General features: G+C 70.8%; 204 protein-coding genes, 4 tRNA genes, 3 pseudogenes and 1 riboswitch (1 of these 212 cut by a window edge). Of the genes and pseudogenes, 122 read left to right on the top strand and 89 right to left on the bottom strand.

All coding sequences use genetic code 11. The annotated features are described in order from the left end of the window. Window positions 1-398, top strand: the 3' portion of a protein-coding gene (locus ACIQBL_RS13730; protein WP_401940744.1) for a trans-aconitate methyltransferase. Its footprint begins 559 nt before the window's first position; only the last 398 of its 957 coding nucleotides appear in the window; its start codon lies beyond the left edge, outside the window; it ends in the stop codon at window positions 396-398. Then, window positions 395-1471: pseudogene (locus ACIQBL_RS13725) on the top strand (YbhN family protein); the annotation flags it as partial. The gene ACIQBL_RS13730 and the pseudogene ACIQBL_RS13725, both read left to right, overlap by 4 nt. 152 nt (window positions 1472-1623) lie before the next feature. Here ACIQBL_RS13725 and ACIQBL_RS13720 read toward each other — a convergent pair. Beyond that, window positions 1624-2379, bottom strand: coding sequence for a creatininase family protein (locus tag ACIQBL_RS13720; protein ID WP_401940616.1), 756 nt, complete (start codon window positions 2377-2379; stop codon window positions 1624-1626). Window positions 2380-2417: 38 nt separating this feature from the next. On the opposite strand from ACIQBL_RS13720, the gene ribA reads away from it, so the two are divergent. From ribA to ACIQBL_RS13695, 5 genes are read left to right on the top strand one after another with little or no spacing between them, the layout of a single operon-like run. Continuing rightward, a complete protein-coding gene (gene ribA / locus ACIQBL_RS13715; protein ID WP_401940614.1) occupies window positions 2418-3080 on the top strand; it encodes a GTP cyclohydrolase II in 663 nt (220 codons plus the stop codon). Between the two features lie 33 nt (window positions 3081-3113). Beyond that, window positions 3114-4085 (top strand): ornithine cyclodeaminase family protein, encoded by a 972-nt coding sequence (locus ACIQBL_RS13710; protein ID WP_401940611.1) that lies wholly within the window; start codon window positions 3114-3116, stop codon window positions 4083-4085. Next, window positions 4082-5227, top strand: coding sequence for an NAD(P)/FAD-dependent oxidoreductase (locus ACIQBL_RS13705; protein ID WP_401940608.1), 1146 nt, complete (start codon window positions 4082-4084; stop codon window positions 5225-5227). The genes ACIQBL_RS13710 and ACIQBL_RS13705 overlap by 4 nt, the downstream gene beginning before the upstream one ends. Beyond that, window positions 5224-6303 (top strand): saccharopine dehydrogenase, encoded by a 1080-nt coding sequence (locus ACIQBL_RS13700; RefSeq protein WP_401940606.1) that lies wholly within the window; start codon window positions 5224-5226, stop codon window positions 6301-6303. Before ACIQBL_RS13705 ends, ACIQBL_RS13700 begins: the two co-directional genes overlap by 4 nt. Next, window positions 6296-7450 carry a saccharopine dehydrogenase family protein gene (locus tag ACIQBL_RS13695; RefSeq protein ID WP_401940603.1) on the top strand — a complete coding sequence of 385 codons (1155 nt, stop codon included), beginning with the start codon at window positions 6296-6298 and terminating at the stop codon, window positions 7448-7450. The genes ACIQBL_RS13700 and ACIQBL_RS13695 overlap by 8 nt, the downstream gene beginning before the upstream one ends. Window positions 7451-7465: 15 nt before the next feature. On the opposite strand, the gene ACIQBL_RS13690 is transcribed toward ACIQBL_RS13695, so the two are convergent. The 3 genes from ACIQBL_RS13690 to ACIQBL_RS13680 form a co-directional block, all read right to left on the bottom strand. Further along, window positions 7466-8695: a serine hydrolase domain-containing protein gene (locus tag ACIQBL_RS13690; protein ID WP_401940601.1), complete on the bottom strand. Its 1230-nt coding sequence runs from the start codon at window positions 8693-8695 to the stop codon at window positions 7466-7468. Window positions 8696-8760: 65 nt separating this feature from the next. Continuing rightward, window positions 8761-10119, bottom strand: coding sequence for an MFS transporter (locus ACIQBL_RS13685; RefSeq protein ID WP_401940599.1), 1359 nt, complete (start codon window positions 10117-10119; stop codon window positions 8761-8763). Then, entirely contained in the window at window positions 10116-10697 is a 582-nt protein-coding gene (locus tag ACIQBL_RS13680; protein ID WP_401940742.1) for a TetR/AcrR family transcriptional regulator, read from the bottom strand. Before ACIQBL_RS13680 ends, ACIQBL_RS13685 begins: the two co-directional genes overlap by 4 nt. 98 nt (window positions 10698-10795) lie before the next feature. Between ACIQBL_RS13680 and ACIQBL_RS13675 the strand changes: the two genes are divergently transcribed. Together ACIQBL_RS13675 and ACIQBL_RS13670 are read left to right on the top strand one after the other, a co-directional pair. Beyond that, entirely contained in the window at window positions 10796-11245 is a 450-nt protein-coding gene (locus tag ACIQBL_RS13675) for a PPOX class F420-dependent oxidoreductase (protein ID WP_401940598.1), read from the top strand. Window positions 11246-11296: 51 nt separating this feature from the next. Beyond that, entirely contained in the window at window positions 11297-13120 is a 1824-nt protein-coding gene (locus ACIQBL_RS13670; RefSeq protein WP_401940595.1) for a tetratricopeptide repeat protein, read from the top strand. On the opposite strand, the gene ACIQBL_RS13665 is transcribed toward ACIQBL_RS13670, so the two are convergent. Then, window positions 13117-14253, bottom strand: coding sequence for a hypothetical protein (locus tag ACIQBL_RS13665; protein ID WP_401940740.1), 1137 nt, complete (start codon window positions 14251-14253; stop codon window positions 13117-13119). The two genes, ACIQBL_RS13670 and ACIQBL_RS13665, sit on opposite strands and share 4 nt — an antisense overlap. A gap of 386 nt (window positions 14254-14639) precedes the next feature. On the opposite strand from ACIQBL_RS13665, the gene ACIQBL_RS13660 reads away from it, so the two are divergent. Then, a complete protein-coding gene (locus ACIQBL_RS13660; RefSeq protein ID WP_401940592.1) occupies window positions 14640-14876 on the top strand; it encodes a hypothetical protein in 237 nt (78 codons plus the stop codon). Window positions 14877-15098: 222 nt separating this feature from the next. Here the strand turns inward: ACIQBL_RS13660 and ACIQBL_RS13655 are convergent, their stop codons facing one another. Further along, entirely contained in the window at window positions 15099-16439 is a 1341-nt protein-coding gene (locus tag ACIQBL_RS13655) for an MFS transporter (RefSeq protein WP_401940590.1), read from the bottom strand. A gap of 187 nt (window positions 16440-16626) precedes the next feature. Beyond that, window positions 16627-17292, bottom strand: coding sequence for a TetR/AcrR family transcriptional regulator (locus ACIQBL_RS13650; protein ID WP_401940587.1), 666 nt, complete (start codon window positions 17290-17292; stop codon window positions 16627-16629). Between the two features lie 168 nt (window positions 17293-17460). On the opposite strand from ACIQBL_RS13650, the gene ACIQBL_RS13645 reads away from it, so the two are divergent. Both ACIQBL_RS13645 and ACIQBL_RS13640 read left to right on the top strand, forming a co-directional pair. Continuing rightward, a complete protein-coding gene (locus ACIQBL_RS13645) occupies window positions 17461-18384 on the top strand; it encodes a shikimate dehydrogenase (protein WP_401940585.1) in 924 nt (307 codons plus the stop codon). A gap of 152 nt (window positions 18385-18536) precedes the next feature. Beyond that, window positions 18537-20336, top strand: a complete 1800-nt coding sequence (locus ACIQBL_RS13640; RefSeq protein ID WP_401940582.1) for a bifunctional sugar phosphate isomerase/epimerase/4-hydroxyphenylpyruvate dioxygenase family protein — start codon at window positions 18537-18539, stop codon at window positions 20334-20336. On the opposite strand, the gene ACIQBL_RS13635 is transcribed toward ACIQBL_RS13640, so the two are convergent. The 8 genes from ACIQBL_RS13635 to tkt all read right to left on the bottom strand — a co-directional run bounded on the left by ACIQBL_RS13635 (window position 20323) and on the right by tkt (window position 30858). Continuing rightward, window positions 20323-21786, bottom strand: a complete 1464-nt coding sequence (locus tag ACIQBL_RS13635) for a membrane-associated oxidoreductase (RefSeq protein ID WP_401940579.1) — start codon at window positions 21784-21786, stop codon at window positions 20323-20325. The two genes, ACIQBL_RS13640 and ACIQBL_RS13635, sit on opposite strands and share 14 nt — an antisense overlap. Before the next feature lie 100 nt (window positions 21787-21886). After that, a complete protein-coding gene (locus tag ACIQBL_RS13630) occupies window positions 21887-22474 on the bottom strand; it encodes a histidine phosphatase family protein (protein ID WP_401940576.1) in 588 nt (195 codons plus the stop codon). A 6-nt stretch (window positions 22475-22480) separates the two neighbouring features. Then, on the bottom strand, window positions 22481-23359 hold the full coding sequence (gene gnd, locus ACIQBL_RS13625) for a phosphogluconate dehydrogenase (NAD(+)-dependent, decarboxylating) (RefSeq protein ID WP_401940738.1): 879 nt from the start codon (window positions 23357-23359) through the stop codon (window positions 22481-22483). Window positions 23360-23364: 5 nt separating this feature from the next. Beyond that, window positions 23365-25041 (bottom strand): glucose-6-phosphate isomerase, encoded by a 1677-nt coding sequence (gene pgi, locus ACIQBL_RS13620; protein ID WP_401940574.1) that lies wholly within the window; start codon window positions 25039-25041, stop codon window positions 23365-23367. Continuing rightward, the gene (gene opcA / locus ACIQBL_RS13615; RefSeq protein ID WP_401940571.1) at window positions 25034-25969 is read right to left on the bottom strand and encodes a glucose-6-phosphate dehydrogenase assembly protein OpcA; all 936 of its coding nucleotides are present in this window, start codon (window positions 25967-25969) and stop codon (window positions 25034-25036) included. The genes pgi and opcA overlap by 8 nt, the downstream gene beginning before the upstream one ends. Then, the gene (gene zwf / locus ACIQBL_RS13610; RefSeq protein WP_401940569.1) at window positions 25966-27573 is read right to left on the bottom strand and encodes a glucose-6-phosphate dehydrogenase; all 1608 of its coding nucleotides are present in this window, start codon (window positions 27571-27573) and stop codon (window positions 25966-25968) included. Before zwf ends, opcA begins: the two co-directional genes overlap by 4 nt. Next, window positions 27570-28745: a transaldolase gene (gene tal / locus ACIQBL_RS13605; protein WP_401940566.1), complete on the bottom strand. Its 1176-nt coding sequence runs from the start codon at window positions 28743-28745 to the stop codon at window positions 27570-27572. The genes zwf and tal overlap by 4 nt, the downstream gene beginning before the upstream one ends. 19 nt (window positions 28746-28764) lie before the next feature. Further along, window positions 28765-30858, bottom strand: coding sequence for a transketolase (tkt, locus tag ACIQBL_RS13600; protein ID WP_401940565.1), 2094 nt, complete (start codon window positions 30856-30858; stop codon window positions 28765-28767). A gap of 146 nt (window positions 30859-31004) precedes the next feature. Here tkt and ACIQBL_RS13595 point away from each other — a divergent pair, with 146 nt between their 5' ends. Then, the gene (locus ACIQBL_RS13595; RefSeq protein WP_401940562.1) at window positions 31005-31904 is read left to right on the top strand and encodes a helix-turn-helix domain-containing protein; all 900 of its coding nucleotides are present in this window, start codon (window positions 31005-31007) and stop codon (window positions 31902-31904) included. A gap of 93 nt (window positions 31905-31997) precedes the next feature. Here the strand turns inward: ACIQBL_RS13595 and ACIQBL_RS13590 are convergent, their stop codons facing one another. The 4 genes from ACIQBL_RS13590 to ACIQBL_RS13575 form a co-directional block, all read right to left on the bottom strand. Further along, window positions 31998-33401: a glycoside hydrolase family 16 protein gene (locus tag ACIQBL_RS13590; protein WP_401940559.1), complete on the bottom strand. Its 1404-nt coding sequence runs from the start codon at window positions 33399-33401 to the stop codon at window positions 31998-32000. A 200-nt stretch (window positions 33402-33601) separates the two neighbouring features. After that, window positions 33602-34846 (bottom strand): Ig-like domain-containing protein, encoded by a 1245-nt coding sequence (locus tag ACIQBL_RS13585; protein WP_401940557.1) that lies wholly within the window; start codon window positions 34844-34846, stop codon window positions 33602-33604. 228 nt (window positions 34847-35074) lie between these two features. Further along, window positions 35075-35884, bottom strand: coding sequence for an IclR family transcriptional regulator (locus ACIQBL_RS13580; protein WP_401940554.1), 810 nt, complete (start codon window positions 35882-35884; stop codon window positions 35075-35077). A 20-nt stretch (window positions 35885-35904) separates the two neighbouring features. Next, a complete protein-coding gene (locus tag ACIQBL_RS13575) occupies window positions 35905-36330 on the bottom strand; it encodes a MarR family winged helix-turn-helix transcriptional regulator (protein WP_401940551.1) in 426 nt (141 codons plus the stop codon). 238 nt (window positions 36331-36568) lie between these two features. Between ACIQBL_RS13575 and ACIQBL_RS13570 the strand changes: the two genes are divergently transcribed. From ACIQBL_RS13570 to ACIQBL_RS13555, 4 genes are all read left to right on the top strand, one after another. Next, entirely contained in the window at window positions 36569-37486 is a 918-nt protein-coding gene (locus tag ACIQBL_RS13570) for an SDR family NAD(P)-dependent oxidoreductase (RefSeq protein WP_401940548.1), read from the top strand. Window positions 37487-37587: 101 nt separating this feature from the next. Continuing rightward, window positions 37588-38457 carry an amidohydrolase family protein gene (locus tag ACIQBL_RS13565; RefSeq protein WP_401940735.1) on the top strand — a complete coding sequence of 290 codons (870 nt, stop codon included), beginning with the start codon at window positions 37588-37590 and terminating at the stop codon, window positions 38455-38457. Window positions 38458-38467: 10 nt separating this feature from the next. Beyond that, a complete protein-coding gene (locus ACIQBL_RS13560) occupies window positions 38468-40009 on the top strand; it encodes a long-chain fatty acid--CoA ligase (RefSeq protein WP_401940546.1) in 1542 nt (513 codons plus the stop codon). 59 nt (window positions 40010-40068) lie between these two features. Beyond that, a complete protein-coding gene (locus ACIQBL_RS13555) occupies window positions 40069-40524 on the top strand; it encodes a MaoC family dehydratase (RefSeq protein WP_401940544.1) in 456 nt (151 codons plus the stop codon). A gap of 22 nt (window positions 40525-40546) precedes the next feature. On the opposite strand, the gene ACIQBL_RS13550 is transcribed toward ACIQBL_RS13555, so the two are convergent. The 8 genes from ACIQBL_RS13550 to ACIQBL_RS13515 form a co-directional block, all read right to left on the bottom strand. Continuing rightward, window positions 40547-41389, bottom strand: coding sequence for a hypothetical protein (locus ACIQBL_RS13550; protein WP_401940542.1), 843 nt, complete (start codon window positions 41387-41389; stop codon window positions 40547-40549). Then, window positions 41389-43062: a histidinol-phosphatase gene (locus ACIQBL_RS13545; protein ID WP_401940540.1), complete on the bottom strand. Its 1674-nt coding sequence runs from the start codon at window positions 43060-43062 to the stop codon at window positions 41389-41391. The genes ACIQBL_RS13550 and ACIQBL_RS13545 overlap by 1 nt, the downstream gene beginning before the upstream one ends. Before the next feature lie 76 nt (window positions 43063-43138). Further along, window positions 43139-44995 carry a LamG-like jellyroll fold domain-containing protein gene (locus ACIQBL_RS13540; protein WP_401940537.1) on the bottom strand — a complete coding sequence of 619 codons (1857 nt, stop codon included), beginning with the start codon at window positions 44993-44995 and terminating at the stop codon, window positions 43139-43141. Between the two features lie 68 nt (window positions 44996-45063). Further along, entirely contained in the window at window positions 45064-47985 is a 2922-nt protein-coding gene (locus ACIQBL_RS13535; RefSeq protein ID WP_401940535.1) for a glycoside hydrolase family 2 TIM barrel-domain containing protein, read from the bottom strand. Further along, on the bottom strand, window positions 47985-48848 hold the full coding sequence (locus ACIQBL_RS13530) for a carbohydrate ABC transporter permease (RefSeq protein ID WP_401940532.1): 864 nt from the start codon (window positions 48846-48848) through the stop codon (window positions 47985-47987). The genes ACIQBL_RS13535 and ACIQBL_RS13530 overlap by 1 nt, the downstream gene beginning before the upstream one ends. A 13-nt stretch (window positions 48849-48861) precedes the next feature. Then, window positions 48862-49821 (bottom strand): carbohydrate ABC transporter permease, encoded by a 960-nt coding sequence (locus ACIQBL_RS13525; RefSeq protein ID WP_401940529.1) that lies wholly within the window; start codon window positions 49819-49821, stop codon window positions 48862-48864. Beyond that, window positions 49821-51107 carry an ABC transporter substrate-binding protein gene (locus ACIQBL_RS13520; protein WP_401940527.1) on the bottom strand — a complete coding sequence of 429 codons (1287 nt, stop codon included), beginning with the start codon at window positions 51105-51107 and terminating at the stop codon, window positions 49821-49823. Before ACIQBL_RS13520 ends, ACIQBL_RS13525 begins: the two co-directional genes overlap by 1 nt. 102 nt (window positions 51108-51209) lie before the next feature. After that, window positions 51210-52226 (bottom strand): carbohydrate kinase family protein, encoded by a 1017-nt coding sequence (locus tag ACIQBL_RS13515; protein ID WP_401940524.1) that lies wholly within the window; start codon window positions 52224-52226, stop codon window positions 51210-51212. A 151-nt stretch (window positions 52227-52377) separates the two neighbouring features. Here ACIQBL_RS13515 and ACIQBL_RS13510 point away from each other — a divergent pair, with 151 nt between their 5' ends. From ACIQBL_RS13510 to ACIQBL_RS13495, 4 genes are all read left to right on the top strand, one after another. Next, on the top strand, window positions 52378-53142 hold the full coding sequence (locus tag ACIQBL_RS13510) for a DeoR/GlpR family DNA-binding transcription regulator (protein ID WP_401940521.1): 765 nt from the start codon (window positions 52378-52380) through the stop codon (window positions 53140-53142). Then, window positions 53139-54476 (top strand): 6-phospho-beta-glucosidase, encoded by a 1338-nt coding sequence (locus ACIQBL_RS13505; RefSeq protein ID WP_401940518.1) that lies wholly within the window; start codon window positions 53139-53141, stop codon window positions 54474-54476. The genes ACIQBL_RS13510 and ACIQBL_RS13505 overlap by 4 nt, the downstream gene beginning before the upstream one ends. A 102-nt stretch (window positions 54477-54578) precedes the next feature. Next, window positions 54579-57638, top strand: a complete 3060-nt coding sequence (locus tag ACIQBL_RS13500) for an alpha-mannosidase (protein WP_401940515.1) — start codon at window positions 54579-54581, stop codon at window positions 57636-57638. A gap of 248 nt (window positions 57639-57886) precedes the next feature. Then, window positions 57887-59137 carry an alpha-L-fucosidase gene (locus tag ACIQBL_RS13495; RefSeq protein WP_401940512.1) on the top strand — a complete coding sequence of 417 codons (1251 nt, stop codon included), beginning with the start codon at window positions 57887-57889 and terminating at the stop codon, window positions 59135-59137. A gap of 99 nt (window positions 59138-59236) precedes the next feature. Here ACIQBL_RS13495 and ACIQBL_RS13490 read toward each other — a convergent pair whose 3' ends face one another. Both ACIQBL_RS13490 and ACIQBL_RS13485 read right to left on the bottom strand, forming a co-directional pair. Beyond that, on the bottom strand, window positions 59237-60919 hold the full coding sequence (locus ACIQBL_RS13490; RefSeq protein WP_401940508.1) for a carbohydrate binding domain-containing protein: 1683 nt from the start codon (window positions 60917-60919) through the stop codon (window positions 59237-59239). A 142-nt stretch (window positions 60920-61061) separates the two neighbouring features. Further along, window positions 61062-62222: an ATP-grasp domain-containing protein gene (locus ACIQBL_RS13485; protein WP_401940505.1), complete on the bottom strand. Its 1161-nt coding sequence runs from the start codon at window positions 62220-62222 to the stop codon at window positions 61062-61064. Window positions 62223-62528: 306 nt separating this feature from the next. Between ACIQBL_RS13485 and ACIQBL_RS13480 the strand changes: the two genes are divergently transcribed. Then, complete coding sequence (locus ACIQBL_RS13480) at window positions 62529-63437, top strand: metallophosphoesterase family protein (RefSeq protein ID WP_401940502.1); 909 nt, start codon at window positions 62529-62531, stop codon at window positions 63435-63437. Next, window positions 63385-64065, top strand: a complete 681-nt coding sequence (locus ACIQBL_RS13475; protein ID WP_401940499.1) for a 4'-phosphopantetheinyl transferase — start codon at window positions 63385-63387, stop codon at window positions 64063-64065. Before ACIQBL_RS13480 ends, ACIQBL_RS13475 begins: the two co-directional genes overlap by 53 nt. Window positions 64066-64072: 7 nt before the next feature. On the opposite strand, the gene ACIQBL_RS13470 is transcribed toward ACIQBL_RS13475, so the two are convergent. Beyond that, entirely contained in the window at window positions 64073-64300 is a 228-nt protein-coding gene (locus tag ACIQBL_RS13470) for a hypothetical protein (RefSeq protein ID WP_401940497.1), read from the bottom strand. Between the two features lie 218 nt (window positions 64301-64518). Here ACIQBL_RS13470 and ACIQBL_RS13465 point away from each other — a divergent pair, with 218 nt between their 5' ends. Continuing rightward, window positions 64519-65544: an alpha/beta fold hydrolase gene (locus tag ACIQBL_RS13465; RefSeq protein ID WP_401940495.1), complete on the top strand. Its 1026-nt coding sequence runs from the start codon at window positions 64519-64521 to the stop codon at window positions 65542-65544. Window positions 65545-65577: 33 nt separating this feature from the next. Here ACIQBL_RS13465 and ACIQBL_RS13460 read toward each other — a convergent pair whose 3' ends face one another. Beyond that, a complete protein-coding gene (locus tag ACIQBL_RS13460) occupies window positions 65578-66234 on the bottom strand; it encodes a helix-turn-helix domain-containing protein (RefSeq protein WP_401940493.1) in 657 nt (218 codons plus the stop codon). A gap of 224 nt (window positions 66235-66458) precedes the next feature. Here ACIQBL_RS13460 and ACIQBL_RS13455 point away from each other — a divergent pair, with 224 nt between their 5' ends. Beyond that, window positions 66459-67121: a hypothetical protein gene (locus ACIQBL_RS13455; RefSeq protein ID WP_401940492.1), complete on the top strand. Its 663-nt coding sequence runs from the start codon at window positions 66459-66461 to the stop codon at window positions 67119-67121. A gap of 45 nt (window positions 67122-67166) precedes the next feature. Beyond that, window positions 67167-67667, top strand: a pseudogene (locus tag ACIQBL_RS13450) (ABC transporter permease); the annotation flags it as partial. Between the two features lie 81 nt (window positions 67668-67748). On the opposite strand, the gene ACIQBL_RS13445 reads toward ACIQBL_RS13450, so the two are convergent. Next, window positions 67749-69161: an aminopeptidase P family protein gene (locus tag ACIQBL_RS13445; RefSeq protein WP_401940489.1), complete on the bottom strand. Its 1413-nt coding sequence runs from the start codon at window positions 69159-69161 to the stop codon at window positions 67749-67751. Window positions 69162-69260: 99 nt separating this feature from the next. On the opposite strand from ACIQBL_RS13445, the gene ACIQBL_RS13440 reads away from it, so the two are divergent. The 11 genes from ACIQBL_RS13440 to ACIQBL_RS13390 all read left to right on the top strand — a co-directional run bounded on the left by ACIQBL_RS13440 (window position 69261) and on the right by ACIQBL_RS13390 (window position 80962). Beyond that, window positions 69261-70433 carry an NAD(P)/FAD-dependent oxidoreductase gene (locus tag ACIQBL_RS13440; RefSeq protein ID WP_401940487.1) on the top strand — a complete coding sequence of 391 codons (1173 nt, stop codon included), beginning with the start codon at window positions 69261-69263 and terminating at the stop codon, window positions 70431-70433. Next, window positions 70430-70732 carry a (2Fe-2S)-binding protein gene (locus ACIQBL_RS13435; RefSeq protein WP_401940485.1) on the top strand — a complete coding sequence of 101 codons (303 nt, stop codon included), beginning with the start codon at window positions 70430-70432 and terminating at the stop codon, window positions 70730-70732. The genes ACIQBL_RS13440 and ACIQBL_RS13435 overlap by 4 nt, the downstream gene beginning before the upstream one ends. After that, complete coding sequence (locus ACIQBL_RS13430; protein ID WP_401940484.1) at window positions 70725-72173, top strand: FAD-dependent oxidoreductase; 1449 nt, start codon at window positions 70725-70727, stop codon at window positions 72171-72173. Before ACIQBL_RS13435 ends, ACIQBL_RS13430 begins: the two co-directional genes overlap by 8 nt. Before the next feature lie 79 nt (window positions 72174-72252). After that, window positions 72253-73149, top strand: coding sequence for a dihydrodipicolinate synthase family protein (locus ACIQBL_RS13425; protein ID WP_401940482.1), 897 nt, complete (start codon window positions 72253-72255; stop codon window positions 73147-73149). A 36-nt stretch (window positions 73150-73185) separates the two neighbouring features. Then, window positions 73186-74187: a proline racemase family protein gene (locus tag ACIQBL_RS13420; RefSeq protein ID WP_401940481.1), complete on the top strand. Its 1002-nt coding sequence runs from the start codon at window positions 73186-73188 to the stop codon at window positions 74185-74187. A gap of 68 nt (window positions 74188-74255) precedes the next feature. Continuing rightward, window positions 74256-74951: a GntR family transcriptional regulator gene (locus ACIQBL_RS13415; RefSeq protein WP_401940479.1), complete on the top strand. Its 696-nt coding sequence runs from the start codon at window positions 74256-74258 to the stop codon at window positions 74949-74951. Window positions 74952-75032: 81 nt separating this feature from the next. Then, the gene (locus ACIQBL_RS13410) at window positions 75033-76031 is read left to right on the top strand and encodes a LacI family DNA-binding transcriptional regulator (RefSeq protein ID WP_401940476.1); all 999 of its coding nucleotides are present in this window, start codon (window positions 75033-75035) and stop codon (window positions 76029-76031) included. Between the two features lie 110 nt (window positions 76032-76141). Next, entirely contained in the window at window positions 76142-77488 is a 1347-nt protein-coding gene (locus ACIQBL_RS13405; RefSeq protein ID WP_401940473.1) for an ABC transporter substrate-binding protein, read from the top strand. Window positions 77489-77492: 4 nt separating this feature from the next. Continuing rightward, a complete protein-coding gene (locus ACIQBL_RS13400; RefSeq protein ID WP_401940470.1) occupies window positions 77493-78449 on the top strand; it encodes a carbohydrate ABC transporter permease in 957 nt (318 codons plus the stop codon). Then, complete coding sequence (locus ACIQBL_RS13395) at window positions 78446-79321, top strand: carbohydrate ABC transporter permease (RefSeq protein ID WP_401940468.1); 876 nt, start codon at window positions 78446-78448, stop codon at window positions 79319-79321. Before ACIQBL_RS13400 ends, ACIQBL_RS13395 begins: the two co-directional genes overlap by 4 nt. Window positions 79322-79360: 39 nt before the next feature. Next, the gene (locus tag ACIQBL_RS13390) at window positions 79361-80962 is read left to right on the top strand and encodes a glycoside hydrolase family 13 protein (protein ID WP_401940466.1); all 1602 of its coding nucleotides are present in this window, start codon (window positions 79361-79363) and stop codon (window positions 80960-80962) included. A 19-nt stretch (window positions 80963-80981) separates the two neighbouring features. On the opposite strand, the gene ACIQBL_RS13385 is transcribed toward ACIQBL_RS13390, so the two are convergent. The 9 genes from ACIQBL_RS13385 to ACIQBL_RS13345 form a co-directional block, all read right to left on the bottom strand. After that, on the bottom strand, window positions 80982-81800 hold the full coding sequence (locus ACIQBL_RS13385; protein ID WP_401940464.1) for an ABC transporter ATP-binding protein: 819 nt from the start codon (window positions 81798-81800) through the stop codon (window positions 80982-80984). 20 nt (window positions 81801-81820) lie between these two features. Then, a complete protein-coding gene (locus ACIQBL_RS13380) occupies window positions 81821-82600 on the bottom strand; it encodes an ABC transporter permease (protein ID WP_401940462.1) in 780 nt (259 codons plus the stop codon). Further along, window positions 82597-83370, bottom strand: a complete 774-nt coding sequence (locus tag ACIQBL_RS13375) for an ABC transporter permease (protein ID WP_401940460.1) — start codon at window positions 83368-83370, stop codon at window positions 82597-82599. The genes ACIQBL_RS13380 and ACIQBL_RS13375 overlap by 4 nt, the downstream gene beginning before the upstream one ends. Then, window positions 83367-84335 carry an ABC transporter substrate-binding protein gene (locus ACIQBL_RS13370; RefSeq protein WP_401940457.1) on the bottom strand — a complete coding sequence of 323 codons (969 nt, stop codon included), beginning with the start codon at window positions 84333-84335 and terminating at the stop codon, window positions 83367-83369. The genes ACIQBL_RS13375 and ACIQBL_RS13370 overlap by 4 nt, the downstream gene beginning before the upstream one ends. A gap of 190 nt (window positions 84336-84525) precedes the next feature. Then, window positions 84526-85461 carry a PDR/VanB family oxidoreductase gene (locus tag ACIQBL_RS13365; protein WP_401940454.1) on the bottom strand — a complete coding sequence of 312 codons (936 nt, stop codon included), beginning with the start codon at window positions 85459-85461 and terminating at the stop codon, window positions 84526-84528. Beyond that, entirely contained in the window at window positions 85458-85637 is a 180-nt protein-coding gene (locus tag ACIQBL_RS13360; protein WP_401940453.1) for a hypothetical protein, read from the bottom strand. Before ACIQBL_RS13360 ends, ACIQBL_RS13365 begins: the two co-directional genes overlap by 4 nt. Then, window positions 85634-86698, bottom strand: a complete 1065-nt coding sequence (locus ACIQBL_RS13355; protein ID WP_401940451.1) for a Rieske 2Fe-2S domain-containing protein — start codon at window positions 86696-86698, stop codon at window positions 85634-85636. The genes ACIQBL_RS13360 and ACIQBL_RS13355 overlap by 4 nt, the downstream gene beginning before the upstream one ends. A 308-nt stretch (window positions 86699-87006) precedes the next feature. After that, complete coding sequence (locus ACIQBL_RS13350; protein WP_401940448.1) at window positions 87007-89403, bottom strand: GMC oxidoreductase; 2397 nt, start codon at window positions 89401-89403, stop codon at window positions 87007-87009. Between the two features lies 1 nt (window position 89404). Beyond that, on the bottom strand, window positions 89405-90517 hold the full coding sequence (locus ACIQBL_RS13345) for an alpha/beta fold hydrolase (protein WP_401940446.1): 1113 nt from the start codon (window positions 90515-90517) through the stop codon (window positions 89405-89407). Between ACIQBL_RS13345 and ACIQBL_RS13340 the strand changes: the two genes are divergently transcribed. Further along, the gene (locus tag ACIQBL_RS13340) at window positions 90516-90785 is read left to right on the top strand and encodes an MFS transporter (protein ID WP_401940443.1); all 270 of its coding nucleotides are present in this window, start codon (window positions 90516-90518) and stop codon (window positions 90783-90785) included. The genes ACIQBL_RS13345 and ACIQBL_RS13340 overlap by 2 nt on opposite strands. A 4-nt stretch (window positions 90786-90789) precedes the next feature. Here ACIQBL_RS13340 and ACIQBL_RS13335 read toward each other — a convergent pair whose 3' ends face one another. Next, the gene (locus ACIQBL_RS13335) at window positions 90790-91851 is read right to left on the bottom strand and encodes a sensor histidine kinase (RefSeq protein WP_401940442.1); all 1062 of its coding nucleotides are present in this window, start codon (window positions 91849-91851) and stop codon (window positions 90790-90792) included. Next, the gene (locus tag ACIQBL_RS13330; protein ID WP_401940440.1) at window positions 91844-92539 is read right to left on the bottom strand and encodes a response regulator transcription factor; all 696 of its coding nucleotides are present in this window, start codon (window positions 92537-92539) and stop codon (window positions 91844-91846) included. Before ACIQBL_RS13330 ends, ACIQBL_RS13335 begins: the two co-directional genes overlap by 8 nt. A 180-nt stretch (window positions 92540-92719) precedes the next feature. Here ACIQBL_RS13330 and ACIQBL_RS13325 point away from each other — a divergent pair, with 180 nt between their 5' ends. Beyond that, window positions 92720-93823, top strand: a complete 1104-nt coding sequence (locus tag ACIQBL_RS13325; RefSeq protein ID WP_401940437.1) for an endonuclease/exonuclease/phosphatase family protein — start codon at window positions 92720-92722, stop codon at window positions 93821-93823. Window positions 93824-93857: 34 nt separating this feature from the next. On the opposite strand, the gene ACIQBL_RS13320 is transcribed toward ACIQBL_RS13325, so the two are convergent. After that, complete coding sequence (locus ACIQBL_RS13320; protein WP_401940435.1) at window positions 93858-94022, bottom strand: hypothetical protein; 165 nt, start codon at window positions 94020-94022, stop codon at window positions 93858-93860. Window position 94023: 1 nt separating this feature from the next. Between ACIQBL_RS13320 and ACIQBL_RS13315 the strand changes: the two genes are divergently transcribed. Both ACIQBL_RS13315 and ACIQBL_RS13310 read left to right on the top strand, forming a co-directional pair. After that, window positions 94024-94473, top strand: a complete 450-nt coding sequence (locus ACIQBL_RS13315) for a hypothetical protein (RefSeq protein ID WP_401940432.1) — start codon at window positions 94024-94026, stop codon at window positions 94471-94473. After that, window positions 94473-94787 carry a hypothetical protein gene (locus tag ACIQBL_RS13310; RefSeq protein WP_401940429.1) on the top strand — a complete coding sequence of 105 codons (315 nt, stop codon included), beginning with the start codon at window positions 94473-94475 and terminating at the stop codon, window positions 94785-94787. The genes ACIQBL_RS13315 and ACIQBL_RS13310 overlap by 1 nt, the downstream gene beginning before the upstream one ends. Window positions 94788-94870: 83 nt before the next feature. Here ACIQBL_RS13310 and ACIQBL_RS13305 read toward each other — a convergent pair whose 3' ends face one another. Then, window positions 94871-96322: an amidase gene (locus tag ACIQBL_RS13305; RefSeq protein ID WP_401940427.1), complete on the bottom strand. Its 1452-nt coding sequence runs from the start codon at window positions 96320-96322 to the stop codon at window positions 94871-94873. Window positions 96323-96608: 286 nt separating this feature from the next. Here ACIQBL_RS13305 and ACIQBL_RS13300 point away from each other — a divergent pair, with 286 nt between their 5' ends. Further along, a complete protein-coding gene (locus tag ACIQBL_RS13300) occupies window positions 96609-97667 on the top strand; it encodes an NAD(+)/NADH kinase (protein WP_401940424.1) in 1059 nt (352 codons plus the stop codon). A 1-nt stretch (window position 97668) separates the two neighbouring features. Here the strand turns inward: ACIQBL_RS13300 and ACIQBL_RS13295 are convergent, their stop codons facing one another. Together ACIQBL_RS13295 and ACIQBL_RS13290 are read right to left on the bottom strand one after the other, a co-directional pair. After that, the gene (locus tag ACIQBL_RS13295) at window positions 97669-99489 is read right to left on the bottom strand and encodes an ATP-binding protein (RefSeq protein WP_401940423.1); all 1821 of its coding nucleotides are present in this window, start codon (window positions 99487-99489) and stop codon (window positions 97669-97671) included. Continuing rightward, window positions 99479-100180 (bottom strand): response regulator transcription factor, encoded by a 702-nt coding sequence (locus ACIQBL_RS13290; protein ID WP_401940420.1) that lies wholly within the window; start codon window positions 100178-100180, stop codon window positions 99479-99481. The genes ACIQBL_RS13295 and ACIQBL_RS13290 overlap by 11 nt, the downstream gene beginning before the upstream one ends. A gap of 91 nt (window positions 100181-100271) precedes the next feature. Here ACIQBL_RS13290 and ACIQBL_RS13285 point away from each other — a divergent pair, with 91 nt between their 5' ends. The 6 genes from ACIQBL_RS13285 (at window position 100272) to ACIQBL_RS13260 (ending at window position 107202) form a co-directional block, all read left to right on the top strand. Beyond that, on the top strand, window positions 100272-100853 hold the full coding sequence (locus ACIQBL_RS13285; protein ID WP_401940418.1) for a hypothetical protein: 582 nt from the start codon (window positions 100272-100274) through the stop codon (window positions 100851-100853). Then, window positions 100850-102100, top strand: a complete 1251-nt coding sequence (locus ACIQBL_RS13280; protein WP_401940415.1) for a hypothetical protein — start codon at window positions 100850-100852, stop codon at window positions 102098-102100. Before ACIQBL_RS13285 ends, ACIQBL_RS13280 begins: the two co-directional genes overlap by 4 nt. A gap of 35 nt (window positions 102101-102135) precedes the next feature. Continuing rightward, window positions 102136-102873, top strand: coding sequence for an ABC transporter ATP-binding protein (locus ACIQBL_RS13275; RefSeq protein ID WP_401940733.1), 738 nt, complete (start codon window positions 102136-102138; stop codon window positions 102871-102873). Continuing rightward, window positions 102870-104102, top strand: a complete 1233-nt coding sequence (locus ACIQBL_RS13270) for an ABC transporter permease (RefSeq protein ID WP_401940413.1) — start codon at window positions 102870-102872, stop codon at window positions 104100-104102. Before ACIQBL_RS13275 ends, ACIQBL_RS13270 begins: the two co-directional genes overlap by 4 nt. 159 nt (window positions 104103-104261) lie before the next feature. Further along, window positions 104262-106316 (top strand): phosphocholine-specific phospholipase C, encoded by a 2055-nt coding sequence (locus ACIQBL_RS13265; RefSeq protein WP_401940410.1) that lies wholly within the window; start codon window positions 104262-104264, stop codon window positions 106314-106316. Between the two features lie 52 nt (window positions 106317-106368). Continuing rightward, window positions 106369-107202, top strand: a complete 834-nt coding sequence (locus tag ACIQBL_RS13260; protein WP_401940404.1) for a phospholipid scramblase-related protein — start codon at window positions 106369-106371, stop codon at window positions 107200-107202. A gap of 6 nt (window positions 107203-107208) precedes the next feature. On the opposite strand, the gene ACIQBL_RS13255 is transcribed toward ACIQBL_RS13260, so the two are convergent. Continuing rightward, the gene (locus tag ACIQBL_RS13255; RefSeq protein ID WP_401940401.1) at window positions 107209-108174 is read right to left on the bottom strand and encodes a hypothetical protein; all 966 of its coding nucleotides are present in this window, start codon (window positions 108172-108174) and stop codon (window positions 107209-107211) included. Further along, on the bottom strand, window positions 108171-108965 hold the full coding sequence (locus tag ACIQBL_RS13250) for a phosphatase PAP2 family protein (RefSeq protein ID WP_401940398.1): 795 nt from the start codon (window positions 108963-108965) through the stop codon (window positions 108171-108173). The genes ACIQBL_RS13255 and ACIQBL_RS13250 overlap by 4 nt, the downstream gene beginning before the upstream one ends. A 226-nt stretch (window positions 108966-109191) precedes the next feature. Here ACIQBL_RS13250 and ACIQBL_RS13245 point away from each other — a divergent pair, with 226 nt between their 5' ends. Beyond that, window positions 109192-109806 (top strand): TetR/AcrR family transcriptional regulator, encoded by a 615-nt coding sequence (locus ACIQBL_RS13245; RefSeq protein WP_401940395.1) that lies wholly within the window; start codon window positions 109192-109194, stop codon window positions 109804-109806. Window positions 109807-109952: 146 nt separating this feature from the next. Here the strand turns inward: ACIQBL_RS13245 and ACIQBL_RS13240 are convergent, their stop codons facing one another. Together ACIQBL_RS13240 and ACIQBL_RS13235 are read right to left on the bottom strand one after the other, a co-directional pair. Beyond that, window positions 109953-110981 (bottom strand): DUF2510 domain-containing protein, encoded by a 1029-nt coding sequence (locus tag ACIQBL_RS13240; protein ID WP_401940392.1) that lies wholly within the window; start codon window positions 110979-110981, stop codon window positions 109953-109955. Between the two features lie 75 nt (window positions 110982-111056). Continuing rightward, window positions 111057-111497 (bottom strand): hypothetical protein, encoded by a 441-nt coding sequence (locus ACIQBL_RS13235; RefSeq protein WP_401940390.1) that lies wholly within the window; start codon window positions 111495-111497, stop codon window positions 111057-111059. A gap of 319 nt (window positions 111498-111816) precedes the next feature. Between ACIQBL_RS13235 and ACIQBL_RS13230 the strand changes: the two genes are divergently transcribed. Beyond that, window positions 111817-114501: an ATP-binding protein gene (locus tag ACIQBL_RS13230; protein ID WP_401940387.1), complete on the top strand. Its 2685-nt coding sequence runs from the start codon at window positions 111817-111819 to the stop codon at window positions 114499-114501. 169 nt (window positions 114502-114670) lie between these two features. On the opposite strand, the gene pcaD is transcribed toward ACIQBL_RS13230, so the two are convergent. From pcaD to ACIQBL_RS13195, 7 genes are read right to left on the bottom strand one after another with little or no spacing between them, the layout of a single operon-like run. Next, on the bottom strand, window positions 114671-115789 hold the full coding sequence (pcaD, locus tag ACIQBL_RS13225; protein WP_401940384.1) for a 3-oxoadipate enol-lactonase: 1119 nt from the start codon (window positions 115787-115789) through the stop codon (window positions 114671-114673). After that, on the bottom strand, window positions 115786-117120 hold the full coding sequence (gene pcaB / locus ACIQBL_RS13220) for a 3-carboxy-cis,cis-muconate cycloisomerase (protein ID WP_401940381.1): 1335 nt from the start codon (window positions 117118-117120) through the stop codon (window positions 115786-115788). Before pcaB ends, pcaD begins: the two co-directional genes overlap by 4 nt. Continuing rightward, on the bottom strand, window positions 117117-117722 hold the full coding sequence (pcaG, locus tag ACIQBL_RS13215) for a protocatechuate 3,4-dioxygenase subunit alpha (protein WP_401940379.1): 606 nt from the start codon (window positions 117720-117722) through the stop codon (window positions 117117-117119). The genes pcaB and pcaG overlap by 4 nt, the downstream gene beginning before the upstream one ends. 5 nt (window positions 117723-117727) lie before the next feature. Beyond that, window positions 117728-118501: a protocatechuate 3,4-dioxygenase subunit beta gene (gene pcaH / locus ACIQBL_RS13210; protein ID WP_401940377.1), complete on the bottom strand. Its 774-nt coding sequence runs from the start codon at window positions 118499-118501 to the stop codon at window positions 117728-117730. A gap of 9 nt (window positions 118502-118510) precedes the next feature. Beyond that, window positions 118511-119713 carry a thiolase family protein gene (locus tag ACIQBL_RS13205; protein ID WP_401940375.1) on the bottom strand — a complete coding sequence of 401 codons (1203 nt, stop codon included), beginning with the start codon at window positions 119711-119713 and terminating at the stop codon, window positions 118511-118513. Next, window positions 119710-120354: a CoA transferase subunit B gene (locus ACIQBL_RS13200; protein ID WP_401940373.1), complete on the bottom strand. Its 645-nt coding sequence runs from the start codon at window positions 120352-120354 to the stop codon at window positions 119710-119712. Before ACIQBL_RS13200 ends, ACIQBL_RS13205 begins: the two co-directional genes overlap by 4 nt. Further along, window positions 120354-121115, bottom strand: coding sequence for a CoA transferase subunit A (locus ACIQBL_RS13195; protein ID WP_401940370.1), 762 nt, complete (start codon window positions 121113-121115; stop codon window positions 120354-120356). Before ACIQBL_RS13195 ends, ACIQBL_RS13200 begins: the two co-directional genes overlap by 1 nt. 209 nt (window positions 121116-121324) lie before the next feature. Between ACIQBL_RS13195 and ACIQBL_RS13190 the strand changes: the two genes are divergently transcribed. After that, the gene (locus ACIQBL_RS13190; RefSeq protein ID WP_401940367.1) at window positions 121325-121789 is read left to right on the top strand and encodes a MarR family winged helix-turn-helix transcriptional regulator; all 465 of its coding nucleotides are present in this window, start codon (window positions 121325-121327) and stop codon (window positions 121787-121789) included. Between the two features lie 19 nt (window positions 121790-121808). Here ACIQBL_RS13190 and ACIQBL_RS13185 read toward each other — a convergent pair whose 3' ends face one another. Continuing rightward, the gene (locus ACIQBL_RS13185; protein ID WP_401940365.1) at window positions 121809-122801 is read right to left on the bottom strand and encodes a DUF3048 domain-containing protein; all 993 of its coding nucleotides are present in this window, start codon (window positions 122799-122801) and stop codon (window positions 121809-121811) included. A 127-nt stretch (window positions 122802-122928) separates the two neighbouring features. Further along, complete coding sequence (locus tag ACIQBL_RS13180; protein ID WP_401940360.1) at window positions 122929-123999, bottom strand: ATP-dependent DNA ligase; 1071 nt, start codon at window positions 123997-123999, stop codon at window positions 122929-122931. A 75-nt stretch (window positions 124000-124074) separates the two neighbouring features. On the opposite strand from ACIQBL_RS13180, the gene ligD reads away from it, so the two are divergent. The 3 genes from ligD (at window position 124075) to ACIQBL_RS13165 (ending at window position 127155) form a co-directional block, all read left to right on the top strand. Continuing rightward, window positions 124075-125097: a non-homologous end-joining DNA ligase gene (ligD, locus tag ACIQBL_RS13175; RefSeq protein WP_401940357.1), complete on the top strand. Its 1023-nt coding sequence runs from the start codon at window positions 124075-124077 to the stop codon at window positions 125095-125097. Window positions 125098-125101: 4 nt separating this feature from the next. Beyond that, window positions 125102-126019 carry an ornithine cyclodeaminase family protein gene (locus ACIQBL_RS13170; protein ID WP_401940356.1) on the top strand — a complete coding sequence of 306 codons (918 nt, stop codon included), beginning with the start codon at window positions 125102-125104 and terminating at the stop codon, window positions 126017-126019. An 89-nt stretch (window positions 126020-126108) separates the two neighbouring features. Next, window positions 126109-127155: a LacI family DNA-binding transcriptional regulator gene (locus tag ACIQBL_RS13165; RefSeq protein WP_401940353.1), complete on the top strand. Its 1047-nt coding sequence runs from the start codon at window positions 126109-126111 to the stop codon at window positions 127153-127155. 24 nt (window positions 127156-127179) lie between these two features. Here the strand turns inward: ACIQBL_RS13165 and ACIQBL_RS13160 are convergent, their stop codons facing one another. Beyond that, the gene (locus tag ACIQBL_RS13160; RefSeq protein WP_401940350.1) at window positions 127180-127971 is read right to left on the bottom strand and encodes a VOC family protein; all 792 of its coding nucleotides are present in this window, start codon (window positions 127969-127971) and stop codon (window positions 127180-127182) included. A gap of 272 nt (window positions 127972-128243) precedes the next feature. Between ACIQBL_RS13160 and ACIQBL_RS13155 the strand changes: the two genes are divergently transcribed. The 4 genes from ACIQBL_RS13155 to ACIQBL_RS13140 all read left to right on the top strand — a co-directional run bounded on the left by ACIQBL_RS13155 (window position 128244) and on the right by ACIQBL_RS13140 (window position 130409). Next, on the top strand, window positions 128244-128489 hold the full coding sequence (locus ACIQBL_RS13155; protein WP_401940347.1) for a WhiB family transcriptional regulator: 246 nt from the start codon (window positions 128244-128246) through the stop codon (window positions 128487-128489). Window positions 128490-128575: 86 nt separating this feature from the next. Beyond that, window positions 128576-128647 (top strand) — tRNA-Ala (locus ACIQBL_RS13150). Between the two features lie 10 nt (window positions 128648-128657). After that, window positions 128658-128729 (top strand) — tRNA-Glu (locus ACIQBL_RS13145). Window positions 128730-128759: 30 nt separating this feature from the next. Next, a complete protein-coding gene (locus tag ACIQBL_RS13140) occupies window positions 128760-130409 on the top strand; it encodes an SDR family NAD(P)-dependent oxidoreductase (protein ID WP_401940346.1) in 1650 nt (549 codons plus the stop codon). 716 nt (window positions 130410-131125) lie between these two features. Here ACIQBL_RS13140 and ACIQBL_RS13135 read toward each other — a convergent pair. Next, window positions 131126-131482 (bottom strand): annotated as a pseudogene (locus ACIQBL_RS13135) (hypothetical protein); the annotation flags it as partial. A 91-nt stretch (window positions 131483-131573) separates the two neighbouring features. On the opposite strand from ACIQBL_RS13135, the gene ACIQBL_RS13130 reads away from it, so the two are divergent. After that, window positions 131574-131650 (top strand) — tRNA-Trp (locus tag ACIQBL_RS13130). 4 nt (window positions 131651-131654) lie between these two features. On the opposite strand, the gene ACIQBL_RS13125 is transcribed toward ACIQBL_RS13130, so the two are convergent. From ACIQBL_RS13125 to ACIQBL_RS13110, 4 genes are all read right to left on the bottom strand, one after another. Then, a complete protein-coding gene (locus tag ACIQBL_RS13125) occupies window positions 131655-132335 on the bottom strand; it encodes a hypothetical protein (protein WP_401940344.1) in 681 nt (226 codons plus the stop codon). Between the two features lie 267 nt (window positions 132336-132602). Further along, window positions 132603-133577 carry an acyl-ACP desaturase gene (locus ACIQBL_RS13120; protein ID WP_401940341.1) on the bottom strand — a complete coding sequence of 325 codons (975 nt, stop codon included), beginning with the start codon at window positions 133575-133577 and terminating at the stop codon, window positions 132603-132605. Window positions 133578-133792: 215 nt separating this feature from the next. Further along, a complete protein-coding gene (gene ddaH, locus ACIQBL_RS13115; protein ID WP_401940339.1) occupies window positions 133793-134569 on the bottom strand; it encodes a dimethylargininase in 777 nt (258 codons plus the stop codon). 156 nt (window positions 134570-134725) lie between these two features. Then, a complete protein-coding gene (locus tag ACIQBL_RS13110) occupies window positions 134726-136348 on the bottom strand; it encodes an ABC-F family ATP-binding cassette domain-containing protein (protein ID WP_401940337.1) in 1623 nt (540 codons plus the stop codon). Window positions 136349-136684: 336 nt separating this feature from the next. On the opposite strand from ACIQBL_RS13110, the gene ACIQBL_RS13105 reads away from it, so the two are divergent. Further along, window positions 136685-137509 carry an isocitrate lyase/phosphoenolpyruvate mutase family protein gene (locus ACIQBL_RS13105; RefSeq protein ID WP_401940334.1) on the top strand — a complete coding sequence of 275 codons (825 nt, stop codon included), beginning with the start codon at window positions 136685-136687 and terminating at the stop codon, window positions 137507-137509. 10 nt (window positions 137510-137519) lie between these two features. Here the strand turns inward: ACIQBL_RS13105 and ACIQBL_RS13100 are convergent, their stop codons facing one another. Beyond that, window positions 137520-137936 (bottom strand): SsgA family sporulation/cell division regulator, encoded by a 417-nt coding sequence (locus ACIQBL_RS13100; RefSeq protein WP_401940331.1) that lies wholly within the window; start codon window positions 137934-137936, stop codon window positions 137520-137522. A gap of 242 nt (window positions 137937-138178) precedes the next feature. On the opposite strand from ACIQBL_RS13100, the gene ACIQBL_RS13095 reads away from it, so the two are divergent. The 3 genes from ACIQBL_RS13095 (at window position 138179) to mmpA (ending at window position 140250) form a co-directional block, all read left to right on the top strand. After that, window positions 138179-139273: a WD40/YVTN/BNR-like repeat-containing protein gene (locus ACIQBL_RS13095; RefSeq protein WP_401940329.1), complete on the top strand. Its 1095-nt coding sequence runs from the start codon at window positions 138179-138181 to the stop codon at window positions 139271-139273. A 74-nt stretch (window positions 139274-139347) separates the two neighbouring features. Beyond that, window positions 139348-140037, top strand: coding sequence for an endonuclease V (locus ACIQBL_RS13090; protein ID WP_401940327.1), 690 nt, complete (start codon window positions 139348-139350; stop codon window positions 140035-140037). 75 nt (window positions 140038-140112) lie between these two features. Next, the gene (mmpA, locus tag ACIQBL_RS13085) at window positions 140113-140250 is read left to right on the top strand and encodes a morphogenic membrane protein MmpA (protein WP_199824137.1); all 138 of its coding nucleotides are present in this window, start codon (window positions 140113-140115) and stop codon (window positions 140248-140250) included. A 221-nt stretch (window positions 140251-140471) separates the two neighbouring features. Here mmpA and ACIQBL_RS13080 read toward each other — a convergent pair whose 3' ends face one another. Beyond that, the gene (locus ACIQBL_RS13080; protein WP_401940324.1) at window positions 140472-141650 is read right to left on the bottom strand and encodes a saccharopine dehydrogenase family protein; all 1179 of its coding nucleotides are present in this window, start codon (window positions 141648-141650) and stop codon (window positions 140472-140474) included. A 451-nt stretch (window positions 141651-142101) separates the two neighbouring features. Between ACIQBL_RS13080 and ACIQBL_RS13075 the strand changes: the two genes are divergently transcribed. From ACIQBL_RS13075 to ACIQBL_RS13055, 5 genes are all read left to right on the top strand, one after another. Then, complete coding sequence (locus tag ACIQBL_RS13075; RefSeq protein ID WP_401940323.1) at window positions 142102-143283, top strand: CaiB/BaiF CoA transferase family protein; 1182 nt, start codon at window positions 142102-142104, stop codon at window positions 143281-143283. An 11-nt stretch (window positions 143284-143294) separates the two neighbouring features. Further along, window positions 143295-144509: an acetyl-CoA C-acetyltransferase gene (locus ACIQBL_RS13070; RefSeq protein WP_401940320.1), complete on the top strand. Its 1215-nt coding sequence runs from the start codon at window positions 143295-143297 to the stop codon at window positions 144507-144509. A gap of 97 nt (window positions 144510-144606) precedes the next feature. Then, entirely contained in the window at window positions 144607-146784 is a 2178-nt protein-coding gene (locus ACIQBL_RS13065) for a 3-hydroxyacyl-CoA dehydrogenase NAD-binding domain-containing protein (protein ID WP_401940317.1), read from the top strand. A 103-nt stretch (window positions 146785-146887) separates the two neighbouring features. Next, window positions 146888-148519, top strand: coding sequence for a thiamine pyrophosphate-binding protein (locus tag ACIQBL_RS13060; protein ID WP_401940314.1), 1632 nt, complete (start codon window positions 146888-146890; stop codon window positions 148517-148519). 80 nt (window positions 148520-148599) lie between these two features. Then, window positions 148600-149340 (top strand): IclR family transcriptional regulator, encoded by a 741-nt coding sequence (locus tag ACIQBL_RS13055; protein ID WP_401940312.1) that lies wholly within the window; start codon window positions 148600-148602, stop codon window positions 149338-149340. A 141-nt stretch (window positions 149341-149481) separates the two neighbouring features. On the opposite strand, the gene ACIQBL_RS13050 is transcribed toward ACIQBL_RS13055, so the two are convergent. From ACIQBL_RS13050 to ACIQBL_RS13040, 3 genes are all read right to left on the bottom strand, one after another. Then, complete coding sequence (locus ACIQBL_RS13050) at window positions 149482-150954, bottom strand: sugar ABC transporter ATP-binding protein (RefSeq protein ID WP_401940310.1); 1473 nt, start codon at window positions 150952-150954, stop codon at window positions 149482-149484. A 1-nt stretch (window position 150955) separates the two neighbouring features. Then, window positions 150956-152023, bottom strand: coding sequence for a sugar ABC transporter substrate-binding protein (locus ACIQBL_RS13045; RefSeq protein ID WP_401940308.1), 1068 nt, complete (start codon window positions 152021-152023; stop codon window positions 150956-150958). A gap of 103 nt (window positions 152024-152126) precedes the next feature. Continuing rightward, a complete protein-coding gene (locus ACIQBL_RS13040) occupies window positions 152127-153197 on the bottom strand; it encodes an ABC transporter permease (protein WP_401940306.1) in 1071 nt (356 codons plus the stop codon). A gap of 135 nt (window positions 153198-153332) precedes the next feature. Here ACIQBL_RS13040 and ACIQBL_RS13035 point away from each other — a divergent pair, with 135 nt between their 5' ends. Continuing rightward, window positions 153333-154058: an SDR family NAD(P)-dependent oxidoreductase gene (locus ACIQBL_RS13035; RefSeq protein ID WP_401940303.1), complete on the top strand. Its 726-nt coding sequence runs from the start codon at window positions 153333-153335 to the stop codon at window positions 154056-154058. Here the strand turns inward: ACIQBL_RS13035 and ACIQBL_RS13030 are convergent. Beyond that, complete coding sequence (locus ACIQBL_RS13030; RefSeq protein ID WP_401940301.1) at window positions 154035-154748, bottom strand: MerR family transcriptional regulator; 714 nt, start codon at window positions 154746-154748, stop codon at window positions 154035-154037. The genes ACIQBL_RS13035 and ACIQBL_RS13030 overlap by 24 nt on opposite strands. An 80-nt stretch (window positions 154749-154828) precedes the next feature. On the opposite strand from ACIQBL_RS13030, the gene ACIQBL_RS13025 reads away from it, so the two are divergent. Next, the gene (locus ACIQBL_RS13025) at window positions 154829-155308 is read left to right on the top strand and encodes a macro domain-containing protein (protein WP_401940298.1); all 480 of its coding nucleotides are present in this window, start codon (window positions 154829-154831) and stop codon (window positions 155306-155308) included. A gap of 72 nt (window positions 155309-155380) precedes the next feature. Then, the gene (locus ACIQBL_RS13020; RefSeq protein ID WP_401940296.1) at window positions 155381-156292 is read left to right on the top strand and encodes an adenosine kinase; all 912 of its coding nucleotides are present in this window, start codon (window positions 155381-155383) and stop codon (window positions 156290-156292) included. A gap of 68 nt (window positions 156293-156360) precedes the next feature. Here the strand turns inward: ACIQBL_RS13020 and ACIQBL_RS13015 are convergent, their stop codons facing one another. Beyond that, a complete protein-coding gene (locus tag ACIQBL_RS13015) occupies window positions 156361-157848 on the bottom strand; it encodes a M1 family metallopeptidase (protein WP_401940295.1) in 1488 nt (495 codons plus the stop codon). Between the two features lie 224 nt (window positions 157849-158072). On the opposite strand from ACIQBL_RS13015, the gene ACIQBL_RS13010 reads away from it, so the two are divergent. Further along, entirely contained in the window at window positions 158073-160019 is a 1947-nt protein-coding gene (locus tag ACIQBL_RS13010; protein ID WP_401940292.1) for a Xaa-Pro dipeptidyl-peptidase, read from the top strand. A gap of 231 nt (window positions 160020-160250) precedes the next feature. On the opposite strand, the gene ACIQBL_RS13005 is transcribed toward ACIQBL_RS13010, so the two are convergent. Further along, window positions 160251-161210 (bottom strand): FAD-dependent oxidoreductase, encoded by a 960-nt coding sequence (locus ACIQBL_RS13005; protein ID WP_401940290.1) that lies wholly within the window; start codon window positions 161208-161210, stop codon window positions 160251-160253. A 66-nt stretch (window positions 161211-161276) separates the two neighbouring features. On the opposite strand from ACIQBL_RS13005, the gene ACIQBL_RS13000 reads away from it, so the two are divergent. Together ACIQBL_RS13000 and ACIQBL_RS12995 are read left to right on the top strand one after the other, a co-directional pair. Continuing rightward, window positions 161277-162320, top strand: coding sequence for an oxidoreductase (locus ACIQBL_RS13000; protein WP_401940287.1), 1044 nt, complete (start codon window positions 161277-161279; stop codon window positions 162318-162320). A gap of 48 nt (window positions 162321-162368) precedes the next feature. Then, entirely contained in the window at window positions 162369-164012 is a 1644-nt protein-coding gene (locus tag ACIQBL_RS12995) for an ABC-F family ATP-binding cassette domain-containing protein (RefSeq protein ID WP_401940284.1), read from the top strand. 86 nt (window positions 164013-164098) lie between these two features. Here the strand turns inward: ACIQBL_RS12995 and ACIQBL_RS12990 are convergent, their stop codons facing one another. From ACIQBL_RS12990 to ACIQBL_RS12975, 4 genes are all read right to left on the bottom strand, one after another. Continuing rightward, the gene (locus ACIQBL_RS12990; protein ID WP_401940281.1) at window positions 164099-164689 is read right to left on the bottom strand and encodes a DinB family protein; all 591 of its coding nucleotides are present in this window, start codon (window positions 164687-164689) and stop codon (window positions 164099-164101) included. 133 nt (window positions 164690-164822) lie between these two features. Next, on the bottom strand, window positions 164823-167216 hold the full coding sequence (locus ACIQBL_RS12985) for a Tex family protein (RefSeq protein ID WP_401940278.1): 2394 nt from the start codon (window positions 167214-167216) through the stop codon (window positions 164823-164825). Window positions 167217-167321: 105 nt separating this feature from the next. Further along, the gene (locus ACIQBL_RS12980; RefSeq protein ID WP_401940277.1) at window positions 167322-168191 is read right to left on the bottom strand and encodes a hypothetical protein; all 870 of its coding nucleotides are present in this window, start codon (window positions 168189-168191) and stop codon (window positions 167322-167324) included. 145 nt (window positions 168192-168336) lie between these two features. Continuing rightward, on the bottom strand, window positions 168337-169086 hold the full coding sequence (locus ACIQBL_RS12975) for an enoyl-CoA hydratase/isomerase family protein (protein WP_401940274.1): 750 nt from the start codon (window positions 169084-169086) through the stop codon (window positions 168337-168339). Between the two features lie 204 nt (window positions 169087-169290). On the opposite strand from ACIQBL_RS12975, the gene ACIQBL_RS12970 reads away from it, so the two are divergent. Then, entirely contained in the window at window positions 169291-169800 is a 510-nt protein-coding gene (locus tag ACIQBL_RS12970; RefSeq protein WP_401940730.1) for an ATP-binding protein, read from the top strand. 6 nt (window positions 169801-169806) lie between these two features. Here ACIQBL_RS12970 and idi read toward each other — a convergent pair whose 3' ends face one another. From idi to galE, 3 genes are all read right to left on the bottom strand, one after another. After that, window positions 169807-170400, bottom strand: coding sequence for an isopentenyl-diphosphate Delta-isomerase (idi, locus tag ACIQBL_RS12965; RefSeq protein ID WP_043671491.1), 594 nt, complete (start codon window positions 170398-170400; stop codon window positions 169807-169809). 266 nt (window positions 170401-170666) lie between these two features. Continuing rightward, window positions 170667-171605 carry a cation diffusion facilitator family transporter gene (locus tag ACIQBL_RS12960; RefSeq protein ID WP_401940270.1) on the bottom strand — a complete coding sequence of 313 codons (939 nt, stop codon included), beginning with the start codon at window positions 171603-171605 and terminating at the stop codon, window positions 170667-170669. Between the two features lie 135 nt (window positions 171606-171740). Beyond that, window positions 171741-172712 carry a UDP-glucose 4-epimerase GalE gene (galE, locus tag ACIQBL_RS12955; protein ID WP_401940267.1) on the bottom strand — a complete coding sequence of 324 codons (972 nt, stop codon included), beginning with the start codon at window positions 172710-172712 and terminating at the stop codon, window positions 171741-171743. A gap of 289 nt (window positions 172713-173001) precedes the next feature. On the opposite strand from galE, the gene ACIQBL_RS12950 reads away from it, so the two are divergent. The 20 genes from ACIQBL_RS12950 (at window position 173002) to ACIQBL_RS12855 (ending at window position 194123) form a co-directional block, all read left to right on the top strand. Further along, a complete protein-coding gene (locus ACIQBL_RS12950) occupies window positions 173002-174795 on the top strand; it encodes a DUF5941 domain-containing protein (RefSeq protein ID WP_401940265.1) in 1794 nt (597 codons plus the stop codon). Beyond that, the gene (locus ACIQBL_RS12945; RefSeq protein ID WP_401940262.1) at window positions 174792-175544 is read left to right on the top strand and encodes a sugar phosphate nucleotidyltransferase; all 753 of its coding nucleotides are present in this window, start codon (window positions 174792-174794) and stop codon (window positions 175542-175544) included. The genes ACIQBL_RS12950 and ACIQBL_RS12945 overlap by 4 nt, the downstream gene beginning before the upstream one ends. Then, on the top strand, window positions 175532-176593 hold the full coding sequence (locus ACIQBL_RS12940) for an iron-containing alcohol dehydrogenase family protein (protein WP_401940260.1): 1062 nt from the start codon (window positions 175532-175534) through the stop codon (window positions 176591-176593). The genes ACIQBL_RS12945 and ACIQBL_RS12940 overlap by 13 nt, the downstream gene beginning before the upstream one ends. Continuing rightward, a complete protein-coding gene (locus ACIQBL_RS12935; RefSeq protein WP_401940257.1) occupies window positions 176571-177350 on the top strand; it encodes a CDP-alcohol phosphatidyltransferase family protein in 780 nt (259 codons plus the stop codon). The genes ACIQBL_RS12940 and ACIQBL_RS12935 overlap by 23 nt, the downstream gene beginning before the upstream one ends. 32 nt (window positions 177351-177382) lie before the next feature. Then, window positions 177383-178228, top strand: coding sequence for a glycosyltransferase family 2 protein (locus ACIQBL_RS12930; protein ID WP_401940729.1), 846 nt, complete (start codon window positions 177383-177385; stop codon window positions 178226-178228). Between the two features lie 153 nt (window positions 178229-178381). Then, entirely contained in the window at window positions 178382-179311 is a 930-nt protein-coding gene (locus tag ACIQBL_RS12925) for an ABC transporter permease (protein WP_401940255.1), read from the top strand. After that, window positions 179304-180095 (top strand): ABC transporter ATP-binding protein, encoded by a 792-nt coding sequence (locus ACIQBL_RS12920; protein WP_401940253.1) that lies wholly within the window; start codon window positions 179304-179306, stop codon window positions 180093-180095. The genes ACIQBL_RS12925 and ACIQBL_RS12920 overlap by 8 nt, the downstream gene beginning before the upstream one ends. A gap of 386 nt (window positions 180096-180481) precedes the next feature. Further along, entirely contained in the window at window positions 180482-181384 is a 903-nt protein-coding gene (hpnC, locus tag ACIQBL_RS12915; protein ID WP_401940251.1) for a squalene synthase HpnC, read from the top strand. Continuing rightward, window positions 181381-182331 (top strand): presqualene diphosphate synthase HpnD, encoded by a 951-nt coding sequence (hpnD, locus tag ACIQBL_RS12910; RefSeq protein WP_401940248.1) that lies wholly within the window; start codon window positions 181381-181383, stop codon window positions 182329-182331. The genes hpnC and hpnD overlap by 4 nt, the downstream gene beginning before the upstream one ends. Further along, window positions 182331-182453 (top strand): DUF6380 family protein, encoded by a 123-nt coding sequence (locus tag ACIQBL_RS12905; RefSeq protein WP_401940245.1) that lies wholly within the window; start codon window positions 182331-182333, stop codon window positions 182451-182453. The genes hpnD and ACIQBL_RS12905 overlap by 1 nt, the downstream gene beginning before the upstream one ends. After that, window positions 182450-183880 carry a hydroxysqualene dehydroxylase HpnE gene (gene hpnE / locus ACIQBL_RS12900; RefSeq protein ID WP_401940242.1) on the top strand — a complete coding sequence of 477 codons (1431 nt, stop codon included), beginning with the start codon at window positions 182450-182452 and terminating at the stop codon, window positions 183878-183880. The genes ACIQBL_RS12905 and hpnE overlap by 4 nt, the downstream gene beginning before the upstream one ends. Then, entirely contained in the window at window positions 183880-185007 is a 1128-nt protein-coding gene (locus tag ACIQBL_RS12895; protein WP_401940240.1) for a polyprenyl synthetase family protein, read from the top strand. The genes hpnE and ACIQBL_RS12895 overlap by 1 nt, the downstream gene beginning before the upstream one ends. 112 nt (window positions 185008-185119) lie before the next feature. After that, window positions 185120-187126 (top strand): squalene--hopene cyclase, encoded by a 2007-nt coding sequence (gene shc / locus ACIQBL_RS12890; RefSeq protein ID WP_401940237.1) that lies wholly within the window; start codon window positions 185120-185122, stop codon window positions 187124-187126. Beyond that, window positions 187126-187767: a 1-hydroxy-2-methyl-2-butenyl 4-diphosphate reductase gene (locus ACIQBL_RS12885; protein ID WP_401940234.1), complete on the top strand. Its 642-nt coding sequence runs from the start codon at window positions 187126-187128 to the stop codon at window positions 187765-187767. Before shc ends, ACIQBL_RS12885 begins: the two co-directional genes overlap by 1 nt. Before the next feature lie 5 nt (window positions 187768-187772). After that, the gene (gene hpnH / locus ACIQBL_RS12880; protein WP_401940232.1) at window positions 187773-188795 is read left to right on the top strand and encodes an adenosyl-hopene transferase HpnH; all 1023 of its coding nucleotides are present in this window, start codon (window positions 187773-187775) and stop codon (window positions 188793-188795) included. Window positions 188796-188799: 4 nt separating this feature from the next. Continuing rightward, entirely contained in the window at window positions 188800-189957 is a 1158-nt protein-coding gene (ispG, locus tag ACIQBL_RS12875) for a flavodoxin-dependent (E)-4-hydroxy-3-methylbut-2-enyl-diphosphate synthase (protein WP_401940229.1), read from the top strand. Window positions 189958-189983: 26 nt separating this feature from the next. After that, window positions 189984-191891 (top strand): 1-deoxy-D-xylulose-5-phosphate synthase, encoded by a 1908-nt coding sequence (dxs, locus tag ACIQBL_RS12870; protein WP_401940226.1) that lies wholly within the window; start codon window positions 189984-189986, stop codon window positions 191889-191891. Next, window positions 191888-193273 carry an aspartate aminotransferase family protein gene (locus tag ACIQBL_RS12865; protein ID WP_401940223.1) on the top strand — a complete coding sequence of 462 codons (1386 nt, stop codon included), beginning with the start codon at window positions 191888-191890 and terminating at the stop codon, window positions 193271-193273. The genes dxs and ACIQBL_RS12865 overlap by 4 nt, the downstream gene beginning before the upstream one ends. Window positions 193274-193362: 89 nt before the next feature. Beyond that, a complete protein-coding gene (locus ACIQBL_RS12860; protein ID WP_401940221.1) occupies window positions 193363-194001 on the top strand; it encodes a helix-turn-helix domain-containing protein in 639 nt (212 codons plus the stop codon). Further along, a complete protein-coding gene (locus ACIQBL_RS12855) occupies window positions 193998-194123 on the top strand; it encodes a DUF6126 family protein (protein WP_401940219.1) in 126 nt (41 codons plus the stop codon). Before ACIQBL_RS12860 ends, ACIQBL_RS12855 begins: the two co-directional genes overlap by 4 nt. A gap of 18 nt (window positions 194124-194141) precedes the next feature. Here ACIQBL_RS12855 and ACIQBL_RS12850 read toward each other — a convergent pair whose 3' ends face one another. Then, window positions 194142-194939 carry a tyrosine-protein phosphatase gene (locus tag ACIQBL_RS12850; protein WP_401940217.1) on the bottom strand — a complete coding sequence of 266 codons (798 nt, stop codon included), beginning with the start codon at window positions 194937-194939 and terminating at the stop codon, window positions 194142-194144. Window positions 194940-195109: 170 nt separating this feature from the next. On the opposite strand from ACIQBL_RS12850, the gene ACIQBL_RS12845 reads away from it, so the two are divergent. The 3 genes from ACIQBL_RS12845 to ACIQBL_RS12835 all read left to right on the top strand — a co-directional run bounded on the left by ACIQBL_RS12845 (window position 195110) and on the right by ACIQBL_RS12835 (window position 199567). After that, window positions 195110-197182: an alpha-galactosidase gene (locus ACIQBL_RS12845; RefSeq protein WP_401940216.1), complete on the top strand. Its 2073-nt coding sequence runs from the start codon at window positions 195110-195112 to the stop codon at window positions 197180-197182. Between the two features lie 302 nt (window positions 197183-197484). After that, a riboswitch (cyclic di-AMP (ydaO/yuaA leader) is annotated at window positions 197485-197647 on the top strand. Between the two features lie 4 nt (window positions 197648-197651). After that, on the top strand, window positions 197652-198590 hold the full coding sequence (locus tag ACIQBL_RS12840) for a peptidoglycan DD-metalloendopeptidase family protein (protein ID WP_401940215.1): 939 nt from the start codon (window positions 197652-197654) through the stop codon (window positions 198588-198590). A gap of 191 nt (window positions 198591-198781) precedes the next feature. After that, window positions 198782-199567, top strand: a complete 786-nt coding sequence (locus ACIQBL_RS12835) for an SGNH/GDSL hydrolase family protein (protein ID WP_401940726.1) — start codon at window positions 198782-198784, stop codon at window positions 199565-199567. Window positions 199568-199896: 329 nt separating this feature from the next. Here ACIQBL_RS12835 and ACIQBL_RS12830 read toward each other — a convergent pair whose 3' ends face one another. Next, on the bottom strand, window positions 199897-200511 hold the full coding sequence (locus ACIQBL_RS12830; protein ID WP_401940213.1) for a TetR/AcrR family transcriptional regulator: 615 nt from the start codon (window positions 200509-200511) through the stop codon (window positions 199897-199899). A gap of 44 nt (window positions 200512-200555) precedes the next feature. Then, entirely contained in the window at window positions 200556-201734 is a 1179-nt protein-coding gene (locus ACIQBL_RS12825; RefSeq protein ID WP_401940211.1) for a Glu/Leu/Phe/Val dehydrogenase dimerization domain-containing protein, read from the bottom strand. 262 nt (window positions 201735-201996) lie between these two features. Between ACIQBL_RS12825 and ACIQBL_RS12820 the strand changes: the two genes are divergently transcribed. The 7 genes from ACIQBL_RS12820 to ACIQBL_RS12790 all read left to right on the top strand — a co-directional run bounded on the left by ACIQBL_RS12820 (window position 201997) and on the right by ACIQBL_RS12790 (window position 208734). Further along, window positions 201997-203199 carry an MBL fold metallo-hydrolase gene (locus tag ACIQBL_RS12820; protein ID WP_401940210.1) on the top strand — a complete coding sequence of 401 codons (1203 nt, stop codon included), beginning with the start codon at window positions 201997-201999 and terminating at the stop codon, window positions 203197-203199. Between the two features lie 578 nt (window positions 203200-203777). Further along, window positions 203778-205991, top strand: a complete 2214-nt coding sequence (locus tag ACIQBL_RS12815; protein WP_401940207.1) for a sensor histidine kinase — start codon at window positions 203778-203780, stop codon at window positions 205989-205991. Between the two features lie 71 nt (window positions 205992-206062). Next, on the top strand, window positions 206063-206497 hold the full coding sequence (locus ACIQBL_RS12810) for a roadblock/LC7 domain-containing protein (protein WP_401940204.1): 435 nt from the start codon (window positions 206063-206065) through the stop codon (window positions 206495-206497). Window positions 206498-206499: 2 nt separating this feature from the next. Further along, window positions 206500-206871 (top strand): DUF742 domain-containing protein, encoded by a 372-nt coding sequence (locus tag ACIQBL_RS12805; protein ID WP_033281763.1) that lies wholly within the window; start codon window positions 206500-206502, stop codon window positions 206869-206871. After that, window positions 206849-207466 (top strand): ATP/GTP-binding protein, encoded by a 618-nt coding sequence (locus ACIQBL_RS12800; protein ID WP_043671398.1) that lies wholly within the window; start codon window positions 206849-206851, stop codon window positions 207464-207466. The genes ACIQBL_RS12805 and ACIQBL_RS12800 overlap by 23 nt, the downstream gene beginning before the upstream one ends. Before the next feature lie 60 nt (window positions 207467-207526). Then, a complete protein-coding gene (locus tag ACIQBL_RS12795; protein ID WP_401940201.1) occupies window positions 207527-208102 on the top strand; it encodes a GAF domain-containing protein in 576 nt (191 codons plus the stop codon). A gap of 23 nt (window positions 208103-208125) precedes the next feature. Beyond that, window positions 208126-208734 carry a TetR/AcrR family transcriptional regulator gene (locus ACIQBL_RS12790; protein ID WP_401940199.1) on the top strand — a complete coding sequence of 203 codons (609 nt, stop codon included), beginning with the start codon at window positions 208126-208128 and terminating at the stop codon, window positions 208732-208734. 64 nt (window positions 208735-208798) lie between these two features. Here the strand turns inward: ACIQBL_RS12790 and ACIQBL_RS12785 are convergent, their stop codons facing one another. Next, window positions 208799-209092, bottom strand: a complete 294-nt coding sequence (locus ACIQBL_RS12785; RefSeq protein ID WP_401940196.1) for a muconolactone Delta-isomerase family protein — start codon at window positions 209090-209092, stop codon at window positions 208799-208801. 138 nt (window positions 209093-209230) lie between these two features. Between ACIQBL_RS12785 and ACIQBL_RS12780 the strand changes: the two genes are divergently transcribed. The 10 genes from ACIQBL_RS12780 (at window position 209231) to ACIQBL_RS12735 (ending at window position 218112) form a co-directional block, all read left to right on the top strand. Continuing rightward, window positions 209231-210151: a LysR family transcriptional regulator gene (locus ACIQBL_RS12780; protein WP_401940193.1), complete on the top strand. Its 921-nt coding sequence runs from the start codon at window positions 209231-209233 to the stop codon at window positions 210149-210151. 170 nt (window positions 210152-210321) lie between these two features. Further along, the gene (locus tag ACIQBL_RS12775) at window positions 210322-211035 is read left to right on the top strand and encodes an SDR family NAD(P)-dependent oxidoreductase (RefSeq protein ID WP_401940190.1); all 714 of its coding nucleotides are present in this window, start codon (window positions 210322-210324) and stop codon (window positions 211033-211035) included. Window positions 211036-211073: 38 nt separating this feature from the next. Beyond that, window positions 211074-211448, top strand: a complete 375-nt coding sequence (locus ACIQBL_RS12770) for a YybH family protein (protein ID WP_401940187.1) — start codon at window positions 211074-211076, stop codon at window positions 211446-211448. A gap of 178 nt (window positions 211449-211626) precedes the next feature. Further along, window positions 211627-212655 carry an L-threonine 3-dehydrogenase gene (gene tdh / locus ACIQBL_RS12765; protein ID WP_401940724.1) on the top strand — a complete coding sequence of 343 codons (1029 nt, stop codon included), beginning with the start codon at window positions 211627-211629 and terminating at the stop codon, window positions 212653-212655. A 36-nt stretch (window positions 212656-212691) separates the two neighbouring features. Next, window positions 212692-213885, top strand: a complete 1194-nt coding sequence (locus ACIQBL_RS12760) for a glycine C-acetyltransferase (protein WP_401940184.1) — start codon at window positions 212692-212694, stop codon at window positions 213883-213885. A gap of 188 nt (window positions 213886-214073) precedes the next feature. Then, on the top strand, window positions 214074-214976 hold the full coding sequence (locus tag ACIQBL_RS12755) for a LysR family transcriptional regulator (protein ID WP_401940182.1): 903 nt from the start codon (window positions 214074-214076) through the stop codon (window positions 214974-214976). Window positions 214977-215011: 35 nt separating this feature from the next. Further along, on the top strand, window positions 215012-215596 hold the full coding sequence (locus tag ACIQBL_RS12750) for a helix-turn-helix domain-containing protein (protein ID WP_401940179.1): 585 nt from the start codon (window positions 215012-215014) through the stop codon (window positions 215594-215596). Next, the gene (locus ACIQBL_RS12745) at window positions 215593-216138 is read left to right on the top strand and encodes a GNAT family N-acetyltransferase (RefSeq protein WP_401940176.1); all 546 of its coding nucleotides are present in this window, start codon (window positions 215593-215595) and stop codon (window positions 216136-216138) included. Before ACIQBL_RS12750 ends, ACIQBL_RS12745 begins: the two co-directional genes overlap by 4 nt. 30 nt (window positions 216139-216168) lie before the next feature. Then, a complete protein-coding gene (locus ACIQBL_RS12740; RefSeq protein WP_401940173.1) occupies window positions 216169-216528 on the top strand; it encodes an MmcQ/YjbR family DNA-binding protein in 360 nt (119 codons plus the stop codon). 153 nt (window positions 216529-216681) lie between these two features. Further along, window positions 216682-218112 (top strand): MFS transporter, encoded by a 1431-nt coding sequence (locus ACIQBL_RS12735; RefSeq protein WP_401940171.1) that lies wholly within the window; start codon window positions 216682-216684, stop codon window positions 218110-218112. Between the two features lie 36 nt (window positions 218113-218148). Here the strand turns inward: ACIQBL_RS12735 and ACIQBL_RS12730 are convergent, their stop codons facing one another. After that, window positions 218149-219069, bottom strand: coding sequence for a transketolase family protein (locus tag ACIQBL_RS12730; protein WP_401940168.1), 921 nt, complete (start codon window positions 219067-219069; stop codon window positions 218149-218151). A 47-nt stretch (window positions 219070-219116) separates the two neighbouring features. Next, the gene (locus ACIQBL_RS12725; RefSeq protein WP_401940165.1) at window positions 219117-219824 is read right to left on the bottom strand and encodes a transketolase; all 708 of its coding nucleotides are present in this window, start codon (window positions 219822-219824) and stop codon (window positions 219117-219119) included. Between the two features lie 159 nt (window positions 219825-219983). On the opposite strand from ACIQBL_RS12725, the gene ACIQBL_RS12720 reads away from it, so the two are divergent. After that, a tRNA-Pro gene (locus ACIQBL_RS12720) sits at window positions 219984-220060 on the top strand. A gap of 88 nt (window positions 220061-220148) precedes the next feature. Here the strand turns inward: ACIQBL_RS12720 and ACIQBL_RS12715 are convergent. After that, window positions 220149-221591 (bottom strand): aldehyde dehydrogenase, encoded by a 1443-nt coding sequence (locus ACIQBL_RS12715; RefSeq protein ID WP_401940163.1) that lies wholly within the window; start codon window positions 221589-221591, stop codon window positions 220149-220151. 167 nt (window positions 221592-221758) lie between these two features. Between ACIQBL_RS12715 and ACIQBL_RS12710 the strand changes: the two genes are divergently transcribed. The 6 genes from ACIQBL_RS12710 to ACIQBL_RS12685 all read left to right on the top strand — a co-directional run bounded on the left by ACIQBL_RS12710 (window position 221759) and on the right by ACIQBL_RS12685 (window position 227005). Then, entirely contained in the window at window positions 221759-222247 is a 489-nt protein-coding gene (locus ACIQBL_RS12710) for a TetR/AcrR family transcriptional regulator (protein WP_401940722.1), read from the top strand. 148 nt (window positions 222248-222395) lie between these two features. Further along, a complete protein-coding gene (locus ACIQBL_RS12705) occupies window positions 222396-223481 on the top strand; it encodes an S-(hydroxymethyl)mycothiol dehydrogenase (RefSeq protein WP_401940161.1) in 1086 nt (361 codons plus the stop codon). Next, the gene (locus ACIQBL_RS12700) at window positions 223481-224110 is read left to right on the top strand and encodes an MBL fold metallo-hydrolase (RefSeq protein ID WP_401940159.1); all 630 of its coding nucleotides are present in this window, start codon (window positions 223481-223483) and stop codon (window positions 224108-224110) included. The genes ACIQBL_RS12705 and ACIQBL_RS12700 overlap by 1 nt, the downstream gene beginning before the upstream one ends. Before the next feature lie 158 nt (window positions 224111-224268). Further along, the gene (locus ACIQBL_RS12695) at window positions 224269-224631 is read left to right on the top strand and encodes a bifunctional 3-phenylpropionate/cinnamic acid dioxygenase ferredoxin subunit (RefSeq protein WP_019069625.1); all 363 of its coding nucleotides are present in this window, start codon (window positions 224269-224271) and stop codon (window positions 224629-224631) included. Next, window positions 224628-225797, top strand: a complete 1170-nt coding sequence (locus ACIQBL_RS12690) for an NAD(P)/FAD-dependent oxidoreductase (protein ID WP_401940156.1) — start codon at window positions 224628-224630, stop codon at window positions 225795-225797. The genes ACIQBL_RS12695 and ACIQBL_RS12690 overlap by 4 nt, the downstream gene beginning before the upstream one ends. 77 nt (window positions 225798-225874) lie before the next feature. Next, window positions 225875-227005: an aromatic ring-hydroxylating dioxygenase subunit alpha gene (locus ACIQBL_RS12685; protein WP_401940154.1), complete on the top strand. Its 1131-nt coding sequence runs from the start codon at window positions 225875-225877 to the stop codon at window positions 227003-227005. Between the two features lies 1 nt (window position 227006). On the opposite strand, the gene ACIQBL_RS12680 is transcribed toward ACIQBL_RS12685, so the two are convergent. After that, entirely contained in the window at window positions 227007-227753 is a 747-nt protein-coding gene (locus ACIQBL_RS12680) for an IclR family transcriptional regulator (RefSeq protein ID WP_401940720.1), read from the bottom strand. Between the last annotated feature and the right edge of the window lie 775 nt (window positions 227754-228528).

Raw genomic sequence — 228528 nt, 5'->3', positions numbered from 1 at the left:
CGGCGCTGCTCACCCTCTCCGTGGCCGGACGGGTCGAACTCACCCCGGCCGACCCGATGGACGAGGAGATCGCCGACGCGTTCAACGCCCACCAGCGGCGCGACGGACTCCTCGGCCCCGACGCCGTCACCGTCACCTGCGAGGCGTTCGCCGCGCACGGCGCCACGGTCCGCGTCCACCCGAGCGCCTGGCGCCTGGGCCCCGACGAGTCCGCGCTCACCGCCGAGTGGCTGCGCGGCTGGGTCGGCGCGGCCGTCGAGGAGCGCCCCGAACTGAAGGAGCGCGCCGACAGCTACCTGGAGCGGCGCCTCGCGGCCTGCGCGGCAGGGGAGTTGAGCGTGCTGGTCCACCACAGCGACCTGCTGGCGCTGGCCCGGCCGACGGGGGGCACGTCATGAGCGTCGAGACGATGAGGACGGTCGCACCGCGGACGGCCACCAGGACACGCCGGGTACGCGTCGACCGGTCCGCGCCGGTCGCCCTCGAACTCCGTGCCGAGGCCGCCGTACAGCAGGTGCAGCGGCGGCCCCGGCACACCCCGCCGCTGCACAGCTCGGCCGTCTCCGGCGACCGGATCGGGGTGATCGTCGCCGCACCGCGCCCCGGCACCGACCGCGCGTCCGGCGCCCGCCGCGTCCTGAGCGCCATCCTGAGCCGGGTGAACTCCCGCGCGGTACGCACCCACTTCGGCACGGTCGCCGGCCTCACCATCCTCGGCGTCCTCCTGTGGCGCCTGGGCACCGGCGTCTTCCTGGACGGGCTGCGCCGCATCGACGCACCCACCCTGCTCATCGGGCTCGGGATCGGCGTCGTCACCACCGTGTTCAGCGCCTGGCGCTGGGCCCTGGTGGCGCGCGGGCTGCGCATCAAACTGCCGCTCGGCCCGGCCGTCGCCGACTACTACCGCGCCCTGTTCCTCAACGCGGCCCTTCCCGGCGGCATCCTGGGCGACGTCCACCGGGCGGTACGCCACGGACAGAGCGCCGGTGACATGGGCCGCGCCGTACGCGCCGTCGTCCTCGAACGCGTCGCGGGGCAGATCGCGCTGGCCGTCGTCGGGGTGGCGGTCCTGCTGGGCCTCGACTCCCCGGTGATGGCCGACGCCCGCAGCGTCGCCCCGCTCGTCCTGTTCGCCGCCGTCGGCGCGTTGGCGGTCGTGGCCGCGCTGCGGATGAACCGTCCGCCCAGCGCCACCCACCGCGGTCGCGCCCTGCGCACCACCCTCGACGAGGCACGCGCCGGACTGTTCTCCCGCGCCAACTGGCCCGGCGTCACCTTCTCCTCGCTCGTCATCCTGGCGGGCCACCTCGCGATGTTCGTGGTCGCCGCCCGCGCCGCCGGCTCCGCCGCCACCGTCGCCCAGCTGCTGCCCATCGCGGTCCTCGCGCTGGTCGCCATGGGCCTGCCGCTGAACGTGGGCGGCTGGGGCCCCCGCGAGGGCGTCACCGCCTGGGCGTTCGGCGCCGCGGGCCTCGGCGCGAGCAGCGGCCTGTCCGTCGCCGTGATCTACGGCGTGCTCAGCTTCGCCGCCGCCGCGCCCGGTCTGCTGGTCCTGGTCGCCCGCTGGGGCGCGGGCCTGCGCACCGCCGGGCCCGGCACCGCCGTACCGGACCCGGAACCCGCTCAGGCGTCCGCGGTCAGCATCGAGAAATACGCGCCGAAGGAATCGGCGAGGCTCGCCAGCAAGGCCTTCCCCTTTTCCGCCGAGCCGAGGGAAGGGCGCCCGATGACGCCCGACTCGGTATAGCCGGACATACCGAGCGTCAGGAGATGGCGACGGTCGTCGGCGACGAAATCGGAGGTCTCATAACCGGGACGGATCAATTCGGGATGAGCGTGCAGAAGAATGGAGGTCTCGATTTCCCCCGCGTGCATATCGGTGAGCAGCGAGGTCACCACCCCCGCCCGCTCCAGCGCCGTCTCCCAGTCCTCGGCGGCGGGGAACAGCGCCATCCGCTCACCGCGCGCGGAGGATTCCTGAACGACGTTGCCCAGCACGTAGTTTCCGCCGTGACCGTTGACCACCACCAGGGTCTCGACCCCCGACCGGCGGAGCGAGTCCGCGATGTCCCGCACCACCGCATGAAGGGTCACGGAAGAGATGCTGACGGTCCCCGGCCAGGCCGCGTGCTCGTGCGAGCAGGCGATCGTCACCGGAGGCAGGAGATGCACCGGGTACGCCGCGGCGATCTCCCGGGCGACGGCACAGGCGACCAGCGTGTCGGTCGCCAGCGGAAGATACGGGCCGTGCTGCTCGAAACTGCCGACCGGAAGGACGGCGACCTGTGCTGAGACACCTGCCCCCCTAGTCCGTACGTCCTCCGTGGTGTCCGCCGGCACCAGTCCGTATGCCGCCGTCCGTGAGCCCGAACCATTCATTGTTTCACGGCCTTTCGTCTCTGCTTAGGAACCAGATCATGACAGAAAACATTGGCGTACTCGGCAAGAAGAAGTCTCCACAGCCCGCGGGCGTGGAACGCGTCGTGAATGCTCCCTTGCCCACCGTGTACGGCAAATTCCAGGCGATCGGCTACCTGGACCACGACCGCGGTGACGAGCAAGTGGCCCTGGTCTACGGCGACATCGGCACGGACGACGTACTCACCCGGCTGCACTCGGAGTGCCTGACGGGCGACGCCTTCGGCTCCCAGCACTGCGAGTGCGGCGACCAGCTGGACGCGGCGATGCGGGCCGTGGTCGCCGAAGGCCGGGGCATCGTCGTCTACTTGAGGGGCCACGAGGGCCGGGGCATAGGCCTGCTCGCCAAGTTGCGCGCGATGGCCCTGCAGGCGGAGGGCCTGGACACCGTCGAGGCGAACCTCGCCCTCGGCCTGCCGGTCGACGCCCGCGACTACGGCGTCGCCGCCGAGATCCTGCACGACCTCGGGGTGGCGAGCGTCCGGCTGCTCTCCAACAACCCGCGCAAACGCGAGGCGTTGCTGGAACACGGCATCAAAGTCTCCGAAGAGGTACCGCTGTTGATCCCGCCCTGCGAGAACAACATCACCTATCTCCGGACCAAGCGGGAACGCCTCGACCACCACCTGCCCCATTTGGACGCGGTGGCGCACTGGTCCTGATTCCGGTGGGCGGAGTCCGGACAGGAAGAGGGAATGACCGACGACATCCTCTTCCTCTCCGGCGACCGGATCCGACACCTGCTCGACGCCGACGCGGCCATCGCCTCGCAGCGGGCGGCCTTCACCGCGCTCGGTGCCGGCGACGCCGACCTGCCCGGCAAGATCATGCACCCCAGCCGCTTCGACGACAGCGTTGTCTTCGCCTACGTCTCCCGGCTGTCGGCGGACACCGGCGCCGTGGCGAAGTTCGGCAGCGTCAACCCCGCCAACGCCAGGGCCGGACTGCCCACCGTCCACGCGGTGATCAGCGCCCTCGACCCCGTCACCGGGCGCCTGGTCGCGGTCATGGACGGCACAGCGGTGACCACCCTGCGCACGGCCGCCGGCAGCGCCGTCGCGGTCGACGCCCTGGCCGCCCCCGACGCCGACCGTCTCGGCGTCCTCGGCTCCGGCACCCAGGCCCTCGCCCACGTCCGCGCGATCGCCCGGGTCCGCGACCTGAAGTCCGTACGATTGTGGAGCCCGAATCCGCAGCGCCGCGCACACGCCGCAGAAGCGCTCTCCGCCGAACTGCCCTTCCCCGTCGAGGCGGTGGACACCGCGAAGGAAGCCGTGACCGGCGCGTCCGTGGTCGCCGCCTGCACCCTGAGCACCACCCCCGTGGTGCACGGTGCCTGGCTCGCGCCCGGCTGCACGGTCGTCAGCGTCGGCTCGTTCGAACCGACCCGCGGCGAGGTCGACCCCGAGGTCCTGCGACGCGCGGCGGCCGTCGTGGTCGACGACCCGGAGACCGCCGCCGGCCACGCCGGGCCGATCGTCGACGCCCTGCGTGACGGACTGCTCGCCCGCGACGACCTGATCCCGCTCGGCGCCGTACTCACCGGCCGCCGCAGCGCCCGTACCGGAGTGGACGACATCGTCTACTACAACAGCGTCGGACTCGGCATCCAGGACGCGGCAGCGGCCTGGGCCGTCATCGACGCGGCACAGAAGGAGCGCCCGTGAAGCGTCAGGCCGAGGTCGTCGTCATCGGCGGCGGGGTCATCGGAACGAGCATCGCCTACCATCTGGCCCGCGCCGGCGTCAGAGACCTGGTCCTCGTCGAACGGGACGAACTCGCCGCCGGGTCCACCTCGAGGGCGGCCGGCGGAGTGCGGGCGCAGTTCTCCGACGGGCTCAACGTGCAGCTGGGCGCGCGCAGTCTGGAGGCCTTCGGCCGGTTCGAGGAGGACACCGGGTACGACATCGGGTTACACCGCGTCGGCTACCTGTTCCTGCTGTCCACCCCCGAGGACGTCGCCGGCTTCGAGGCGGGCGTCCGGCTGCAGAACTCCCTCGACGTGCCCAGCCGCATGATCGACCCCGCCGAGGCCCGCCGTCTCTCCCCGCTGATCAGCACCGAGGGCCTGCTCGCCGCCGCCTACTCGCCCGACGACGGCCACTGCACCCCCGAGGCCGTCGTCCACGGCTACGCGTCCGCCGCCCGCGACCACGGCGCGACGATCCTGCGCCACACCGACGTCACCGGCATCGAGACCCACGGCGACACGATCACCGCCGTGGTGACGACCCTCGGCCGCATCGACACCAACACGGTGATCTGCGCGGCCGGCGCCTGGTCCAAGGGGATCGGCGCGATGGCGGGCGTGGACCTCCCTGTACAGCCGCTGCGCCGCCAGATCGCGGTCACCGAACCGGTACCCGGCCTCCCGCCCACGCTCCCCATGACGATCGACTTCAGCACCAGCCTCTACTTCCACAGCGAGGGCCCCGGCCTCCTCGTCGGCATGTCCGACCCGGACGAGCGTCCCGGCTTCGCCACCGACACCCACGACCGCTGGATCCCCCGCCTCGCCGAGGCCATGCGCCGCCGCGCCCCCGGCCTCCTCGACCTGCGCCGCACCGGCGGCTGGGCGGGCCTGTACGAGAACACCCCGGACCACAACGCCCTGATCGGCGAGGCCACTTCGGTCTCCCGCTTCCTCTACGCCACCGGCTTCTCCGGCCACGGTTTCCTCCAGGGACCGGCCGTCGGCGAGGTGATCCGCGACCTGTACCTCGGCCACGTACCCTTCGTGGACGTCAGCCCCCTGAGCGCCGGCCGGTTCGCGGCCGACGCCCCGCGTCCGGAGGTCAACCTGGTATGACCGAGCTCCATCTGTGGCTGCGCCACGAGGCCCGCACGACCGAGCGCCGCACCCCGGTAGTCCCCTCCGACGCCCGCCGGCTCGTCGAGAACGGGGTGACCCTCACGGTCGAGGAGTCCCCGCAACGGATCTTCCCGATCGAGGAGTACGAGGCCGTGGGCGCCCGCGTGGCACCTGCGGGTTCCTGGGTGTCGGCGCCGCAGGACGCGGTGATCCTCGGCCTGAAGGAACTCCCCGACGAACCGGCCGAGTTGACACACCGTCACATCTTCTTCGGGCACGCCTACAAGGGCCAGCCGGGGGCGAGCGACCTGCTGCGGCGGTTCGGGGCCGGGGGAGGGGCGCTGCTCGACCTCGAATACCTGGTGGACGACGACGGACGCCGCCTGGCCGCGTTCGGCTTCTGGGCGGGCTACCTGGGCGCGGCCCTGGCCGTGCTCCAGCACCGGGGCCGGCTGGTCGCGCCCCTGACGCCCACCTCCAAGGAGGAGCTGGACAAGATCCTCCAACCCACCGCCGGGGACACGGAGTTCAGCGCCCTGGTGATCGGCGCGCTGGGCCGCAGCGGCCGGGGAGCGCGGGTGGCGTTCGCCGAGGCCGGCGTCGAACCGGCCTGTTGGGACCTGGCGGAAACTCAGCACCTGGACCGCCCGGCCCTGTTGACCCACGACGTACTGGTCAACTGCGTCCTGGCGACGACCCCGGTGCCGCCCTTCCTCCGCGAGGAGGACCTCGACGACCCGGCCCGCCGTCTCCGGACCGTCGCCGACGTGACCTGCGATGTCGGCTCCTCCCTCAACGTGCTGCCGGTCTACGACCGCACGACCGAATGGGACGACCCGGTACGGCGGTTGAGCGACCGGCCCCCGCTCGACCTCATCGCCATCGACAACCTGCCGTCCCTCCTGCCGAGGGAGTCCAGCACCGACTTCTCGGCGGCGCTGCTGCCGCAACTGCTGGAGTTCGAGACGGGCGGGGCATGGGGCCGCTGCCTGGACCTGTTCCGTACGAAGTCCCGCGAACGCGGAATCGATAGCGACATCACCGCCGGGGAAGGGAAGTTGGGCCATGTCTGAGGTGGTGCGCGCGAGCGGTACCGTCCACTGGATCGGCGCCGGGCTGTCCACGGGCAGCGGTCTCGCCCTGCTGTGCGACGCCGCCGAGCGGGTGAGGCTGTGGCACCGCACCGAGGAGCGTGCGGCTCGGGCCCTGGATCACCTGGGCCTGACGGGGCGTGCGGAACCGCGTGCGTTCACCCTCGCCGCGCTCACCGCCGAACTGGCGCCCGGAGACGTCGTGGTCTCCATGCTGCCCGCGCCCGAACACGCGGCGCTGCTGGCCGCCTGCGTAAGGAGGCAGGCACACTTCGCCTGTTCCAGCTACGTCTCGGACGCCGTCTTCGAACAGGTACCGGCGGCGGAGAAAGCAGGGGTCGTCGTCCTCACCGAGGCCGGTCTCGACCCCGGCATCGACCACCTCTTCGCCCACCGCCTCGTCGCCCGCGCCCGGGAGGAGATCGGTGCGCACACGGCGGCCTCGTACAGCCTCACCTCGTACTGCGGCGGGGTGCCGGCGGTGCCCAACGACTTCCGGTACCGCTTCAGTTGGGCGCCGGCCGGGGTGCTGGGCGCGTTGCGCTCGCCGGCGCGGTACCTGGAGGACGGGGTGGAGACGGTTGCCGAGCGTCCCTGGGAGGTGACCCGGTCGCATGTCGTCGACGGGGAGACCTTCGAGGTCTATCCGAACCGGGACAGCGTGCCGTTCATCGAGCAGTACGGGCTGCCGGCGGGCTGGCAGCCGCGGACGTTCGTGCGGGGCACGCTGCGTCTGGAGGGCTGGCTGCGGGCCTGGGACGCGGTGTTCGACGAACTGAAGGCGGGGGACGACACGCGGATCGCCGCGCTGGCAAGGGAGTTGGCGGCGACCCACCCCACCACGGACGCCGACCGCGACCGGGTCGTCCTGGCCGTTTCCCTCGACGTCCGGGGCGATACGGGCGAGACCTGGTCCGGCAGCTACCTCCTCGACCTGGTCGGCGACGAGGAGGAGAGCGCGATGGCCCGCTGCGTCTCGCGTCCGCTCTCCCTCGCCGTCCGCCACATCCTCTCCGACGACCTGCCGGCCGGCCTGAACCGGGCGGCGGAGACGGCGGAACGGTCACGCGAGTGGCTGAGTGAACTGGCGGGGGAGGGGCTGGAGTTCACGTTGCGGGTGGATCAGTAGCCGTGAGGGTGCGCCTCAGTCCGTGACCGCTTCGTGCACCAGCTGCTTGAGCTCGGGGATGATCTTCAACGAGTGCTTCGGCCGCAGCTGGGTCATGAACTGCACGGTGAGATCGCGGCTCGGGTCCACCCAGAACGTCGTGGTCGCCGCCCCGCTCCAGCCGAACGTGCCCAGTCCAGTGGGGGATTGGGTGCGTTCGGGGTCGATGACCACGGAGACGCTGAGGCCGAAGCCGATGCCGTCGTTGCCGGGTTCCTGGTGGGCGGGGCTGCCGAAGGCGCGCATGTCGGCGCCGTCGGGCAGGTGGTTGCTGGTCATGAGGTCGACGGTCTCGGGGGCGAGCAGCCGGACACCGTCGAGTTCGCCACGGCGCCGCAGGAACTCCGCGAACCGGTGCACGTCGTACGCGCTCGCCGCCATCCCTCCGCTGCCCGACAGGAACCGCGGCCGGCCGCCCCGCAGCGGCAGCCCGGCGATCGGCTCGATACCGCCGCCCTCGGCGTCGCCGTACAACTCGGAGAGCCGGTCGGCCTTCTCGTCCGGGACCTGGAAGCCCGCGTCGGGCATTCCGAGCGGGCGGAAGATCCGCTCGGCGAAGAACTCGTCGAGCCGCTGCCCGGACACCACCTCGACGACCCGGCCCAGCACGTTCGAGGCGACGGAGTAGTTCCACTGCGTGCCCGGCTCGAACTGGAGCGGCAGACTCGCGTAGATGTCGATCGTCTCGGCGAGGTTCGCGCCGGGCGGCACGGACGACTCCAGGTGCGCCTCCCGGTAGAGGGCGTCGACGGGGTGCGCGTGGTAGAAGGCGAAGGTCAGGCCCGAGGTGTGGGTCATCAGGTGCCGGATCAGCATGGGCTGCTCCACCGGGCGCGTCCTGACGTCGGCGCCGGAACCGCTGTCGTAGACCCGCATGTCCGCGAAGGCCGGGATGTGGTCGCCGACCGGGTCGTCCAGCGAGAGCTTGCCCTCCTCGACCAGGAGCAGCGCGGCGACCGCGGTGACCGGCTTGGTCATGGAGTAGATCCGGTACAACGTGTCCGGCGCGACGGGGAGTCCGGCCGCGACATCGCGGTGCCCGTGGGCGGTGAGGTGGGCGACGCGGCCGTGACGGGCCACGGACACCAGGAAGCCCGGCAGGCGCTCCACGTCGACGTAGTGGGCGAAGTGCTGGTCCAGGCGGTCCAACGCCTTGTGATCCAGTCCGACCTCGTCCGGGTCGACCTCTTGCAGCAGCTGTGCCATGGCTCTCCTCCGAATTGCGTTCACGAGGTGGGGTCCCGCATACCCGGCCCCGGACACCTCGGAACTCATCGTCGCGCAGGAACACCTGCGCGGTCTCCTGTAACGGGGGGATGTGTGAGCGACGCGACTGTCCGGCCGGGCAGTACGAGACACGCGAGAGCACCGGTCAGGGCCACCGCGGCGAGCACACCGAGCGCCCACTCCCGCCCGCTCGCGGCCATCAGCGCGCTCCCGGCGGCGACGCCCAGCGTCGGACCCACGTTGACCACCGTCTGTTTCAGCCCGCCCGCGACCCCGGCCGCCTCCACGGCCGCCTCCCGCACCACCACCTGCGTCGCGGCCACCATCACCGTCCCGAACCCGGCCCCCAGCAGGGCGAATCCGCCGCACACCGCGACCGTGCCCGAGGCCCGGGACAGCACGAGCACCCCCGACGCCACGACCACCATGGCCACTCCGGCCGTACGACGCGCACCGACCCGGCGCAGCACCACCGCGCACCCGGGCGCGGCCAGGACCATCGCCCCGGCCAACGGCAGCCCCCGCAGGGCACTTTGGAAAGGGCTGAGCCCCACCGCGTCCTGGAGGAAGTAGGTGACGACGAACAACGTTCCGGAGAACGCGGCCGACGCGGCGAGCAGCATCCCGAGCGCCCCGCGGATCGCCGCCGACCCGACGACGTCCGGCGGCAGCAGCGGATGCGCCGTACGACGTTCATGGCATACGAAGCCGACGCCGGCCGGCACGGACACGACCAGCGCACCCGCCGAGCCGGGCAGGTCCACCAGCGCCTGGATGAGCGCGGCGAGGGCGAGCGCGAGCAGCAGGGCGCCGGGCAGATCGAACCGGATGCCCTTCGCCGCCTTGTGTTCCGGCTCCCGCACGGTGAGGGCGAGCACGCCGCACACGAACGAGGGCACGACATGGAGGAAGAACACCGCCCGCCAGCCCACCGCGGTCACCAACACCCCGCCCACCAACGGACCGGCCGCCGCCGCGATGCCGATCACGCTCGTCCGTACCGCGATGGGCATACCGAGCCGGTCGGGCGGGAACGCGGCCCGCAGCATGCCGAGCGTGGCCGGCTGCAACAGCGCCCCGAACACCCCCTGCACGACCCGCAGTCCGATCACCCAGCCGACACCGGACGCCAGCCCGATCCCGGCCGAGGCGGCACCGAAGCCGAGCATGCCGAGCGCGAACACCCGCTGATGCCCGTACCGGTCCCCGATCCGCCCGGCCGACACCAACAGGCTCGCCACGGCGACCAGATACGCGGTACTGGTCCACTGGACCTGTGCCAGCGACGCCCCCAACTCCCGCTGGAGCGTGGGCTGTACGACGGTGAGCACGGTCCCGTCCAGCGCGACGATCGCCGCCCCCGCCACACTGCCGGCCAGTACGAGCCGCCGCCGCGCTGTCACAGGGCGGCCTCCGGACCGAGGTGCGCGTCGAGGACCGCCCGCAGCAGGGGTACGAAGTCGTCGGCGCCGGTGGCGAGTTGGAGGCTTCCCCAGCGCCAGAGCTGGGCGACGCCGTGCAGGTTCGCCCACAACGCGCCCGCGACCAGGCGGGCGTCCGCATCGGGACGGGCCCGGCCGACCAGGTCCACCAGGACACCGAACAGCGGCAGGCTGGTGTCCCGCAGCCCCAAGTGACCGCTCTCCAGCAGATCGTGACGGAACATCAACTCGTACATCCCGGAGTTGTCGAGCGCGAACCCCAGATAGACGCGCCCCAGCGCCGTCAACTGCGCCCGCGGGCTCGCCGTACCGTCTCCGACCGCCCCGGTGGCCCGTTCGCCCAGCTCGGCGAAACCGCGCCGCGCGATGGCGGACAGCAGCTCCAGGTGGGTGGGGAAGTGACGCCGGGGCGCGCCGTGCGAGACGCCGGCCCGCCGGGCGATCTCGCGCAAGGTCAACGCCTGCGCACCCTCCTGGGCCACCAGCTCCACACCGACGTCGACGAGGCGGTCCCGTAGCCCTGCTTCCGGTTCGCTCATGCTCATGGACGCTGTCTACCAAGACTTCGTAGACAGTGTCTACTCGATGGCTCCCCGCTCGGGGAATGCGTGACGTGCTTCACACGGTTGACGGAGGTATGACTCACGACGCGACGCAGGACGCACTGCTCCGGTTGCTCTCCGAGGGCCACGGCGGAGTGCTCATCACCCTCAAGAGCGACGGCCGACCCCAGCTGTCGAACGTCAGCCACGCCTACTACCCCGACGAGCGCGTCATCCGCGTGTCGATCACCGACGACCGCGCCAAGACCCGCAACCTGCGCCGGGACCCCCGCGCCTCCTACCATGTGACCAGCGCCGACCGGTGGGCGTACACGGTCGCCGAGGGCACGGCCGACCTCACCCCGGTCGCGAAGGACCCGCACGACGACACGGTCGAGGAACTCGTCCGGCTGTACCGGGACGTTCTCGGCGAGCATCCGGACTGGGACGACTACCGAGCCGCGATGGTCCGCGACAAACGGCTCGTGCTGCGGCTGCGGGTGGAGCGCGCGTACGGCATTCCGAAGGGCGCCAACCAGGGGTGACCCGTCGTCACCGTCCTTCACCGGCGCTAAGGTTGATCCGCTGTGCGGTGAGTGGACGACGGGGGAGTGCACGCGGTGATGGATCTGCTGTCCACGGGCGCCATCGGTGCGGTGTTCGGGGCCGTCGGCTCCGGGATGGCGAGCGAGGCGGGCAAGCTGGCCTGGGAGTCGGCCGGCGGAATGGTCCGCCGGCTCGCCGGACGCGAGGTGACCGCACCGGCCACCCCCGACGAACTGGACGCGATCGCCCGCATGGTCCACGACCGCGTCCACAGTGACCCCGAACTCGCCCTCGTCTGGACCCGGTTCGCGCGAGGTGTGCGCATCCCGGGCCCCGTCACCGGGCCCGGACGCCACTGCCTCCCGCCCGCACCCCGCTCCTTCACGGACCGTCAGGACGCCCTGAAACTCCTGGACAAGGAGGCGACCCGCCCCTTCGCAGGGCGCCCGCGCCTCGCGCTCCTGCACGGCCCCGAGGGCATCGGCACCAGCACCCTCGCCCACCACTGGGGCGCACGGCAGACGAACCGCTTCCCCGACGGACAGCTCTACGCCGACCTGCGCGCCCTCGGCCCCGAACCGGTCCTGGCCACCCTGCTGCGCCAACTCGGCCTGCCCGACGAGGACATACCGCCCTCGGCCGCCGACCGGGCCGCCCTGTTCCGGCGGTCCCTCACCGACCGCCGCGTTCTCGTGGTGCTCGACCACGCGCGCTCCGCCGCCCAGGTGCAGCCGCTGCTGGCACCGGCTCCGGACGTGGTCACCCTCGTCGTGGCGCGGCATTCCCTCATCGGCCTCGACGCGCTGCGGATCCCGGTCGGCCCGCTGGGCCGCCGGGACGCGAAACGCCTGCTCACCGAGCTGGTCGGCAAACCGGCGGTCACCGCCGCCCGCGCCACCCTGCCCGCCGTACTGGACCGCTGCGCGGGCTCGCCCTACGCGCTGCGCGCCGCCGCACCCCGGCTGACCACACCGCCACAGACACCGGCAGGCCCCGAGAACGACCCGGTGACTTCCGCCGTCGAGGACTCGTACCGCCTGCTGACCCCCGACGCCGCCCGCCTCTACCGCCTGACCGGCCTGTACGACTGGCCCGCCCTGGACGCCCGCGCGGCTGCCCGCGCCGCCGACACCGACGAGGCCGAGGCGGCGCGACTCCTCGACGAACTCGCCGATGCCCTGCTCGTCGAGCGCACGGACGACGGCCGCTACCGCTACCGGCCCGCCGTCCGCGCCCACGCCGAACGGACGGCCGCCGCCACCGACGGCATCGCCGCGTGCTCCGCCGCCGTGTCCCGCACCGTCCAGGGATATCTGCACCTCGCGCTCGCCGCCGCGCAGGCGGCACTGCCCGAGAGCTGGCGCGTCCCGTCGGCGGCCACCCCGCTGTCGTACGAGACCCGGGGCGCGGGTGTCGCCGCGCTGGCCGCCGAGGCCCCCAACCTGGTCCAAGCGGTGCACGCGGCCGAGGAGTTCGGCGACTGGGACACCGTCGTCCTGCTGGGCCAGGCCCTGTGGCCGCTCCAACTCAAGGCCGGCCACCACGACATCCTGCTGCCCGCCCTGGAGGCCGGAGCGCGCACGGCCGACACCCACTTCCCCGGCACCCGCACCGCCGGCGCCCTGCACGCCCAACTCGCCCACAGCCTGATGGAGTTGCGGCGCTGGGACGAGGCCGAGCCCGAGGCGCTCGCGGCGGCACGGGACGAACGCGCGGGAGGACATGTGCGCGGCCACGCCTCCGCCGTCGAGTTCCTCGGACTGCTCCGGCTGCGCCAGTGGCGCTTCGACGAGGCGACCGCCGCTCTCCGCGACGAGAAGGCCGAACAGCACCTGGCGTATCTGCGCGCCCTGCGCGAGCGCTGCGAAGGCTAGCCACGGGTGACCCGAACCCGGTGAACAGCCCCTCCCGTGTGCACGGTCAGCCCCTGCGCGACGACCTCGTGCAGTGACTTGCCGGACGCGAGCCAGGCGTGCAGGGCCGAGGCGTGGGCGGCCGGGTCGGTGTCCGCTCCCGGCTCGGCGCGCAGGTGCAGCAGGGTGCCGTCCGCGACGCGGACCACGCAGGTGCCGGGGCCGGTGATGTACGCGGCGAGGGCGCACTGCGGGTGCCGGGCGAGTGTCTCCGTCGTCCAGAGCGCGGGTGACCCGAAGCGGGGGTCGTCGGCCGCACCGTGCCGGAACACCACGTCGGCCAGGGCGAGTTGGGACTGCTCGCGGGTGTCCTCGTGCACCGCGAGGTGGGCGTCTCCTGTGCCGCCGGGCGCCGGGTGCGGGCCCGCGTGCCGGACCACGGAGACCTCGGCGGTGCCCGGCAACCGGGTGAGCACCTGGAGCGGGACCGTGTGCGCGGCGGGTTCGAACGGCGGGAGCGGGAGCGGTTCGAGGAGCGCGGGCGCGTCCGGTTCGGGGATGCCGGCGAGGTCGTAGAAGAGGCGGCGGAGGAGGGTCGCCGACTCGCCCGGGACGGAGCTGGTGAAGGCGGCGGGGGCCGGTGAGGGGGTGTGGGTGTCGATCAGTTGGGACAGTTGGGGGCGGAGGGGGAGCGCGGGGTCGAGTCGGGGTGCCGTGCGGACGAAGTCGTGCACCGGGGCGTCGGGGGCGAGGCCCGTGAGGGGTGCGGCGCCGAGGAGGACGGGGGTGCCGAGTGCGGCGGCGTAGTAGGTGACCGAACCGTGGTCGCCGATGACCGCGTCGGCGGCGAGCAGCGCCTGGCGCCAGCCGTGCAGCGGGTCGACGAGGGTGAGACCGGCGCGGCGGGCGCGGTCGAGCCAGGCGCGGATCTGGCCGGGGCCGTGGCCGTACCAGATGTTGGGGTGCAGGACGGCCGCGAACCGGTACTCGTCGACGGGGAGTTCGGAGGTCAGCCGGGGGAGCAGCGAGGGCAGGACGTCGTCGCCGAACAGGGAGTCCGGGTTCCAGGTGGAGTTGAGGACGACCAGTCGTTGGGCACGCCCTACGCCGAGCGCCCGTCGGTACCGCTCCCGGTACGGACGTGCCGCGAGCATGCGGTCCCAGCAGGGGTCACCGGCCAGGACGGCCGTGGGTACGGCCTCGGGGCAGACGGCACGCAGCCGCTCCAGCTGTTCGGGGTGCGACAACACCAGCGCGTCCGCGACGAGTTGCCCGCTTTCGTCGAGCAACCACTCCGGCGACAACCCGAAGACCGGAGCCGCAGCCTCCGCCGCCCTGCCGCCGGCCGTTGGGTGTTGGGTGTTGGGTGTTGGGTGTCCCTAGCCTCTTAGTATATCCGACACCGTGGGACAACACGGCCAATACGCCGGAAAGTGACCGGAGTTGACCGCCGAAGCTCGCCGAGACCGCCAAATCGACCGGTGTCTTCACAGCCTGTTCCCACGGCACCACCGGCACCCCGGTTTCCGCCAGCAACTCGGTGACCCCGGCCCGGAACGCCGACGACCCCGTGCACGTCACCAGCAGCTGCACCCTGAAGTCGTCGTGGAAGAGCGGCAGTACATCGAGCAGCCGGGTCGCGGACGTCACGTTGTGCACGACGAACAGCACCTTGCGGTTGCGCCCCCGCGTCGCCCACCGCCCGGCGTCCTCGCCGACCGGCACCCGTATCCACTCGGCCCCCGTCACGCCCCTCGACCACCTTTCGCACGTGTGATCGGGCAACGATAGTCAGCCCCGGGCCCGCGTGCACCGGCCGCCCCTGAAATCGGCCGGTGCACGCGTTGTCGGGCAACAGCGCTGTTCTTTTCTGCTCGTTCCGGCCGATGTTCTTGCGCGAAACGTCATCTGTCAACGGGGTCCGCCCACGCGCGAAACCCCCGGGTGCCGGAGCCCGCAAGGCGTCCGGCACCCGGGGGTGCTCGCAGGGCGGCGACCGTCAGGCCGTCACCGTCTCCGGCCGTGGCGCCTCCCGGGGTGACCGCGCGCCGAGCAGTTCCGTCGGGACCTTGTGGGTCTCGCGGGCCGTGAGCACGGCGATGACCGGCGGGACGCACAGTGCCGCCGTGAACAGCGCCACCGAGGACCAGTCCGTGCCGTCGGGACCCGCGATCTGCGCGGCGAAGGTGACCGCGAACCCGGCCACCGCGAAGCCGATCTGCGTGCCGATGGCCATGCCCGACAGCCGGACCCGGGTCGAGAACATCTCGCCGTAGAAGGAGGGCCAGACGCCGTTCGCGGCGCTGTAGACGACGCCGAAGGCGACGATGCCGAGGAGCAGGATCAGCGGGTAGGAGCCCGTGGAGATCGCCCAGAGGTAGAGGAACATCGTGATCGCACTGCCGACCGCGCCGATCAGGTACACCGGGCGGCGGCCGATGCGGTCGGACAGGGTGGCCCACAGGGGGATCGCGGCGAGGGCGACGAGGTTGGCGAGTGCGCCCACCCACAGCATCGACGAGCGGGACATGCCGACGGAGTCGCTGGTCGCGTAGGCCAGCGCCCACACCGTGAAGATCGTGGAGACGGAGGCGATGAGCGCGCCCGCGATCACCCGCAGGACGTCCGACCAGTGCTCGCGCAGCAGCACCACCAGCGGCAGCCTCACGACTCCCTCGGTCGCCGCCTGCTGGGCGAACGCCGGGGTCTCCTGGAGCTTGCGGCGCATCACGTAGCCGGCGACCGCGACCAGCACGCTCGCCCAGAACGGGACGCGCCAGCCCCAGGACAGCAGCTGCTTGTCGGGGAGCTGGGCGACCCCGAGGAACACGAGGGTGGCGATGAGCTGGCCGCCCTGGGTGCCGCCCAGCGTGAAGCTGGTGAAGAAGCCGCGCCGGTCCGGCGGTGCGTGCTCCAGCGTCATGGAACTGGCGCTGGCCTGCTCGCCCGCAGCCGAGATCCCCTGGAGGACCCGGCACAGCACGAGCAGGACCGGGGCGAGGCCGCCGACCTGGGCGCGGGTGGGCAGACAGCCGATGAGGAACGTCGACAGGCCCATCAGCAGCAGCGTGAAGATCATGATCTTCTTGCGGCCGGCCCGGTCGCCGAAGTGGCCGAGGAACAGGGCGCCGACCGGACGGGCCGCGTAGGCGACACCGAAGGTCGCCAGCGAGAGCAGGGTCGCCGTGGCCGGGTCCGAGTCGTCGAAGAAGACCTTGGGGAAGATCAGGGCTGCGGCGCTGCCGTAGATGAAGAAGTCGTAGTACTCCAGAGCGCTGCCGATCCAGGCGGCGGCGGCCGCCTTTTTCGGCTGCCCGACAGCTTTGGCGGGGACGGACACGGCTTGCTCCTTCGGGGGAACTCCACCGTAGGCGGAGTGAGCGGAGTGAGCGGAGAAGGGGAGGTGGGGCGGGGAGACGGGGGGTGCTACCGGATCGCGGCTAATTAACCCACTGGGTAGTTAGTCTCGGTGGGTAGGGATGTTGCGCTCACGTTTCCCGGGTGTCAAGAGGGGGCGCCGGGCGACCTCAGTCCGTCGCGCGCTCCGCCGTCAGGTAGGCGATCACCATGTCGCCCAGCATGGTCCGGTAGTGCTCGTGGCGGTCCGGTGCCACCAGGTCGCGGCCGAACAGGGCGCCGAAGGTGTGCCGGTTGGCGACCCGGAAGAAGCAGTAGGAGCTGATCATCGCGTGCAGGTCGACGGCGTCCACGTCGGCCGTGAACAGGCCGGACTTCTGCCCCGACTCCAGGATGCGGCGGATCACGTCGAGGGCGGGCGAGCCCATCTTCCCGAGCTTCTCGGAGGCGGCGATGTGCTCGGCCCCGTGGATGTTCTCGATGCTCACCAGGCGGATGAAGTCCGGGTGCTGCTCGTGGTGGTCGAAGGTCAGCTCCGCCAGGCGCCGGATGGCCGCGACCGGGTCCAGGTGCTCCACGTCGAGCCCTTGTTCGGCCTCGCGGATCACGCCGTAGGACCGTTCCAGGACGGCCGTGAAGAGCTGTTCCTTGCCGCCGAAGTAGTAGTAGATCATCCGCTTGGTGGTGCGGGTGCGGGCGGCGATCTCGTCGACGCGGGCGCCGTCGTAGCCGGCCCGCGCGAACTCGTGGGTCGCCACGTCGAGGATCTCGGCCCTGGTGCGGGCCGCGTCACGGATGCGCCCGTTCGGTCGTGCCGGTTCTTCGACGCTGGTCATCGGGTTCCTCGGCTTCGTTCGGGCGCGGGCGCGGTGTGCGGCCGATTCTAGGAGGCGGGGGCGGGGCGGGCGGTCGGGTTTCCCCGGCGGGGGCTTCCCGCAGGCCGTCGATACTGGTATCACTAACGTACTAGTTCGTACATTAGCGAGCCGCTCAGGAGGATCACCGTGGTCGATGTCTTCAAGGACTCGCCCGTCTTCAAGGGTTCGAAGGCCTCCGAGGACTCGTATCTCGTCGGACTGATCGGTTCCGGCATCGGCCCGTCGCTCAGCCCCGCCCTGCACGAACGCGAGGCCGACCGGCAGGACCTGCGCTATCTGTACCGGCTCATCGACATCGACGTGCTCGGCGTCGGCCCGGAGGCGGTGGGCGATCTGGTGCGCGCCGCCCGCGACCTGGGCTACGACGGGCTCAACATCACCCACCCCTGCAAACAGCTCGTCATCGAGCACCTGGACGGGCTCACCCCGCAGGCCGAGGCGCTCGGCGCGGTCAACACCGTCGTCTTCGAGGCGGACGGCCGCGCGATCGGCCACAACACGGACGTCACCGGCTTCGCCGCCTCCTTCGCGCGCGGACTGCCCGACGCGCCCATGGAACGGGTCGTGCAGCTGGGCGCGGGCGGCGCGGGCGCGGCCGTCGCACACGCCACGCTCACGCTCGGCGCCGGACGCGTCACCGTCGTCGACGCGCTGCCCGAACGCGCCGCCGCCCTCGCCGACTCCCTGAACCGTCACTTCGGCGCCGGCCGCGCGGCCGGCGCCACTCCTGACCAGCTGTCCGGGCTGCTCGCCGGCGCCGACGGCATCGTCCACGCCACACCCACCGGGATGGCCGCCCACCCCGGACTACCCTTCCCCGCCCGCCTGTTGGACTCCTCGCTGTGGGTCGCCGAGGTGGTCTACCGCCCCCTGGAGACCCAACTGCTGAGCCTGGCCCGCGCGTTGGGCTGCGCCACCCTCGACGGCGGCGGCATGGCGGTCTTTCAGGCGGCCGACGCGTTCCGTCTGTTCACCGGGCGCGAGCCCGACACCGCGCGGATGCTCGCCGACATCGCGGAACTGGCCGGTGCGGTGGTCGCGCCGAAGTAGGTGTGATCGCGCCGAAGTGGTCGTGTCCATGTCGGCATGGGCGGGCCCGCGTCGGCATGGGCGGGCCCGCGCCAAAGCGGCCGTGCCCACCCCGAAACAGCCGTGCCCGCGCCGAAACGGCCGTGCCCGAAGCGCAATTGAGAGGTACCCCGATGCGTACGTCCATCGCCACCGTCTCCCTCAGCGGCTCGCTCACCGAGAAACTCACGGCCGCCTCCCGGGCGGGCTTCGACGGCGTCGAGATCTTCGAGAACGACCTCCTCGCCAGCCCCCTCACGCCCGAGGAGATCCGCGCCCGCTGCGCCGACCTCGGTCTGACCATCGACCTCTACCAGCCGATGCGGGACATCGAGGCGGTGCCCGAGGCCGAGTTCGCCCGCAACCTGCGCCGCGCCCGGCACAAGTTCGAGCTGATGCGCAGACTCGGCACCGACACCGTCCTCGTCTGCTCCAGCGTCTCCCCCCTCGCCGAGGACGACGACGCGCTCGCCGCCGCCCAGCTGAGCCGACTCGCCGACCTCGCCCAGGAGTTCGGCGTCCGCGTCGCCTACGAGGCGCTCGCCTGGGGGCGGCACGTCAGCACGTACGACCACGCCTGGCGCATCGTCGAGACGGCCGGCCACGCGGCTCTCGGCACCTGCCTCGACAGCTTCCACATCCTGTCCCGGGGCTCGGACCCGAAGGGCATCGAGGACATCCCCGGCGAGAAGATCTTCTTCCTCCAGCTCGCCGACGCCCCGCTCCTCGCGATGGACGTCCTCCAGTGGAGCCGCCACTACCGCTGCTTCCCGGGCCAGGGCGGCTTCGACGTCGCCGGACTCGTCCGGCACGTCCTGACCGCGGGCTACGACGGCCCGCTCTCGCTGGAGATCTTCAACGACGTGTTCCGGCAGGCGGAGGCGGGTCCCACGGCGGTCGACGCCCACCGCTCGCTGCTGGTCCTCCAGGAGACGGTCGGCCTGTCCCGGCCGCCCGCCCCCGTCGTCCCCACGGGCATCGCGTTCGCCGAACTCGTCACACCCGACGCCGAACCCGTCTCGGCGCTGCTCGGCGCCCTCGGCTTCGCCCGCACGGCCCGCCACCGCAGCAAACCGGTGGACCTGTGGCAGCAGGGCGAGGCCCGCGTCCTGGTCAACACCGGCCCCGCCGTACGCCGGGACGGCACCGCCCTCGCGGCGATCGGCCTGGAGTCACCCGACCCGGAGGGCGCCGCCCGCCGCGCCGAGGCCCTCCTCGCCCCCGTGCTGCCCCGCCGCCGCGCTCCCGAGGACGCCCCCCTCGAAGCGGTCGCCGCACCGGACGGCACGGAACTCTTCTTCTGCGCCCGGAGCACCCCCGAACTCCCCGGCTGGCGCGCCGACTTCACCGACACCACCGGTCAACCGCCCTCAGGGACAGGCGTCCTGCGCATCGACCACCTCGCCCTCACCCAGCCCTGGCACCACTTCGACGAGGCGACTCTCTTCCACCGCAGCGTCCTTGGGCTCCAGGCGCAGGAGAGCGTCGACGTCGCCGACCCCTACGGCCTGCTGCGCAGCCGCGCCGTCACCACCCCCGACGGCAGTGTCCGCATCGCGCTGAGCGTCGGCGCGGCCCCGACCGAGGACGGCGCCCCCGCCCAGCACATCGCCCTCGCCACCGAGGACGTGGTCGCCGCGGCCCGCGGCTTCCGGGACTCCGGCGGCCGGCTGCTGCGCATGCCCGCGAACTACTACGACGACCTCGCGGCCCGATTCGCCTTCGCCGAGGGAGAGTTGGAGACGTACCAGGACCTCGGCATCCTCTACGACCGGGACGCGGGCGGCGAGTTCCGGCACTGCTACACCCGGACCGTCGGGCGGGTCTTCTTCGAACTCGTCCAGCGCGACGGCGACTACCGCGGCTACGGCGCCCAGAACGCGCCGGTGCGACTCGCCGCCCAGCACGCCGCGAAGCGCCTCACTGGCGGCTGACGCTCCTGGTCACGCCGGTGACGACCGTCGTGGCCAGGATCCAGCCGGTGATGATCAGGGCGTAGGCGAGGTACTGGTACCAGCCGTCCGGCGCGAACGCCTCCTCCTGGCCGAAGGAGATCACCGGCAGCAGCAGGTCGAGGGTGTAGAAGACCGGGTTGAAGTGCGGGGCCTCGGACGCCTTGAGGGCGTGGGGGTGGTGCAGGCCGTAGACGAGGGAGCCGATGGCCAGCAGTGACAGCAGCCAGGCGCAGGCGCGCAGCGGGCGGAAGCCGTAGCCGACCGTGGCGTCCTGGACGTAGCCCCAGATGCGGCCGTACCAGGGGCGGGTGCCGCGCAGGCGGCGCTGCTTGGCGAGCTGGACGTGGCGGGCGGCGGCGTCGTCGCCGATCCGGCGGTAGGCGGCGGCCAACTGCTCGTAGGCGTGGGGGACATAGCCGTCGCCGTCGCGTTCGAGCATGGCCAGGCGGCGGTCGGCGGGCTCGTGCGGGATGAGCGAGGTGTAGGCGAAGCTGGTGAGGAAGACCTGGTCCGGCAGAGCCCTCGGGTCCAGCAGCAGGACGTCGATCTGGGCGCGGCTCAGTACGAGACCACCCTCCATGGGCGGGCTCTCGCGCAGCCAGAGTTCCCCCATGGTGGAGCTGCTCGCCAGCAGCACGGAGGACCCCGGGTTGGACAGGGTGGAGTACGACAGGTCCAGCCGGCCCGCGATCCGGGCTCCGCGCAGGCCGACCCAGCCTTCCACGAGGGCGTGCCGGAGCAGGATGTTGCCCTCCACGACGAGCACTTCGGCGTCGATGGCGGAGTCTCCGGGATGGGAGAGGTGTGCCGTGTTGAGGTTGACCGTCCCGGCGACAGTCGCGCCGCTGAGCCGTATCTGACCCCGGGTGCGCAGTCCGGTCGCCCGGAGATCGTCGCCGACGGCGGCCTGGTTGAGCTGGAGTACCGGCTCCTCGGCGTCCGGAGCGATGATCTCCGCGCCCTCCATGAACAGGCTTCCGGCGATCTTCGCCCCGGCGAGCCGCACCACTCCGTGGAAACGGGACCGCGTCATCCGCAGCACGCCGTCCACCCGCATCGCATGGGCGGTGAGACCGGGCAGGACCGAGTCGCCGAGGTTGAGTTCGCGCAGTCGGCAGGCGTAGAAGCGGGGCACCTCGTCGAAGTGGCAGTACCGCAGCCGGACCGGGTGGTCGATCGTCGCGTACTGGAGGTCGAGCATGCCGGTGATCCGGGCGCCCGCCAGGCTCAGGGACGCTATCTCGCCCGCCTCCTGCGGCCCGTTGAGCAGCAGGGCCCGCAACACCTCGGCGCGGACGGTCCGTTCGGGCACCCAGTCGGCGCCGAGGGACACGTCCTCGTCCTCCGCCGTACGGAAGTCCACGGACTCGCCCAACGGGAAGGCCCGCCACACCTGTTCCTCGGCCGGGGTCAGATCGTTGATCTCCATCAACGGGGACTCTAGCCGGGCGGAGGCCGCGGGCACAGGGGACGGCCGCGGCCCGGACCGCACGTCAACGCGTGGTCCGGGCCGGGGAGTTGTGCCGTCGCTACGGTCGGGTGTTCCACTCCGCGATCACCGGGCGGTCGTGCTCGGTGGACAGCCGGCTGACCGTGCCGGTCGCCAGCTGGAACAGCCGTCCGTCCGCCGCCGACAGGCCCAGTCGGCGCGCGGTGAGGACGCGCAGGAAGTGGGCGTGCGCCACGAGGATCACGTCACCGTCCTCGATGGCCGCGTCCACCCGCTTCAGGACCTGGTCGGCGCGTACGCCGATCTCGTCCGGGGACTCGCCGGGGTGTCCGGCGGGACCCGGCGGGACACCGTCCGTCCACAAGTACCAGTCGGGGCGGGTGCGGTGGATGTCGACGGTGGTGACGCCCTCGTAGGCGCCGTAGTCCCACTCGTGCAGATCGGGGTCGGGTACGGCCCCGGCGATGCCCGCGAGTGCGGCGGTGCGTATCGCGCGGTCGAGCGGGCTGGTCAGGGCGAGTGCGAAGGTCCGGCCCGAGAGGAGCGGAGCGAGGGACTTGGCCTGTTCCTCGCCGTGCCGGGTGAGGGGCAGGTCGGTCCAGCTGGTGTGCCGGCCCGACACGCTCCACTCCGTCTCGCCGTGGCGGACCAGAAAGAGATCCCCCACGGCGTACTACTCCTTGGACTCGACGGCGTGACCGCCGAACTGGTTGCGCAGCGCGGAGATCATCTTCATCTGCGGGGAGTCGTCCTGCCGCGAGGCGAACCGCGCGAACAGGGAGGCAGTGATCGCGGGCAGCGGCACCGCGTTGTCGATGGCCGCCTCGACGGTCCAGCGGCCCTCGCCGGAGTCCTCCGCGAAACCGCGCAGCTTGTCCAGGTGCTCGTCGCCGTCGAGTGCGTTGACCGCGAGGTCGAGCAGCCAGGAGCGGATGACGGTGCCCTCCTGCCAGGAGCGGAAGACCTCCCGCACGTCCGTGACGGAGTGGACCTTCTCCAGCAGCTCCCAACCCTCGGCGTACGCCTGCATCATGGCGTACTCGATACCGTTGTGGACCATCTTCGAGAAGTGCCCGGCGCCGACCTTGCCGGCGTGCACGAAGCCGAACTCGCCCTCGGGCTTGAGCGCGTCGAAGACCGGCTGCACCCGGGCGATGTGCTCGGCGTCGCCGCCGACCATCAGCGCGTAGCCGTTCTTCAGGCCCCACACGCCACCGGAGACGCCCGCGTCGACGAAGCCGATGCCCTTGGCACCCAGCTCCTCGGCGTGCTTCTCGTCGTCCGTCCAGCGGGAGTTGCCGCCGTCGACCACCGTGTCGCCGGGCTGGAGCAGCTCGCCCAGCTCGTCGATGACCGACTGGGTCGGGCCGCCGGCCGGGACCATCACCCAGACCGTGCGCGGGGCTTCGAGCTTGCCGACCAGTTCGGCGAGGTCGCTCACGTCGGAGACCTCGGGGTTGCGGTCGTAGCCGATGACGGTGTGGCCCGCGCGGCGGATGCGCTCGCGCATGTTGCCGCCCATCTTGCCGAGGCCGATCAGGCCCAACTGCATCGCTGTCATGTCAGCTTCACTTCCTGGGAATCCTGGGAATTGCGGAGAGAGCGGTACGCGGCCACGAGCGCGGCGGTGGACGGGTCGAGACCGGGCACGTCCGCGCCTTCGGTCAGGGCGGGTTCGACGCGCTTGGCGAGGACCTTGCCCAGCTCGACGCCCCACTGGTCGAAGGAGTCGATGTTCCAGACCGCGCCCTGCACGAACACCTTGTGCTCGTAGAGGGCGATCAACTGGCCCAGGACGGACGGGGTCAGCTCGCGGGCCAGGATCGTGGTCGTGGGGTGGTTGCCCTTGAACGTCTTGTGCGGCACCAGCTCCTCGGGCACACCCTCCGCGCGCACCTCGTCCGGCGTCTTGCCGAAGGCCAACGCCTGTGTCTGGGCGAAGAAGTTGGCCATCAGCAGGTCGTGCTGCTTCTTGAGTCCGTCGCTCAGCTCTGCCACCGGGTTGACGAAGCCGATGAAGTCCGCCGGGATCAACTTCGTGCCCTGGTGGATGAGTTGGTAGTAGGCGTGCTGCCCGTTCGTGCCGGGTGTGCCCCACACCACCGGGCCGGTCTGCCACTCCACCGGATTCCCGTCCCGGTCCACCGACTTGCCGTTGGACTCCATGTCCAGCTGCTGCAAGTAGGCGGTGAACTTGGAGAGGTAGTGGCTGTACGGCAGTACCGCGTGCGACTGCGCGTCGAAGAAGTTGCCGTACCAGACACCCAACAGGCCCAGGAGGAGAGGCGCGTTGGACTCGGCGGGCGCGGTGCGGAAGTGCTCGTCGACGGTGTGGAAGCCGTCGAGCATCTCGCGGAAGCGGTCCGGGCCGATGGCGAGCATCAGGGAGAGACCGATCGCCGAGTCGAACGAGTAACGCCCGCCGACCCAGTCCCAGAACTCGAACATGTTGTCCGTGTCGATACCGAAGTCCGACACCTTCCCGGCGTTCGTCGACAGCGCCACGAAGTGCTTGGCGACCGCCTTGTCGTCACCGCCGAGACCCTCAAGGAGCCATGTCCGGGCCGAAGTCGCGTTGGTGATCGTCTCGATCGTGGTGAACGTCTTCGACGCCACGATGAACAGCGTCTCCGCCGGGTCGAGGTCATGGGTGGCCTCGTGCAGGTCGGCGCCGTCCACGTTCGACACGAACCGGACCGTCAACGAGCGGTCGGTGAACGCGCGGAGTGCCTCGTAGGCCATCGCCGGACCCAAATCCGAGCCGCCGATGCCGATGTTGACGACATTGCGGATACGGCGGCCCGTGTGGCCGGTCCACTCGCCGGAGCGGACGCGGTCGGCGAAGCCGGCCATCCTGTCGAGCACGGCGTGCACTGGGGGCACGACGTTCTCGCCGTCGACCTCGATCACCGCGTCGCGCGGGGCGCGCAGCGCGGTGTGCAGGACCGCGCGGTCCTCGGTGACGTTGATCTTCTCGCCGCGGAACATGGCGTCCCGCAGCCCGAACACACCGGTGGCGGTGGCCAGTTCCTGGAGCAGGGCGAGGGTCTCGTCCGTGATCAGGTGCTTGGAGTAGTCGATGCGCAGATCGCCGACGCGCACGACGTACCGCTCCGCGCGCCCCGGGTCCGCCGCGAACAGCTCACGCAGCTGCGGGTGCAGCAGCGCGTCCGCGCGGTGGTCCTCCAGGGCGGCCCACTCCGGACGCCGGGTGAGCTTGGGGGAGTCAGACATGAGAGGGGGTCTCCTTGGTGCCCTCGGCCCGCAGGGCGATGGCGTACATCTCGTCGGCGTCGAGGCGCCGCAGCTCCTCGGCGATGAGTTCGGAGGTGGTGCGGACCTTCAGCGCGAGGGTGCGGGAGGGCTGCCCGGGCAGGGACAGCGTGGCCAGCGGGCCGTCGGGCCGGTCGATGACGACCTCGCCGGCGGCGGTACCCAGGCGTACGGCGGTGACGACCGGTCCGGCGGTGACCACGCGGTCGATCTTCACCTTCAGCCTGGCCTCCAGCCAGCGCGCCAGCAGCTCGGCGGCCGGGTTGTCGGCCTCGGCCTCCACGGCACCCGAGGTGATCCTGGCCTTGGCCTGGTCGAGGGCCGCCGCCAGCATCGAGCGCCACGGGGTCAGCCGGGTCCAGGCGAGGTCGGTGTCGCCGGGCGCGTAGGCACGGGCGCGGGCCTCCAGGGCCTCCAGGGGGTTGACCGCCGCGTACAGGTCGGTGATCCGGCGCTGCGCGAGGGCGCCCAGCGGGTCCTTCGCCGGGACCTCGGGCGCCTCCACCGGCCACCACACGACGACGGGCGCGTCCGGCAGCAGCAGCGGCAGTACCACGGAGTCGGCGTGGTCGGACACCTCGCCGTAGGTCCGCAGCACGACCGTCTCGCCGGTGCCCGCGTCGGCGCCCACCCGGACCTCGGCGTCGAGGTGCGAGTTCGTGCGGTCGCGCGGGGTGCGGGCGTGCCGCTTGATGACGACCAGGGTGCGCGAGGGGTGCTCGTGCGAGGCCTCCTCGGCCGCCTTGATCGAGTCGTAGGCGTTCTCCTCGTCCGTGACGATGACCATCGTCAGGACCATGCCCACGGCAGGGGTGCCGATGTCGCGGCGACCCTGCACCAGCGCCTTGTTGATCTTGCTTGCCGTGGTGTCGCTCAGGTCGATCTTCATGGCCTGCGCCAGCTCCGTCCGTCTCGTGCGAGCATCTCGTCCGCCTCCTCGGGGCCCCAACTGCCCGAGGAGTACTGCGCGGGCTTGCCGTGCTGCGCCCAGTACTCCTCGATCGGGTCGAGGATCTTCCAGGACTCTTCCACTTCCTGGTGGCGCGGGAACAGGTTGGCGTCGCCGAGCAGCACATCCAGGATGAGCCGCTCGTACGCCTCCGGGCTCGACTCCGTGAACGACTCGCCGTAGGCGAAGTCCATGGACACGTCCCGGATCTCCATCGAGGTGCCCGGCACCTTCGAACCGAAGCGGACCGTCATGCCCTCGTCGGGCTGGACGCGGATGACGATCGCGTTCTGGCCCAGCTCCTCGGTGGCGCTGGAGTCGAAGGGGGAGTGCGGGGCCCGCTTGAAGACGACCGCGATCTCCGTGACCCGCCGCCCGAGCCGCTTGCCGGTGCGCAGGTAGAAGGGGATGCCCGCCCAACGGCGGTTGTCCACCTCCAACTTGACGGCCGCGTAGGTGTCGGTCCTCGACTGCGGGTCGATACCGTCCTCCTGGAGGTAGCCGACGACCTTCTCGCCGCCCTGCCAGCCCTCCGCGTACTGCCCGAACACCGTGTGCTCGCCCAACTCCTTGGGCAGCCGCACCGACTTGAGCACCTTGAGCTTCTCGGTGAGCAGCGCCTCCTCGTCGAAGGCGATCGGCTCCTCCATGGCGGTCAGCGCCATCAGCTGGAGCAGGTGGTTCTGGATGACGTCACGGGCCGAACCGATGCCGTCGTAGTAGCCGGCACGCCCGCCGATGCCGATGTCCTCGGCCATCGTGATCTGGATGTGGTCGACGTAGGACCTGTTCCAGATCGGCTCGTACATCTGGTTGGCGAAGCGCAGCGCCAGGATGTTCTGGACGGTCTCCTTGCCGAGGTAGTGGTCGATGCGGAACACCTGGTCCGGGTCGAACACCTCGTGCACGATCTTGTTCAGCTCGCGCGCGCTCTTCAGGTCGCGCCCGAACGGCTTCTCGATCACCGCGCGCCGCCAGGAACCCTCGCCGGCCGTCGCCAGGCCGTGCTTCTTCAGCTGCTGGACGACCTTCGGGAAGAACTTCGGCGGTACGGAGAGATAGAACGCGTAGTTGCCGCTGGTACCCCGGGAGGTGTCCAACTCGTCGACGGCCGCGCGCAGTTGCTTGAACGCCGTGTCGTCGTCGAAGTCGCCCGGGATGAACCGCATGCCCTCGGCGAGCTGCTGCCAGACCTCCTCGCGGAACTCGGTCCGCGAGTGCTCGCGCACCGAGTCGTGCACGACCTGCGCGAAGTCCTGGTCCTCCCAGTCCCGCCGGGCGAACCCGACGAGGGAGAAGCCCGGCGGCAGCATGCCCCGGTTGGCCAGGTCGTAGACGGCGGGCATCAGCTTCTTGCGGGACAGGTCGCCGGTGACCCCGAAGATGACAAGGCCGGACGGGCCCGCGATACGGGGGAGCCGGCGGTCGCGGGGGTCACGCAGCGGGTTGTCCCAGCCGGCGCCCAGGGCATCCGCGATGTCCGTGATGTCCTGGGCGCCGAGCGCCTGCGCGGCTGTCGCCGCTGTGGGAAGGTCCGCACTCATTCCCCGTCGACCCCCTTCCCGCTCAGCGACTTCGCGACGGCGTCCAGCAGGTCCTGCCAGGCCACCTCGAACTTGGCGACGCCCTCGTCCTCCAACTGCTTGACGACGGTGTCGTAGGAGATCCCCAGCCGCTCTACGGCGTCCAGGTCGGCGCGCGCCTGCGCGTAGCCGCCGGTCACCGTGTCGCCGTGGATGTCGCCGTGGTCGGCGGTGGCGTTCAGCGTGGCCTCGGGCATGGTGTTGACCGTGCCGGGCGCGACCAGCTCGTCGACGTACAGGGTGTCCTTGTAGGACGGGTCCTTCACGCCGGTCGAGGCCCACAGGGGGCGCTGCTTGTTGGCGCCGGCACCCGCGAGGGCACTCCAGCGGTCACCCGCGAAGACGGACTCGTAGGCCTCGTAGGCGAGCCGCGCGTTGGCGAGGGCCGCCTTGCCCTTGAGGGCGAGGGCCTCTCCCCCAGAGCCGAAAGCCTGGGAGGTGCCCCCAGTGGCCAGCGCGGTCAGGCGCTTGTCGATCTCGGAGTCGACGCGGGAGACGAAGAAGGAGGCGACGGAGTGGATGGTCGCCAGGTCGATGCCGGCGGCCTTCGCCTTCTCCAGGCCGGCGAGGTAGGCGTCCATGACCTCGCGGTAGCGCTCCAGGGAGAAGATCAGCGTGACGTTGACGCTGATGCCCTCGCCGATGACCTCGGTGATGGCCGGGAGGCCGGCCTTCGTCGCCGGGATCTTGATCATCACGTTGGGGCGGTCCACCAGCCAGGAGAGCTGCTTGGCCTCGGCGATCGTCGCCGCCGTGTGATGGGCGAGCCGGGGGTCGACCTCGATGGAGACCCGGCCGTCCTGGCCGCCGGTCGCCTCGTACACCGGGCGCAGGATGTCGGCGGCGGCGCGGACGTCGGCGGTGGTCATCATCCGTACGGCCTCTTCGACCGTCACCTTGCGTACGGCGAGGTCGGCGAGCTGCTCCTCGTAGCCCTCGCCGGAGCCGATGGCGGCCTGGAAGATGGACGGGTTGGTGGTGACACCGACGACGTTCTTGGTGTCGACGAGTTCGGCGAGGTTGCCGGACTCGATCCGCTTGCGCGACAGGTCGTCCAGCCAGATGGAGACGCCCTCGTCGGACAGGCGCTTGAGCGCTCCCGCGGTGGCGGTCACTTCGGTCACTGTGATCATCTTCTTTCTGGCGATCGGATCAACCGCGCGCGGCGGCGAGGCCCGTAGTTGAATCGAGCACAGCCTTTGCCGCAGCGGCGATGTTCTCGGCGGTGAAACCGAACTCGGCGAACAGGATCTTGGCATCGGCGGAGGCGCCGAAGTGTTCGAGGGAGACGATGCGTCCTGCGTCACCCACGAACCGGTACCACGTGAGACCGATCCCGGCCTCGACCGCAACGCGGGCCTTCACGGACGGCGGAAGCACGCTGTCGCGGTACTCGCGCGACTGCTCCTCGAACCACTCCACGGACGGCATCGACACCACCCGCGTGCCCACGCCCTCGGCCTCCAGCCGCTCCCGCGCCTCGACCGCGAGGTGGACCTCGGAACCGGTCGCGATGAGCACGACGTCCGGTGTCTCGGTGGAGGAGTCCTTGAGGACGTAACCGCCGCGCGCCGCATCGGAGTTGGGCGCGTACGTCGGCACACCCTGGCGGGTGAGTGCGAGGCCGTGCGGGGCCGGGTCGGTGGCGTGCCGCTTGAGGATCTCGGCCCAGGCGATCGCGGTCTCGTTGGCGTCGGCCGGGCGGACGATGTTCAGGCCCGGGATGGCGCGCAGCGAGGCGAGGTGCTCGACCGGCTGGTGGGTCGGACCGTCCTCGCCGAGACCGATCGAGTCGTGCGTCCAGACGTACGTCACCGGGAGCTGCATCAGCGCGGAGAGGCGGACGGCGTTGCGCATGTAGTCGGAGAACACCAGGAAGGTGCCGCCGTAGACACGGGTGTTGCCGTGCAGGGCGATGCCGTTCATCTCGGCCGCCATCGAGTGCTCGCGGATACCGAAGTGGATCGTACGGCCGTACGGGTCGGCCTCCGGCAGCGGGTTGCCCTCGGGGAGGAAGGACGACGTCTTGTCGATGGTGGTGTTGTTCGAGCCGGCCAGGTCGGCGGAGCCGCCCCACAGCTCGGGCAGGACCGCGCCGAGCGCCTGGAGCACCTTGCCGGAGGCGGCGCGGGTGGCGACGGAGGACCCCGCCTCGAACACCGGCAGGGCGTCCTCCCAGCCCTCGGGGAGCTGTCCGGCGACGATCCGGTCGAAGAGCTTCGCGCGCTCGGGCTGGGCGCCGCGCCACTTGTCGAGCTGCTTGTCCCACGCGGAGTGCGCCTCGGCGCCCCGGTCCAGGGCCTTGCGGCTGTGCGCGACGACCTCGTCGGCGACCTCGAAGGACCGCTCCGGGTCGAAGCCGAGGACGCGCTTGGTGGCGGCGATCTCGTCGGCGCCGAGCGCGGAGCCGTGGGCGGCCTCGGTGTTCCGGGCGTTGGGGGCGGGCCAGGCGATGATCGTGCGCATCGCGATGATCGAGGGGCGCCCGGTCTCGGCCTGCGCCGCCTTGAGCGCCGTGTACAGCGCGTGCGGGTCGATGTCGCCGTCGGCGGCGGGCTCGATGCGCTGGGTGTGCCAGCCGTAGGCCTCGTACCGCTTCAGCACGTCCTCGGAGAAGGCGGTCGCGGTGTCGCCCTCGATGGAGATGTGGTTGTCGTCGTAGACGAAGACGAGGTTGCCGAGCTTCTGGTGGCCGGCCAGGGAGGATGCCTCGGCGGAGATGCCCTCCTCCAGGTCGCCGTCGGAGACGATCGCCCAGATGGTGTGGTCGAAGGGCGACTCGCCCTCGGGTGCCTCGGGGTCGAACAGACCGCGCTCGTAGCGGGCGGCCATGGCCATGCCCACCGCGTTCGCGGCGCCCTGTCCGAGCGGTCCTGTCGTCGTCTCCACACCGGCCGTGTGCCCGTACTCGGGGTGACCAGGCGTCTTCGACCCGTGCGTACGGAACGCCTTGAGGTCGTCCAGCTCCAGCTCGTACCCGGCGAGGTACAACTGCGTGTACAGCGTCAGCGAGGTGTGGCCGGGGGAGAGGACGAAGCGGTCACGGCCGGTCCACTCGGGATCCGCGGGGTCGTGGCGCATCACCTTCTGAAAGATCGTGTACGCGGCGGGGGCCAGGGCCATCGCGGTGCCCGGGTGACCGTTGCCGACCTTCTGCACCGCGTCAGCGGCCAGAACGCGGGCCGTGTCGACCGCTCGACGGTCGAGATCGGTCCACTCGAAGCTGTCAGGTGTGTGCGCGTTCATCTTCAAGAAGTCCTCGGTAAGAGCGGCAGAACTGCTCGGACGTCTTCAAATCTAAAAGTCTGACTTTTACGGGGGAAGGTGCCGGTGTGCCAGCCTGTGGTGAAAGTGGGACACCGGGACCGGGACCTAGGCTGCGCGAGAAGGACATGACGGACAGAACTATCCAAGACGCCGGCGGTGACGGCGACGTGATCAGAACGTTTCCCTTCCCTGTCGATCTGAGCGTCTGCGGCGTCGGCATGCAGGTCGGCCCGATGGGCACCGGGCGCACCTGGCACGCCGACGCACCCCTGCACCGCGTCCACCGCATCGACTTCCACGTGGTGATGCTCTTCTCCGAGGGCCCGGTCCGCCACATGATCGACTTCGCCGAGTACGAGGCGCACGCCGGTGACGTCCTGTGGATCCGCCCCGGCCAGGTCCACCGCTTCTCCCGCCTCGACGAGTACCGCGGCACCGTCCTGACGATGCAGCCCGGCTTCCTCCCCCGGGCCACGGTCGAGGCGACCGGCCTCTACCGCTACGACCTCCCCCCTCTCCTGCACCCCGACGAGCCCCGCCTCGCCGCCCTGCGCGCCTCCCTGGACCAGCTCCAACGCGAGTACGAGGACTCGACCACCCTCCCGCTGAGCCTCCACACCTCGGTCCTACGGCACTCCCTGACGGCCTTCCTGCTCCGGCTCGCGCATCTCGCGGCCAGCTCGGCGGAGGCGGCCCGGCAACAGGCCGACACGACGTTCACGCTCTTCCGTGACGCCGTCGAGAAGGGCTTCGCCACCAACCACAGCGTCAGCGCCTACGCCGACGCCCTCGGCTACTCCCGCCGCACCCTCGTCCGCGCGGTCCGCGCCGCCACCGGCGAGACCCCCAAGGGCTTCATCGACAAACGCGTCGTCCTGGAGGCGAAACGGCTGCTGGCCCACACGGACCTGCCGATCGGCAGGGTGGGAGCGGCGGTCGGCTTCCCCGACGCGGCGAACTTCTCCAAGTTCTTCCACCAGCACACGGAGGTGACGCCGGCGGGGTTTCGGGCGGAGTTGCGGTGACGGCGCGGACATGCCGAAGGTGACGGCGCGGACATGCCGAAAGGGGGGCTCCACGCGCGCGTGGAGCCCCCCTTTGCTCGTGGGGAGGTGGATTCAGTGCCCGAAGTCGAACCAGTTCACGTTCACGAAGTCCGCCGACTGGCCGCTGCTGAAGGTGAGATAGACGTCATGGGTGCCGGTGACCGAGCTGATGTTCGCCGGGACCGTCTGCCAGGTCTGCCAGCCGCCCGTGTTGCCGACGGAGAAGCTGCCGACGGGGGTGGCCGTCGGGCTGTCCAGGCGTACCTGGACCAGGCCGCTCACCCCGCTCGCCGCGCCGCTCGCGACCCGGCCGTAGAACTGGGTGGCCGCCGTGGAGCCGAAGTTGACGCCCTTGTAGAGCGCCCAGTCCCCGTTGGCGATGTACCCGATGTCCGAGCCGCCGCCGGTGTCGGTGGTGGTCTCCTTGGTGACGCCGGACTGGCTGTCGTACGACTCGGCCTGGATGGCGCTGTAGGCGTCACGGCTGCCGGTCGGCGGGGTCGTGGTACCGCTCCCACTGCCCGTGGACTGGAGTACCTGGACGTAGTCCACCGTCATCGGGTGGTTGGGGTCGGTGGCGGAGGTCGGGCCGCCGCCGTACGCCGCCGGGAAGCCGCCGCCCATCGCCACGTTCAGGATGATGAAGAAGCCGTGGTTGGTGGCGTTGGCCCAGGTGGTGGCGTCGACCTGACTGGCGTTCACCGTGTGGAAGTTGACGCCGTCGAGATAGAAGCGGATCTGCTCGGGGCTCGTCGACCTGTCCCACTCCATGGCGTAGGTGTGGAAGCCGGCCTGGCAAGTGGTCCCCGTACAGGCGGTGTTGCCGCCGATGCCGGTCGTCTCGTTGCAGGGACCGCCCGGGTTCGTGCCGCAATGCATCGTCGCCCAGTCGGTGTTGAGACCCTGGACGTTCTCCATGATGTCCAACTCGCCCACACTGGGCCAGTTCTGGTAGTTGCCCCGGAACGGCGCACCGAGCATCCAGAACGCGGGCCAGTAGCCGAGCGCCGACGAGCCCGTGACGTTCGGCATCTGGATCCGGGCCTCGACGCGCAGCTTCCCGCCGGCCGGCGGCTGGAAGTCGGTGCGGTTGGTCTCGATACGGCCCGAGGTCCAGTTGCCGGAGGCGTCGCGGCGCGGGGTGATCAGCAGGTTGCCGTTGCCGTCGAGCGCCACGTTGTTGGTGGACGAGGTCATCGACTCGACCTCGCCGGTGCCCCAGTTCGCGGCCCCGCCCGGATACGAAGTCCCGGTGTCGTAGAGCCAGTTGGTGGTGGAGACACCGCTGCCGGCGGTGCCGTTGAAGTCGTCCAGGAAGACCTGCGTCCAGCCCGAAGGGGGCGTGGGCGCGGAGGCGTTCGCGGGCAGGGTGATGGCCGTGGCGGTGGCCACCGCCAGGCCGAGGGTGCTGAGGACGGCGATCAGGACGCGCCGTAGGGGACGGGGTCTGTGCTGCGTGCCGGAGGTCTCACTCATGGGTGCCTCTCGGGTACGGAGTGGGGATGCGGGTGCCGTGCCTGCTTGAGAGCGCTCTCACACAGTGGTTGCGCGGTCAATGTGCTCTCAGCCACTCCGGTCGTCAAGAGGTGAAGCCGTGAAAGTCCTTTCGCCGTGCGGGAGTTCAGGCGATGAATGCGGTGAAAGAGGAGGTTTCCGAGCGGTCTCCGGGGGTGGTACTAGACGGCGCTGCCCGCCTTCCAGTCCGCCCAGGACAGGTTCCAGCCGTTGAGGCCGTTGTCCGCCGCCACGGTCTTCTCGCCGGAGTTCTTCACGATGACCACGTCGCCGAGCATCGAGCTGTCGTAGAACTCGTAGCCCGCGACCGAGGTGTTGTTCGCGCCCTTGGCGTCGTGCAGGCCGACGCAGCCGTGGCTGGTGTTCTCGTGCCCGAACACCGAGGTGGACGCCCAGTAGTTGCCGTGCACGAAGGTGCCGGACGTGGTCAGGCGCTGGGCGTGCGGGACGTCGGAGATGTCGTACTCGTCGCCGAGTCCGACCGTCGAGGACTCCATGCGGGTCTGCTTGAACCGCTCGCTGATCACCATGATCCCGGACCAGGTGGTGTGCTGGGCGTTGCCGCCGCTGACCGGGTAGGTGGCCAGGGTCTTGCCGTCCCGCTTGACGACCATCTCCTTGCCGGCCAGGTCGACCGTGCTGATCTGCGCGCGCCCGATGTGGAACGTGACGTCCTTGGACTGGACGCCGTAGACGCCGTCCCGCCCCTCCACGTCCTTCAGCCGCAGGCTGAGCGTGACCTTCGTGCCGGCCGCCCAGTACGTCTCGGGCCGGAAGTCGAGCCGGGTGTCGCTGAACCAGTGTCCGACGACCTCGACGGCCGGCTCGGCGGTGACCGTGATCGCCTTCTGGACGGCGGCCCGGTCCTTGACCGCGTGCGTGAAGTTGATCGACACGGGCATGCCGACGCCGGAGGTGGAGTTCGCCTCGGGGGTGTAGTAGCCGACGAAGGTCTCGCCGGGCGACTTGGTGGTGAAGGTCACCGTCTTCGCGGCGGCGCCCCGCGCCTGCGCCGCGACCGTGTACTTCGTGCCCGAGTACGGGTTCTTCGTGGACGTCCACCTGGTCTTCGCGTCGTTGAAGGTCCCGGCCAGCGTGGAGCCGTCGTTGCCGGTCACCTTCACCGTGGCGAGCGTTCCGTCGGACACGGCGACCGTGACCGGGGCCGTGAAATCGGCCTTCTTCGTGCCGTCGGCGGGCGAGACCGTGACGGTCGCCGTCTTCGTGGCCTTCGCGGACGCGGTGGACGACGAACCGCCGGAGGAGGCGCTCTCCGCGGCGCCCGCCGACCCGCTGCAGCCGGTCAGAACAGCCGCAGGCACCACCCCGAGCACGGTGAGGACCCCACGCCGGGACCACCTCTCCGACCGCTTCTCGGACCGGTTGGATATGTGCGACACGCCCACGCCACGCCTTCTTCCGCAGGTCGCGCACACCCCCTGGCCGTACGCGACGAGATCACCAGTGCTGTTGCATCCTGCGTCACTTCCATGGGGTGAATCTTTGAATCCCAGGGGCCCCACCTGAGATTCCTGTGAAGAGAACCTGAAGGAAGACCTGAAACCAGGAAGGCGGCGGAGTTCCCTGACCTGGACGACGACCACGCGCTGCGGTCGGCACGAGCACCGGCCCCGTCACAGCTCCGGTCGCCACCCCAGTGCCCGCGATATCCCGCGCGCCGCGAGCCGTACCGCCGGGATCAACGCCGGTACCTGCGCGTCCGCTTGAGGGACCACGACCGACACCGCCGCCACCACCGCACCGCCCGGCCCCCGCACCGGCGCGGCCACCGACAGGGCGTCGTCCGTGATCTGACGGCTGCTCACCGCGACACCGGTGCGCCGTACTTCGGCGAGCACCCGGCGCAGTCGTACCGGATCGGTGATCGTGTGCGGCGTGAAGGACGCCAACGGGCCCGCGCAGTAGGCCTCTTGGGAGTCCGGGTCGCCGTGTGCCAGCAGGGCGAGGCCCACCCCGGTGGCGTGGAGCGGCCAGCGGGCGCCGACCCGTATGTGGACGCCGACCGCCGAACGGCCCGAGATCCACTCGGTGTAGACGACCTCCTTGTCGTCCCGCACCGCCAACTGCACGTTCTCGTGCGTCGATTCGTACAGGTCCTCCAGGTAGGGCAGGGCGAGTTGGCGCAGTGCGAGGCCGCGGGGTGCGAGGGCGGCGATCTCCCACAGCCGTAGGCCCACGTGGTAGACCCCGGACGCGTCCCGTTCCAGGGCGCCCCACTCGGTGAGGGCGCCCGCGAGCCGGTGGGCGGTGGTCAGGGTGAGGCCGGCCCGGCGGCTGATGTCGGACAGGGACAGGGCCGTGTGCTCGTGGTCGAAGGCGGCGAGGACGGCGAGGAGCCGGTCGGGCGCGGACCGGGTGACGGGCGCCGACCGGGTGGCCGCCACGGACGGGGTGGTCGTCGCGGACCGGGTGGTGGTGGGCATGGCCGGGCCTCCGTCCAGCGTCAGGCGAGTCCGTCCTCGGCGACTCGGTGCAGGAGTGCGTGCAGTGTCTCGCGCTCGGTCGCGTCGAGCGGACCCAGCAGTTCGTTCGTGACGCGCAGGCCGGCCTCGTCGGTGTCGCGCAGGAAACCGCGGCCGTTCTCGGTCAGGACCACGATGCGGCTGCGGCGGTCGTCGGGGGAAGGGCGGCGCTCGGCGAACCCCAGCTTCTCCAGGTCGTCGACCAGACCGACGATCGCGCTCGGGTCGTAGCCGAGCCGGGTGCTCAGTTCGCGCTGGAGGGCGCCCTCGGACGTGGCGAGGAAGCGGAGGAGGGCGTAGTGGCGCAGCCGTAGGCCCGACGCCTGGAGGAACGTGTTGAAGAGCTGACCGGAGCGCAGGCCCAGCCGGTACATGAGGTAGCCCGTGTCCGCGTGCAGCCCGCGCATCCACGGCTCGTGCGCGTCGATCGGGGGGTTCGCTGCGTGCTGCTGGCGGGCGATGGCGGGCTCCCTGGGTCGAGGCCCCGGGCGGGGCGTGCGGTGGTTCGGCCCAGTGTGACGCACATGGTCCGTCGGCAACAACTATTGACGTCAACAATTATTGCTCTTAGCTTCAATCTCGAAGCCGTACCCGGTGTGCCTGGTAGCCGCATCGCGGTGCATCGCCTTGTGAAGGGACTCGCTCGTGCCCAGCATCGATCTGACCGGCAAGGTCGCCGTCGTCACCGGCAGTGGCCGGGGCCTCGGCCTCGCCTACGCGCACGCCCTGGCCGCCCACGGCGCGTCCGTGGTCGTGAACGACATCGACGAGGCGGTGGCCGAGCTGGCCGTGAAGTCCATCGCCGAGGCCGGCGGCACCGCCGTCGCCGAGGTGGTCCCGGTCGGTACGACGGAGGCCGCCGAGCGGCTGGTCGACCGTGCCGTCGAGGAGTTCGGGCGGCTCGACATCCTGGTCACCAACGCGGGCATCCTGCGCGACAAGGTGCTGTGGAAGATGACCGACGAGGACTTCGACGCGGTGATCACCACCCACCTCAAGGGCACCTTCACCTGCGCCCGCGCCGCCGCCGTACGGATGCGCGAGCAGGGCGAGGGCGGCAGCCTGATCCTGGTCGGCTCGCCGGCCGGCCAGCGCGGAAACTTCGGCCAGACGAACTACTCGGCCGCGAAGGCGGGCATCGCCGCGTTCGCCCGTACCTGGTCGATGGAACTGGGCCGGGCCGGCATCACCGTCAACGCGATCGTGCCGGTCGCCGCGACCGCGATGACCGAGACGATCCCCGCGTTCGCCCCGTACATCGAGGCCATGAAGAACGGCGACCCGCTGCCCGGCTTCCTCCGCAAGGGCGAGGGCTTCGGCACACCCGAGGACTGCGCCGCCCTCGTCCCCTTCCTCGCCTCCGAGGCCGCGCGCGGAATCACCGGCCAGGCCATCGGCATCGGCGGCGACAAGGTGGCACTCTGGTCCCACCCGCAGGAGATCAGCGCGGCCTACGCCGACGGCGGCTGGACCCCCGACACCCTGGCCGAGGCCTTCCCCACCTCGGTCGGCGCCGAACTCCAGTCGGTCGGCATTCCCGCACCGAAGCTGCCGGAGGCGTGATGACAGCCCCCAAGGACCCCAAGGACCCCAAGGACCCCAAGGACCCCAAGGACCCCAAGGACCCCAAGGACCCCAAGGACCCCAAGGACCCCAAGGACCCCATGGACATCGGCGAACTCGTCGCCATCGACGTCCACACCCACGCGGAGGTGTCCTCCAAGGGCCACTCCTCCCTGGACGACGATCTGCACGACGCCTCCTCCGCGTACTTCAAGGTCGAGGGCAAGCGGAAGCCGACCCTGGAGGAGACCGCCGCGTACTACCGCGAGCGGAAGATGGCCGCCGTGATCTTCACGGTCGACGCCGAGTCCGCGACGGGCACCGAGCCCGTCCCGAACGAGGAGGTCGCCGAGGCCGCCGCCGCCAACGCGGACGTGCTCATCCCCTTCGCGTCCATCGACCCGTTCCGGGGCCGAGCGGGCGTGAAGCAGGCGCGACGGCTGGTCGAGGAGTACGGGGTGAAGGGCTTCAAGTTCCACCCCAACATCCAGGGCTTCTTCCCGAACGACCGGGCCGTGGCCTACGACCTGTACGAGGTCATCGAGGAGACGGGCACCATCGCCCTCTTCCACACGGGTCAGACGGGCATCGGCGCGGGAGTGCCGGGCGGGGGCGGAATCCGCCTGAAGTACTCCAACCCCCTGCACGTGGACGACGTAGCCGCCGACTTCCCGCATCTCAAGATCATCCTGGCGCATCCGTCCTTCCCCTGGCAGGACGAGGCGCTCGCCGTCGCCACGCACAAGCCGGGCGTGCACATCGACCTGTCCGGCTGGTCGCCGAAGTACTTCCCGCCGCAGCTGGTGCAGTACGCGAACACCCTGCTGAAGGACAAGGTCCTCTTCGGCTCCGACTACCCCGTCCTCACCCCGGACCGCTGGCTCGCCGACTTCGAGAAGCTGCCGATCAAGGACGAGGTCAGGCCGAAGATCCTCAAGGAGAACGCCGCCCGCCTGCTCGGGCTGACGTAAGGGGCGCCGGATGCGCAACGAGGGACTGGGGTCGTGGCCCGCACGCCGGGCCCGCAAGACCCCGCACCGCACGGCTTTGGTACACGGTGGTTCGTCGACGAACGGCGGTGGACCGTCGACAGGAGACGGTGGATCGTCGACCGACTACGCCACATTGCATACACGAACCACCCGCCTCGCCCACGCCCTGCGCGCCCGCGGTGTCCGCCGCGGTGACCGCATCGCCTACCTGGGCCCCAACCACCCCTCCTACCTGGAGACCCTGTTCGCCGCCGGCACGCTCGGCGCGGTCTTCGTCCCCCTCAACACCCGCCTCGTCGGCCCCGAGATCGCCCACCAACTCGCCGACTCCGGCGCCAAGGTCCTCGTCTACGGCCCGACGCACGCCGGACTCGTCGCCGGACTGCCGGGCAGCACCGACGTACGGATCTACGTCGAAGTCGGCCGGGAATACGAGGAGTTGCTCGCCGCGGCCTCCACGGAGCCGATCGACGAACCCGTCACGGCCGACGACACCTGCATCATCATGTACACCTCGGGCACGACCGGCCGCCCCAAGGGCGCGATGCTCACCCACGGCAACCTGACCTGGAACGCGATCAACGTCCTCGTCGACACCGACCTGATCGCCGACGAACGCGCCCTGGTCTCCGCCCCGTTGTTCCACACGGCCGGCCTGAACATGCTCACCCTGCCGGTGCTGCTCAAGGGCGGTACCTGTGTCCTGGTCGAGGCCTTCGACCCGGCGGCCACCTTCGACCTGATCGAACAGCACGGGATCACCTTCATGTTCGGGGTGCCGACGATGTTCGACCAGCTGGCCCGGCACCCCCGCTGGGCCGACGCCGACCTGTCCTCGCTGCGCATCCTCACCTGCGGCGGCTCCCCGGTCCCGTCACCGCTGATCGCCGCCTACCAGGAGCGCGGACTGACCTTCCTCCAGGGCTACGGCATGACCGAGGCCGCGCCGGGGACCCTGTTCCTGGACGCCGAACACGCGCAGAGCAAGGCGGGTTCGGCGGGCGTACCGCACTTCTTCAGCGACGTACGGGTCGTACGGCCGGACCTCACCCCCGCCGACGTCGGCGAGACCGGCGAGGTCGTGGTGCGCGGGCCGCATGTCATGCCCGGCTACTGGGGGCTGCCCGAGGAGACGGCCGCGGTCTTCGCCGACGGCTGGTTCCGCAGCGGGGACGCGGCCCGGACCGACGAGGACGGCTATGTGTACATCGTCGACCGGATAAAGGACATGATCATCTCCGGTGGGGAGAACATCTACCCCGCCGAGATCGAGGACCTGCTCCTCGCCCACCCCGACATCGTGGAGTGCGCGGTCATCGGTGTCGCGGACGACAAGTGGGGCGAGGTGCCGCGCGCGGTCGTCGTGCCCCGCGAAGGCGCCCCGCTGGATGCCGACGAGGTGCTCGCCTCGCTGGCCGGCCGGCTCGCCAAGTACAAGATCCCCAAGTCGGTGGTGGTCGCGGACGAACTCCCGCGCACCGCCTCCGGAAAGCTCCTCAAGTCCCGGGTGCGCAAGCGCTTCGGCGGCTAGCGGACAGCCAGGAAACAGTCCATGGGCAACCGGCAACTCCCTTAAGGAACAGGCTACTTATGAGCATCACCGTCAACGGCCTCGACGAACTCAAGAAGCTCGCGGGCAGCGACCTGGGCGCCAGTGAGTGGATCGAGGTCACCCAGGAGCGCGTCAACACGTTCGCCGACGCGACCGGCGACCACCAGTGGATCCACGTCGACCCGGAGCGGGCCGCGGCGGGACCGTTCGGCGCGCCCATCGCGCACGGCTATCTGACCCTGTCCCTCTTCATCCCGCTCTTCACCGAGCTGCTGGACGTCGAGGGCGTGTCGACGAAGGTCAACTACGGCCTGAACAAGGTGCGTTTCCCCGCACCGGTGAAGGTCGGCTCGCGCATCCGGCTCGTCGCCAAGCTCGCCTCGGTCGAGGACGTTCCGGGCGGGGTGCAGGTCGCCGTCGACGGGACGATAGAGATCGACGGCGGACCGAAGCCCGCCGCAGTCCTGCAGAGCCTCTCGCGTTTCTACGCCTGAGCGACCCTCACCGCTCCTGCCGCTACTGCTGTTTGTACGAGTAGACGCTGGTCGACAGCTGGCACACGCCCGGCTGTACGACCTCGGCGCGGAGCGTGCCGCTGTTCACGTCGTAGTCGATGCCCTCGGCCTCGAACGTGCCCGTGCAGATGCTGCGTTGGGGCAGGGCGAACAGGCTGGTGACCGTGCCGGTGATCGGCAGGCCGTCCAGCTTGTGCGGCAGGTCGACCTGGAGGAGCGGGCGGATCTCGGGGAACTTGGTCCCCGAGGCGTCGTCCGAGACGCACACCAGGCGCGTGTCCGTCACGAAGTCGCAGCCCTGGATGTCGTTCACCGTCCTGTCCAGGGTGATCTGCCCGGCCTGCGGCAGCGCCCCGCCCGTCGCCGGAGTGGACGGGTTGGGCAGGGGAGTGGGGAAGACCTGGAGTCTGGACTGGTCGCCCCACTCGCCCGACACCATCCACTGCGTGTCCGGCGAGATCGCGTCGAACGAGTTGTTGATCTTCTCGCCGGAGTCGAGCGGGTGGACGTACGTGTAGCGCGTCCCGGAGGGCGTGGTGACTGCGAACATCTTGGACGTGGCCGTGTCGGCGCCCTGGTAGGCGTCGAAGACATAGCCGTTGGCGATGTCCGGGTCGCCGATGTGGTTCCAGCCCTGGACGCGCAGGTCCAGCGGGATGGACGCCAGGCCCCGGTACAGCAGCGAGCCGTCCGCCTGACTGGCGACGCCCTCGCCGCCGCCGAGGCTGTCGGTGTACGCCGTGCCGGTCTCCGCCCAGGAGGTGGGGGCGGCGGCCGAGGAGGTGCTCACGCCGAGCGTGAGAGCGCCCAATAAGGCTGCGAGCACAGTGAATTGACGCTTCATCAGATACCTGCCAGGTCGACGAAGATGGGGTTCGAATAGAACCATGTGTCGGCCCACGGGTCACCGTTTCCGGGCTCGTGGGGGATCGGGCCGTGCGGGTCGACGGAGGCACCGAGGTAGCCCGCGCCGTGCCGCTCGCCGTCGCTGCCGCGCAGCCGCAGGTAGAAGGACTCGTCCCCGGCGGTCACCGGGACGCGCAGGGTGTACGTCCCCTTCCGGCCGCTCACGTCCGCCGTACGCACGACCTTCGTGTCCGGCGCCCGCCACGCGTCCCGGTCGGACACCGCACCGCGCACGGCGCCCCGGATCACGTCCACGTGCGCCAACTCGGGCAGGATTCCCTGGGCGTTGGGCCGCGAGGCGGTCGTCACGGTGATGTCCAGCGTGAGCCGGTCGCCCTTGCGGACCCGCAGTCGTCCGCCCAGCGTGACGCCCCGGCCGGAGTCGCAGTCCCGCTTCAGGCGCACGTCGAGCCCGTCCAGCAGATGCCCGTGGTCGACCCAGACCCGGCCGGCGCGCATCCCCGCCATCACCGCGCCGTAGCCGTAGCGGGTCACGCCCACATGCGTGCGGCTGAACTCGCCGGGCCAGAAGTCGCTGCCGGGCTGCGGGGTGCCGGTGTCCACCGGGTCGGGCAGCTTGCCGGTGTTGTCGAAGTTCTGCCCGGCCGGCCACGCGCCGTTGGCCCACGTGTCGTGGACCGTACGGTGGTTGTCGGAGTTGGTGGTGATCGAGAACAGCCGGCCCTCGGCCAGCATCGAGTCCCACAGCCCGCCGACGGTCGCCGTCGCCCAGTCGAAACCGCCGTACGTCACATACGCGTCCGCCGGATAGCCCGACCAGGACTGCGCCGACGGCTTGTTCTCGTACTCGCCCCGGATCGACGTCGCACCGCGCCAGCCGGGGAGGGCCGCGCCCTGGGCGCCGGGCGCGCCCTCCATGCCGATCATGATCTCGGGCGCCGCGTCCCGCCAGGCACGCATCTCGTGCGGGGAGTCGATACCGAGGCGCAGCGGGTGGTTGGCGAGGACGAGGACGTCGTCGACGTAGCCCGAACGACGTTGCTCGGCAAGCCACTTGACGGCCTTCACCGCGTGGGCCTCGTTGCGGGCGGTGTCCGTGGCGCCTGCCGAGCCCTCGGTGTAGCCCAGCAGCTTGCCGTCGTAGGCCAGCTCGAACTGCGTGAGCAGATCGACCTCGTGGGGGCCGGGGGCGGCGAACACCGTGCAGTGCTCGGCGGCCGGGATGTACCACTCCAGGCCCTGGAAGATCAGCTGGCGCGGGTTCTCGGCACGGGCCTTGAGGATCTCCGCGTGCTCCAACTCCGCGCCGTAGTTGGCGTGTCCGAAGTTGGAGTGCTCGTTGAAGACCATCCAGTCGAGGCCGTACCGCGCGGCGGCCGTCGCCTGCTGGGAGAACGTGTACTTGGCGTCGTGGCTGTACACGGAGTGCACGTGGTGGTCGCCGACGAGGTAGGCCAGGCGCGGGTCCTCGCCGCCGTAGCCCCGCCCGGCCGCCGCCGCGGAGGTGGCGAGCGGCCCCGCGCCGAGGGTGAACGCGGCGCCGAACAGCCCCGCGCGGCGCAGGAGTTGGCGTCGGGAGACGCCCTGGGCGTCGAGGGCGGCGGGGGAGACGGACGGATCGGCCCAGGTGGGCAGCTGCTGCTCGGTCATGACGGTTCGGAAGTCCTCTGCAGGGCTGTCGGCGATGCGTGAAGTCAGTGGTTCGTGAGGTCAGTGGTTCATGAAGTCAGTGGTTCATGAAGGAGGAGACGGGCAGCGCCCGTTCGACGATCCGGACGTCGCCGAGGCGGCCGTGCAGGATCTGGTCGATCTTCCCGGCGTACTCGTAGCCGCCGAGCAGCCAGGGCAGGCCGACCGAGGTGAGGCCCACGGCGGTCGCCGTCGGATTGCGCACGACGGGGCAGCCCTCGACGTACAGCGTGGTGTGCTTGCCGTCGTTGACGACGGCGAGGTGCCACCAGGTCTCCAGCGGGGTCTCCTGGCCCCAGTTGCTGGCGATGCCCTCCTGGTTGAGCGGGCGTACCGCCCACTGCGGCTCGCGGTCGTTGGAGAGGGAGAGCGTGGCGAGGGGCTCGTCCGGGTCGTCGGCCGTCTTGCCCGCGGCGCCACCCGTACCGGTCCGGCTGACCACTCCGGACCAGGCGTTGTGGCCGGGGTCCCAGTCGGCGGGCAGCCGGTAGAACGCCTCGACGGTGTAACCCCGCTTGAACGTGGCCGAGTTGAGCGGCGCACCGTCGACCGTGCGCAGGTACGCGCCCTTCAGCGGTGACTTGTAGCCGGTGAACTCCAGGCTGCCGTGGCCGGGTTGGTCGGGGTGGTGGTCCGACGACCAGTTCAGGGCGCCGCCGCCGACCGTGACGAGGGTGAGGTCGTTGCCGCGCCCGGACTGGTCGCGGACGGTGCCCGAGACGGCTGTTCCGTCGGACTGTCCGTCGAAGCGCCAGTAGGCGACCGTGCCGGGGACGAGCAGCTTCGCGGCGGGGCGTGACGGGCGGGCGGGGACCGGGGCGAAGCCGGAGAAGCGGGTCGCGAAGTCGATGCCGACGGTGAACCGGTCGGCGTCGCCGCTGAGTTCGATCTCCTGGCGCTCCAGCTCGTTGAGGCCCTTCGCCGCGCGGCCCAGGATCCACGGGGAGACCGTCTCGACGTCGATGACCCCGCGGTCCAGGTCGAAGCGGTAGAGGCGGATCATCGCCGCGCCGCCGAAGTAACGGTTCTGATAGTTCGTCAGGTGCAGATGGACGTCATTGCCCGCCGCGTTCTTGCGCGTCGCCCGCCCGGCGGGCCAGTAGTGCCCGTTGAGCGTGAGGAAGACCTGGTCGTGGTCCTCGATCAACTGGTCCCACAACTGCTGGCCGTAGGACGACAGTTGACCGTCCTCGACGACCAGCTCGTGCGTCGTCAGGATCACCGGCGTGTGCGGGTGCTGGGCCAGGACGCTCTTGGCCCAGGCGTACCCCTTCGCCGACAGCCGCCAGTCCAGCGCCAGCACCATCCACTCGCGGCCCGCCGCCTCGAAGAGGTGGTACGTGTGGTAGCCGTCGGCCGAGGCGCCGCCGAAAGTGCGCGCATCCTTGAAGCGCTGCGGCCCGAACGTGTCCAGGTACGGCGACGAACCGCGCTGGTCGTCCGTCGACGACTTCACGTCGTGGTTGCCCGCCAGCACGCTGTAGCCGACGCCCCGCCGGTCCAGCAGCCCGAACGCCTCCCCGATCGCGGCGAATTCGGGCACGGCCCCGTTCTGGGTGAGGTCGCCGAGGTGGGACAGGAACACGATGTTCTCGTCCTTGCCGTGCTCCAGGAGATAGCGCAGCGAGGCCTCGATCGGCGCCTTGTCGATGCTCGGCCCGTCGAAGAGGTACTGGGTGTCCGGCATCACGGCGAGCGTGAACCGCCGGCTGTCGGTGTCGGGCCGCCAACTCGCGGTCGCCGGAGCCGCTTCGGCGACGGACGGCAGCGCGACGCCGGCCGTGGCGGCGGCGCCCAGCAGCGCGGTCGCCCGGAGGAAGCTGCGCCGTCCTGCGCCGGCCTGGGCCGTCTCGCACTGTTCGTGGTCGTAGTCGTGCTCATGCGAAGTACACACGTGTGCTCCGTGGGTAAGTGCTCGTGAAAGCCGGGGAGTTCACGGCTGGAGAGCCGGAAACCGATGGTTCAGAGAACGCGCAGGGTCCAGCTCCAGCGATGGACACCCGGTGCTACGAGATACTGCGGCGACGTGTCGGGGCCGCACGACGCCGTGCCCAACCCCCGGTGCACCGCGTCGAGTTGCACCACACAGGACGCGCGCGGCACCAGCTCGTCGTGATGCCGTGCGGCGGTCAGGTCCTCGGCGCGATAGCGGGTCACCGAGACCTGGCGGGGCTCGTCGAGGTCGACCGCGAGACCGGTGGCGTCCGGTGCCGACAGCGTGAACCGCCGCACCCCGTGCCGGCCACCGCTCTCCTGCGGGCGCAGATACGGGGTGAACAACTCGTCGACGGGGACCGAGTGGTGGCCCACGGGCGCGCCCGCGCCGCGGTCGGGGTACGACTCCCACGGACCCCGGCCGAACCACTCCAGCAGATCGAGCCCCGGCACCGTCTCGAACACGGTGCCCACCCGGGCCACGTCGTCGAACTCGTCGGGCAGCTCGGCCGACTCCTCGACCCGCACCCCGCCCTCCACCGGCGTGAACACCTGACAGTGCCGGACCACACCGACGGCCCCCGCGTACTCGGCGACCGTCGTCATTCGCTCGCCGTCACGCCGTACGGAAACGACCTTGCGGACCAGTGAGTCGAGCCCCCAGGTCCGCCAGCGCAGCGCCATGCCGCCCAACTCGTCGTTGTCGGTGGGCGCCCGCCACAGGGACAGCGTCGGCGCCACCGCCAGCAGCGGGTGGAGCAGGAGGCCCTCGCCGTCGACCTCGACCCGGCCGCCGCCAACCACCGGCGGCGTCATGGGCGTTGCCGCCCGCAGCCGTACCTGGGGCGCGCACACCTCCGTGCCGCGCGGCGCCCACGCCTGGTCCTCGGCCGTGGTCACCCGCAGCGTCAGCCAGGCCTCGCCGCCGTCCTCCGGCAGTGCGAACGGCAGCGGGACCGCCGCCGTCTCGCCGGGGCACAGGGCGGGCAGTCCGGCAGGAGCGGTCAGCGTGCGGCCGTCCGCTAGGGCCAACTCCCAGGTGGCGGCGAGCCATTCGAAACCCCGGAAGTGCTGGTGGTTGCCGAGGACGACGCCCTCGTGCCGGAAGCACTCGATGCGCACCGGCGCCGAGATCTCCCGGTGCTCGAACATCACCGGCTTGGGCGTGCGGTCGGGAAACACCACGCCGTCCGCGATGAACGCGCCGTCGTGGATCGTCTCGCCGAAGTCACCGCCGTACGCCCAGCGGTGACCGGGCGCGGCGACACCGTTGTCATACAGTCCGGCGCCCGCGCGGCCGGTGGGTCTTCCGTCGCTCACACGCTGCAGGATTCCGTGGTCCCAGAACTCCCAGATGAAGCCGCCCTGAAGACCCGGGGTTGACTCGATGGCAGCCCAGTGGTCCGCGAGGGTGCCGTTGCTGTTGCCCATCGCGTGCGAGTACTCGCACTGGATCAGCGGCTTGGTCTGCGCACCCGACAGCGCGTGCGCGACACAGTCCTCGATCGGCGCGTACATCGGGCAGGCGATGTCGGAGGCGAGATCCGGGTCGGCCCAGTCGCGCTTGGCGGCGCCCTCGTACTGGATCGGTCTGGTGGGGTCGTGCCTGCGGACCCAGCCGGCCGCCGCGTCGTGGTTGGCGCCGTAGTCGGACTCGTTGCCGAGCGACCAGACGATGACGGACGGGTGGTTCTTGTCGCGCAGCACCATCCGCGAGACGCGGTCCACGAACGCGTTCAGATAGCGCGGGTCGTCCGCGATCTCGTGGGCGTGGTCGTGCGACTCGATGTCCGCCTCGTCGACGACGTAGAAACCCAGCTCGTCGGCGAGGTCGTAGAACGCCGGGTCGTTCGGGTAGTGCGAGGTGCGGACCGCGTTGAAGCCGAACCGCTTCAGCAGCGCCAGGTCCGCGCGCATGTCGTCGTACGACACCGTGCGGCCGGTCAGGGGATGGAAGTCGTGCCGGTTGACGCCCCGGATGTACACGCGCTCGCCGTTGACTAGCAGGTCCCGCCCGACGATCTCCACGTCCCGGAAACCGACGCGCCGGTACGACGTGTCCGCGACCGTGTCGTCGGCGCGGTGCAGCCGGACCGTCAGGTCGTACAGCTCGGGCGTCTCGGCGTTCCAGGTGCGGACCCCGGGGACCGTGGCCCGGATGCGGGCCTCGCCGAGGAAGTCGGAGACACGGTCGTCCTCCGTGTTGAACCGGTCGAACTCCGCGTCCTGGGACACGAGTCGGCCGTCCAGCTCGCCGGTGACGTACCACCCGGCGGGCAGGGCGCCGCCCGTGTCCCGCACCTGGCAGTCGACCTGGAGTGCCCCGTCGTGGCGCGCCCGCACGGTCACGTCGGCGAGATACAGCGGGTCGGTCGCGTACAGCAGTACCGACCGCGTGACGCCCCCGTGCCACCACTGGTCCTGGTCCTCGATGTGCGAGGAGTCCGACCACTTGACCACGGTCAGCCGTACGGTGGCCCGCTCGCCGGGGCGTACGACGTCCGAGAGGTCGAAGTCGGCGGCGAGGTGGGAGTCCTTGGAGATGCCGACCGGCCGCCCGTCGACGTGCACGAGCAGCACGCTCTCGGCGGCGCCGACCTGGAGCACGATCCGCCGCCCGGCCCACTCGGCCGGGACGTCGAACTCCCGCTCGTACACACCCGTCGGATTGGCCGCGGGCGACTGTGGAGGGTATTCCGTATACGGCATACGGACGTTCGTGTACTGCGGAAGGTCGTCCGTATCCTGCATGGTCCATACGCCCGGCACGTGTGCGGACGACCAGGCGTCCGCGAGCGGGGCGTCCGGCGCCGGCAGCAGCTGGAAGCGCCAGTCGCCGTCGAGGGAGAGCGCGCCGGTGCGGCGGTCGACGGCGGACATGGGCAACCGCCCCCAGGAGGTCACCTCGGGTGACTCCCAGGGGCGGAGCGCGAAGAGCGGGTCGGTCATCAGCGGATGGCTCCCTTGCCGAGGTCGCCGATGATCTGCTTGGCGCCGACCGCGAACACGATCAGCAGGGGGACGAGGGCCAGAAGTGCGCCGGTCATGACCATTCCGTAGTCGGTGGTGCCGTGTGTGCCGTTGAGCTGGGACAGGGCGACCTGGAGGGTGACGTTGTTCGGGTTGGTGAGGGCGATCAGGGGCCAGGCGTAGTCGTTCCACTGGCCCATGAAGGTGAAGATGCCGAGGAAGGCGAGGCCCGGCCGGACGACCGGGAGGGCCACGTGCCAGTACTGGCGCAGGAAGTTCGCGCCGTCGATGCGGGAGGCGTCGAGGAGTTCGTCGTGGATCGCGCTCTTCATGTACTGGCGCATCCAGAAGATGCCGAACGCGTTGGCTGCCGCCGGCACGATCAGTGCCGTCATCGAACCGATCCAGCCGAGCTTCGCCATGATCACGAACTGCGGGATGGCCGCGAGCTGCGCGGGCACCATGAAGATGACCATCAGCAGCGCGAACAGCACGTTCTTGCCCGGGAAGTGGAACTTGGCGAAGACGAACGCGGCCAGCGAGTCGAAGAACAGGACCAGGAAGGTCACCGACCCCGCCACGAGCACCGAGTTGAACATCGAGCCGAAGAAGTCGATGTTGTCGAAGAGGCTGCGAAGGTTCTCCAGGAAGTGCGTGCCGGGCAGCAGCTTCGGCGGGTAGGAGAAGATCTCCGACGACGTGTGCGTCGACATGATCACGGCCCAGTAGAACGGGAAGGCCGAGAGCAACACGCCCAGGATCAGGGAGACATGGAGTGCGATGCCGCGGCTCCGGGTGCCCCGGATGCCCTTCGGGCGCCGTGTGCCTTGAAGGAATGCCATGGTGACCGACTCCCTAGTCTTCGCCCCGGCGCTGCACCAGGCGCCAGTTGACGATGGAGAAGATGATGACGACGAGGAAGATGCCCCACGCCACGGCGGCGCCGTAGCCGAAGTCGTTGTTGTCGAAGGTCTGTTGGAAGAAGTACAGGACCATCGTCTGGCCGGAGTGGCCAGGACCGCCCGCGAACGTCGAGTCGTTCGACGTGTTCTGGAGCAGCACCTGTGGTTCGGAGAAGCTCTGCAGACCGGTGACCGTCGAGATGACGAGCACGAACAGCAGCACCGGGCGCAGCATCGGCAGCGTGATCCGGAAGAAGGTCTGCACCGGTCCGGCGCCGTCCATCTTTGCCGCTTCGTACAGTTCGCTCGGGATGGTCTGCAGACCGGCGAGGAAGATGATCGCGTTGTAGCCGGTCCACTGCCAGGTCATCAGGGTCGCGATGGCGATCTTGATGCCCCACGGGGTGTTCAGCCAGGCGATCTGGTCGATGCCCACCGCCTGCAACAGGGCGTTCACCAGGCCGAAGTTGGTGGAGAACACCGAGCCGAAGACGATCGCGATCGCCACCACCGAGGTGACGTTCGGGAGGAAGTAGGCGAAGCGGTACACGTTCTTGAAGCGGACCGCCGAGTTGAGCATCACGGCCGTGATCATCGCCAGGAAGATCATGGGGAAGGTGGCCAGCGCCCAGATGATCAGCGTGTTGCCGATCGAGTTCCAGAAGTCGGTGTCGCTCAGCAGGTACTTGTACTGCGACAGACCCGCCCACTCCATGGAGCCGAGGCCGTCCCAGCGGTGGAGGGAGAGATAGAACGAGAAGCCGACGGGGATCAGCCCGAAGCAGAGGAACAGCAGATAGAACGGGGAGATCGCGGCATACAGATGCCAGTACTTGCGGAAGCCGTTCTTGGGCTGCGAGGAGGCGGACCCGGTGTCCACGGCGGCCGGGGGCTTGTCCAGTGCGGTGGCCATCAGTAGCTCACCCCCAGGTGGTCCGCGATGCGCCGGCACTTGCTCATGGCGTCACTCCAGGCCTTCTTGGGGTCCTTGCCGAGGACACCGACGTTCTTGATCTCGTCCTTGAGGGGCTGCCCGAGCGCGCTGTCGAACGGGCTGTTGTAGGCGACCGTGATCTTCTGCGCGGCCGGCCCGAAGATCTCCATCGTGTCCTGCCCGCCGAAGAACGGGTCCGGTGCGCGCAGTGTCTTCAGGTCGTACGAGGCGGGGGTGGAGGGGAACAGGCCCGCGTCGACGAAGCCCTGTGCCTGGTTGGGCGCGTTCAGTATCCAGGTGATGATCTCGAAGGCCCGCTCGGGCTCGCGGCACGCCTTGGTGATCGACAGGAACGAACCGCCGTTGTTGGACGGCCGCACCGGCATCTGGGCGACTCGCCATCGCCCCTTGGTCTTCGGTACGCCGGTCTTGATGTCGTTGGTCGCCCAGGAGGCGTTGAGCTGGCTGGGCAGCTTGCCGTCCTGCTGGGCCGACAACGAGTCCGGCGTGCCGCTGACCAGATCCGAGACGATCTTGCGCTGCCTGGCCTCCACCGCGAGCGCCCAGGCGTGGCGCACGTGTTCCTGGTCGCCGATGAAGTGGCGGTCCTTGTCGACGTACCGCTTGCTGCCCTGCTGCACCACGTTCTCGAAGACCGCGTTGATGTCGCTGAGCAGGTAGGTACCCGGGATCCGCCTCTTGAGCTGCTCGCCCGCCGCGAAGAACTTCTCCCAGGTGTTCAACTCCCGTGAGACATCGGCGGGTTCGTACGGCAGCCCCGCCTTGCGGAACACGGCGTACTGGTAGAAGTGCGCCACCGGACCGCAGTCGATCGGGAAGCCGACCATCGTGCCGTCGTCGGCGATGCCCTGCTCCCACTTCCACGTCAGGTACTGGCTCTTGTACTTGTCCGCGCCGAGTGTCCTGAGGTCCACGAACTGGTCGGCGTTGGGCAGATAGGACGCCATGTCCTCGCCCTTGAGGCCGGCGATGTCGGGGATGTGGGCCCGGCCGGCCATCGTGGTGATCAGCTTCGACCGGTAGTAGCCGCCGATCTTGATCGCCTGGAGGTCGACCGCATTGTCGTAACGCGCCTTGGCGTTCTTGACGACCGTGTCGCCGAGGCCGCCGTCCCAGTACCACAGGACCATGTTCCGGCCGGTGGAACCGGTCGGTACGGCGCAGCCGGAGGTCAGGCCGCCGAGCGCCGTGGCGGCCGTACCGGCCAGGCCCGCACGGAGCAGGCCTCTTCGTGAGAGCCGCACAGCTCCCACCGCCTTTCGGATCTGTTCGATCTGTTCGGGTCGTGCATACGAGGGGCTGGAATGGGGGGACTTGCAGGGAACTTGCGAGGTGGTGGTGGGGGGCTACTGCCGTGCGGGGGGAGTGACGGGCGCGTACGCGACGGGCGGGCCGGGGTCCGCCGGGATCCTGTCGACGAGGAAGCCGTATGCGCGCCGCAGTTCGGGATCGCGGACTGTATGCAGCCAACGGTCGACGCCGTACCAGCCGGGCGCCGCCAGCGCACCGCTGGGGTGCTGGACCGAGAGCCCGGCCGCGAGTACCGCGAACCGCAGCCGTTCCTCCAGCGGCCAGCCGCCGAGCGAGGCCGCGACGAAACTCGCGCCGAACACGTCACCGGCGCCCGTCGCGTCCAGGACGTCCACGGCCAGCGCCGGGACCTCCGCGTACTCGCCGGTCGTCTGGTCGACGGCGATCGCCCCGTCCCCGCCCCGTGTGATCACCGCGACCGGCACCAGCTCGGTGAGCGTGCCGAGCGCCGCGACCGCGCTGTCGGTGCGGGTGTAGGCCATCGCCTCGGACTCGTTGGGGAGGAAGGCGTGGCACAGGGAGAGCTGGTCGAGCAGGTCGCGGGACCACTGCTGGGTGGGGTCCCAGCCGACGTCGGCGTAGATCTGCGTGCCGTTCGCGGACGCCTTGGCGAGCCACTCGCGCGGCTCGGCCTCGATGTGCACCAGCGCCGTCCGCGCCTCGGGCGGGTCGCCCATGAGCACGTCCTGCGAGTACGGCGGTTCCTGGCCGTGGGTGACCAGCGCGCGGTCGTCGCCGTGCGCCAGCGAGACGGTGACGGGGGTGTGCCAGCCGTTCGCGGTGCGGGACAGGGAGAGGTCGACGCCCTCCTGGCCGGCGAGGACCTCGTGGCAGTACACGCCGTAGAAGTCGTCGCCGAAGACCGTGGCCAGGGAGGTCTTCAGGCCGAAGCGGGACGCGGCGACCGCGAGGTTCGCGATGCCGCCGGGGCCGCAGCCCATGCCGGCCGTCCAGATCTCCTCGCCCGGCGTCGGCGGCTGCCCCAGACCCGTGAGGACGAGGTCGTAGAAGAGCAGCCCGGTCAGCAGCACATCGGGCCGGGGGTCGTCCACGCGCACATCCTCTCGTCGGCACGTCATCTGGAGAGTTCGTCAAAACTCTTCATTTCGGTGACCGGAATCGTGCGCTGCTCGACGAGATTGGTCAATACCCAAGCAGAACTGAGCATAGAAATGATTGAAGATGACGAGTAGTGTTCGCGACGTGCTGGCAGAACGACGACATCAACTCATCCTGCGGGCCCTGCGCTCCGGTGGCCCCGCGGCCGTGACCGATCTCTCCGAGCAGTTGGGTGTGAGCCCCGCCACGATCCGGCGTGACCTGCTCAAACTGGAGGAGGACGGGCTGCTCACGCGCGTCCACGGCGGTGCCGTGGCCGACGAGGGCGACCAGCCCTTCGCCGAGGTCGCCGAGGTGCGGGTGGCCGAGAAGGACGCGATAGCCGCGCGCGCCGCCGCCATGGTGGCCGACGGCCAGTCCGTCCTCCTCGACATCGGCACCACCGCCTACCGGCTCGCCCGGCAGCTGCACGGCCGCCGCCTCACCGTGATCACCAGCAACCTCGTCGTCTACGAGGAGCTGGCCGACGACGAGGGCATCGAACTGGTGCTGCTCGGCGGCATGGTCCGGCGCGAGTACCGCTCCCTGGTGGGCTTCCTCACCGAGGACAACCTGCGCCAGCTGCACGCCGACTGGCTCTTCCTCGGCACCAGCGGGGTGCGGCCCGGCGGCCAGGTGATGGACACGACGGTCGTCGAGGTGCCGGTCAAACGGGCCATGATCAAGGCCGGCGAAAAGGTCGTCCTGCTCGCCGACGCGCAGAAGTTCCCGGGTACGGGCATGGCGAAGGTGTGCGGTCCCGAGGACCTGGACGCGGTGGTGACGAACGCCCCGGTCGACCCGCTGACCCGTTCCTCCCTGGAGGAAGCGGGCGTCGAGGTCGTCGTGGCAGGAAAGGTGAAAGCGTGAAGCTGACGATTCTGGGCGGCGGCGGGTTCCGCGTGCCGCTCGTGTACGGGGCACTGCTGACGGACCGCGGCGAGGGCCGGGTCACCGAGGTGGTGCTGCACGATCTCGACGACAGTCGACTGTATGCGGTCGCCCGTGTACTGGCCGAACAGGCCGCCACTGTCCCCGACGCCCCCGAGGTCACCGCCACCACCGACCTCGACGAGGCGTTGCGCGGCGCCGACTTCGTCTTCTCCGCGATCCGCGTCGGCGGCCTGGAGGGTCGCGCCGACGACGAGCGGGTGGCCCTCGCCCAGGGTGTCCTCGGCCAGGAGACGGTCGGCGCCGGCGGTATTGCCTATGGTCTACGAACCGTGCCCGTAGCCGTCGACATCGCGCGGCGTGTGGCCCGCCTCGCCCCCGACGCCTGGGTCATCAACTTCACCAACCCGGCCGGACTGGTCACCGAGGCCATGTCCCGCCACCTCGGCGACCGCGTCATCGGCATCTGCGACTCCCCGGTCGGTCTCGGCCGCCGTATCGCCAAGGTGCTCGGCGCCGACCCGCGCGAGGCCTTCATCGACTACGTCGGTCTCAACCACCTCGGCTGGGTCCGCGGCCTGCGCGTGGCCGGCCGCGACGAACTCCCGCGCCTGCTCGCCGACCCCGACCTGCTCGGCTCCTTCGAGGAGGGCAAGCTCTTCGGCACCGAGTGGCTCCAGTCGCTGGGCGCCATCCCGAACGAGTACCTGCACTACTACTACTTCAACCGCGAGACCGTCCGCGCCTACAGCGAGGTCGAGCGGACCCGCGGCGCGTTCCTGCGCGACCAACAGGCGCAGTTCTACGACGAGATGAAGCGTCCGGACGCCGCCGCGCTGACCGCCTGGGACCGTACCCGCGCCGAGCGCGAGGCGACCTACATGGCGGAGAACCGGGAGACGGCCGGCGCCGGCGAGCGCGACGCGGACGACCTCTCCGGCGGGTACGAGAAGGTCGCCCTCGCCCTGATGCGGGCCATCGCCCGCGACGAACGCACCACCCTGATCCTCAACGTCCGCAACCAGGGCGCCCTGTCCGTTCTCGACACGGACGCCGTCATCGAGGTGCCCTGCCTGGTCGACGCCAACGGCGCCCACCCCGTCGCGGTCGCCCCGCTGCCCGACCACGCCACCGGCCTGGTCTGCGCGGTCAAGGGCGTCGAGCGCGAGGTCCTCGCGGCGGCCGAGAACGGCTCCCGTACGACGGCGGTGAAGGCCTTCGCGCTGCACCCGCTGGTCGACTCGGTGAACGTCGCGCGCAGGCTGGTCGAGGGCTACACCGAGGTCCACCCGGGCCTGGCGTACCTTAAGTAGGCATCCGTTCAGTAAGCGCTTTCCCCCGAGTGCTCGGCAGCTCTCCGAGTTGTCGGCAGCCACCCAGTTCTCAGCAGCTCCCTGGTTCTCTGGAGACTTCCCATGCACGACGAACGCCGCCGGATCGAGGAGCGCGTCGAGCGCGCCCACAACCAGCGCATCAAGCCCGCGATCTACGCGGCCACCGCGCCCTTCACGGTCGAGGCCTGGCAGGCGCCGGGCGAGCCGGTGCCCTTCGCGGAGGCCGCGGCGGCGCCGTACGCGCCGTTCGCGATGGACACCCCGTGGGGTCCGCCCTGGGGCACCACCTGGTTCCGGATGCGCGGGCAGGTGCCCGCGGAGTGGGCCGGGAAGCGCGTCGAGGCCGTCATCGACCTCGGCTTCGTGGGCGACTGGCCGGGCAACCAGGCCGAGGCCCTGGTCCACCTCGTGGACGGGACGCCGCTGAAGGCGGTCAACCCGCTCAACCAGTACGTGGCGATCGCCAACCCGGCGACGGGCGGCGAGGTCATCGACTACCTGGTCGAGGCGGCCTCCAACCCCGACATCCTCGCCAACAACTTCTCCGAGCCGACGCCGCTCGGCGATGTACTGACGGCGGGCGACCGTCCACTGTATACATTCCGCCGCGCCGACCTCGCCGTCCTCGACGAGGAGGTCTTCCACCTCGACCTCGATGTCCAGGTGCTGCGCGAACTGATGCTGGAACTGGGCGAGCACGACCCCCGTCGGCACGAGATCATGCACGCGCTCGACCGCGCCCTGGACCTCCTGGACCTGGACGACGTCGCCGGTACGGCCGCCGACGTACGGGCCGCGCTCAAGCCGGTGCTGTCGAAGCCCGCCAACGCCAGCGCGCACATCGTCTCCGGTGTCGGGCACGCGCACATCGACTCGGCGTGGCTGTGGCCGATCCGCGAGACCAAGCGCAAGACGTCCCGCACCTTCTCGAACGTGACGTCGCTGGCCGACGAGTACGAGGACTTCATCTTCGCCTGCTCGCAGGCCCAGCAGTACGAGTGGGTGCGCGACAACTACCCGCAGGTGTGGGCCCGCATCCAGGAGTCCGTCAAGCGCGGCCAGTGGGCGCCGGTCGGCGGCATGTGGGTCGAGTCCGACGGCAACCTGCCCGGCGGCGAGGCCATCGCCCGTCAACTGGTCCACGGCAAGCGGTTCTTCATCGAGCACTTCGGCGTCGAGACCAAGGGCGTCTGGCTGCCCGACTCCTTCGGCTACAACGCGGCCTACCCGCAGCTCGCCAAGCTCGCAGGCAACGAGTGGTTCCTCACCCAGAAGATCTCCTGGAACCAGACCAACAAGTTCCCCCACCACACCTTCTGGTGGGAGGGCATCGACGGCACCCGCATCTTCACGCACTTCCCGCCGGTCGACACCTACAACGCCCGCTTCAGCGGCGAGGAGATGTCCCGCGCGGTCCGCAACTACCAGGAGAAGGGCAGCGCCACCCGCTCCCTGGCCCCCTTCGGCTGGGGCGACGGCGGTGGCGGCCCCACCCGCGAGATCATGGAACGGGCGCGCAGGCTCGCCGACTTGGAGGGTTCGCCCAAGGTCGTCGTCGAGCACCCCGACGAGTTCTTCGCCAAGGCCCGCGCCGAGTACCCGGACGCTCCTGTCTGGGTCGGCGAGCTGTACCTCGAACTCCACCGCGCCACCTACACCTCCCAGGCCCGCACCAAGCAGGGCAACCGGCGCAGCGAACACAAGCTCCGTGAGGCCGAGTTGTGGGCGACCACCGCCGCGCTGCACGCTCCGGGCTACGCGTACCCCTACGAGAAGCTCGACCGGCTGTGGAAGACGGTCCTGCTGCACCAGTTCCACGACATCCTGCCGGGCTCCTCGATCGCCTGGGTGCACCGCGAGGCCGAGGCCGAATACGCCCGCGTGGCAACGGAGTTGGAGGAGCTGACGGCGGCGGCCGTGGCCGCGCTGGGCGGCGGCGGTACCCGCGTCTTCAACACCAGCCCCTACGACCGCGCCGAGGTCATCCGCACGGCGACCGGTGTGCCGATGTACGCGACGGTCCCGGCGAACGGCAGCGCCCCCCTGGCCGCCGAGTACGTTCCCCAGGCCGTGACCGTCACCGACCGGGTCCTCGACAACGGCATCGTCCGCGTCGAACTCGCCGACGACGGCACCCTCGCCTCCGTGCGCGACCTGCGCCACGGCAACCGCGAAGTCCTCGCCGACCAGGGCAACCTGCTGCGCCTGCACACCGACCTCCCGAACTACTGGGACGCCTGGGACGTCGACAAGCACTACAAGAACCGCTTCACCGACCTCCTGACCGCCGACTCCCTCACGGTCGTCGAGCAGGACCCGCTGCTCGGCGCGATCCGTGTGGAACGGTCCTTCGGCAAGGGCTCGAAGATCGTGCAGACGATCACCGTCCGCGCGGGCAGCGCCCGGATCGACTTCGAGACCGACATCGACTGGCACGAGGCCGAGAAGTTCCTCAAGGCCGGCTTCCCGGTGGACATCCGGGCGGCGCACTCCTCCGCCGAGATCCAGTTCGGTCACATCCAGCGGCCCACGCACACCAACACCAGCTGGGAGGCGGCCCGTTTCGAGGTCTCCGGCCACCGCTGGGTGCACCTCGCCGAGCCCGGCTACGGCGTCGCCGTCATCAACGACTCGACGTACGGCCACGACGTCTCCCGCACGGTCCGCGAGGACGGCGGTACGACGACCACGGTCCGCCTGAGCCTGGTGCGCGCCCCGCGCATCCCGGACCCGGGCGCCGACCAGGGCAAGCACCGCTTCACCTACTCGCTGCTGCCCGGCGCGAGCATCGACGACGCGGTCGCCGAGGGCTACGCCCTCAACCTCCCGCTGCGCGTGGCCGATTCGGGCGGCGCCCCGGAACCGGTCGTCTCCGTCGACGGCGAGGGCGTCACCGTCGAGGCGGTCAAGCTCGCCGACGACGAGTCCGGCGACGTCGTGGTCCGGCTCTACGAGTCGAGCGGCGGCCGGGCCCAGGGCGTCCTGCGCACGGGCTTCCCCCTCGCCGGCGCCCGGATCACCGACCTGCTGGAGCGACCGCTGGACGAGGAGGTCTCCTTCGACGGCGGCTCGGTCGCCGTCTCCCTGCGGCCCTTCCAGATCCTGACGCTCCGTCTGAAGCGGGCGGACGCGGGCCAGTAGCACCCCGGAGGGCGGGCCCCGGCGGTCGTGGATGCAGTTGGCCAGTTCCGCCTCGGCGATCCGGGCCGCGGTGGGTCCGTGCCGGAGGTCCTGGATGGTGTCTCCGTGAATGTGACACTTCCTGCCGGGAGTGTCACATTCGCGGAACTGGGCCCCTGCCGCCCGTGGATTCGCCAACAGAGTCCCCGTGCGTCGGGGCCCGCCCTCTCGGTCCCCCAACCGACCTTGTACGTGACGGGAGTTCAGCCGTGCCCATGCAACCGTGGTTCACCGACGCCAAGTTGGGGATCTTCGTCCACTGGGGGATCTACGCCGTCGACGGCGTCCAGGAGTCCTGGTCGTTCTACGACGACATCGTGCCGCACGACCAGTACATGTCCCAGCTCGACCGCTTCACCGGCGCGAAGTACGATCCGCGCGCCTGGGCCGACCTGTTCGCCCGTGCCGGCGCCAAGTACGCCGTCCTCACCAGCCGCCACCACGACGGAGTGGCCCTGTGGGACACCGAGTTCGGCGACCTCAACCTCGGCACGGACTACATATCCGGCTACGCGGACGCCCTCCGCGAGCAGGGCCTCAAGGTCGGCCTCTACTACTCGCACTCCGACTGGAACCACCCCGACTACGCCTCCACCCGCAAGCCGGGCCGCCCGCCGGAGCAGGAGGACAACCGGTACTCCGAGTGCTCGGCCGAGGACGAGGACCTGGCCGCCTGGGAGCGGTTCATCGCCTACCGGGACGGCCAGATACGGGAGTTGGCCTCCCGCCACCGGCCCGACCTGATGTGGTTCGACGGCGAGTGGGACCGCAGCGAGGAACAGTGGCGCATCAAGGAACTCGCCGCGCTCATCCGCTCGTACTCACCGCATGTCGTCTTCAACGCCCGCATGCTAAGCGAGGGCGACTACGCGACACCGGAACAGGGCGCCCCCATCGAACCCCCGGACGGCCCCTGGGAGTTGTGCCTCACCATCAACGACTCGTGGGGCTACCGGCACCACGACGACAACCACAAGTCGCTGAGCCAGCTGGTGCGTTACTTCACGGAGACGATCGGCGGGGGCGGCAACCTCCTCCTCGACGTCGGCCCGATGGAGGACGGCACCATCCCGCAGCCGCAGGTCGAGCGCCTCGAAGGCATGGGAGAGTGGATCCGCAGACACGCCGACGCCGTGTACGGCACGGTGCGCGGCCTTCCTGCCGGGCACCACTACGGGCCGAGCACCCTCTCCGCCGACCGGCGCACCCTCTACCTCACCCTGTACGACATCCCGCGCGCCGAGATCGGCGTCCGCGGCCTGGTCACCCCGGTCCGCAGGGTCACCGTGCTCGGCACCGGCACCGAACTCGCCCACCGGGTCGTCGGCGGACTCCACGAGGCCGTAGGGCAGTTGTGGATCGACCCGCCGCCCCTGGCCGATCTCGACCCGCACGCCACGGTCCTCGCCCTCGAACTGGACGGGGAGTTGGAGCTGTACCGGGGATCGGGACGTTTCTGACCGGCGGGGGCGGCTGCTGAAGTACAGGCGCAGGAGCGGCTGTTGACGTACCGAGGCGGCCGGCCCACACGGGGGACCGGCCGCCAGGGGTGGGGGTCGTCAGCCGGTGAAACCGGCCGTGATGGATGTGAACTGCCAGGTGTTCTGGCTGATGCCGGAGCAGTTGCTCACCACTCCGCCACCGGCGCACCCGCGGTCGCGGTTGACCGACCAGAAGGCGAGCCGGGCGATGTGGTGCGCGTTCGACCAGTCACGGATCTGTGTCCAGATGGCCGGAGTCGTCGTCTCCGACTGGTCCGACAGACCGTTCATGCCCGAGATGCCGATGTGTGAGTAGGCCGTGGCGTCGTCCCATCCGAAGGTGGACTTCAGCTTGGTCTTCAGGCCCTCCGCTGCGGCGACCGTGTTGCCGTACATGTCGGAGCCGCCGCCGAAGTCGAACGGCATGATGGTGAAGACGTCGATGCCGGCGTTGAGGGACTGCGCCTGCTCGATGAGCCGGTTGCCGTAGTACGTCGGGCCGGTCGTCGAGGTGCCGAAGGTGACGATCGTCCTCAGGCCCGGGTTGTTGGCCTTGACGGTCTTCAGCGCGGTGAGGATCTTCGCCTGGACGGCCTCGTTCTCGAACTCGTCCGTGTTCTCGATGTCCATGTCGATCGCCTTGAGGCCGTAGGCGCTGATCACTTTCTGGAGTGCCCCGGCGAGTGCGCTCGCGGAGGAGCAGTTGGCGCCGAGCTTGCTGCCCTGCCAGCCGCCGAAGGACGGCACGATGTCACCGCCGGCCGCGCGGATCTGGTTGATGGCGGTCTGGTCGACGCCACCGGTCAGCGCCCGGCTGCCGTCCCAGGCAGGGGTGCAGCCGCCGGAGTCCAGCACGAACGCCATCGTGAACCACTTGATGCCGGTCGCGCTCATCACCGTGCTCGGGCTCGGGGGATCGCCCCAGCCCTCGTAGAGATAGGGCGCGGCCTGCGTGAACCCGGTGTTGCCACCGGTGCCGGCGCTCGTCGTGACGCTCACCGCGTTGGAGGCGGCCGAGGTGTTCCCGGCCGCGTCGCGCGCCTTCACGGTGAACGTGTAGGCGGTACTGGCCGCGAGCCCGCTGACCGTGCCGCTCGTACCGGAGACGCTGAGGACCTGGTTCGCGCCGCTGTAGATGTCGTACGCCGTGACGCCCACGTTGTCCGTCGAGGCGCCCCACGACAGGGACACGCTGGAGGACGTCTTGCCGGTGGAGGTCAGCCCGGTCGGCGCGGTCGGGGCCTGGGTGTCTCCGCCGCCACCGCCGGGGCCGTCCAGGCTGATGTCGTCCGCGTAGTAGGTGCCCTGCGCGTACCAGCCGTGAACGTAGATGGTGGCGCTGGTCTGCGAGGCGCCGGTCGTGAACGACGTCGTCAACTGGCTGTACGCCGACGGGGACGTCGTCCAGGTCGAGTTGCCGCCGGTCACGCCGAGGTAGACATAGCTTCCGCGCACCCAGCCGCTGAGCGAGTAGGCCGTGTTCGGTTGCACGGCCACCGTCTGGGTGCATTGCGCTGTGTCGCTCGAACTCGCCGCGCCCGCAAGGGCCTTGGAGCCCCCGTGCACGGGTGAGGAGACGACCGAGCCGAGGTTCCCGGTGCAGGACCAGGGCGAGAGACTGCCCGACTCGAAGCCGGGGTTGGTCAGGACGTTGGCCGCCTGCGCCGTACCGGGCAGCGCGATGGCCCCGGCCATGGCCAGGGCCGCGGTAGCGAGCAGGGCGAGGAGTCGATGTCTGGAGCGTCCGAGTGTGTTGCGCACGCGATCTCCCTGAAGGAATGGGGGTGTTCGGGAGTGCAGGAGGGTGCGCAACCAAGTTGGTGTGGACCAATCACGGTGTCAAGATGCGACGCCATGATTGGTCCAGACCGGTATGAAGTTGTGGGTCGAGGTGGGGCAGGCCCTAGGCGCGGGCCGCTGCCCGGCTGCCCGCCTCTGTCGACTCGGTGCTCTCCGGCGCCGCTTCGGCCTCGGCCGGTACCGGTGCGGCGACCGTCGCCAGCAGGGGCTCCGACTCCTCCGCGCGCTGGTGCGGGAGCGACACGGGACGCAGCTGACGCGGGCCCGACACCACCGCGTAGTCCGCGCCCAGGAACGGCGGCTCCATCGTGCCCGGGTCCTCGCCGAGCGCCAACTGCACCGCCGCCCAAGGGGCGTTGACCCCGCACAGCGACAGCTGGTGCAGGCCGCCCGCCGGGCGGGTGTTGACGTCCATCAGCACCGGCTGCTCGCCGAACATGCGGAACTGGATGTTGGACAGGTAGTGCAGCCCGAAGCCCTCGGCGATCCGCCGGGCCGGCTCCAGCCACTGCTCGTGCAGGGTGAAACCGCGGCGGCGGCCGTTCTTCGTGCGGCCCACGGCGAGCCGGACCAGGTTGTCGGGACCGGTCAGGCAGTCCACCGACACCTCCGGCTCCTCCAGGCGCGGCATGACCAGCCAGTCGACCTGCTCGTCGGCCTGCTCCAGCGCCTCGACGACCGTGTCGAGCGGGACGTAGGGGCTCGGGAAGCCGTTGAGGTGCATGAGCGAGAAGGGGGCGCGCGTGATCACACGGAAGCCCACCCCGCCCGCGCCGGACGCCGGCTTGAAGCACGCCTTGTGCCCGGCGGCCTCCAACTCCTCGACGGCCGCGACGAGTTCGGGCGCCGTGCGCACCCGCCACCACGGCGGTACGGGCACGCCGATCGCCTGGACGGCCTCGTACGCGATCACCTTGTCGTGGAAGACGGCGACGGCCTCGGGGGTCGGCGCCAGCAGTGCCGTACCGACCGCCTCGAAGTCCGCGCGGTGCGCCACGATCTCCGACTGGTGCAGCCGGGGCACGAACACGTCGATGCCGCGGCGGGCGCACTGGTCGAGGGCGAACTCGACGTACGCGGCCGGGGACAGGCCCTCGGGCTCCAGGTCGGCGGTGTCGGCGGCGGCCAGTACGGGGGAGTCCGCGTCGCCGTGCGTGGCATGGATCTCGACGGCCCGATCGCTGGGATTTCTCCGCAGCTGATCCATGAAGAACACGTTCTCCGCGTACGTGCGGTTGAGCCAGACGCGTACGCGAGAGACCATGCAGGGCCGTCCTTTCGGGTTCGCGGGCACGGCGGAGCGAGGCCGTGCCCGGCCAGGGTGTTTGGAGGTACACCAAACCGCCCTCGGCGAAGGGGCGTTCGTGACGGTGGTGTTGGGGCGATCATACGGCTTGCGAAGGGTGCCGCGTGCAACGCCCGTGTTACGGATTTCCCGATGGTGCCCACCCGGCACATGAACTCCCGCCGTCGCCCCGCCCTGACCGCCTCGTATGTCCCGGCCGTCTTGTCGCGGAACGGCGGCATGTGATCTCGTGGACTCATTCGTGTGTACGTGGAGGGGGCGAGAGTGGAGTCGACGGCCGGCGGTGCCGGACAGCTGCTGGCCATCAGCGACCTGCACATCGGGTACGCCGAGAACCGCGCCCTGGTCGAGGACATGCGCCCCGTCACGGACGACGACTGGCTGATCGTGGCCGGTGACATCGCCGAGACCGTGGCCGACATCCGCTGGGTCCTCGAACTCCTCGCCGGCCGCTTCCGCAAGGTCCTCTGGGCCCCCGGCAACCACGAACTGTGGACCCACCCCAAGGACCCCGTCACCCTGCGCGGCGTCGCCCGCTACGACCACCTCGTCGCCCTCTGCCGGGAGCTGGGCGTCCTCACCCCCGAGGACCCGTACCCTGTCTGGGAGGGCCCCGGCGGCCCGGTCGTCGTGGCCCCGCTCTTCCTGCTCTATGACTACTCGTTCCTGCCGGCCGGCTGCGCCACCAAGGACGAGGGACTGACGTACGCGCACGGCACGGGCATCGTCTGCAACGACGAGTTCCTGCTGCACCCCGACCCCTACCCCAGCCGCGAGGCCTGGTGCCGGGCCCGGGTCGCCGAGACCGAACGCAGGCTCACCGAGATCCCCGACACCCTGCCCACGGTCCTGGTCAACCACTACCCCCTGGACCGGCACCCCACCGAGGTCCTGTGGTACCCCGAGTTCGCCATGTGGTGCGGCACCGTGCTGACCGCCAACTGGCACCGCAGATTCCGTGTGGACACCATGGTCTACGGCCATCTCCACATCCCGCGGACCACCCACCACGAGGGGGTCCGGTTCGAAGAGGTGTCCGTGGGATACCCCCGCGAGTGGCAGAAGCGCCCGGAACCCCCGGGCAGACTGCGCCGCATTCTGCCGATGGAGGTCGGAACCGGTGATCGAGGAGCTGCTTCCGGACTCCGTGGTGACCGTGGAGACACACGGTGACGAGGGGCTCCAGGACGCCCCGCTGTACCCCGAGGAAGAGGCCCGGGTGGCCCGCGCGGTGCCCAAGCGGCGCCGCGAGTTCACCGCCGTACGGGCCTGCGCCCGGCGTGCCATGGAGAAGCTCGGCGTGCCTCCGCGGCCGATCCTGCCCGGCGCCCACGGCGCGCCGACCTGGCCCACCGGTGTCATCGGCAGCATGACCCACTGCGACGGCTACTGCGCCGCCGCGCTGGCCCGCAGCGCCGACCTCGCCTCGCTGGGCATCGACGCCGAACCGCATGCCCCGCTCCCGGACGGTGTCCTCCCCTCCGTCTCCCTGCCCGCCGAACAGGAGCGCCTGGCGCGCCTGACGGCGGAGCGGCCCGCCGTGCACTGGGACCGGCTCCTGTTCAGCGCCAAGGAGTCCGTCTACAAGGCGTGGTTCCCCCTCACCGGCAAGTGGCTGGACTTCTCGGAAGCGGACATCGAGCTCTTCGCGGACCCCGGGGAGGAAGCGCGCGGCGGCCTGCGCGCCCGCCTCCTCGTCCCCGGCCCGGTGGTCGACGGCGAACGCGTCGACGTCTTCGAGGGGCGCTGGACCGTGGCGCGGGGTCTGGTCGCCACGGCGATCACGATTCCCCATCCGTGAACGCTCCTCACCCCTCCGGGCACCAGCTCCGCACCAGTCCGAAGAACTCCTCCTCGTTGCCCGCGAGCCCGGCGTCCGTCAACGCCCGGTCCGCCTCGGCCAGTACCGAGGGTGGGACGAGGACTGGTCGAGGGGCGCCCGGGGGGCCGTCGAAGGCTGCTCGGACCGTGTGCAGCAGTCGTAGATAGGCCTGGACGGCGGCGCGTTCGCGGTCGGTCATCACTGCGGTCTGCATAGGACGGCTCTCCCCTGGTCGGCTTCATGCGCCCCCGCACGGCGGTGGCACGACTCCAGCTTGCCGGGTGCCACTGACAATCCCGTTTCCCCAAGCCTTGGTCAGCCCGCTTAGCGGAGGCGAAACGTCCTCGAAATCCCCGGTGGGACGGCGGCCCTACGCTGGAGGGAAGGGCTTTCGGCCGCGCGAGGGCGGCCAGGTGAACGGGAGGCGAGTGCGTGGAGGACGTCCCGGCACGGCGCCCGGCGCGCGCCGCACGGCTGCGCTCGGTGGGCGACGGCGAACTCGAGCTGCGGTACCGCGTCGTGCACGGATACCGCCGTGCCTTCCGCATGGCCGGCGAGGGCCCGGCACTGGTCCTGATCCACGGCATCGGCGACTCCTCGGCCACCTGGGCCGACCTGATCCCCGATCTCGCCCGCACCCACACGGTGATCGCCCCCGACCTCCTCGGCCACGGCGCCTCCGACAAGCCGCGCGCCGACTACTCGGTCGCCGCCTACGCGAACGGCGTGCGCGATCTGCTCACCACCCTCGGCATCGAGTCCGCGACCCTGCTGGGGCACTCGCTGGGCGGGGGAGTGGCGATGCAGTTCGCCTACCAGTTCCCCGAGCGCACCGAGCGGCTGATCCTCGTCAGCGCCGGCGGCGTGGGCCGCGAGGTCAACCCGGTGCTACGGCTCATCACGCTTCCGGGTTCCCATCTCGCCCTGTCCGCGCTGAGGTTGCCCGGCATGCGTCTCCAAGTCGGCCTCACCGTGGGGCTGATGCGGCTCCTCGACACCGACCTCGGCCAGGACGCCCCCGAACTCCTCACCCTCGTCGACGCGTTGCCGGACGAGACCGCCCGCAACGCGTTCATCCGCACCCTGCGCGCGGTCGTCGACTGGCGCGGCCAGGTGGTGACCATGCTCGACCGCTGCTACCTGACCGAGGGCATGCCGACCATGCTGCTGTGGGGCGACCGCGACAGCGTGGTGCCGGTACGGCACGCGTACGGCGCCCACGAGGCGATGCCGGGCAGCCGACTGGAGATCTTCGAGGGCGCCGGACACTTCCCGTTCCACACCGACCCGGCCCGATTCCTCGCCCTGGTCGCGGAGTTCACCGGCACCACCGCCCCCGCCCACTGGAGCCGCGAGCACTGGCGCGACCTCCTGTGCGAGGGCAACCCCGGCGCCACGGCCCACAGCGCGGCGGTGGAACGGGACTTGCGGGAGGCGAGCGAACGCAGCGCCACCTGACGCACCGTCAATCCCCGGCTGTGCGGCCCCGGATCACGTCTCGGGGCGTTTCACACTCTCCAGAAGCATGTCCAGCCACTCGGCGACCTTGTCGCGGTGCTGGTCGGTGGGCAACTGCGCGGCGCGCCAGGCGATTCCGCGTACTCCGTGGTCCTGGAGCAGCCGCTCCAGCGGGTCCTCCACGGCCTCGGCAGCCGCCCGTTCGCGGTCGGCGAGCTTCTGCAGGAGTTCCTGCTCGGTGCGTTGGAGCGCTCCCGCGAGGGCCTCGGGGTCCTCGGCCGTGAGGAACCCGGCGTGCACGCGGAAGAAGCGCTGGAGCGCGTCGCAGTGCTCCATGGTGGGACGCCGGTCGCCGTTGATGAGCGCGCCCGCCTGCTGGCGCGACATGCCGCCGCCGTCGGCGATCTCCTGCTGGGTGTACTTGCGCCCGTTGGGCTTGAGTCTGGTGCGGCGCAGCAGGCCGAGGCGTTGCAGGAACCGGGCCTGCACATCGGGCTCGCCCGCGGGACGGCCGCTCAGCAGGGCCCTGACCACGGCCTCCGGGACACCGCTGGCCACGGAGAGCCGGCCCACGTGGAAGACCTCGGCGTGCGGGACGTCGAGCCGCTCGGCGAGCGCGGTGACGCGGTCGACGACGGCGGGCAGCACAGTGTTCGCCGTCGCACCCGGTACCTCGAAGCCATCCGACACCGACAGATCTCCTACGTCTCTCACAGGCTTCTCACAAACGGGGGGCCGTGAACATCCCGGAGAGTAGCGGTTCGCTCGAACTCGCATCCAGGTCTCGCCACAACTGTGGCCAATTTCAGCCGTCAACAAGCATGAAATGCCACGATAGTTGACACGGCTCGCGTCGGGGCATCAGGATCAAGGCGCCGCGAGAAGGCCGCATAGGCAAGAGGGGTGACCTCCCGATGGCATATCAGGCAGGTGGGCAGCGGTCCGCATCGCGGCCCGTCCCCGAGAGTCCCGAGGCACAGGCGTATCTGCTGGACTACGCCACGCTGTTGGAGGCCGTCCCCTTCCCCTCCGTCGTCATGGACCACCGCTGGGACGTGGTGTTGACCAACGGCGCGTTCAAGTCACTTTTCCGGGAGGTCGGTCCGCATCCGACGGCCATGCCGGGCGACAACTTCCTTCGCTTTGTGCTCTTCCACCCCGACGCGAGCAGTGTTCTCGGTGAGCACGAGTCGCGTTGGTGCCTGCCGATGCTGGCCCACTTCGCCTCCGTCGTGGAGAGCCACGGCCACGACCACGGCCTGCAGGCGATCCGCCGTGACATCGCCCAGGACCCCATCATGGAGGCCGCCTACCGGCAGGGCCTGCCGCACTGGATCCGCGCGGTCGGCGAGGAGGCCGTGGAGCACGACGGCGCGGTCCGCCCGGTCCTGCACCCCGACCCGCGCTGGGGCGCCACGGACTGCCGTGTCGTCGGCGAGACCCCCAAGACCCTTGAGAACATGGGCTATACGCGCCTGACACTGGTCCTGCGCGAGGTGCGCCGCACTCCGCTGGGCAGGGCGCGCAGGGCGGGACGCGGCGCCGGGCATCTGAGGGTGGTACCGGCGGCCGAGTGAGTGCCGGACCGGCAGCGTGCCCCAACTCGGCTCGGGTGTCGACGTGTCCTGCCGATCGCGCTGCCCGGCATCGTCACGGGCATCGCCCTCGACTCGGCCTTCAGTACGGTACTTGAGCCGCTCGGGGTGGGCCTCGGCCTGTTCACGGTGATCGTCGGGCACGCCACCTTCTGCATCGTCGTCGTCTTCAACAACGTCGTCGCCCGCCTCCGACGCACCTCCGGGTCGTACGAGGAGGCCGCGATGGACCTGGGCGCCGACACCTTCCGCGCCTTCGTCGACGTCACGTTCCCGCTGGTGCGCTCGGCGCTCCTCGCGGGCGGACCGCTCGCGTTCGCGCTGTCCTTCGACGAGATCGTGGTGACCACGTTCGCCGCCGGGCCAGGCATCGAGACCCTGCCGATCTGGATCTTCAACAACATGACCCGGCCCCAACAGGCGCCCGTGGTCAACGTGGTGGCCGCGGTGCTCGTCCTGCTCTCCGTGCTCCCGAACTCTGTCGCCCAGCGGCTGTCCGCCGACACGGCCACCGCGAGCCGCGTCTGACGACCGGTCACCCCGACGACCGGGTGTCGCCCGCGTCTGACGACTGGTCACTCCCGGTGCCGGGGTGACCAGTCGACGTACTCAGCCCGCGAACTCCCGCATCCACGCCTCGACTTCGTCGGCCGAGCGCGGCAGCCCCGCCGACAGGTTCTCGTATCCGTCCTCGGTCACCAGCAGATCGTCCTCGATCCGGACGCCGATGCCCCGCCACTCCTCCGGCACGGTCAGATCGTCGGGCTGGAAGTACAGGCCCGGCTCGACGGTGAGCACCATGCCGGGTTCCAGGACCCCGTCCACGTACTCCTCGTTCCGCGCCTGGGCGCAGTCGTGGACGTCCAGCCCGAGCATGTGCCCGGTGCCCGCCATGGTGAACCGCCGCTGGAGCGCCAGCTCGTGGGCCCGCTCGGCCGGTCCCTCGATGAAGCCCCACTCCACCAGCCGTTCGGCCAGCGACCGTTGGGCCGCCTCGTGGAAGTCCCGGTAGTGCGCACCCGGCTTCACCGCCGCCATGCCGGCCTCCTGGGCCTCGAACACCGCGTCGTAGACCGTGCGTTGGACCGGGGTGAACGTGCCGCTGATCGGGAGGGTGCGGGTGACGTCGGCGGTGTAGAGACTGTGTGTCTCCACGCCCGCGTCCAGCAGCAGGAGTTCGCCGGGGCGGACCGGGCCGTCGTTGTCGGTCCAGTGCATGATCGTGGCGTGCTCGCCGGCCGCGCAGATCGAGCCGTAGCCGACATGGTTGCCCTCGACGCGGGCCCGGCGGAAGAACGTGCCCTCGATCCAGCGCTCCGAGGTGGCGACCGCCTGCGACAACTCCCGTACGACATCGGTGAATCCGCGCACCGTGGAGTCGACGGCGCGGCGCATCTCGCCGATCTCCCACGCGTCCTTGACCAGCCGCAGCCCGGACACGGCCGACTCCAACTCGTCGTCCCGCTCCTCGTCGGTGTCGAGCGCCGCTTCCAGGGCCGGATCGATGCCCCGGATGACGCGGGTCGGTGTGCCGGAGGCCTTCGCCAAGTCGTCGGCGATCGTGCGGATGTCTCGGCACGGGAGGCCGAGGACCAGTGCCGACTCGGCCGGCGAGCGGCGGCGGCCCATCCACAGCTCGGCGGTGTAGCCGGTCCAGAACTCGTCGCTGTCCCGGGTGTCCCGGGGGAGTTGGTAGCAGTGCGCGTCGTGGCCGCCGTCGGGGCGGGGCTCCAGGACGAGGGCGCCGTCGCGTGCCTGGTCGCCGGTGAGATGCACATAGCCGGAGTACGGGCGGAACGGGTGGTGGCTGTCGTTCGAGCGGATCAGGAGGTTCCCGGCCGGGACGACCAGGCGCTCGCCCGGGAAGAGCGCGGACAGCGCGGCCCGGCGGCGGGCCGCGTGCGGTGCCTGCTCGGTCGGCCGCAGGTCCGTGCGCTCGGTGTCGGCCCAGCCGGTCCGCATCAGGGCGGACAGTTCGTCGGAGATTCCTCGGTACAGACCGTTCTTTCGGCCCTTGGCCACGTCGGGCACCTCTTCCGTGTGTGGTGATCGCTGGGTGGTGGTGGTGACTTGCGCGGGGGAGATCTACTCAGCCGAAGAGACATGTGACATAGTACTGCCGTGAGCAAGCGACTGACCTGCGATGTCGTGGTCGTCGGAGCCGGAATGGTGGGCGCGGCCTGCGCCCTCTACGCGGCCCGGGCGGGCCTCGACGTCGTCGTCGTCGACCGCGGCCCGGTGTCCGGCGGCACCACGGGCGCCGGCGAGGGCAACCTGCTCGTCTCCGACAAGGAGCCCGGCCCGGAACTCGCCCTCGCCCTCCTCTCCGGCCGCCTCTGGGCACAACTCGCCGAAGAATTGGGGGAGTTGGTCGAGTACGAGGCGAAGGGCGGCCTCGTCGTGGCCTCCACGCCCGGCGGGCTCGGCGCCCTGGAGCGTTTCGCCGAGGACCAGCGCGCCGCCGGAGTCGTCGCCGAACCGGTCGACGCCGACACCCTGTACGACCTCGAACCCCACCTCGCCCCCGGCCTCCCGGGCGGCGTGCACTACCCCCAGGACTGCCAGGTGATGCCCGCCCTGGCCGCCGCCCACCTCGTCCGGGCCTCGGGCGCCCTCCTGCTCACCGGCCGCACGGTGACGGACGTACTCCTCACGACGGACGGCACAGTCGACGGCGTCCGCACCGACCGGGGCGACATCCTCGCCCCCACGGTCGTCAACGCCGCCGGCACCTGGGGCGGCGAACTCGCCGCCCTCGCCGGAGTCACCCTCCCCGTCCTCCCGCGCCGCGGCTTCGTCCTCGTCACCGAACCCCTCCCGCGCCTGGTCCGCCACAAGGTGTACGCCGCCGACTACGTGGCCGACGTGGCCAGCGACTCGGCCGCCCTGCAGACCTCACCCGTCGTGGAAGGCACGGCAGCCGGGCCCGTCCTCATCGGTGCGAGCCGTGAACGCGTCGGTTTCGACCGGACGTTCTCGCTCCCCGTCGTCCGGGCGCTGGCGGCGGGCGCGACCCGACTGTTCCCGTTCCTGTCCGACGTCCGCGCGATGCGTTCCTACCTCGGCTTCCGCCCGTACATGCCCGACCACCTCCCCGCCATCGGCCCCGACCCCCGCGTCCCCGGCCTCGTCCACGCCTGCGGACACGAGGGCGCGGGCATCGGACTCGCCACCGGCACAGGGCACTTGATCGCCCAGCTCCTCGGCGGCAGGACCCCGGACCTCGACCCGGCACCCTTCCGCCCCGACCGCTTCGCCGACTTGCCCGACTTCCCCGACGAGGAGGGCGCGTGAAAACCCCACTCGACCTCGCCGAGGCCCACCCGGACCCGGCCTTCACGGTCACCCTCGACGGCCGCGAGATCGAGGCACTGCCCGGCCAGACCGTCGCCGCGGCCCTGTGGTCGGCGGGCGTGACGTCCTGGCGCACCACCCGGGGCGAAGGCCGTCCGCGAGGCGTCTTCTGCGGGATCGGCGTCTGCTACGACTGCCTCGTCACCGTCAACGACCGCCCGAACCAACGGGCTTGTCTTGTGCCATTGCACCCGGGAGACGCCATCCGTACGCAGGAGGGGACGGGCCACGATGACTGACCGACCGCACCTCGCCGTGATCGGCGCGGGCCCGGCGGGACTCGCGGCCACCGTTGCCGCAGCGGCCCACGGCGTGCGCGTCACGCTGCTCGACTCGGCGCCCCGGCCGGGCGGCCAGTTCTACCGACAGCCCGCCGCCGAACTGCACGCCGGACGCCCGCAGGCCCTGCACCACCAGTGGCGGACGTGGCAGCGGCTCAGCGACTCCCTCGCGCGACACGTGGAGGCGGGTCGCGTCACTCACGTGACGGACCATCATGTCTGGTTCGTGGAGCGCCGGTTGAACCGGCGGTCCGGTACGGCCCACCGCGGCGGCCCGCACGGCGCCTTCACCGTGCACGCCCTCCTCGGCCCCGAACAGGAGGCCCCGGTCGAGGTGTACGCCGACGCCGTCCTCCTCGCCACCGGCGGCTACGAGAAGGTCCTCCCGTTTCCCGGCTGGACCCTCCCCGGAGTCCTGACCGCGGGCGGCGCCCAGGCCATGCTCAAGGGCACCCTCGCCGTCTCCGGACGTACCGCCGTGGTCGCCGGCACCGGCCCGCTCCTCCTCCCCGTGGCGACCGGCCTCGCGGCGGCAGGCGTCGAGGTGGCCGCGCTCGTCGAGTCCGCCGACCCCAAGGCGTTCCTGCGACGGCCCCGTGCGCTCGCCGCGCAGCCCGGCAAGGTCGCGGAGGGTGCCCGGTACGCGGCCCAACTCCTGTGCCATCGCGTCAAGTTGCTCACCCGGCACACCGTCGTCGAGGCGCACGGCGACGAGCGGCTGGAGGCGGTGACCGTCGCCGCGCTCGACACCGACGGGCGTGTCCGGCCCGGCACCGCACGCCGTATCGCCTGCGACACCCTCGCCGTCGGCCACGGCATGCTTCCGCACACCGATCTCGCCGAGACCCTCGGCTGCCGGCTCGACGGACTCGACGTCCAGGTCGACGACGAACAGCGCACCGACGTCCCCGGTGTCTGGGCGGCCGGCGAGACCACCGGCATCGGCGGCGCGGCCCTCTCCCTCGCCGAGGGCCACATCGCGGGCCGCTCCGCCGCCGCACGCCTCGACGGCACCGAACCCGACCCGCGTTCATGGGCGACGGCCGCCAAGTCCCGTACGGCACTGCGGGAGTTCTTCGCCGCGCTCGACACCGTGTACGCGCAGCCCGCCCGTTGGGCCGACCTCGTCACCGACGACACCGTGGTCTGTCGCTGCGAGGAGGTCACCGGAGGCGCGATCCGCGAGGCGGTGCAGGGCCTTGGCGCCGGTGACGTACGGACCGTGAAGCTGTTGACGCGGGCCGGGATGGGCTGGTGCCAGGGACGGATGTGCGGGCCCGCCGTCGCGGGGCTCGCCGGGTGCGAACTCACCCCGTCCCCGCGGCCGTTCGCGCGTCCTGTGCCGCTCGGAGTACTGGCCCGTGCGGGTGAGGCGGAAGCCGAAGCCGAGTCCGGCTGATCTACCACCGTTCACCACTGACCGTACCGCCTGCCCAGCAGTAAAATGTCACACCCTATTGAGAGGGAACCCACCGCACATGACCACCACCCCGAACCGCCCCTGGCGCGGCGTCCTCGTCGCCACCGCCCTCCCGCTGACCGACGAACTCGCCGTGGACTACGACAAGTTCGCCGAGCACTGCGCCTGGCTGGTCGAGAACGGCTGCGACGGTGTCGTACCGAACGGCTCGCTCGGCGAGTACCAGGTGCTCACCCCCGAGGAGCGCGCCAAGGTCGTCGAGACGGCCGTCGCCGCGATCGGCGGAGCGCGCGTGATGCCCGGTGTCGCGGCCTACGGCTCCGCCGAGTCCCGCCGCTGGGCCGAGCAGGCCCGTGACGCGGGCTGCGCGTCCGTGATGCTGCTGCCGCCCAACGCCTACCGTGCCGACGAGCGTTCGGTCCTGGCGCACTACGCGGAGGTCGCGAAGGCGGGGGTGCCGATCGTGGCGTACAACAACCCCATCGACACCAAGGTCGACCTGGTGCCGGAACTGCTCGCCAAGCTGCACGGCGAGGGGTACATCCATGCCGTGAAGGAGTTCTCCGGTGATGTCCGCCGTGCCTATCAGCTCGCCGAACTCGCCCCGGAACTCGACCTGTTGATCGGCGCCGACGACGTGCTGCTGGAGCTGGCGCTCGCGGGTGCGAAGGGCTGGGTGGCCGGTTACCCGAACGCGCTGCCCGGCGCGAGTGTCGAGCTGTACCACGCGGCCGTCGACGGTGACCTGGCCACGGCGAAGAAGCTGTACGAGCAAGTGCACCCGCTGCTGCGCTGGGACTCGAAGGTCGAGTTCGTGCAGGCCATCAAGCTGTCCATGGACATCGTCGGCCGGCACGGCGGCCGGGTGCGTCCGCCGCGCGTCCCGCTGCTGCCCGAGCAGGAGGCCGTCGTGCGCGCCGCCACCGAGAAGGCGGTCGCGGCCGGACTCGCGTAAGTACCCTCGCATCGGCATCGATCCACCAGGAGCGTCATGCGCAGCACACTCGTCCTGCACGCCGTCGACTCGCACACCGAGGGCATGCCCACCCGCGTGATCACCGGCGGCATCGGCACGATCCCCGGCGCGACCATGAATGAGCGGCGGCTGTTCTTCCGCGAACACCGCGACCACATCCGGCAGTTCCTGATGAACGAGCCGCGCGGCCACTCCGCGATGAGCGGGGCGATCCTCCAGCCGCCCACCCGGCCCGACTGTGACTGGGGCGTCGTCTACATCGAGGTCTCCGGCTACCTGCCCATGTGCGGCCACGGCACGATCGGTGTCGCCACCGTGCTGGTCGAGACGGGCATGGTCGAGGTCGTCGAGCCGGTCACCACGATCCGGCTCGACACCCCGGCCGGACTCGTCGTCGCCGAGGTCGCGGTCGAGAACGGCGCCGCGAAGAACGTGACCCTCAGGAACGTCCCGTCCTTCTCCGTCGGCCTCGACCGCAAGATCACCCTCGCGGACGGGCGCACGGTGACATACGACATGGCGTACGGCGGCAACTTCTACGCCATCCTGCCGCTGGACCAGTTCGCGCTGCCCTTCGACCGCGCCCGCAAGGGCGACATCATCAAGGCGGGCCTGTCCCTCATGGCGGCGATCAACGCCGAGGACGAGCCGGTCCACCCCGAGGACCCCTCGATCCGCGGCTGCCACCACGTCCATCTGTACGCGCCCGGCGCCACCGCCCGTCACTCGCGGCACGCGATGGCGATCCACCCCGGCTGGTTCGACCGCTCGCCCTGCGGCACGGGCACCAGTGCCCGGATGGCGCAACTCCACGCGCGCGGCGAACTCCCGTTGCACACCGAGTTCGTGAACGAGTCCTTCATCGGCACCGAGTTCACCGGACGGCTCCTCGGCACCACCGAGGTCGCCGGTGTCCCCGCCGTCCTGCCCAGCTTCACCGGCCGCGCCTGGATCACCGGCACCGCCCAGTACCTGCTCGATCCCACCGACCCGTTCCCGGGCGGATTCATCCTCTAGGCCGGGGATAATGGCGGGTCACGCGTGACATTGCACAGCGTGTGACATTGCACCACTAGGAGATTTCGATGGTCGCCCAGCGCACCAGCGCCCCGCCCACCACTGCCCCGGACCTGCCCACGCTGGGCGGCAAGAAGAGCAGTTACCGCGAGCGGGTCGTCGATGCCCTGCGGGCCGCGATGATCGCGGGCGAGCTGCGGCCGGGCGAGGTGTACTCCGCGCCGACGCTCGCCGCCCGCTTCGGCGTCTCGGCGACCCCCGTGCGTGAGGCCATGCTGGACCTGGCCAAGGAGGGACTGGTCGACACCGTCCCGAACAAGGGATTCCGGGTCACCGCCGTCTCGGAGAAGCAGCTCGACGAGTACACCCACATCCGCGCACTGATCGAGATCCCCACCGTGGTGGGGCTGGCCGAGACCGCCGACCCCGTGTCGCTGGAAGCGCTGCGTCCGGCCGCCCGGGAGATCGTCGGCGCCGCGGTGGCCGGCGACCTCATCGCGTATGTCGAGGCCGACACCCGCTTCCATCTCGGACTGCTCGCGCTGGCCGGCAACGCCCACCTCGTCGAGGTCGTCGGTGCTCTGCGGGGACGGTCCCGCCTCTATGGGCTCACCGCCCTCGTCGTGGAGGGGCGCCTGCTGGCCTCCGCCCAGGAGCATCTCGACCTGCTCGACGCGTTGTTGGACCGTGACAAGCGGGCCGTGCGTGAGATCATGACCCGGCATCTGGGGCACGTCCGCGGCCTGTGGGCCGCCCACGACTGACCGGCGTCGGGAGCCGGACCAACCCCACTCGGCCGCCCTATAACGCAAACCACTTGCGTATCTTGCGCTATTCTTGCATGCATGACGCGACGACTTGCTGAGGTGGCGAAGAAGGTCGGGGTCAGTGAGGCCACGGTCAGCCGGGTGCTCAACGGCAAACCAGGAGTCTCCGACTCGACCCGGCAGGCCGTGCTGTCGGCCCTGGACGTCCTCGGCTACGAGCGGCCCACCCAGCTGCGCGGCGAACGCGCGCGGCTCGTGGGACTCGTGCTGCCCGAGCTGCAGAACCCCATCTTCCCCGCCTTCGCCGAGGTGATCGGCGGCGCGCTCGCCCAACTCGGCCTCACTCCGGTGCTCTGCACCCAGACCAAGGGCGGGGTCTCCGAGGCCGACTACGTGACGTTGCTGCTGCAACAGCAGGTCTCCGGCGTCGTGTTCGCCGGCGGACTGTACGCACAGGCGGACGCGCCGCACGACCACTACCGGCTGCTCGCCGAGCGCAACATCCCCGTCGTCCTGGTCAACGCGGCCATCGACCACCTCGGTTTCCCCGCCGTCTCCTGCGACGACGCGGTCGCCGTGGAGCAGGCCTGGCGCCACCTCGCCTCGCTCGGTCACGAGCGCATCGGGCTCGTCCTCGGCCCCGCCGACCACATGCCGTCGGCAAGGAAGCTGGCCGCCGCGCAGGCCCTCGCCGGGGACCTGCCCGACGAGTTCGTCGCCCGCGCCATCTTCTCCATCGAGGGCGGCCACGCCGCGGCCTCCCGGCTGATCGACCGGGGTGTCACCGGCATCATCTGCGCCAGCGACCCGCTCGCCCTGGGCGCGATAAGGGCCGCCCGCCGCAAGGGACTTGACGTCCCGTCACAGATCTCCGTCGTCGGTTACGACGACTCCGCCTTCATGAACTGCACCGAGCCCCCGCTCACCACCGTCCGCCAGCCCATCGAGGCCATGGGCCGGGCGGCCGTCGAGCTGCTCAACGCGCAGGTCGGCGGCTCCGCCGTACCGGCCGAGGAACTGCTCTTCGAACCCGAACTGGTAGTGAGGGGTTCCACCGCGCAAGCCCCGCGCGACTGAGAGACGTCCTACTGTCGAATAATTACAGACTCTGCGCGACATCTTGCGGACAGGTGTCGTCGGTGCTTGAGTGTGCGGCGCCCACCGCTCCTGCCCAGAGGGGTCCACCGATGAGAAGCACCGGGTTCCGCCGCACCTTCGCCGCGATCGGCGTCTGTTCTCTCGCGCTCACTGCCTCCGCCTGCGGGTCCGGCGACGACTCGGCGAGCGGCAGGACGCGCATCACGGTCAACTGCGAGCCGCCCAAGAGCGCCAAGGTCGACCGCGGGTTCTTCGACTCCGACGTCGCGTCCTTCGAGAAGCAGAACCCGGACATCGACGTCGTCACCCACGACGCGTTCCCCTGCCAGGATCCGAAGACCTTCGACGCCAAACTCGCCGGCGGCCAGATGGAGGACGTGTTCTACACGTACTTCACGGACGCCAAGCACGTCGTGAACATCAACCAGGCGGCCGATCTCACGCCGTACATCAAGGAGTTGAAGAGCTACGGCACTCTTCAGCAGCAGCTGCGCGACATCTACACCGTCGACGGCAAGATCTACGGCATCCCGCGCACCGGCTACTCGATGGGCCTGATCTACAACCGCAAGCTCTTCCAGCAGGCCGGCCTCGACCCGAACAAGGCACCGACCACCTGGGCCGAAGTCCGCGCCGACGCCAAGAAGATAGCCGCGCTCGGCAACGGCACCATCGGCTACGCCGACTACAGCGCCCAGAACCAAGGGGGTTGGCACTTCACCGCCGAGATGTACTCGCAGGGCGGCGACGTCGTCAGCGCCGACGGCAAGAAGGCCACCGTCGACACACCCCAGGGCAAAGCCGTCCTGCAGAACCTGCACGACATGCGCTGGACCGACAACTCCATGGGCAGCAAGCAGCTCCTCGTCATCAACGACGTGCAGCAGCTGATGGGTTCGGGCAAGCTCGGCATGTACCTCTCCGCCCCGGACAACATCCCGATCCTGGTCAAGGAGAAGGGCGGCAACTACGACGACCTCGCCCTCGGCCCGATGCCCGGCGGCCAGGGCACGCTCATCGGCGGCGACGGCTACATGTTCAACAAGCACGACACGCCCGCCCAGATCCGCGCCGGACTCAAGTGGCTCGACCACATGTTCCTGACGCCCGGAACCGGCTTCCTCGGCGACTACGCCCGCGCCAAGAAGGCCAACGCGCCCGTAGGACTGCCCGAGCCGCGGCTGTTCACCGGCGCCGCCGACGCCAAGGACCAGCAGGTCAAGAAGGCCAACTCCAATGTCCCGGTGGAGAATTACCAGGCCTTCCTCGACGGCAACCAGTCCCTCCAGATGAAGATCGAGCCGCCGGACGCCCAGCAGATCTACTCCGTCCTCGACGGAGCCGTCTCCGCCGTCCTCACCAAGAAGGACGCGAACATCGGCCAACTCCTGGGGGACGCCTCCGGGAAGATCGACGGCATCCTGGCCCGGGGCTGACCCGATGACCCGGACGGCCACCCGGCGACCCGTCGAGCCGACGGCGGTACGACAGGTCGAGGCGCCGCCCCCGGTAGGGGGCCGGGGGCGGCGCCGCCTCCTCGACCAGGCTCGTGCCTACGCGTTCCTCCTCGGCGGGCTCATCTGCTTCGCCCTGTTCTCCTGGTACCCGGCGATCCGCGCGGTCGTGATCGCCTTCCAGAAGTACACGCCCGGCTCCCCGCCCGAGTGGGTCGGCACCGCCAACTTCACCCGCGTCTGGCACGACCCCGAGTTCACCGCCGCCTGGCGCAACACCCTCGTCTTCACCCTGCTGGCCCTGCTCATCGGCTTCGCGATCCCGTTCGTACTCGCCCTGGTCCTCAACGAGTTGAGGCACTGGAAAGCCTTCTTCAGGGTCGTCGTCTACCTCCCGGTGATGATCCCGCCGGTGGTCACCGCCCTCCTGTGGAAGTGGTTCTACGACCCGGGAGCAGGGCTTGCCAACGAGACACTCCGCTTCCTGCACCTGCCCACCTCGAACTGGTCCAACGGCACCGACACCGCCCTCATCTCCCTTGTCATCGTGGCCACTTGGGCCAATCTGGGCGGCACCGTCCTGATCTACCTGGCCGCACTCCAGTCCATCCCCGGAGAGCTGTACGAGGCCGCCGAGCTGGACGGCGCGAGCCTGCTGCAACGCGTCCGGTACGTGACGATCCCTCAGACCCGCTTCGTCATCCTGATGCTGATGCTCCTTCAGATCATCGCCACGATGCAGGTGTTCACCGAACCGTTCGTCATCACCGGCGGTGGACCGGAGAGCGCCACCGTCACCGTCCTCTACCTGATCTACAAATACGCCTTCCTCTACAACGACTTCGGCGGCGCCTGCGCGCTCAGCGTGATGCTCCTCGTGCTGCTCGGTGCCTTCTCCGCCGTGTATCTGCGACTGACCCGCTCCGGAGAGGACGACCTGTGACCACCCGCACGCTGCTCTCCCCGGCGGCGCTCGCCCGGCCGCGCGGAAAGGCCGTCTACTGGACGGTGTTCACGGGCGTCGTCGTGCTCTTCGCGCTGGCCTTCCTCTTCCCCGTCTACTGGATGGTCACCGGCGCCATGAAGTCGCCGGACGAGATCGCGCAGACCCCGCCCACGATCATCCCCAAGCACTGGCACCTCAGCGGCTACACCGACGCCTGGGACCTGATGCAGCTCCCGGAGCACCTGTGGAACACGGTCGTCCAGGCCGCCGGCGCCTGGGCGTTCCAGCTGGTCCTGTGCACGGCCGCCGCCTACGCCCTGTCCAAACTGAGGCCTGCCTTCGGCAAGTTGATCCTCGGCGGCATCCTGGCGACGCTGATGGTCCCGGCGCAGGCCCTGGTCGTACCGAAGTACCTGACCGCCGCCGACCTGCCGCTGATCCACACCAGCCTCCTGAACGACCCCCTGGGCATCTGGCTGCCGGCCGTCGCCAACGCCTTCAACCTCTACCTGCTCAAGCGGTTCTTCGACCAACTCCCGCGCGACGTCATGGAGGCCGCCGAGATCGACGGCGCCGGAAAACTCCGCATCCTGTGGTCCATCGTGCTGCCCATGTCCCGGCCCGTGCTCGGCGTCGTGTCGATCTTCGCGCTCGTCGCCGTGTGGCAGGACTTCCTGTGGCCGCTGATGGTCTTCTCCGACACCGACAAACAGCCCATCAGCGTGGCACTCGTCCAGCTGTCGCAGAACATCCAACTGACCGTGCTCATCGCCGCGATGGTGATCGCGAGCATCCCCATGGTCGCCATGTTCCTGGTCTTCCAGCGCCACATCATCGCCGGGATCGGCGCGGGCAGCACGAAGGGCTGACACCGCCCCTTCGACACCCCCGACAGAAAGGCCAGCACCGTGGGACAGCCCACCCCTGCCCAGAGCCACGACGACTGGTGGCGCTCCGCCGTCATCTACCAGGTCTACGTCCGCAGCTTCGCGGACGGCGACGGCGACGGCACCGGCGATCTCGCGGGCGTCCGCTCCAGACTGCCGTATCTCGCCGAACTCGGCGTGGACGCCCTGTGGTTCAACCCCTGGTATCTGTCACCGATGAAGGACGGCGGCTACGACGTCGCCGACTACCGCGCCATCGACCCGGCCTTCGGATCGCTCGCCGAGGCCGAGAAACTCATCGCTGAGGCACGGGAGTCGGGCATCCGCACGATCGTCGACATCGTGCCCAACCACGTCTCCGACCAGCATCCGTGGTTCCGGGCCGCCCTCGCCGGCGGCCCCGAACGCGAGCTGTTCCACTTCCGCCCGGGGCGCGGCGCACACGGTGAACTCCCGCCCAACGACTGGCCGTCCCAGTTCGCCGGCTCCACCGAACCCGTGTGGACCCGCCTCCCCGACGGCGACTGGTATCTCCACCTGTTCACCCCCGAGCAGCCCGACCTCAACTGGGCCCACCCGGCGGTGCGTCAGGAGCACGAGGACATCCTGCGCTTCTGGTTCGAGCGCGGAGTCTCAGGCGTCCGCATCGACTCGGCGGCGCTGCTCGCCAAGGACCCCGCACTGCCCGACTTCGTCGAGGGCCGCGACCCGAACCCCTTCGTCGACCGCGACGAACTCCACGGCATCTACCGCTCCTGGCGGGCCGTCGCCGACGAGTACGGCGCCGTCTTCGTCGGCGAGGTCTGGCTCCCCGACACCGAACGCTTCGCCCGCTACCTCCGCCCCGACGAACTGCACACCGCCTTCAACTTCTCCTTCCTGTCCTGCCCCTGGGACGCCGGGCGGCTGCGCACGTCGATCGACGAGACCCTCGCCGAGCACGCCCCTGTCGGCGCCCCCGCCACCTGGGTCCTGTGCAACCACGACGTGACCCGCACGGTCACCCGCTACGGCCGCGCCGACACCGGCTTCGACTTCGCCACCAAGGCCTTCGGCACCCCGACCGACCTCGCCCTCGGCACCCGGCGCGCCGGAGCGGCGGCGCTGCTGTCCCTGGCCCTGCCCGGAGTCGTCTACCTCTACCAGGGGGAGGAGCTGGGGCTGCCCGAGGTCGAGCTGCCGGTCGACCGCATACAGGATCCGATGTACCTCAGGTCGGGCGGTACCGACCCCGGCCGCGACGGCTGCCGGGTGCCGCTGCCCTGGGTGGCCGACGCGCCGTACGCGGGCTTCGGTGCGCGCGATGAACCGTGGCTGCCGCAGCCGGTCGGCTGGACATCGTATGCGGTCGACCGTCAGCAGCGGACGGTCGACTCCATGCTCGGCCTCTACCGCGAGGCGATCCGCCTCCGGCCGGCCTTCGGGGACGGCCCCCTCACCTGGCTGCCCGCACCCGAAGGTGTCCTGGCCTTCACCCGCACGGACGGTGCGGCGTGCGTGGTCAACCTGTCGGACGCGCCCGTCGACCTGCCGCCGAACCACCAACTCCTGCTTGTCAGTGGTCCCTTGGACGACCGGGGCCGCCTGCCCCAGGACACGGCTGCCTGGCTTCGCACCGGGTAGTCGTCACCCGCATGCGTGTTCAGTGAAGTGGAGGCGTATCGGACTTCGTGAGCCGGTCCTGGACCGGGAGAGTCCCGCGCTTCGCCGCCTGGATCTGCTCGTACACATGGGTCCGCAGTTCGGCGAAGCGCGGGGCGACCCGGGTGTGCAACTGGTCGCGCTCCACGGGCAGATCGACCTTCAGCTGCTCCTGCACGACGGTCGGGGACGCGGACAGGACGACCACGCGCTCGCCCAAGTAGACGGCCTCGTCGATGTCGTGCGTGACGAACAGGATCGTGATCCCGCGCTCTCGCCACAACCCCCGTACCAGGTCCTCCAGGTCGGCGCGGGTCTGCGCGTCGACCGCCGCGAACGGCTCGTCCATCAGCAGGACTTGGGGCTCGTAGGCCAACGCGCGCGCGATCGCGACCCGCTGCTGCATACCGCCGGACAGCTGCCACGGATACGCCCCCGCGGCCTCCGCCAGCCCCACCGACTCCAGCGCGTCCGCGACCAGCTCGCGCCTGCGCGCCTTGCTCAAGTCCTTCTGCTTCAAGGGGAGTTCGACGTTCTCGCCGACCCGCATCCAGGGGAAGAGGCTGCGCCCGTACTCCTGGAACACGAACGCCATCCCGGGCGGCGGACCGCTCACCTTCCGTCCGCCCAGCAGGACTTCGCCCGAGGTCGGGGTGAGCAGTCCGCCCATGCACTTCAGCAGGGTCGTCTTGCCGCAGCCCGACGGGCCGACGAGACAGACGAGTTCGCCGGCGTCGACGGTGAAGGTGAGGTCCCGCACCGCCTCCACCCGGCGGCCGGAACCCTCGTAGACCTTGTGGAGGCCGCGTACGTCGAGCATGGACCGCCCTTTCACGATGCTCACGGGGACCGGCGGGTGACGGCGCGCAGGCCGTGGTACCAGCCGAGCGCCCGCCGCTCGACCATCCGGAAGACGACGGAGAGCAGGAATCCCAGCATCCCGAGGACGAGGATGCCGGTCCACATGTCGGGGATGGCGAAGCTGCGTTGGAACTGCACGATGGTGAAGCCCAGTCCGTCGGTGGCCGCGAACATCTCGCTGATGACCATGAGGATGATCCCGATGGACAGCGCCTGGCGCAGTCCCGCGAAGATCTGCGGGCTCGCCGAGCGCAGCACCAGCGTGCGCAGCCGCGTGACGCCCGTGACGCCGTAGGAGAGGGCCGTCTCCTTCATCACCGGGTCTACCGCACGGACGCCCTCGACCGTGTTGAGGAGGATCGGCCAGACGCAGCCGCTCGCGATGACGACGATCTTCATCGTGTCGCCGATGCCCGCGAACAGCATGATGACCGGGACCAGGACCGGCGGGGGCACCGCGCGGAGGAACTCCAATGCCGGTTCGCACACCGCGCGCACCCGCCGGTACGAGCCGATCACCGTGCCGAGCGCGACGCCGACGACGGCCGCCGTGGCGTAACCTGCCGTGAGCCGAAGGACGCTGGGCAGGACGTCCGTCTTCAGGCGGTCGCCCGTCCATACGTCCGGGAAGGTCTTCAGGATCGTGCGCAGGGGCGGCCAGTACACGGTGGTGCTGCCGTCCGATGCCAGCCACCACACGCCGACCAGTACGGCCGGCAGCGCGAGCGCGTACAGCAGCCGGATCAGGGTTCGTCTCACACCGTCACCTCCCCGCGCACCGACTGGTGCCAGGCCAGCGCCCGCCGCTCCACCGCACGTGCGCCCACGTTGATGAGCAGCCCCAGCAGACCGGTCACCACGATCAGCGCGTACATCTCCGGTACGGCCTGTGAGGACTGGGCGACCGCGATCGTCGCGCCCAACCCCGGTGCCCCGATGACCAGTTCGGCGGTGATGGTGAGGATCAGCGCGACGGCCGCCGCCAGCCGCACGCCCGTCATGACGTACGGCAGCGCGCTGGGCCACAGCACGTGCCGGACCCGGGCCCAGGTGCCGAGACCGTACGACCGTGCCGTCTCCTCGGCGACCGGGTCGACGTCCTGGACGCCGTAGAGGACCTGGATGAGGATCTGCCAGAACGAGGCGTAGACGACGAGCAGGAGCACCGACCGGAGTTCGGTGCCGTACAACAGCACCGCGAGGGGGATGAGGGCGACCGAGGGGATCGGGCGGAGGAACTCGATCGTCGAGGCCGTCGCCTCGCGGAGGTGCGGGACGACGGAGAGCAGGACGCCGGCGACGATGCCCGCGCCGACGGCGATCGCGAGGCCGAAGGCCCAGCCGGTGAGGGTGTCGCCGAGGGCCGACCAGAAGGCGCCGTCCTTGAGCTGGTCCCAGAACGCGGACGCGATGCGGCTGGTCGGCGGGAAGTAGGCCTCCTTGACGATGCCGACGCGCGGCACGGCCTCGCCGAGGGCGAGGAAGGCCGCGAGTCCGGCCGCGCCGAGTGCGGTGTTCAGTCCTTTCACGGGAGCAGCGTGTTCAGGTCGGGGGTCTTCTTGAAGAGGCCGTCGCTCTCGCTCAGCTTCTCCAGCGCCTCGATCGACGAACGGTTGGGATCGGCGGGCCACTTGGGCAGGATCACCTTGGCCAGCACGCTCGACGGAACCTTGGTGTAGGTGGCGACGATCCGGCGGACCTCGTCCGGATGGGCGTCGGCGTAGGCCAGCGACTCGGCGGTGGCCTCCTGGAACTTCTTGACCACGTCCGGGTTCTTGGCCGCGTACGCCGTCGACGTGAAGTACATGGCGACGGTGAGGTTCGGCGCGACGTCGACCAGCGGCCAGGCGATCTGGGTGGCGCCCTGGCCGAGCATGGTGGTGAGCGCGGGTTCGACGGCCATAGCGGCATCGATCCGGCCCTTGTCGAGCGCGGCCGGCATCTGGTCGAAGGCCAGCTCGACGAACTTCACCTTGTCCGGGTCGCCGCCGGCCTTGCGGACGGATTCGCGCACGGCCGTCTCGTTGATGTTCTTCAGCGTGTTGACCGCGACCTTCTTGCCCTCCAACTCCCGCGCCGACTTCAGGGTGCTGCCCTTCTTGACGACGAGGGCGCCGAAGTCCTTGCCCGACACGCCCGTTGAGGCGACACCGTTGGCGATGGCCTTCACCGGTACGTCATTGCTCTGGGCGAGCATCAGCGAGGTCATGTTGGAGAAGCCGAACTGGAACTGGCCGCTCACCACACCAGGCACGATGGCCGCGCCGCCCTGTGCGAGGGTCATGGTCAGCTTGAGGCCGTGCTTGGCGTAGAAGCCCTGCTTCTGGCCGAGATAGAGCGGGGCGACATCGACGATGGGGATGACCCCCACCTTGACCGTGGTGGTCCCGGTGGACGAACTGGTCTGGTCCGACGCTCCGTTGCCGGACGAACCGCAGGCCGACGCGGCGACCAGCACTGTTCCGGCCGCGAGGCCGACGAGCAGACGACGCATGGCGACTCCTGTGCAGACGACGTTGTTCCGACAGGCTGTGCGCAGACCGCACAGTGGTGCTCACTGGGTGTTGAGCGGGAACGTAGGGCCCCTGCACGGCCAGGTCAAGGCTGATGGTCACAATATTGTTGACAGTTATCGAAGTGCGCTCTTGGCGTGTCCGGGGATCGCGTCGGGGCGCACCCGGCGATCACAGATCCAGCACGAGCCGCTTCCCCAGGCAGCGCGAGACGCAGATGAGCATCGTCTCGCCGGCCGCCCGTTCCTCCTCGCTGAGCACCGAGTCCCGGTGGTCCGGGGTGCCTTCGAGGACATCGGTCTCGCACGTCCCGCAGGTGCCCTCGGTGCACGAGAAGAGCACCTCGACACCGGCGGCGCGCACGGTGTCGAGCACGGACACACCCACCGGCACGGTGACCGTCTTGCCGCTCTGCTCCAGCACGACCTCGAACTCGCTGTCCGCGCCCGCCTCTTGGGCCTTGGGCTGGAACCGCTCCACGTGCAGGACGCCGCCCGGACACCGCGCCTCGACCGCGTCGAGCAGGGGCCCCGGACCACAGCAGTACACGAGGGTGCCTTCGGGTACCTCGTCCAGCACCGACGGCAGGTCGAGCAGCCCGACCTCGTCCTGCGGAGCGACGGTGACTCGGTCGCCGTAGCGGCTCAACTCCTCCGTGAACGCGAGGGAGTTGCGGGTGCGACCGCCGTAGAGCAGGCTCCACTCCGCGCCCGTCGCCTCCGCCGCGGCCAGCATCGGGAGGATGGGCGTGATGCCGATGCCGCCCGCGACGAAGCGGTAGCGGGGGGCGGGCTCCAGCCGGAAGTGGTTGCGCGGGCCGCGCACCCGTACCTTGTCGCCCTGCCCCAACTGCTCGTGCACATAAGCCGATCCGCCCCGGCCGTCCGGTTCCCGCAGTACCGCGATCCGCCATGCCGTACGGTCCGCCGGGTCGCCGCACAGCGAGTACTGGCGCTCCAGGTCCGGGCCGAGCACGACGTCGATGTGGGCGCCGGGCTCCCACTCCGGGAGTTGCTCGCCGAGCGGATGGCGCAGGGTGAGGGCGAGGACGCCGTCGGCCGCGAACTCCCGCCGGTCGACGACGAGTTCGGCTTCGTAGGCGTTCATGAGCTGTTTCCTTGCGGCTCGTCGGGCGCGTGGCCGCGGGGGTGGGCGAGCATCCACTCCCACATCTCGACCGGGTCCTGAGAGGTGTGCTCGCGGCCGCAGTGGCAGGTGCCGTGCAGGACGTCGGTCCCCGGCAGCCAGTCGACGCGGTAGACCTCGCCGGTCGGAGCGGTCACTGGACCCTCTCCACGGGCTTGGCGCCCTCCTCGACCAGCCGGGCGAGGATACGGCGGGCGGCGAGACCACCGGTGTCGATGTTGATGCTCAGCTCCTGGTAGCCGCCGCGCTCCGAACCCAGCGTCTTCTGAAGGAGGTTGAGCGCGTCCACGTCCTGCATCACGACCGTGTGGTTGTTGCCCCGCAGGAACTCGGTGACCTCGGCGTCGTCCGTGGCCCAGTCGCGCGAGACCGCCCAGAAGTCGTACACCTTGCCGTCCGAGGAGGGCGTGATGGCGTAGGTGATCTCGGTGTGGAAGCCGTTCGGGTCGCTGCCGTCCGCCTCGGGGAGTACGCCGACCGGGGCGATGCGGCTGTGCAGCAGATAGAGGCAGGGCGCGTGGTACTCGATGTCCTGCCAGCGGGTGATCCGCCCCTGGATCCCGGTGGACCTGGCGTAGAACGGCGGGCACTCGGCGTCGGCCATGTGCCGGCTCACCCGTACGACGCCGGCGCCCTCGTCGACCTCCGTGGTGATCGGTGTCTCGGCGACCTCGGGGGAGCCGATGTAACCGCCGTGCAGATACGTCTCGTGGGAGAGGTCGAGGAGGTTGTCGACGAGGAGGCCGTAGTCGGCGTCGATCGGTTCCATGCCGCTGACGGTGACCCAGTCGGGGGAGGCGAGGTGCGGGGCCCGGGGGATGACCTGCGGGTCCGCGAGCGCGGGGTCGCCGATCCACACCCAGACCAGCGCGTCCTGCTCGACCACCGGATAGGAGGCGACGCGGGCGGTGCGGGGGATGCGTTTCTGCCCCGGCACGTACACGCAGGTGCCCGTCGTGTCGTAGGTGAAGCCGTGGTAGCCGCACACGATCCGGTCCCCGTCGAGCCGGCTCTCGGAGAGCGGGAACCGCCGGTGCACACACCGGTCGTGCAGTGCCACGGGGGTGCCGTCGTCCTCGGTGCGGTAGAAGACGAGGGGTTCGCCGAGGATGGTACGGCCGAGCAGGTCGCGGCCGACCTCGTGGCTGTAGGCGGCGACGTACCACTGGTTCCTGGCGAAGGCGGTCGTGTGCGGCATGGCGTTCGGCTCCCGTCGTTGGGTCGTGACGACATCGTCGGGACGGGCTCCGGGGGTGCGCAAGACGGCTTCCGTGTCACGGAAGACCGGATGGAAAGTGGCAGGTGAGAACCATGGAAGCGGGGCCCGGTGTCGATTTCCGTCGGAAGGGATGACGGCAGCCATGCCTTGGGCTTGGGCTGCGGCCCGCTGCCGGTACGCGACCGGCGGTTTGCGAGGTATGGCCTTGGTGGTGCAACTCTGGTGATCCTCTGGCGGCATATGGCTGGTACAGCGGCAGAATTCGCAATGGTGCTTTCCCGAACTCCTCAGCGGCGCCGCAGGGCGTAGGTGTTCCAGAGTTCGCCGGCGAAGAAGCGGCCGAAGCGGGTGAGTGCCGCGGTGCCGTGCGGGCCCGTGGTGCGGAACGTGGTGAGCAGACGGGCGAGATCGGTGGCGCCGAGATGCGCCGTCCCCGTGCCCAGGCCGGCGCCGGTCCCGCCCGGTTCGTGGACGTGTCCGTCCAGGACGCGGAAGGTCAGCCTGGTCGTGTCGGTCCACAGGCGGGCCGGGGTGCCGGGGACCAGGTCCTTGCGGCCGGCGAAGGTGAGGGGGTGATCGTCGGCGTCGGTGAAGTGGAGCCGGTAGCGCATCGTGCGGTGGCCGTCCTCGAACAGGCGGACGCTGCCGTGCAGGACGGGGCGGCGTCCGCCGAAGGAGGGGCTGTCGATCCAGCCGTCGGCGCGCGCCTCGTGGTCCGGTTCGTCCAGGAAGGCGTCCACGTCGTCGGCCGTGACGGTGAGCCGGAACGCGAACGGTTCGGTCCGGGATCCGTCCGCACCGGGTGCGTAGCGTCCGCGCAGTTCCTCCGTGAACTGGAGAGAGGTGTGGCGGGGGTACGTGCGGTGCGCGACGGCCCGTGGAGTGGCGGGCCGGTCCTCCAGCAGTCGGGTGCACATACGGTCGGCCAGGGCCGCGATGGTGAGGGCCGGGTTGGGGCCCACCGGGCCGGGCAGCGCCGCCCCGTCCGCGACGTACAGGCCCGGGTGGCCGAAGACCTCGCCGTACGGATCGCAGACCCCGGTGCCGGGATGCCGGCCGACGGGGGCACCGCCGAGCGGGTGCACCGTGAGGACGCGGCCCCGGTGCCAGAGCGGATGGTCGGCGTATCCGCCGCCGAGCGTGCCGGCGATCTGCCGCATGAGGGTGCGCGTCCGCTCGAACTGGGCCGCGCTGCCGCCCTTCACCGTCCAGGTGCTGTCCAACCGGCCGCCCCGCATGCGCAGTTCGCCGTCCGGCACGTCTCGGCCCATCGCGAGCAGCGGCAGGGACGTACCGGTGAACACGCCGTCGCCGAGGAGCTCGGCGAACGCGCCCGAGAGGCTGGGGTCCGGGGTGAGGGAGATCCGGTCGAGCAGCCTCCCGGCCAGGAAGCGGGCGGCCCGGGAGACTCCCTGCGGTGCGTGAGCGCCTTCGACGAGCCACTCCACGAAACCCGGGTATCCCGCGTCCTGGACGTACCCTCCGCGCCCCGCGCCCGGTACGCCGTCCAGTTCGTCGGGCAGCCGGACGGAGCTGGTGATGACCGGACCGCGGCTGGGACGCATCGGCCGGGGCTCGTCGCCCCGCCTGGCCCGGAGCACGAACGCGAGGTGGTCGCCGTTCGTCGAGAACCGGCTGCCGATCGCCGGGCTCAGACCGGGCAGGTTCCGGCGGGAACGCAGCAGCAGCGAGACCGTGTTGTAGGTGCCGGCGGCGAGGACCAGACGGTCGCAGCTGATGGTGTGGAGCGTTCCGGAGGCACGGGGTGATCCGGAAGTGCGGGGTGATCCGGACGTGACTCCTCCGTCCTCGCGGCGGGCGTCCGGATCACCCCATTCCCTTCCCCCATCGCCATCTGGTACGGGTATTCCGTCTATTCCGTCTATTCCGTGTACGACGTAGTCCACCGCGTATCCGCCTCGTGCGAGGGCCCGCACCGCGCGCACCTCGTGCCCGGTGCGCAGGTCGGCACCGTGCCGCCGTGCCGCCGACAGATAGGTGTGGTCGAGGCTGTTCTTGGCACCGTCGTTGCAGCCGAGGTTGCACTCACCGCACAGCCGGCAGGTACGGCGGCGGACACCGTGCAGGTTGCCCGGGTCGGTGTCGGCCATCGGCAGTCCGGGCTCGGGCTCGGCGCCCGGTTCCGGGGCGAAGCTGATCGCGAGCGGCGGCCGCTGCGCCGTCAGCCCCAGCCGCTCGGCCGCTTCACGCATCGCGTGCGCCCGGGGCGTGTCCCGGTAGCCGGGGCGGTCGAGCGGGTACGGGACCGGGCGGAGCATCCGCTCGACCTCGTCGTAGTGCGGGTCGAGTTCGGCGCGGCCGACGGGCCAGGCCTCGAAGCCGCCGCCGGGCAGCGGCTGTTCGTCGACGAACCAGCGCTCGTCCTTGCGCAGCAGCACACTCGAATAGATGAGCGATCCGCCGCCCAGTCCGCTGGCGACGACGGAGTCGAAGGCGCGGAAGCTCCACACGTCGAACAGGCCGTGCAGGCCTGCCCGCGGGTCCCAGAACGCCCGGCCGAGTTCGGCCGGGGAACGCGCGAAACCGCCGGGCGGGTAGGCGCGTCCGCGTTCCAGCAGGACCACCCGCTGTCCGGCCGCGGCCAGCCGGTACGCGGCCACGGAGCCGCCGAATCCCGAGCCGACGACGACGGTTGCGACGTGTTCGGCGTGCGACTCCGTCATCTCATACAGCCCTTCGGTGGAGGAAGTCGAGAAGGTGCGGGAACACTTCCCGGTGCGCGTCCCGGCCGATGATCGCGTCCACGTAGCCGTAGCCGGGGGCGACGAACAGTTCGTAGCGGTCGGGGTCGGCGGTCTCCCGCGACATCACCTCGTGCTCCTGGACGACGGAGTCCCCGAAGACGCGGTTGTGCTCGCCGGTCAGGAACAGCACCGGTGGGCCGCCCTTGGCCGCCGCCGCGAGGTAGTCGTCCGGGAGGCGCGCGTGGCGCGGCTCGGCGGCGTCGTACTTCACGGCACGACCCGCTCGTACGATCCTGTCGATGTGCCGGTGGTAGCCCAGCCCGACAGGGCCGAGCAGGTCCGCGATGCGGTCGTGGGTGACGGGGTCGAGTTTGTCGTGGCTGTAGAGCGCGGGCCAGCCGGTGCCCCACATGAAACTCACCATGTGGCAGGCCGGGTTGTCGCACTCGGGGTGCGCCAGTGACACCAGACGGGCAAACAGCCCGCTCCTGCTGAACCGGGCCGCGTCACCGCTCCGCGGGTCGAGCTGGGACAGCCCGAGCGCGCCCTCGATGAGCGCGGGGCCGCATGCCAGCTTCCAGCGCGACCACGTCGGTACGCGCATCAGCAGGCCGACCGCGTTGCTGACGACGCTGGTGACGTCCCGTACGGCGCCGGCGTACAGGCTCATGAGGAAGGTCATCGACCCGAGACAGTGCGCCACGACGTGCACCCGCCGTTCACCGACATGGCGGCGCAACTCGGCGAGCGCGGCCGGGTAGTCGTACAGGGCGATGTCGTCGAGGGTGTGTGCGTGCGGTTCCGTGTTGTACGGGAAGCGGTTGCTCATCCGCGTGTCGAGCGTCCACACGTCCGTGAAGCCGTCGTCGAGGAGGCAGGTCGCCAGGTTCCGGTGCTCGGGCATGATGAACAGGTCGCTGGACGCGGTCAGTCCATGGACGAGGAGTGCGACGTCGTCGCACTCCGCCCGGCGGAAACGGGTCAGTTGGAGGCCGAGCCCGTCGTCCGTGGTGACGGGGTGGACGGTGACCTGGGTGTCGGGAACGCCGCTCGTGGTGTGACGGGGGACGGCGGCGCCCTTCTGGATCGGCATGGTTGTCCCCTCTCGGTCGGTCGGCCGCCCCACGACGACGTCGGCGGCCGGGCAGAGGTCATCGTGGCACTCCCGGCTTCGGTGCACCTGCGGAAAACCTGAGATCGGCGCCCGTTCGCGACGCCGGACCGGTGCCCTCACCTGGGGCCTCTTCCAGGACGGCGACGAACCGGGCCGGTTCATCGAGAACTACCTGGCTGGCTCCTGGGCCGAACACCTCGCCCGGCACCACCACCGCGGGAACGCGCACACGAGCAGCGGTGTGTGAGGCGTCAGACGGGCAGTTCCACGGTGATGCGGAGGCCGCCGGTGGAGCGTGGGGTGAGGGTGAGGGTTCCGTCGTGTGCCTGGGTGATGGTTTTGACGATGGCCAGGCCGAGGCCGACGCCCGCCTGGTCGGTGTGGACGCGTTCGGTGCCGCGGTGGAAGGGTTCGGTGAGGGTCGCGACCAGCTGAGGGGTGAGCTGCTCGCCGGTGTTCTCGACGGACAGCACCACGGATGTGGGGCGGACGCCGGTGTGGACCCGTACGGTGCCGTGTTCGGGCAGGTTGTGGACGATCGCGTTCTGTACGAGGTTCGTCGTCAGCTGGAGCAGGAGGGTTGGTGATCCGGTCGTGGGGGTGATGTCGCCGTCGGTCTCGATGGTGACGCCGTGCTTTTCCGCGAGGGGGAGGAGCGTTTCGGTGGCTTCCTCCGCGACGAGGGACAGGTCGACGTGTTCCGGGGTGAAGGACCGCTGGCCCGCGAGGCTGAGCAGGAGCAGTGCCTCGGTGAGGTCGATGGCCCGGGTGTTGACGGCGTGGAGGCGGTCGACGAGCCGGCCGGTGTCGTGGTGCGGATCGGTGCGGGCCACGTCGAGGAGTGCCTTCGAGATCGCCAGCGGGGTGCGCAGCTCGTGAGAGGCGTTGGCCGTGAACCTCCGCTGCTCGGCGACGTGCGCTTCGAGCCGCGCGAGCATCATGTCGAAGGTGTCGGCGAGTTCGCGGAACTCGTCCTCGCGGCCCGGTAGTCGGATCCGGTGGGACAGGGATCCGGTCGAGGCCAGGCGGGTCGCGCTGGTGATGCGGGTCAGCGGGGCGAGCATCCGGCCGGCGAGGAACCATCCCCCGGCGAGACCGAACACCAGCAGGAACGCCAGCGCGACGGCAGCGATCGGGGCGAAGGCGCGCACGACGGCGAAGTGGTAGCCGGGCTCCAGGATCAGCCCGATGTGGGGCACACGGTTCAGGAACACCCACACCGCGGCGAGCAGCAGGACACCGGCGAGCATGACGAATCCGGCGTAGCTGAGCGTGAGTTTGAGGCGAACGCTCAACCCGGGCGCCCTATCCACGGTCCTCCCCCTCGTGTCCGGCCACGGGCGGTGTGTCGATGCGGTAGCCGACGCCCGGCACCGTGGCGATGAGCCAGGGTTCGCCGAGCCGCTTGCGCAGCGCCGAGACGGTGATGCGTACGGCGTTGGTGAACGGGTCCGCGTTCTCGTCCCACGCGCGTTCCAGGAGTTCCTCGGCGCTGACGACACCGCCCTCGGCGGCGACGAGGACTTCGAGCACCGCGAACTGCTTCCGGGTGAGCGCGACATAGCGGTCGTCGCGGTGGACCTCGCGCCGGAACGGATCCAGGCGCAGGCCCGCGATCTCCCGTACGGGCGGCCTGCTGTGGGCGCGTCTGCGGTCGAGTGCCCTGAGCCGGAGCACGAGTTCCCGGAGTTCGAAGGGCTTCGTGAGGTAGTCGTCGGCGCCGAGTCCGAACCCGGAGGCCTTGTCGTCGAGACGCGCCGCGGCGGTGAGCATCAGGATCGGCATGCCGCTGCCGGAGGCGACGATCCGGCGGGCGATCTCGTCGCCGGAGGGGCCGGGGATGTCCCGGTCGAGGGCGGCGATGTCGTAGGTGTTGACGCGGAGCAGCTCCAGAGCGGTGTCGCCGTCCCCGGCGATGTCGGCGGCGATCGCCTCCAGGCGCAGGCCGTCGCGGATCGCCTCCGCCAGATAGGGCTCGTCCTCGACGATCAGCACACGCATGCTCTCCAGGCTACGAGTCGCCGCATATCGTCGGCGTATCGAAAACCGCATACGCGCGGGCAACACCGCGTCGCCTTCGCTCCTGACATCAGGACATCAGGCGCTCGGCCCGGATCCAGCGGAACGGACCCCGGCACTACGGCAGCGCGGCAACGAGCAGTGAGTGAAGTGAGGAACACGATGACGCGGGTGGGGCAGGTGGGGCGGGCGGACCGGGTGGACACCGGACAGGGCGGCCCGGCGGAGACCCGTGCGCCAGGTGCCGGCGGGGCGTGGCGCGGGGGCGTACGCCGGGCGATCCGCAACGGCTTCCGCCCGGGGCCCTGGAAACGCGGCCCGGTGCTCGCGGCGCTGGCGCTGCTGCTCGGCCTGTTCATGCTGCTGCACGCGCGGATCCCGAACCGGGCCGGCGGTATCGGCAGTCTGGTGGAGACCTTCCTGCCGTGGTTCGGTGTGTTCGTCCCCGTGCTGCTCGCCGGGGCGCTGTGGCGCCGCTCCGCCTCCGCGGTGCTCGCGCTGCTGCTGCCGGTCACGGTGTGGCTGAACCTCTTCGGCGGGCTCCTCGGCGACCGGTCCCACCCCGGCGCCGACCTCACCCTGGTGAGCCACAACGTCGGCGCCGGCAACCCCGACCCGGCCGGCACCGCCCGCGAACTCGCCGCATCCGGTGCGGACGTGCTGGCCCTGGAGGAGATCACCCCGCAGGCCCGGGGAACGTACGAGAAGGAACTGACGAAGGCGTACCGCTACCGCACGGTGCTGGGCACGGTCGGGCTGTGGAGCAAGCTGCCGCTGTCCGACTCCCGGCCGGTCGACATCAGGACGGACGCCGGGCCGCTGGGCGACGCCAAGCCGGCCGCGAGCAAGATGGCCTACAACCGGGCGCTGCGCACCACGGTGGCCACCGACCACGGGCCGCTGGCGGTGTATGTGGCCCACCTGGGGTCGGTGCGCGTGAATCCCAGAGTGGGCTACTGGACGGAGTCCCGGGACAGGGGCGCGCGGGCGCTCGCCGAGGCCGTCACCGCCGAACGGAACGAGCGGGTGGTACTGCTCGGCGACCTGAACGGCACCCTGGACGACCGTGTGTTCGCCGGCATCACCTCGCGGCTGCGCTCGGTGCAGGACGCGGCCGGGGCCGGCTTCGGCTTCAGCTGGCCGGCGGAGTTCCCGGTGGCGCGCATCGACCAGATCCTGGTGCGCGGTGTGCGGCCGAGGAGCGCGTGGCTGCTGCCGGCCACGGGCAGCGATCACCTGCCGGTGGCGGCCGGGATCAGCTGGTGAACGTCGCGGGGCTCGTCGCAGCGGCCGTCGGACGTCAACTCCAGGTGCAGGAAGTCGTTTCGTCGGTCCAGACACCGACGCGCGGGCTGCCGGTGAGGTCCTGGACGGCGGGGATGCCGGCCTCGGGTGCGGTGGGCCGGACGGGGCGTCCCGCGTGGTTCGAGACGATCTCGTCGAGGGCCTCACTGTTCCAGGTCACGGTGTCCGCGCGGGCTGCACCCGGTGCGCCGCCGAGGGCGGCACCGCTCCTTCAGCGGCACCCGCTCGGTGGCCTACGGCGCCGGAGCGTACACGTACAAGACGGCGACCGGCAGCACCGCCTGCACCACGACTCCTTCGGCGGCCACCCGGCGACGAACCTCGTCAAGTCCTGCTACGTCGCCGACGCGGGCGGCCCGCCCGGATACACCGCCTGCGCGGCCGGGGACGGCACCTGTGCCGTCCCCGGTTACCAACGCGACGGCGCCAACGGCGACTTCGTCCACCAGGTCACCGACGGCACCGTCGACTGCTCAAACGCCCACTTCGGCGATCCCGTCGACGGAATCGCCAAGTCCCGCTACCTCCCGCCTACTGGCGCCCCGGCCGGAGGTGGACCAAGTGCGCCGACCAGAAGGGCACTTGTGCGGCCGTCGCGGGCCGGCCGGTGATGTACGGCGCCCACGGAGCGTTCACCACGGCCACCGCCACCGGTGACACCCCGTGCACCGACGCCACGTTCGGCGATCCGATCCCCGGCGAGCCGAAGACCTGCTGCACCGCCACCGGCGGCCCGGCCGACTACGCCACCAACTGCGCGGCGGAAGGCGGCACTTGCGGCTTCGGCGGACAGCAGACCGTCGCCTGCGGCGCCCGGGGCCGCATCCTCTGCAAGACGTTCACCGGCGGCGCGAGCTGCACGACGGCGGCCTTCGGTTCCGACCCGCTGCCCGACGTGATCAAGTCCTGCTCCCTCACTCCCTGAGCAACACCGGGGCTACCGGCCTTCGTTCCGGGCCGTCGGAGCGAACCGTGGAAGACGAAGGCGTCGCCGACGGGGACCCCGTCCTACCGCGGCGCCAGGAACCCGCCGATCCTCTCCTCCAGCAGTTCGGCCAGCCGCAGCGGGGTGCGGTCCTCGAACATCGGGCCGATGAGCTGCACCCCCACCGGCAGACCCTCGGGGGACAGGCCCGTCGGTACGGCGGTGGCGGGCAGACCGGGCATGGTGGCCACACCGGCCCAGACGAGCTGGTCGAGGTACGGGTACCCGACACCGTCGATGTCGAGCCGCCGACCCGTCGGATCGGGATCGTGGTCGTGCGGGAACGCGGGCGTGGGCGTGACGGGACACACCACCGCGTCGAACTCGGCGAAGAGCCGCCGCCAGCCGTGACGGTGGAGCTCGCGGGAGTGGTCAGCCCCGATCCAGTCGCGGTGGCTGAGCACCATGCCGCGCAGCCGTGCCGCGTCGAGACTCCGGTCGTCCTCCTCCAACCCGGCGGCGAGGCCGCGCAGTTGCTCGTATGTCTCGGCGGGCCAACGCGCGGAGAAGCCCGAGAACAGCAACTGGGTGTAGATCAAGGCGGATTCGGTCAGATCGGGCAGCAGCGCACTGTGCCGCTCGACGCGGGCACCGCCGTCGGTGAGCGCGGCGGCGACCCGGTCAACGCCCGCCCGTACGGCGGACCCGGTCGCGATGAGCGGGTGTTCGTCGAGGACGAGGACCCGGAAGCCGTCGAGCCGTTCGTGGCGCGCGGGCGGCAGGGTCACCTCGTGCGCCACACCGAGCGTCAGCGGATCCGGTCCGGCCATGACGTCGAGCAGGAGCGCGAGGTCGCGGGCCGTGCGCGCCATCGGACCGACCACGGCGAGATCGCCCTCGACGGGCAACGCCGGCGCGGGCGGCGGGACCATACCCCGGGTCGCCGCGAGACCGAGGGTCGGCTTGTGGGCGTAGACACCGCAGAAGTGCGCGGGGGTGCGCAGCGAACCGCCGATGTCGGAGCCGATCGACAGCGCCCCGAACCCGCACGCCAGGGCCGCCGCCGATCCGCCGGAGGAGCCACCCGCCGTACGGCCGTGGTCCCAGGGGTTGTTGGTGGTGCCGTAGATCTCGTTGAAACTCTGCACGTCCGTCAGCATCAAGGGCACATTGGTCTTGCCCAGCACCACCGCGCCCGCGGCCCTGAGCCGCGCCACCTGCACCGCGTCCTCGGCCGGCAGATGGTTCCGGTGCTCGGGCACGCCCCACGTCGTGGGCAGCCCCGCGATGTCGAAGGACTCCTTGACCGTCACCGGAATGCCGAGCAGCGGCCGGTCCTCGCCCCGGGCGCGCGCCCGGTCGGCATCGCGGGCGGCGTCCCGCGCGCGGTCGAAGTCCGGGACGCAGATCGCGTTGACCACCTTGTCGTCCCGCTCGATACGGGCGATCGCCTCGTCGGTCAGTTCCACCGAGGTCACCTCTCCGGCGCGCAGGGCGGTGGCGATTTCCTCGGCCGACTGTGAGTTCCACTCCATGAAACCGAACGTACCGGCCGCTCGAACAGGCCACGAAATACCGCTTCGCGCAACGGGATTGAGCCCCGGAGGCCGGAGACCCGCACACCGCGTTCGCCGCGCTCTCCGCGCTCTCCGCGTTCACGGTCAACAGGTCCAGGAGGCCTACCGACAGGTGCGGCGACGGCACAGACGCGGGAAGATCGTGCCCAGCCCGGTCCCGCCGGACGAACGCCCCGCACCGGCCGACGAACTCCACACCGGCCGCCACCCCCCTCGCCCCCGACCGCACTCCATGGAGGACCCCATGCCCGTACGTCGTATCGGCCTCGTCGTCCACCTGGGACGCGAGACCGCACGGGACGCGGCCCGGGCCGTGCACGCCTGGAGCGAGGCGCACGGCGTGCGCTGTACGGAGATCGACGTGTGGGCCAAGGACCACCACCGCCGTACCGGACGCGAGGAGGCCGAGGCGGCGGGCAACCCCGACCTCGTCGTCACCCTCGGCGGCGACGGCACCTTCCTGCGCGGCGCCCGCATCGCCGTCAAGAGCGGAGCCGACGTGCTCGGCGTCGACCTGGGCAAGGTCGGCTTCCTCACCGAGGTCCCGGCCCGCGACATCGGCGACGCCCTCGACGCGGTGCACGAGGGGCGGGCCGTCGTGGAGGAACGCATGACGCTGACCATGCGAGCCTCCCGCCCCCTGGACATCCCCGAGGAGATGGAGGCCCTGCTGCGCTACGGCCGCGGTCCCGCGCTGCCGCCGCCGCAGGTCCGGCCGGAGACCACGGAAGGGGGCGGGTGGGGCTGCGCGCTGGACGTCATCGCGGTCAACGACGTCGTCCTGGAGAAACTGGCCCGCGACCGGCAGGTCGGCGTCGGCGTCTACCTGGCCGGCCGGCTGCTGGCGACCTACTCGGCCGACGCCCTGGCCGTCGCCACCCCCACCGGGTCCACGGCCTACAGCTTCGCCGCCGGAGGACCCGTCCTCTCGCCCCACATGGACGCCCTCGTCTTCACCCCGATCGCCCCGCACATGACGTTCAACCGCAGCGTCATCGCCGCCCCCGACGAACCGATCGGCCTGCGCGTCCTGCCCCACTCCGGACAGGCCGCCGTCAGCGTCGACGGCCAACTGCGCGGAGTCCTGGACCCCGGCGACTGGATCGGCGTCTTCCGCGCCCCGCAGCGCGTCCGCCTCATCCGGCTGAGGCCCACCGACTTCTACGGCCGGCTGCGCGACCGGTTCCGGCTCACCGACGCGCCCGCCAACGCCCAGGACGGGCCCTCGGAACCGTTCTTCCGCCCGGACACCCCCGTCCCGCCGGACCTCGTCGGGCTGCGCCTCCCGCCCGCCCCTCAGTAGGTCACACGGGCAGGCTCACGGTGAACACCGTGCCGGCGCCGACCGTGCTGGCCACCGTCACCGTCCCGCCGTGCGCCTCGGTGAGCCGGCGCACGATCGCCAGGCCCAGCCCGCTGCCGCCGGTCCGTCGGCTGCGGGACTTGTCGGCGCGCCAGAACCGGTCGAAGACCCGGGGCAGATCCTCGGCCGGGATACCGGTCCCCGTGTCGGCGACCTCGATCGTCACCTCGTCCCCGGCCCGGCGGGCCAGCAGGGTGACGCTGCCGCCGGACGGGGTGTGCCGCAGCGCGTTGGACACCAGGTTGCCGACGACCTGCCGCAGCCGCACGGGGTCGCCGCTCAGCTCCGGGTCGCCGTCGGTCCGGGCGGTGAGGGTCACGCCCGCGGTCTCGGCGCGGCCGTGGTGGACGGTGGTGACGTGGTCGAGGAGGTCGCGTACGCGCAGCGGCTCGGGGTGGACACGCAGCTGGCCCGCGTCGGCCTCCGCGAGGTCCTGGAGGTCGTCGACGATGTGCTGGAGCAGCAGCGCCTCTTCGAGCAGGGAGTCGACGAGGGCCTGGTCGGAGGTGGCGATGCCGTCCTGCACGGCTTCGAGCCAGCCGCGGATGGTGCTCAGCGGGGTGCGCAGTTCGTGGGCGACATCGCTGACCATCGCCCTGCGCCGGCCCTCCACGCGTTCGCGGCGCTGGGAGAGGTCGTTGAAGGCGGCGGCGAGAAAGCCGATCTCGTCGTTGGTGGTCACCGGCACCCGCTGGTGCTCCTCGACCGGGCGGCGGGCCGCGTCCGCCAGTGCGCGCAGCGGCCGGACGAGCCGGGTGCCGACCACGACGGTGACGGCCACGGTGACCAGCAGCACCAGCCCGGCGACACCGGCGAGGCGGGCGGTGCCGGCGGAGGACAGGTGGAAGGCGGGGGCGACGACCGTTCCGGCCGGGGTGGTGACGTACAGCAGCGCGGCCGGAGCCACATAGGGCGTGAGCTGGTCGCGGCGGGCGGTGTCCAGACAGGTCCGGGCGGCCTGGCTGTCGCCCTTCGTGCGGATGACGAAGTCCATGCCGAACTTCACGAGGGGCTGCTTCTCGCGCTCCAGGCAGTCGTTGACCATGGTGGTCAGCCGGTTGAGCGGCCCGGCCTCGGTCGGGGCGGGCATGCCGAGCAGGTCGAGACCGCATCCCTGGTCCACGAAGGACCCGTCCAGGGCACTGTCGGGAAGCCTGATGGCGGGACGGCCGCTGGGCTCCTCGGTGAGGGTGGCGGCACCGGTCGTGCCGCGCAGACAGGCGAGGATCTTGTCCGCCCACAGGCGCAGGTTCTTCCGCTCGGCGGTCGTCAGCCGGTACGGGCCGACGGCACGGGGATCGATCCGGTCCGTCCCACCGCCGGCCAGCAGGGCCGGGTCGGTGTGCAGGGGGTCGACGACCGCCGACGCCCGGGTGGGCAGCGCGGAGGTGCTCGTGGACGACGCGGCGATCCTGCGGCGGCTCTGCGTGGTCAGCGTGATCCGGCGGCCGGTGCGTTCGGCGAGGCGGCGCAGGGTGGGGGCGACACCGTTCCAGTCCGGGTGGACGGCCGCGTAGCCGACCACCGTGTCGTAGATCTCCGTGTCGGACGACAGGAGTTGGCCCTGCTCCTGCTGGATGGCGCTGCTCGTGGTGCGCGCCGCCAGCCAGGCGGTGGCCGCGACCGAACAGACGGCGATCATCACCGACACGGCCAGCAACCGGACCAACAGGCTTCTGTGCAGGGGCACTTCGGCCCGGACCCGCGTCCTGGCCCTCGCCTCGCCGCCGGCCGGGGACACGGCCTCCGGCTCAGCGCGCACGGCTGCCGTCCGTGAGCTTGTAGCCGACGCCGTACACGGTCTGCAGATAGGCGGGTTGGCGAGGGACGGCCTCTATCTTCTTGCGCAGGTTGAGGACATGGACGTCGATCGTGCGCTCGGTGATGTAGCGGTCGAACCCACGGGTCAGGGCGAGCAGTTGGCGCCGGGTGAAGACCCGTTCCGGCTCGGCGGCCATCGCCGCGAGGATCTCGAACTCCCCGGGCGTGCACACCACTTCGCGTCCGTCGAGGGCGACGGTACGGCGGACCGGGTCGATGGCGATGGCGCCGATCCGCAGCACGGGATCGTCCGGCGCCGCCGTCCCGGCGCGCGTCCGCCGCAGCAGGGTACGGATCCGGGCCATCAACTCCCGTGGGCTGTACGGCTTCGTCATGTAGTCGTCGGCGCCCAGGTCCAGGCCGAGCAGCAGGTCCTCCTCGGTGCTGCGGGCCGTCAGCATCAGCACCGGCACCTCGCACTCCCGGCGCAGCACACGGCACACGTCCAGTCCGTCGACCAGGGGCATCATCACGTCGAGCACGAGCAGGTCCGGCTGCCGGCGCCGCACCTCGTCGATCGCCGCGCGCCCGTCGTGGACGATCAGGGAGGAGTGGCCCTCGCTGGTGAGATAGCGGCGGATCACCTCGGCCTGCTTGACGTCGTCCTCGGCCACCAGGACATATGCGTTCACGCGGCTCACCCTAAGGTCACCGCCCCGACACCAGACAGAAGTCTGACGGCGGTCTGACAGGATCTTCATATCCTCCGGCCACGGTGCCGCCATGTCGAACCTCACTCATCGACGGCGGTCCGCCGCCCTCACCGGCCTCGGCGCGGCGGCGGCCCTCGCCCTCCTCGCCGCGTGCGGCGGCGGACACACCGAGTCCAAGGACAAGCAGGACAAGGGCGTCGCCTCGATCACCACGGCGAGCGCGAGCGGTTCGCCGACGCCGGACGCGAGCTCCGAGGCGGGCCGTCCCCAGTTGAGGCTGGACACCTCCCCGGCGGAGGAGGCCCGGCTGAACGGCATCTACCTCGACTGCCTGCGCGACCACGGCGTCCCCGGCGGCTACAAGCCGGGTTCGAGCCAGTGGTACCCGGGAGGAGGCGGCCGTGGAAGGGACTCCGCCGCCCGCAGGGCCTGCCTCCCCAAACTGCCGCTCCAGCCACCGGAGTTGGACCCGGCCAGGAACCCGCACTACCTCGACGACTTCCGCGAGTACATCCGGTGCCTCAACGCCGGCGGTCTCAAGGTCAAGGGGCTGCCCGACGGCTCCGGCTGGAACTACGACGGGCCCTTGACCCTGAGCGACTCCGAGCAGGCCGACCTCGACAGGCACTGCACGCTGAAGGCGTACCGGTGACCCGGCCCACCGACCCCGACGACACCCGCCCCCGGCGCGGAAGGCGCCGACTGAGGATCGGCGCCGTGGCACTGGCCGGCGTCACGGCGACCGCGCTCGGCGTCACCGTATGGCAGGACGGCACCGCGAAACCCGGCACGACGGCCACCGACTCGGCACGGGTCGGCACCGCCACGGTGACCCGGACCGACCTCTCCAACGCCCAGACCCTGAGCGGAACCCTCGGCTACGGCAAGGCGGCCCCGGTCAAGGGCGCCAAGCCCGGCCTCGTCACCTGGCTGCCGGCCCCCGGGGCGAGAGTGTCCCGGGGCCACCCCCTGTACAAGGTGGACAACGTCCCGGTCCCGGTGTTCTACGGCGGCACCCCCCTCTACCGCACCCTCGACGCCAGGGGCACCACCGGCCCCGACGTCCGGATGATCGCCGACAACCTCAAGAAGCTCGGCTACGGCATCGGTTCGCAACCGGCGGTCGGTAGCCGGGTCACCCAGCACCCCGCCGCCACGAAGTCCACCGGCGCCTCCGAGCCGTCCGGCAAGGCGGGCGATTCGGCCGCCCCCTCCGCGAGCCCGACGCCGACCCCGACCGTCAGCGCGACCTCGGTCGAGGTCAAGGAGGGCGACGGCGTGCTCACCACCGGCCTCGTCGCCGCGATCGGGCGCTGGCAGACCCACGTCGGGATGCCCGCCACCGGGGTGCTGGGCATCGGGGACGTCGTGGTGCAGTCCGGGAAGGTGCGGGTCGCCGAGGTGCAGGCCCAGATCGGTGACGACGCCAACGGCAGCCTGATGACGGTCGGTTCGACCACCAAGAAGGTGTCCGTACCGGTGGACGCGACCCAGGTCGGCACGGTGGCCCGGGGCGACCGGGTGACCGTGACACTGCCGGACGACACCACGGTCCACGGGACCGTCGACGTGGTCGGTACCGCCGCCACCGACAGCTCCGAGTCCGGCGGAGGCACCGGTGCCCCCGCCCAACTCACGGTCACCGTCTCGGTGCGCGACACCGGAGCGGTACGGAAGCTGACCTCCGCGTCGGTGCAGGTGGCGTTCACCTCGGAGACCCGCAGGGGCGTGCTCGCGGTACCGGTCGGCGCGCTGCTGGCGCTGAGCGAGGGCGGCTACGCCGTCCAACTGCCCGGCGGCCGGCTGATCGCGGTGAGGACCGGCATGTTCGCCAAGGGGCTCGTGGAGGTCAGCGGCACCGGGGTCGCGGCCGGGCTCAAGGTGGTGACCACCTCGTGAAGACCCGACCGGTGCTGGCCGTGATCAACGCGGGCATGGCGTATCCGGGCGGGGTGAAGGCCCTGGACGGTGTCTCGCTCGCCATCGAGGAGGGCGAACTCCTCGCCGTCGTCGGCCCGTCCGGGTCCGGCAAGTCGACCCTGCTCAACATCATGGGCACCCTGGACCGGCCGACCACCGGCACCGTGGAGATCGGCGGCCACGACGTCGCGACCCTCTCCGACCGCCGCCTGTCCGCGCTGCGCGGACGCCAACTCGGCTTCGTCTTCCAGCAGTTCCACCTCACCGACGGCCTGACCGCCGCCGAGAACGTCGCAACAGGCCTGCTCTACGCCGGAGTTCCGCGCCGCCGACGCCAGCCGCTGGCCCGCGAGGCACTCGCCCGGGTCGGCCTGGCGCACCGCGCCGGGCATCTGCCGAACCAGCTCTCCGGCGGCGAACGCCAACGGGTCGCCATCGCCCGCGCGTTGGTCAACAGCCCGGCCCTGGTCCTCGCGGACGAACCCACCGGCGCCCTGGACACCGCCAACGGCCGTGCCGTACTGGACCTGTTGACGACACTGAACGGCGAGGGCACCACGATCGCGATCATCACCCACGACCGGGACATCGCCGGGCGGCTGCCCCGCAGGGTGGAGATCCTCGACGGCCGCCTGGTCGCCGACGTCCGGGGCGGCGGCCTCGGTGCGGACACGCAGGCCATCGACATGGCCGACACGCTCGCCCTCCGTACGGACACCTTCACCGACAGCACGGGGGAACGCCGGCCATGACCACCACCACACCGAAGGCGCGCGCCCTCGCCGACACCAGGCCGGTGCGGCTGGCCCCGCTGGACATCCTGCGCCTGGGCCTGCTCGGCATCCACACCCGCAGGGTGCGGGCGGCGCTGTCCGCGCTGGGCATCTCGATCGGCATCGCCACGATGATCGTGGTCACCGGCATCCCGGCGTCGAGCCAGAAGGCGCTGATGAACCAACTCTCCGCACTGGGCACCACCATGCTCCAGGCCGTACCGGTCCCCCACCAGACGCCGCCGGTCCAACTCCCGCCCCAGTCCGTGGACATGGTCCGCCGGATCGGCCCGGTGACGGTGGCCGGCGCGGTCGCCAACACCCATGCCGAAGTGTTCCGCAGCGACCGCGTCGACGCCGACGACTACGCGGGCCTCACCGTCCTGGCGAGCGGGACCGACCTGCTGAAGGCGATCAACGCCGAGGTCCAGTCCGGGCGTTACCTCAGCGCGAGCACCGAGAGATTCCCCACGGCCGTCCTCGGCTCGGTGGCCGCCACCCGGATGGGCGTCGCGAAGGTGGTACCGGGGCGGCCCGCCCCGCAGATCTACATCGACCGCCGCTGGTTCACGGTCATCGGCGTCCTCGCGCGGACCCCGCTCTCGCCCGACATCGACCGCTCGGTGCTGGTCGGCTGGGACGCGGCGCGCACCCAGCTGGGCTTCACGGGCCACCCCACCGTGATCTACGTCAAGGCGCGGGAGGACGCCATCGACGCGGTCCGGAACGTCCTCGCCGCGACCGTCTACCCCGAACTCCCCGGCATGGTGCAGGTCAGCCGCCCGTCCGACGCCCTCGCCGCGAAGCGCGCCACCGAGACGACGTTCTCCGCGCTCTTCCTCGGCCTCGCCGGGGTCGCCCTGCTGGTCGGCGGGATCGGCGTGGCCAACACCATGGTCATCTCGGTCCTGGAACGCCGTAGGGAGATCGGTCTACGACGGGCACTGGGCGCCAACAGGGGCCAGATCCGCGGGCAGTTCCTCACCGAGTCCGTGGCCCTGTCCTGCCTCGGCGGCCTGGCCGGCACGGTACTCGGCGTCCTGGCGACCGTCGGCTACGCCACGTATCAGGGCTGGCCCCCGGTGATCCCGCTCCCTGCGGTGGCCGGCGGCTTCGGCGGCGCCGTCCTGATCGGGATGGCGGCCGGCGTCTACCCCTCCATCAGGGCCTCCCGCCTCACCCCGACGGAGGCTTTGGCGACGGCGTGAGGCCGCTCGCGATGGCGACCCGACCCCGCACGTACGGACGACTTTCACATGGGCGCCACCGGACCCTTCCCTGACGTTTGTTGCTCTTGGAACACTCGCAGCGCGCGCATTTCGCCATGATCCGGCCGGTCGCGCGTCAGGATGAGAGGTACCTCACCCATGTCCGAAGTCAATCGGCGTCGCTTTCTCCAGCTCGCGGGTGCCACCACGGCCTTCACGGCACTGTCGAACAGCATCGAGCGTGCCGCCGCGCTCCCCGCGAACCACCGTTCCGGGAGCATCGAGGACGTCGAGCACATCGTCGTCCTGATGCAGGAGAACCGGTCCTTCGACCACTACTTCGGTTCGCTGAGAGGTGTCCGGGGCTTCGGCGACCCCCGCCCTGTCGTGACCCGGCAGGACGGCAAACCGGTCTGGTACCAGTCGGACGGCACGAAGGACATCCTGCCCTTCCGCCCCGAGGCCGACGACCTGGGCCTGCAGTTCATCCAGGACCTCCCGCACGGCTGGAACGACGGGCACGCCGCGTTCGACGGCGGCAAGTACGACAAGTGGGTGCCGTCCAAGGGCTCCACGACGATGGCGTACCTGACCCGCGAGGACATCCCGTTCCACTACGCGCTCGCCGACTCCTTCACCATCTGCGACGCGTACCACTGCTCGTTCATCGGCTCCACCGACCCCAACCGCTACTACCTGTGGACGGGGTACACCGGCAACGACGGCCAGGGCGGCGGCCCCGTCCTCGGCAACGACGAGGCCGGCTACAGCTGGACGACGTACCCCGAGCGCCTGGAGAAGGCCGGGGTCTCCTGGAAGATCTACCAGGACGTCGGCGACGGCCTCGACGCGAACGGCAGTTGGGGCTGGATCCCGGACGCCTACCGCGGCAACTACGGCGACAACTCGCTCCTCTACTTCAAGCAGTTCCAGAACGCCCAGCCCGGCGACCCGCTGTACGACAAGGCTCGCACCGGTACCGACGCCCGCAAGGGCGAGGGCTTCTTCGACCAGCTGAAGGCCGACGTCAAGGGCGGCAAGCTGCCGGAGATCTCCTGGATCGTCGCCCCCGAGGCCTTCACCGAACACCCCAACTGGCCCGCGAACTATGGCGCTTGGTACGTCGCCCAGGTCCTGGACGCGCTGACGTCCGACCCCAAGGTGTGGGCGAAGACGGCCCTGTTCATCACGTACGACGAGAACGACGGCTTCTTCGACCACCTGGTGCCGCCGTTCGCGCCGGGCTCTGCCGCGCAGGGCAAGTCGACCGTCGACGTCGGCCCCGACCTCTTCAAGGGCAACGCCGGCCACCCGGCCGGTCCCTACGGGCTGGGCCAGCGGGTGCCGATGATCGTCGTCTCGCCCTGGAGCAAGGGCGGTTACGTCTGCTCGGAGACCTTCGACCACACCTCGGTGATCCGGTTCATGGAGCGCCGCTTCGGTGTGCACGAGCCCAACATCTCGCCCTGGCGGCGCGCGATCTGCGGCGACCTGACCACTGCCTTCGACTTCTCCCACAAGGACACCAAGAAGGTCCCGCTGCCGGACACCGACGGCTACCGGCCGCCGGACAAGAACCGCCACCCCGACTACGTGCCGACCCCGCCCGCCAACCCGGTGCTGCCCAAGCAGGAACGCGGACTGCGCCCCGCCCGGCCCCTCAAGTACGCGCCCGCGGTGGACGGTTCGGCGGACACGGCGGCCGGGAAGTTCACGCTGACCTTCGCCTCCGGCGCGCAGGCCGGCGCCAACTTCCTGGTCACCTCCGGCAACCGCACGGACGGGCCCTGGAGTTACACCACCGAGGCCGGCAAGTCCGTCTCGGACGCCTGGAACTCGGCGTACTCGAACGGCTCGTACGACCTGACCGTGCACGGCCCGAACGGATTCCTGCGCGTCTTCAAGGGCCCCGGCAAGAGCGCCGGACCCGAGGTCACCGCCCGGAACTGCGGCGACGACGTCGAGCTGACCTTCACCAACAAGGGCTCCGGCACGGTGCAGTTGAAGGTCGCCGACGGCTACGGCGGCCGTACACAGACCTTCAAGGTGCGGGCGGGCGCCACCGTGCGGCACACCTTCGGCCTGGGCGCGAGCAGGCGGTGGTACGACCTGACGGTCACCTCCGACGGCGACGCGGGCTTCCTGCGGCGATTCGCCGGACATGTCGAGAACGGTCGTCCGGGGGTCAGCGACCCGGCGATCGTCACCGTCTGAGGGGCTTCGTGAAGCCGGTTGTTTTCCGGGGCACTCGCGGTAGTGTGCCCCGGTGACCACGCATTCGAACACACCTGCAGGCTGGTACCCGGATCCGCACGGAGCGCCCCAGACCCTCCGCTACTGGGACGGCGCGAAGTGGACCGAGCACACCAACGCGGACCAGCAGGCGCAGGGCGCCGAGCCGCAGTCGCAGGCCGTGCCGCAGCAGCAGACGGGGCCCGATCCGCGGGTCCAGCGCCAGGTGCAGACGCAGGCCGGGGTCGCCGGGGGCGGCCCCGGCGGCGGCAGCCTGTTCAGCGAGCCGGTGCTCGTGGTGAACCAGAAGGCCAAGCTGATCGAGCTGACCAACGAGTACAAGGTCATGGATCAGAACGGCAATCTGGTCGGCTCGGTCACCGAGATAGGCCAGAGCGCGCTGAAGAAGGCCATACGCTTCGTCTCCAGCCTGGACCAGTTCATGACGCACCGGCTGGAGATCCGGGACGCCCACGGGCAGCCGCAGTTGGTGCTGACCCGGCCGGCGAAGATCATGAAGTCCAAGGTGATCGTGTCCCGCCCGGACGGTTCGCAGGTGGGCGAGATCGTCCAGCAGAACATGATCGGGAAGATCAACTTCGGGATCTTCGCGAACGGCCAACAGATCGGCGCGATCAAGGCGGAGAACTGGCGGGCGTGGAACTTCGCGATCGTCGACCACGCGGACAACGAGGTCGCCCGGATCACCAAGACCTGGGAAGGCCTCGCCAAGACGATGTTCACGACCGCGGACAACTACGTCCTGCAGATCCACTACCAGCTGCCCGAGCCGCTGCTCAGCCTGGTGGTGGCGACGGCGCTGACCGTCGACACCGCGCTCAAGCAGGACTCGCGCGGCCTCGGCTGACCCCGGTCAGAGTGCGGTGAGATGCCCCGGCGCGGACCGTCGGTCCGGCTGTCGGGGCATCAACGCCGGTTCCGGAGAAGCCGATCGGGGCTCCAGCGCCAGTACGGCGGCCACGGGATGATCGTGGTCGTCGTACTCGTGCGTCAGGGGTACGACGGGGACCACCCGGGTCAGCAGCACCACACCCCAGGACGCGAGTCCGGCGCCCGCCAGCGCCAGGAGTATCCCGCCCGCGCCGCCCTGGAGGCGTTCGCCCAGCAGCGCGAGGCCGATCGCCGCGGCGGCCACCGGGTTCGCCAGGGTCACCACCGCGAGCGGGGCGCCGAGACCGCCCCGGTAGGCGGTCTGCGAGAGCAGCAGCCCGCCCGCCGCGAACAGCGCGACCAGCAGGGCGACTCCGACCACCTGCGCGCTGAGCAGCGGACCCGAACGGTCCGTCGCCGCGACCGTCACGGTCTGCGTGAGCGCGGAGGCGACACCCGAGGCGACACCGGACGCCGAGGCGTGCCGTAGACCGGGCTTCGCGCCGCGCCGGGCCAGCAGGCCGATCAGTGCGGATGTCGCGCCCGCGACCGCCAACGCCTGGGGAACGCTGAGTACTTGCTCGGGCTGGGGCCCGGACGCCGTGACGAGCAGCGCGGACAGGCCCAGCAGGGTCAGGGCGGTGCCTCGCCACTCGGCCGTGCTGACCCGCCGGCCGGCCACGCGGGCGCCCATGGGCACGGCGGCGACGAGGGTGAGCGCGCCCAGCGGCTGGACGACCGTCAGCGGACCGTAGTTGAGGGCCACGACGTGCAGCAGCGCGGCCGACGCGTTCAGGACGACCGTCCACCACCAGGAACCGGTGGCGAGCAGCCGCAGCATGCCCGCGTCGGAGTTGCGGGACGCGAGCCGTTCCTGCGCCACGGCGGCGGACGCGTAGGCGACGGCCGAGAACAGGGACAGGACGACGGCGACGAGAGTGGCGTTCATCGGCCGGCTCCGACGAGAACGGGCTCTTCGGGGACGAGTCGGGCCCGACCGCGGCCGGCGGTGGTCGCCGTCCGCTGCGGGGGACGGATCAGCGCGAGGGCGACGCCGAGCATGGCGGCGGCCACGATCGCGTCGAGCCAGTAGTGGTTCGCCGTGCCCACGATCACCAGCAGGGTGACCAGCGGGTGCAGCAGCCACAGCCAGCGCCGGCGGGACCGGGTCGCGACGATCAGGCCGACCGCCACCATCAGGGCCCAGCCGAAGTGCAGCGAGGGCATCGCCGCGAACTGGTTCGAGAGGTGGTCGCTGGCCGGCGGGCCGTAGACCGAGGGGCCGTAGACCTTGGCGGTGTCGACGAGGCCCGTCGCGGCCAGCATGCGCGGGGGTGCGAGGGGGAACACGAAGGGCAGTACCAGGGCGGCCGAGGTGACCGTGGCCAGGACCCGGCGGGCCCAGACGTAGTGCGCGGGGCGCCGCAGGTACATCCAGACCAGGAAGGCGACGGTGGCCGGGAAGTGGACGGTCGCGTAGAAGGTGTTCGCGAGGTGCACGAGGGTGTCGTGGTGCAGCAGCACCGACTGCACCGAGCCCTCGCCGGGGAGATGCAGGGTCCGTTCCAGGTCCCATACGCGGCGGGCGTTGTGCAGGGCCTCACCGGTGTGGCCCGTCGCCAGCTGGCGGCCGAACTTGTAGACGAGGAAGAGCCCTGCGACGAGCAGGAGCTCACGGACGAGCGGAGGCCGCGCTATCGCGCCGGTCTCCTTCTCTGCAGGCTCGGTTCGGGCATTCATCCCCCGGCCCCTTCGCTGACGGTGGTGCGTGTGGTGGTGCTGGCCGGGCTTGTGACCCTTCCGGCGGACCGAACTCATCGGTACGAGTTCGTTCCGATACGCCAGTGTACCGATACGGGAGTGTACCGATACGCCGGAGTACCGGTACACTGGCGTATCGATAGCGAAACGAGACACACTGGAGAGCGGACCCCACGGCCGCGGACCCGAGTGAGGAGAAGAGCCCATGACGTCGCAGGCTGAGGACGGACCGGACACGGTCGCCGCCTCGCGCCGCTCCAAGATCACGCCTGAGCGTGAGCGGGAGTTCTTCGACGCCGTGCTCGAACAGATCAGGGAATGCGGCTACGACTCCGTCAGCATGGAGGGCGTCGCCAGCAGCACCCGGTGCAGCAAGTCCACGCTGTACCGGCAGTGGGGGACCAAGCCCCAGTTCGTGGCCGCCGCGCTGCGCGCCAACCGCCGGGTGCACTTCACCGGCATCGACACCGGATCCCTCGCGGAGGACCTGCGGCAGGCCGCGCGGGCCGCGGGCGCCTGGTCGGCGAAGGACACCAAGCTCGTCTCGGCCCTCGGCCACGCCGTCATCCAGGACAGCGAACTCGCCCAGGCGGTCCGCGAGGCACTCGTCCACCCCGAGATCGTCGCGCTGGAGGACATCCTGCGCCGCGGCGTCGAACGCGGCGAGATCCCGGCCGACCACCCGGCCCTGCCGTACGTCCCGGCCCAGATCTTCGGCGTCCTGCGGGCCCGCCCGGTCCTGGAGGGCTGCTACGCCGACCCCGACTACCTGGTGAGATTCGTGGAGGCCGCCGTGCTCCCGGCTCTCGGTCTCACCTGAGAACCAGGCCGCCGTCCGTGGGATGACTGGACGGTGACCTGTTCGCGCCGCACCGTGGGGACGGGGGCGGCGCGCACCCCCCGGCCGGGTGGGGTTCCTCTTGAGCGGAGAGGCGCCCCACCCGGCCGACCGGTGTGCGGGGAGGATCAGATCGTCTGTCCGTCGCCGCTCGCCGAGGCCGCCTTGATGCCGGCGGTGATCTCGTCGATCACGGACAGCTTCTGCCCGACGTCGACCCCGAAGCGCACCACGACGATCTGACTGGCGCGGGCCGGCGACGGGAACGCCAGCGACTCGACGTAGCCGTCGGCGCCCTTGCTGGTGACCGCCTTCCAGCGGACGAGGTAGCCCTTCTGCCCGGCGACGGTCACGGCCTTGGAGGCGAGGACCTGGTGGGAGGTGATGCTGCCGTAGCTCGCGCCGCCGTAGGACTCCTTGGCGTTGGCGGCGATGTCCGCCTTCGCGACCGCCTCGGCCGTGGAACCCTTCGTGCCCAGCACCACCGCGGGCGCCGAGTACGCCCCGCCGTTGGTGCAGGTCTGGGAGGTGTTGCCGGGGCACTTGTAGGAGGTGTTCGACGTGACCGACGCGCCGACCTGGATGACCTGGCCGTACCAGTCGGACGGCACGGTGAAGCTGATGCCGTCGAGCGAGTCGGTCACGGTGCCGCCGGCCGCGACCTTCGGCTGCGCCGACTGGCTGGGCGCGGGCGTCGCACCGCCCGTGCCACCGGAGCCACCCGTACCGCCGGACCCGCCGAAGGGATCGCTCTGGCCGCCGGAACCGCCCGTGCCGCCCTGCCCCTCGGGGCCGCCCTGGCCGCCGAAGCCGCCCTGTCCGTTCGGCGCCTGCTGCGTCCCGGCCTGGTTGCCGTTCCCGCCGCCGTCGCCGGACAGCGCGTACGCGCCGACACCGATGGCCGCGAGGACCGCGACGGCCACCGCCACGGCTATGCCCGTGCGCAGGTTGCGGCGCGGTGCGGCCGGGGGCTGCACGGGATACGTCGGGTAGGCCCCGCCGTACGGCGGCTCCGTCGGGGGACCCCATTCGGCGGCGGACCCGGCGGGGCGGGTCTGGTCCGTCCATGCCTTGCCGTCCCACCAGCGCTCGGTGGAGGGGCCGTCATTCGTCTGCCCGGGATCGGGGTACCACCCGGGGGGAGTCACCTGCGTCATGCCCCTACCGTATGAGGCGTCGGTGAAAGGGGGATGAGAGGATCCGGTCGCAGCGCCCCCGGGCGGCGGGCGTGGTCAGCAGTACTTCTTCTTGACCGCGTAGGCGAGACTGCTCTTGGGGACCGTGGCACCGCAGCGGACGCCACCGTCCACCTCCTCGGTCCAGCTCTGTGCTTTGTCGTACTGGCCGGTCCCGTACCAGAACCTGCCCTCGCACTTGGACCGCCTCCAGTTGCCGGTGACCTTGCGGGTACCGGCGTAGAGCACGTACGTGTCGTTCTTGTTGAGGGTGTAAGTGATGCTCTCGGCGTGTTTGTTGGTGTGAGAGCCGGACACCTGGAGGTGGAGGTCGGCGCTCTCCTCCATGCTCGCGAGGACGGCTTCCTCCGTGAACTCGGCGCCAGCGGTGAATGTCACGGAGGCGCCGATCACGTAGATCTTCTCGACGCTGTACGTCTTGGTGACCGTGCCGCCCGTGCAGTTCTCGATTCGATCTTGTATTTGCCCGAGGTGCATGTGGCGATGGCTGAAGCCTGGGTCGCCGGTGCGACGACGAGCGCGGACGTCATCATGCCGGTGACGAGGGCAGCGCTGGCCCACTTCCGCGCAACTCGACGCTGGGGCAACGGATTTGAGCTGATTCACCAATTGGGCGGGAGTGTTGCGGGATTGATCGAAGACGCCCTCATTCGACCTCTCTCGACCGTTCGTCATGCCGAGGGCCCCCGCCAGTCACCCGATGAGGCAACAGCTCCCCGGACCGGCCTCCACTTCGGCATCCGGACGGCTACGCTCAAGGGTTGTACGTCGTACGGGCTACTGGGGAGGTATCGGGATGACGGAGGAACGGCCTCCGGAGGCCTCCTCGGCCTCTCTGTGGGAGCGCGACGAGGAACTCGCCGGTGTGGCGCTGGCGATCGACACCCTGCGCGCCGATCAGTCGTCCTCGGGCAGCCTGTTGATGATCCGGGGCGAGGCCGGATTCGGCAAGACGGCGCTGCTGGCGGAGGCCCGCCGCATCGCCGAGGCCCGCAACTGCACGGTCTGGCAGGCCCGTGGCGGCGAGACCCTCAAGTCCGTCCCCTTCAACGTCGTACGGCAGTTGCTGCAGCCCGCCCTGATCTCGCTGATGCCCGAGGAGGCGCGCGAGTATCTCGGCGACTGGTACGACATCGCGGGCCCCGCCCTCGGCGTCACCGAGGCGGGCGAGCGGCAGGCCGACCCGCAGGGCGTGTGCGACGGTCTGGTCGCCGCCGTGCGCCGCCTCGCCAAGCGCGACTGGCCGCTGGTCCTGATGGTCGACGACGCCCACTGGGCCGACCAGGAGACCCTGCGCTGGCTCGCCGCGTTCGCCGAACGCCTCGACGACCTGTCCGTCCTGCTCGTGGTCGCCCGCAGGCCCGGCGAGGTCAGCGGCGAGAGCGCCCGCCACCTGGAGGCGATCGCCGCCGCGGCCGGACCGCCGATCACCACCCTGAAGTGCCTCACCCCGGACGCCACCGCCGGACTCACCCACGCCACCCTCGGCCCGCACGCCGACGGCGCGTTCTGCCGCGAGGTGTGGGCCGTCACCGCGGGCAACCCGTACGAGACCGTCGAACTCCTCGCCAAGGTGCAGGACAGCGCACTCGAACCCGTCGAGGCCTCGGCCGCCGAACTGCGCGCCCTCAACCGCTCCGCGCGCGGCGGCGGACTCGTCGCCCGCCTGGACGACCTGGGCCTGGAAGCCACCCGGTTCGCCTGGGCCGCCGCCATCCTCGGTACCGGCATCTCCGTGAACCTGGTGGCCAAGCTCGCCACCATGGGCCGCGACGAGGCGGGCCGCTGCGCCGAGTTGCTCCGCAGCGCCCGCATCCTCACCTCACCCGACATCGCCGCGTCCGGGGTCGGCGTCGGCGAGCTGGAGTTCGTCCACCCGCTGATCGCCAGCGCCGTCTACGACTCCATCCCGGGCGGTGTGCGTACGGCCATGCACGGCATCGCCGCCCAGGTCGTCACCGACTCCGGGCTCGGCGCCGCCTCCGCCTCACGGCACCTCCTCCAGGTGCATCCGGACGAGGACCAGGAACTCGTCGAGCAGCTGCGCGAGGCCGCCCGGGAACACCTCTCCATCGGCGCCCCCGACGCGGCCCGTCTCTGTCTGGAGCGGGCCCTGCTGGAGCCGCCGCTCATCGACGTCCACGCGCGCGTGCTCTACGAACTGGGCTGCGCCACGCTGCTGACCGCGCCCGCTGTCACCATCGGCCATCTCCAGACCGCGCTCGGCATGCCGGGCCTCGACGGCCACGCACGCGTGGACGCCGTTGTCCGGCTCTCCCAGGCCCTGCTCCACAACGACCAGCTGGAAGAAGCCGTCCGCACGGTCGAGGCGGAGGCCGCCCGGCACGAACCGGGCGCCGCCAAGATGCGACTGCAGGCCGTGCAGTACATGTGGGAGGGCATCCACGCGGGCGAGAGCCCCGCCCCGGGACGCTCCGAGCGGCTCGCCGAACTCGCCGCCACCTGCACCGGCCGCGACAACTCCGAGCGGGCCCTGCTGATCCTGCGCGGCTTCGACGCCCTGACGCACGGCGAGAGCGCCGAGGAGGTCGTGGAACTGTCCGACCGCGCCCTCGTCAACGGCCGCCTCGCGCCGGGGCTCGGTTGGACCGACACCGAGTGGGGCCTCGAACTGCCGCTGCTGCTGGCGACCGCGTATGTCTTCACGGACCGGCTGGACCGGGCGGAGAGCCTGTACTCGGAGGCCGTGGGCGCCTACGAGAGGGCGGGCTGGAGCGGCGGCCACCTCGCTCTGGCCAAGGCGTACGTCGGGCTCGGGCACCGCAGGCGCGGCCGGTTGCGGGAGGCGGAGGTCTCCCTGCGCGAGGCGCTGGGCCTCGCCGAACGAGTAGGTCGCGGACTGCCTCTGTACTGGACGGTGGTCTGCAACCTCGTCGACACGCTGCTCGCCCGGGGCCATGTGGACGAGGCATGGGAGACCGCCGAGCGATACGGCTTCACCCCGCCGTATCCGTCGCCCATCGTGCTGCCGGACCCCCGCTGCGTGCGCGGCCGGCTGCTGCTCGCCGTCGGCCGCACGAAGGACGGCGTCAACGAACTGGAACAGGCCGCGAAGGCTGCGGCCCTGCGCGGCCACCACAACCCGGTGATGGTCCCGTGGGCCGTCGATCTCGCCAGGGCCCTCGCCGCCCAGGACCCGGCCCGCGCCGCCCAGCTCACGTCCGACGCCCGCCGCCAGGCCGAACGCTTCGGCACGGACACCGCCATCGGCGAGGCCCTGCGCTGCGCCGCCGCCCTGGAAACGGGCCAGCGCGCGGTACGCCTCGCCGCCCAGGCCGTCGCCTACCTGGAATCCTCCCCCTGCCAGTACGAACACGCGGCGGCTCGGGTGGAGTACGGCATCGCGGCGAGGTCGGTGGCGGAGATCAACAGGGGGCTGACCCTTGCGCGTTCATGCGGGGCGGACGGTCTGGTGACGCAGGCGCGGGAGGTGTTGGAGACGGGGAGGGGGTTGCGTTGAGTTGTCTTTCCCCTGAGGGCCGGTGGGGGCTGGCCGCGCAGTTCCCCGCGCCCCAAAAACATGGGCTGGCCTGCGTTCTCAAGGGGCGCGGGGCAGTATCGACATGCGGCTCCGCCGCGTGGGCGTGACCAGCCACGACGGTGCCGCAGACGAAACCCGACCGGCACCCTCACCCTCCCTCTTCGTCCAACACCCGCTGCGCCACAGCAAACGCCGAGTTGGCCGCAGGCACCCCGCAATACACCGCACTCTGCAACAACACCGCGCCGATCTCCTCCGGCGTGAGCCCATTCCGCCGAGCCGCCCGCACATGCATGGCCAACTCGTCGTAGTGCCCATGCGCGATCAACGCCGTCAGCGTGACCATGCTCCGCTCGCGCCGCGACAACGTGGGGTCGGTCCAGATCTCCCCCCACGCATACCGTGAGATGAAGTCCTGGAACCGCGCGGTGAACGCCGTCTGCCGAGCCTGCGCCCGGTCCACATGGGCGTCACCGAGCACCTCACGCCGCACCCCCATGCCGCGCCGCGCACCCCCGTCCAGATGCGCCCGCAGCGCCGTGAGGACGGCCTCCGGGCACTGCGCGGGCGCCAGATGGGCGGCACCCGGGATCTCGACGAGGGCCGACCCCGCCACCGCGTCCGCGATCTCCCGCAGATGCGCGGGCGGAGTCGCCGCATCCTCGCGCCCGGCGATCACCAGCGTCCGCGCGCCGATCTCCGGGAGCCGCTCCCGCAGGTCGTACGCGGCCAGCGCGTCACAGCACGCGGCGTACGCGGCCGGGTCGGCGTCACGCTGGTCGGCCACCAGCTCAGGCACGGTGAACCCGGGCGTGAACCAACGGGAGTCGGCGTTCTCGGCCAGCCACCCCACCCCCTCGCTCCGCACCCGCGCGGCCCGCTCCTCCCACGGCTTCGACCCGTTGAAGTGCGCCGAGGAACAGATGACGGCGAGCGACGACACCCGTTCGGGATGCTCCACCGCGAGATGCAGCCCGACCGCACCGCCCAACGACACGCCCGCGTAGGCGAATTGCCCGATCCCGAGGGAGTCGGCGAGCGCGAGCACCAGGTCGGCGAGGTCGCCGACGGTCGCCCCGGGACCGATCAGCCCGGCCGCCGAACCGCCGTGCCCGGGCAGATCCCAGCGGATCACCCGGTGGGTGATGGACAGTTCGGGCGCGACCTTGTCCCACAGGGCGTACGACGTGCCCAACGAGGGCCCCAGCAGCAGCGGGGGAGCGGAATCGGGCCCCTCGGCACGGTAGTTGAGAAGTGTCTCGGTCAACGTCGCTCCAGCGCACGGTCGGTGAGGGCTCCGGCGGAACCCGTGTAACGGGCGGGGTCGGTCAGGGCGGAGAGGTCGAGATCCTTCAACTCCGGCTCACCGGCGAGAAGTTCGGCCAACGGGCGGCCTTCGGCATACGTACGCCGGGCGACCTCCGTGAGCAGCTCCTTCGCCCGGGCCCGCCCCAGCAGCGGCGCCAGCTCGGCGGACAGCCGCTCGGAGACGATCAACCCATGGGTGAGACCGAGGTGTTCACGCATCACGTGCGGATGCACCCGCAGCCCCTCGGCCAGTTCGGCGGCATCGCGTGCCGCACCGCCGACCAGCCGCAGCAGCTCCCTGAGCGGCTCCCACTCGGCATGCCAGGCCCCGGCCGGCCGCTCGTCCTCGGCCACCAACGAGCCGTACAGGACGGCCGCGAGCTGCGGTGCCCGGCGCGCGGCGGCGGCGATCAGCGTGGACCGTACGGGATTCGCCTTGTGCGGCATCGCCGACGAACCCCCGCCGCTGCCCTCCGAGACCTCGGCGACCTCCGTACGGCACAGGACGAGCACATCGGCGGCGACCTTGCCCAGCGCTCCCGCCGCGAAGGCCAGACACCCGGCGAGATCGGCGATCGGCGTACGCAGGGTGTGCCAGGGCAACAGCGGTGCCGTCAGACCGAGTTCATGGGCGTACGTGCCCGGCAGCGCGAGCGCGTCCTCCGCGCCGTACGCCGCGAAGGCGGCCAACGTGCCCGCCGCGCCCCCGAGTTGAGCGGGCAGCCCGTCCCGTACGACACGTACCCGGTCCCGCGCGTCGAGCACCAGCGACCGCCACCCGGCGGCCTTCAGCCCGAAGGTCGTCGGTACGGCGTGCTGGGTGAGGGTCCGGCCCGGCATCGCGGTGTCGCGGTGGTCGGCGGCCAGTCGGGCCAGCGCCCGTTCCGTGCGGGCGAGGTCGCCGAGGACGAGGTCCAGGGTGCGGGTGGCGACCAGCATCGTCGCGGTGTCCATGATGTCCTGGCTGGTCGCGCCCCGGTGGACATAGGGGCCGTACTCCCCGCCGACCGCCTTCGTCAGATCCGCGACCAGCGGGATCACCGGGTTGCCGCCGCCGCGCGCGCGTTCCGCGAGGGACCGTACGTCGAAACGGTCCGCGTCGGCCGCGGCCGTCACCGCCGTCGCCGCCTCGGCGGGCGCGAGCCCCAGGGCGGCCTGGGCGCGGGTGAGCGCGGCCTCCGCGTCGAGCAGCGCCCGCAGATAGGCGGTGTCGCCGGTCGCGGACGCGGCGGGGGAGCCGGCCCACCCGGGGGCGAGCAGGCCGGTGTCCGACGGGTCGGCAGCTGTCACTGGAACTCCAGGAAGACCGTTTCGCCTTCGCCCTGAAGGCGGATGTCGAAACGGTATGTGCCCCTGCCGTCGTCCTGCGCGATCAGCGTGTCGCGCCGCGCCGGGTCCAGCCCGGACAGCAGCGGGTCGGCGGCGAGCGCGGCCTCGTCGCCCGGTAGGTAGATCCGGGTGAACAGGTGCACCAGCAGCCCGCGCGCGAACACGCACGCGCTCAGGTACGGGGCGCTCCGCCCGCGCGCACCCGGCCGTAGCGTCCGCGCGTACCAGTGACCGTTGGCGTCGGTCTGGATGCGGCCCCAGCCGGTGAACTCCACGCCGTTGCGGCCGAGATAGCCGCCACTGGCCGGGTCGCGCCGGATCGAGCCGTCGGTGGTGGACACGTTGCCGTCGGGGTCGGGACCCCACAACTCCACGAAGGCGTCCGGCAGCGGATTGCCCTCGCCGTCGTAGACGTATCCCTGGACGGTGATCGTGTCCGGGTGGCCGACGGGCGCGATGTCACCGCCGCCGGGGAACGGCAGCGCGTAGCCGTAGAACGGGCCGACCGTGTGCGAAGGGGTCGGCAGTACGGACTCCGGGCGGCTCGTGTCGATCTTCGTCATGGCGGTCAGCGTCCTTCTTCGATCCAGGTGGCGTGCGGGCCGTCGAGCACGATGTCCCAGTGGTAGCCCATCGAGAACTCGGGCACGGACAGACTGTGGTCGTAGGTCGCGACGAGGCGCTGCCGGGCCGCGTCGTCCGTCACCGACTGGATGATCGGGTCGTAGGGGAAGAGAGGGTCGCTGGGGAAGTACATCTGCGTCACGAGCCGCTGCGTGAACGCCGTGCCGAACATCGAGAAGTGGATGTGGGCCGGACGCCAGGCGTTGACGTGGTTGCGCCACGGGTAGGGGCCCGGCTGGACGGTGGTGAAGTGGTAGCCGCCGTCGTGGTCGGTCAACGTGCGGCCGACGCCGGTGAAGTTGGGGTCCAGCGGGGCGTCGTGCTGCTCGCGCTGGTGCGCGTAGCGGCCGGCCGAGTTCGCCTGCCAGATCTCCACCAACTGCCCGCGGACCGGCCGCCCGTCCCGGTCCAACAGCCGCCCGGAGACGGTGATCCGCTCGCCGATCGGCTCCCCGTGGTGCTGCCGGGTCAGGTCGTTGTCGATCTCCGTGATGTCCCGTTCGCCGAAGGCGGGCGAGGCCAGCTCCACCAGCTCCGGGTCCTTGGAGACGTCGATGGTGACCGGCGGCTGCTGGGGGTGGCGCAGCAGAGAGGAGCGGTACGGGGCGTAGTCGCGGCGCGGGTGGTGCTCGACGGGCGCGCCGTCGGCGACGCGCTTCTCGTACGTCGCGTGCTCGGCCGCTATTTCGAGGTCGATGTCGTGCTGGGTGAGAGCCATGGGGGGTTCCTACCGTTCGAGGACGAGGGCGAGGCCCTGGCCCACGCCGATGCAGAGGGTGGCGACGCCAACTCCTGTTCCCTTGCGGGCGAGTTGGTGGGCGACGGTACCGGCGAGCCGGGCACCGGAGGCGCCGAGGGGGTGACCGAGGGCGATGGCGCCGCCCTGCGGGTTGAGGATCGCCGGGTCGAACTCGGGCCATTCGGCGACGCATCCGAGGACCTGCGCGGCGAACGCCTCGTTCAGCTCCAGGACTGACAGGTCGTCAAATCCCTTGCCCGCCTTGGCCAGTGCGCGGTTGACGGCTTCGACGGGGGCGAGTCCGAAGTAGTCCGGGTCGAGCGCGTGCACTCCGGTCGCGGACACGCGGGCGAGGGGCTGACGGCCGGTGGCCCTGAGACCCTCCTCGTCGACCAGGAGCAGGGCTGCGGCACCGTCGTTGAGCGGCGAGGCGTTGCCCGCGGTGACGGTCCCGTTCTCGGTGCGGAAGGAGGGCTTGAGCCTGGCCATCGCCGCGAGGGAGGCGTCCGGTCGTACGCATTCGTCGGCGGCGAAGGCGACCGGGTCGCCCTTGCGCTGCGGGACCGGGACCGGGATGATCTCGCCGTCGAAGAGGCCCGCGGCCTGTGCGTCGGCCGCCTTCTTGTGGCTGGCGAGCGCGAACTCGTCCTGCTGTGCACGGCTGATCTTGTGCTTGTCGGCGATGAGTTCGGCCGACTCGCCGAGCGGGATGGTCCACTGCGGGTCCATCCTCGGGTTGGTCATGCGCCAGCCGAGCGTGGTCGAGTACAGCTCGGTGTGTCCGGCGGGGAAGGGACGGTCCGACTTGGGTAGGACGTACGGCGCCCGGGTCATGGACTCCACCCCGCCCGCCACGGCGATGGAGGCGTCCCCGACCGCGATCGCGCGGGCCGCCTGGATGACGGCTTCGAGGCCGGAGGCGCAGAGCCGGTTGACGGTCACGCCCGGCACGGAGGTGGGCAGACCGGCGAGGAGAGTGGCCATGCGGGCGACGTTCCGGTTCTCCTCGCCGGCGCCGTTGGCGTTGCCGAAGTAGACGTCCTCGATGCGGGCCGGGTCCAAATCCGGGGTGCGGGCGAGGAGTTCACGGATCGCGTGGGCGGCCAGGTCGTCGGGGCGGACGGAGGCGAGACCTCCGCTGTACTTCCCGAACGGGGTGCGGACGGCGTCGACGATGTAAACCGGGTTCACAGCAGGCCTTCCGTGACGATGAGTTTCGCGTCGGTCTTGGCGACGATCTCCTCGACGCCCACACCCGGCGCGGTCTCGGTCAACACCAGACCTTCGGGTGTCACGTCGATCACGCCGAGATCGGTGATGACTCGGTTCACACACGCTTTGCCTGTGAGCGGCAGCGCGCACTCCGCGAGGATCTTCGGGGAGCCGTCCTTGGCCACATGCGTCATCACGACGATGACCGTGCGGGCGCCGTGCACGAGGTCCATCGCCCCGCCGATGCCGGTGATCATCTTGCCGGGGATCGCCCAGTTCGCCAGGTCGCCCCCGGCCGACACCTGCATCGCGCCCAGCACGGCGACGTCTATGTGACCGCCCCGGATCATCCCGAAGGAGAGCGCCGAGTCGAAGAACGACGCGCCCGGCAAGACCGTCACGGTCTCCTTGCCGGCGTTGATCAGATCCGGGTCGACCTGGTCCTCGGTGGGATAGGGGCCGGTGCCCAGGATGCCGTTCTCGGATTCGAGGATCACCTCGACGCCCGGTGGGAGGTAGTTGGGGATCAGGGTCGGCAGACCGATGCCGAGATTGACGTACTGCCCGTCTGTGAGTTCGCGGGCCGCGCGGGCCGCCATCTCTTCCCGTGTCCAGGCCATCAGCCGCTCACCGTCACTGTCCGCTGCTCGATCCGCTTGTCGGCGGCCTGCTCGGGGGTGAGGGCCACCACCCGCTGCACGAAGATCCCGGGCAGGTGCACCGCGTCCGGGTCGATCTCGCCGGGCTCGACCAGTTCCTCGACCTCGGCGATCGTGACCTTGCCGGCCATCGCCGCGAGGGGGTTGAAGTTGCGGGTCGCCTTGTTGAAGACCAGGTTGCCGTGCCGGTCGCCCTTGGCGGCGCGGACGAGGGCGAAGTCGGTGCGGATGCCGCGCTCCAGGACGTACTCGGTGCCGTCGAACTCCCGCACCTCCTTCGGCGGCGAGGCGAGAGTGACGCCGCCGGAGCCGTCGTAGCGCCAGGGCAGTCCGCCCTCGGCGACCTGGGTGCCGACGCCCGCCGGGGTGTAGAAGGCGGGAATGCCCGCGCCGCCCGCGCGCAGTCGCTCCGCGAGGGTGCCCTGGGGGATCATCTCGACCTCCAGTTCCCCGGAGAGGTACTGGCGGGCGAACTCCTTGTTCGCGCCGATGTAGGAGCCGGTCACCCGGGCGATCCGTCCGGCGGAGAGGAGGACGGCGAGGCCGGACTCCATCGCCCCGCAGTTGTTGGAGACCACGCCCAGGCCGGTCGTCCCGCGCTCGTAGAGGGCCTGGATCAGCACGTTTGGCACACCGCTCAGCCCGAAGCCGCCGACCGCGAGCGTCGCTCCGTCCGGCACATCGGCCACGGCCTCGTCGGCCGCGGCGACCACCTTGTCCATCCGTGAAGCTCCGTCCCGTTCGAGCGCCCGGTCAGCTTTAGTCAGGGCACTGAGCATTTCGGTGAAGTTTCCTTCACGCTGCCACTGTGGCGGCTTTCCGTCAAGACCTCGGAGAAGTACGAGGTCAAGCCGGTGCAGAAGACTGGACTCGGCCGGAGATCCTCCGGGTATCGTTCAGTGCACGGATGAATACGACTTCGGGAGGGCACATGGCCGCGGTGGACCTCACCACCCACCCCGGGCACCTCGCCCGGCGACTGCAGCAGGCGCACTACCTGCTGTGGAACACGATGGTCTCCGAGGAGATCACCTCGCCGCAGTTCGCGGTGCTCAACGCGCTCGTCGACGAGCCGGGGCTCGACCAGCGCACGGTGGGGGAGCGGGTGGGCCTCGACCGGTCGACCATCGCCGAGGTGATCAGCCGGCTGAGCCGGCGCGGGCTGCTCGACAAGGTGCGCGATCAGCAGGACGGCCGCCGCTTCCTGCTGCGCCTCACCGACGACGGCACGCGCACCCACCGCAAGCTGATCGTGCGCACGGCCCGGATGAACCAGCTCTTCCTCGCCCCGCTCTCCGCCGACGAACAGACCGTCTTCTTCGACCTCATCCAACGGGTCTCGGACGCGGCGGAGGGGCTCCGCAATCCCGGGGAGCCCCTCACCGCCCACCGTTGACCCCTGGCCAGTCCCGACGTCAGGCCTTCGCGAACACCACCCAGACCTGGCCCTTCGCGAAGTTCACCGGTGTTCCGTCCGACGTGGTGAACTCCGTTCCGTCCGTGGCCTTCTGCCGCTTCCAGTCGACGCTGTACGTACGACCGTCCCGCAGGACGTCCGCCTTCCCGGAGCCGACCGTCGTGGTGTAGGGCGTGTTGTTGCCGAGGACGTCGTGGTAGGCGGACCTGCGGATCTTCACGTACTGGATGACGACCGTCGCCGGGGCCACCCGCTTGCCGCTGGTCGTCACGGTGGGCGTGCCGTCCTCGGTGACCAGCCAGCGGTGCGTGCTCCCGGACCAGGTGAAGGTGAAGCGGGCCGCCGGATAGCGCACGGTGCGGGAGGCAGTGGGCTTTCCGCCGGCGGGGGCGGTGCCGTAGCGGAAACCCGTGGTCAGGGCCGCCGCGCCCGGGGCCGAGGAGAGCAGCTTGTTCGGGTGGAGGTAGAGGTTGTGCGGGGCGGACTTGGTGACACCCCGGTAGTAGGCACTGGCCACCTCGTCGGGTGACGCCGATCGCAGCGGGGCCTTGGCGATCAGCGGCAGGAGTTTGTGCTGCGCCCCCGAGAAGGCGAGCGTGGGGTCGTCGAACTGACGTAGCAGCTCCAGGTCGGAGACGCGGGCGCTGCGCACCGGTCCGACGGACGGGGGCAGCTTGGTGGCGAACACCGCCATCAGTCGGCTCAGTCCGCCCTCGACCTGCTCCGCGTACACGATGTCCGCCGAGTCCAGGCCCGTCTGCGGGCGGGCGGCGGGCACATTGTCGATCTTCACCGCGAGCACCGGACCGGCGGCGGGGGCGACCGTGCCGCCGGCGCTCGGGCTCTGCGTGGGGGACTGGCTCCGTCCGCGTCCGTCGTCGACGGGGCCGCCGTGATGTGCCGTGCAGCCCACCGCCACGGAGGCCGTCATCGTGACGGCCAGCAGCGTCGCTCTCGTCGCGCCGCGCCGCCGGGGTGCCCGCTGTCCCATGCCCACCGTTGCCACCAAGTCTGTGTTTTTGATTGTGCTCTTATAAGTTCATTGATGGCCATACCCGCTCGGTTGTGTTTGTGCGCGTCGAATGGGCCGATCGGCCCACGGGAAGATCCGGAAGCGTTCAGTCCGAAGGTCCGAGGATCTCCGCGAGGTCGTAGCCGACCGGCTCCTCCAGCTGTGCGTACGTGCAGCTCCCGGACGTGCGGTCGGGGCGCCAGCGGCGGAAGCGCGCCGTGTGGCGGAAGCGCGCGCCGTTCTCCATGTGGTCGTACGCCACTTCGGCCACCCGATCCGGCCGGAGCGGCACCCAGGAGAGGTCCTTCTTGCCCGACCAGCGGCTCGGCGCACCCGGCAGCCGTGCCGTCTCATGGGCGGATTCCTCCGCCCAGGCCGCCCACGGATGCCCGGTCGGGTCGTCCATGCGCAGCGGCTCCAGCTCCTCGATCAGCTCGGCGCGCCGCTTCATGGTGAAGGCGGCGGACACGCCGACGTGTTGCAGCGCGCCCCGCTCGTCGTGGAGGCCGAGAAGGAGCGAACCCACGACGGGGCCGCTCTTGTGGAGGCGGTAGCCCGCGACGACGACATCCGCGGTCCGCTCGTGCTTGATCTTGTACATGGCGCGCTCGTCCTGCCGGTAGCGCAGATCGAGCGGCTTCGCCACGACACCGTCGAGCCCGGCGCCCTCGTACTGCTCGAACCAGCGCCGTGCCACCTCGATGTCGGTGGTCGCGGGCGCGAGATGCACGGGCGCGGTCGCCTCCGACAGTGCCTGCGCGAGCAGCGCCCTGCGGTCGCCGAGCGGTACGTCCAGCAGCGACTCGTCGGCCAGGGCCAGCAGGTCGAAGGCGACGAAGGAGGCCGGGGTCCGCTCGGCCAGCGTCCGCACCCGCGACGCGGCCGGATGGATGCGCTCGGTCAGCGCGTCGAAGTCGAGCCGCCCCTCCCGGGCGATCACGATCTCCCCGTCCAGCACACAACGCTCCGGCACCCGCTCCTTCAGCGCCTCGACCAGCTCGGGAAAGTACCTGGTCAACGGCTTTCCGGTACGGCTGCCCAGCTCGATCTCGGCGCCGTCGCGGAACACGATCGCCCGGAAGCCGTCCCACTTCGCCTCGTAGTGCATGTCCGGCGGAATCCTCGCCACCGACTTGGCGAGCATCGGTTTCACGGGCGGCATCACCGGCAGATCCATGGTTCCGATTGTGCTCTCGCGCGTGGCTTATCGCCCGGTATGCAATGTTTGGGCGGCGGGCCTACCGTGGCTCGCATGGGCGAAGCGGTGGAACTGGAGGCGGGCGGCCGGACCGTACGGTTGTCCAGCCCCGACAAGATCTTCTTCCCGGAGCGCGGCTTCACCAAGCTGGACCTCGCCCGGTACTACATCGCGGTCGGCCCCGGAATCCTGCGCGCCCTGCGCGACCGCCCCACCACCCTGGAGCGCTGTCCGGACGGCGTCGAGGGCGAGAACTTCTTCCAGAAACGGGCGCCCAAGAACATGCCCGACTGGATCCCGACCGCCCACATCACCTTCCCCAGCGGACGCAGCGCCGACGAGATGTGCCCCACCGAGGAGGCCGCCGTCCTGTGGGCCGCTCAGTACGGCACACTCACCTTCCACCCCTGGCCCGTGCGCCGCGCCGACGTCGACAGCCCCGACGAACTCCGCATCGACCTCGACCCGCAGCCCGGCACCGACTACGACGACGCGGTCCGCGCCGCCCACGAACTGCGCGCCGTACTCGACGAGTTCGGCGGTCTGAAGGGCTTCCCCAAGACCTCCGGCGGACGTGGCCTGCACGTCTTCGTACCCATCGAACCCCACTGGACCTTCACCCAGGTCCGCCGCGCGGCCATCGCCGTAGGCCGCGAACTGGAGCGCCGGATGCCCGATCAGGTGACGATCAAGTGGTGGAAGGAGGAACGCGGCGAGCGCATCTTCGTCGACTACAACCAGACCGCCCGCGACCGCACCATCGCCTCCGCCTATTCCGTACGACCCCGCCCGCACGCCCCCGTCTCGGCGCCCCTGCGCTGGGACGAGGTCGGTACCGCGCACCCCCGTGACTTCGACCTCGCGACCATGCCGGCCCGTTTCGCCGAACTCGGCGACGTGCACGCCGACATGGACGACCACCGCTACTCCCTCGACGCCCTCCTCGAACTCGCCCGCCGCGACGAACACGACCACGGGCTGGGCGATCTGCCGTACCCGCCGGAGTATCCGAAGATGCCGGGGGAGCCGAAGAGGGTGCAGCCGAGCAGGGCGAAGAAGGACCCCGAGGGATCTTGAACGGATGACCCGCCTGCTGACGCGAAGGGATCTCGGCGCCCTGTTGGAACCCGCGGCCTGCCTGGCCGCGTTGCGCGACGGCTTCCTCGCCACGGGGCCGGCGACCGCGGTCCCGGGCCAACGGATGTGCGCCGGCCTCCCGTTCCCGGGCACGGCCACCGCCGTTGTCCCCGGCATCGAGGCCTACACGGTGAGGGTCAAGGCCAAGTTCCCCGACGCGCGGCCCGCGTTGAGGGGGGTGATCTGCCTGCACAGCGGCACGAACGGCGAGTTGCTCGCCCTGCTGGACTCGGCGACGGTGACCGCGTGGCGTACGGGACTGGCGGCGGCCCTGGGCACCCACGTTCTGGCGAGCCCGGGGGAGGGCGCGGTGGTGGGGGTGATCGGCGCGGGGGCGCAGGCCGAGTTGATGGTGCGGGGGCTGGGCGCGCTGCGGTCGTACGGTGAACTCCTCGTCCACGACACGGACTTCGACCGCGCGACCGAGTTCGCCCTACGGTACGGCGGCCGGGTGCTCGGCTCCGCGACGGAGATGGCCTCGGCCGCGGACATCGTCCTGCTGGCGACCTGGTCCCGCACGCCGCTGCTGTCCCTCGCGGACACCCGGCCGGGACAACACCTCACCAGCCTGGGCGCCGACGAGCCCGGCAGACGGGAACTCGCCGCCGATCTGCTCGACGCGGCGCTGGTCGTCGTCGACGACCGTCAACTGGTCGCTTCCGTGGGCGCGTTGACCCCGGCGGACATCGACACCACGCTGGGCGACGTACTGCGCGGCACCCATCCGGGACGGGCCGACGCGACCACCCGTTCCGTCTACGCTCCGGTCGGGCCGCCCTGGCAGGACCTGGCGCTCGCATGGCTGGCGTACCGGCGGGCGGAGCGGGACGGGGTCGGGCGGCGGGTGAATCTGCTGGGGTGACCCAGGGGATCCTGTCGTGTTGGGAGCGCTCTCACCATGGGGTTCCGCCGCGGCTATCCTGATCCGCAGCATCGAGGAGGGGTCCAGAAGTGACCGAGACAGCAGCGCGTCCCACGTTGGAGGCCGTGGCCGCGCGGGCGGGGGTGTCGCGGGCCACCGTGTCCCGGGTGGTCAACGGCGGGGACGGGGTGCGGGAGACGCTCGTCGAGCGGGTGCGGCAGGCCGTGGAGGAACTCGGGTACGTCCCCAACCAGGCGGCCCGGAGCCTGGTGACGAAGCGGCACGACGCCATCGCCGTGGTGATCGCCGAACCGGAGACCCGCGTCTTCGCCGATCCCTTCTTCGCCATGCAACTCAGGGGAATCAGCAAGGAGTTGACCGCCCACGACTCCCAACTCGTGCTGCTCCTCACGGAAGGACGCGACGACCACGCCCGCGTCGGCCGCTATCTCGCCGGCGGCCATGTGGACGGCGCGCTCGTCTTCTCCCTGCACCTCGACGACCCGCTGCCCGGACTGATCCAACGGGCGGGCGTCCCCACGGTGTTCGGCGGCCGGCCGTGCTGGAGCGAGGGGACGCCCAGCTCCGGACCCACGGTGTACGTCGACTGCGACAACCGGGGCGGCGCCCGCGAGGCCGTACGGCATCTCGTCGGACTCGGCCGCACCAGGATCGCGCACATCACCGGCGCGCTCGACCAGACCTCGGCGGTGGACCGGCTCGACGGGTTCCGGGACGTCATGGTCGACGTGGATCCGCGGCTGATCGTGGAGAGCGACTTCACGCCGGGCGGCGGGGAGCGCGCGATGCGGGAACTCCTGCACCGCTGCCCGGACGTGGACGCCGTGTTCGCCGCCAACGACCTCACCGCCTACGGCGCCCTGAAGGTGCTGCGCGAGGAGGGGCTGCGGGTGCCCGAGGACGTGGCCGTGATCGGCTTCGACGACATGCTTCCGGTCGCCGAGCAGACCGATCCACCGCTCACGACGGTCCGTCAGGAGATAGAGGAGATGGGCCGGTTGATGGCCCGCCTGCTGCTGCGCGGCCTCGACCGCCGGGCCACCCGCGAGGGCATCGGAGGCGCGCCGTCCAGCGTGATCCTGCCGACCACACTGGTCCACCGCGCCTCCGCGTAGACCTGCCCCGGCGCCGGGGCTCCGTCAGCCCTGTGGCGGCTCGCTCTTGATGATCGCGAAGCGGGCGCCGTGCGGGTCGGTGAGCTGGGCCATGCGGCCGACGCCCGCCATGCTCGCGGCGGGCACGGCGACCCTGCCACCCGTCTCCACCGCCTTGGCCACCGTGGCGTCCACGTCGGCCACCTCGAAGTACGCCAGCCAGTACGCCCCCGAGGCCGCCCCGGTCGCGTCGAAGTCGAGCGGGACGATACCGCCGAACATCGCGTCCTCACCGGCGCCGGCCGGGTTGAGGCAGGTGTAGTCACCGTCCGGCATGGGAGCGGCCGAGGTCTCCAGACCGAGCGAGGCCTGGTAGAACGCGGCTGCCGCGGCGATGTCCGGCGTGTACAGCTCGACCCAGGTCAGCGAACCGGGGTCGCCCGCCACGTCGACACCCTTGGTCCGGCCCGGCTGCCAGACGCCGAACGCCGCGCCCGCCGGGTCCCTGAGGATCGCCATGTGTCCCTCGCCCATCACGTCCATGGGCTGGAACAGGACCGCGCCGTGCGCCTGTTCCACCGCCTTGGCCGTGGCCTCCGCGTCCGGGCTCTGGAAGTACACGGTCCAGGCCGACGAGTCGTGCTCCGGGGGCAGTGGCATGCCGCCGGCGACGGTCTTCCCGTCCAGTTGGAAGAAGCCGTAGCCGCCGGCCTCGGGTCCCGCCGACTGGAAGTGCCAGCCGAAGAGACCGCCGTAGAAGGAGATGGCGCCGTCGATGTCGGGGGAGCCGACATCCAGCCAGTTCGGAGCGCCGTTGACGAAACGGGTGGTGAGCATTGTTGCCCTCCTCATTGAAGGGTCCCGTTCTCTGCACTGCCGAGTCTTGCACCGCCCACTGACAATCGCCGCCGGAGTGGCGCGGTGAGTCGGCCCGACCGCTTTGTTCACCCTCGGTGACCGCGGAAGTTCTCCGTGTTTTCGTTCGGTTCCGCGCGCCGCCGTGCGCCGGTGCGGGCGCGGCGCCACCATCGGGGTGGCCGGAGGCCCCGGAACGCGGCGTTGATCCCGCGTTGATCGAACGTTTTTCGCCGGACGGCACGATCCTGCCCATGCACATCGACACGGTCACCTCGCCCGACCTGGACTGGCAGCAGGAGGCGTTGTGCGCTCAGACCGGGGCGGACTTCTTCTTCCCCGAGCCCGGCAGTTCCGTCAGGGAAGCGAAGCGGATCTGCGGCATGTGCCCGATCCGCTCCGCCTGCCTGGAGTTCGCCCTCGACAACGACGAACGCTTCGGCGTGTGGGGCGGCCTCTCCGAGAAGGAGCGCCTGGAGATCAGACGCGGCTCGCGCTGAACAGGGCCGCCTGATCGCCCGCCTGAACAGGGTCGTTTATTCAGTGCGGCCCGCGCGCGGGCGTGCGGTGAGGATCCGGGGGCGCACCCGGGCGTAGCGCAGAGGCAGGCGCTCGTCTTGGCAAGACGAACACATCGGTTCGAATCCGATCCCCGGGCTGCGTTCGGGGGCCCTGCAGAGCAGAGGCAGACTCGCCACCCTCTCAAGGTGGATACGCCGGTTCGCATCCGGCCGGGGCCCCACTCCAGGGCACGGCCGGGGCGGGAATCGATGACTGACGAGGGCGGGATCACCGAGGCGGAACTGGCGGCCTTCCACCACGCGGTGGGCAGGCTGCGGGAGCTGCCCGTCGACGATCCGGTGCGCCAGCGCGCGGAACAGGTCGCCGCGTCCTTCGCGCGGGACGGGCGGCTGCGGCGCCGCAAGGCCCGCGGCGCCGACCTGTCCGCGGCCGACGCGGCGGTGATGGCGGTGATGGCGACGGGCGCGGTGGACCGGCGCGAGGACGCCCCGCTGGGCCCGGCGGGCGAGCCGACTCATACGGACTCCGGGGGTGTCTACCGCAAGCCGCGCGGCTGCTACGTCTGCAAGTCGCCCTATCGACAGGTGGATTCCTTCTACCACCGACTGTGTCCCGACTGCGCCGCCGACAACTCCGCGCGCCGGGCGCTGAGTACGGATCTGGGCGGGCGGCGGGTGCTGCTCACCGGCGGTCGGGTGAAGATCGGGTTCCAGTTGGCGCTGATGATGCTGCGGGACGGCGCGGAGGTGCTGGTCACCTTGCGGTTCCCGCACGATGCCGTGCGCCGGTTCCGCGCGGAGCCCGGCAGCGGCAAGTGGCTTGACCGGCTGACGGTGCTCGCGGTCGACCTCCGCGACCCGCGCCAAGTACTGGGCCTGTGCGAGGAGTTGCGGCAGGCGGGCGAACCGCTCGACATCCTCGTCAACAACGCCGCGCAGACCGTACGACGCCCTCCCCAGTCGTACGCGCTGTTGGCCGCCGGGGAGCGCGACGCACTGCCCGAGGGGGCGCGGCAGGCGCCGGGCTTCACACCGATGCGGATGCTCGCGGGCGGGGCCCCGGCGCTGCCCGTCGTCCTGCGCGAGGCCGACGAGGCCGGTCTGCTGCCCGACCCGTCCCCGGAGAACTCCTGGTCGGCTCGGCTCGGCGCCCTCGACCCGGCCGAGGTCCTGGAGACCCAACTCGTCAACGCGCTCGCCCCCGCCCTGCTCGCCGTCGGCAACGGACGTCGGATCGAGCGTCTCTTCGTCGGTGGCAACCCGCTCGGCGCGGAGGGCGCGATGCCCCTCGCCGCCGTCGTCGCGGCGGGCGCCGTCGACGAACTCTACGTATCCGCCGCCCGGTTGGGGGACGCGGGCGCCCTCCGTCTGGCCGATGCCCTGGAGCGGGCTCCGTACGGACGGCTCACGCGGCTGTCCGTCGCCAGCAACGGTATCGGCCCGCAGGCCGCGGCGCGGCTGGTGGCGGTGGCCACCGCAGCCGGGGTCGCTCTGCTGGACCTCGGCCGTGTCCGGGCGGCGGCGGTGCTGGGCGCGGCCGACAACCACGTCGATCTGCGCGCCGCCGAGACCATCGCCCAGGCACTCGTGGGCGCCCAGCACCGACTCACCCATCTCGTCCTGTCCCACACCGGGATGCGCAGCCGCGAGGCCCACCGCCTCCTCGACACGGCACCCCGCGCGCTCACCCCCACCCGCTTCGTCCTCGGCCAGGGAATCGCCGCCGGCATCAAGCGCCGCCTGGAGTCCCTCACCGCGCACATCCCCGCACCACCGCTCGCCCCCGACGTGGCCGCCGTACGCAGCGTGCACCGCACGGCGCGGCCGGGGGAGGCCCAGGGGCTGTCCGACAATTCCCGCCTGCCCCGCGACGCCGTGCACGCTCCCCCACTGCCTTGAGGGCGTGGGAGGTCCCCCCACTCGCCGCGCCGGGGGAGCACGCGCCTCCTCCCGCGACACGAGCTGTCCCGGACCGGGCCGCGGCGCGAGAGCATCGGGTCCTGGCCGAGGGCCGCGAGCAGCGCGCCCCGCTTCTTCGGGTACACCAGCCGCTCGCCGTCGCGCAGTCTCGAGCCGAGGACGTCGACGAGCCAGTGCTGCCACCAGTCGACCGTACGCGTGCGTGCCGTCTCGCCGCGCAGTACGCCCGCGCCCAGGTTCCCCCAGATCCGGGCGGCCCGCGCGGAGCCGTCCTCCGTACGACCCATCAGGTCGAGCAACTCCCGCTCCGCGCCCGCGTGTCCGCGCCGGGCAGACAGCAGGGAGTTCAGCAGCGCGGACGACGCCACCGCGTCCACGGTCTCCTGGTCGGCCGGTACACCGCCGTCCGGCAACAGGTGCACGCACAGGCGCCGTTCCGGGACCGGAGGGTGCCGCATCCGCTTCAGCTCGCCGTAGACCTTCATGTCGGTCGCGGTGAACTCCTCGTACGGGACCGGCTCCAGGCCGTGCGCGGTGAGGTCCTCGTGGTACAGGGCGTGGATCTTCCGTGGGTCGATGCCGGTCGGGCGGCCGTCCAGGAGGGGCAGTTCGGGGCGGTCGAGGCGGATCAGGGCGACATGGTTGATGGAGACCTCGGTGGCCAGCTCGAACACCGGGTCGTCGCGCAGCTCGGGGTCGGCGAACAGGTGGCGCTGCAGCAGGTGCCGGGCCTCGTGGAACAGCACGAACTTCACGCCGTCCAGGCCGAGTCGGACGAAGAAGTCGGGGTTGAAGAGCAGCAGGCAGGAGCCGTCGCCGGAGGCGACCACGGCCGCCGTGCCCACCGCCGTGGTCGGGATCTGGTGAGGGCACTTCGCGTACAGCCAGGACGCCACCGCCGACTCGGTCAGCCCGAAGTCCAGCAGCGCGGCCTCCTTCAGCCGCCGCGCCTCGGCGACCGTCGCCGGGTCCGCCGGCCGGTACCGCTCCAGCGCCCTGCGGTCGGCCGGATCGACCACAGGGGTACGTCGACCCCGCTCCCCGTACGCCATCCCACGCCCCCCGCGCCGCAGTTCCTCCAGTGCCTCATGGGTACCAGGCTCCACTGACAACGGGCCAAGGCATTACGCTCTGGCCCCAAGGGCGGGGCCGTAGCGCAGAGGCAGGCGCACTGGTCTCCAGAACCGGAAACACGCTGGTTCGAATCCAGCCGCCCCGCCCCCCTCACGCGATGGCGCCCGCCGTCACCATCAGCTCCACCGCGTTCCCGTGGAACGTGTCGATCAGCTGCGCCAGCACCGCCCAGGCGTCCTCGCGGTCGGCCAAGTGGTCGCGCACGAGCGGTCGTAGCGCGTCCTCGGCCTCGGCCACGCGCGCGGGGAACAGCAGTTGTCCTGTGGAGAGCACCTTCAGTACGTGGGAGCCGGGGCCCCAGGAGGTCGCGTAGTCGGCGGGGCCGTCCAGCACGCCGGCCTGTTCCACCCGGTGGGTGAACTTGCGGTGGGTGCCGAACCGGGCGCGCAGCGCGGGCGGACAGTCCGGTCGTATCGCCAGTGCCCAGCGCGCGTAGCCGGGCAGCGGGCGGTCCAGGTCCGCCTCGGTGACCGCCTGCCAGTCGGAGCGTTCCAGGACCATGGACGCGGCTGTCCGCGCGTCCCGCATGGAGTTGCCCTCGCGCAGGGCGCCGACCAGGCCGAGGCGGGTGAAGCTCTCGGGGGCCGGCGGTTCTTCCTCGCCCCGCAGGCTCTTGACGACGGTCAACGGGCCGTTGCGCGCGGGGCCGAACGGCACACCGCGCGTGATGGCGCGCCGCATCGCGCTGTCCGCGGAGACGTGCTGCCGGACCCACCGGTTCAGGTCCGGATCGTCCTCCTCCAGAACCCACAACAGCACGGAGGACGGCACCGCCGTCCTCACCCATGCCCAGACCAGACCAGACCAGACCAGACCAGACCAGAGCGTCGCGCCGGGCCTTGAGGGTTCCCTCGTCCTGCGGCTCCGGCAGCCCGATCCGCCGCCGTACCCGCTCGGCGTCCCCGCTGTCGATCAGGCCCAGCAGAAAGTCGACCGCCGCCCCTGACGTGCTGTTCTCACGCGTGGCCGCATGCTGCCGCAGCCGGGCCGCCGCCCGCACCGGCAGATCGATCGCCGGGCGGGCCGGGGGAGGTCGGGTCAGGCGCTCGCGCGGGCCGCCATGCGGGCCTTGCGGGTCGCCAGCTTCTCGTCGAACTTCGAGGCCTCGGAGTCCAGGCCGCCCATGTAGAGGCCGATCTCCTCCTGCGCCTGCTGTCCCTCGGGGCCGAGACCGTCGATCTCCATGACCCTCAGGAAGCGCAGCACGGGCTGGATGACGTCGTCGTGGTGGATGCGCAGGTTGTAGACCTCGCCGATGGCCATCTGCGCGGCGAAGCGCTCGAAGCCGGGCATGCCGTGACCGGGCATCCGGAAGTTGACGAGGACATCGCGCACGGCCTGCATGGTGAGGTCGGGGGCGAGTTCGAACGCGGCCTTCAGGAGGTTGCGGTAGAAGACCATGTGGAGGTTCTCGTCGGTCGCGATGCGGGCCAGCATGCGGTCGCAGACCGGGTCGCCCGACTGGTGGCCGGTGTTGCGGTGCGAGACCCGCGTGGCCAGCTCCTGGAAGGCGACGTACGCGACGGAGTGCAGCATCGAGTGCCGGTTGTCCGACTCGAAGCCCTCGCTCATGTGCTGCATGCGGAAGGCTTCCAGCTTGTCCGGGTCCACCGCGCGCGAGGCGAGGAGGTAGTCGCGCATCACGATGCCGTGGCGGCCCTCCTCGGCGGTCCAGCGGTGCACCCAGGTGCCCCAGGCGCCGTCGCGGCCGAAGAGGGAGGCGATCTCGTGGTGGTAGCTGGGGAGGTTGTCCTCGGTCAGGAGGTTCACCACGAGGGCGATGCGGCCGATCTCGGTGACCTTGGACTGCTCCTTGTCCCAGGCCTCGCCGTCCTCGAAGAAGCCGGGGAAGTTGCGGCCGTCGCTCCAGGGCACGTACTCGTGGGGCATCCAGTCCTTGGTGACCTTGAGGTGCCGGTTGAGCTCCGTCTCGACGACTTCCTCGAGCGCGTACAGCAGCTTGGCGTCGGTCCAGACTGCGGGGCTGCCGAGGTGCGGGGAAGCGATCGTCACGGGGACTCCAGGGGGACGCGGTACAAAACTGAACAAACCGGCGAGCGGTGCCGGGACCTGTGCAACTTACGGAATCGTAGGCTACGAAACCGTAGGTTACGAGACCGTAGGTTAAGACCGCTGTAAAGATCGCTGTTCAGGCCGTATTCCCGGGAAATCCCGAACAGTGCCAGGACCGCAGGTCCCGGCGCCGAACGGGTGGTTCGATCACCCGGTCAGGCGTACAGATCCCGCAGCCTGACCGAGAGGCACGTCACACACCCTTCTAGCTTCTCGAACTCGCTGATGTCCACCACGACCGGCTCGTGGCCGAGATCGGCGAGCAGATCGGCCGTCTTGGGCGCGCTCGCCGCGATCAGCAGCTTGTCGCCGCCGAGCAGCACCACATGCGCACCGGCCTCCTCGGGCACCGACAGGAAGCGCGGGAACAGCGAGGGCCGGTCCACCTTCGGGATGTGGCCGAGCACCGTTCCGTCGGGCAGTGCGGTGACCGCCGACTTCAGGTGCAGCACCTTGCTCACGGGCACGGTGACCACGCGCGCGCCGAGCGGCTCGAACACGGCCCGCAGCTGCTGCACACCGGCCGCGTTCGTACGACCGCCCCGGCCTACGTAGATCGTGTCGTCGACCTTGAGGACGTCACCGCCCTCCAGGGTGCCCGGTTCCCAGACCCAGTTCACCGAGCACCCGAGCCGGGCCACCGCCTCCTCGACCCCGCCGGTCTCCTCGCGCCGGGACTCGGCCCCGGGGCGGGTGATCAGCGCCACGTTCTTGTAGACGACCACCGCGTCCTCGACGAACACGGAGTCGGGGCAGTCGTCGGCCGGGTCCACCTCGATCGTGTCCCAGCCGTGCACCCGCAGTGTCTGCGCGTACGCGTCCCACTGTTCGAGGGCTTGCTCGACGTCGACCTTCTCCCGCTCGATGTGCGTGACCAGCCCTTCGGCCAGGCGCGGGCTGGGGCGGCGGACGAGGGCCTTCTTGCTGGGCACGAGCGGGACTCCGTATCGGCGGGATCGTTGCGGTGCGGGCGGCGCGGCACCGATGGGCCATCATGCGTCACGTGTCCGTGTCGACAAAACCCCTCACGCGAGGCTGTGGCCCTCCTGAGACGCGCCCGAAGGGCCCGGACGGGTACCGCACGGGCGCTATGCCGGGTTCTCGACCTCCTCCGGTGTGATCGTCCGCAGCTCCCCGTCCAGCAGCAGCCAGCGTGTGATGCCGATCGACTCCAGGAACGGCAGGTCGTGACTGGCCACGATCAACGCCCCTTCGTACGACTCCAGCGCCGTGGTCAGCTGCCGCACGCTCGCCATGTCGAGGTTGTTCGTCGGCTCGTCCAGCATCAGCAGCTGCGGGGCGGGCTCCGCCAGCATCAACGCGGCCAGCGCCGCCCGGAAGCGTTCGCCGCCGGACAGGGTCGACGCCTTCTGGTCGGCGCGGGCGCCCCGGAACAGAAAGCGGGCCAGCCGGGCCCGCACCCGGTTGTTGGTGGCGCCCGGCGCGAACCGGGCCACGTTCTCGGCCACCGTCAGCTCACCGTCGAGCACGTCGAGCCGCTGCGGCAGAAAGCGCAGCGGGACATGCGCCGTCGCCTCGCCCGACACCGGCTCCAGCTCTCCGGCGATCGTGCGCAGCAGGGTCGTCTTGCCCGCGCCGTTGCGCCCGATCAGCGCGATCCGCTCCGGCCCGCGCAGATCGAGCCCGCCGCGCACCCGCGCGCCGTAGGCGAGTTCCAGGTCCAGGAGGGTCAGGACCGTACGGCCCGGCGGCACGGCCGTGTACGGCAGGTCGACGCGGATCTCGTCGTCGTCCCGTACGGCCTCCACCGCCTCGTCGAGCCGCTCCCTCGCCTCGGTGAGCCGCTCCTCGTGCAGGATGCGGTGCTTGCCGGCGGACTCCTGGGCGGACCGCCTGCGCGCCCCCATGACGATCTTCGGTTCGCGCTTCTGCTCGAACATCTTCTGCCCGTACTTCTTGCGCCGGGCCAACTTGACCTGGGCGTCGGACAGTTCGCGTTTCTGTCGGCGGAAGTCCGCCTCGGCGACGCGCACCATCCGGGTCGCGGCGTCCTGTTCGGTGGTGAGGGCCTCCTCGTAGGCGGAGAAGTTGCCGCCGTACCAGGTGATCTCGCCGGAGCGCAGATCGGCGATCTGGTCGACCAGGTCGAGGAGTTCACGGTCGTGGCTGACCACGATCATCACCCCCGGCCAGGACGCGACGGCCGAGTACAGCCGCCTGCGGGCGTACAGGTCGAGGTTGTTGGTCGGTTCGTCGAGGAGCAGGACGTCCGGCCGGCCGAGCAGCAGTGCGGCCAGTCGCAGCAGCACCGACTCGCCGCCGGACACCTCGCCGATGGTGCGGTCCAAGTCGATGTGTCCCAGGCCGAGTTCGCCGAGTGTGGCGAGCGCCCTCTCCTCCACGTCCCAGTCGTCGCCGAGCGTCTCGAAGTGCTCCTCGGACGCGTCACCGGCCTCGATGGCGTGCAGGGCGGCCCGCCGCGCGGCGATGCCGAGGGTCTCGTCGACGCGCAGGGCGGTGTCGAGCGTGACGTTCTGCGGGAGATGGCCGACCTCGCCCGCGACTCTCACGATGCCGTCGGCCGGGGTGAGTTCACCGGCGATCAGCTTCAACAGGGTTGATTTGCCTGAGCCGTTGACGCCGACGAGTCCGGTTCTGCCGGGTCCGAAGGCGACGTCCAGGTCATCGAGGACCGAGGTGCCGTCGGACCACGCGAAGGAGAGGGACGTACAGGTGACGAAGGTATGCATGAGGGCCTCGCGGTTGCTTGACGCGGTGAGGGGCGGACGCGTAGCGAGACACCGCGAGGCGGGAGGCTGGTCCCGGGGGCACAGGAAAAGCCCTGTTCCGGAGGACGGCTCGGACGCCGAGGTCGTACACGACGGACACACCTCAGGGGTGTGCGACGCGGTGTCTCAGAACCTCAGACGAGCAACGTCCTTCTCCCATCGACGGCAACAGGACCGAGGGCAACGCTACGAACGGCGCCGGTGGGCTGTCAACGCATTAAACGGCGCCCGGGGCCGCCACCTCGTTGTCGGATTCCTGCCAGCCAGGGGTCGTCCATGGCTGCTTGAGTGGGCCGTATGACGAACCAGAACACCCTCCGTGACCGGGCTCTGGCCTTCCGCTCGCTGCATGTGCCGGGGCGTCCGCTCGTCCTGGTGAACGCCTGGGACGCGGCGAGCGCCCGCATCGTCGAGGAGGCCGGCGCGTCCGCCGTGGCGACCACCAGCGCGGGCCTCGCCTGGGCTCTCGGCGTCCCGGACGGGGACCGGCTGGACCGGGAGCGGGCCCTGGAGGCGGTCGCCCGGATCACCGCGACGGTGGCCGTACCGGTGAGCGCCGACATCGAGAGCGGCTTCGCGAAGGACCCGGCGGGCGTCGCCGACACGGTCCGCGCGGTGCTCGCGGCGGGGGCTGTGGGGGTGAACATCGAGGACGCGCTCTACGGGGGTGAGGGCGTCCTGCGTCCGGTGGGCGAGCAGGCGGAGCGCATCGCCGCCGCTCGTGAGGCCGCCGACGCGGAGGATGTGCCGTTGTTCGTCAACGCGCGGATCGACACGATTCTGCGGGGCGCCGGGGGAGTGGACGCGACCCTGGAACGTGCCGCCGCCTTCCGTGCCGCGGGCGCCGACGGGATCTTCGTCCCCGGGGCCGTCGAACCGGGAACGGTCAAGGAGCTCGCCGACGGGATCGACGCACCGCTCAATGTACTGGTCGGCGCCGGCGCACCGCCGGTCGCCGAACTGGCCGCGCTGGGCGTCGCCCGCGTGAGCGCCGGCTCCAGCGTCGCACTGGCCGCCTACGCCGTGGTCCGCCGTGCCGCGCGGGAGCTGCTGGACACGGGTACCTACGACGCGCAGTCGGGAGGGCTCGGCTACGGGGAGCTGAACTCGCTGCTGGGGTAAGGGGGCCGGCTCAGCAGGCGTCGCGCATCAGCTCGGCGAGGTCGTGGTCCAGGTCGAGCTGGAGGTGTTCGAGACCGGCGGGTACCAGCTCGTCGGTGGCCTGGAGGAAGCGGCGCACCTCGGACGAGTGGACGTGCACGACGGCGGTGCCCTCGGGGGCGTGGAACTCGAGGACGGTGCGGTCGAAGCCGTAGGGCCGCACCCGGACGTCGCCGTGGCCCTCGGCGCCGTGCAGACCGGCCGAGAGGAGGTCCCGGGCAAAGGTCCAGCAGACCTCGACGCCCTCCAGGGTGGCCGGCGCCGGGAAGGTCATCCGGACGGCGAAGGGGTCCCGCCGGTCGTAGTGCAGGGTGGCGGGGATGCTCGGCATCCTTGGTGCGGCGGCGACGAGGCGGGCCTCTACGGGCTGCTCGATGACGATGGACAACGCCTTGCTCCCTTGTGCGACAGCGGTGCGGACTGCGGTGACGACCGGACGGACTCCCGAAGAGATTCCGGAACGGACCACCGATGGGATTGGTCCGCACTGGAAGAGACGCCGGAACGGCCCCATCCGTGTACATGAATTTCGAGTGACCTCTGTCACCGCCGCCCATATGCGCTCAAGGCGGACGTGGGCCATCTGGACGGCCTCCGGGGAGTGGGCTAGCTTCGCCCGCCATGAGGCGCATGGGGAAGACGCGACAGGTGGGACCTACGTACCGCAGGCTGGCGGTCGGGGTGATGTGCGGGGCGGCACTGGCCGTCCTGACCGCCGTACCGGCGCAGGCGCGGGACACGGCGCACCGGACTCCGCACTGGGAGCTGAAGGACAGCGGGGCCGCCGATGTGCGGTTCCGGGGGCTGTCGGCCGTGAGCCGGGACACCGCGTGGGTGGCCGGGACGGCGGGCACGGTGCTGCGTACCACCGACGGCGGGGCGAGCTGGCGGAACGTCTCGCCGCCCGGCGCCGCGGACCTGCAGTTCCGGGACATCGAGGCGTTCGACGCGCGCCGCGCGGTGGTACTGGCGATCGGCGAGGGCGAGGCGTCCCGCGTCTACCGCACCGACGACGGCGGGACGACCTGGACCGAGTCGTTCCGCAACACCGACGCGAACGCCTTCTACGACTGCATGACCTTCTTCGACAGCCGCCACGGGCTCGCGATGAGCGACCCCGTGGACGGGAGGTTCCGCATCCTGTCGACGGGCGACGGCGGCCGTTCCTGGAAGGTGCTGCCCACCACCGGGATGCCGGCCGCGCTCGACGGCGAGGCGGGCTTCGCGGCGAGCGGCCAGTGTCTGGTGAGTTCCGGACCGAGGGACGTCTGGCTCGCCACCGGCGGGGGTGCACGCGCGCGCGTGCTGCACTCCGCCGACCGCGGCCTCACCTGGACGGCGACCGACACGCCGATCCCGGCCGGTGATCCCGCGCGCGGTGTGTTCGCGCTCGCCTTCCGCGACCGCACGCACGGCCTCGCCGTCGGCGGTGACTACCGCGCGGACCAGCCGTCACCGCAGGCGGCGGCCGTCACCGGCGACGGGGGCCGCACCTGGCGTCCCGCAGCCACCCCGCCGCCCGCCTACCGCTCCGGCGCCACCTGGGTGCCCCGCAGCCGCACCACCGCCCTCGCGGTCGGCCCCACCGGCACGGACCTCACGACCGACGCCGGCCGCACCTGGAGGACGGTGGACACCGGCTCGTACGACACCGTGGACTGCGCGGCGGACCTGGGCTGCTGGGCCGCGGGGGAGAAGGGGCGCGTGGCGCGGCTGGAGGACTGAGGGGGGGACAAGCGGGGCCGGAGGGCACGGTGGCTTCGCCGTGCCCTCAAGATCCCCGTACCCTCGGCACCACCATGACGACCGTACGCATTCCCGCGGGCTGGCCCGCGACCGAGGAGCAGGCCCGCGCCGTGCAGGACGAGTTGCGGGAGCGGGTGGTGACCGACGAACCGGGACCGCCGCCAAGGGCGGGGCACGTAACGGGAGTTGACGTCGCCTACGACGACGAACGGGACGTCGTGGTGGCAGCGGCCGTCGTGCTGGACGCGACGGACCTCACGGTCGTGGCCGAGGCCACGGCCGTGGGCCAGGTCCCCTTCCCGTACGTGCCGGGTCTGCTCGCCTTCCGTGAAATCCCCACGGTGCTGGCCGCGTTGGACGCCCTGCCGTGCCCGCCCGGCCTGGTCGTGTGCGACGGCTACGGCCTCGCCCACCCCCGCCGCTTCGGCCTCGCCAGCCACCTCGGCGTCCTCACCGGCCTGCCCACGATCGGCGTCGCCAAGAACCCCTTCACCTTCACGTACGACGACCCGGGCATCCCGCGCGGCTCCGCGTCCCCGCTCCGTGCGGACGCCGACGAGGTCGGCCGAGCGCTCCGCACCCGCGACGGCGTGAAGCCGGTCTTCGTCTCCGTGGGCCACCGCGTGACCCTCGGCAACGCCTGCGCCCACACCCTCGCGCTGACCCCCGACTACCGGCTCCCGGAGACGACACGCAGGGCGGACGCGCTGTGCCGGCGGGCACTGCGGGAGGCGACCGCGTGAGTACCCGCACTGAGTACGTGCTCTGAGTACTTGTACGGATGCGGCGGCCCCCGTGTGATCGGCAGGCTGGGCCGCATGACAACGCACCGTTCCCCGAAGCCCGTCGCCCACCCGAGCCAGCCCGTCGAGCGCGCCGTGACGATCGCGCTGGTCCTGTCCGTGGCGGCCGGCCTCGCCTGGATCGGCGGCATGATCTACACGCTGTGGCCGTGAGGCCAACTCCCGCACCGGTGCGGGAAACACACGAGCCCCACACCGCAACAAGCGGTGTGGGGCTCGGACTTGAGCGCCGGGCAGGCCTTGCACCTGCATCTCCCCGCAGGAAGCGGGACGTCTTTCCTTGGACCACCAACGCGCGACCAGACTCCGGGAGTTCCGGCGACCGGCTCGTGATCAACTATAGCCCATCGGGGTGAGTGTCCGACCCCGCCCGTTCACCTGCTCGCCGCCACCCGGAACACGATGCCCGCGCCGCGCAGTCGCGCGATGAGCGCGTCGCCCATCGCCACCGCCGTCGTCACCTGCCCCGCTGTGGACGGGAGTTCGTCGAAGGCCAGGCAGAGGGCCGACTCGGCGAACATCTTCGCCGTCTCGTCGTAGCCCGGGTCGCCGCCCGCGACCTCCGTGAAGACCCGGCGACCGCCGCCCTCGCCCACGAACTTCACGGAGAACCAGCTCTTCGCGCGCTTCTCCGGGCTCGGTCCGTCGCCGGGCTTGAGGCGGTCGGACAACCAACGGCGGGCGGGCGGGAGCTGGGCCGCCGTGAAGAGCGCGCCGGCGGCGGTGACCCCGCCGATCGCCGAGGGGAGGTGCCGTGCGGCGGCGTAGTGGCGGTAGCGGAAGTCGGGGCCGTAGCGCTCCAGGGCCTTCGCGGATCGTTGAACGATCTGCGGGTCGATGGTCGGCAGGGGCACCACCCAGGAGCCGACCTCCCCGGCGAACCGGGGTGCCCCGGCGGGCGCGGTGGTCCGGCGGCCCACCAGTCGCGGTTCATGGCGTCGGCGTTCCCGGGCGGCGGCCAGCATCTGCCGGCCGCGCGCGAACTGGTTCAGCGCCGACGCGAACGTACCGCCGGAGAACATCGCGTCTGCGGTCACGAAGCCGTCCACCGTCAGGGGTACTCCCTCCGGCAGTTGCCGCACGGTGAAGTACGCCCCCAGGTCGTGCGGGATCGAGTCGAAGCCCGCCGCGTGCACCAGCCGTGCGCCGGTCTCCCGCGCGCGTGCGTCGTGGCGGACGTACGTCAGGTCGACGAACTCCGGCTCACCGCTGAGGTCGAGATAGTCGGCGCCGGTGTCCGCGCAGGCGGCGACGAGATCCTCGCCGTAGGTGACGTAGGGGCCGACCGTGGTGGCCACCACGCGCGCGTGCTCGGCGAGTTCGCGCAGGGAGGCCGGGTCGGAGACGTCGGCCCGCAGGACGCCCACCGAGGTGCCGCCGGGCAGGCGTTCGCGCAGGCGCTTCAGTTTCAGCTCGTCGCGGCCCGAGATCGCCCAGCGCAGCCCCTCGGGCGCGTGTGCGGCGAGGTACTCCGCGGTGAGCGCGCCGACGAAGCCCGTGGCTCCGAAGAGCACGATGTCGTAGGGACGATCCGTCCTGTTCAGCCTGCTCATGACACTCCTGGGTCCCGCAGCCCGCGCCGCTGTCGGTGGCTGAGGCTAGCGTGAAGAGTGCGGAGCCCGACGACGAGCCCGGAGGTATCAGGTGGCCGTGCCCAGGAACGCCCTGAAGAAGTGGGCGAAAGTACGCGAGTTCGGGCTCGGGCTGCCGGGCGCCACGGAGGCCGCGCGGCGGAGCCGCATATCGATACTGCCCCTGGGGTGAGAGTGTCGCCAAGGTCACGCGCTCACCTCGCCGCCGAGCTGCTGTGCGACTGGGTGGAGGAGGGCTGTCGCGCGATCGCCCCGAAGTGCCTCATGGCCGAGCTGGACGCGGACGGTCATGGCTAGTCACGGTCGACGCGGGTACGTTGGCTAAGCGCTTGCTCGCCCAGGTCTTGTGTCGAGTGGAACACGTTCCTAACATCACTGGTGTTACATCGGTTGTGTCACAGCTGGGGGCTGGATGACAGCGGCAACGACGCCCGGGCACGGCCCGCTGTCCGGCGTGCGCGTCGTCGAGCTGGCGGGCATCGGCCCCGGCCCCTTCGCGGCCATGCTCCTCGCCGACCTGGGCGCCGACGTCGTCCGCGTCGACCGGCCCGGCGGCCCCGGACTGGGCGTCAGCCCCGAGTACGACGTCACCAACCGCAACAAGCGCTCGGTCCTCGTCGACCTGAAGGCACCCGACGGCCCCGCGCGCGTCCTCGACCTGGTCGCGCGCGCCGACATCCTGATCGAGGGCAACCGCCCCGGCGTCACCGAGCGCCTCGGCGTCGGCCCCGAGCCCTGCCACGCCCGCAACCCCGGGCTCGTCTACGGCCGTATGACCGGCTGGGGCCAGGACGGCCCCCTCGCCGACCGCGCCGGGCACGACATCGCGTACATCGCGCTCACCGGCACCCTCGGCATGATCGGCAGCCCGGGGGAGCCCCCGCCCGCCCCCGCCAACCTGCTCGGCGACTACGCGGGCGGCGCGCTTTACCTCGTCGTCGGGGTCCTCGCGGCCCTGCACCACGCGCGCGTGACCGGCACCGGCCAGGTCGTCGACGCGGCCATCGTCGACGGCACCGCCCACCTCTCCGCGATGATCCACGGCATGCTCGCCGCCGGCGGCTGGCAGGACCGGCGCGCCGCGAACCTCCTCGACGGCGGCTGTCCGTACTACGGCACCTATGAGACCGCCGACGGGAAGCACATGGCGGTAGGGGCCCTGGAGCCGCAGTTCTACGACGAGTTCACGCACCTGCTCGGCCTCGCGGACTTCGCCGACGCCCGCCGGGACTGGGCGCGCTGGGGCGCGCTGCGCGAGGCGGTCGCGGCCCGCTTCCGGAGCCGTACGAGAGACGAGTGGACGGCCGTCTTCGCGGGCACGGACGCGTGCGTGGCGCCCGTGCTATCGCTGCGCGAGGCCCCACACCACCCGCACCTCGCCGCGCGCGGCACGTTCACCGAGCACGGCGGGATCACCCAGCCCGCCCCCGCACCCCGGTTCTCCGCGACGCCCACCTCGGTGCGCGGCGGGCCCGCCCTGCCGGGTGCCGACACCTCGGACGTGGCCCGTGACTGGGACGTCCCCCGGCTTGCCGACGTCGTTGAGGACTCGGATCGGGGAACACCTCGACGCGTCCTCGAAAACCCTCAGTGAAAGGCTTGGCAGTGAGCACCGAAGCGTATGTCTACGACGCGATCCGCACCCCGCGCGGGCGCGGCAAGGCGAACGGATCCCTGCACGGCACGAAGCCCATCGACCTGGTCGTCGGACTCATCCACGAGATCCGCGACCGCTTCCCGGACCTGGACCCGGCCGCCATCGACGACATCGTGCTCGGCGTCGTCGGCCCGGTCGGCGACCAGGGCTCCGACATCGCCCGGATCGCCGCCGTGGCCGCCGGACTGCCGGACACGGTGGCCGGCGTACAGGAGAACCGCTTCTGTGCCTCGGGTCTGGAGGCCGTCAACATGGCCGCCGCCAAGGTGCGTTCGGGCTGGGAGGACCTCGTCCTCGCCGGTGGTGTCGAGTCGATGTCACGGGTGCCGATGGCCTCGGACGGCGGCGCCTGGTTCAACGACCCGATGACGAACCTCGCCGTCAACTTCGTGCCCCAGGGCATCGGCGCCGACCTGATCGCCACCATCGAGGGATTCTCGCGGCGCGATGTGGACGAGTACGCGGCGCTCTCGCAGGAGCGGGCGGCCACCGCCTGGAAGGAGGGCCGCTTCGAGCGGTCCGTCGTCCCGGTCCGCGACCGCAGCGGACTCGTCGTCCTCGACCACGACGAGCACCTGCGCCCCGGCACCACCGCCGACTCCCTCGCCAGGCTGAAGCCGTCCTTCGCGGACATCGGCGAACTCGGCGGCTTCGACGCCGTGGCCCTGCAGAAGTACCACTGGGTGGAGAAGATCGACCACGTCCACCACGCGGGCAACTCCTCCGGCATCGTCGACGGCGCCTCGCTCGTCGCGATCGGCTCCAAGGAGGTCGGCGAGCGCTACGGCCTCACCCCGCGCGCGCGGATCGTCTCCGCGGCCGTCTCCGGCTCCGAGCCGACCATCATGCTCACCGGGCCCGCCCCGGCCACCCGCAAGGCCCTCGCGAAGGCCGGACTGACCATCGACGACATCGACCTCGTCGAGATCAACGAGGCCTTCGCCGCCGTCGTCCTGCGCTTCGTGCGCGACATGGACCTGTCCCTGGACAAGGTCAACGTCAACGGCGGCGCCATCGCGCTCGGCCACCCGCTCGGCGCCACCGGCGCGATCATCCTCGGCACGCTCGTCGACGAACTGGAGCGCCAGGACAAGCGCTACGGGCTCGCCACGCTGTGCGTCGGCGGCGGCATGGGCATCGCGACGATCGTCGAGCGCCTCTGAGGCCCCGGCGGCCACCGGAGACCGCCGCTGCGACCAGCGATGTCCGCGGCCACCCGAGGCTTACGCGCCGACCAGAGACTTCTACGGAGAACCCCTCATGACCGAGAGCACCACCATCCGCTGGGAACAGGACGACACCGGCGTCGTCACCCTCGTCCTCGACGACCCCGACCAGTCCGCGAACACCATGAACGCGGCCTTCCGCGACTCCCTCGCCGTGATCACCGAGCGCCTGGAGGCCGAGCAGGACTCCATCCGCGGCATCATCGTCACCTCCGCCAAGAAGACGTTCTTCGCGGGCGGCGACCTGCGCGACCTGATCCGCGTCACCCCGGACACCGCCCAAGAGCTGCTCGACGGCGGCCTCGCCATCAAGCGCAACCTGCGCCGCATCGAGACCCTCGGCAAGCCGGTAGTCGCCGCGCTCAACGGCGCGGCCCTGGGCGGCGGTTACGAGATCGCCCTCGCCTGCCACCACCGGGTCGCCCTCGACGCGCCCGGCTCGAAGATCGGCTGCCCCGAGGTCACCCTGGGCCTGCTCCCCGGCGGCGGCGGAGTCGTCCGTACGGTACGGCTGTTGGGCATCACCGACGCCCTGTTGAAGATGCTGCTCCAGGGCACCCAGTACAGCCCGCAACGCGCCCTGGAGAACGGCCTGATCCACGAAGTCGCGGCCACGCCCGACGAGTTGATCGCCAAGGCCCGCGCCTTCATCGACGCCAACCCGCAGTCGCAGCAGCCCTGGGACAAGCCCGGCTACCGCATCCCGGGCGGCACCCCGGCCAACCCGAAGTTCGCGGCCAACCTGCCCGCGTTCCCGGCCTCCCTGCGCAAGCAGACCAACGGCGCGCCCTACCCGGCCCCGCGCAACATCCTCGCCGCCGCCGTCGAGGGCGCCCAGGTCGACTTCGAGACCGCGCAGGTCATCGAGGCCCGCTACTTCGTGGAGCTGGCGGCAGGCCAGACCTCGAAGAACATGATCCAGGCGTTCTTCTTCGACCTCCAGGCCGTCAACTCCGGCGCCAACCGCCCCCAGGGCATCGAGCCGCGCCCGGTCCGCAAGGTCGCCGTCCTCGGCGCCGGGATGATGGGCGCCGGCATCGCCTACTCGTGCGCCCGCGCGGGCATCGACGTCGTCCTGAAGGACGTCACGGCGGAGGCGGCGGCCAAGGGCAAGGCCTACTCCGAGAAGCTGTGCGCCAAGGCGGTGTCCCGAGGTCGTACGACCCGGGAGAAGGCGGACGCGCTGCTCGCCCGCATCACGCCCACCGCCGACCCGCAGCACCTCGCGGGCTGCGACGCGGTGATCGAGGCCGTCTTCGAGGACACCTCCCTCAAGCACAAGGTGTTCCAGGAGATCCAGCACATCGTCGAGCCCGACGCGCTGCTCTGCTCCAACACCTCCACGCTCCCCATCACCGCCCTCGCCGAAGGCGTGGAGCGCCAAGTCGACTTCATCGGGCTGCACTTCTTCTCGCCCGTCGACAAGATGCCTCTCGTCGAGATCATCAAGGGCGAGCGCACCGGCGACGAGGCCCTCGCACGCGCCTTCGACCTGGTCCGGCAGATCAAGAAGACCCCGATCGTCGTCAACGACTCGCGCGGCTTCTTCACTTCACGGGTGATCGGGCAGTTCATCAACGAAGGTGTCGCGATGGTCGGCGAGGGCATCGAGCCCGCGTCCGTCGAGCAGGCCGCCGCGCAGGCGGGCTACCCGGCCAAGGTCCTCTCCCTGATGGACGAGTTGACGCTCACCCTCCCGCGCAAGATCCGCAACGAGTCCAGGCGGGCCGTAGAGGAAGCGGGCGGCACCTGGCCCGCGCACCCCGCCGAGGCCGTCATCGACCGCATGGTCGACGAGTTCGGCCGCACCGGGCGCAGCGGCGGCGCGGGCTTCTACGACTACGGCGACGACGGCAGGCGCGCCGGTCTGTGGCCGGGCCTGCGCGAGCACTTCACCCGCGAGGGCGCCGAGATCCCCTTCGAAGACATGCAGGAACGCATGCTCTTCTCCGAGGCGCTCGACACGGTCAAGCTCCTGGAGGAGGGCGTGCTGACGTCCGTCGCCGACGCCAACATCGGTTCCGTCTTCGGCATCGGTTTCCCGGGCTGGACCGGCGGTGTCCTCCAGTACATCAACGGCTACGAGGGCGGTCTGCCCGGGTTCGTAGCACGCGCGCGTGCGCTCGCCGAGCGCTACGGGGAGCGGTTCACGCCGCCCGCGCTGCTCGTGGAGAAGGCCGAGAAGGGGGAGCGGTTCACCGACGCGCGCTGACGTGTCGCTGAGCGACACGCTGCCCTTGCCCTCGGGTGACGGGACCCCGACGCTGACCGGCGAACCGGTCAGCGGTCACAGGTCCCGTCCCCGAGGAGCCCCCATGGGTCACCATCCCGCCCTCGCCTTCCTCGACATCCTGCGCGACGAGGGCGTGGACCGGATCTTCGGCAACCCCGGCACCACCGAACTCCCTTTCCTGGCCGCCCTGTCGGAGACCGAGAACGCCCCCGAGTACGTCCTCGGCGTCCACGAGGGCGCCGTCGTGTCCATGGCCGACGGCTACGCCCGCGGCACCGGCCGCCCCGCGTTCGTCAGCCTGCACATCGCCGCCGGACTCGCCAACGGCCTCATCGGCCTGCTCAACGCCCGCCGTTCGCGCACCCCGCTCGTGGTCACGGCCGGCCAGCAGGACCGCCGCCACCTCCAGCAGGACCCCATGCTCTCCGGCGACCTCCTCGGCCTCGCACGGCCCGCAGTGAAGGCGACGTACGACATCCAGCACGCGGGCGACCTGCCCCTCGCCCTGCGCCGCGCCTTCGCCCAGTCCCAACGGCCGCCCGCAGGGCCGGTGTTCCTGTCCCTCCCCATGGACCTGCTCGCCGAGGACACCGAGGTCGAGGTCCCCGCCCGCACCGCCCCGCCCCCGCCGGGACCCGCCGCCGGACTCGACCGGGCCGCCGTACTGCTCGGCGGCGCCGCCCGGCCCGTGATCGTCGCCGGGGACGGAGTGGGCCGCGAGGACGCGGTGGCAGCGTTGGTCCGTACGGCGGAGGCCTGCGGGGCGACCGTCCACCACCAGCCGATGGCCGACTGCCTCAACTTCCCTCCCACACACCCCCTTTACGCCGGGATGCTGCCACCCCGCCACGACGCGATCCGGGCCGCCCTCGGGTCGTACGACACCGTCCTGATCGTCGGCGCCCACGCGTTCACGCCCCACCACTACAGCCCGGGGCCCGCCCTGCCGCCCGGTATCACCGTGGTCCAACTCGACTCCGACGCCGACGAGATCGGCCGCAACTTCCCCGCCGACGCGGGACTCGTCGGCGCGCTGGCACCCTCGCTCCACCGGCTCGCCGAGCTGCTGCGCGAGCAGGTGCCCGACCACACCGCGAAGGCCCGCGTCCTGCGCGCGGGCGAACGGCACACCGCCGAACGGGAGCGTGCCGAGTCCGCCGCCCGCGCCGCCTACTCGGCCGCGCCCCTCGCCCCCTGGGCCGCCGCCCACGCCGTGGCACACGGGCTGCCCCCGGACGCCGTGCTGGTCGAAGAGGCCATCACCGTGGGCCTGTTGCTCCGTCGGCTGCTACGACTCGACCGCCCCGGCAGCTATACCCACACCGTCGGCGGCGGCCTCGGCTGGGGCATCGGCGCCGCCGTCGGCCGGGCGCTCGCGGAGCCCGGGCGGCCGGTGGTCGCGGTCCTCGGCGACGGCTGCGCGCTGTTCGGACTCCAGGGGCTGTGGAGCGCGGCACGGCAACACGTCCCGGTGCTGTTCGTGGTGATGGGCAACGGGAGTTACCGCACGCTCCAGGACACGTACGAGGCGATGGGCGGCAAGGGCCGTTGCCCCGGCACCGAGTTGGGCGCCCTGGACTTCACCCGGGCCGCACGTTTCTTCGGCGTCGACGCGGTCCGGGCGGAGAGCGCGGACCACCTGCGTGAACTGGTCGCCGGGGTCGACGAGTTGACGCGCCCGATGCTCGTCGACGTACCGCTGCGCACCTCGTAGACATACCGCTTCGATTGCGGTCGCGACTCACCGTGACCCACACCTTGTCACCCGTGCGCGGAAGCGACCACCATCGGTCCATGACGGACGGGCCGCTTCCGAAGTCGGTGCTCGCGCGCGGGGTGTCGCTGCTCCGCGCCTGCGGTGACGCCGAGACCGCGCTCTCCCTCGCCGAACTCGCCCTGCGCACCGGGCTGCCCAAGCCGACGGCACACCGGCTGATCGGCGAACTGGTCCGGCTCGGCCTGGTGGACCGCACCCCCGAAGGCAGCTACCGCATCGGGCTCGCCCTCTTCGTCCTCGGCCAGTCCTCCCCGTCCGTACGGGAGTTGCGGGACGTGGCGCTGCCCTACCTGGGCGATCTGCACGAGGCGACCCACGAGAACGTGCACCTCGCCGTCCCGGACGGCACCGACACCCTGTTCCTGGAGAAGATCACCGGCCGCCGCGCCACCCCGATCGTCTCCCGCACCGGCGGCCGGCTCCCCGCGCACTGCACCGCCACCGGCAAGGTCTTCCTCGCCCAGGACCCCCGCCCGCCCCATCGCACCCTGCCCCGCCTCACCCCGCGCACCCTGGTCCTCCCCGGCCAGCTCGCCCGCGACCTCGCCCTCACCCGGGCCCGCGGCTACGGCGTCAACCTGGAGGAGGCCGAGATCGGCATCTCGGCGGTCGCGGCCCCCGTCTACGCCTCCGGCCGCGGCCCCCGCCCGATCGCCGCGATCTCCGTCACCGGCGGCACCCGCCGCCTGGACGTGGACCGCATCGGAGCGCGGCTGTGCGCGGCGGCCCGGGCGATCACCCGGAGCCTGTCGGTCTGACGTGGCTACCTCCGGAGCCTGTCGGTCTGACGTGGCCGCTTCCGGAGCTTGTCGGTCTGACGTGGCCGCTTCCGGAGCCTGTCGGTCTGACGCGGCCGCTTCCGGGCCCTGTCAGTCCGATGCCGCCACCTCCGGACCCTGTCAGTCCGACGCGGCCACCTCCGGGCGCTGCATCGCCACCGCCAGCCCGTGCTCCGTCAGCCGTTCTCCGCGCACCTCCTCGGTGACCCGCCCGCGCACGAACACCAGCACCCGGTCGCACACCTCCGTCAGCTCCGCGAGGTCGGTCGAGGCGATCAGGACGGCCGCGCCGCCCGCCGCCAACTCGCCGACGATACGGTGCATTTCCGCGCGTACGCCGACGTCGACACCCCGGGTCGGATCGTCCAGGACGACGATCTTCGGCTCCGTCGCGAGCCACTTGGCGAAGACGACCTTCTGCTGGTTGCCGCCGGACAGCCGGGCGACGAGGTCGTAGGGCCCACCGCGCAGCCGCAGCCGCTCGGTCAACTCGACGGTGCGGCGCACCAGTTCGGAGCGGGCGGGGGCGATCCCGCCCCGGCCCAGCGCCAGCCAGCTGACCGCCGTGGTGTTCTCCCATACCGTACGGTCCACCATCAGCCCGTACCGTTTGCGGTCGCTCGGCACGAAGGCGACGCCCGCGCGCACCGCGTCCCGCAGCGAGCGCGGCAGCCCCCGGCCGCCGACGTCCACCCGGCCCCCGGAGACCGCCGTACGCCCGCACACCACCCCCAACGCGTCGAGATGGCCCGCCCCTTGCAGCCCGGCGACCCCGACCACCTCACCCGCCCGCACGGTGAACGTCACGTCGGTCAGCCTTCCCGGCACCGTGACCTCGGACAGCACCACCGGCGGCGGCAGGTCGGCCAACGACCGTGCCCGGCGCGCCGGTTGCTCCGGCCGGCCGCCCAGCATCGCCGACACCAGCTCCGGCACGTCGACCTCGGCCCGCTCCGCACCCGCCAGGGCGACCCGTCCGTCCCGCAGGACCGTCACGCGCTGCGCGAAGCGCATCACCTCGTCCAGGAAGTGGGTGACGTACAGGACGGCGATGCCCTGGTCGGTCAGCGTGCGCAGAACGCGTTCGAGACGGTCGACGGCGGCGGCAGGGAGCGCGGATGTGGGTTCGTCGAGGATCAGCAGTTTGGGGCGTCGTAACAGTGCCCTGGCGATTTCCGTCAACTGCTGGTCGGCGAGGGGGAGTTCGCCCAGTTCGGTGCGGGGGTCCACGTCCAGGCCCAGTTCCGCGAGGACCGGGCGGGCCGCTCGGTCCATGGCGCCCCGGTCCAGCAGGCCAAGCCGCAGCGGCGGATGCTGCGGGAAGAGGTTCTCCCGCACGGTGAGGTCCGGGAAGAGGCTCAACTCCTGGGAGACGACGGCGATCCGGGCGTCCTTGGCCGCCCGCACCGTTCCGCCGTCCGCGCCCAGCGTCCCCGACAGGATGCGCACGAGCGTCGACTTCCCGGCACCGTTCTCACCGACCAGCGCGTGCACCTCACCCCCGCGCAGCCGGATCGACGCACCGTCCAACGCCCTTACGCCGCCGTAGGACTTGACCAGTTCCTCCGCCACGAGGATGTCGTCGTGGACCATCTCAGCGCGCGTCCTTCAGCGGCTTCAGGTTGGCCGTCTGGTCGCCGAGCAGCTTGTCGATCGTCGGCTTGTACCAGTCGTACGCCGCCTGCGCCGACTTCTGCCGGGCGATGATCTCGTCGATGTTGGAGGAGTCGACGACCCCGCCGGGGGACAGGAACCAACCGTCGGGCAGCTTGCCCTTCTTGTCGCGCACGGCCTCGATCAGCATCGCCGTGGACAGATAGCCCTTGAGGAAGTGCTGCGGGTCGATGGTGACGAAGTTGGAGCCGTCCTTCACCGCGTCCAGGGTCTTGGGGTCGACGTCGAAGCCGGCGGTGAGCCACGTGCCGTGCTCGGCCTTCTTGATCTTCGCGAGGTTGTAGCTGTCGGCGTCACCGACGCCGAGGAAGGCGAGCGCGTCCGGGTGCGCGTTCACCTGCGCGGACCAGGAGCTGTAGTTCTGGCCGGGATCGCTGTACGTCTGGAAGGGGCCGAGGATCTTGACGCCGGGCGCCTCCTTCTTGAACGTGTCGGCGATGCCCTTGGCGCGGTTGTCGAGCACCGGTGTCCCCGGGTTGGGCACCCCGATCACGACCTGCCCCTTCGGGCTGCTGCCGAGCCGCTTGAGCGCCTCCTTCGCCATCAGCTCGCCGAGGGCGTAGTTGTCGTTCCCCACATAGAAGTTGACCTTGCTGCCGTCGGTGGGGGAGGTGTCCAGGGCGACGATCGGGATGCCCTGGTCGACGGCGCGTGCGGCGGGCCGGGTGAAGATCGGCGGGTCGAGGTTCTCCAGGACGATGCCGTCCTTGGCGACGGCGGTGAGGTTCTGGAACAGCTGCGCCTCGGCCGGGCCGTCCGTGTTGGGCGGTCCCACGGCCTTGAAGTCGACCTTGCCGGCATGGCTCGCGGCGCTCTGCGCGCCCAGCACCATCTCGTGGGCGAAGTTCAGGGAGATGTTGGCGACCGAGATCCCCATCTCCAGCTTGCCGTTCTTGCCGCCGGAGCCCCCGCCGCTGCCGCAGCCTGCGGTGGCCAGCAGGACCAGGGCGCCGAGCGCCGCGGACCACGTACGCGAACGGGGGTGCATCACGGCCTCCAAAAGGCTGGACCACGGGGGGACTTGACGACAAGGGGACTTCACGACAAGGGGACTTCACGACAATGGGGATGGACTTGGGTCACGGGTGACTTCACTTGCGACGGCGTCCGGTGCGCCGCAGCGCGCTGTCGGCCGCGACGGCGACGAGGATCACCCCGCCGGTCGCGAACGACGTCCAGTTGATGGGTACTTCGAAGAACACCAGGCCGGAGGCGACGACCGACAGGATCATCGCCCCGGCCACCGCGCCGACCACCGAACCGCGGCCCCCGGCGAGCGGAGTGCCGCCGATGATGCACGCGGCGATCGCCTGCAACTCGTAGCCCTGGCCCAGAGTCGGATCCCCCGCGCCGTAGAAGGCGAGCGCGAGCGCGGCGGCGCACGCCGTGGTCAGACCGGACAGGGCCAGGGCCTGGATGCGGGTGCGGACGACCGGGATGCCGCTGAAGGCGGCGGCGTCGGGGTTGGACCCGATCGCCCGCACCCGGGCCCCGAAGCGCGTCCGGGACAGCACGACCGCCAGCACGACGATCACCGCGAGCAGCACCCACAGGGCGAACGGCACGCCGCCCGGATCGCCGCCCGCGACGGTGAAGAACGAGTCGTCCAGCGGGAGATCGGTGATCTGCTTGCCGTCGGCGAGGGCCAGCCCGACACCCCGGAAGAGCATCAGCGTGCCCAGGGTGACGATGAACGACGGCAGCGCCAGCAGTGTCGTCACCAGCGCGTTGAACACCCCCAGCACGATCCCGGTGACCAGCATCACCGGCACCGCCAGCCACGGCGCGGTGCCGTCCCGGATCAACAACGCCCCGACGACCAGGCACATCGCGTAGGTCCCGCCCACGGACAGGTCGACCTCGCGCATCGACAGCGCGAAGACCATGCCGCACGCCATCAGCGAGATGTAGACGGAGTTGTGCGCGGTGGACAGGAGGTTGTTCGTGCCGAGGAAGTCCGGGTACGGGATGCCGATCCCGGCGATCAGCAACCCCAGCACGAGCAGCACACCGAACTCGTCCCGGACCCACCGACGCGGTACCGGCGTCAACCGACGCGCAGATGGCCTGAGTCGACGCCGCCAGTGCGTCAACCGGCCCTGCCCGCCGCCCTGTTCGCGGGCGCGCTCGGCGTCGTCCACGGCACGCTCGGTCTCGGTCATCGGGCACGGCTCCCGTACGGCTGGTGCTGGGGTCGTCACGCAGGGTGGGCCCACCGGGCGTGAGCGGCAACCGGGGCGTTTCAGCGAGTGGAATCTGCTCTTGCCGGACGCCTGACGGGTCATCACACTCGCCCCATGGAGACGCGTACCGCCCTGGTGACCGGAGCGGCGCAGGGCCTCGGGCAGGAGTTCGCCGTCGCGCTCGCCGCGCGCGGCCACCGGGTCGCCGGACTCGACCTCGTCCCGCAGCCGGAGACCGCCGAAAGGGTCCCGGACTATGTGGAGTTGATCGGCGACGTCACCGAAGAGGACCAGATCCAGAGGGCGTTGGAACACCTCATCGAGCAGTTCGGCGGCCTGCACATCCTGGTCAACAACGCCGGCGTCTACCCGGCCCGCCCCTTCGAGGAGACCACTCCCGAGGAATGGCGCCGGATCATGCGCGTCAACCTGGAGGCGCCGTTCCTGCTGACCCGCGCGGTCCTGCCGTATCTGAAGGCCGCCGGCTGGGGCCGTGTCGTCAACATCGTCTCGGCGGCCGTCCTCACCGCACCGCCCACGATGGTTCCGTACGTCGCCTCGAAGATGGGCCTCATCGGCTTCACACGATCGCTCGCGGCGGCGCTCGGACCGTACGACATCACCGTCAACGCGATCGCGCCGAGCATGGTCCGCACCGCGACCGCCGAGCGGACGGTCGGTGCGGACGGCGGCTTCGCGTTCGTCCGCGACGGGCAGGCGGTCCCGCGCACGCAGCTGCCGTCCGACCTCGTGTCGACGCTGTTGTACGTGGTGGACGAGGGCAGCGGGTTCCTCACCGGCCAGACCCTCAACGTGTCAGGAGGATCCGCCTACTTGTGACGCGCCGAGCCATTGCTGGAGCTCTTCCTTCAGCGATCGCTGAAAGGTCGTCAGCAAGGCCTGCACCACGAGCGGATGCATGTGCGCGGACAGGGATTTCACGTCCTGCGCGTCCCGTTCGGCGACCTCGTCCTTGAACAGCTGCGACAGTTCGTGCGCCGCGGCACGCGAGTGCGCGACGAGGACCTCCCGTGCGGCGAGGATCGCGTCGTGGGACAGCGGTACGTCGAGGAGTTCCACGCCGAGCCGCAGAAGCCCCGAGTCGACGCGGTACGCGTCCCCGTCGGGCCGGACCACGTTCATGGCGACGAGCCGCTCGATGTCGCCGTCGTCCAGCGCCCGCCCCGCCCGGCGCCGCAACTCCTCGCGTGTCACGGTCTCTTCGGCGTCCGGCGCCCAGGACGCCACCACGGCCCGGTGGATGGCCAGGTCGTGGTCGGACAGGTCCGGCGGCAACTGCTCCACATACCGCTCGATCGCCGCCAGCGTCATGCCCTGGAGCTGCAACTCCTCGATGAGCGCGAGCCGGGCCAGATGCCGCTGCCCGTACCGCCCCACCCGCCGCGCCCCGATCACCGGCGGCGGCAGCAGCCCCTTGGTGCCGTAGAACCGCACCGTGCGGACCGTGGTACCGGCCCGCGCGGCCAGTTCGTCGATCGTGAGCGTCGGCTCCTCGGCGTCGGTCGTCATGCGGAGCAGTATCGCTGTCCCACCAGTGCTGTGAAACCACCTCGGGGCCGTTGTCAGTGGTGGCGCCTACGGTGGGTGCCATGGCGGAGATCAACTATGTCCGGGGAGACGCGACCGTACCGTCGGTCAAGGGCGTCAAGGTGATCGCGCATGTCTGCAACGACCTCGGAGGCTGGGGAAAGGGCTTCGTACTGGCCCTCTCGCGCCGCTGGCCGGAGCCGGAGAAGGAGTACCGCGCATGGCACCGGGAGCGCGCGGCCAACGACTTCGGGCTGGGCGCCGTCCAGTTCGTACAGGTCGAGCGCTACGTCTGGGTGGCCAACATGATCGGCCAACGGGGGACACGCACGGGCAGCAAGGGCGTCCCCGTGCGTTACGAGGCGATCGACACGGCGCTGGGCCTGCTGGCCGACCGCGCGGCGGAACTCGGCGCGTCCGTGCACATGCCCCGCATAGGCTGCGGCCTCGCGGGCGGCAAGTGGTCACGCGTCGAACCACTGGTCACCGAGCGGCTGGTACGGCGGGGCATCGCGGTCACGGTGTACGACCACGAGGACTGAACCACCGGACCAACTTGCCCCACACTGAAAGGAGTTGCAGAATCCTGCGCAACCACAGAGAAAGCCGTGATCATGAGCCGTGACATCGACGTCCTCGTCCTCGGCGGCGCCGGAGTGGACACCATCGTCCACGTCCCCGAACTGCCGCTCCCGTACGCCGACAGCTACATGATCGACCCCGGCATCCGCACCCGCGCCGGCCAGACCGGCGACTTCGTGGCCCTCGGCCTGAGCGCGCTGGGCCTGCGCACCCACCACCTCGACATGCTCGGCGACGACCCCGAGGGCGACCTGGTCCGCGCACTCCACCGAGACCACGGCATCCCGCTCACCGAAGTACCCGGGCCCGCCGGCACCAAGCGCGCGGTCAACCTCGTGGGCCCGGACGGCAGACGGCTCTCCCTCTACGACGCGACCCGCGCCCACCCCGACGACCGCCTGCCGGAACCCACGGTCCGCGCCCTGGCCGAGGCGAGCCGCCACGCCCACGTCTCCATCACCCAGCCCTGCGCCCACGCGCTGCCCACCCTGCGCGAGGCCGGGGTGACGATCTCGACGGACCTGCACAACTGGGACGGCAAGAACCCGTACCAGGCGGAGTTCGCCCACGCGGCGGACATCGTCTTCCTGTCCACCACCGCACTGACCGGCGCCCTCGAACACACGATGCGCGCCATCGCCGAGCGGGGCCGGGCTGAGCTGGTCGTCGCCACGGCCGGAGCGGAGGGCGCGTATCTGTTGGCCGACGACGAGGTGACCCACATCCCGCCGGTCACCCCGCCGTCCCCGCTGGTCGACTCCAACGGCGCGGGCGACGCCTTCGCCGCGGCCTTTCTCTACGGCTGGCTCAACCGGGAGACACCGCAACGCGCGGCCCTCTACGGTTCGATCGCGGGCGCCCACGCCTGCACGGTGCCTTCGACGGAGACGGGCGCGATAACTCGCGGCAACCTCCTGACAAGGGCAGGAACAGCGCCCCGATAGGGGCGCGGGGAACTGCGCGACCAGCCACAACGGACCCGCAGCCCCCCACCGCAGAACCCGGCAGACGCTTAGTGCACGTCGTTGGTAGCCGCGATCTTCTTCCACGACTTCGGCTGTACCGGAACCCCAGCCACCTTCACGATGGAAGCGGCCCGCGCCGCGGGCACGGCCGGCTTCGTCGGCTGGAACAGCCACGTGTCGAAGAGCGCCGACAACGACTTCCCCGACACCTGCTCGGCGTACTTCTGGAAGTCCTGGACGGACGCGTTGCCGTACGCGTGCTCCGTCGGCCACCCCTTGAGAACCGCGAAGAACGCGTCGTCACCGATCTCGTTCCGCAGCGCCTGGATGGCCAGCGCACCCCGGTCGTAGACCGGAAGCTCGAACTGGTTCTCCGGACCGGGGTCACCCGGCGCGATCGTCCAGAACGCGTCGTCCGCGGGGTGCGAGGCATAGACGTAGTCGGCGAGCTGCTGCGTGGTCCCCTCACCCTCGTGCTCGGACCACAGCCACTGCGCGTACCGCGCGAAGCCCTCGTTGATCCAGATGTCCTTCCAGCCCTTCAGCGACACGTCGTCGCCGTACCACTGGTGGGCCAACTCGTGTACGACGACAGAGGTGTTGGAGCCGTTCGCGAACTGCCGGGGGCTGTAGTAGACGCGGGTCTGGGTCTCCAGCGCGTACCCGGTGGTCGTGTTGGGGACATAGCCGCCCGCCGTGCTGAACGGATACGGCCCGAAATAGCCGCTCAGCCAGTCGACGATCTCCCCGGTGCGCTCGACGCTCGCCCGCGCGGCCCCGTCGTTGTCGCCGAGATCCTTGCTGTAGGCGTTGACGACGGGGACGCCGCCGTCCGAGGTGCTGGTGGTGATGTCGAACCTTCCGAGGGCGAGCGTGGCCAGGTAGGTGGCCTGCGGCTTGTTCTCCCGCCAGTTGTAGCGGGTCCAGCCGAGCTTCGAACTCGTCGACTGGAGCGTGCCGTTGGAGATCGCCTGGGTACCGTCCGGCACCGCCACCGACACGTCGTAGGTGGCCTTGTCGCTCGGGTGGTCGTTGCTCGGGAACCACCACCACGCCGACTCGGGCTCGTCCGCCGCGACCGCGCCGTCCGGTGTGCGGTGCCAGGTGGTGAAGCCGTACGCGCTCTTCGTCGACGGCACGCCGCTGTACCGGACCACGACCGTGATCGGCGTGCCCTTCGGCAGCGGGGTCTTCGGGGTGATCTCCAACTCGTGCTGACCGGAGGTCGCGAAGGTCGCCAGTGCGCCGTTGACCCGCACCTCGCTCACGTCCAGCAGGAAGTCCAGGTCGAACCGGGACAGGTCCTGCGTGGTCGTCGCGAGGATCGTCGCCGTACCCGCCAACTCGTCCGTCGCGGGCTGGTACTGGAGCCTGAGGTCGTAGTGCGAGACGTCGTATCCGCCGTTGCCGTAGGCCGGGTAGTACGGGTCACCGATGCCCGGAGCGCCCGGGGAGTAGCTTGCCGCCGATGCCGGGATCGCCAGCATGAGGGAGGCCGCCGCGAGTGCGCCCGGCGCGATGATTCTGCGGTGCACGAGAACTCCAAGTCGTAGGGCTCCACGAAAAGCCGGAGAGCCATGGGGGTCCACGAAGGTCGAAGAGCCGTAGGGGTCGGTCCGCCAAGTCTGTTCAAAGGCTATTCAGTCCCTGTGGCACCGTGCCTGTCCACGGCACCTCCTGTCACACGATCGCCATTCGGCCGTCATGAGTCCCGGAGTGCCTCTTTCTGCACGGGAGTTGACCGATGTACCGTCCGCGCATGCCGAAACGCACGCGCTTCACGATCTGGAGATCGCTCGCGACGGCGGCGATCGCCGCCCTCCTGGCCGCCTTCCTCACCCCGGCAGTGGCCCAGAGCGCCCCGCGGGAAAGCCAACCGGTCTACTCCTACGCGAACGCCATCCGCGAGGCCGTCTGGGTGGACACCGGACTCGACGGCGACGGGGACGGGAAGACGGACCGGGTCGCCGTCGACATCGTCCGGCCGAGCGAACCCGCCCGCCAGGGGCGCAAAGTGCCCGTCATCATGGACGCCAGCCCCTACTACTCCTGCTGCGGACGCGGCAACGAGGGGCAGGTGAAGACCTACGACGCGAGCGGCAACGTTGTCCAGATGCCGCTCTTCTACGACAACTACTTCGTGCCCCGCGGCTACGCCTTCGTCGGCGTCGACCTCGCCGGCACCAACCGCTCCGACGGCTGCGTCGACGTCGGCGGCCGTTCCGACATCCAGTCCGCCAAGGCCGTCGTCGACTGGCTCAACGGGCGCGCCAAGGCGTACACCACACGCACCGGAACCGCCCGCGCCACGGCGAGCTGGACCAACGGCAACACCGGAATGATCGGCAAGAGCTGGGACGGCACCATCGCCAACGGCGTCGCCGCCACCGGCGTGAAGGGCCTGAAGACGATCGTCCCGATCAGCGCCATCTCCTCCTGGTACGACTACTACTTCGCCAAGGGCGCCCCGCTCTACGACTCCGGCCCCGACTGGCTGTCCAACGTGGTCGAGAACTCCGACGCCCAGGCCAAGTGCGCCGCCGTACAGCAGAAGATCGTCGACGGCGCCCCGCGTACCGGCGACTGGACCTCGTTCTGGACCGAGCGCGACTACGTGAAGGCCGCGAGCAGGGTCAAGGCCAGCGTGTTCCTCGTGCACGGACTCCAGGACCTCAACGTCCGCACCAAGAACTTCGGCCAGTGGTGGGACGCCCTCGCCAAGACCGGCGTCGAGCGCAAGATCTGGCTCTCCCAGACCGGCCACGTCGATCCCTTCGACTACCGGCGCGGCGCCTGGGTGGACACCCTGCACCGCTGGTTCGACCACGAACTCCTCGGCTACGACAACGGAATCGACCGTCAGCCGATGGCCGACGTCGAACGCCACCCGGACCAGTGGGTCACCTCGAAGGTCTGGCCGCCGAGCGGCACCGCGACGACCACGCTCCACCCGGCGCAGGGCACCCGGGCCGGCGTCGGCACGCTCGGACTCGGCGCGGCCAAGGGCACCGAGACGTTCACGGACAACCCGCAGGAGAGCGAGACCGACTGGGCCGCCGCGATCGACAAGTCGACGCCGGACAAGGCCGGTTTCGTCACCGGGCCCCTGAAGAAGGACCTGCGTCTGTCGGGTTCGTCGAAGGTGACCCTCACCGCGACGCCCACCACCTCCACGGCCCATCTCTCCGCTGTCCTCGTGGACCTGGGCCCCGACACCATCCGCGACTACGCCGACTCGGCCGAGGGCATCACCACGCTCACCGACCGCACCTGCTGGGGCGAGAGCACGGCCGGCGACAGCGCCTGCTTCCTGGCAACCCAGGCCAAGACGACGGCTGTTGACTACAACGTCTTCAGCCGCGGCTGGGTGGACCTCGGCAACTACGCCTCCGACCTCAAGGGCGTACCGCTCACCCCGGGCAAGGCGTACACCATCACCCTCGACCTGGCGGCGACCGACCACGTCGTCCCGGCCGGACACCGCCTCGCCCTGATCGTCGCGGGCACGGACAAGGACCTCATCGACCCTCCGTCCACCACCCCGACCCTCACCGTGAACCTGTCCCGCACCTCGGCCCAACTCCCGCTCGTCGGGGGCGCGTCGGCGTTCGCGAAGGCCACGGCGGGTGCCGAGGCCATCACCGCACCGGCGGCCACGGCACTCGACGGCGTACGCGCACCGAGCGGCGTCCACCGGACTCCGTAAGGAACAACCGGCCTGAGACCGAGGGGCGGTGGGCAACTGGTCCACCGCCCCTCAGATCGGCGGGCGCCGGCAGGGGAGTCGTCCGCCTTCGCTCCCGGCCCCGCCGTCCGGGTTCCTCGTCGATGCCGAGACCCGGGAGGCCTCTGCCCCTCCCGGCGGAAAATGTGACACCCGAGGGGGTAAGTGTCACATTTCCCCGGGTAGCCCCCTCCCCGCCACGGGCCCAGCGCTTCACATCGAGCCCGCCTCCACCAATCCGGCCGCCTCCTGAGCGCACCCCCACGCCACAGTGATCCCCGCCCCACCATGACCGTAGTTGTGCACCAACACCCGCCCGCCGCGCAGCACTTCACGTTCCAGCCGAACTGCGGGCCGCGCCGGCCTCAACCCCACCCGGTGTTCCAGCACCCGCGCCTCGGCGATCTCCGGGCGGATCGCGGCACACCGGGCGATGATCGCCTCGGCGGTCGCGGGGTCGGGCGTCATCGACCAGGCGTCCTCCTCGGCCGTACCGCCCAGGATCAGCCCACCCGGCTGCGGGAAGAAGTACGTGGACGTGTCCGCCGCGTGGTCGACGGACGTCAGCCAGGTCGTGATCCCCGGGTTCTTCACGACGACCAACTGGCCGCGCACCGGCCGCATCGAGCGATCGGGCACGAGGTCCAGGGAGTCAAGTCCGGTGCAGTTGACCACGACGGCCGCCGGTACCTCCGAGAGGTCCGTCACCGACTGCTCCTCGACACTCCCGCCCGCCCGCAGGAACCGCTCCCGCAGCCACGGCAGATGGGCCGGCATGTCGATCAGCGGCAGCCGTGCCCACAGCCCGCCGCCCGCGTACTCCTCGGCCCGCGCCGGGCGCAGCCCCGGCACCCGCGCCGCCCACGGCCCCAGTTCGTCCAGCCGGGTCTCGCCCTGTACGCCCTCGACCATGCGTACGCCCGTCTCCTCGGGCCGCGCCGCCAACTCCTCGTACACGGCGAGAGACTGGAGCGCCCACTCACCGACGAGCGCCTCCGGCTCGATCCGGTACGGCCACCACAGCGCGCCCGCGACCGCCGAGGTCGTCAGCTCGACGGGCTCCCGCGTCCACACCCGGACCCGGGCACCGCGCTCCGCCAGGACGACGGCCGTCGTCAACCCGATGACGCCTCCGCCGACCACGATCACATCGCCACTCACACCGCTCTCCATGCGCGGACGGTAGCGGAATATGTCAGGGGGTGCTCAGATCGCCCTCGTGCTGGGGATACTCACAGCATGTCTGCCGATTACGCGACGCCTGCCGAATACACGACCTTCGGCCTGGCACCGGCGATGCGTGCCGGTGAAGTCCTCGCGGACGGCGGCTACCAGGTGCACCGCGACTTCGTCGACTTCGTCGTCGACGGACGCCCGCTGCTGTTCCAGCTCACCGACCTGGACGCCGTCTCCCCGCTCGCCTCCGACGTCCCGCCCGCGATCTTCGCCGCCCAGGTCCGCAGCCTCCTCCTGGAGACGGACGCCCCACTGGAGGGCGGACGCTACGTCATCTACGGCTGTCCCGAGTGCGAGGACCTGGCCTGCGGCGCCGTCACCGCCGTCATCCGGCGCGACGGCGCCGACTTCGTCTGGCGGGACTTCGCCTGGCAGACCGACGAGCACGCCGACCTGGAGCGCAACGGCTACCACGGCATAGGACCCTTCCGCTTCGCCGGAGCCGAGTACCGCGCGGCCCTCGACTCCCTCGTCGACGGCACCGAGATCCCGGCCGGCGGACGCCGCGTCCTGCTGATCGGCGCCCGCGTCGCCGTCCTGAACAGGCTCGCCGCGGCGCTGCGCGCCATCGGCATCGGCGCCGACATCACCGGCGACGCGACCCACGTCCCCGCCGACGAACTCCGCGGCTACGGCGCCGTCGCGTTCGGCCGGGCCGTCACCGAGGAGGAACGCGCCGCCGTACGGGCCGCCTTCGACCGCGCCGGCGTCGAGGTGGCGTACGTCGACGGTCTCGCGCCCATCGTCCCCCTCCTCGTCGCCCAGATCGAACACGCCCTGGACCGCCGCCCGGCCGAGCTGCACCGCCTGACCCGGCTGGTCGCCGCCGACGGCGAGGCGGGCATCGAGGTCACCTCCCCGTGCCGGGTGCGCGTCACGGCGTACCGTCTCGACCGCCTCTACCGCAGCCGTACCCAGGACGTCTTCGACGGCGTCCTGGAACCCGGCCGTCACCGCATCGCCCTGGACGCGAAGGCGGTGAAGGGCGAGTCCTTCGTGGTGGCCCGGACCACGGGGAGCGTGCTGGTGGAGGCGATGGCGCGCTGAAATCCGCGGCGCGGGCGGCGAAAGGGACCGATTAGGATCGACGGTCTGATGACTGCCACTCTCGTCGCCAAGAATCTCGCCGCCGGACACGGCGACCGCGCCCTCTTCACCGGGCTCGACCTCGTCGTCGCCCCCGGCGATGTGATCGGCCTTGTCGGTGCCAACGGCGCGGGCAAGTCCACCCTGCTCCGGATGCTCGCCGGCCTGCTCGCACCGGAGGAGGGCGAGCTGCGCCTCTCCCCGCCGACGGCGACCGTAGGACACCTCCCGCAGGAGCCGGAGCGGCGCCCGGGCGAGAGCGTGCGCGAGTTCCTCGCCCGCCGCACGGGAGTCGCCGAGGCGCAACGCACGATGGACGAGGCCACCCAGGCACTGGTCGACGGCGCACCCGGCGCCGACGACGCCTACTCGGCGAGCCTGGAACGCTGGCTCGACCTCGGCGGCGCCGACCTCGACGAACGGGCCGAGGAGGTCACCGACTCCCTCGGCCTCGCCGTAGACCTGGACCAGCCGATGACGTCCCTGTCCGGCGGCCAGGCGGCACGCGCGGGCCTCGCCTCCCTCCTCCTCTCCCGCTACGACGTCTTCCTCCTCGACGAGCCCACCAACGACCTGGACCTCGACGGCCTGGAGCGCCTCGAACGCTTCGTCTCCGGCCTGCGCGCCGGCACGGTCGTCGTGTCGCACGACCGCGAGTTCCTCACCCGCACGGTCACCAAGGTCCTCGAACTCGACCTGGCCCAGAACCAGATCAACCTCTACGGCGGCGGCTACGAGGCCTACCTGGAGGAGCGGGACGTGGCGCGCCGGCACGCCCGCGACGACTTCGAGGAGTACGCCGACAAGCGCTCCGCCCTCCAGGACCGCGCCCAGATGCAGCGCGGCTGGATGGACAAGGGCGTCAAGAACGCCCGCCGCAAGGCGAACAACGACAACGACAAGATCGGCCGCAAGTTCCGCAGCGAGGCGAGCGAGAAGCAGGCGGCGAAGGCCCGGCAGACCCAGCGCATGATCGAACGCCTCGACGTCGTCGAGGAGCCCCGCAAGGAGTGGGAGCTGCGCATGGAGATCGCGTCCGCACCCCGCTCCGGCTCGGTCGTCGCGACCCTGCGCGACGCGGAGGTACGGCGCGGCGACTTCACCTTCGGGCCGGTGTCCCTCCAGATCGACTGGGCGGACCGGGTCGCGGTGACCGGCGCGAACGGCGCGGGCAAGTCGACGCTGCTCGCTGCGCTGCTCGGCCGTGTCCCCTTGGACGCGGGGGCCGCCGCACTCGGCTCGGGTGTCCTGGTGGGCGAGGTCGACCAGGCCCGGCAGTTGTTCCACGGCACGGAGTCGCTGCTCGACGCGTTCTGTGCGGCGGTCCCGGACACCGAGCCGGCCGAAGTCCGCACCCTGCTCGCCAAGTTCGGCCTCAAGGCGCATCACGTGATGCGGCCTGCGGGGACGCTGTCACCGGGTGAGCGCACGCGGTCCGCCCTGGCGCTGCTCCAGGGCCGGGGCGTGAACCTCCTGGTTCTGGACGAGCCCACGAACCACCTGGACCTGCCGGCGATCGAGCAGTTGGAGTCGGCGCTCGATGCCTACGAGGGGACGCTGCTGTTGGTCACTCATGACCGGCGGATGTTGGACGCGGTTCAGGTGACGCGGCGGTTGGAGGTGGCGGGCGGGAAGGTGACTGAGCAGCGGTGAGGTTCAGGTGGTGCGTTCACTGCGGGTCGGTGGGGGCTGGTCGCGCCCACGCGGCGGAGCCGCATATCGACTCAGCCCCGCGCCCCTCAAGGGCGCTGACCCGCGGCCTCTTTTGCAGCGCACTCCACCCTTTCCCGGTGCTCCACCCACCAACTCGCGTCGCCCGGAGCCATGTTGTCGCCTCCGACCCGCTGCCCCACCGCCCCGTCGACGAGTTCCCGTACGACATCGGCGTGTCCTGCGTGCCGGGACGTCTCGTAGATCATGTGGACGAGCGTGCGGTGCAGGGTGATGTCGTTCCCCCGCTCACCGGGTATACGGCCGACCGCGTCCAGGGGCAGCGCCTCGATCGTCGCGTCGGAGTGGGCGCACACGCGCCGATAGCCCCCGACGATCCGCTCCCGCGTCTCGTCCGGCGTCGCCCACAGATCCGCGTTCGGCTCGGCGTCCCCCGCGATCCACAACTCCGGCGCGGAGACCGGCCGCCCGAACACCGTCCCGAAGTAGAACCCCTCGGCCCCGGCGAGATGCTTGACCAGCCCCAGCAGATTGGTCCCGGTCGGCGTCATCGGCCGCCGGATGTCGTACTCCGACAGCCCTTCGAGCTTCCAGAGCAAAGTGTCACGGGCGTCCTGAAGGATGACGCGGAGATCCGCTTTGAAATCCGGTGAGATCATCCCGCCAGTCTGTCGGTGACATGGCCGACGTCCACCGAATTACGCCGCTCGGTGCCCCTACCAGGGGCGCGGGGAACTGCGCGACCAGCCCCCACCGGCCCGCAGTTTCCCCACAACCTGACCGCCAGAGCCGTCAGCGCTTGCCCTTCTTCCCCGGGTCCAGCAACCCCGCCTTCCGCAGAGCATCAGCCATCGCACTGTTGCCCGGCGGCGGAGCCGCCTGCCGCGACCCACCACCCTGACCGCCCTGCCGCTGCTGCTGGCGCTGCTGAGGAGGCCGCCCTCCACTCCGCTGCCCGCGCTGGGCACCCCCAGCCTGCTGTCCCCGCTCACCGCCGGAGGCCGCCGCCTCGTCGTCCAGCCGCAGCGTCAACGAGATCCGCTTGCGCGGGATGTCGACATCAAGCACCTTCACCTTGACGATGTCACCCGGCTTCACCACATCGCGCGGGTCCTTGACGAACGTCTTCGACAGCGCGGAGACATGCGCCAGACCGTCCTGGTGGACACCGACGTCGATGAACGCCCCGAACGCGGCGACGTTCGTGACGACCCCCTCCAGGACCATCCCGGGCGCCAGGTCGGAGATCTTCTCGACGCCGTCCTTGAACGTGGCCGTCTTGAACGCGGGCCGCGGGTCGCGCCCCGGCTTCTCCAGTTCCTTCAGGATGTCGGTCACGGTCGGCAGACCGAACGTCTCGTCCACGAACTCCGTCGGCTTCAGCGAACGCAGCACCGCCGTGTTGCCGATCAGCGAAGCGACCTCGCTGCCCGCCGTCTTCACCATCCGCCGCACCACCGGATACGCCTCGGGGTGCACGCTGGAGGAGTCGAGCGGGTCGTCGCCGCCCCGGATGCGCAGGAAGCCCGCGCACTGCTCGTAGGCCTTCGGGCCGAGCCGCGCCACGTCCTTCAGCTGGGTACGCGACTTGAACGGGCCGTTGGCGTCGCGGTGCGACACGATGTTCTCCGCGAGGCCGGAGGTGATGCCGGAGACGCGCGAAAGCAGCGGCGCGGAGGCCGTGTTGACGTCCACGCCGACGCCGTTCACACAGTCCTCGACCACCGCGTCCAGCGAACGCGACAGCTTCACCTCGGACAGGTCGTGCTGGTACTGGCCGACACCGATCGACTTGGGGTCGATCTTCACCAACTCCGCGAGCGGGTCCTGGAGTCGGCGCGCGATGGAGACCGCGCCGCGCAACGACACATCCATGTCGGGCAGTTCCTGCGAGGCGAACGCGGACGCCGAGTACACGGAGGCGCCGGCCTCGGACACCATCACCTTGGTGAGGTTCAACTCCGGGTGTTTGGCGATGAGTTCACCGGCGAGCTTGTCGGTCTCGCGGGACGCCGTGCCGTTGCCGATCGCGATCAGCTCGACCGAGTGCTGGGCGGACAGCCGGGCCAGCTTGGCGAGGGCCTCGTCCCACTTGTTGGCCGGGACGTGCGGGTAGATCACGTCCGTGGCGACGACCTTGCCGGTCGCGTCGACGACGGCCACCTTCACACCCGTACGGAAACCGGGGTCCAGGCCGAGCGTCGAGCGGGTGCCGGCCGGGGCGGCGAGCAGCAGGTCCCGCAGGTTCGAGGCGAACACGTTGACCGCCTCGTCCTCGGCGGCCGTGCGCAGCCGCAGCCGCAGATCGATGCCGAGGTGCACGAGGATGCGGGTGCGCCAGGCCCAACGGACCGTGTCCTGAAGCCACTTGTCGCCGGGACGGCCCCGGTCGAGGATCTGGAAGCGGTGGGCGACCATCCCCTCGTAGGAAGAAGGCCCCTCGGTGTCCTCCTCGGGCTCCAGGACGAGATCGAGGACGTCCTCCTTCTCGCCGCGCAGCATCGCGAGGATGCGGTGCGAGGGCAGCGCGGTGAACGGCTCCGAGAAGTCGAAGTAGTCGGCGAACTTGGCGCCCGCCTCCTCCTTGCCGTCCCGCACCTTCGCGGCCAGCCGCCCGCGCCCCCACATGCGCTCACGCAGCTCGCCGATCAGGTCGGCGTCCTCCGAGAACCGCTCGGTGAGGATCGCGCGGGCGCCGTCGAGGGCGGCCTGCGGATCGGCGACACCCTTGTCGGCGTCGACGAACGCGGCGGCAGCGGCCAGCGGTTCCACCGACGGGTCGCCCAGCAGCCCCTCCGCGAGCGGCTCCAGGCCGGCCTCGCGCGCGATCTGGGCCTTCGTCCGCCGCTTGGGCTTGTAGGGAAGGTAGATGTCCTCAAGGCGCGCTTTCGTCTCCGCCGCGCGGATCTGCGCCTCCAGCTCCCCGGTGAGCTTGCCCTGCTCGCGCACCGATTCGAGGATCGCGGCCCGCCGCTCCTCCAGCTCCCGCAGATAGCGCAGCCGTTCCTCGAGCGTGCGCAGCTGCGCGTCGTCGAGCATCTCGGTCGCTTCCTTGCGGTAGCGGGCGATGAAGGGAACCGTCGAACCGCCGTCGAGCAGCTCGACGGCGGCCTTCACCTGCCGCTCCCGTACGCCGAGCTCCTCGGCGATCCTGCCTTCGATGGACCCTACGAGGGGTGTCGTCACGCCCGTACCGCCTTCTCCACTGAGGTTGCGCGGCAATTGTGGCAGGTGACACCGACAGTCGGGGATCAGGGCGCTGTCCTGCGGGTCCGGTTCCTGGTCCGGTTCCTAGCCCTTGCCGAGCAGATCCCGGGGAAACGCCCCGGCGGCGAGCGCGCGCCGCGCGAACCCGGTCGCCAATTCGGTCAGTCGTACGACGCCCTCGGCCCCCAGGTGCCCGTACGGCGCCCGGTCCAGCCGGTCGGTCTCCGCCTCGATCCCGGCGCGCAGTGCGATGCCCGCCTCCGTCAACTCGCCGTCCCCGTCGAGCAGCCCGCGCTCGCGCAGCCGTCCGGAAGCGGCGTCCCACTCCTCCTGGCTCCAGCCGCGCGTGCCGAACACCCACTTCGGGGTCATGCCCCTGCCGGTCGCGGTGTGGGTGACCACGGCCTCCAGGCCGTCGAGCCCGGCGGACATCAGGACGGCCAGGTGACCGTCGCCCCGGTGCTCGCGCAACAGCGTGGCCGCGTGGAAGTACGCCAGATGCGGTTCCTCGGGCACCGGGAGGTCGGCGTGGGCGGCGTACAGGGGCCGGGCGGGGCGTGTGCACGCCTCGGTGGCCCGCAGCGCCAGCCGCGCGGCCTCGGCCATCTCCTCGGACTCCACCACGTCGTCGTCCAGCAGCCGGCGCACGGTCGCGTCGACGGCACGCGCGCGTGCGTGCAGGACCTGCTCCGGGGAGACGGTCTCCCAGACGGCGGGTACGTGCCGGGCCACGAGTTCGTACTTGTAGTTGTAGAAGGTCGCCGCCACCGTGCCCGGTCCGACCGCTCCCATCGCCGCCGACCGCACGGCGAAGTTGATGGCCTGGGAGTCCCTGACCCCGAGAGCCGTCAGTTCCCTCCCCAGGTCGGGCGAGAAGTAGAGCGCGGCGTGCAGGGAGTTGAGCGCGTTGTGGCAGCGGCGCCCGGCACGGGGATCGACGGCGGCAGTAGTCATGCCCCGCACGTTACCGACTGGTCGGTACGACGCGATAGTGCCTGCGCGGCATGGCAGGAAAGGTGGGACACGCGTCATCGCGGCCATCGCGGGGAGCGCGAAAAATCGACGCCGTGCGCTTCTCCTGGCCGCGCGAGCAGCCGCTTCAGCCCGACGCGGTCCAGGTGAAACGCGGCCGGCGGCGCTCCAGGAACGCGGCGACGCCCTCGGCCCTGTCGCCGCTGCCGTGCGCCTGCTCCGCCCAGTAACCGTCCCTGTCCGTGCGCCCGTTGGCGAACTCCTTCGCCGCCGCCTGCGTCAACTGCGAGCGGGACACCAGCACCCGGGTGAACTCCGCGACCCGCTTGGCGAGTTCGCCGTCGGGCAGGAGCTCGTCGAGGAACCCGGTGCGCAGTGCCCGCTCCGCGTCGATCAACTCGCCCGAGAACAGCAGGTACTTGGCGGTCCCCGGACCCACCAGCGACACCAACCGTCGTGTCGCGGAAGCCGGGTACACGATCCCGAGCTTCGCCGGAGTGACCCCGAACAGCGCGCCCTCCTCGGCGAACCGCAGATCGCAGGCCGCCGCCAACTGCGCGCCGCCGCCCACGCAATGACCCCGGATCGCCGCCAGCGTCGGCTTCGGGAACGCGGCCAGCGCCTCCTCCGCGAGCACCGCGAGCCCCTGCGCCTCGCCCGGCGACTCCCGCAGCGTCGAGATGTCGGCCCCGGCGCAGAACGTCCCGCCCTCACCGGTCAGCACGAGCGCCCGTACGCCCGGATCGGTGGCCAGGGTGTCCAGCAGCGGCGGCAGCGACCGCCACATCCCGGCGGTCATCGCGTTGCGCTTGCCGGGGTGGTGGACGGTGACGGTGGCGACCGAGTCGGTGACGCCGTGCAGCAGGCGGGGCTCCATGAGACGGATGCTACGGACAGGCCGAAGAGTTCACGAAGCCGACCCGAGGGGAACAGGGGCGATCCCCCGGTCGACCGGACCGTACAGCAACGATCGGAAAGCGTCCGATAACTGCTGACTTCTGTTCAGCCATCCGGGGTGGAGGGGGTCGTTGCCAACACTCGTGGTGTGGTGACAATCGAGCGCAAGGGTGGCGACCGGACGATGGAGAACCACGGGCGAGGGTCAGGCCCACGCCCAGAAGGCGGCAGGGACGATCCCCTGGACCCCGCCCCGCCGGATCCGCTGCCGTACGAAGGAGTCTGGCGGTTCACCGCGTCCGCCGTGGACGTCTCGGTCCCGCAGGCGCGGCACGCCGTTCGGGACCTGCTCTTCCGCCAGGGCGTGCCCCTGTCGGACGACCTGCTCCAGGGGCTGTTGCTGATCGTCTCCGAGCTGGTCACCAACGCGGTCAAGCACGCGGCGCTGCTGTCGCCGACCCTCGCCGTGGAGGTCGCCGTCGGTGCCGAGTGGCTGCGGGTGTCCGTCGAGGACAACCACCCCTACCGTCCGACCGCCCTGGTGGCCGACCACGACGAGACCGGCGGCCGGGGACTGCTCCTGGTGCGCGAGGTGACCCGGGAGGCGGGCGGTGTGTGCGACGTCGAGCACACGGCGAGCGGCGGCAAGGTGATCTGGGCCGCCCTGCCGCTCACCCCCGCGCAGGTGTCGTAGGTCCCGCTACCAGCCCGCGGACGGGCCCGTCAGCTCCCGGACCGCCGGGCGGGCCGCGTCCAGCACCGTCATGAACCAGGACGAGAAGGTGTCCTTCGCGTGCCGCTCCGCCAGCTCGGCGGGGGTCACGAACGCGGTCGTGCCCACCTCCTCCGGGTCCGGCCGCAGCGGCGACTGCACCATGCCGACGAAGAGGTGGTTGTACTCCTGCTCCACCAGGCCCGAGTCCGGGTCCGGGTGGTTGTAGCGCACCGTGCCCGCCTCGGCGAGCAGCGACGGGGACACCCCCAGCTCCTCGTACGTCCGCCGGGCCGCCGCCGCGAAGGGCGCCTCGCCGGGGTAGGGGTGGCCGCAGCAGGTGTTGGACCACACGCCGGGGGAGTGGTACTTGCCGAGCGCCCGCTGCTGGAGCAGCAGCCGGCCCTGCTCGTCGAAGAGGAAGACGGAGAACGCGCGGTGCAGTTGCCCCGGCGGTTGATGGGCGGCGAGCTTCTCCGCGGTGCCGATCGTCACGCCGTTCTCGTCGACCAGTTCGAGCAAGATCGCTTCAGCGGTGCCGTTCGACGAGTTGTGCGTCGCGGTGGCAGGTGTGATCGGCATACCCATCCTTCACTTCGGTCTACGAGCCAAGTCTGCCGTACGAATCCGGCACTCCCGGCAGTTCATCGTGCCCGGCGCGGCGACGGCGGAACCGTCCGGGGGCGGGACTGGGGGAGTGAGGACGCGGACGCCCGCCCGGACGGCTGCGTTCCGTCGAAGTCGATCGATTTCTGCCGAACTCTGTCGATTTCCATCAGCGCGGAAGCCGTGCGGAAGCCCTGCGGAAGTCGTGCGGAAGCCTCACCGAAGCCGTGCGGAACGCGGGCTCAGTGGCACAGCTTCGCCTCGTGCTCCGCGTGCCCGCCGGGCTCCAGCTGGAAGGTGCAGTGCTCCACGTCGAAGTGGTCGCCGAGGCAGCCCTGGAGTTCGTGGAGCATCTTCTCGTTGCCGATGGCGTTGAGCACGTCCGAGCGGACGACCACGTGCGCGGAGAGCACCGGCATGCCCGAGGTGATCGTCCAGGCGTGCAGATCGTGGACGTCCTCGACCCCGTCGAGGCCCAGGATGTGCGAGCGCACCTCCTGCATGTCGACGTCCTTGGGGGCCGACTCCAGCAGCACGTCCAGGGTCTCGCGCAGCAGCTTCAGCGTGCGCGGCACGATCATCAGACCGATGGCGAGCGAGGCGATCGGGTCGGCGGCCTGCCAGCCCGTGGTCAGGATCACCACGGCCGAGATGATCACCGCGAGGGAGCCCAGCGCGTCCGCGGCCACCTCCAGGAACGCGCCGCGCACGTTCAGGCTCTCCTTCTGCCCGCGCACCAGCAGCGTGAGGGAGATCATGTTCGCGACCAGGCCGATCAGGCCGAACACGATGGTCAGCCCGCCCTCGGTGTCGGCGGGCGTGACGAACCGCTGGACCGCCTCGTACAGGACGTAGCCGCCGACGCCGAGCAGCAGCAGGCAGTTGGCGAGCGCGGCGAGGATCTCCGCGCGGGCGTAGCCGAAGGTGCGGTTGCCGGTCGCCGGGCGGTTCGCGAAGCTGATCGCGAGCAGCGCCATGCCGAGGCCCAGCGCGTCCGTCGCCATGTGGGCCGCGTCCGCGATCAGCGCAAGGGAGTCCGCGAGCAGCCCGCCGACGACCTCGACCACCATCACGGTGAGCGTGATCCCCAGCGCGACCCGCAGCCTGCCCCGGTACGCGGCCGCCGCCGTACCGGTGACGGGAGCACCGTGAGAATGCCCGTGGTCGTGCCCTGCCCCCATGAGAAGCCGCCCTCCTGATTACCGCCCGGGACCCCAGTGAACTACGGGTGGGGGGTATCGGGCAACGCGGCACTGAACACCGTTGTCATGTGCCCTGACCTGCGCAAACAAATCGCAGGTCAGGGCAGCCTAAGTTCACATGGCGTGGTGCAGCCGCCAGCCCTGCCACGCCGAGTCGACCATCTCCCGCACCCCGCGCCGAGCCGTCCACCCCAGCTCTACGGCGGCCCGCTCGGCGGAGGCGACCGCGCGGGGCGCGTCACCGGGACGCCGTCCCTCGACGACGGCCGGCCGCCGGTCACCGGTGACCGCACCGATCACCGTGACCAGCTCGCGCACCGAAACCCCTTCCCCGCGGCCGATGTTGACCGTCAGGTCGCCGCTCGCACCGCCGTCGGACAGTCGCCGGGCCGCCGCCAGGTGCGCGTCCGCGAGGTCGGCGACATGGATGTAGTCACGGATACAGGTGCCGTCCGGGGTCGGATAGTCGTCACCGAAGATCCGCGGGGCCTCGTCACGGGTGAGCCGGTCGAAGACCATGGGGACGATGTTGAAGACGCCCGTGTCGGCCAGCTCCGGCGTCGCCGCGCCCGCCACGTTGAAGTAGCGCAGGCACACCGTCGCGACGCCGTGCGCCGCGCCCGCCGCCCGGACCAGCCACTCGCCGGTGAGCTTGGTCCCGCCGTACGGGTTCACCGGCGCGCACGGGGTGTCCTCCGTGATCAGGTCCACGCCCGGGTCGCCGTAGACCGCCGCGGAGGACGAGAACACGAACCGCTCGACACCGGCGCCCGCGACCGCGTCCAGAAGGGTCGCCAGGCCGCCCACGTTCTCCCGGTAGTAGCGCGTCGGCTGCGCCACGGACTCGGCGACCTGCTTGCGCGCCGCGAGATGCACGACCCCCGTCACCCCGTGCTCGGCGAACACCCGCTTCAACAGGTCGCCGTCCGTGGAGGAGCCGTTGACGAGCGGGACGCCCGCCGGGAGGCGCGCGGGGTTCCCCGCCGACAGGTCGTCGAGGGCGACGACCCGCTCCCCGGCGTCCGCCATCGCCCGTGCCACATGGGCCCCGATGTATCCGGCTCCGCCGGTGATCAGCCATGTCATGGGCATTGACCCTATGCCGCCACGCAGTGCGCCTCCGCAATGTCCCGCGATGCCCGGTCTGGCAGGTGCGGTTTGTGGTGCGGTTTGTCGGCCGGGGGCCGAATCCCTGATGATGATCTCGGCGGAGGCGCCTGCAGACCCTGTTGATCAGCCCATGAACGGCCGGTGAACACGGGCTTGAGAGCATCCGATAGCCTCTGCCGACATGCCGCCCGGGTGCCACCCAAGGGGCGCCACCACCATGCACATGACCGGCGCCCGAGCGTCGGCACCCAGGGAGTGAGTTCGGTTGCCGACCGCCATCCTCACCGGCTCGCCGGTCCCCGGATCGTCGATCGAGGGCGATCTGCGGTCGCTCGGCTTCGACGTCCGGATCGCCGCCGACACCACCGAGGCGGAAACGCTCCTGGCGGCGGTCCCCGGAGACCAGCGGGTCGCCGTCGTGGACGCCCGCTTCGTGGGCCACGTGCACGCGCTGCGCCTCGGCCTCACCGACCCCCGCTTCCCGCTCGCCGCGGTACCGGGCGCCGTCACCGCCCAGCCCGCCGGCCGGCAGGCACTGACCCGCGCGGTCGCCCGCGAGGACTCGGCCGGCGCCGGCACGACCCTCCTCGACAATCTCGCCGACCGTGTCGTCACGGCCCTCGACGCCGACGGCTCCGACGTGCACCGCCCCGAGCTGGGCAGCCTCGTCGCCACCGTCCCCGCCGACCCGCAGGCCCGCAACGAGGCACGCCAGGCCGTCGCCGCCGTCGACGACGAGGCCGTACGCCTGAAGTCGGCCGTGAAGTCCCGCGACGGCTTCTTCACCACCCACTTCATCAGCCCGTACTCCCGCTACCTCGCCCGCTGGTGCGCCCGCCGCGGCCTCACCCCGAACCAGGTCACCACGGCCTCGCTGCTCACCGCCCTGATCGCGGCGGGCTGCGCGGCCACCGGCACCCGCGCCGGGTTCGTCGCGGCCGGCGTCCTGCTGATCGCGTCCTTCGTCCTGGACTGCACCGACGGCCAGCTCGCCCGCTACGCCCTGCGGTACTCCACCCTCGGCGCCTGGCTCGACGCCACCTTCGACCGCGCCAAGGAGTACGCCTACTACGCCGGCCTCGCGCTGGGAGCGGCCCGGGGCGGCGGCCATGACGATGTATGGGCCCTCGCGCTCGGCGCGATGATCCTGCAGACCTGCCGGCACGTCGTGGACTTCTCCTTCAACGAGGCCAACCACGACGCCACCGCCAACACCAGCCCCACCGCCGCCCTGTCCGACAAGCTCGACAGCGTCGGCTGGACGGTCTGGGTGCGCCGGATGATAGTCCTGCCCATCGGCGAACGATGGGCGATGATCGCCGTCCTCACGGCAGTGACCACCCCCCGGATCACCTTCTACGTCCTCCTCGTCGGCTGCGCCTTCGCGGCGACGTACACGACGGCGGGCCGGGTGCTGCGCTCGCTGACCCGCAGGGCGACCCGGACGGACCGGGCGGCACGGGCACTGGCGGACCTCGCGGACAGTGGACCGCTGACCGAACTGCTGGTGCGCCCGGGGAGGACGTACGCGCGCGTGGCGGTCGTTGCCGCCGCCCTGGGCGCCGTCCTGGTGACGGGTTCGGCGCTCCTTTGGGGTGCCGGCTGGCAGAACGTCGTGTGTGCCGTCGTCTATGTCCTCTTCTCCGCGGCGGCAGTCGCCCGCCCCCTCAAGGGCGCCCTCGACTGGCTGGTCCCCCCGCTCTTCCGGGCGGCGGAATACTGCACGGTCCTGGTGCTGGCGGCCAAAGCGGAGGTAAACGGAGCCCTTCCTGCGGCTTTCGGCCTGGTGGCCGCGGTCGCCTACCATCACTACGACACGGTGTACCGCATCCGCGGCAACGCCGGGGCGTCCCCGGCCTGGCTGGTGCGCGCCACAGGGGGGCACGAGGGGCGGACGCTGCTCGTCACCGTTCTCGCCGCCGCGCTCACCGCGTCGCAGTTCACGGTCGCGCTCACGGTCCTGGCCGTGGCCGTGGCCCTGCTGGTGCTCTTCGAGAGCATCCGCTTCTGGGTGTCCGCAGGGGCGCCCGCCGTACACGATGAAGGAGAACCCGCATGATCGGCCTCGTGCTGGCGGCCGGCGCCGGACGGCGTCTGCGCCCCTACACCGACAGCCTTCCCAAGGCTCTGGTGCCGGTGGGGCCCGCGGGCATAGAGGGCGAACCCACGGTCCTGGACCTCACCCTCGGCAACTTCGCCGAGATCGGTCTGACCGAGGTAGCGATCATCGTCGGCTACCGCAAGGAAGCCGTGTACGAGCGCAAGGCGGCCCTCGAAGCGAAGTACGGCCTCAAGCTCACCCTCATCGACAACGACAAGGCCGAGGAGTGGAACAACGCCTACTCCCTCTGGTGCGGACGTGACGCTCTCAAGGACGGCGTGATCCTCGCCAACGGCGACACCGTCCACCCGGTCTCGGTCGAGAAGACGCTGCTGGCCACCCGCGGCGACGGCAAGAAGATCATCCTCGCGCTGGACACCGTCAAGTCCCTCGCCGACGAGGAGATGAAGGTCGTCGTCGACCCCGCCAAGGGCATGACGAAGATCACCAAGCTGATGGACCCCGCCGAGGCGACGGGTGAGTACATCGGCGTCACCCTCATCGAGGGCGACGCCACCGTGGAACTGGCCGACGCGCTCAAGACGGTGTGGGAGACCGACCCGCAGCAGTTCTACGAGCACGGCTACCAGGAACTCGTGAACCGCGGCTTCCGGATCGACGTGGCCCCGATCGGCGACGTCAAGTGGGTCGAGATCGACAACCACGACGATCTGGCCAAGGGGCGGGAGATCGCGTGCCTGTACTGACCCGGCTGATCCCCTCGCCCGTCGTCGTCGACATCCGCCCGGGTGCCCTCGACGACCTGGCCTGCGTCCTCGCCGACCAGCGCATCTCGCACTCCGGCCGGCTCGCCGTCGCGGTCAGCGGCGGCTCCGGCGCCCGGCTGCGCGAACGCATCGAACCCAGCCTGCCCGGCGCCACCTGGTACGAGGTCGGCGGCGGCACCCTCGACGACGCGATCGAACTGGCCGGCGAGATGAAGGCCGGTCACTACGACGCGGTCGTGGGCCTCGGCGGCGGCAAGATCATCGACTGCGCCAAGTTCGCCGCGGCACGCATCGGCCTGCCCCTGGTCGCCGTACCGACGAACCTCGCCCACGACGGCCTGTGCTCGCCGGTCGCCACCCTCGACAACGACGCGGGGCGCGGCTCCTACGGCGTGCCGAACCCGATCGCCGTCGTCATCGACCTGGACGTGATCCGCGAGGCACCGGTCCGCTTCGTGCGGGCGGGCATCGGGGACGCGATCTCCAACATCTCCGCGATCGCGGACTGGGAGCTCGCCAACCGCGTCACCGGCGAGAAGATCGACGGGCTGGCGGCGGCCATGGCCCGGCAGGCGGGTGAGGCCGTACTGCGGCACCCGGGCGGGGTCGGCGACAACGCCTTCCTCCAGGTGCTCGCCGAGGCGCTCGTCCTCAGCGGTATCGCCATGTCGGTGTCGGGCGACTCCCGCCCGTCCTCCGGCGCCTGCCACGAGATCAACCACGCCTTCGACCTGCTCTTCCCCAAACGCGCCGCCGCCCACGGCGAGCAGTGCGGACTGGGCGCGGCCTTCGCGATGTACCTGCGCGGAGCCCACGAGGAATCGGCGTACATGGCCGGGGTACTGCGCCGGCACGGACTGCCCGTGCTGCCGGAGGAGATCGGCTTCACGGTGGACGAGTTCGTCCGCGCCGTGGAGTTCGCTCCGGAGACCCGCCCCGGCCGCTACACCATCCTCGAACACCTCGACCTGAAAACCGACCAGATCAAGGACATCTACGCCGACTATGTCAAGGCCATCGGTAGCTGAACTCCGTCCCGTCGTCCACCCCGCAGGGGTGAAGGACCGGCGCAGCGGTGAGCACTGGATGGGACGCCTCTACATGCGTGAGGTGTCCCTGCGGGTCGACCGCTACCTGGTGAACACCAGGGTCTCGCCCAACCAGCTCACGTACCTGATGACCGTCTTCGGCGTACTCGCCGCCCCGGCACTGCTGGTGCCGGGGATCACGGGCGCCGTGCTGGGCGTGGTGTGCGTCCAGATGTATCTGCTGCTGGACTGCGTCGACGGCGAGATCGCCCGCTGGCGCAAGCAGTACTCCCTCGCCGGGGTCTACCTCGACCGCGTCGGCGCCTATCTGACCGACGCCGCCGTGCTCGTCGGCTTCGGACTGCGCGCCGCCGACCTGTGGGGCAGCGGCCGTATCGACTGGCTGTGGGCCTTCCTCGGGACGCTGGCCGCGCTCGGCGCGATCCTGATCAAGGCCGAGACCGACCTGGTCGGCGTCGCCCGGCACCAGACCGGCAAGGCACCGGTCCAGGAGTCCGCGGCCGAGATGCGGTCCTCCGGGATGGCGCTGGCCCGCCGGGCCGCCGCCGCCTTCAAGTTCCACCGGCTGATCCTCGGCATCGAGGCGACCCTGCTGATCCTGGTCCTCGCGATCGTGGACCAGGTCCGCGGCGACCTGTACTTCTCGCGGCTCGGCGTCGCCGTACTGGCCGGCATCGCGCTGCTGCAGACCCTGCTGCACCTGGTGTCGATCCTCGCGTCGAGCAGGCTGAAGTGAGCGGCCCGAAGGTCGGGGCGGTGATCATCACCATGGGCAACCGCCCCGACGAACTGCGGGCCCTGCTCGACTCGGTCGCCAAGCAGGACGGCGACCGGGTCGAGGTGGTCGTCGTCGGCAACGGCTCGCCCGTCCCGGACGTCCCCGAGGGCGTCCGGACCGTCGAACTGCCCGAGAACCTCGGCATCCCCGGTGGCCGCAACGTCGGCCTGGACGCCTTCGGGCCCGCCGGTCGCGAGGTCGACATAGTGATGTTCCTCGACGACGACGGAATCCTCGCCCAGCACGACACCGCCGAACTGTGCCGGCAGGCCTTCGCCGCCGACCCCGAACTCGGCATCATCAGTTTCCGCATCGCCGACCCGGACACCGGTGTCACCCAGCGCCGGCACGTCCCCCGGCTGCGGGCCTCCGACCCGATGCGCTCCTCCCGGGTCACCACCTTCCTCGGCGGCGCCAACGCCGTCCGTACGAAGGTCTTCGCCGAGGTCGGCGGACTCCCGGACGAGTTCTTCTACGCCCATGAGGAGACCGACCTTGCCTGGCGGGCCCTCGACGCGGGCTGGATGATCGACTACCGGTCCGACATGGTGCTGTACCACCCGACGACCGCCCCCTCGCGGCACGCGGTCTACCACCGGATGGTCGCCCGCAACCGGGTCTGGCTGGCCCGCCGCAACCTCCCCGCGCCCCTGGTCCCGGTGTACCTCGGGGTGTGGCTGCTGCTCACCCTCCTGCGCCGCCCCTCGCGCCCGGCCCTGCAGGCCTGGTTCGGCGGGTTCAAGGAGGGCTGGACCACTCCCTGCGGACCTCGCAGGCCCATGAAGTGGCGTACGGTGTGGCGCCTGACTCGACTGGGCCGTCCACCGGTGATCTGACAAGCTCGAAGACGCCCGGCCGCGCGCGCCCGGCGCGCGGCCCACCCCGGGAAACTTGACCGACGGCGGATACGTGTCGCTTCCTGTAGCACAATTCCGTAAGACGAACGCAAGACAGTCGTAAGACACATCCGAAAATGAAGGCTTCCACTCTTGAGTGAGACAACGCATGACGGCGGAGTCGCGGTGAGCCCGCGTCCGTCGCCCGACGCAGGCCTCACGGCGGCACAACTGTCCGCCAAGTACGGGCTGACGGTCAGCGGTGCCCGCCCCGGACTCGCCGAGTACATCCGCCAGTTGTGGGGACGCCGGCACTTCATCCTCGCCTTCTCCCAGGCGAAGCTGACGGCCCAGTACAGCCAGGCGAAGCTCGGCCAGCTCTGGCAGGTGGCCACACCGCTGCTGAACGCGGCCGTCTACTTCTTCATCTTCGGCGTCATCCTGAAGGCGAGCCGGGGCATGTCCCGGGACGTGTACATCCCGTTCCTGGTCACGGGCGTGTTCGTGTTCACCTTCACGCAGAGCTCGATCATGGCGGGCGTGCGGGCGATCTCCGGCAACCTCGGCCTGGTGCGCGCGCTGCACTTCCCGCGCGCCTCGCTGCCGATCTCCTTCGCGCTGCAACAGCTCCAGCAGCTGCTGTTCTCGATGACCGTGCTGTTCATCATCGTCATCGGCTTCGGCAGCTACCCGAGCCTGTCCTGGCTGCTGATCGTCCCGGTCCTGGTGCTGCAGTTCCTCTTCAACACCGGGCTCGCGCTGATCGTGGCGCGGATGGGCGCGAAGACCCCGGACCTCGCCCAGCTGATGCCGTTCATCCTGCGCACCTGGATGTACACGTCCGGCGTCATGTTCTCCATCAGCGCGATGATGGAGGGCCGCTCCGAGGTGTTCGTCCGCCTGCTGCAGGTGAACCCGGCCGCCATCTACATGGACCTGATGCGCTTCGCCCTCATCGACGGCTACGGCGCCTCGAACCTGCCTCCGCACGTGTGGGCCATCGCCGCGGTCTGGGCCGTGGTCCTGTTCGTCGGCGGTTTCGTGTACTTCTGGCAGGCGGAGGAGAGGTACGGCCGTGGCTGAGCAGAACCCCGAGCAGCCCCCCGGGGACCTGATCCCCACCGTCATCGCGGACGAACTGCACATCGTCTACCGCGTCCACGGCGCCAAGACCGGCAAGGGCAGCGCCACCTCCGCCCTGAGCCGCATAGTCAAGCGCGGCGAGGAGCGCGGGGTGCGCAAGGTGCACGCCGTCAAGGGCGTCTCCTTCGTCGCCTACCGCGGTGAGGCCGTCGGCCTGATCGGCTCGAACGGCTCCGGCAAGTCGACCCTGCTGCGCGCCATCGCCGGCCTGCTCCCCGCCGAGAAGGGCCGGGTCTACACCAACGGCCAGCCCTCGCTGCTCGGCGTGAACGCAGCCCTGATGAACGATCTCACCGGCGAGCGGAACGTCATCCTGGGCGGCCTCGCCATGGGCATGAGCCGCGAGCAGGTCAGGGAGCGCTACCAGGAGATCGTCGACTTCTCGGGGATCAACGAGAAGGGCGACTTCATCACCCTCCCGATGCGCACCTACTCCTCCGGCATGGCGGCCCGGCTGCGCTTCTCCATCGCCGCCGCGAAGGACCACGACGTCCTGATGATCGACGAGGCGCTGGCCACCGGCGACCGCAAGTTCCAGGTCCGCTCCGAGGAGCGCATCCGCGAGCTGCGCAAGTCCGCGGGCACGGTGTTTCTGGTCAGTCACAACAACAAGTCCATCCGCGACACCTGCGACCGCGTGCTGTGGCTGGAACGCGGCGAGCTGCGGATGGACGGCCCGACCGAAGAGGTCCTCAAGGAGTACGAGAAGTTCACGGGCAAGTAGTCCACCCGCCCATGGGCGCAAAAGCCCACGAGGCTTACCCGGGCCCCGCCGGAACTGCTCCGGCGGGGCCCCGCGTCTGCAAAGGAAACGTCAACTCGGCCCCGCCCAAGGAATCTTGACGCCAATCGGTGTGTTGTTGTGATGTGCAGGACACCCCGAGGAAGCTCGCTGCGTTGTACAACGTAAGCTGTACCGGTGCCGAATAGCGGCAAGTGGGGCGATAATGCGCGACACCGTTCTCCGGGTATCTGTGCGGACGACCGGGCGGCGTGTCCGAAATAGTGTGTATTGGGTCGGCAGTGTAGAACGGGAGATGTGACGGCAATGGCTACGGAAACTCCCCAGCTCACCGAAGCACGCGCCGTCCCCGCCCCTGGCAGTGAGCGGTGACGGGAACCGGCTCCGCCGGCACCGGTGATCCGGTGCGCGGCACACTCGACAAGGCCGCGGGTGAGAACTTCCCCGTGGCACCTTTCTTCCTGCCCAGGGCCTGGCGCACCGACCTCATGGCGGTGTACGGATTCGCCCGCCTCGTCGACGACATCGGCGACGGCGACCTGGCCCCCGGCGGCGCCGACGCCCGTCTCCTCGGCGTGGCACCCGCACAGGCCGAGGACCGCCTGGTCCTCCTCGACGCCTTCGAGGCCGACCTGCACCGCGTCTTCGACGGCACCCCGGGCCACCCCCTGCTGCGCCGCCTCCAGCCGACCGTCCGCCGCCGCGCGCTGACCCCCGAGCCCTTCCTCGGCCTGATCGCCGCCAACCGCCAGGACCAACTCGTCACGCGCTACGAGACCTACGACGATCTCCTCGCCTATTGCGAACTCTCCGCGAACCCGGTCGGCCGCCTCGTCCTCGCCGTCACCGGCACCGAGACCCCCGAGCGGGTCCGGCACTCCGACGCGATCTGTACCGCACTGCAGATCGTCGAACACCTGCAGGACGTGGCCGAGGACCTCGGCCGCGACCGGATCTACCTGCCCGCCCAGGACATGAAGCGCTTTCACGTCCAGGAAGCGGATCTCGCCACGCCCTCCGCGGGCGCATCGGTGCGCGCACTGGTTGCATACGAAGCAGAACGCGCCCGGGATCTCCTGAATGAAGGCGCCCCCCTGGTGGGTAGCGTCCACGGCAGGTTGAAGCTGCTGCTCGCGGGGTTCGTGGCGGGGGGAAGGGCGGCGATCCGCGCGATCGCCGCCGCCGAATACGACGTACTTCCCGGCCCACCCAAGCCCGGCAGGATCCAGTTGCTGCGTGAGGTGGGCGTGACTCTGCGAGGAGAGGGGTGATCCGGACCGTGGAGTCTGCACCGCACATGTCCGCGCCGGTACTCGCCGCCTACAGCTACTGCGAGGCCGTCACCGGACAGCAGGCACGCAACTTCGCGTACGGCATCAGACTGCTGCCGACGCCCAAGCGCCGCGCGATGTCGGCGCTGTACGCGTTCTCACGGCGTGTCGACGACATCGGCGACGGCACGCTGGCGACCGAGGTGAAGGCGGCACGCCTGGAGGACACCCGGGCGCTGCTCACCCGCGTTCGCGAAGGCAAGGTCGAGGAGGACGACACCGACCCGGTCGCGGTCGCCCTCGCGCACGCCGCCGAGGCCTTCCCGATCCCGCTCGGCGGCCTGGACGAGCTGATCGACGGCGTCCTGATGGACGTACAGGGCGAGACCTACGAGACCTGGGACGACCTGAAGGTCTACTGCCGGTGTGTCGCGGGCGCGATCGGGCGGCTCTCGCTCGGCGTGTTCGGCGCGGAGCCGGGGGCGCGCGGCGCCGAGCGCGCCTCGGAGTACGCCGACACCCTGGGGCTCGCGCTCCAGCTCACCAACATCCTGAGAGACGTCCGCGAGGACGCCGAGGGCGGCCGGACCTATCTGCCCGCCGACGACCTCGCGAAATTCGGGTGCTCGGCCGGGTTCAACGGACCGACACCTCCGGACGGCTCCGACTTCGCGGGTCTCGTGCACTTCGAGGTGCGACGGGCCCGCACTCTTTTCGCCGAGGGCTACCGGCTGCTCCCCATGCTCGACCGCCGCAGCGGCGCCTGTGTCGCCGCCATGGCCGGCATCTACCGCCGCCTCCTCGACCGCATCGAGCGCGAGCCGGAGGCCGTACTGCGCGGTCGCGTCTCCCTGCCCGGCCGCGAGAAGGCCTACGTCGCCGTGCGCGGCCTGTCCGGCCTGGACACCCGGCATGTCTCGCGGCGGACGCTCAGGAGGCGCACCTGATGGACAAAGTGGGCCAAGGTGATGCCGCCGGAGAAATGCGGCACGCAACCCTCCGGTGCGAAGTCGCGTCCCTGACTGCGACGACCTGCCACGGCGGGTACGCAGGGGGGAGTGCACGATGAGGGACGGGACGCGGTCCGACGGGCCGCCCTCGGACGAACCGACGGGAGAGGCCGGCCGGCATGCCGTCGTGGTCGGCGGCGGGCTCGCCGGTGTGACCACCGCGCTCGCGCTCGCCGACGCCGGAGTCCGCGTCACCCTGCTCGAAGGCCGGCCGCGCCTGGGCGGGCTCGCCTTCTCCTTCCAGCGCGGCGACCTCACCGTGGACAACGGACAGCACGTGTATCTGCGCTGCTGCACCGCCTACCGCTGGTTCCTCGACCGCATCGAGGGCGCGGCCCTGGCTCCGCTGCAGGATCGTCTCGACGTGCCCGTACTCGACGTGAACCGCCCCGAGGGGCGCCGGCTCGGCAGACTGCGGCGCGACCCGCTGCCCGTGCCCCTGCATCTGGGGCGCAGTCTCGCGACATACCCGCATCTCTCGTTCGCCGAGCGCGCCAAAGTCGGACGTGCCGCTCTAGCCCTCAAAGGGCTCGACCTCGCCGACCCCGCGCTGGACGCCCAGAACTTCGGCAGCTGGCTGACCGCGCACGGTCAGTCGGCGCGTGCCGTCGAGGCACTGTGGGACCTGGTGGGGGTCGCCACCCTCAACGCGGTGGCGGGCGATTCCTCGCTGGCGCTCGCCGCGATGGTGTTCAAGACCGGTCTGCTCTCCGACCCGGGCGCGGCCGACATCGGCTGGGCACACGTCCCGCTGGGTGAACTGCACGACCGGCTCGCCCGCAAGGCGCTCGACTCCGCGGGCGTGCGCACCGAAGTCCGTACACGCGTCACCTCCCTCTCCACTGACGAAAACGGGCGTTGGAGCGTTCAGGTTCCCGGCGAGACCCTTCGGGCCGACGCCGTCGTGCTCGCCGTACCGCAGCGCGAGGCCCACGATCTGCTGCCGGACGGTGCCCTCGACGCCCCTGAGCAGCTGCTGGCCATCGACACCGCCCCGATCCTCAACATCCACGTCGTCTACGACCGCAAGGTGCTCGCCCGGCCCTTCTTCGCGGCGCTGGGCACCCCCGTGCAGTGGGTGTTCGACCGGACCGGCGCGTCCGGGCTGAAGGACGGCCAGTATCTGGCGCTGTCCCAGTCCGCCGCGCGCGACGAGATCGACGAGCCCGTGGCCGCGCTGCGCGAGCGCTACCTCCCCGAGCTGGAGCGGCTGCTGCCCGGTGCGCGCGGCGCCGAGGTGAAGGACTTCTTCGTGACCAGGGAGCGCACGGCGACGTTCGCGCCCGCCCCCGGCGTCGGACGGCTGCGGCCCGGCGCCCGCACCAAGGCCCCCGGCCTGTACCTGGCCGGAGCGTGGACCGCCACAGGGTGGCCCGCGACCATGGAGAGTGCGGTCCGCAGTGGGGTGAGCGCGGCGGACGCCGCACTCGCCGCCCTGGGCCGGCCCCGCCCCAGCCATCTCTTCGAGTTCGAGGAGGCGGCTTGATGCTCGACCAGCATGCGGCAGGCCACCGCACCCCCGGTAGCACGACAAGAGGAGAGACTGTGCCCACTGTGCCCCCGGCCGAGACGGCTGCCGACGCGGTGGACGTGTCCGCGCTCCTGGAGCGCGGCCGGACCCTTGCCACACCGGTACTGCGGGCGGCCGTGGACCGCCTGGCGCCTCCCATGGACACCGTTTCCGCCTACCACTTCGGGTGGATCGACGCCGAGGGCAACCCGGCGGACGGCGACGGCGGCAAGGCCGTACGCCCCGCGCTCGCCGTGCTCTCCGCCGAGGTCACCGGCGCCTCGCCCGAGACCGGCATCCCCGGCGCCGTGGCCGTCGAACTGGTCCACAACTTCTCGCTGCTGCACGACGACCTGATGGACGGCGACGAACAGCGCCGGCACCGCGACACCGTCTGGAAGGTGCACGGCCCCTCCCAGGCCATCCTCGTCGGCGACGCCCTGTTCGCGCTGGCCAACGAGGTCCTGCTGGAGCTCGGCACCGTCGAGGCCGGCCGCGCCACCCGCCGTCTCACCACCGCGACCCGCGCCCTCATCGACGGGCAGGCGCAGGACATCTCCTACGAGCACCGCGACCGCGTCAGCGTCGAGGAGTGCCTGGAGATGGAGGGCAACAAGACCGGCGCCCTGCTCGCCTGCGCCTCCTCCATCGGGGCCGTGCTCGGCGGCGCGGACGACCGCACCGCCGACGTCCTGGAGAAGTACGGCTACCACCTCGGCCTGGCCTTCCAGGCCGTCGACGACCTCCTCGGCATCTGGGGCGACCCGGAGTCCACCGGGAAGCAGACCTGGAGCGATCTGCGTCAGCGCAAGAAGTCCCTGCCCGTGGTGGCGGCGCTCGCGGCGGGCGGACCCGCCTCCGAGCGGCTCGGCGAGATCCTCGCCGCCGACGCCAAGAGCAGCGACTTCGAGAACTTCTCCGAGGAGGAGTTCGCGGCCCGCGCCGCGCTCATCGAGGAGGCCGGCGGACGCGAGTGGACCGCCGAAGAGGCACGCCGCCAGCACACCATCGCCATCGAGGCCCTCGACGCCATCGACATGCCCGACCGGGTTCGGGCGCAGTTCACGGCGCTCGCCGACTTCGTCGTCGTACGAAAGAGATGATCACTATCGGTCGAATAGCCCTCGCGTAGTCGCCGGCCGGTGCTGCGAACGAACGAGTACCGGCCGACGGCGGACCCACAGCAGAGACATGCCACTGCACGAAGGGGAAGCCATGACAGCGACGACCGACGGAAGCACCGGGGCCATGCGGCCCCGGGTTGCCGCGGCCAGCGAAACCGACATCAACACCCCCGCGGCGGCCGGGGTGCACGACGCCGCCGCACTCGCCGTACAACGCGCCACCGACTTCCTCCTCGCACAGCAGGACGCCCAGGGCTGGTGGAAGGGCGACCTCGAGACGAACGTCACGATGGACGCGGAGGATCTGCTGCTCCGTCAGTTCCTGGGCATCCGCGACGAGTCGACGACCCAGGCCGCCGCGCTCTTCATCCGCGGCGAGCAGCGCGAGGACGGCACCTGGGCCAGCTTCTACGGCGGACCCGGCGAACTCTCCACCACCATCGAGGCGTACGTCGCCCTGCGCCTGGCCGGTGACGCTCCGGACGCCCCGCACATGGCGAAGGCGTCCGCCTGGATCCGCGAGCGGGGCGGCATCGCCTCGGCCCGTGTCTTCACCCGGATCTGGCTCGCCCTGTTCGGCTGGTGGAAGTGGGACGACCTGCCCGAACTCCCGCCGGAACTCCTCTACTTCCCCACCTGGGTACCGCTCAACATCTACGACTTCGGATGCTGGGCCCGGCAGACCATCGTGCCGCTGACGGTGGTCTCCGCGAAGCGGCCGGTGCGCCCCGCACCCTTCCCGCTCGACGAGCTCCACATCGACGCGAGCAACCCGAACCCGGTCAAGCCCCTCGCCAAGGTGGCGAGTTGGGACGGCGCCTTCCAGCGGCTCGACAAGGCGCTGCACCTCTACCGCAAGGTCGCCCCGCGCAAGCTGCGCAGGGCCGCGATGAACACGGCCGCGCGCTGGATCATCGAGCGGCAGGAGAACGACGGCTGCTGGGGCGGCATCCAGCCGCCCGCGGTGTACTCGGTGATCGCCCTGCACCTGCTGGGCTACGACCTCGAACACCCGGTGATGCGCGCGGGGTTGGCGTCCCTGGACCGGTTCGCGGTCTGGCGCGAGGACGGCGCCCGGATGATCGAGGCCTGCCAGTCCCCGGTGTGGGACACCTGCCTCGCGACCATCGCGCTCGCCGACGCGGGCGTGCCCGCCGACCATCCCCAACTGGTCAAGGCGGCCGACTGGATGCTCGGGGAGGAGATCGTCCGCCCCGGCGACTGGGCGGTCAAGCGGCCCCAACTGCCGCCCGGCGGCTGGGCGTTCGAGTTCCACAACGACAACTACCCCGACATCGACGACACCGCCGAGGTCGTGCTCGCGCTGCGCCGGGTCAGACATCACGACCCGGAGCGCCTGGACCGGGCCGCCGGACGCGCGGTCCGCTGGAACCTCGGAATGCAGTCCAAGAACGGCGGTTGGGGCGCCTTCGACGTCGACAACACCAGCCCGTTCCCCAACCGGCTGCCGTTCTGCGACTTCGGCGAGGTCATCGACCCGCCGTCGGCGGACGTCACCGCGCACGTCGTCGAGATGCTCGCCGTCGAGGGCCTCGCCCACGACCCGCGCACCCGGCGCGGCATCGAGTGGCTGCTTGCCGAACAGGAGCCGGACGGCTCGTGGTTCGGCCGCTGGGGCGTCAACTACGTCTACGGCACAGGGTCCGTGGTGCCCGCCCTCGCCGCGGCCGGGATCCCCGGCTCGCACCCGGCGATCCGGCGCGCGGTGACCTGGCTGGAGACGGTCCAGAACGACGACGGCGGCTGGGGCGAGGACCTGCGCTCCTACAAGTACGCCAAGGAGTGGAGCGGCCGGGGCGCCTCCACCGCCTCGCAGACGGCCTGGGCGCTGATGGCCCTGCTGGCGGCGGGGGAGCGGGACTCCAAGGCCGTGGAACGCGGCATCGAATGGCTCGCGACGACCCAGCGCGAGGACGGGTCCTGGGACGAGCCCTACTTCACCGGCACGGGCTTCCCGTGGGACTTCTCCATCAACTACCACCTCTACCGGCAGGTGTTCCCGCTCACCGCGCTCGGGCGCTTCGTCCACGGAGAACCGTTCTCCCCGACCTCGTTCTCCCCGGCCAAGGGGGGCTGATGAGCACCCAGCCCGCCGGACCGCCGCTGCTGATCGCCTGCGCGCTCGGCATCGAGCACCTCGCCCTGCGCGCCGGCGACCGGTCCGGCGCCGGCGGTCCGGTCACCATCGTCCGTACGGGCATGGGGCCACAAGCGGCCGGGGAGGCCGTCACCCGGCGCCTCGCCGACCCGGCGCTGTCCGAGGCCGCCGTACTGGCCACGGGCTTCTGCGCCGGACTCGCCCCCGGTATGCACCCCGGCGACGTGGTGGTCGCCGAGGAGACCCGGGACCCGCGCGGAACCGTTCCGTGCGTCGCCACCGAGCTGCTCGTCAAGGAAATCGTGCGTGCCCTGCCCGGACGCACCGTCCACACCGGCCCCCTCACCGGCTCCGATCACGTCGTCCGCGGACAGGAACGGTCGGATCTGCTCGCGACCGGCGCGATCGCGGTCGACATGGAGTCGGCGGCCACGCTGCTGAGCGCCGTGCGGACGGGCGCGCGCCCGGTTGCGGCCGTACGGGTGGTCGTGGACGCTCCTGAACATGAACTCGTCCGGATCGGCACGGTGCGCGGTGGAATATCGGCTTTCCGCGTTCTTCGATCCGTTCTTCCCGCTTTTTTCGAATGGCACCGTTCCTTGCTGCTCCCCCGGAGGTGAGCCAGATGGCCATGCCGCTGCGCCAGACAATCAAGGTCGCTACATACTTGGCTGAACAGAAGCTCCGCAAGCGGGACAAGTTCCCTCTGATCGTGGAGCTGGAACCCCTCTTCGCGTGCAACCTGAAGTGCGAGGGCTGCGGCAAGATCCAGCACCCGGCGGGCGTGCTCAAGCAGCGCATGCCGGTGGCGCAGGCCGTCGGGGCGGTGCTCGAATCCGGTGCGCCGATGGTGTCCATCGCGGGCGGCGAGCCCCTGATGCACCCTCAGATCGACGAGATCGCGCGGCAGTTGGTGGCGAAGAAGAAGTACGTCTTCCTCTGCACCAACGCCATGCTGCTGCGCAAGAAGCTCGACAAGTTCACGCCCTCGCCGTACTTCGCCTTCGCGGTGCACATCGACGGGCTGCGCGAGCGGCACGACGAGTCCGTCGCGAAGGAGGGTGTGTTCGACGAGGCGGTGGAGGCGATCAAGGAGGCCAAGAAGCGCGGCTTCCGGGTCACCACCAACTCGACCTTCTTCAACACGGACACCCCGCAGACCATCATCGAGGTGCTCAACTTCCTCAACGACGACCTCAAGGTCGACGAGATGATGATCTCGCCCGCCTACGCCTACGAGAAGGCGCCCGACCAGGAGCACTTCCTGGGTGTCGCGCAGACCCACGAGCTGTTCAAGAAGGCCTTCGCGGGCGGCAACCGCAGGAAGTGGCGGCTCAACCACTCCCCGCTCTTCCTGGACTTCCTGGAGGGCAAGGTCGACTTCCCGTGCACGGCCTGGGCGATCCCGAACTACTCGCTCTTCGGCTGGCAGCGCCCCTGCTACCTGATGAGCGACGGGTACGTGCCCACGTACCGGGAGCTGATCGAGGAGACCGACTGGGACAAGTACGGCCGCGGCAAGGACCCGCGCTGCGCCAACTGCATGGCGCACTGCGGCTACGAGCCCACCGCCGTCCTCGCCACCATGGGCTCCCTCAAGGAGTCCCTGCGGGCCATGCGCGAGACCGTCGCCGGAAACCGCGACTGACGTCATGACCGCCGTAGCCCTGGGCGTCCCCGAGATGCCGGTCCGGCCGATCGCCGAGCGACGTGTGTCGCGACGCATCCAGGTCGGATCGGTGGCGGTCGGGGGCGGGGCCCCCGTCTCGGTCCAGTCGATGACCACGACCCGTACGTCGGACATCGGCGCCACCCTCCAGCAGATCGCCGAACTCACCGCCTCCGGCTGCCAGATCGTCCGCGTCGCCTGCCCCACGCAGGACGACGCGGACGCGTTGGCGACCATCGCGCGCAAGTCGCAGATCCCGGTGATCGCGGACATCCACTTCCAGCCCAAGTACGTCTTCGCCGCAATCGAGGCCGGGTGCGCGGCGGTTCGCGTCAATCCCGGCAACATCAAACAGTTCGACGACAAGGTCAAGGAGATCGCGCGGGCCGCGAAGGACCATGGCACGCCGATCCGGATCGGGGTCAACGCCGGTTCCCTGGACCGTCGTCTGCTCCAGAAGTACGGCAAAGCGACGCCCGAGGCGCTCGTCGAGTCGGCCCTGTGGGAGGCGTCCCTCTTCGAGGAGCACGGCTTCCGGGACATCAAGATCTCCGTCAAGCACAACGACCCCGTGGTGATGGTCAACGCCTACCGGCTGCTGGCCGCGCAGAGCGACTATCCGCTGCACCTCGGGGTCACCGAGGCCGGACCCGCCTTCCAGGGCACGATCAAGTCGGCGGTCGCCTTCGGGGCACTGCTCAGCGAGGGCATCGGCGACACGATCCGCGTGTCGCTGTCCGCACCGCCGGTGGAGGAGGTCAAGGTCGGCCTCCAGATCCTGGAGTCCCTCAACCTCAAGCCCCGGAGGCTGGAGATCGTGTCGTGCCCGTCCTGCGGGCGGGCCCAGGTGGACGTCTACAAGCTCGCCGACGAGGTCACGGCGGGCCTTGAGGGCATGGAGGTCCCGCTGCGCGTCGCGGTCATGGGCTGCGTCGTCAACGGACCCGGCGAGGCGCGGGAGGCGGACCTCGGCGTCGCCTCCGGCAACGGAAAGGGCCAGATCTTCGTGAAGGGCGAGGTCATCAAGACCGTCCCCGAGTCGAAGATCGTGGAGACCCTCATCGAGGAGGCGATGAAGATCGCCGAACAGATGGAGCAGGACGGCGTCGCGGCGGGGGAGCCGGCCGTCACCGTGAGTTGAACAGCACGGACCGAAGGGGGCCCGACGTGACGATTCTGGAGAGCATCCGGCAACCACGCGACCTGAAGTCGCTGTCCGAGGCGGAACTCGGCGAACTGTCCGAAGAGATAAGGGAGTTCCTGGTCCACGCGGTGGCCAGGACCGGCGGACACCTCGGACCCAACCTGGGCGTCGTGGAACTGACCATCGCGCTCCACCGGGTCTTCGAGTCACCGGGCGACCGCATCCTGTGGGACACCGGCCACCAGAGCTATGTGCACAAGCTCCTGACGGGCCGTCAGGACTTCTCGAAGCTGCGCGGCAAGGGCGGCCTCTCCGGCTACCCCTCGCGCGAGGAGTCCGAGCACGACGTCATCGAGAACAGCCACGCCTCCACCGCGCTCGGCTGGGCCGACGGCCTCGCCAAGGCCCGCCAGGTGCAGGGCGAGAAGGGCCATGTCGTCGCGGTCATCGGCGACGGCGCGCTCACCGGCGGCATGGCCTGGGAGGCGCTGAACAACATCGCCGCCGCCAAGGACCGGCCGCTGATCATCGTGGTCAACGACAACGAACGCTCGTACTCGCCCACCATCGGCGGCCTCGCCAACCACCTGGCCACCCTGCGCACGACCGACAGCTACGAGAAGGTCCTCGCCTGGGGCAAGGACGTCCTGCTGCGCACCCCGGTCATCGGCAACACCGTCTACGAGTCCCTGCACGGCGCGAAGAAGGGCTTCAAGGACGCGTTCGCCCCGCAGGGCATGTTCGAGGACCTGGGCCTCAAGTACGTCGGCCCGATCGACGGACACGACATCGGCGCCGTCGAGTCGGCACTGCGCCGCGCGAAACGCTTCCACGGCCCGGTCCTCGTGCACTGCCTCACGGAGAAGGGGCGCGGCTACGAACCCGCCCTCGCCCACGAGGAGGACCACTTCCACACCGTCGGCGTGATGGACCCGCTCACCTGCGAGCCCCTCGTGCCCTCCAACGGCCCTTCCTGGACCAGCGTGTTCGGCGACGAGATCCTGCGCATCGGGGAGGAGCGGGACGACGTCGTGGCGATCACCGCCGCGATGCTGCACCCGGTCGGCCTCGGCAAGTTCGCGGCCCGTTTCCCGGACCGGGTGTGGGACGTCGGCATCGCCGAGCAGCACGCGGCGGTGTCGGCGGCGGGCCTGGCGACCGGCGGACTGCATCCCGTCGTCGCCGTCTACGCCACCTTCCTCAACCGCGCCTTCGACCAACTCCTGATGGACGTGGCGCTGCACCGCTGCGGGGTGACCTTCGTCCTGGACCGCGCCGGGGTGACGGGAGTTGACGGAGCGTCACACAACGGCATGTGGGACATGTCCATCCTTCAGGTCGTGCCGGGTCTGCGGATCGCCGCCCCACGCGACGCCGACCAACTCCGCGCCCAACTAAGGGAAGCGGTCGCCGTCGACGACGCGCCGACCCTCGTCCGCTTCCCGAAGGAGTCGGTCGGACCGGAGATCCCGGCGATCGACCGTGTGGGCGGACTCGACGTCCTGTACCGGGGCGCGGAGACGCCGGAGGTGCTGCTCGTCGCCGTAGGGGTGATGGCGCCCGTCTGCCTCCAGGCCGCCGAACTCCTCGAAGCCCGGGGCGTCAACTGCACGGTCGTGGACCCCCGTTGGGTCAAACCCGTCGACCCGGCGCTGCCCGGCCTCGCCGCCGAACACCGCCTCGTCGCTGTCGTCGAGGACAACAGCCGCGCCTCGGGCGTCGGCGCCGCCGTGGCGCTGGCACTGGGTGACGCCGAAGTCGACGTGCCCGTACGGCGGTTCGGCATCCCGGAGCAGTTCCTCGCGCACGCCAAACGCGGCGAGGTGCTCGCAGACATCGGCCTCACACCCGTCGAGGTCGCCGGACGGATCAGCGCAAGCCTGGCGGTCAAGGACACGACCGACCGCGCAGCCAAGGAGAAACCCGAATGACCAAGGAGTTCGACCTCACCGCGCTCTTGGCCGAGCGCGGAGCCGAGCGCTACGAGCTGCACACCAAGTACCTCAACCACCAGCTCCCGCGCATGCTGCACACCATCGGCTTCGACAAGGTCTACGAGCGGGGCGAGGGCGCCTACTTCTGGGACGCGGACGGCAACGACTACCTGGACATGCTCGCCGGGTTCGGGGTGATGGGCCTCGGCCGCCACCACCCCGTCGTCCGCAAGGCGCTGCACGACGTCCTCGACGCCCAGCTCGCCGACCTCACCCGCTTCGACTGCCAGCCGCTGCCGGGCCTGCTCGCCGAGAAGCTGCTCACCCACAGCCCGCACCTGGACCGGGTGTTCTTCGGCAACAGCGGTACGGAGGCGGTCGAGACAGCGCTCAAGTTCGCCCGCTACGCCACCGGGAAACCCCGCGTCCTGTACTGCGACCACGCCTTCCACGGCCTGACCACGGGCTCGCTGTCGGTCAACGGTGAGGACGGCTTCCGGGACGGCTTCGCCCCGCTGCTGCCCGACACCGCCGTACCCCTCGGTGATCTCGACGCCCTGGCACGGGAGTTGAAGAAGGGCGACGTCGCCGCCCTCGTCGTCGAGCCGATCCAGGGCAAGGGTGTCCACGAGGCCCCGCCCGGCTATCTGCGCGCCGCGCAGGAACTCCTGCGCCAGCACAAGGCGTTGCTCATCGCGGATGAAGTGCAGACGGGCCTTGGCAGGACCGGCGACTTCTACGCGTACCAGCACGAGGACGGTGTGGAGCCGGACCTGGTGTGCGTGGCCAAGGCGCTGTCCGGTGGTTATGTGCCGGTCGGCGCCACCCTCGGCAAGGACTGGATCTTCAAGAAGGTCTACTCGTCCATGGACCGCGTGCTGGTCCACTCGGCGAGCTTCGGGTCCAACGCCCAGGCCATGGCGGCCGGCCTCGCCGTGTTGTCCGTGATGGAGAACGAGCAGATCGTCGCCAACGCCCGTGCCACCGGGGACCGGTTGAAGTCCCGGCTCGCCGCGCTGGTGGACAAGTACGAGCTGCTCGCCGATGTCCGCGGCCGGGGTCTGATGATCGGCATCGAGTTCGGGAAGCCCAAGTCGCTGAAGCTGCGCAGCCGTTGGACCATGCTGCAGGCCGCGCGCAAGGGGCTGTTCGCGCAGATGGTGGTCGTACCGCTGCTTCAGCGGCACCGCATCCTCACCCAGGTCTCCGGCGACCACCTGGAGGTCATCAAGCTGATCCCGCCGCTGATCGTCGGCGAGCGCGAGGTGGACCGGTTCGTGGACGCCTTCACCGCCGTGATGGACGACGCGCACAGCGGCGGCGGGCTGATGTGGGACTTCAGCAAGACGCTGGTGAAGCAGGCGGTGGCCAACCGGTAGGGGTACTCCGCCTCTTCCGGGCGCCGCGGGTTTTTGCCTCTGAGGCAAGAGATTTGCCGCAGAGGCAAGCCTGCGGCTGAATGGAGAGCATGAGCTCTCCAGAGACCGGGCCGGAGCAGTCGGCTTCGGCCGGGCCGGCCGACGACCTGCCGGCCACCGTCGCACCACAGCTCCGCGCGCTGCGCCGGCGTGCCTCCCTCACCCTGGAGGCCGCCGCCCGCTCGGCCGGGCTCTCGCCCGCCCATCTCTCCCGGCTGGAGACCGGGCTGCGCCAGCCCTCGCTGCCGATGCTGCTCGCGCTGGCCCGTATCTACGGTACGACAGTCTCGGATCTGCTCGGCGAGACGGTCGCCGACCGGGACGCCGTCGTGCGCGCCGCCGAGATGGAACCGACCCACGCGGGCGGCTGGACCTACTGGCAGGCCGGGGCGCCCGGCCGCGGGATGCAGTCGCTGCGCGTGCGCATCCCGCACGGCTCCCAGGGCGACATCGTGCGCGTGCACCCCGGCGAGGAGTGGCTGTACGTCCTGAAGGGGCGTCTGAGACTCCGCCTCGGCGACACCGCGCACCTCCTCGCGCCGGGCGACAGCGCCCACTTCGACTCGCTCACCCCGCACCGGCTCGCCGCCGCCGACGAGACCGGTGTCGAGGTCCTGTTCGTCCACACCCTGTTGCAGAGCCCCACGGCCGCCCTGTGCCTGGGCCCGATCATCGGAGACACGCCATGAGCGGCAACAACATCGAGGACAAGTTCCCGCGCGCCCTGTGGATACGACTCATCATCTACATCGCCGTCGGCCACCTCTTCGCGGCCTTCATCTACCTGCTGTTCTCCCTGGGCGCCAAGTAGCCCGCCGCAGCCGTCGGTTCAGTCGAGCAGGCGCTCGCGCAGCCGCTCCCGGACCTCCGGGGTGATCCCCAGCCCCTGCTCCAGATAGGTGTCCACCCCGCCCCAGGTCTCCTCGACGGTGTCGAAGGCCGCCGTCAGATACTCGGCGCGGGCGTCGAAGAGGGGGCTGAGGAGTTCCATCACCTCGGGGGAGTGGCCCGCGGCGGAGGCGCCGCTGCGGCGCACTTGATAGCGGCGGTGCTTGGCGTTCGACTCCAGGTAGTCGGCGAGGATCGCCTCGCGCTCCACGCCCACGGCGACAAGCGTCACGGCTATCGACAGGCCCGCGCGGTCCTTGCCCGCCGCGCAGTGCATCAGCGCGGGGACGCTGTCCTCGGCGAGAGAGCGCAGCACCTGGGAGTGCTCGGTGGTGCGCTCCTTGATGATCGTGCGGTACGAGGCGATCATCCGGTCGGCGCCCTTGCCGTCGCCGAGGATCCCGCGCAGCTGTTCGATCTCGCCGTCCCGGACCATCTTCCAGAACTCGGAGCCGTCCGCCGGGTCGCTCAGCGGCAGGTTCACATTGCGCACTCCGGGCAGCTCGACGTCGGGGCCCTCCAGCTTCTGGTCCGACGCGTTGCGGAAGTCGAAGATCGTGTGCAGCCCGAGGGAGGCGAGGAACGCCGCATCCTCGTCGGTCGCGTGCGCCAAATGGCCGCTGCGGAACAGCACTCCGTGCCGCACCTGCCGTCCGTCCACCGTCGGAAGTCCGCCCACGTCCCGGAAATTGCGCACTCCGGACAACTCCGGCTCGGTCGACGGAATCTGCTGCGTCACGAGGACTCCTCCCACTCGGCCCGACGGCGCGGCTCACCGGCGGGCACGTTCCCGACGATACGACATCGATTCCTCGGGCCATGAGTTGTCCACAGACGTTGCCTCACAGGCCCCGGGCCATTGATGATGTTGCCACTTGAGTGGACTTGTTCGAATCTGTGAGGGACTTGATGCTGGAGATCGCCGAGAACGGCCGTACGTGGGTGCTGTCGGGCCCCACGAGCAGCTACGCCGTCCATCTCACCGAGCGCGACGAGCTGCTCCACCTGCACTGGGGCCCCGCCATCGCCTTGGCGGACGCCGAGGAGCTCGCCGCCCGCCCGCTGCCCGGCGGCTCCTCCTTCGAGTCCCCGCTCGACGGACGCGAGGAGTACCCCGTCGAGGGCGGCCCCCGCTTCGCCCGGCCCGCCCTGTCCGTGCGCACGCCCGAGCGCCGGGGCACGGAATGGACCTTCGAGCGCTACGACACCGAGGACGACGAGCTGCGGCTGCGCTTCCGGGACAGCGGACTGGCGATCACCCTGCACTACCGGACGCGCGGCGACGTCGTAGAGCGCTGGACGACCCTGGACAACGACGGGCCCGGGGCTCTGGAGCTGTTGCGCGCCGACTCCGCCGTGTGGACGTTGCCCGAGCGGGAGGGATGGGGGCTGTCGCAGTTGCACGGGCGGTGGGCCGCCGAGTCCCGGCTGGTGCGTTCCGGTCTCACCTACGGTGAGAAGGTCATCGGCAGCCGTCGCGGACACACCGGACACCAGCACCTGCCCTGGGTCGCCCTCGACCTCGACGCGACCGAGGAGCGCGGCGAGGTCTACGGGTGTGCTCTCGGCTGGTCGGGGTCCTGGCGGATCGCCGTGGCCCAACTCTCGGACGCGCGCGTGCAGATCAGCGGCGGCGCCGGGTACGACGACTCCGGGCTGCTGCTCCTGGAGCCGGGGGAGTCCTTCACGACCCCCGTCTTCGCCGGCCTGTGGAGCGACGGCGGCTTCGGGGCGGCCAGCCGCACCTGGCACACGTACCAGCGGACGTACGTCATCCCGGACGCGGACCAGGACCGGCCGGTGCTCTACAACTCCTGGGAGGCCACCCAGTTCGACATCTCCGAGGAGCAGCAGGGCGTGCTCGCGCGGCGTGCGGCGGCGGCCGGGGTCGAGCTGTTCGTGGTCGACGACGGCTGGTTCGGGAAGCGCACCAGCGACCGCGCCGGACTCGGCGACTGGACCCCGAACCCGGACCGCTTCCCCGGCGGTCTCAAGCCGCTCGCCGACTACGTGCACGCGCTCGGCATGCAGTTCGGCATCTGGGTCGAGCCCGAAATGGTCAATCCGGACAGCGACCTGTACCGCGCGCACCCCGACTGGGTGCAGTTCCAACCGGGACGAAAGCGGACGGAGTTCCGCAATCAGCTCGTGCTGAACCTGGCCCGAGAGGACGTCCAGGAGTACCTCTGGGAGCGCCTCGACACGCTGCTGACCAGCGCCCCGATCGACTATGTGAAGTGGGACTTCAACCGCTGCTTCACCGACGCCGGCTGGCCCGGCGAGGCCTATCCGCAGCGCCTCTGGGTCGACCATGTGCACGCCCTGTACGGCCTGTTGGACCGGCTGCGGGCGGCCCACCCGGGCGTGGCCTTCGAGTCCTGCTCGGGCGGTGGCGGCCGGATCGACCTCGGCATCATGAGCCGCACGGACCAGGTGTGGACCTCGGACAACACCGACCCGCTCGACCGGCTCGCCATCCAGCACGGCTTCAGCCAGATCCACCCCGCGCGCGTGATGGCCGCCTGGGTCACCGACAGCCCGAACACCCAGCTCAACGACCGGGTCAGCAGCCTGCGCTTCCGATTCGTGAGCGCCATGGCCGGGGTGCTCGGCGTGGGCGGCGACCTCTCGGAGTGGACCGAGGAGGAACTCGCCGAGGCCCGCCGGTGGGTGGACCTCTACAAGGAGATCCGGCCGCTCGTGCAGCACGGCGACCTCCACCGGCTGCGCCCGCCGACGGGCGGACTGAGCGCCGTGCAGTACGTGCGCGGCGACGAGACCGTCGTCCTCGCCCTGCTCCAGGCGCAGCACTACGGCGAGCCGTTGCCGGCGCTCCGGCTGCGCGGGCTCGACCCGTCGGCGTCGTACGAATGCCTCGAAACGGGCGAAGTCCACCGAGGCGCGGTCCTGTTGCATCACGGGCTGCGGACCGGGTTGCGTGGTGACCTCGATGCGACGGTTCTCCGACTGCGTCGCATCTGAGCCTTCTGTCCTAATTGCAGCCTTCGTTCCAACTCGCTCTGGAATAAGGGAACCTGAGGGGCATGTACGTGATCAGCGTCATATTCGTGACCGTACGTCGTTCGTCATGTTCACGTAATTGACGTGCTTTTCCAGGGGAATTGAAGGATGGACCCCCGGGGAATTCACGGAGGGTGACTGTGAATTCCCACAGGGGATCACAAGAAACGCATATCCGTGGAACCTCCTGCTTGTCCCTTTGCGTCTTCCTCGCTTACGTTCGCCACCAATCCGGACGGACGCCCAATCCTGCCGCCGCCCGGACTCCGCACACACCCACCCGTATGCGGCAGGAGCGGGGGACCCACAGGTAGGACGCCTGTTCCGGTCTCCGGAACGGGCTTGGGGTAAAGCCGCGACCAGCGCGCGGCCGGGCATCTCCAGCCCGCACCCGACAGCTCACCTCGCAGGCGCCGGAGAGGAATTCGTCATGCCCGCGAAGGGTAAGCACCGCCGCCCGAAGTCCCCGCGACTCGCCCGCTCGATAGCCGTAGCCGGAACCGGCGGCGCCGCGCTCGCCCTGCCGCTCATGGGGGCCGCCGGCGCCCATGCCGCGACTACGACTTCCGCTCCGGAAAAGGCCGTTCAGTCGGTTCCGGCCAGTGAGAAGACGGTTGCGGAGAAGACGACCGCCAAGGCCGCGAACGTGAAGACGTATGCGGTGAAGGCGGGTGACTGGCTCGCGAAGATCGCCGAGGACCAGGACGTCACCGGCGGCTGGAAGAAGATCTACCAGGACAACCGTGAGGCCATCGGCGGCGACCCGTCGCTGATCCACCCGGGCCTGAAGCTCACCCTCGGCCAGAAGGCCACGACGAGTGGGACGGGCAAGTCGTCCAAGTCGTCCAAGCCGTCCGGTTCTTCGGCGCCCTCGTCCTCGTCGTCGTCCTCCTCGTCCTCCTCGTCTTCCTCGAAGAGCACGACGGCGACACAGAGCGCCGAGAGCACCAGCACCTCCAGCGGCTACACCCTCCCCGTGGTCGGCGCCACCATCGGCACCGGCTACCACGTCGCGGGCAGCATGTGGTCCAGCGGCTACCACACGGGCGTCGACTTCGTCGTCCCGACCGGCACCACCGTCAAGGCGGTCGCCGCCGGCACGGTCGTCTCCGCGGCCTACGACGGCGCCTACGGCAACGAGGTCGTGATCCGGCACGCGGACGGCGAGTACTCGCAGTACGCGCACCTGTCGCAGCTGTCCGTCTCGGCCGGCCAGACCGTGACCGAGGGGCAGCAGATCGGCCTCTCCGGTGCGACCGGCAACGTGACCGGCCCGCACCTGCACTTCGAGATCCGGACCACTCCGTACTACGGCTCGGACGTGGACCCGGTCGCCTACCTCCGCTCGCACGGCGTCACCGTCGGCTGACCTCTCGGGGCCCGGCGCAGGGCAGTTCCTGGCGTCAACGCCCCTGCTCAGAGGCTTATTCCGACTTTGGGCAACCCTTTACAAGTGGCTTATCTCACCGCCCGTCAACCCCTAAATACGATCGCGTAGGTCACACTCCAGGGTGAATTATGGTTGCCGTGGCTAACGATTCGAAGAGCGACAGCAGATCAGTGATCGGGTCGTACGTGGCGGTGGGGGACAGCTTCACCGAGGGCGTCGGCGACCCCGGGCCCGACGGGGCGATGGTCGGCTGGGCCGACCGGTTCGCGGTACTGCTCGCGGACCGCCGACCCGAGGGCGACTTCGAGTACACCAACCTTGCCGTGCGCGGGAAACTGCTCGACCAGATCGTGGCCGACCAGCTCACCCGGGCCAAGGAGATCGGCCCGGACCTGGTCTCCTTCTGCGCGGGCGGCAACGACATCATCCGTCCCGGCACCGACCCCGACGAGGTCGCCGAGCGCTTCGAACGCGCGGTCGCCGACCTCACCCGTGCCGTCGGCACCGTCATGGTGACGACCGGGTTCGACACCCGTGGTGTGCCCGTGCTCAAGCATCTGCGCGGCAAGATCGCCACCTACAACGGACATGTCCGGGCCATCGCCGACCGGTACGGCTGCCCGGTGCTCGACCTGTGGTCCCTGAAGACGGTCCAGGACCGGCGGGCCTGGGACGGCGACCGGCTGCATCTCTCTCCCGAGGGGCACACGCGCGTGGCGCTCCGCGCAGGCCAGGTCCTCGGCGTCGAGGTCCCGGTCGACCCGGACCAGCCCTGGCCCCCGCTGCCGCCGCGCGGCACGCTCGACATCCGGCGCGACGACGTGCACTGGGCGCGCGAGTACCTGGTGCCGTGGATCGGGCGCCGGTTGCGCGGCGAGTCCTCGGGTGACCATGTGGAGGCCAAGGGGGCGCTGTCGCCGGGCGACATCAAGATGCGGATCCAGTCGGTGGCTTGACGGGGTGACGACGGTGACGGGGTGACGGGTGCGACCGCTGTGCCGGGGGCTGTACGGCTTGGTAGGTCCCGGCGCGGCGGGTTGGACCGGTGGGATGACCTCGCGGGAGTGCTGGTCCGTCGACGGGTGAACCGGGGTGTCGACGTGACATGACCGGGAGCCGTCCCTCGCCCCGGGGTCACATCCCGGTGCCCGCACGCGCCCGCCGTAGGCCCGCACGCGCACGCGTGGCCGCGCCCGCGGACTCGCCCGGCGGCAGGATGGTGCTGGCGGCCCGCACGCGCACGCGTGGCCGTGCCGCCCCCCGTATCGCCGCCCTCGCGCGTGACTCAGGAAGCGGTCAACGCCGCCCGTTCCAGGCCGAGTTCCCGTGCGAGCGCCTCGTCGACCCACTCCAGGGCCCGTGCGTGCGACACCGCTCCCGCGTACGCCGTCATCTGTACGGCGAGGCCGTCCAGGAGGGCCGTGAGGCGCAGGGCCGCGCTGTTCGGGTCCGCGCACTCGAACTCGCCCGCGGCGACCCCCTCCGCGACGACCTCCGCGAGCGCCCGTTTCCACTGCCGGTCGAGATCGCGGGTGACGTCCAGGAGGGCGGGTTCACGCAGGGCCGCCGCCCAGCCCTCGATCCACAGCCGCCAGCCCTTGGCCTGCCCGGTCGGCGCGTACCAGCGCACCGCGGCCCGCAGCCGCCGCAGCGCGGTCGTACGGCGGCCGAGCAGCTTGCGCAGATGCGCCAGGTCGTCCTCGGCGGCGAACGTGAACGCGGCGGCGACCAGCTTCTCCTTGGTCGAGAAGTGATAGAGCACCAGCGCGTTGCTCACCCCGAGCGCCGACGCCACGTCGGCGATCCTGACCGCCGCCACACCCCGCGCCTCGATCTGCTCGACGGCGGCCCGCAGCAACTCCGCACGCCGCTCCGCCACGCCCAACCGCACTCTCGCCACGCGGTCACCCTAATCCGTCGCCCGCCGAGGTGGTGCCTCGTACCTCACCGGTACCAGCCGAAACGCTCCGCGATGACCGGCAGCCGGTCCGCGACGATGGCGTGCGCGGCGGCGCGCGGTGTCGTGCCGTCGGCCTCCGCGCGGGCCAGCATCTGGTCGATGAGGGCGCGCATCGAACGCCGGGTGTGGGCGAACGCCTCGTCCGCGTCCGCGCCGATGTCGCCGAACAGGGTCCACCACCACCAGGCGTTCGTCCCGGAGTTCACGACCACGTCCGGCAGCACGGTGACCCCCCGCGCGGCCAGCAGCTCCTCCGCCTCGGGCAGTACCGGCATGTTGGCCGCCTCGACGATCCAGCGGGCGGTGATCCCCTGCTGGTTCGTGGTGTCGATCGCGTACGACACGGCCGCCGGGACCAGCACCTCCGCCTCGACGGACAGCCAGTCCTCGCCGGGGAGTTCGCGGTCGCCGGGGCGCAGTACGGCGCGGTCCACGGTGCCGTACGCGTCCCGGGCGGCGAGCAGCGCGTCCACGTCGAGCCCGTCCGGGTTCGTGATCGTGCCCTTGATGTCGGCCACTGCCACGACCGCCAGCCCCGCGCGCGTGAGGAACCGCGCCGTCGCCCCGCCCATGGTGCCCAGGCCCTGCACGGCGACCCGCGTCCCCGCGTAGGGCACGCCCGCGCGGTCCAGCGCCGCGAGCACCGACTCGGCGACCCCGCAGCCGCCGACCAGCTCGTCGAGACCGATGCCGTCCACCTCGACCGCGAAGGCGTCCGCGAGCCGCCGCCGCGCCGTCGCCTCGTCGTCGAGCAGTGGATACACCGCCTGGATCGACGACACGAGCCCCGCCTCCGCGGCGGCCCTGTCGACCAGGTCCTGCGTCAGCCCGAGGTCCTCACCCGTCGTCCAGAAGCTCTCGATGTACGGCCGCATGGCGCGCAGGTAGCGCACGAGGAGGCCGTATGCCACCGGGTCCTGGGGGTCGCAGTCGATGCCGCCCTTCGCGCCGCCCAGAGGGACGTAACGGCTCTCCGGGTTGTAGTGCAGCGCCTCCTTCATGGTCATCCCGCGCGCGAGCCCCGCCACCTCGTCGAGCGTGCAGCCCGGCCGCATCCGCAGACCACCGCTCGACACCCCGCGCACCAACCGGTCGACGACCAGGAAGCCCTGGCGGCCGGTGACGTGGTCGGTCCAGGTGAGCGACATCAAGGGGGCGGTCATGCGGACTCCTCGGGCGCCGGCCGACAGGATGGGTGGTGCCGACAGGGTGGGTGGTGAGGTGGGTGCCGGACAGCAGGTACTGAACGGCGAGTCAGTATCGAAAGTGGCGTCGCGTCCTGTCAACGGAAGATCGGGTTCAGCCCCGAAGAGGCGTGGAACTTTGGTCTTTCCTTGGAAAGCGGGCTCCGCGACGCCGACGCACCGGCGTTGTCACAGGGGTCGACCATAATGGAAAGCCTGACCGACTCCACCTGGAGGAATCGTGACCGGTTTCCGTACCCTGAGCTCCGGGCTCCGCGAGCTGCGGCCCGCGGCCTTCGGCGCGGACCCGAGCGGCGAGCGCCTGGCGCGCATCCGCAGATCCCCCCACTTCAAGGACGGGGTCTTCCAGAATCCCGGGGGCAACACGAACGTCCGCCCGTCCGGCGGCACGATGGGTCAGATGGGCAAGGCGTACCTCGACAAGGAGGCACGCGCCCGCCGCGCCCCCGACGGCACTCTGCCGGTGCACGCCACCACCCTCGCCGACCTGGCCAAGCGCGCCGCCACCGGGCTGCGGCTGACCTGGATGGGGCACTCCAGCGTGCTGGCGGAGATCGACGGCCACCGGGTCCTCTTCGACCCGGTCTGGGGCGAGCGCTGCTCCCCGTTCCCGTTCGCCGGACCCAAGCGGCTGCACCCGGTGCCCCTGCCGCTGGCCGCGCTCGGCCCGGTCGATGTCGTGGTCGTCTCGCACGACCACTACGACCACCTTGACATGCCCACGATCAAGGCGCTGGCCGACACGGACACCCTGTTCGCTGTGCCGCTCGGCGTCGGCGCCCACCTGGAGCACTGGGGTGTGTCCGCCGACCGGCTGCGCGAGCTGGACTGGAACGAGGAGACCAAGGTCGGCGGCCTCACCCTGACCGCCACCCCGGCCCGCCACTTCTGCGGTCGCGGTCTGCGCAACACCCAGCACACGCTCTGGGCCTCCTGGGTGGTCGCCGGGGACGAGCACCGGATCTACCACAGTGGTGACACCGGTTACTTCGAGGGCTTCAAGGACATCGGCGCCGCGCACGGCCCGTTCGACGCGACGATGATCCAGATCGGCGCGTACAGCGAGTTCTGGCCCGACATCCACATGACGCCGGAGGAGGGCATGCGCGCCCACCTCGACCTCCAGGGCGGGCAGCCGCACGGGGTGCTGCTGCCGATCCACTGGGGCACGTTCAACCTGGCGCTGCACCCGTGGGCCGAGCCCGGCGAATGGACCGCTTACGAGGGTGAGGCGGCGGGCCAGGCCGTGGTCACCCCGCGGCCGGGCGAGCCGTTCGAACCGGGCGGCGACCCGGTGACGGACCCCTGGTGGCGGCCCTTCGGGGGGACGATCGACCAGCACTGGCGCACCCCGAAGCCGGTCGGGACGGAACCGAACCCGGCCGCGACTCCGGCGGAACTCGACCTCGCGAACGAACGCTGACGGAGGTCCGAACCCACAGGTGTTGACGGGGTCGCGGTCCGGCACGGGCCGCGCCCCCGCAGTGCGCAGTCCCCGGCGACTCCCTCCACGAAATCGTGTGGGGGCCGGTCGCCGGCGATGAGGTGGCTCCGCCCGGCCACAGTGCCCCCTCCGGATACGGCCTGTGATGTTCCGGCCCACGGCCGAGGGCGGCGGAACCCCCGGGAAACGCCGTCGCGGCCCAGCCGCAGGCGCGGGGCAGGTGAACATCGGGGGCTGACCGGCATCGAGCTCCCCAGCCCCTGGCGCCCGTTCGCGACCGGTTCCGATCAGGGGCGATCGATTCTTTGTCCTTCTTCGCCGTGCGGCCGAGAAGGTTATCGGTCTGTCGTGCGAGGCCTCATACCAGAGCGGGACGCTCCCCGTGGGACTTTGTCAACTGCCCACCGCACATGATGCGTTGACGACTACTGTGAGTGTCCGTCGGGCGACGCGGTGCCGAATTCTTCGGCTCTCTCGACCGGCACCGCGATGGCGTATGCCCGAATCGCGCACCCCGCGCGAGCAAACCGGCCCGACGCACCAGTACGAGGACGCCGATGTCTCAACTCCGTGCACCGGCCGCACGCGCAGACCGCCGTGAGGGCGGCCGGCACGGGCGACCGGCCGCCCGCCCCGTGCCCGCAGTGCCCGAGACGCACATACGGCCCCAACTCCTGCGCCTCGCCGTGCTGCCGCCCGTCGCGGTCGCCCTGAGCGCCAGCGCGGCCGTCCTGTTCACCGTCCGCTCCACCGGAGCGCGGACCAGCCTCACCCTCTGGGGCGTCCTCGCCGGAGCCACGTCGGTGACGCTCGCGGGCATCGTGATCGCCGCCGTGGCCGCGGGCCGCGCGGCCGGTTCCGTCAGCGACCGCATCGGTGCCCTGCGCCGCAGCAGCGCGCGCGGCGAGGCCGACCTGCGCGACCTGGTCGAGGCGCTGCGCCGAGGCGAGGGCCCGCCCCCACGCAAGCCGCGCAGCCGGCCCCCCGGAGACGCCGACGACTTCGACCTGCTCGCCGCCGACCTGGCACACGCCCACGACGGCGCCGTCACCGCCGTCGTGGCGGCGGCCCAGCTCTCCAGCCAGGCAGGCAGCGAACAGAAGGTCGAGGTCTTCGTCAACCTCGCCCGGCGCCTGCAGTCCCTCGTGCACCGGGAGATCTCCATCCTCGACGAGCTGGAGAACGAGATCGAGGACCCCGACCTGCTCAAGGGCCTCTTCCACGTCGACCACCTCGCCACCCGCATCCGCCGCCACGCCGAGAACCTCGCCGTCCTCGGCGGCGCCGTCTCCCGCAGACAGTGGAGCAACCCGGTCTCCATGACCGAGGTGCTCCGGTCCGCCATCGCCGAGGTCGAGCAGTACTCCCGCGTCAAACTCGTGCCGCCGATCGACGGCACCCTGCGCGGCCACGCCGTCGCCGACGTGATCCACCTGCTGGCCGAACTCGTGGAGAACGCCACGGTGTTCTCCGCTCCGCACACCCAAGTACTGCTCCGCGCCAACCTCGTCACCTCGGGCCTCGCCGTCGAGGTCGAGGACCGCGGACTCGGCATGCCCGTCGGCGAACAGAGCCGTATGAACACCCTGCTCACCGACCCCGACCAGGTCAACGTCGCCAGCCTGCTGGCCGACGGCCGCATCGGCCTGTTCGTGGTCTCCCAACTCGCCCGCCGGCACGGCATCCACGTCCGCCTCCAGACCAACATCTACGGCGGGGTGCAGGCCGTACTCGTAGTGCCACAGGCCTTGTTGGGTACGACGCCGGGCGCCCCCGGTGCCGTAGGGCGACCGGAGGACACCATGGGCGGGGGGCATCCGCTGGTACCGCCGCGGCAACCTCCGCAGGGCCGGGGGCAAGGTGGGTCGCCGGGCGGGACCGACGGGGGGCAACCGGCGCGGCACCAGCGCGAGGCCGGGGCACCGGGGCGGCATCAACGAGGGGACTCGGCACCGCCCGCCGCACCGGCGCCGAACGGCAGCGGACCGGTGCCGCTGCCGGTACGCGGCGCCCACCCGGAACGGGCCAACCCCTCGGAGGCGGTACCCGGCATCCGCCCCGGCGACCGGCGGACCGTGGCCGAGAACGTGACCGCACCGCCCGTCCGACGCGGCGGAGCGGTACGCGGCACCATGGGCAAACCGCCCCAACTGCCCCGGCGCCGCGCCCAGGAACACATCGCCCCCCAACTCCGCGACGGTCCCGCCCCCCGTCAGGACTCCGAACAACCCGCAGGCCACGACCCCGGCCTGATGGCCGCCTTCCAGCGGGGCATCGGCCTCGCGGAGGCACAGCAGCACATGGAGGCGGAGGGGACCTTCGCGAGGGAGGGGACCGATATGGCGTCACCACATATGGAGGCACCATCCATGGAGTCGGACCACACAGACTCCCCATCCACCAGCGGGGTCCACACCAACGGTGCCTCCACGAACGGAGTCCACACAGGCGGCGTCTACATGAGCGCCCTCCAGGCGGACCCACTTGCCACGGAACCGTCCTCCCCGGCTCCGGTCACCGTAGAGCCGCCCCACATGTCGGCAACACACATGACCTCCGGCTACATGGACACCGCACTCCACCGCTACACCACCCAGCCCCAGCCCCAGCCCCAGCCCACGACACCGGACACCGGCACAGGCACGCACACGGACCGTTTGACCCTCGCCTCCCCCATGGACGCGACCCCCATAGCCGAAGCACACGCGCATGCCCCCGGTCACGGTCACGACCTCACGGCCCGGCACGACGGGAGCGCATCAGCCGGATGACCACGCAGGTCCCCACCCCCACCCCCACCCGCGCTCCCGCAGACCTTCGTACCCCAAGGAGTCGATCCACCATGGCGAGCGATGCGCCGACCGGCCAGGTATCCGATCTCGACTGGCTGATGAGCGGACTCGTGCAGCGCGTACCGCACACCACCAGCGCGGTCCTGCTCTCCTGCGACGGGCTGGTGAAGTCGGTTCACGGCCTCGACCCCGACAGCGCCGACCACATGGCGGCCCTGGCCTCCGGCCTGTACTCCCTCGGCCGTAGCGCGGGCGCCCGCTTCGGTGACGGCGGAGACGTCCGGCAGGTCGTCGTCGAACTCGACTCGACCCTGCTCTTCGTCACCACCGCCGGCTCCGGCACCTGTCTCGCCGTGCTCGCCGGCCGTGAGGCCGACGCGGCCGTGCTCGGCTACGAGATGGCGATGCTGGTCAAGAGCGTCCGCCCCTACCTCGTGACCGCGCCCCGGCAGCACGCCGTCGAATCACCTGCGATGAGGCCTTGAGCGTGGCGACGGCCGGCGACGGGCCCTGGCTGGACGATGCGGCCGGACGTCTGGTGCGCCCGTTCACGGTCAGCAACGGCCGGACCCGGCCCTCCGTCGCACTCGACCTCCTGTCGCAGGTCATGGCCACCGGCGCCACCCCGCTCGGCTACCTCGGCCCCGAACACGCGCAGGCGCTGGACCTGTGCCGCGCGCCCGTCTCGGTCGCCGAGGTCGCCGCCCACCTGAAGCTGCCGGCCGCGGTCACCAAGGTGCTGCTGTCGGACCTCGTCGACTGCGGGGCGCTGACGACCAAGCCACCCGAGTTCCACCACAACCCCACTGACCGGTCTCTTCTGGAGGCAGTGCTCGATGGACTACGACGACAGCTCTGACTACGAGAGCGGCCACGATCCCTTCCCCACCGCGCTGAAGATCCTGGTGGCGGGCGGTTTCGGCGTCGGCAAGACGACCTTCGTCGGCGCGGTGAGCGAGATCGCGCCGCTCAGCACGGAGGAGCTGCTCACCACGGTCAGTGCCGCGACCGACGATCTCGAGGGCATCGAGAACAAGGTCGAGACGACCGTGGCGATGGACTTCGGCCGGATCACCCTCGACCCGGAACACGTGCTCTATCTGTTCGGTACGCCCGGGCAGGAGCGCTTCTGGTTCATGTGGGACGAGTTGTCCGAGGGCGCGCTCGGCGCGGTCATCCTCGCCGACACCCGCCGCCTGGAGGAGTGCTTCGCCGCCGTCGACTTCTTCGAGCAGCGCGGCCTCGGATTCATCGTCGCGATCAACGAGTTCGACGGTTCCTACCGCTACGACCCCGAGGAGGTGCGCGCCGCCATAGATCTCGACCCCGGCATCCCCGTCGTGCGCTGTGACGCGCGGATCTCCAGTTCCGGAGTCCAGACCCTGCTGACCCTCGTACGCCATCTCATCGCCCACGCCCCGGCGCCCGCGCCGAGCCATGGTGCCCACATGTGATCCCCGCACACCGTCAGGGAGTTCCTCTATGACCTGCGTCCACAGGGACGGAGTACGCCCATGAGCTACGACCCGCCGCGTCCGGCAGGTCGGCTGCTGCTCACGCCCGAGGACAAGGAGGCACCCCAACGGATGCGCCGGCTGCGCGGGTTGGGTCTGGGGGAGCACCCGGACCCGGCGCTCGACGCCTTCGCGGACCATCTCGCCGAGCTCACCGGGGCGCCGTACGCCATGGTCAACTTCATTGACGAGAACCGGCAGTTCTTCGCGGGTCTGCACACTCCCGGCGGTGTGGGACTGCCCAGACCCGTCTCGGGTGGGGAGCACGCCAAGCCCGAGGTGGGGCGGCAGTTGGCGCGTGACTATGGGTTCTGCCCCCATGTGGTGGTCCGACGTAAGGCGCTGGTGTTGGAAGACGTCTGCGACTATCCGCGGTTCGCGGGCAATCCGGTCGTCGACGAGTTCGGCATCCGCTCCTATCTGGGGGCACCGCTCATCGACTCCACGGGGATGGTGCTGGGCACGGTGTGTGTCGTCGACACGGAGCCCCGGCCGTGGGGGAAGCCGGGGCTGGAGACGATCAAGTCGACGGCGGCGGAGCTGGTGGCCCGGCTCGAACAGCTCGGTGGTTTATAGGCGACCGGTCGTATAGTTGGTGCATGGGTAGGACCAGTGACGCCGGAGAGAAGATCCTCGCCGCCGGGCGGTCACTCTTCGAGGCGCGCGGGTACTCGGCGCTCGGGGTGGCCGAGATCTGCAAGGCGGCCGGAGTGCCGAAGGGGAGCTTCTACTACTTCTACGAGTCGAAGGAGGCCCTCGCGCTGGCCGTCGTCGACGAGCACTGGGCGGACCAGCGGCGGGAGTGGACGCGCGTCCTGAGCGGGGACGGCGGTGCTGTCCAACCGCTGGACCGGCTGCGGCAGTTGTGCGAGGAGACGGAGGCCGGTCTGCGTGTCGGACAGGAGGGCCGCGGCACGGTGCTGGGCTGTCTGTTCGGCAATCTGAGCCTGGAGATGAGCAACCGGACCGAGGCCGTCCGCACCCGGCTGCAGGAGATCTTCGACGTCCAGGTCGAGATGGTCGAGGCGGTCGTCGGCGAGGCCCGTGACCGCGGGGACGTCACCGTGACCGACACCCGGGAGGCGGCGCGGTCCGTCGTCGCGCAGCTGGAGGGCCAGGTGATGTTCGCGAAGCTGTACAACAACACCGGGCGCCTGAGCCCCCTTTGGGCCAACTGCCTCGCCCTGCTCGGGGCGCGCACCGCCTGATCAGCGACCCGCGGTCCGTATCTCCGGGGCCGGCTGTCCCTTGTGCAGGGGCTGAGTCGGAGCGTTACACCGCGCCGCCGGGGTCGTTCGGGTGCGGCTCCAGCGGCGTGACGGCGAAGGTCATCCACGCGTGCAGGGGCAGGGTGCCGAGCACCTTCTCGTGGAGTTGCTCCTCGTCGTCGGCGCGCCAGACGCCGATGCTGCGCCGTTCGCCGACCGGGCGCCACAGCCGCCCCAGATGACCGGCGGCGGCCAGTTCGCGGGAGCGGACGGTCTCGGCGGCACGGCGCCGGTCGACCTCGTCCCGACTGGTGCCCTCGGGGACGGTGGTGGTGATCTCGACCAGGAACTCTCGCATGACCTTGCTCCGTTCGGGCCCGCCCGGCACGACGAAAGGACGCCGGACTTCCATGCCCTCATCGTGGCCCGGGACCGGCGCGGGCGCCACGACAGGCGTGCTCCCTGCTGAGAGGGACGGCCTCCCAGCCCGCGTAGCATGACGGGCGTGGAGCTGCGCCAACTCAGGTATTTCGTGGCCGTCGCCGAGGAACTGAACTTCGGCCGGGCCGCCGACCGCCTCCTGATCGCCGGCCCCTCCCTCTCCCAGCAGATCAAGGCCCTCGAACGCGATCTGGGTGTACGGCTCTTCGACCGCGACCGCCGCTCGGTCTCCCTCACCCCGGCCGGAGCCGCCCTCCTCCCGCACACCCGCGCCCTGCTGGAACGCGCCGACGACCTCCGGCGCCGGGCCGGCCGGCTCGCGGGCTCGGAAGCGGTCCGGCTCGGTTACGTCAACTGGGTCCCCGCCGACCTCACCACGCGCACCGCCGGAGTGGCCCAGGTGCACGTCGACGCGTGGATCGCGCCCTCGCACACCCAGGCCTCCCGGGTCTCGGACGGCAGCCTGGACCTCGCTGTGTGCTGGGTGCGGGACGAGGACCTCAAACGGTACGGCCTCCGGGCCCGGCTTCTCGGCGCCGACCGCCTCTATGCGGTGGACACGGGCACCGACCCCAGTGATGTGTGGGCCCGGGACACATGTGTCCTCCTCGACGACGACACCAACTCCTGGTCGTCCTGGAACGTGTACGCCGAGCGGCTGGCCCACGACACCGGGGCCCGCGCGGTGTCCATCTCCGACGGCGGCATCACCGGCCCCGCGTTCTTCGACCACGTCCGCCGCAGCCGCCGCCCGGTCGTCAACTCGCCCAAGGGGCAGACCACTCCGCTGCCGTCCGACCTGGTGCGCCGCGAGATCGTCGGACCGACCGTCCACTGGACCTGGTCGCTGGTGTGGCGCGAGGGTGAGACGCGTACCGCCGTCCTCGCCGCCGTGGACGCGCTCTGCGACGGCGTCGGCGACCTCGGACTCCGCGCCTCCGACGCCTGGCTGCCCGAGGGCGACCCGTACCGCTGACGTGGACTGGGAGGCCAGGCCTCCCAGCAGTGAGGAATCCGGTCCCGGGAAAACCCCCTCTGACCTTTGCTTTCCCCTCTCCGGGTCGCCTACCTTCTGGAATAGGCGACCGGTCGGCTAGTGGACGATCGACCGGGAGCACCTCAGCCACCCCTTCGGAGAAGGTCGTCATGAGCACTCAGAACCAGAAGGTCGCGATCGTCACCGGTGCCTCACAGGGCATCGGAGCCGGCGTCGTCGAGGCCTACCGCAAGCTCGGTTACGGCGTCGTCGCCACCTCGCGCACCATCGCCCCCGCCGACGACGCGGACATCGTGACCGTCCAGGGCGACATCGCCGACCCGGCCACCGCCGAACGGGTCATGGCCGCCGCGATCGAGCGGTTCGGCCGTGTCGACACGCTGGTCAACAACGCGGGCGTCTTCGTCGCCAAGCCGTTCACCGACTACACGGCCGACGACTACGCGACCGTGCTCGGCATCAACCTCACCGGATTCTTCCGGATCACCCAGCTGGCCGTCCCGCACCTGCTCACCCAGGGCGGCGGCCACATCGTCAACATCACCACCAGCCTGGTCGACAACGCGGACGCCCGTGTCCCCTCCGCGCTGGCCTCGCTGACCAAGGGCGGCCTCCAGTCCGCCACCAAGTCCCTCGCCGTCGAGTACGCCACCCGGGGCATCCGCGTCAACGCCGTGTCGCCGGGCACCATCAAAACCCCGATGCACCCGGAGGAGACCCACATGGGCCTCGCCGCCCTGCATCCGGTCGGCCGTATGGGGGAGGTGAGCGACATCGTCGACGCCGTGGTGTTCTTGGAGAACGCTCCCTTCGTCACCGGCGAGATCCTGCATGTCGACGGCGGTATGAGCGCCGGTCACTGAGAAAGGTCGGCGGAGATCACTGAGAAGGGCAGATGGAGATGACCAGCACGAATGACGACGAACTCGTCCTGCGCGGTGTCCTGGACCCCTGGAAAGCGGCCGTCGACGCCCACGAACCGGAGGAGGTGGCCCGGCTCTTCACCGAGGACGCGATCTTCCAGGGGCTGCACCCCTACAGCGTCGGCCGACCGGGCGTAGCCGAGTACTACGCCTCCCAGCCGCTCGGGATGATCGCCGCCTACCGTGTCCTGGAGACCCGGCGGTACGCCGACGACCTCGTACTCGGTTATCTGGACACGGAGTTCACGTTCACCGACCGGCCGCCGGTCCACGTCAAGCTCGCCGTGGTGGTGAAGCGGCTGGCGGACGGTTGGCACATCGCCCACTACCAGGTGTCGCGGCTCGACGGGTGACAGGCGTGAAGGTGACGGCTGTGAAGGAAAGCTGCGGCACGGCTTAAGAAAACCTCGATGGACCCGGGCGCTCCGGTGAGGCAGATTGCCAGCAGAATCCACCCCTACCCCGGAACGGGCGCGTCCGGCATGCCTGGACGATGCCCGGCCCGGGACCTCACCCTCAGGAGCCGTGGCGTTGAAGGCGCTGGTCAAGGAGAAGGCGGAGCCCGGGCTGTGGCTCGTGGACGTCCCGGAGCCCACTGTCGGACCCGGCGATGTACTGATCAGGGTCCTGCGGACCGGGATCTGCGGCACCGATCTGCACATCCGGTCCTGGGACGGCTGGGCGCGGCAGGCGATCCGTACCCCGCTCGTGCTCGGGCACGAGTTCGTCGGCGAGGTGGTGGAGACCGGCCGTGATGTCGTCGACATCGCGACCGGCGATCGCGTGAGCGGCGAGGGGCACCTGGTGTGCGGCAAGTGCCGCAACTGCCTTGCCGGGCGCCGCCACTTGTGCCGCGCCACGGTCGGGCTCGGCGTCGGCCGGGACGGTGCCTTCGCGGAGTACGTCGTCCTGCCCGCCGCCAACGTGTGGGTGCACCGGGTCCCCGTCGACCTCGATGTCGCCGCGATCTTCGACCCGTTCGGCAACGCCGTGCACACCGCGCTGTCGTTCCCCCTGGTCGGCGAGGACGTACTCATCACCGGCGCGGGCCCGATCGGCCTGATGGCGGCGGCGGTTGCCCGGCACGCCGGTGCGCGGAACGTCGTAGTGACGGATGTGAGCGAGGAACGGCTCGCGCTGGCCCGCAAGATCGGTGTGAGCCTCGCCCTGAACGTGACGGATGGTCAGATCGCCGACGGGCAGAAGGAGCTGGGGCTCCGTGAGGGCTTCGACATCGGTCTGGAGATGTCCGGCCGTCCCGAGGCGATGCGCGACATGATCGCCAACATGACGCACGGCGGCCGGATCGCGATGCTGGGACTGCCCTCCCAGGAGTTCCCGGTCGACTGGTCCCGCGTCGTCACCTCGATGCTCACCATCAAGGGCATCTACGGCCGTGAGATGTTCGAGACGTGGTACGCGATGTCGGTACTGCTGGAAGGCGGCCTCGACCTCGCGCCCGTGATCACCGGCCGGTACGGACACCGCGACTTCGAGGCGGCGTTCGCGGACGCGGCGAGCGGACGCGGCGGCAAGGTCATCCTGGACTGGACCGCGTAACTCCCTTTCGGCGAAGGAACTTTAGGAGCTTCCCCCATGTTCGACTCCGTGCGCGACGACCTCCGCACCACCCTCGACGAGATCCGCGCCGCCGGACTCCACAAGCCCGAGCGGGTGATCGGCTCCCCGCAGTCCGCGACCGTGAACGTCACCGCGGGCGGCCGACCGGGCGAGGTCCTCAACTTCTGCGCCAACAACTACCTCGGCCTCGCCGACCACCCCGAGGTCGTCGCCGCCGCCCACGCGGCCCTCGACCGCTGGGGCTACGGCATGGCCTCCGTGCGCTTCATCTGCGGAACCCAGGAGGTCCACAAGGAACTCGAGGCCCGCCTCTCCGGGTTCCTCGGCCAGGAGGACACGATCCTCTACTCCTCCTGCTTCGACGCCAACGGCGGTGTCTTCGAAACCCTGTTGGGCCCGGAGGACGCGGTCATCTCCGACGCGCTGAACCACGCGTCGATCATCGACGGCATCCGCCTCTCCAAGGCCCGCCGTTACCGGTACGCCAACCGTGACCTGGCCGACCTGGAACAGCAGCTGAAGGAAGCGGCGGGCGCCCGGCGCAAGCTGGTCGTCACCGACGGCGTCTTCTCCATGGACGGCTATGTCGCACCGCTGCGCGAGATCTGCGACCTCGCCGACCGCTACGACGCGATGGTCATGGTCGACGACTCGCACGCCGTCGGCTTCGTCGGCCCCGGCGGCCGGGGCACCCCCGAACTGCACGGCGTCATGGACCGCGTCGACATCATCACCGGCACCCTCGGCAAGGCGCTCGGCGGGGCCTCCGGCGGTTACGTCGCCGCCCGCGCCGAGATCGTCGCGCTGCTGCGCCAGCGCTCACGGCCGTACCTCTTCTCGAACACCCTGGCCCCCGTGATCGCGGCAGCGTCGCTCAAGGTGCTCGACCTGCTGGAGTCGGCCGACGACCTGCGCGTCCAACTCCGCGAGAACACCGCCCTGTTCCGCCGCCGGATGACCGAGGAGGGCTTCGACATCCTCCCCGGCGACCACGCCATCGCGCCCGTGATGATCGGCGACGCGACGCTGGCCGGCCGGATGGCGGAGCTGCTGCTGGAGCGGGGCGTGTACGTGATCGGCTTCTCGTACCCGGTCGTCCCGCAGGGGCAGGCCCGTATCCGGGTCCAGCTGTCCGCCGCGCACTCCACGGAGGACGTGAACCGGGCGGTCGACGCGTTCGCGGCGGCGCGGGCGGAGCTGGACGGCTGAGGGCGGGGCTGGAGGGCTGAGGGCGGGGCTGGAGGGCTGACGGTGGAGCCGGAGGGCTGATCCGTTCGTCTCATGGGCCAGGGCCAGGGCCAGGGCCAGGGCCACGGCCACGGCCACGGCCACGGCCAGGACCAGGGGCCAGGCCCGGGTTCGTCCGGAGCCCCGGACATATTGCGATAATCGGTCCCATGATCGAAGCGCGGCGGCTCCACATCCTCCGTGCGGTGGCCGACCACCGCACCGTGACGGCGGCAGCCGCCGCGCTGTACCTCACCCCCTCGGCGGTCTCCCAACAGCTCGCCGCCCTGGAGCAGGAGACCGGCCACCGCCTGGTCGAGCGCGGCGCCAAGGGCGTACGGCTGACCCCGGCCGGCGAGATCCTGCTCAGCCACACCAACGTGGTCCTGGCCCAGCTGGAACGGGCCGAGGCGGAACTCGCCGCGTACGGCTCGGGCGCGGCCGGCACGGTCACCGTCGCCGCCTTCGCGACGGGCATCGCACAGGTCGTGGCCCCCGCGGTGTCCCGTCTCGCCCGCCTCGCACCGGGCATCCGCCTCCGCGTCCAGGACGCCGAGGGCGACGCCAGCCTGCCGATGGTGCTGGACCGGCAGGTGGATGTCGCGGTCGCCGTCGAGTACCGAGGGGCCCCGCCCGCCGACGACCCGCGCCTGACCCATGTCCCGCTCTACGCCGAGCCGTTCGACGTGGTCGTCCCGCTCACCCACCGCCTCGCCGACGCCGCCGAAGTCCCCCTCGCCGAACTGGCCAAGGATCCGTGGATCGGCCCGTACCCCGGCAACCCCTGCCACGAGGTCACCGTCCTGGCCTGCGAGAACGCCGGATTCCAGCCCCGTCTCGAACACTCCTCCGACGACTTCCGTGCCGTCGTCGCCCTTGCGTCGGCCGACGCGGGCGTGGCCCTCGTCCCCCGCTCGGCGCTGCGCGGCATGGACCTGGCGGGCGTGGTCGTCCGGCCGGTCGACGGGGTGGCGCCGACCCGCCGGGTCTTCGCGGCCGTACGGCGCGGCACGGAGGAGCACCCGCTGATCCGCCCGGTGCTGGACGCGCTGGAAGAAGTGGCCAGGATGTAACCTCGCCGTCTCATATCCGGGATATCGTCCCGGATATGAAACTGGAGGAAACGGGGATCGCTCCCGACCCCATGGACACCCGCCTCGGCGCCCGCCTGGCCGAACTGCGGGCCGAACGCGGCTGGTCCCTGGGGGAGTTGGCGGAACGCAGCGGAGTGAGCCGTTCGACCCTGTCCCGCGCCGAACGCGCCGAGATCAGCCCCACCGCCTCCCTCCTCAACCGCCTGTGCGGTGTCTACGGCCGCACCATGTCCCAACTCCTCAGCGAGGTGGAGGCCGAGCCCGCCCTGCTGGTCCGTGCCGCCGAGCAACCGGTGTGGGAGGACCGCACCTCCGGTTTCGTACGACGGTCCGTGTCGCCCCCGCACACCGGGCTGCGCGGTGAACTCGTCGAGGGACGGCTCGGCGCGGGCGCCGACATCGCCTACGACCGGCCGCCCGTGCCCGGTCTGGAACAGCACATCTGGGTCCTGGAAGGCGCCCTCGACGTGACGGCCCAGGACGTCGAGCACCACCTCGACGCCGGTGACTGTCTGCGGCTGCGGGTGTGGGGGCCGACGCGGTTCCGGTGCCCGGGGCGGGACGGTGTGCGTTATGTGCTGGCGGTGGTGCTGCCGTGAAGGTGACGCGTCTGGATGCCACTCAACTGCCCGCTGCCAACGATGAGTTGGCGGACCTGCTGACCGACACCGTCGACGACGGCGCCTCGATCGGCTTCCTCGCGCCGCCCGACCGGGCGGCGGCCGTCGACTGGTGGCGGGAGCGTGCCGACGGTGTGGCCGCCGGGCGGCTCGCCGTGTGGGCGGCGTCGAACGGCGAACGGATCGTCGGCACGGTGAGCCTGGCCTTCCCGGACAAGCCCAACAGTCGCCACCGCGCCGAACTGATCAAGCTGATGGTGCACCGGGAGGCCAGAGGAGAGGGCCTCGGACGCCGGCTCCTGACCGTCGCCGAGGACGCGGCCGTCGCCGCCGGCATCACCCTCCTCCACCTGGACACCGAGACCGACAGCCCCGCCGAGCACCTGTACCGCTCCGCCGGCTGGACCCGGGCCGGCGTGATCCCGGACTACGCGGCGAGCCCGGGCGGGGAGCTTCGGCCGACGACGCTCTACTACAAGCGCGTGGGGGAGGAGGTACCGGCGGGCACTCCCACCAGGTGATTGTCAGTGCCGGCCGCTATGTTGCGTCTCATGCCGGATGCTGAAGACGTACGCCGTATCGCCCTCTCCCTCCCGGACACGACGGAGAAGATCGCCTGGAACATGCCCACTTTCCGGGTCGCCGGGAAGATGTTCGTCACGGTGCCCGAGGAAGAGACCTCCATCGCCGTGCGCTGCCCCAAGGAGGAGCGCGACGAACTGGTCCTGGCCGAGCCGGAGAAGTTCTGGATCGCCGACCACGAGGCGGGCTTCGCCTGGGTCCGGGCCCGCCTCGCCGCGCTGGAGAGCGAGGACGAACTGCGCGACATCCTCGCCGACTCCTGGCGCCAGGCGGCCCCGCCCCGACTCCTGGAGTCCTACCCGGAGTTGGGCCTGCCGTCCGGCGACTGAAATTCCCCCGGGCGTTGTCAGTGGCGCGTGGCATCATCCGGAGACAGGAGCGGGAGCCGGGACGGAGGGGGATCCGGCTCCCGCCTGGACGGGAGTTCACGGACATCGGCGGGGCGCTTGGGGGGCGGCGGCCGGGGGAGGGAGCGGTGGGGGATGACGGGGACGGCATCGGATCCGGCGCGCGAGCCGGCGGGGTTCGCATCGGCGCCGGGCGGGGCGGTGACCGGAGGCGATGACATCGTTGCCGGGAACGGAGTCGGAGCCGTTGCCGGGTCGGTGAAGAGAGACGGTGGCCGCGGCGAACGGCCCGTCTGGTCACGGGACTTCGCGCTGTTCTTCGTGGCACGCGCCGTCGCCCGGCTCGGCGACACCATGCTGCCCGTGGCCCTTGCCGCGGGCCTGCTGGAACACGGGTACGGCGCGGGCGCGGTCGGCCTCGCCATGGCCTCAACGGCCTTCGCCTTCGCGGGACTCGTCGTCTTCGGCGGGGTGATCGCCGACCGGTTCAGCACCCGCAAGCTGATGATCGGCGCCGACCTGGTGCGCCTCGGCACCCAGTCCCTCGCCGCCGTTCTCTTCTTCACCGGCCATGTCGTGCTCTGGGAGATCTGTGCGATCGGCTTCGTCAACGGCGTGGCGGGCGCGGTGTTCCAGCCCGGCGTGGCGAGTACGGTGCCGAGACTCGCCTCCGACATCCAGGGCGCGAACGGCGCGATACGCATCGCCGAGTCCGCCGCCCAGTTGGCCGGTCCTGCCGTGGCGGGCCTGCTCGTCGGATTCGCCTCGCCCGGCGGCGTGTTCGCGGCCCACGCCGCCACCTACGCGGTGAGTGCCCTCTGTCTGCTGCTGCTCAGGCTGCCCCCGCTCGCGCCGGGCAGCCGCGAGCCAGGGCACGGGACGGGAGCTTTCAAGGCCGATCTGGTCGAGGGATGGCGGGAGTTCAGATCGCGCACCTGGCTCTGGGGAGTCATCGCCGTCTGGTGCCTCTACATGATCGCCGTATGGGGTCCGACCGTTCCCCTCGTGGCGACACAGGTGGTGCAGGAACACGGCCCGCGCGCCTACGGCCTGGTCAACTCGGCCCTCGGCGCGGGCACCGTCGTGGGCGGACTGCTCGCCCTGCGGCTGCGCCCCCGCCGTATGCTGCGCGCCGGTGCGATCGCCCTCTTCGCCTTCGCCGGTTTCCCGGCGACCGTCGGGGCGGGGCTCGGCGTACCGGCCATGGCGGCCGGAGCCGCTGTCGCCGGGGCGGGCATGTCCTTCTGGGGCGTGATGTGGGCGACCAGCGTCCAGACACAGGTCCCACCGGACGTCCTCAACCGCATTCACGCGTACGACGTGGCCGGCTCCCTCGCGATGATGCCGGTCGGCCAGGCACTGGCGGGCCCGGCCGCCGCAGCTCTCGGCACCGGCCGTGTGCTCCTCGTCGCGGGGGCGATGAGCCTTGTGGTGCCGATAGCGCTGCTCCTCGTGCCCGCCATACGCGACCTGATACGCGCCGACGCGATCGCGGTCGGTCCGAGCGGTTCCGGCAGCCCGAGCGGCGCGGCGATACGTGAACGGGCGTGCCCGCAGGAGAGGTGAGCGCGGGCGCCGGTGCCGGGGTCGTCGTAGGGGGTCTCAGGCTCGTGCCGCCATGCGCCCGCTCCCGACGAAGGCGATGATCCGCTCGCGCAGCGTCCGGGCGTCGAGCCCGTGTGCGGTGACGTGTTCCTCGACGGTGCCGTAGCGCCGGAGTTCGGCGCGGCCCACGCCCAGGCCGAGCACGCGGTGGGGCACGTCGGCGAGTGCGTCGTTCGTGGCGGCCGTCGAGGTGCCGGCCAGGTACGGCTCGACGAGCGCGACGTCCGTCCCGGCCGTGCGCGTGGCCCGGCGCAGTGCGGTCGCGTCGAAGGGCCGCACGGTCGAGGCGTACAGGACGGTGATGTCGAGGTTCTCCGTGGCGGCCAGTACGGCGTCGAGCATCGGACCGACCGCGACGACCACACCGGCGCGGCCCTCGCGGACGGTGAGGAAGTGCTCGCCGTCGACCGGGAGGGCCTCCGTGTTCGACTGGACGGACAGCCGTACGTACACCTTGTCGTCGCCCGCGGCGACCGCGTGCCGCAGCAGGGTCTCGGCCTCGTCCGGGTGGCCCGGCACATGCACGGTCCAACCGTCGAGGGTGTCGAGGAGGGCGACATCGCCCGGGGCCATGTGCGTGAATCCGCCGGCGGGCCAGTCGAAGGAGGCCGCCGCGCTGACCAGTACCGCGCCGACGTCCTGGTGCCCGAGGTCCAGCTTGAGCTGCTCGAAGGGTCGCTCGACGAGGAAGCCGGCGAAGGTGTGCACGATCGGGCGCATCCCGGTCAGGGCGAGTCCCGCGCCCGCCCCGACGAGGAGCTGCTCGCGGATGCCGACGTTGATCACCCGGTCGGGGTGCCGGACTTGGGCCTCGGCGAAGCCGTCCCTGCCGATCTCGGCGAGGACGACCGCGAGGCGCGGTTCCTCGTCGAGCAGCCGGGAGACGACCGGGGCGAAACGGTCACGCATGGTGTCCATGGAGAGAAAGCCTTTCTGGAGCAGCTGCTGAATCGCTGGACGGATGATCAGGCGGACTTCGGCTCCACCCGGGCCACGACCACGTGCGGTCGGCCGGGGTGCGGCGCGGTGAAGGCGGCGTAGAGCGCGTCGTGGTCACGGCCGTCGACCGTGACGGCGGACCAGCCCGCCGCCTCGAAACGGGCGGCGATGCCGCCGGGCCGGGCGTGGCTGGCGGAGGAGTTGTCGACGACGACGGTGTGCAGCCGGTCCAGTCCGGCGGGCCCGGCGAAGGCGATGGCCTCGTGGTTGCTGCCCTCGTCCAGTTCGGCGTCGCCGACCAGCACCCAGACCCGCGGGTCGGCGAGTCCCTGGGCGCGCAGCCCCAGCGCCGTCCCGACGGCGATCGGCAGCCCGTGCCCCAGCGACCCGCTGCCGATCTCGGCGCCCGGCACCAGCACCCGGTCGGGGTGGTGGCCGAGCGGCGAGTCGTAGGAACCGAAGTCCGGGAGCCACTCGACCGGTACGAATCCCTTGGCGGCCAGTACGGCGTAGTACGCCATCGGCCCGTGCCCCTTGGAGAGCAGGAACCGGTCCCGCCCGGGGTCGTCCATCCGCTCCGGACCGACCCGCAGGACCCGGTCGTAGAGCACCCACAGCACGTCCAGCGTCGAGGTCGCCGCCGGGCCGTGCTTCTCGTCGCCGGTCATCAGGCCCATGAGCCGGGGCAGGTCGCCGTGCGTGTACGGGCGGTTGTGTTCCGTGGTGGTGGTCATGATGAGGATCGTCCAACCTCAACCAAACTTCAGGTCAAGGGGTGGGCGGGGGCTCGGCCGGAAACCGGCCCCGAATAAAGGCGTGCGCGATCACCGATGCGAGTGCGGTATTGTTTCCCTGCGTGTTCGGCCAGGGGAAATCCCAGGTCAGATGGGCAACGGGACGTGGCGCAGCTTGGTAGCGCACTTGACTGGGGGTCAAGGGGTCGCAGGTTCAAATCCTGTCGTCCCGACCAGCTTTGCAGCGGGTCGGAGGCCGTTTTCTCAGCGATGGGAAGACGGTCTTTTCTGTGTTCGCGGGCGTGAGCCGATGGCGTGTGACGGTCACAGGGTGACCGTCTTGTACTCGACGTACTGGGCGAGTCCCACAGCGCCGTACTCGCGGCCGATGCCGCTCGCTTTGTAGCCGCCGAAGGGGCCGTCGAAGGCGATGGGCGCGCCGTTCACGGTGACCGTGCCGGTGCGCAGGCGGCGGGCGACGGCGAGTGCTCGGGCCTGGTCGGCGGACCACACGCCGCCGGAGAGGCCGTACTCGGAGTCGTTGGCGATGCGTACGGCGTCGTCCTCGTCGTCGTAGGGGATGACGACGAGGACCGGGCCGAAGATCTCCTCCTGTGCGATCCGCATGGAGTTGTCCACGTCGGCGAACACGGTCGGGGTGACGTAGTTGCCGCCTTCGAGGCCGGGCGGTACCTGGGGACCGCCGGTGACGAGGCGGGCGCCTTCCGCGATGCCGAGTTCGATGTAGTCGCGGACGCGCTGCTGCTGGTCGGGGCGGACCATCGGGCCGATGAAGGTGTCGGGGTCGTTCGGGTCGCCGACCTTGAGCGACTCGACGAGGTTCTTGAGGGCGGCGACGACCTCCTCGTAGCGGCTGCGCGGGGCGAGGACGCGGGTCTGCGCGATGCACGCCTCGCCGTTGTTCAGCAGCGAGGCGAACTTCAGCCCCTGTACGACCTGTTCGACGTCGGCGTCGTCCAGGACGACGGCGGCCGACTTGCCGCCCAACTCCAGGCCGACCCGCTTCAGCTGCTCGCCCGCGATGGACGCGATCCGGCGGCCGGCCCGGGTCGAGCCGGTGAACGCGATCTTGTCCACGTCGGGGTGCGACACGAGGTACTCACTGGTCTCCCGATCGGCGGGAAGGACGCTGACCACCCCCTCCGGCAGACCCGCCCGCTCCAGCAGTTCGGCGAGGAACCCCATGCTCAGCGAGTTCTCCGGGGACACCTTGAGCACGACCGTGTTCCCGGCCAGCAGCGCCGGTATCAGCTTGGCCAGGGCCGCGGAGAACGGGGAGTTCCACGGAATGACGGCGGCCACGACACCGATGGGCTCGCGGCGCAGCACGCTCCGGGTGGGGGAGTCGGGGTCGGACGGCGTGAGGGTCTCCTCCCAGCCGAGTTCCTCGGCCGCCTTGAGGTAGGCGCGCGCCTGCCGCCCGAGTCCCGGTTGCCCGGCCAGCGTGAACCAGCCGGCCGAGCCGTTCTCCGCGGAGATCAGCGCGGCGATCTTCTCGGCGTCGGCCTCGCGCAGCGTGTTGAGCCGCCGGACGGCGGCGATGCGTTCCGCGGGTGCCGTGCGGGGCCAGGGGCCCTCGTCGAAGGCGGCGCGGGCGGCGGCCACGGCGCGGTCCACGTCGGCGGGGCAAGCCTGCGCGGCCCGGCCGATGACCGTCCGGTCGTGCGGCGAGCGGATGTCGAGCAGCTCGGGCTTGCTCGGTGCGGTCCACGAACCCGCGATGAAGAGTCGGTCGTAGGTGATCATTTGCGCTCCTGGGGAGTTCAGGGGTGATCATTTTCGGTATCTGTCACTTCAATGTAGCACTTAGGGATTGTGTGGCCTCAAGTGTGTGGTGATAGCGGGCTATGCTTCGCTGTGTGAGAGCCGACGCCGTACGCAACCTCGAAGCCGTCCTGACGACCGGAGCGCGCATGCTCGCCGCCGATCCGGGCGCGAGCATCGCCGCGATAGCCGCCGAGGCGGGTGTCGACCGGCGCACCGTCTACCGGCGGTTCGCGTCCCGTGAGGAACTGCTGGCGGCCATCTACGAGGCCCGGGTCGAGGCGATCGAGCGGGCCACCGGGGATGCCCGGCTGCGCGAGGCGCCCGTCGCCGTGGCCCTGCACCGGTACGTCGAGGGGATCATCGGCGTCAATCGCACCTGGCCCGTGGAACTCGCCCGGATGAAGGCCGACGAGACCATCCGCGACCGGCGCGACGTCCTGATCCGGGAGGTCGACGCCTTCCTGGAGCGCGCCACCGACGAAGGGCTCCTGCGGGCCGACATCCCCGCCGGCTGGGCGAGTTCACTGCTGCCGCAGCTCATGCACCTGGCCTCGCAGCAGCTGTCCGATCACAGTGCCGCCCGGGCCGCCGACATGGTCGTGGACACCTTTCTGCGGGGGCTCGGCGGGCAGTGACGTCGGCGGCGCGGGGGGTGAGCGGGCGTTCCGTGCGTCGAATCCTTGACCCCCGTACGGCCCTCCATGATGCTGTGTTGCGACACGTGAGATGCGTGCCGTAATGAGCAACGTTCTGCTCAGGTCTCGTACCAGCGGAGGAGTGGCCATGACTCACCAGGTCCGTGCTGTTGTCGCCCGGGGGAAGGGTGCCCCCGTCAGCCTGGAGACGATCGTCGTCCCCGACCCCGGCCCGGGGGAGGCGCTGGTGAAGGTCGAGGCCTGCGGGGTCTGCCACACCGATCTGCACTATCGCGAGGGCGGGATCAACGACGAGTTCCCGTTCCTGCTGGGGCACGAGGCCGCGGGTGTCGTGGAGTCGGTGGGAGAGGGGGTCACCGATGTCGCTCCCGGTGACTTCGTGATCCTCAACTGGCGTGCCGTGTGCGGGAATTGCCGGGCCTGTCGGCGCGGACGGCCGCAGTACTGCTTCAACACCCACAACGCCACGCAGAAGATGACCCTGCTCGACGGCACCGAACTCTCTCCGGCCCTGGGCATCGGCGCCTTCGCCGAGAAGACACTGGTCGCGGCGGGACAGTGCACCAAGGTCGACCGCGCCGCGTCGGCCGCCGCAGCCGGGCTGCTGGGCTGCGGGGTGATGGCCGGGATCGGTGCGGCCATCAACACCGGCAACGTCGGACGCGGTGACACGGTCGCGGTCATCGGCTGTGGTGGGGTCGGTGACGCGGTGATCGCGGGGGCCCGGCTGGCGGGTGCGGCGCGGATCATCGCCGTCGACATCGACGACCGGAAACTGGAGACGGCCCGCTCCCTCGGCGCCACGCACACCGTCAACTCCAAGGAGTCCGACCCCGTCGAGGCGATCAGGGAGCTGACCGGTGGCTTCGGTGCCGATGTCGTGATCGAGGCGGTCGGCCGCCCGGAGACGTACAAACAGGCCTTCTACGCCCGTGACTTGGCGGGCACGGTCGTCCTCGTCGGTGTGCCGACCCCGGAGATGAAGCTCGAACTCCCGCTCCTGGACGTCTTCGGACGCGGCGGATCCCTCAAGTCGAGTTGGTACGGCGACTGTCTGCCCTCCCGGGACTTCCCGATGCTCATCGACCTCTATCTCCAAGGGCGCCTGGATCTGGACGCGTTCGTCACGGAGACCATCGCGCTGGAGGACGTGGAGAAGGCCTTCGAGCGGATGCACGGCGGCGACGTGCTGCGTTCGGTGGTGGTGTTCTGATGGGCGCGCGCGTCGAACACCTCGTCACGTCCGGACAGTTCAGCCTCGACGGCGGTGCCTGGGACGTCGACAACAACGTGTGGATCGTCGGCGACGACCACGAGGTCGTGGTCATCGACGCGGCCCATGACGCCGACGCCATCGCGGAGGCGGTCGGCGACCGTCGGCTGACCGCCATCATCTGCACCCACGCCCACAACGACCACATCGACGCGGCGCCCGCCCTCGCCGACCGCACCGGTGCGCCGATCCTGCTGCACCCGGACGACCTGCCGCTGTGGAAACAGACTCACCCGGATCGGTCGCCCGACGGTGAGCTGGCCGACGGGCAGGACGTGGTGGTGGCGGGCGTCGGCCTCAAGGTCCTGCACACGCCAGGGCACGCGCCCGGTGCCGTGTGCCTGTACGCGCCGGGGCTGAACGCCCTCTTCAGCGGTGACACCCTCTTCGCGGGCGGGCCGGGGGCCACGGGACGGTCGTACTCCCACTTCCCGACCATCGTCGACTCGATCCGGGAGCGGCTGCTCGGGCTGCCGGGCGGCACCGTCGTGCACACCGGTCATGGGGACACGACCACCGTCGCCGCCGAGGCGCCGCATCTTCAGGAGTGGATCGACCGCGGGTTCTGAGGATCGCCCAGTGTTGTTCATGGCGCACGCTGTTGCGTGAAAAGCAACACTGGAAGACGGTCCGGGTGCCCTCGGGATGCCTTGACAAGGGTTTGGGGGCGCCCTCAAACTGACGTTGCGCTTACCGCAATCCGTTTCGCTATACGCACCGAGGTGTCATGATGATTCCCGCGTGCCTTCTCGTGGATCTGCCGCGAGGCGAGGCCTACCGGCTCGACATCGATCCGCCGGTTTCGGTGTTCCACACCGACGACGGCGAGGTCTTCGCCATCGACGACACGTGCACCCACCAGGACGCCTCGCTCGCCGACGGCTGGCTGGAGGGCTGCGAGGTGGAATGCCCGCTGCACGCTTCGAAGTTCGACCTGCGGACGGGAGCCGTCGACGCCCCGCCGGCCAAGCGCCCGGTGCGTACCCACGAGGTTCTCGTCCAGGACGGCATGATCTACGTCGTGCCGTCCACGGACGCCCCGAACCTGCCGCCCTGCGTCGCGTCCCGGCTCGCCGGAGGCCCCGCGTGAGGACCGTGGCCGTGGTGGGCGCCTCGCTGGCGGGACTGTCGGCGGCGCGCTCGCTGCGGAAGCAGGGCTACGGCGGGCGGCTCGTCGTCATCGGCGACGAGGCCCATCGCCCGTACGACAGGCCGCCGTTGTCCAAGGAGTTCCTTGCCGGGACCGTCGGCGAGGACGATCTCCTGCTGGAGACGGACGACGAGGATCTGCGCGCCGAGTGGCTGCTCGGTGTTCGTGCCGTCGGACTCCAAGTCGACGGTATGGAGCGGGTGTTGCTCCTCGACGACGGTCGGGAGGTCCGGGCCGACGGTGTCGTCGTCGCGACCGGAGCGGTGGCGCGGAACCTGCCCGGCACGGACCGGCCGGCCGGCGTGCACACCCTGCGCACCCTGGACGACGCCCGCGCCCTGCGCGACGAACTCGCCCTGGGCGGACGGCTGGTGGTGATCGGCGGCGGGTTCATCGGCGCCGAGGTCGCCTCCACGGCGTACGCCCTCGGACTCGACGTGACGGTGATCGAGGCGGCACCGACCCCTCTCGCGGGACCGCTCGGCGAGACCATGGGCGGCATCGTCTCCGCCCTCCACGAGGCCCACGGCGTACGGCTGTTGTGTGGTGTCGGGGTCAAAGGGCTGAGCGGGGAGGACCGCGTCGACGCGGTGTTGCTGGAGGACGGGCGGACCGTCCCCGCGGACATCGTCGTCGTCGGTGTCGGCGCGCGGCCGTGTGTCGACTGGCTCGAAGGCTCCGGCGTCGAGCTGGACAACGGCGTGAAGTGCGGTGCCGACGGTCGCACCAGCCTCGCGGGCGTGGTCGCCGTAGGGGACTGTGCTTCCTGGTACGACCCGCACGCGGGCGTCCATCGGCGGGTCGAGCACTGGACCGGTGCGCGGGAGCGGCCCGAGGCGGCCGTGGCCGCGCTGCTGTCGTGGGGCGCGGCGGAGGCGGGGGCGCCGAGGCCGCCGTACTTCTGGTCGGACCAGTACGGCGTGAAGATCCAGTTCGCCGGTCATGCGGCCGGCGCCGACAGTGTGACCGTCGAGGAGGGCGCCCCGGGCGACCGTAGTTTCCTCGCCGTCTACCGGTGTGCCGGGCAGCCGGTCGCCGTGCTCGCGATGAACCAGCCGCGGCTGTTCACGCGGTGGCGCAAGCAGCTTGCCGCCAGGGTGAGTTGACCCGTAATTACGCCGTCCGGAGTCGTTCGTCCCGGCGCGTGAATGACCGACCCACGACGTTCTCCGAGGAGTGCTCTGTGACCTCGACCAGCCTGCCGGACAGCCTGATCGCCACCCTGCCCGGCTCCTCCTACACGGACCCGGAAATTTTCGCCCAGGAGCAGGAACGCATCTTCGAGACGATGTGGTTCTGCGTCGTGCGCTCCTCGGACCTGGCCAAATCCGGCGCCTTCCGGACCGTCGACGTGGGCCGCGAGAGCATCCTGATCACGCGTGCCCGCGACAACTCGATACGCGCCTACTTCAACGTCTGCCGGCACCGCGGCGCCAAGCTGTGCACGGAGGAGGCCGGCGAGGTGAAACGGGCCTTCCAATGCCCGTACCACGCCTGGACGTACGACCTGAACGGCAAGCTCGTCGCGGCCCCCAACCTCACGAAGATGCCCGACGTCGGCCGTACCGAGTTCGGCCTGGTGAGCGTCGCCGTCCGCGAATGGCTCGGCTATGTGTGGGTCAACCTGGCGGAGAACCCGCCGTCGTTCGACGAGGACGTCATCAGCGAGGTCGTCACCCGGCTAGGCGACGTCGAGTCCCTTGAGCACTACGACGTCGACCACCTCTCGGTGGGCAGACGCATCGTCTACGACGTCAAGGCCAACTGGAAGCTCATCATCGAGAACTTCATGGAGTGCTACCACTGCGCCACGATCCATCCCGAACTCACCGAGGTGCTACCGGAGTTCGCCGACGGCTACGCCGCCCAGTACTACGTCGGCCACGGCGCCGAGTTCGCTGAGGAGGTCCAGGGATTCACGGTCGACGGCTCGGCGGGGCTCGACCGCATTCCCGGGGTCAGCGAGGACCAGGACCGTCGTTACTACGCGATCACCATCAAGCCGCAGGTGTTCATCAACCTCGTCCCCGACCATGTGATCTTCCACCGGATGTACCCGGTGGCCGTCGACCGCACGATCGTCGAGTGCGACTGGCTCTACCTCCCGCACGTCGTCGAGAGCGGCAAGGACGTCAGCCGGTCCGTGGAACTCTTCGACCGGGTCAACCGCCAGGACTTCGAGGCGTGCGAGCGCACGCAGCCCGGGATGAGCTCCCGGATGTACGCCAAGGGCGGGGTGCTGGTGCCCAGCGAGCACCACATCGGCGCCTTCCACGACTGGGTGAACGACCGCCTGGGGACCCAGCAGGGGTGACTCAGCCCAGGTAGCCCATGCGGTGGCTGATCTCCTCGGCGCCCTTGACCAGCACCGGGGCGAGTTCGTGCAGACGCTCCTCGGTGAACCGGTACGCCGGTCCCGAGGCGCTCACCGCGGCGACGACCTCGCCGTCCCGGTTGCGCACCGGGGCGGCCACGGCGTGCAGCCCGACCTCCAACTCCTCCAGGGTCCAGGCGTATCCGCGCTCCCGGGCCTCGGCGAGATGCTTCTCCAGCTTCGTCTTCGAGGTGATGGTGTGCGGGGTCACCTTCTTCAGGCCGGCCTCCGCGAGCAGCGCGGCGCGCTCCTTCGCGGGCAGGTGGGCCAGCAGGACCTTGCCGCTGGAGGTGGCGTGCAACGGGGTCAGTTCGCCGACCCAGTTGTGCGCGGTGACGGCGCCGGGGCCGCGCACCTCGTACAGGTTGATCGCGTACTGCTCCTGCATGACCGCGATGTTGACGGTCTCGCCGATGTCCTCGGCGAGGCGCTCGCAGACCGGGCGGCCCTGCTGGGTGATGTCGATGCGCCCGGTGACCGCGCCGGCCAGCCGTACGATCCCGAACCCGAGCCGGTACTTGCCGCGTTCGCCCGCCTGTTCCACCAACCCGCGCGCCTCCAGGGCGCCGAGCAGCCGGAACGCCGTCGACTTGTGAACATCGATCTCGCCGGCGACCTCACTGACCCCGGCCTCGCCACGCTGGGCCAGGATCTCCAGCACGCTGATGGCACGGTCCACGGACTGCACTCCGCCGGACTGCGAACCTGTCGTTTCAGTATCTGGACTGTAGTTGCTCACAGCGAAACTATACGCGCAGTACGGTACAACCTGTTTACTGTCGGGACGTTGATCAGGCCCTTTTCCCTGATAGGGACAGCGGAGTCGGCCGCCGATGGGAGTCCACCCGTCACGGCAGGAGGTGGACGGCCATGTGCGCGATCTCCTCGGGCTCGATCAGCCGTCGCGGGAGCGACTGCGGCCGACGCCGACGGGCACGGGCGGCCGCACGGTGAAATGCGAAAAGGGGGAAATCGAACTGGCTGTTTGTGTATGTCCACTTGAGAGTCACACCTTGTGAGCGGCACCTCCCGGGAGGGCGCGGAGAACTGAGAGGGAGCACCGACGACCCCGGTGCTCCCTGTCTCGACAATGCGATAAAAGGCTGATGGACATACGCCGTTACCGTGCTCCGCGATTCCCCGCGGTCTCGCGCTGGGTCGCCCTTCGGCGTGCCGCGTCAATCACGCTCCTCTCTTCCGGCGAGAGGAGTTCCCTCAGCTTCTCGTTGTTGACCCAGTCGTTCAGAAGGGCATGAGAACCTCCCAGGCTCAGCGAGTACGCCCACATGCTTCGCCCTCGCCGCACTCCGTTCCATTCGGTCGCCCAGCTGAGCAGATGGCCGATTCTCTGCTCCTGCGTGAACCTCGTGACTCGCATGCCCGTCACCTTTCCATGATTACGAGAAGGACTGATCCACTTCCGCTCTGTAAACGGCTTGGAGAAGAAAGAGGTTCACTGCGGG

The organism is Streptomyces sp. NPDC088350 (assembly GCF_044753545.1).
In the GTDB taxonomy this organism is placed as follows: domain Bacteria; phylum Actinomycetota; class Actinomycetes; order Streptomycetales; family Streptomycetaceae; genus Streptomyces.
The sequence above is the reverse complement of the archived record's forward strand: the minus strand, read 5'-3'. Positions and strand labels throughout refer to the sequence as shown.

Bases quoted from the DNA above. Each gene is read 5' to 3' on its own strand.
- ACIQBL_RS13720 (WP_401940616.1), bottom strand. From the start codon at position 2,379: ATGAATGGTTCGGGCTCACGGACGGCGGCATACGGACTGGTGCCGGCG.
- ribA (WP_401940614.1), top strand. From the start codon at position 2,418: ATGACAGAAAACATTGGCGTACTCGGCAAGAAGAAGTCTCCACAGCCC.
- ACIQBL_RS13710 (WP_401940611.1), top strand. From the start codon at position 3,114: ATGACCGACGACATCCTCTTCCTCTCCGGCGACCGGATCCGACACCTG.
- ACIQBL_RS13700 (WP_401940606.1), top strand. From the start codon at position 5,224: ATGACCGAGCTCCATCTGTGGCTGCGCCACGAGGCCCGCACGACCGAG.
- ACIQBL_RS13695 (WP_401940603.1), top strand. From the start codon at position 6,296: ATGTCTGAGGTGGTGCGCGCGAGCGGTACCGTCCACTGGATCGGCGCC.
- ACIQBL_RS13690 (WP_401940601.1), bottom strand. From the start codon at position 8,695: ATGGCACAGCTGCTGCAAGAGGTCGACCCGGACGAGGTCGGACTGGAT.
- ACIQBL_RS13680 (WP_401940742.1), bottom strand. From the start codon at position 10,697: ATGAGCGAACCGGAAGCAGGGCTACGGGACCGCCTCGTCGACGTCGGT.
- ACIQBL_RS13675 (WP_401940598.1), top strand. From the start codon at position 10,796: ATGACTCACGACGCGACGCAGGACGCACTGCTCCGGTTGCTCTCCGAG.
- ACIQBL_RS13665 (WP_401940740.1), bottom strand. From the start codon at position 14,253: ATGCTCGCGGCACGTCCGTACCGGGAGCGGTACCGACGGGCGCTCGGC.
- ACIQBL_RS13650 (WP_401940587.1), bottom strand. From the start codon at position 17,292: ATGACCAGCGTCGAAGAACCGGCACGACCGAACGGGCGCATCCGTGAC.
- ACIQBL_RS13640 (WP_401940582.1), top strand. From the start codon at position 18,537: ATGCGTACGTCCATCGCCACCGTCTCCCTCAGCGGCTCGCTCACCGAG.
- ACIQBL_RS13635 (WP_401940579.1), bottom strand. From the start codon at position 21,786: ATGGAGATCAACGATCTGACCCCGGCCGAGGAACAGGTGTGGCGGGCC.
- gnd (WP_401940738.1), bottom strand. From the start codon at position 23,359: ATGCAGTTGGGCCTGATCGGCCTCGGCAAGATGGGCGGCAACATGCGC.
- pgi (WP_401940574.1), bottom strand. From the start codon at position 25,041: ATGTCTGACTCCCCCAAGCTCACCCGGCGTCCGGAGTGGGCCGCCCTG.
- opcA (WP_401940571.1), bottom strand. From the start codon at position 25,969: ATGAAGATCGACCTGAGCGACACCACGGCAAGCAAGATCAACAAGGCG.
- zwf (WP_401940569.1), bottom strand. From the start codon at position 27,573: ATGAGTGCGGACCTTCCCACAGCGGCGACAGCCGCGCAGGCGCTCGGC.
- tal (WP_401940566.1), bottom strand. From the start codon at position 28,745: ATGATCACAGTGACCGAAGTGACCGCCACCGCGGGAGCGCTCAAGCGC.
- tkt (WP_401940565.1), bottom strand. From the start codon at position 30,858: ATGAACGCGCACACACCTGACAGCTTCGAGTGGACCGATCTCGACCGT.
- ACIQBL_RS13595 (WP_401940562.1), top strand. From the start codon at position 31,005: ATGACGGACAGAACTATCCAAGACGCCGGCGGTGACGGCGACGTGATC.
- ACIQBL_RS13590 (WP_401940559.1), bottom strand. From the start codon at position 33,401: ATGAGTGAGACCTCCGGCACGCAGCACAGACCCCGTCCCCTACGGCGC.
- ACIQBL_RS13580 (WP_401940554.1), bottom strand. From the start codon at position 35,884: ATGCCCACCACCACCCGGTCCGCGACGACCACCCCGTCCGTGGCGGCC.
- ACIQBL_RS13575 (WP_401940551.1), bottom strand. From the start codon at position 36,330: ATGCGCGGGCTGCACGCGGACACGGGCTACCTCATGTACCGGCTGGGC.
- ACIQBL_RS13565 (WP_401940735.1), top strand. From the start codon at position 37,588: ATGGACATCGGCGAACTCGTCGCCATCGACGTCCACACCCACGCGGAG.
- ACIQBL_RS13560 (WP_401940546.1), top strand. From the start codon at position 38,468: ATGCGCAACGAGGGACTGGGGTCGTGGCCCGCACGCCGGGCCCGCAAG.
- ACIQBL_RS13555 (WP_401940544.1), top strand. From the start codon at position 40,069: ATGAGCATCACCGTCAACGGCCTCGACGAACTCAAGAAGCTCGCGGGC.
- ACIQBL_RS13550 (WP_401940542.1), bottom strand. From the start codon at position 41,389: ATGAAGCGTCAATTCACTGTGCTCGCAGCCTTATTGGGCGCTCTCACG.
- ACIQBL_RS13545 (WP_401940540.1), bottom strand. From the start codon at position 43,062: ATGACCGAGCAGCAGCTGCCCACCTGGGCCGATCCGTCCGTCTCCCCC.
- ACIQBL_RS13535 (WP_401940535.1), bottom strand. From the start codon at position 47,985: ATGACCGACCCGCTCTTCGCGCTCCGCCCCTGGGAGTCACCCGAGGTG.
- ACIQBL_RS13530 (WP_401940532.1), bottom strand. From the start codon at position 48,848: ATGGCATTCCTTCAAGGCACACGGCGCCCGAAGGGCATCCGGGGCACC.
- ACIQBL_RS13525 (WP_401940529.1), bottom strand. From the start codon at position 49,821: ATGGCCACCGCACTGGACAAGCCCCCGGCCGCCGTGGACACCGGGTCC.
- ACIQBL_RS13500 (WP_401940515.1), top strand. From the start codon at position 54,579: ATGCACGACGAACGCCGCCGGATCGAGGAGCGCGTCGAGCGCGCCCAC.
- ACIQBL_RS13485 (WP_401940505.1), bottom strand. From the start codon at position 62,222: ATGGTCTCTCGCGTACGCGTCTGGCTCAACCGCACGTACGCGGAGAAC.
- ACIQBL_RS13470 (WP_401940497.1), bottom strand. From the start codon at position 64,300: ATGCAGACCGCAGTGATGACCGACCGCGAACGCGCCGCCGTCCAGGCC.
- ACIQBL_RS13455 (WP_401940492.1), top strand. From the start codon at position 66,459: ATGGCATATCAGGCAGGTGGGCAGCGGTCCGCATCGCGGCCCGTCCCC.
- ACIQBL_RS13430 (WP_401940484.1), top strand. From the start codon at position 70,725: ATGACTGACCGACCGCACCTCGCCGTGATCGGCGCGGGCCCGGCGGGA.
- ACIQBL_RS13425 (WP_401940482.1), top strand. From the start codon at position 72,253: ATGACCACCACCCCGAACCGCCCCTGGCGCGGCGTCCTCGTCGCCACC.
- ACIQBL_RS13420 (WP_401940481.1), top strand. From the start codon at position 73,186: ATGCGCAGCACACTCGTCCTGCACGCCGTCGACTCGCACACCGAGGGC.
- ACIQBL_RS13415 (WP_401940479.1), top strand. From the start codon at position 74,256: ATGGTCGCCCAGCGCACCAGCGCCCCGCCCACCACTGCCCCGGACCTG.
- ACIQBL_RS13410 (WP_401940476.1), top strand. From the start codon at position 75,033: ATGACGCGACGACTTGCTGAGGTGGCGAAGAAGGTCGGGGTCAGTGAG.
- ACIQBL_RS13405 (WP_401940473.1), top strand. From the start codon at position 76,142: ATGAGAAGCACCGGGTTCCGCCGCACCTTCGCCGCGATCGGCGTCTGT.
- ACIQBL_RS13400 (WP_401940470.1), top strand. From the start codon at position 77,493: ATGACCCGGACGGCCACCCGGCGACCCGTCGAGCCGACGGCGGTACGA.
- ACIQBL_RS13385 (WP_401940464.1), bottom strand. From the start codon at position 81,800: ATGCTCGACGTACGCGGCCTCCACAAGGTCTACGAGGGTTCCGGCCGC.
- ACIQBL_RS13370 (WP_401940457.1), bottom strand. From the start codon at position 84,335: ATGCGTCGTCTGCTCGTCGGCCTCGCGGCCGGAACAGTGCTGGTCGCC.
- ACIQBL_RS13365 (WP_401940454.1), bottom strand. From the start codon at position 85,461: ATGAACGCCTACGAAGCCGAACTCGTCGTCGACCGGCGGGAGTTCGCG.
- ACIQBL_RS13355 (WP_401940451.1), bottom strand. From the start codon at position 86,698: ATGCCGCACACGACCGCCTTCGCCAGGAACCAGTGGTACGTCGCCGCC.
- ACIQBL_RS13350 (WP_401940448.1), bottom strand. From the start codon at position 89,403: ATGACGGAGTCGCACGCCGAACACGTCGCAACCGTCGTCGTCGGCTCG.
- ACIQBL_RS13340 (WP_401940443.1), top strand. From the start codon at position 90,516: ATGGTTGTCCCCTCTCGGTCGGTCGGCCGCCCCACGACGACGTCGGCG.
- ACIQBL_RS13345 (WP_401940446.1), bottom strand. From the start codon at position 90,517: ATGCCGATCCAGAAGGGCGCCGCCGTCCCCCGTCACACCACGAGCGGC.
- ACIQBL_RS13330 (WP_401940440.1), bottom strand. From the start codon at position 92,539: ATGCGTGTGCTGATCGTCGAGGACGAGCCCTATCTGGCGGAGGCGATC.
- ACIQBL_RS13325 (WP_401940437.1), top strand. From the start codon at position 92,720: ATGACGCGGGTGGGGCAGGTGGGGCGGGCGGACCGGGTGGACACCGGA.
- ACIQBL_RS13310 (WP_401940429.1), top strand. From the start codon at position 94,473: ATGTACGGCGCCCACGGAGCGTTCACCACGGCCACCGCCACCGGTGAC.
- ACIQBL_RS13305 (WP_401940427.1), bottom strand. From the start codon at position 96,322: ATGGAGTGGAACTCACAGTCGGCCGAGGAAATCGCCACCGCCCTGCGC.
- ACIQBL_RS13300 (WP_401940424.1), top strand. From the start codon at position 96,609: ATGCCCGTACGTCGTATCGGCCTCGTCGTCCACCTGGGACGCGAGACC.
- ACIQBL_RS13285 (WP_401940418.1), top strand. From the start codon at position 100,272: ATGTCGAACCTCACTCATCGACGGCGGTCCGCCGCCCTCACCGGCCTC.
- ACIQBL_RS13275 (WP_401940733.1), top strand. From the start codon at position 102,136: ATGGCGTATCCGGGCGGGGTGAAGGCCCTGGACGGTGTCTCGCTCGCC.
- ACIQBL_RS13270 (WP_401940413.1), top strand. From the start codon at position 102,870: ATGACCACCACCACACCGAAGGCGCGCGCCCTCGCCGACACCAGGCCG.
- ACIQBL_RS13265 (WP_401940410.1), top strand. From the start codon at position 104,262: ATGTCCGAAGTCAATCGGCGTCGCTTTCTCCAGCTCGCGGGTGCCACC.
- ACIQBL_RS13255 (WP_401940401.1), bottom strand. From the start codon at position 108,174: ATGAACGCCACTCTCGTCGCCGTCGTCCTGTCCCTGTTCTCGGCCGTC.
- ACIQBL_RS13250 (WP_401940398.1), bottom strand. From the start codon at position 108,965: ATGAATGCCCGAACCGAGCCTGCAGAGAAGGAGACCGGCGCGATAGCG.
- ACIQBL_RS13245 (WP_401940395.1), top strand. From the start codon at position 109,192: ATGACGTCGCAGGCTGAGGACGGACCGGACACGGTCGCCGCCTCGCGC.
- ACIQBL_RS13240 (WP_401940392.1), bottom strand. From the start codon at position 110,981: ATGACGCAGGTGACTCCCCCCGGGTGGTACCCCGATCCCGGGCAGACG.
- ACIQBL_RS13235 (WP_401940390.1), bottom strand. From the start codon at position 111,497: ATGCACCTCGGGCAAATACAAGATCGAATCGAGAACTGCACGGGCGGC.
- ACIQBL_RS13230 (WP_401940387.1), top strand. From the start codon at position 111,817: ATGACGGAGGAACGGCCTCCGGAGGCCTCCTCGGCCTCTCTGTGGGAG.
- pcaG (WP_401940379.1), bottom strand. From the start codon at position 117,722: ATGACGAAGATCGACACGAGCCGCCCGGAGTCCGTACTGCCGACCCCT.
- pcaH (WP_401940377.1), bottom strand. From the start codon at position 118,501: ATGGCTCTCACCCAGCACGACATCGACCTCGAAATAGCGGCCGAGCAC.
- ACIQBL_RS13200 (WP_401940373.1), bottom strand. From the start codon at position 120,354: ATGGCCTGGACACGGGAAGAGATGGCGGCCCGCGCGGCCCGCGAACTC.
- ACIQBL_RS13195 (WP_401940370.1), bottom strand. From the start codon at position 121,115: ATGGACAAGGTGGTCGCCGCGGCCGACGAGGCCGTGGCCGATGTGCCG.
- ACIQBL_RS13190 (WP_401940367.1), top strand. From the start codon at position 121,325: ATGGCCGCGGTGGACCTCACCACCCACCCCGGGCACCTCGCCCGGCGA.
- ACIQBL_RS13185 (WP_401940365.1), bottom strand. From the start codon at position 122,801: ATGGGACAGCGGGCACCCCGGCGGCGCGGCGCGACGAGAGCGACGCTG.
- ACIQBL_RS13180 (WP_401940360.1), bottom strand. From the start codon at position 123,999: ATGGATCTGCCGGTGATGCCGCCCGTGAAACCGATGCTCGCCAAGTCG.
- ligD (WP_401940357.1), top strand. From the start codon at position 124,075: ATGGGCGAAGCGGTGGAACTGGAGGCGGGCGGCCGGACCGTACGGTTG.
- ACIQBL_RS13170 (WP_401940356.1), top strand. From the start codon at position 125,102: ATGACCCGCCTGCTGACGCGAAGGGATCTCGGCGCCCTGTTGGAACCC.
- ACIQBL_RS13160 (WP_401940350.1), bottom strand. From the start codon at position 127,971: ATGCTCACCACCCGTTTCGTCAACGGCGCTCCGAACTGGCTGGATGTC.
- ACIQBL_RS13155 (WP_401940347.1), top strand. From the start codon at position 128,244: ATGCACATCGACACGGTCACCTCGCCCGACCTGGACTGGCAGCAGGAG.
- ACIQBL_RS13140 (WP_401940346.1), top strand. From the start codon at position 128,760: ATGACTGACGAGGGCGGGATCACCGAGGCGGAACTGGCGGCCTTCCAC.
- ACIQBL_RS13110 (WP_401940337.1), bottom strand. From the start codon at position 136,348: ATGCATACCTTCGTCACCTGTACGTCCCTCTCCTTCGCGTGGTCCGAC.
- ACIQBL_RS13105 (WP_401940334.1), top strand. From the start codon at position 136,685: ATGACGAACCAGAACACCCTCCGTGACCGGGCTCTGGCCTTCCGCTCG.
- ACIQBL_RS13095 (WP_401940329.1), top strand. From the start codon at position 138,179: ATGGGGAAGACGCGACAGGTGGGACCTACGTACCGCAGGCTGGCGGTC.
- ACIQBL_RS13090 (WP_401940327.1), top strand. From the start codon at position 139,348: ATGACGACCGTACGCATTCCCGCGGGCTGGCCCGCGACCGAGGAGCAG.
- mmpA (WP_199824137.1), top strand. From the start codon at position 140,113: ATGACAACGCACCGTTCCCCGAAGCCCGTCGCCCACCCGAGCCAGCCC.
- ACIQBL_RS13080 (WP_401940324.1), bottom strand. From the start codon at position 141,650: ATGAGCAGGCTGAACAGGACGGATCGTCCCTACGACATCGTGCTCTTC.
- ACIQBL_RS13075 (WP_401940323.1), top strand. From the start codon at position 142,102: ATGACAGCGGCAACGACGCCCGGGCACGGCCCGCTGTCCGGCGTGCGC.
- ACIQBL_RS13065 (WP_401940317.1), top strand. From the start codon at position 144,607: ATGACCGAGAGCACCACCATCCGCTGGGAACAGGACGACACCGGCGTC.
- ACIQBL_RS13060 (WP_401940314.1), top strand. From the start codon at position 146,888: ATGGGTCACCATCCCGCCCTCGCCTTCCTCGACATCCTGCGCGACGAG.
- ACIQBL_RS13055 (WP_401940312.1), top strand. From the start codon at position 148,600: ATGACGGACGGGCCGCTTCCGAAGTCGGTGCTCGCGCGCGGGGTGTCG.
- ACIQBL_RS13050 (WP_401940310.1), bottom strand. From the start codon at position 150,954: ATGGTCCACGACGACATCCTCGTGGCGGAGGAACTGGTCAAGTCCTAC.
- ACIQBL_RS13045 (WP_401940308.1), bottom strand. From the start codon at position 152,023: ATGCACCCCCGTTCGCGTACGTGGTCCGCGGCGCTCGGCGCCCTGGTC.
- ACIQBL_RS13040 (WP_401940306.1), bottom strand. From the start codon at position 153,197: ATGACCGAGACCGAGCGTGCCGTGGACGACGCCGAGCGCGCCCGCGAA.
- ACIQBL_RS13035 (WP_401940303.1), top strand. From the start codon at position 153,333: ATGGAGACGCGTACCGCCCTGGTGACCGGAGCGGCGCAGGGCCTCGGG.
- ACIQBL_RS13030 (WP_401940301.1), bottom strand. From the start codon at position 154,748: ATGACGACCGACGCCGAGGAGCCGACGCTCACGATCGACGAACTGGCC.
- ACIQBL_RS13025 (WP_401940298.1), top strand. From the start codon at position 154,829: ATGGCGGAGATCAACTATGTCCGGGGAGACGCGACCGTACCGTCGGTC.
- ACIQBL_RS13020 (WP_401940296.1), top strand. From the start codon at position 155,381: ATGAGCCGTGACATCGACGTCCTCGTCCTCGGCGGCGCCGGAGTGGAC.
- ACIQBL_RS13010 (WP_401940292.1), top strand. From the start codon at position 158,073: ATGCCGAAACGCACGCGCTTCACGATCTGGAGATCGCTCGCGACGGCG.
- ACIQBL_RS13005 (WP_401940290.1), bottom strand. From the start codon at position 161,210: ATGGAGAGCGGTGTGAGTGGCGATGTGATCGTGGTCGGCGGAGGCGTC.
- ACIQBL_RS13000 (WP_401940287.1), top strand. From the start codon at position 161,277: ATGTCTGCCGATTACGCGACGCCTGCCGAATACACGACCTTCGGCCTG.
- ACIQBL_RS12995 (WP_401940284.1), top strand. From the start codon at position 162,369: ATGACTGCCACTCTCGTCGCCAAGAATCTCGCCGCCGGACACGGCGAC.
- ACIQBL_RS12990 (WP_401940281.1), bottom strand. From the start codon at position 164,689: ATGATCTCACCGGATTTCAAAGCGGATCTCCGCGTCATCCTTCAGGAC.
- ACIQBL_RS12980 (WP_401940277.1), bottom strand. From the start codon at position 168,191: ATGACTACTGCCGCCGTCGATCCCCGTGCCGGGCGCCGCTGCCACAAC.
- ACIQBL_RS12975 (WP_401940274.1), bottom strand. From the start codon at position 169,086: ATGGAGCCCCGCCTGCTGCACGGCGTCACCGACTCGGTCGCCACCGTC.
- ACIQBL_RS12970 (WP_401940730.1), top strand. From the start codon at position 169,291: ATGGAGAACCACGGGCGAGGGTCAGGCCCACGCCCAGAAGGCGGCAGG.
- idi (WP_043671491.1), bottom strand. From the start codon at position 170,400: ATGCCGATCACACCTGCCACCGCGACGCACAACTCGTCGAACGGCACC.
- ACIQBL_RS12960 (WP_401940270.1), bottom strand. From the start codon at position 171,605: ATGGGGGCAGGGCACGACCACGGGCATTCTCACGGTGCTCCCGTCACC.
- galE (WP_401940267.1), bottom strand. From the start codon at position 172,712: ATGACATGGCTGATCACCGGCGGAGCCGGATACATCGGGGCCCATGTG.
- ACIQBL_RS12945 (WP_401940262.1), top strand. From the start codon at position 174,792: ATGATCGGCCTCGTGCTGGCGGCCGGCGCCGGACGGCGTCTGCGCCCC.
- ACIQBL_RS12935 (WP_401940257.1), top strand. From the start codon at position 176,571: ATGTCAAGGCCATCGGTAGCTGAACTCCGTCCCGTCGTCCACCCCGCA.
- ACIQBL_RS12930 (WP_401940729.1), top strand. From the start codon at position 177,383: ATGGGCAACCGCCCCGACGAACTGCGGGCCCTGCTCGACTCGGTCGCC.
- ACIQBL_RS12905 (WP_401940245.1), top strand. From the start codon at position 182,331: ATGGACAAAGTGGGCCAAGGTGATGCCGCCGGAGAAATGCGGCACGCA.
- hpnE (WP_401940242.1), top strand. From the start codon at position 182,450: ATGAGGGACGGGACGCGGTCCGACGGGCCGCCCTCGGACGAACCGACG.
- ACIQBL_RS12895 (WP_401940240.1), top strand. From the start codon at position 183,880: ATGCTCGACCAGCATGCGGCAGGCCACCGCACCCCCGGTAGCACGACA.
- shc (WP_401940237.1), top strand. From the start codon at position 185,120: ATGACAGCGACGACCGACGGAAGCACCGGGGCCATGCGGCCCCGGGTT.
- ACIQBL_RS12885 (WP_401940234.1), top strand. From the start codon at position 187,126: ATGAGCACCCAGCCCGCCGGACCGCCGCTGCTGATCGCCTGCGCGCTC.
- hpnH (WP_401940232.1), top strand. From the start codon at position 187,773: ATGGCCATGCCGCTGCGCCAGACAATCAAGGTCGCTACATACTTGGCT.
- ispG (WP_401940229.1), top strand. From the start codon at position 188,800: ATGACCGCCGTAGCCCTGGGCGTCCCCGAGATGCCGGTCCGGCCGATC.
- ACIQBL_RS12865 (WP_401940223.1), top strand. From the start codon at position 191,888: ATGACCAAGGAGTTCGACCTCACCGCGCTCTTGGCCGAGCGCGGAGCC.
- ACIQBL_RS12860 (WP_401940221.1), top strand. From the start codon at position 193,363: ATGAGCTCTCCAGAGACCGGGCCGGAGCAGTCGGCTTCGGCCGGGCCG.
- ACIQBL_RS12855 (WP_401940219.1), top strand. From the start codon at position 193,998: ATGAGCGGCAACAACATCGAGGACAAGTTCCCGCGCGCCCTGTGGATA.
- ACIQBL_RS12845 (WP_401940216.1), top strand. From the start codon at position 195,110: ATGCTGGAGATCGCCGAGAACGGCCGTACGTGGGTGCTGTCGGGCCCC.
- ACIQBL_RS12840 (WP_401940215.1), top strand. From the start codon at position 197,652: ATGCCCGCGAAGGGTAAGCACCGCCGCCCGAAGTCCCCGCGACTCGCC.
- ACIQBL_RS12825 (WP_401940211.1), bottom strand. From the start codon at position 201,734: ATGACCGCCCCCTTGATGTCGCTCACCTGGACCGACCACGTCACCGGC.
- ACIQBL_RS12815 (WP_401940207.1), top strand. From the start codon at position 203,778: ATGTCTCAACTCCGTGCACCGGCCGCACGCGCAGACCGCCGTGAGGGC.
- ACIQBL_RS12810 (WP_401940204.1), top strand. From the start codon at position 206,063: ATGGCGAGCGATGCGCCGACCGGCCAGGTATCCGATCTCGACTGGCTG.
- ACIQBL_RS12800 (WP_043671398.1), top strand. From the start codon at position 206,849: ATGGACTACGACGACAGCTCTGACTACGAGAGCGGCCACGATCCCTTC.
- ACIQBL_RS12795 (WP_401940201.1), top strand. From the start codon at position 207,527: ATGAGCTACGACCCGCCGCGTCCGGCAGGTCGGCTGCTGCTCACGCCC.
- ACIQBL_RS12790 (WP_401940199.1), top strand. From the start codon at position 208,126: ATGGGTAGGACCAGTGACGCCGGAGAGAAGATCCTCGCCGCCGGGCGG.
- ACIQBL_RS12785 (WP_401940196.1), bottom strand. From the start codon at position 209,092: ATGCGAGAGTTCCTGGTCGAGATCACCACCACCGTCCCCGAGGGCACC.
- ACIQBL_RS12780 (WP_401940193.1), top strand. From the start codon at position 209,231: ATGACGGGCGTGGAGCTGCGCCAACTCAGGTATTTCGTGGCCGTCGCC.
- ACIQBL_RS12775 (WP_401940190.1), top strand. From the start codon at position 210,322: ATGAGCACTCAGAACCAGAAGGTCGCGATCGTCACCGGTGCCTCACAG.
- ACIQBL_RS12770 (WP_401940187.1), top strand. From the start codon at position 211,074: ATGACCAGCACGAATGACGACGAACTCGTCCTGCGCGGTGTCCTGGAC.
- ACIQBL_RS12760 (WP_401940184.1), top strand. From the start codon at position 212,692: ATGTTCGACTCCGTGCGCGACGACCTCCGCACCACCCTCGACGAGATC.
- ACIQBL_RS12755 (WP_401940182.1), top strand. From the start codon at position 214,074: ATGATCGAAGCGCGGCGGCTCCACATCCTCCGTGCGGTGGCCGACCAC.
- ACIQBL_RS12750 (WP_401940179.1), top strand. From the start codon at position 215,012: ATGAAACTGGAGGAAACGGGGATCGCTCCCGACCCCATGGACACCCGC.
- ACIQBL_RS12740 (WP_401940173.1), top strand. From the start codon at position 216,169: ATGCCGGATGCTGAAGACGTACGCCGTATCGCCCTCTCCCTCCCGGAC.
- ACIQBL_RS12735 (WP_401940171.1), top strand. From the start codon at position 216,682: ATGACGGGGACGGCATCGGATCCGGCGCGCGAGCCGGCGGGGTTCGCA.
- ACIQBL_RS12730 (WP_401940168.1), bottom strand. From the start codon at position 219,069: ATGGACACCATGCGTGACCGTTTCGCCCCGGTCGTCTCCCGGCTGCTC.
- ACIQBL_RS12725 (WP_401940165.1), bottom strand. From the start codon at position 219,824: ATGACCACCACCACGGAACACAACCGCCCGTACACGCACGGCGACCTG.
- ACIQBL_RS12715 (WP_401940163.1), bottom strand. From the start codon at position 221,591: ATGATCACCTACGACCGACTCTTCATCGCGGGTTCGTGGACCGCACCG.
- ACIQBL_RS12710 (WP_401940722.1), top strand. From the start codon at position 221,759: ATGCTCGCCGCCGATCCGGGCGCGAGCATCGCCGCGATAGCCGCCGAG.
- ACIQBL_RS12705 (WP_401940161.1), top strand. From the start codon at position 222,396: ATGACTCACCAGGTCCGTGCTGTTGTCGCCCGGGGGAAGGGTGCCCCC.
- ACIQBL_RS12700 (WP_401940159.1), top strand. From the start codon at position 223,481: ATGGGCGCGCGCGTCGAACACCTCGTCACGTCCGGACAGTTCAGCCTC.
- ACIQBL_RS12695 (WP_019069625.1), top strand. From the start codon at position 224,269: ATGATGATTCCCGCGTGCCTTCTCGTGGATCTGCCGCGAGGCGAGGCC.